Raw genomic sequence first — 198,370 nt, forward strand, 5'->3', positions numbered from 1 at the left:
CACTTAACTCATTCGACTTTTGGGGAGGTACTCCTTTTTTCGTGCCTTGAAAACCTTGCGAGACTAAGGGTTCAAATTATGAAATTGACTCACTTAATTTAAATAAAGAAAGAGAGAATTCCTACAGCTATAATTCCGGTTATCCCCATAATCAATGTAGTAAATGTAACAGCCCAATAGCTTTGTTTGAGATCCATTCCTCCCATTTTTCCAACCATCCAAAATAAACTTGCATTAGTATGAATAACTGTTAACGAACCGACAGCTACAGCTAATAAGGCGAGCTCTGGACTGATGCCTAAATCACCTAACAGCGGCATAACAATCGCTGAAGCAGTTGTAATAGCTACAGTGGATGAGCCAACAGCCGTAACTGTTAAGGCGGCAATGATAAAGGGAATTAAAAATCCAGGAAAACCGAGAGCCAATACCTCCCCGCCTAGAAACTCACCGATATTTGTTTCTTTAAGCACGCTTCCGAAGCTTCCCCCTGCCGCTGTAATGAGCAAGATATTGGCACTTTTTTCAATAGCATTAGAAACCCACGTATCTGTCACTTCTCCGTCCAATTTTTTAGGAAGCAAAAACGCCAGTAACACCCCTATTAAAAGAGCAATTGGAGGGGAACCAATGAAAATAATAATGCTTATGAGCAAAGAATCACCCGAAAGAAACTGACTGGAGAAAGATTGGCCAATAATTAAAATAATAGGGACGATGATGGGCAGAAAAGAGCGAAAAGTCGATGGAGTGTGGACAATTGTTTTCTCTGACTCATCAGATTGTTCTAAATCCTCTTCCACCATGATCTTCGGATATTTTCGCGTTAGAAACTTAGAGTTTGCCCATAAAGTAGTGACGATGACAATAGGTATGGCTACAATGAGGGCATAAATCGTAAACTTCCCAAGGTCGGCTCCTAAAAGTTCAGCTCCTGCGATGGGCCCCGGAGTAGGCGGTATCAACACATGAGTTGTCATCAAGCCCGCCATCAGCGCTGTAGCTAAGGACACATAAGGAATGTTACCGACTTTAGAAAGGGATTTTATAATTGGGTTTAAAAGCACAAATCCGGAGTCACTAAATACAGGGATAGAAACGACGGCTCCAGAGACATTCGTACCTAGCGTACTTTTCTTTTTACCGATAATACCTAGAATAAATTGAGCAATTTTTTTAGCTCCCCCTGTTGCCGTAAGGATTTCACCGATGATTATTCCTGAAACAATGACGATCCCTACACTTCCCAATATCGAACCAAACCCATTAAGAATCGTATCAAGCGTTTGTTCTATCCCAAGTCCACTTGCCAAACCAAAAAATATGGACACAAATAGCAATGAAAGAAAGGGATGAATCTTCATTTTAACGATCATAAATATTAAAAAGAACATACATATAAGCAGCCAAAAGGCTATCCATGACTGTGCCACCATAGCACAACCCTCCCACCAATAAATAATTTTAAGCTTTCAAATCATTGTCCTCACGCTCATATTATCCACCAACACCCATCCTATCGCTTGCCAATGTTCCGTTCCTTTAAAATGTCATTATTCCTCTAAGCATCCCCCCTTTTATATAAGCGCTTTCATTAAATCTAATCGATTAGAAATGACTGAGAAAAAGAAATGGCTTTACACCATTTACCCTTTTTCAACCCCACAAGTTTGTCTGATCATTAACTTTGGACTAAGAACAACATTTTGGATATCATCTTTTTTATCTTTTTGATTGATTTTCTCTATTAATCGCTCCATAGCCCGTCTGCCTATTTCATACCTTGGTATATGAACGGTCGTAAGTTGCACAAAGCGAAATGAGGTAATAAATAAATCATCGAATCCGACAACAGCTATATCTCCCGGGATGGAAAGGTTTAAATCTTTAACCGCATCAATTACCCCGAGTGCCATAAAATCAGAGCTGGAAAAAATGGCAGTAGGTCTTTCATCAGCGGGTAGCTCCAATAACCGCTTAGCTCCCTCATAGCTTTTTTGATATTCGGTATTTCCCCAGACTATCCATTCCGGCTTGACTTCAAGGTTTGCATCTTCCATTGCTTTCAAAAAGCCTTTCTTCCTGTCAGCACTTACTGCAGAACCTCTCAGCCCCTCAATAAAGGCTATTTTCACATGGCCGCCAGTAATCAGGTGCTTCGCTGCCATGTAGCCTCCCGAAAAGTTATCAGCCGTTACTGAATCTACCTCCAGACCTTCTATCCCTCTGTGGGCAAGTACAATAGGAAAGGAAGTATCCATTAACTTCTTTACTTGTTCAATATCTTTCTCCAAAGCATTTGCCAGTATCATACCATCTATTCCGCCTTTACGTACTTGAACCATTATGCCGGCAAATTGTCCCTGCTTATCTTCTGTGTTGAATAAAAGCAAAGTGTAACCGTTTTCTCTGGCGACATCCTGACAGCCCTTCGCCAAATCAGGGTAAAAAGGATTCATAATGTCAGGCAGTACCATTGCAATGGTATTATTCTTCTTGACGCGAAGCCTTCTTGCTACTTCATTCGGAACATAGTTTAATTCTTCAATTGCTTTTAAAACCTTTGTCTTTCTTTCTTCGCTCACAGGTCTGTCATTGAGGACATAGGAGACTGTGGCGACTGAAACTCCTGCTTTTTTCGCTATATCTTTTATCGTTGCCAAATCAAAGAAAACCTCCAGATCTAATCGATTAGATTTATCGTCATTGTACTGTTTCTCAATTCACCTGTCAATCAAATCCTAAAATGAATTCTGAAAATTCGACTAAACTAATACACTTGACTCTATATATTCTATAGCATTTAGTATCTGTATTCTTACCGCAAAAAAAATCCCGCTAGGACAAAAGCCAGCGGGGCTTAGAAAACGAATTAATGGACATAAAGCTGCTGAAAGGTCAGATCCTCTTTATCAACACCTAGCCCCTCCAAAAAGTCAAATACGTCCTGAAAAGAAGCGACCGGATACTGGGTTTTACACATGTGACTCGTACGATGAAGATCACGTAAAAACTTCCGGTCCTTGCCGATCTTCTTTTCCATTTTCATTAAAATGTCGAGCACTTCCTGATCTTTCTCAAAGGTCACATGTCCATCACTTTCATTAAAGTAAACAATTAATGGAACCTGCGTATACGGATGAACAAAATGCGCTTTAAAAAGATTCATTTTCCCCCTCCTCTTTTTCTTTCTCTTCTCACTATACAAAAAGCGGCCAAAGAATCAAGACATTTGTTCATATTATCAACTCTTCTCCCTTAATCTGTTAAACTAAAAGAGAAATCAAGAAATAATTTCTCAGTCTCAGAATAGGAGGACAAGATGAATTACACCATTATTACCGGTTCATCAAGAGGATTAGGACAAGCAATTGCTACACGGCTCCTCACAAAAGAAGCACAAACTTTAATTTGTATCTCCCGGAACGAAAATGAAGAGATCAAGCAAGCCGCCGAGCAGCACAACATCGGCTACCATTTCTATTCCGTCGATTTAAGCAATGTTTCTGCACTCCCAGCGTTAATGGACAAGATTTTTTCCACCATTGAACTGGATGAAGCAAAGCAAATTCATCTTATCAACAACGCCGGACTGCTCGCTCCCGCCCGCCCATTAGAGCGAGTCGAAAGCGAGGAGCTTCAGAAAAATGTAAACGTTAATCTCGCAGCACCAATGCTTTTGACCGCCGAATTTCTCAAGCACACCGCAAACAGTCCGGCAGACAAACGCATTATCAACGTTTCTTCCGGCGCCGGCCAGCGTCCGATTTACGGATGGAGCTGCTATGGCGCAGCGAAGGCCGGACTTGATTTATTCAGCCGCAACGTCGCCGTCGAACAAGCGGAAGCCGCTCACCCGGCAAAGATTTGCTCCTTTGGCCCGGGTATTATGGACACGGCGATGCAAGGAGAAATCCGCTCAATCGATAAAAATGATTTCATTCATGTCGATACGTTCCGCCGCTATAAGGAAGAAGGAAAGCTCCTTGCTCCAGATCAGGTCGCCAAAGTGATTGTCGATCTGCTCGAATCAAATGATTTCCCCGACGGCAAAGTGACCGACATCAGCAAATATCTTTCTTAGCTTTTCATAGTGGGTAGCCGGTGCGAACCCCAAGCGCACATAAAAACCCCGGATCACTCGCACCAAAAAAAGACTGAAATATGAAAAAATATGTAACACCAAACAAGAATATGCTATTCTATTACCAAGAAAAGTTAATAAAAAGTACTCACCAGCGCTGTTTTTCCTTTTTTTAGGGGAAATCGGGCTATCGCACTCTTTATGAGTGCGTGGATTGAAATGTTTAATTCAACCTTTTCTATATAGTCTGTCGACCATCGCACTCTTTATGAGTGCGTGGATTGAAATTTTGCCGCGTTATAATCCGCGTTATGTTCGCACATCGCACTCTTTATGAGTGCGTGGATTGAAATACGTGCGAGCGGCTGATCAGAGCTGGAATTATCCGATCGCACTCTTTATGAGTGCGTGGATTGAAATATTACCTTCAGGAATTCGAGTTGGCACTACGTTAAATCGCACTCTTTATGAGTGCGTGGATTGAAATTTACTGAAGGAATTGCCAAGGGTAGAATAATCGCCCATCGCACTCTTTATGGGTGCGTGGATTGAAATAATCTGTATTAATAGAGCATGTTGGATTATTCGAATCGCACTCTTTATGGGTGCGTGGATTGAAATTCTCTGTCGCTTTTTTATCCGTTTCCTTTCTTGTTATCGCACTCTTTATGGGTGCGTGGATTGAAATAACACTGCTAAATCCAAACGCTTCGATGTAATCAATCGCACTCTTTATGGGTGCGTGGATTGAAATTAATGTTTCAGCTTTCTTACTCCAGCCATAGCTTTATCGCACTCTTTATGGGTGCGTGGATTGAAATGATCTTGGTCTTTGCTATTCCAGCATCAATCAATATCATCGCACTCTTTATGGGTGCGTGGATTGAAATGCGTGCCCTTTCTCAAGCAGGTGGGTGAGCTGTGGCATCGCACTCTTTATGAGTGCGTGGATTGAAATTTCCATGAAATGATTCACAGTACAGGGCATACAAAATCGCACTCTTTATGAGTGCGTGGATTGAAATCTCCTAGCGAACTTTTCGTGACCATCCAGCGCTCATCGCACTCTTTATGGGTGCGTGGATTGAAATTTTTGCTCTTGTAGAGCTTGCTTAATGACTTGCGATCGCACTCTTTATGGGTGCGTGGATTGAAATTTGGCTCTTGATCCTTACTCCAAAACTTAAACCCATCGCACTCTTTATGGGGGCGTGGATTGAAATATCGTCTCCTTCAGCACCTGGTTAATGACAATTCGGATCGCACTCTTTATGGGTGCGTGGATTGAAATTCAGCTGACACAGGGACCCCTTTGCCGTACTTTAAATCGCACTCTTTATGGAGTGCGTAGATTGAAATTTGAAATCTAGTAAATCAGTATCAACAGTGTCATATCGCATTCTTTGGCAGGGGCATGGATGGCTAGGATCTTACAGCTTCTTTTCCCCTCCACCGTTTACTCCGCTCTTCCCCTCACTCAACCAAATAAAAACAACCCGCCGCTCAGAAAAATGCGACGGGTTACAGGGGCAGAGCGTTAGTTGCTATGTTCTTCCTCTTTGATTAAACGTAAAAAGGAGCGGTAGGCCTGGTCCAGATAAATGTCTTTTCGATGAATGAAAAAGAGATCGACTGTTTGCTCTTCAGGGGGAAGGGTATGAACGGTGAGCGTTCCCTCATTGATTTGCTGGGTGGCAAGCGATTTTGGTAAAATCGCTATGCCGAGACCTGCCTCGATGCAATGTAAAATCGCTTCCAAGGTGCTGAGCTCCAGCCGATTCCCTGGAGAAATTTGATTTGTCTCAAACCAGCGGTCGAGTCTTGTTTTATATGGACAGTGAGGACGCGTCAAGATATTTTTTGCGCTTAGCTCAATGTCTTGCTTTGCATTGGAAATGATCACAAGCTCCTCTTGATAGATTGGGATGGCTTCCAACTTATTGTCTTCAATCGGCCCGATGACAAAAGCTCCGTCCAGCTTATGTGTAAGCACATCCTGGATGAGCTGTGTCGTTAACGCGACGCGCAAGGATAGCTCGACATTCGGGAATTGCTCGTTATAATTCACCAACAGCTGCGGCAGTCGGGCCGCGGCGGCTGTTTCATTTGTTCCTAGGGAAAGCGAGCCATGGGGCTCGTCTGAATCCTGGATCGCTTTTTTTGTTTCGTTGACAAGCAGCAAAATCTCCTCGGCCTGTTTTAATAATAATTTTCCCTTCCCCGTCAAACTGATGCCGCGTGGATGACGATAAAACAGCTGTGTGTTGAGTTCTGTCTCCAGCTTTTTCATTCTTGCCGTCACATTCGATTGGACATAGTTCAACCGTTCCGCTGTTTTTGTGATGTTTTGTTCAGCGGCGAGCGTTTTGAAAATAAGCAGATCTTTCATATCCATCTTTAACTCCCCTTCCCTATAACCATCAAAAAAAGTGATTGAATTATTCAAAATGAATCATTTTTAATTATATAGTAAACGAGATAGACTGTACCTAGCAAGCTATTACGATGTGAGGTGATTTAGCAAATGAATGATTGGCAAAACCTTCAGCAAGCAGGACTTACTAAGCAGTATGCACTTGTAAACGGTGTGCGTCTTCACTATGTGGAAGCAGGAAAACAGCATCATCAAACGGTCGTCCTTTTACATGGCTTCCCGCAAAATTGGCAGATGTGGCGTTATCTCATTCCTGAATTAATAAAGCGCTATCATGTCATTGCTGTCGATTTAAGAGGCTATGGCGATTCGGAGAAACCGGAAGGAATGAACGGCTATGATAAAGGAACGATGGCACGTGATGTTTACGAATTGATCGCTTCCATGCAGCTAAAAAAAATCGCGCTCGTCGGCCATGATCGCGGCGCGAGGGTGGCAAGACGCTTTGCCCTTGATTATCCAGATACCGTCGCCGCCCTTAGCCTTATTGATATTCTTCCGCTGGAATTAATTTATGATCAGCTATCTGTTTCGGCAGCCTCGAAAAAATATTGGCATTGGACGTTCCAATTAGTGCCTGACTTGCCTGAAGCATTAATCGAAGGCCGCGAAGAAGTTTATTTGCAGTTTTTATTTAACCGCAGCCCGGAACTGCTCAAGCAATTAAAAAAAGAGGGTGTGTGGCAGGAATACCTCCGGGCTTGGAAGGAGCCGGGCGGTTATCAGGCCGCGCTAAATGACTACCGCGCCACCTATGAAGTCGATTTGCCAAAGTATCGGGCGGAGCGTCAAGTTCAGCGAAAACTGACACAGCCTTGCCTGCTATTATGGGGTGATCATGGAAATTTAGCCGATCAACCCGTACTCGATTACTGGAAAGAGGTCGCAACGACCGTTAGCGGAAAAGCAATTGCCGACTGTGGACATTATGTGCCTGAGGAACAGCCCGAAGCCGTTCTCCAGGAGCTATTACCATTTTTACAAAACTTTTTTCACGAAGGAGAGTCATAGAAAATGAAAACGATTAAGGTAGCAAGTATCCCCGGAGATGGAATTGGCCAAGAGGTCGTCCCCGCGGCCGAGGAAGTAGTAAAGGCAATTGCTGCGCTTCATGGCGGTCTTTCGTTCGAATTCACTCGCTTTCCATGGAGCTGCGAATATTATACAGAGACCGGTAAAATGATGCCTGATGACGGGCTGAAACAGTTAACCGATTTTGACAGCATCTTTTTAGGGGCGGTCGGCGATCCCAGAGTCGTGCCCGATCATATTTCATTATGGGGACTGTTGCTGACGATTCGCCGGGAATTTGAACAGGTGATTAATGTCCGGCCGGCCAAGCTGTTAAACGGGCTGCGCTCTCCTTTAGTAAATCCAAACGATTTTGACTTGATCGTTGTCCGGGAAAATAGTGAAGGAGAATACAGTTCAGTAGGCGGCGAAATCTATCAAGGTGGGGACCAAATCGCCATTCAAAATGCGATCTTCTCCCGCAAAGGGACGGAGCGGGCGATGCGCTACGCGTTTGAATTGGCGAAAAAGCGCAGCAAAAAGCTGACAAGCGCGACAAAATCAAATGGTATTTTTCATACAATGCCGTTCTGGGACCGGATTTTCAGCGAGATATCTCGTGATTATCCTGACATTGAAACGGATTCACAGCATATCGATGCGCTGGCCGCCTTTTTCGTCACCGCCCCGCATCGCTTTGACGTCATCGTGGCAAGCAATTTATTCGGCGATATTTTGACCGATCTTGGCGCGGCGATCATGGGTAGCGTCGGTATCGCCCCTTCAGCAAATATCAATGTTAACGGCAAATATCCATCGATGTTCGAACCGGTTCATGGCTCAGCGCCCGATATTGCCGGGAAAGGAATGGCCAATCCCATCGGACAAATTTGGACAGCGAAAATGATGCTCGACCATTTTGGCGAGGAAGAGCTCGGCTCAGCATTGCTCGCTACGATTGAATCGCTTCTCGCTGATCAGATCACCACTCCTGATCTCGGCGGTACCTTCTCGACAAATGAAGTGACAAATGAACTGATCGCCCGATTGAAGAAGCTCGGGTAAAGCACTGAAACTGGCAGCGTTTCCGGTCTACACATGAGAGCTGGGCCAGAAGGTTGTTTATTTACCTTTTGGCCCAGTTCTACCAGCTTTCTCTCCCCCTCTTACGGCACTTCATGGCCAAGCGAGCTGTGAAGAATCGCAAACCATTGATCAAGAGTTAACTCATATTGCAGCGCATTGATTGCCGCTTGAATCCGCTCCTTCTTCTGCGTGCCGATAATCGGCATTGTCTTAGCCGGATGACGCAAAATCCAAGCATACGCGACCTCATCAATCGAGCCGGCACCAATCTCTTTCTGCACCTCTGTTAACGCTTCACGGACGCGCACTCCTTTTTCGCTCATGTCCGAAAAAAGCTTGCCGCCGGCGAGCGGTGACCAGATCATCGGAACGAGCCTGTTCTCCAAACAAGCATTCATTGTCCCGTCCTCGATGTTTTCCAAAACGAGCGGAGAAAGCTCGACCTGATTGGTCACCAGCTTCTCTGACACATACGATTGCAGCATCGTCAGCTGATCGCTTTTGAAATTGGAAACACCAAAGTAACGTACTTTCCCGTCTTTCTTTAGTGTCTCAAAGGCTTCTGCCACTTCCTCAGGATTCATCAGCGGATCAGGCCGGTGAATGAGCAGAACATCAATATAATCCGTCTGCAAATTTTTAAGCGACTGGTCCACCGAGGCAATAATATGGGACTTGGATGTATGATAATGATGCGTTTTATGGTTCGGTCGCTGCGGCGAAGGGAGAACAATCCCGCATTTCGTGACAATTTCAATTTTTTGCCGCAAGGATGGCTCCTTGGCAAGAGCAACTCCAAACAGCTCTTCACATGTATAGCTTCCATAAATATCGGCGTGATCAAATGTTGTAACGCCCTGTTCATAAACATATTTCAGCAGATCAAGAGTCTGTCCGCTTGATTGCTTCCAATTCGCCAGCCTCCACAGCCCGTACACGAGCCGTGAGAAAGACAAATCTTCGGCCAACTTTATTCGTTCCATGCTTACTCCCCCTGTTTATGGCGTAAATAGTGTGCAATCAATCTGAAAGTCTGAGTACGGATCACCGCTTCTTCATTCAAAAGCTGATGCCTGCCGCCGTTCATCAACACAAATGTGCTCTGCGGATAATGGGCGATCGCCCAGCTTCTTCCGTACCGTCCATCGACTGTGCGATCCCTGTCACCCTGTATCATTAAAAAAACAAGCTCCTCGTCTGCAGGATGCCGTTTGTTTTCTCCGTCAATCATTTGCTTCAACGCCACCAGCCAATCAAGCGGAAGCTTCCTTTCCTGCAACGGATCAGCTTTTGTAAAAGTTAAATAGGCCTGATCAGTGGAATTTTTTGTGAAGACCCGTTTCAGCTTCTTTATGTAGCGTTTGCCAAACGCCATACCTACCGTCGATAGCCGCCACATATACGGCCGCAAAAGCGGCGCAATCAGAATAACCTTGTCAAACGCCTCTCTTCGCCTCTGCAAATAATGCAGCCCGACCGTTGCCCCGGTACTGTGGCCAAGCAAATGGACAGGCTGTCTACCGGCGAGAACCTGCTCGTAAACGCAATGAAGGTCAGCCTCGTACTCCTTAAACTGTTTAATCGTTGCTCTGTCCCCCGTCGAAAGCCCATGCCCGCGCAAATCAAAGCCGACGACCGTATAGCCCTCCTCCACTAAAAAGTGAATTGTCTTCGACAAAGAACCGAGATGGTCAAGATAGCCGTGAAGCAGCAGCACCGTTTCCTGCTTCCCCTTGCTATCAGGAGCGAAGCGCTGGACGAATACTCGTTGCTTCCCTGTCGTCGTGATATAGCCGTATTGATGGGTGCATTGAGTTGCCGGCAAATGATAAAAGGCCCGATATTGGGCGATCGCCTCGGCCAGCTCCGGCTGTTCCTCAGCAAATGCCGGAGACATTGATGTTATCCTGTTGAGTGCCTGTTTCACCATATGCGCATCCATATAGAAGCTTTTTGCCTCCACTCTTATGTATTTTCGTCCCTTAAGCCGAAGGAGGTTTTCCAGCACCTGCTGGCAGAATCCTCTTATTCAATCGTACTAAAACAACCGTGAAAAGAAAAGGCACTGCCCCAATAGCATCTTTGGTCACCCTCCCAGTCAAAAACAAAAAAAGGATTTACAGACAAGTCGTCCAACCTGTCTGTAAATCCTCAGCCTCCATTAATAAAGCCGCTTCGTATAGCTTTCTTCAAGCAAATCGGCAACATCTTCATTTGGAATTTTGGAGTGGGCCGATAAAATCTTGGCAGCTGATGGCAGTGTTTCTTTCTCAGGCCAGGAGTCAGCATCCCACAAGCCTGAACGCTTAAATGCTTTGGCACAATGAATAAAGCACTCCTCCACTTCCACGCCTATTGCTAAAAGCGGCTGGCGCTCGTTCACTTTCATTTTATCAAGGAGATCTTCATCCTTCACCAATGTCGCCTTTCCATTAACTCTCAGCGTTTCCTCCATGCCGGGTATAATAAAAATCAGCCCTATTCTGGCATTAGATAAAATGTTGCGCATCGAGTCGATTCTCCGATTGCCAGGTCTTTCCGGGATAATGAGATGCTTATCATCAAGAATATAAACAAATCCCGGCTTATCTCCCCGCGGGGACACATCACAGAAGCCTTCCTCATCAGCGGTGGAAATCAGCAAAAATGGCGATTTTGCTATAAACTCCTTACAATGGCTGTCCAAATGAGAAATCACCTTGTTCTTGACCAGTTTACTCGGAAACCCGACAATTTCACGAAGTTCTTCCTCGGAATCAATCGTCTGACGAAATCGTTGATGAGCCATCCAACCCCTCCTCTTTATTCTGCTTTTGTTAATTAATCACTATCATACTATCACTCACCTCTTATTATAATGGAATTCTTTCAATTTTTTCATTAAAAAAGACAGGATGTGTCAAAAGGAAGCCTCCTTTTTAACACACCCCGTCTCAATTCATCCATTTACTTTCAATTTTTTCTTAAACTGTGTGGCGACGATCTCGAGCATAACGGCAATGATAAGGATAAAGTAAGTAATCGTGCCGATTTCGCGAATATCGAGGTAAAAATTACTTGCCATGAACATGTCAAAGCCGATTCCTCCGGCTCCGGCGGCCGCTCCCATCGCCACCGCAACGGCGAAATTGATTTCAAAGCGCAGGAATGTCCAGGAAATCATATAGGTGAGGGAGGATGGAATGACAGCCTGAAAGATGATTTGCCAAAAGCCTGCTCCGCTCGCCTGCAACGCTTCAACGACTCCTTTATCAAGCTCCTCAAAGGATTCTGAGTAAGCTTTCACCAAATAGCCGACAGAATGAAATGTCATGCCGATGACGGCGGCGACACTGCCGAGCCCTGCGGCGACAGCAAAGATAAGAACCCATAACACGGTCGGTACGGCCCTGATAAAAGCAACAAGACCTTTAATGACGGCAGAGACGCGCTTTGACGTTAAATTCTCGGCGGCCAGCAGGCCGAGAAAGACAGCGATGATCGCTCCAAATAATGTTGTTAAAAAAGCAAGACCCAGTGTAATAAAAACTTGATGAACCGCATGTCCGAACGTAAAATGCTGAAAATGAGGTTCAACAAACATTGCTTTCAAGTTCGCGAATGTGATAAGCAACGCCTCAAAAAAATTGATTTCCTTGTAATCGAAGCTGAAAAAAGCATAGACCGTCAGGAACGCCAGCGTCAACAGCGTCAGCCTGATCACAATCGTCGACTTCGTTAAGACTTTAACTTTCAGGCGCTTTCCTGAAGGAAGCAGCGGCTTTTCTCCGATCATTTGCTCCTTGGCACCCACTATAAAATCACCCTCCTTACATAATTTGATACGGCTTCAATAAGGAGAATGGCGACGACAATCGCAATTACAACAAGGGCGGCGATATCATAATTCAGATTTTTGTAATACAGATTAAAGGTAAACCCGATGCCGGAACCTGTTAAAAGGCCAATGAGCGTCGCACTGCGGACATTCGTTTCAATCATAAAGAGAACCCAGCTGATCATTTGCGGAAGACTGGATGGAACGACCGATTGGGCAATGATTGAAAAATAGCTTGCTCCAGTCGCTCTTAATGCCTCAACCGAACCCCCGCTTACTTCATCAATCGTTTCGACAAAGGATCTTGTTAAAAAACCAAACGAAGCAAAAAACAGGGCGAAATAGCCGGTTAATGAGCTTTGACCAAAGGAAAAAAGCAGAATCATCGCCCAGGCTGCCACATCAATATTCCGAAAGACCGTCGCGATCCCGCGGCAAATACTACCGAAGAACGCATTGACGCGAGTCGTGTTTGAACCGAGTACAGCAAATAGGAGCGCAAACATCGCACCAAGCGTTGTCGCCGCAATCGATACGAGCAGCGTTTCAATTAAACTGTTTAAAATACCCGGCAGCCGCGATAAGGATTCCTGCGTCGGATAAAAATTCCCAAGTGCCCATATAACAGCCCGCGGAAATGATTCAAACCCTCTGACAATATTATACTCAGTAATGAGGATCGCACCGAGTGTGATCAACCCTAAGACGAGCAGAAATCCGAGAGTGTTTCTCCTTTTTCGTGCAAAAAAATCAGCTTGCATGGATGCCTCCTATGTCAAAGATTAGATCTTCAGCCTCGGATCCGTAAATTTGCTGAATGTCTTCTTTTGTCATCTCTTTCGGGGTTCCATTGTAGACGACCTGGCCCTTGTTAATGCCGATAATCGTATCCGAATATTTCAGCGCAACATCGACTTGATGAAGATTGACGAGAACAGTGATCCCCATCGTTGTTGAAACCGTCCGGAGATGATCCATAATTGTTTTTGCCGAATTTGGATCAAGTGAGGCAATCGGCTCATCGCATAAAAGCATCCGCGGATCCTGAACGAGCGCCCTCGCAATGCCGACGCGCTGCTTCTGACCTCCGCTCAGCTGGTCAGCCCGTTTGTAGATGAAGTCCTCCAGCCCAAGAAGCGACAAAATTCTGATCGCCTGCTCTTTTTCCGCCTGACTGTATAGGCCGAGAACCCCCGCTAAAGTTGACTTTTTCCCAAGCGTTCCATGAAGCGTATTTTCGATCACACTTAAGCGATTCACTAAATTATAATGCTGAAAAATCATTCCGATTTTCGTTCGCACCTTTTTTAAGTCCTTCTTTTTAACATTCATGACGTCGATCCGATCAAAGGTAATCTCTCCGTGTGAGGCATCAATCATCCGATTGATACAGCGGAGGAGAGTCGATTTCCCCGCACCGGATGGACCGATGATGGAAACAAACTCTCCTTCGTTGACGGAGAAGCTAACATCAGATAATGCCTTTGTATCATTTCCAAATTGTTTGGACAGATGATTGATTTCAAGTAAGGCTGTCATAGTTAACTCTCCTCTTATCCTTTTAGTTAGAAAGCTCGCGAATCGGATTAAACCAGGCGTCCTCAACTTCAACTAAACGCTCGTCCGCTGTTTTTGAAAACAATCCGGAAAAATCTGAGTCCTCAGGCACGAAAATCTTCTCATTGTTCGCCACCTCATCAGATGTCATAACTTCAAGCAGCTCTGCTTGCATCTCTTCGTTAATGTTGTCCCCATTAATGACAAATGGTGCGTTTAACACAGGAGTGACGGAAATAAGGATAAATTCTTTCCCTGTTACCGTATTGAACGGCTCTGCCGCGTCCTCTCTTACTTTATAAATCGCCCCCGGCCGGTTTTCTTCGCCTTCGATCAATTCAACGTAGTTATTGACGCATGTATCACAAAATGCAGCAACATCGACATTCCCAGATAGCAGATTGACCGCTGAACCTTGATGAGAACCGCCATACAGTACATCACTAAAGAAATGATTGTCGCCACCTTCAAGCAGATCGTCTGCCGTTACATCTTCAAAGCCAGGCTGTTCGCTGAAATAATCGACAATTCCAGTGGAAGGAACCCGAAAGCCTGAGGTTGAACTGTTTGAGACAAACGAGAATCTCTTTCCTTGGATGTTGTCAATCGCGAACTCATCACCATTTTTGTACTCATCAGCATTTTCTATTTCTACAGCAAGCCAGCTATAGTAAATCGCGTCGTCCAACGTACCGGACTCACCGGACGGGACGACGAGCGGAAGAACCTGGTCATTTTTATTTTTCGCTTCAATGTACCCTTGCGCCCCTAAGTAAGCCATGTCCGCATTTCCGTTAGCAATTGCCTCGATCGCCACAATATAATCCGTTGTCGTTTGATGCGTAACTTCTGCGCCCGTCTTCTCTTCAATCATTCTACCAATTTCATCACGTGTGTCTGTCAAATCTGTGCCGGATTCATTCGGAAGCCAGGCAATTGTGATACTGTCTTGTCCTGCTATACCTGAAGAAGAACAACCAGCAATGAATAGCAAAATGAACGTCAGTACATATAGCAATGATTTTTTCATCATAAAATCTCCTCACTTTTTTAATTTCCCATTCTACTATAGCTCGTAATTGTCAACCTACTATTAAGACGATATTAGCAATTATTAAAAGTTAGTAAATTTGGTAGAATAAGAGAATACTCCATCTTGCATGTTATACTCACGGTCACATAGATGATTCATAAACTCAAGATCATGAAAAATTCCCAAAATCGTCGTTCCTTCCTTCATCAGCTGTTCAATCAGAAGCTTAACTTTCATTTTCGACTCTTGGTCAAGACTTGCGGTTGGCTCATCAAGCAGAAGCAGCCGCGGCTTTTTGACCATCGCTCTTGCAATATTAAGCCTGAGCTTTTCACCTCCCGAAAACGTAGCTGGGTAACTGTCCCATAAGGCTGGATCTAATTCAAAATGGGCGAGAATCTTTTCAGTTTCCAATTCTGCAAGCTGCTGATTTTCTCCCATCTCCAAAATCGCCTGCTTAACAAGCTGCCTCGCTGTCGTTCTTGGCATTACATTTAGAAATTGGGACACATAGCCGATTTCATGCTTTCGTAAATAAAGCATTTGCCGCTCGGTCGCCTCAGCCAGATTAAGCGGGCCAAAAGCTTTCGACTCGTACGAAATGCTTCCTTCCTGAATCCGGTACGTGCCGTAGAGGCACTTTAAAATCGTCGACTTTCCGCTTCCGCTTTTCCCGGTAATACCGACAAATTCGCCTTCCTTCACTTGAATATCAATATCGCTGACCGCCCGGATATGCTTGTCTAAATTATGGAGGTCAAACGACTTCGATAACCCTTTAATTTCCAGAAGAGATTCCAACATGCTCACCCGCTTTCTTATTTCTTTCCCAGCTGCGACCTCTTCAGAAGCTGGAAACAAGCTTTATATCCGATAGTTTGTTTTCTGAATCAGTTGTCCATCGACAAAGACACTCGTAATAACTGGAAACTGATCGCTGATTTTTTCAATAATGAGCAGGTCGGCTTTTTTCCCTTCGCGAACAGAGCCAATCTCATGATCCATTTTGACTGCTTTAGCCGGGTTGATCGTGACAAGCTTCATCATTTCCGCCAGGTCCATTCCATATTTGTCAACCAGGGCAAAGACAGAGTGAAGCATCGCCGCAGGATAATAGTCGCTGCACAATATATCAATTGACTCTTTTTGAATGGCTTCTGCCGCGCAAAGATTTCCGCTATGCGATCCGCCGAGCAGAACATTCGGGGCCCCGGCAATCGTATACATCCCAAGCTCCCGCGCTCTTTCAGCCACTTCAAGCGTGATTGGAAATTCACTGATCGTCGCACCGAAGCTGTGGACAAGCTCCAGTTTTTCAAGTGTGTCATCATCATGCGAAGCTACCGCAATCCGGTGCTCGTGAGCAAGCTCGGCGATTTCCTGCATGCTCTCCATCGAAAGCTTTTCCTTCGTCTGGTGATTATGAATCATCACGTCAATCGAGGCGTCGCTCACATTGTTATAGCTTTTTACCGTTTGACGATAAATTTCTAAATGACGGTATTGCCCCTGTCCCGGCGTATGATCCATAAAGGAAACTAAATGGACTTTCTTTTCAGCGATGTAGCGCTTTAGATTATCAACCTCACCGATATTATCAATCTCAAATCTGGCATGAAACCGATGGCGGACAAGATGCTTCGTTTTATGACTCTGCTCAATTAAATCGATAAATTTCCGGACATTTTCCGGCTCGCGAATCGGTTTGTATTCATACTCCGTTCCTTTAAAAAGCGAAAGAGAATGAAACATTGTCGTAATCCCGTGCCCGATTAATTCCTTCTCTGTTTCTCTTAAGCTCAAATTAAAATCCATCAGCGACGTTGGACGAGGGGCTGCCATATGCTCAATATAGTCTGAATGAATATCGATAAAGCCAGGAGAAACAAAACCGCCTCCCGCATCAATGATTTCCATTCCTTCCCTGAACTTGATCTCCCCAATTGGAGCAATTCTGGCGATCCGGTCTTCTTCAATTAAAAGATCATAGCCGTGCAACACCGTATCCTCGGTGATCAATCTTCCATTTGTGATTACATACAAAAGCATTTCCTCCTAACCTTCAGAATGTTGGCCGACGTTAAAGCAGGGAGTGGACCAATTGCTGGGTATAACGGTGCTGTGGATCCTCCAAAATCTGGTCGGTCAAGCCTTGCTCAATCACCATTCCATCCAGCATGACGAGCGTACGGTCCGCCAGCATCCGGATCACGCCTAAATCATGGGAGACGAGGACCATACTAATGTTCAGCTCGCGCTGAAGGCCTTTAATTAAATCGAGAACGCTCGCCTGAACAGAAAGATCAAGTCCCGTTGTCACTTCATCCAGCAGCAGCAAAGGCGGATTGTTGGAAAGCGCCTTGGCAATCTGCACGCGCTGCTGCATCCCTCCCGAAAAATTTTTCGGTGCTTCTTTCCGGCGATGAACAGGAATATTCACCTTATTAAGCAGCTCCGCTCCCCTGTTCTCCATCATGCCGACGTCACGGCTGCCTGCCGCGATCAGCTTCTCGGCAATATTGCCGATTGAGGAGAAATTCATCCGTAAGCCTAGCAGCGGATTTTGATAGACCTTTCCCATAATGTGATTGCGAATATAGCGCTGCTGCTGGGAGGACTGCTCAAATAAGTTTTCTTCGCCATTTTCAAAAGCGCTGACAAACGCTTCTCCGCTCGTGACTTCCTGGTCAAAATAAAGGCACTGCATCAGCGTCGATTTTCCACTGCCGCTCTCCCCGACAATTCCTAGCACCTCGCCTGGAAAGACATCAAAGGAAACATTTCGGCAGGCGTAAACCGTTCCACAAACCTGGCAGTGATTTTTCACTAAGGTTGCCGATTGCCCACCGCGGCAATGCTCGCAGCCGGGTCCATACTGCTTATGCAAATTCCTTACCGATAACACCGGAACTTCAAATTCAGTCATTTAGTTCACCTCAGCCGCATTTAATTTTTCAAGACAGTAGCTCGTATCATTGCATTGATAGACTGCCTCATCAGCTCCCTCGTCGAACAGCTCGTCCAAGAATACCCCCGTCGAGCCGCACAGTCGGCATTGCTTATCCGCAAAGGTTTCCGGGGCAAACGGATAATCGTCAAAATCAAGTGAGACAACCTTTGTGTAAGGAGGAACGGCGTACACTTTCTTTTCACGTCCGGCCCCGAGCAAAATAAGCGCCTCACTTTCGTTCATTTTCGGATTATCAAAGCGCGGAATCGGACTTGGCGCCATGACATAACGATCATGGACGAGAACGGGATGGTCGGCTCCGGTCGTCATGCTGCCGTATTTCATAATCTGCTCAAAGAGCATCAGCCACGCCCCGCTGTATTCTTTCTCAGCATGGAGCTTCTTCGTGACACTTTCGCTCGGCTCATAATAGCGCAGCGGCTCCGGCAGCGGTACTTGAAGGACTAGAATTTGCTCACTCGTCAGCGGCACTTCCGGAATTCTGTGCCTCGACTGGATCAGCGTCGCCTCCGCTGTATGTTCCGTCGTCTCCACGCCTGTTGTATCAACGACGAGCTTTTTAATATTGACGGCATTAACCGATTCATCGGAACCCTGGTCAATCACTTTTAAAATATCGTTTCTGCCAATGAGGGAGAGCGTTAACTGCAAGCCGCCGGTACCCCAGCCCCTGCCAATTGGCATTTCACGGGAGGCAAAGGGAACCTGGTAGCCTGGAATCGCGATCGCCTTTAGTGTGGCGCGGCGAATTTCCCGTTTCGAGCCTTCATCAAAAAAAGCAAAATTATAGGCCGGATTCATCAGCTTCTCACCTCTTGCTTTTCGTCTTTTTTTGTCTTCCGGACACTGTCCAGCTTCGATTGGAACGTCACATAATGCGGCATTTTAAGATGCGAAATGAAGCCGGTTGACTCTACGGAATCGATATGATAGAGGACAAATTCTTCATTATGACTTGGAAACTCATCATTCGGATATTCGAGACAATAATCTAAAATTCCAATCGCGATCGCCTTTGTCTCGTTTTGGCCGAAGCAAAGGCCATAGCCGATTTCAAACTCCATTTCCTTTTTTCCATATTCCTTCTCAACTGTGACCGGCATCAGCATTTCGACTTCAGTCACTTTCACTTCGCCGATATAGTAACCATCTGCCTCGTCCTCACTGTCCGCCGTCGGATGATTGATCGTAACCGGCAGGTACCCGGCACGAAGCTCACCGACAGTTGGATGCAAATCCCCGTAGCCGCGGATAACCGAATAGGCAAAGGACGTGACCGCCCCGGTTTGTCCCCTTGTTAATATTTGCAGCCTTTGGCTTCTCGTCGATGGAAACTCAAGACTGTCGCGGGTGACATCATCCGGCTCTTGATCGTTATTGTCACATGGAGGAAGCAAGCCTTCCTTGCGCAAATAATCGAGCACTTTCGGCACCGTTTGAGCAGCATCATTCGCTCCTTGATCCAGCGAGCTCTCGCTGCTGTATTCTTTCAGCCAGTCCTTTATGCTTTCATCGGTTTCCTTCATTAATTGAAAATCGAGCAGCCGGTGAGTATAATCGGTTGTTGCCCCGAGAATTTGTCCACCCGGAATATCTTTAAAGCAGGCCGAAATTCGGCGTTCAATCCTCATGTCGCTCGATTCAATCACTCTGGAATAATGCTTGCGTGGAACCGTCGAGCGGTACGCCCTTAATAGAAAAACCGCTTCCTCCGGATTTCCTTCCGCCTGCTTAATCGCAATCGCAGCCAGCGTCTCATCGTACAGACTGCTTTCTGACATCACCTGATCGATCAGTCCTCGCATCCCGGCTTTTATTCTGTCAATTTCAATTGTTTTTCCTTGCTGCACCCGTTCAAATTTCAAGCGCTTAATCGACTCTTCAATCGCCTGCGTTCCGCCTTTAACTGCTACATAGCCCATTAGACGATCACCCTGTTTTCAGAAATTTGTGTAGTGCGCGGCAGAGCCAAAAGCTGCTGCTCCTGATCAATAAAGAGGAAATCAACGCCAAGCGGATATTCCCTGTTTTTCATTTGCCGGAGCTCTAACCATTTTTCGCTAGTCTTGACATCGATAAACGCCGTTGTCCGAATGCCAGGCCCTTTCAGCTGCAACGTTTGGTTATTCGATACCTTTTCCACTTCGACAATGAGTGAGGCGGATGTATGCGGATTTCTTAACGTGCCGGATTTCGCCTTTCCGATGGCTTCCTGTAAAGCGCCTTCCCCCGCATCCTGAAGAATTAAGATGTAATCCGCCTGCTCGATGGCAACCGGCTTCGCATATGTAAATTGATTCAGAATTTTTGATATGACTTCCGCTTTTTTTGACATGACTGCAAACGTCACTTCCTGATCAAATAACGTTAATGCCAGCAGTAAAAATGAAGCCGGGCAATCATTTTTGCCATCCTCCTCAAGCAACGCCACTTCCTCCGCTAAATCAGCCAGCTGTCCTGGCCGTGAAGTAGCATTCACCACTTTCCGGTAAACAGTCTGGATATCATGAATATAATCGAATGTCACCATCTGTCCCTCCTTACGAAACATCCATCGTTTCAAAATTAACCTTCGTTTTTAAAATTGACTGCTTCTCTACTGCTTTCGCCTGAGCAATCGCTTGTTCCTCATTTCCAAGCAGACCGTCCCATTTCATCGTTTCAGGAACATTTGCTTGATACCCAGCATCAATGATCGCCAGATGCCGCGCCAGTTCCGGCTTGTCCCCAGTCACAATGCCAATGCCTACCTTTCCTTCCACTTGTACCTTGCATTCGGTTACTAACACTTCCCCGGGATAAAACAGGCTCTTTTTTGAGGTTTCCCGGACTTTCATCATCACCAGCCCATGCTCCGGCTTCTGAATGACCTTCACTTCATAGCTTTCAAGAATGCTCTCCGCCATCTCTTCTGCTAGACTCGGCGAGCCATTTATTAGAATTTCAGTTCTGCGTCTTCTTTTCATATAAAGACCTCCGTCGAACGTTTTGCTTGACAACTATACTGTATCTTGTTGCCAAGTGCGCGCACGTTAAAGAACAGTGAAGTTTGTATCGTTTTTGTAAAACGTGTTAAGACGAGGGAATTTATCAACGAAGCACATTTATTCCGAAAGGATCCCATTGACTTTAGTAAAGAAAACACCATACTATTAAGAAAATTAAAACAGCAAAAGGTGTGGTTACCCCATAGGGTAATAAGACGACAGGCTTTAACAGCATAGTAGAAAAAGGGGACGATATAATGGCAAAAGTTTATTCATCCATTCTGCCGGGTCACGAAGAATTTATCCGCAAGCAACGAATGTTTTTTGTCGGTTCAGCACCTTTATCCGGGGACGGACATGTCAACATCTCTCCAAAAGGATATGATGTCCTGAGAATTCTTTCGCCGAATGATGTCGCGTATTTAGATTTGACCGGGAGCGGAAATGAAACGAGCGCCCATTTAAAAGAAAATCACAGAATCACCTTTATGTTCGCAGCGTTTGAAGGTCCTCCGCTGATCTTACGCCTTTACGGCTGGGGCGAGGTACTATTGCCAGGTACTGCAGAATGGGATGAGGTGGCGCCGCATTTCAACATCCTTCCTGGCGCCCGGCAAATTGTGAGAGCCCGAATTGAAACGGTAAAAACTTCTTGTGGATTTAGCGTGCCTTTCTATTCATACGATGGTGAGCGGGATACCCTTCATCAATGGGCTGAAAATAAAAGTAAGCAAGAATTAGAGGACTATCGCCAGAAGAAAAATTCAGTCAGTATGGACGGAATCATAACGCCACTCGGTGAACGTAACGGGGAGAGGTGACAAGGTATTACCGAAAAACTTACCGCATGATAAGAAGGCTGGTCAAAAGGTGATTTTTCCTCCTTTCGACCAGCCTCCAGCTCTTTAAATAAGATACGTAAAACAGTCGCTTCGGTACATGATTTTCGAATATTCAAGAACGGTTCCGGACTTTCGATCCGTGCAGCCGGATTCCAGCAGCAGAAGTGGAACGAGGCTTGGACATTTTAAGAGCTCTCTTTCCTTTTTCGTTGGGAAGACGACGCTAAGTTGACTCTTCATCGGTTCAAACTCGGTATAGCCGTGCTGCCGATAATAGTGAAAGGTTGAAGTAATCTCTGTTCCTTCCCGCTCAATGTTGGCAAAAGTAGATTGAGATAAAAACGACGTATGTACAGCTATTGGATAGCCTTCAACTACACGCAGCCGGCTGATTTTGTATACCGTCTCCTCTTTTTTTACCCGGAGAACATGATAGATGAAAGAATCATATGGAATCTTTTCGCAGGCCAGATTCTTCGTTTCAAAATCATAATTCAGCTCCCTCATCTTTTCACTAAAGCTCGTATCCCCAGTCAATATGAGCGGAATTTGCAGCTTTTTATTTTGGACATAGCTCCCTTTTCCTTGCACAGAAAAAATATAGCCGAGCTCCTGCAACCTTTCATATGCTTTGCGTACCACGATTCTTGGTACGTTACAATCATCTGCCAGCTCATTTTCCGACGGCAGTTTATCGTTAGGTTTATAGTTGCCTGCCTGTATTTCCGCAATCAGTCGATCAACCAGCATCGCTTTTTCGGACATTTGACATCGCTCCCTTCGAACCTGCTTTTAACCGACAGGCTTGAACTTCGAAACGGCTACTACCGGCTCATGCCGCCGTCATCATCCGTGCCTCTTCAAAAAAGCATCAACATCATTAAGCTCTTCAAAATGCTCTTCAAGCTTTTCTCTCGACCAATCCCACCAGGCAATTTCAAGCAATTTATTGGCCACCTCTTCTGAAAATCTTCTCTTAATCGGTCTGGCAGGAGAGCCAACGACGATTGTATAAGGCTCGACGTTTTTGGTGACGATCGCGCCGGAGCCAACGACAGCTCCTGTGCCGATTTCAACACCCTTCATAATAATCGCCCCGTGTCCGACCCAGACATCATGCCCAATTTTCACCCTGTGAGTACGGCGCCAGTCAAACAGGGCCTCATCATCGTTTTCCGCAAAACGATATGCTGCTTTACGATAGGTCAGATGATGCTGAGTAACTCGGTCCATCGGGTGCTGAACAGGATTAATGCAAACATGAGAAGCGATCGAACTGAACTTGCCAATTTCCGTATAATTGACAGTCACATCCTCCATCGTATATGTGTAGTCACCAAACGAAGATTCGACAATCCGATTATTAGGACCAATTGACGTCCACTCCCCGATCTCACTTTTGATAATTCGGCTCGACTCTTCAATATTAGGCAGTGTGGAAAGCTCTTTTTCTTTTTTCGTTTGATCAATAAGTACCATATTATACACCCAATCTTTCTTTTCTTAATTTGAGTGACTCAAGTGCTTCCACCCCTGGGCTTTTGCTTCCTAACAGCACCGGAGCTTCCCCATATGAGCCATGAAAATCCGAACCGCCCGTCTTCACGAGCTCATATTTGCTGGCGAGCTCCATTGCTTGTTGCTCATGCTCTTTTGTATGCAGCGGATGCCAGACCTCGATCCCTTCTAAGCCCACTTCCACCAATTCCGGAACCATCTCAAAATTGCGATATTGTCCAGGATGAGCAAGCACCGGCACCCCTCCCGCCAGCCGAATCACCTTTACAGCCGTCTTAGCATCAATATAATTCATTGGAATATAGGCAATCCCCGGCTCTTCTCCATTTTGACCACGGCTAAACAGCTTTTTATAGAGCGGTCCATAAATTGAATCCGTATACCCCGCTTCAATCAGCGCCTGCATAATATGCTGCTTGTACACGCCGGTTCCTCCTTCGGCCAGCTCCAGGCAGCGTTCCCATGTAATCTCATAGCCGGCTGCCAGCAGGCGCTCTGTCATCTTCTGAGAAGCGCGGTGTCTTTGTTCCAACAGTGGCCGGCAAACTGCATCGATTTTCCAATGTCCCGGTTCAATAAAATATCCTAAAATGTGAACACGTCTCTCTCTGCTAAAATCAAAGCCGGAAACCTCAATTCCCGGAATCACTTCGATCCCCATCGTCCGGCCTGTTTCCATCGCCTCTTCAAGTCCCTTCGTTGTGTCATGGTTCGTTATAGCCACATGTGTTACCCCCTGTTCGAGAGCCAGTGCCAGGACAGCCTCAATCGGCAGCGGACAATCGGAGATATTCGTGTGGCAATGGAGTTCTACTTTCATGGCAACCTCCTTGAAGCAAGTCTTTCTTCTAAAATACCTTGGCACCAAGTATGAAAGGTTAATAAATCGTAAAAATCTTTTTAAGGAATTGTTAACGCGAAACAAGAAAAAGCCTCAAAAGGGCTTTATTCAACCTTTTGAGACTCTTCCTAGCGACGTTTGTGCTTCAGCAGGAAAACTAATTTTCTGCTAGTTTCCGCAGCCACAATCATATTGTGGAAATGTGTATTCCTTATACAGTTTGCCACCTTCCAATTCCCCTGTATCCGTTTCGTAGATTCTGACTAAAGAGGCTTTATCCTGATAAGCTAATATGCCCGCTTGCTCTTTCATCCCTGCGGCTGACTCGACCGGATATTCATTCATATCAATACAAAAATCGTCATGCTTGCAAACATCATATGTCACCGCATAATAAAATTTTTCCATCGCGCCCATCCTCTCTCCTATTCAGAAGCGGCAGGAATACGGCCGCTCAGCACTGCTCCTCCATCTGGATGATTAGCGACATGCAGCTCGCCGCCGTGCTCCTCCATAATTCTCCGGGCAATCGTTAATCCTAATCCAACTCCGCCGGTCGCCCGATTACGCGATTCCTCGCCGCGGTACAATGGTGCAAAAACATGCTGAAGCTCTTCAGCGGTGAAGCCCATGCCTTCATCACGGAACGTAAAGCTGACATTTCCAGCTATCTGTTCATATTCGATAACAATTTTACCATTTTGAGGGGAATGCCGCACTGCATTATCCAACATATTCGTGAGCGCTCGTTCCAGTAAATGCGCGTCTCCTAGAACAGAGCATGATGCCTCAGCCTCTTTTACTAAAATAGATACATCCCGTTGCCGCGCCTGCGGTGTGATCGTATCGACCGCTTGCTTGCACACCTGGCCGAAGTCCACAAGCTTTCGTTGAAGCGGGCTTTCCCTATAATCCGTCTTCGTAAACGTAAACAGCTCTTCCACGAGATGGTCAAGCTGAGCCGACTTTTCCTTGCAGACCGCAACATATTTTGAGATTTGCTCCGGCGACCGGGCGACTCCCTGCTCCAGTCCATCTAAATAGCCGCGCAGGGCGAATAAAGGAGTGCGCAGATCATGGGCGACCGCTGCAATGACAAAGCGGCGCTCTTCTTCAAGCTCAATCTGTTTCCGGAACGACTCCGTAAGTCCTCTCACCATCACTTGAAACCCGTCGCGAACATCGGCGATTTCCTTCATTCTCGATGAAGGCAGCTCCACCTCAAAATCCCCATCCGCCAGTCGGCGCGCGTTAAAGCTTAATTGCTCGAGCGGTGTGATGATCCAGCGCCTCATCGCCAGACCAATGAGAAACAGCGCCAGAAGAAATCCGGCAAACGCCGCGATCAGCTGAATCGCCCGGGAATTTTGCTGATAAACGACGACACGGGCTGTGACGTTTCCATCTTCGACAAGCGAAAATTGTTCACTTATTGTAAAACGCCTCTCACCCGCAGCATTTGATTGAAAAATCACCTCACCCGCAGCTGAAACGATCTCCGCTTCAACATCCTGCTCTTGCAAGTAAGCGGAAAATTGCATTTGCCAGGCTTGATCTGTCCAGTTTTTCATATTAGCTTCAATCAGCCGCGCTGTCTGTTTAAGATTGGCTTGCTGAGAGTCCGTCGGATCAAAGCTGAAAGTCTTTGTGTTGATGACATGAGCAGTCACTAAGAACACCCACGGAACAAGAGAAATAAAAAATAAGCTGAGCAAGGTAAATTTACGAATCCGAATCGTTTTCATCTCGTTCTCCTATAAAGCGATAGCCAATCCCCCAAACATTGACGATATATTGCGGCTCATTTGGCTCCGCTTCAATTTTTTCGCGCAGTCTGCTGAGATGGACGCGCACGGTATGTTTATCGCCAACTCCGGCCCAAAACTTCTCAAGCAGCTGTTCATATGTAAACACCTGCTTAGGATGCTCGGCCAGCAGCTTTAATAGTTCGTATTCCTTCGGAGTGAGCGAGACCTGTCTGCCATCGATCTTTACTTCTCGCGTCGATACATTCAAGCTAAGCCCGCCGTAATGCAGTACCATGCTTTTTCGGCCCTGGCTGGACACACGGCGCAAAACAGCTTTCACCCGGGCTACGATCTCCCCTGGCGAAGCTGTTTTGACGATATAATCATCGCCTCCGAGAGCGAGACCGCGAATTTTATCAACATCGTCGCTGCGGGCACTTAGAAACAAAATCGGCACGTCGCTTTTTTGACGAATATGACGACATAATTCGAAGCCGTCCGGTCCCGGCATCATAATATCAACGATCATACAGTCGATCGTGCTTTCAGCAAACAACACCAGCGCTTGTCCGGTGTCATAGGCTGTTTTCACTTCAAATCCGTCATTTCGTAAAAAATCCCGTAACAGTTCAACAATACTTTGATCATCGTCGACGATTAACACCGTATGCTTCATCGATCCCCACCCCTTTCAACCACAACCAGTTTACCATTTTTCCCGCAGGCAACAAACGAACGTAACAAGTTGTGATCCTTTTGTGATGCTTTTGCTCCTTATTTTGAGACAGATGATTGCTATTCTCATTTTGTATAAAGCTAACTTTCAAAACGGAGGTCCCCACCATGCATATTCAGATTGTCCTGTTTGATGGCTTTGATGTATTGGACGTCATCGCCCCATATGAAGTATTCACAGCGGCTGCGGCCTGCTGCGACCAAGAAGTCACGGTCGAGCTCGTCTCGGCCGAAGGAGCGCGGCTTGTACGCAGTGGCGTTAACCAGCTGCCTCTTCAGGCGAACGCCGGACTCGATCCAACGCGTGACGGCCTGATCCTCGTTCCAGGGGCGGCTGGAGCGGTTGATGACGGCCCGGACTCGATCCCGCACAAATTACAGCAGGCCGCCAATACAGAATTAGGTCCTCTTCTTAAAGAGGCGGCGGGAAAGCCTGATCTTCTGCTCGCGACAGTGTGCGGCGGCTCGCTTATTTTAGCGATGGCCGGATTAGTAGCGGGACGTCATGCCGTCACCCACCATCTCGGAATGGAGCTATTAAAAGCGATGGACGCCATTCCTGTTCACGCCCGCGTCGTCGATGATGGCGATCTTGTCAGCGGCGGCGGTGTCACGTCGGGACTGGATGTGGGTCTATATTTGGTCGAACGGGAGCTTGGGCCGCGAATTGCCCACGCTGTTGAACAGCTGTTTGCCTATGAGCGCCGAGGAACGGTCTGGAGTAATAGCGGCAGCACCCCGCTAGAGACAGAGCCGCAAGCGGAAGATGAATTCCCCGCTCTACCTAAAGCGGATGCCAGTCCAACCATTGAGGGAGATTGGGAGGCGACAATCGCTACCCCAATAGGAAAGCAGCACGTTTTATTCAGCTTCACCAACAAGGATGGCCGGCTCACCGGGACAGCGACACAAGGAGAGGAAACCGTCCGCTTAGAACAGCTCACCTTTAAAGGAAACGAGGGCACGTGGTCGATGAATGTCACTAAACCAATGCGGCTTTCGCTTAAGTTCCGCGTAGTGATCGATAATAACCATCTCCATGGAGAGGCAAAAGCCGGTCTGCTTCCAGCATCGAGATTAACAGGCAGACGGACTTCCTAGCGAGGTGACGACTATGTATTCTTTACTTGTTTTCGTTCATGTCGCCAGTGCCTTGTTTCTCGGCAGCTTCCTTTCGCTGCCCTTCGTCGTTCACACAGTTACCCGCCGGACAGGCAAGGAGCGAAAGGCAGCCCTGCAAACGATTATCAGCTTGACCCGGGCCGGTCATTATGCCTTGCTTTCTTTATTCGTGACAGGAGGCTGGCTTGTCGTCTACTATTCTGCCCACCCTTCCATGCTCTGGGTCGGACTGTCTGTATCCTTGCTCATCCTGGCAGCCGGATTGATCGGGATGATGACAAAACAATTGAAGCAGATAAGCGCTGAAGATCGGCCGAATCTCGCAAAAGTGAGAGCGTACAGCTGGCTGACAGCGTTAATGATTATTGCTTCTTTGTTCATCATGACGAACCGTCAGCTGTTTTCTTAGAAAGGAGACCTCATTTATGAAAAAAATGATAATAATCGCGCTCGGTTCCTTCTCTTTGATGTGGGTGCTGCATACCTTCTCAAAAAACTTCATCGTTGATCCAAGCCTGAATTCTTTTCTTTCCCGCAAGGATCAACTGCTTACAAATGAAGCGCTTTGGCTGCTGATGGTCCGGCTTCACATTGCTCTTGCCATCCTCTCTCTGATAACCGGCCCCCTCGGCGCGATTAAGGCGCTTCGGCAAAAGTCGCTGAGCTTTCACCGCTGGAATGGCCGAATTTATGTGCTGTCGATTTTGTTGAATTTCATTCCCGGTGTCTACGTCTCCTTTTTTGCAACAGGAGGCTGGATCAGCACCATCGGGTTTCTTATATTAAATACACTGTGGCTCGTCACCACATTTCTCGGCTATTTCTATGCAAGGAAACGACAGATCGCTCTGCACAGCCGCTGGATAACAAGGAGCTTCCTGCTTTCCTTCGCCAACATGACGATTTATATCATTGTCGCCATTAGTCATCATGCAGTCGGTTTTTCTTACGGGGCATCCTACACGATCGCCGTCTGGCTCTGCTGGATCATCAACCTGCTGCTGGCCGAATGGATCATTCACGGGAAAATGTTCACAGCTTAGGTGCTGTAATTTCTCTTACATATTGACAGATTAAAAAGGAAATCCGGTAGACAAGCAGACAAAACTAACGTCGCCGGTCTACCGGATTCCCTTTAATTCCACCACTCTTCACTAAATGATATATCCAAAATTTAACAGAATTGACTCTAACCGTTCTTTACTTGTTTATCGTTTGTACCTTTCAAAATCTGACTATTCCATCCCTGCAATCGCCTCTTCCGGAATTGTTTCGTCATACACGCTTGCTAAATCAATCGCTTCTGATACCAGTTCGTAATCCTCTGCTATTTTTGCCGTAACCTCATAGGATTCCTGGTTGATCTTCCCAATCTCATCAGGTGAACTACCTTCCGGAAGGATTAATCTGGCAATTTCTTCAAGCATTGTTTCTTGATGCTCACGCGTAGAGGAACCGTCTGTGATTTCACTCATCACAATATCAATTGCCTCCTCCTGATTTTCTATCGCATACTGCCATCCTTGTATGACCGCTCTTACTGTACGTATAGCCAAATCACGATTATCCTCGGCCCATTCTTCAGTAGCAATTAGTACATCCTCCAGCATCGCTGTTCCCGCATCCTCTACACTATAGACATACAAGTCATCTTCCGTATAACTGTTTTCCAGAATAACATGGTATTCGTTATAGATAGAGGCAGAAGCTACATCTAACTGATCGTTAAAAAACTGATCCATGGTAAAACCCTGTCGTACAAGTTCAATGTCCAGTTGTGGATTAAGTCCATGCTTTTCTAAAAACGCAAGTACTTGAAACTGCTGGCTGCCCATCCAGCTGCCTATTTTCTTTCCTTTCATCTTTTCGACACTGTCTATTCCTGTTGATTTCTTTGCGACTAAGCGATTACTGCTTTTTTGCAAGATCTGCCCAATTGAAATGATTGGCAAGCCATTATCCCGATTTACCAAAAGACTGTCGACTGCCGTGATTCCCACATCTGCAGCTCCATTAACGACTTGCTGTTCGATAATAACATCAGGTCCTCCGGGAATGATTTCAACATCAATCCCCTGCTCTTCAAAAAAGCCTTTTTCTTTAGCAACAAACACTCCTGCAAATTGTGCTTGTGGCACCCATTTCAATTGTATGTTGACCGGGTCCAGTTCTGTGGAGGCTTCTCCCCCTCCATTCGTTTCATCCGTATTGGAAGAAGAATCTGATTCATTACTTCCACATGCGGCTAATAACAATGCAATCATCAGAAACATGCTTGTCCAAAATGTAAATTTTTTTCTCTTATCCATATTATCTTCTCCTTTTGGAAGTTAGTAACTTCGTTGTGATTTTCGTTTCCACGGCATGAGAACTAGCTCCAGTCGATCTACAAGATAGTAGAGAATAATGCCCATCATTGCAGCGAGTGTAATACAAGCCCAGGCTAATGGCATATTTCCTAGCTTTATTTGATCAGAGAGTAAATAGCCTAGACCTCTAGAGGCGATAAAAAACTCCCCAACTATGGCACCAATAATACTTGTCGTCATGTTGATTTTTAAACTGGCTACTATATTGGGGAGACTATGGGGCAACCTGATTTTTATGAAAATCTCCCATTTACTCGCTGCGTACGTTTTAGCCAATTCAAAATAGGATTTGTCGATTGAAGTCATCCCTTTAAAAGCATTGACACACATTGTCGCCATTGTCAGCACAGTAACAATACCAATTCTTGACAGAACGCCATCACCGAACCAATTATTCATAATGGGAGCCAGCGCGACAATCGGGATTGCATTTAGTGTTGCGACAAGCGCGACCCCGCCCCGACCACTATGAGGGAAAAAGGAAGCAAAGCCAGCTAGAACAAATCCTAAAAAAGAGCCGAGCAGGAACCCTCCCAAAATTTCAATTCCAGTAAAGCCTGCATATAAAAGCAAAATATCTGATTCCACTCGAATTTCCCGTATGATATCTAATGGAATCGGCAACTGATAAAGTTCCAGCCCGAATAGCTTATGAAAAAGCTTCACCTGCCACATGATTAAAAAGAGAAGCCCGACAAGCACTGGATAAAATTTCATATGGTTACGTTTAATCCATTCCAAGGCTGGAAACTTAGCAACGGGTTTCACTTTTGCAATCGTTTGATGATCTAGTTTCATTATTCCCTCTCCTTTCCTCTAAACTCTGGTTGCCAAGGAGTAATCATTTTCTCCAATAGCGAGATAAGGAGATAAGCCAGCATGCCAATTAGCGCACTGGTTAGAACCGTCGCCCAAAACATATTAGATTGAGAAGAACCATAATATAAACTACTAACCATTACTACTCCTATCCCATCTTGCGCCCCCATTAATTCAACCACCATCGCAGCAGTCATCGATAATGGAGCCGCCAGCTTAAGACCCGAAAATAAATGAGGCAAGGATGAAGGAATAGCCAATTTCACATAATAGAACCATTTCGAGCTCGCGTAAGAGCGAAATAATTCCTGTTCCTCCTTTTTCACACCGTATAATCCGGATAACATATTAATTGTTACTGGAAAAAACGTAACATAGGCTGCCATCAGTATTCTTGATAACTCGGCATCCCGGACAATACCAAAGACGATAGGAGCCAACCCTATAATTGGTATCATTTGCGAAGATATAATATAGGGGGTTACAATTTTTTCAAAAACTTGAGACAAGCTCATTAACAGAGCCAAAATGATACCGACAAGAGCACCTATACTAAACCCCAGTAAAGCATTTGAGAAAGTAATGCTTCCCTGCTGTGCCAATGTAGGAACATTAGATATACTATATATCACTACTTCAAATAAATACGGCCATTTTGTTTCCGGGTTTGCTACTGGAATCACATTCCGGATTGACCAAGCTGCTAATTCCCAAAGAAGTAAGCACCCCGCCAACCAATAAAAGGTGTCTTTTGTTGGTAACCTAACCCTCATCTATTGCCCCTCCATTGAAACAGTTCCTCACCTGCGACACATAATCATGAAACTGAAGGTCATCTCTGATGGAAAGTGTTCTAGCCGAATCCGAAAACTCAACGTCGACAATATGATTTACCCGACCCGGATGGGCAGAGAGAACAATGATGCGATGAGAAAGAAAAACAGCTTCGGGAATACTGTGAGTAACGAAAACAATCGTTTTCTTTGTTCGTTCCTGTATTCTTATTACTTCTAAATGCAGCTTTTCTTTAGTGAACTCATCTAATGCTGAAAAAGGTTCATCCATTAATAGAATAGGAGGATCATAAGTAAGAGCTCTGGCGATTGCTACTCTCTGTTGCATTCCCCCGCTCAGCTGCCAAGGATAGTGCTTGGCGAATTTCTCTAAACCTACTATTCGAAGCTGCTCCATTGCGATGTTTTTGCGCTCTTTCTTATTCGTTTTTAAAAATTCAAGAGGCAGGGCAACATTATCCAAGACAGAACGCCATTCTAAAAGAGTAGGCTTTTGAAAGATAATACCGAAATCTCTATTTAACCGCGCTTGTCTGGCTTCATTGCCATCGACGACAATTTTTCCACCAGTCGGTATTAGCAAATCCGAAATTAGCCTTATTAACGTTGATTTCCCACAGCCGGACGGACCTAATAATGAAACAATTTTTCCCGCGGGAATATTTAAATTAATATTGCTTAAAGCCTTGATTGTTTCGTTCTGCGCCAGAAATTCCATGTCTATTTGGTCAATCACAATTTCAGATCCCACCCTATCCACTCCTTTCTAAAGTTACGTTACACTTTACTAGTCTTTTACGGATTAAACCTTTACTGCATAGCCCCCCTGTAAATAGGATAATATCTCTGCATTTAAATAGTCTGGTTTTATCAATTCATTTTCAATTTCATTTTTCAGCCATTCATCTCGATTGTCCCGAGCCTGCTTAAGGAAAGCTTTGGATAACACATCGATGCCAAAACAGGTTGCCGCAAAATACAATTGAGTGGTCTCCCTCACTGAACTAATATTCATAAGTTTAACTAAGCCTGCTTTTGTACAAGATGCAGATGCCGTTTCCCGCATAAATTGAGCTGCGGAGTCCTCCACCTCCGTCAACACTTGTAGCGGATTTGGAAAATCAGATAAATAATTAGCCATGTAACGTCCGGCCACACTGCAAATCTCCTGCCAGTTTTTTCGAGACTCCTCAGGAAGCCATTCAACAGCCAGAAACAACATCAAAGAATGGTGCCTGAGCATACTGTAGCCTTCTGGAAGAGGAGCATACGGTTGAAAAACATCATTTGTGATTCCAATTCGTAGCCGGGATTGATCCAATAGCGCTTTCTTCAAAACATTCACGTCCATCCCATCAATCTGCAGAGAAAGGTAGAGTTGATATAAAAAGAACGACCAGTCCGGGATAACCGTGAGCTGCGCCTTATCCATCTTCATCTCTGGATAACACCCCATCCACCTTCCCAGAGGAGCTGATTCAGGATCTATAAAAGCAAGATTAAATAGCAGTTCACTTCCTTTAAAGGGGGAAGAATCAGGAAGCAGTGCTTTCACGATTTCAACCGTTTCATCAATCCACTTGGATACTAGTTCTTCATTCAAAATACTGACTTGCTCTAACTGATTCAAAAACTTCTCATCAGGATAATACATTAACTCCCTCCTCTTTAATCATTACCTACCTTCAAAACCCGCGACTAGGTCTGATGGTCTAACCATTTTGACAACAAAAAATATTCTGAATAATTTGATACTAACTCTAGTAACTTTGCCACAAACTCAATTCTTTCCATCGAGCATTTTAATGATTTCAATACTATAGTCGAGATTTTGTTCGAGAGCTTTCTTTGCTTTTTCACCATCCCCTTCCATAATTGCCTCGAGAATGCTGGCATGCTGCTTATACAATTCCTCTGAAACTTCTGGAAAAGAATACATCTTCAGACCGTTCGATTGGAGATTCCTTGTAACAATATCAGAAACGACAAACGATATTTCAGATAAGGTCTTATTATATGCAGCATTGGACATCGCCTTATGAAAATCTAAATCAGCATTTATCTGCTCCTCAAGATTTCTGGACTTCATTTTCTCTAAAGCAAATTGCATATGATCTATATCACTTTGCTTTCTCCTCTCGGAAGCAAGCATCGCAACCCCGCCTTCTAAGATTTTTCTGCTTTCCAACAATTCGAGCGATGTCTCTGTTGGAACAAATAGAAACGGATACAGATTTGTAATTAGCTTCGTAACTTGAGGATTTCTTAACGTTGTTCCCTCCCCCGGCTTAGATTGAATGACATCAAAGAATTCGAGTACTCGTAAGGCCTCTCTAACAGAGGTTCTGCTTACCTGAAGGACCTCTGACATCTCTCTTTCCGGTAACAGTTTGTCTCCCGGTTGTAAATTTCTTTGCACAATATCATCTTTGATTCTTAATAAGACCTCTTCAAATTTCCTATTCGTTTTAGATATTGGTTTCATAATATCTCCCTAATGTCGAAAGTAATTACTTTTATCCATTTGACGGCTTTCTATATATGAATTTCCCTCGTCCCTCTTCACCAATATAGCTGCCCTTCTCTGATACGACTTCTCCGCGTGATAGAACATATTCAATCGAGCAATTTACCTCTTTTCCTTCAAATGCATTATAATCGACATTCTGAACTTGGGAAGCTTGCGAGATAATTCTTGGTGCATCTGGATTGAGAATGACAATATCAGCATCAGCGTTCACTTTTATTGTTCCTTTTTTTGGGTACATTCCAAATAGTTTAGCTGGGTTCGTACTTGTAATTTCCGCAAATGTGTTTAAAGCCATTTTCTTTTCCAACACGCCATGGTGAAAGACGATGCTATATTGATCTTCTATGACCGGTACGCCATTTGGAATCCTGGCAAAATTTATCTCTCCTAAACGTTTCTTTTGTTCATACTGAAATGGGCTATGGTCAGAACCAATCGTTGACAGAGTCCCTTCTGATAATCCCTGCCAAAGCTTTTCCTGGTTCCATTTTTCTCTGAGTGGTGGAGAGCAGACATATTTTCCCCCTTCCTGCCCTGGCCTTTTTAAGTCTGTTATATCTAAAGCTAAATATTGGGGGCACGTCTCTCCATGAATCCTGCTTCCTCTTTTCTTAGCTTTTCTGATCTCTTCCAATGCTAATGAGCAACTAACATGAACAATATATAAAGGAGCATCTACCAGTTCGGCAATTGTTATAGCCCTATGCGTTGCCTCCGCTTCCAATTCCGGTGGCCTGCTCAAACTGTGATATACAGGGTCTACTAGCCCTTTATCAATATGCTCTTGAACCAACCGATCAATCACATCGCCATTTTCTGCATGAACACATGTGATAAAGCCTAGGCGAGCTGCCTCTTTTAAAATGTCGTACATCGTTCCATCATCTACCATAAAGACATTCTTATAGGCCATAAATAGCTTAATTGAACTTACTCCCTCATTAAGAAGTTTCGGCAAGTCGTTTAGCATTTCTTCATTGTAATCATTAATAATGACATGAAAACCGTAATCGACATTACAAGGTTTGGCTCTTTCCTTCCACTCCATTAAGTCTTCAAGTAGCGTTTGCTCCGGCCCACGGTTAGTAAAGTTAATAATTGACGTAATCCCTCCTACTGCCGCAGCTTTAGACCCGGTGATAAAATCATCTGCTGTTTTCATATCTGCAAAGTTCCAATCGAGATGAGTGTGTACATCAATCCCTCCAGGCAGAACATAGCAACCGTCAGCATCTATTCGCTTGTCAATATCAACATTTCTATCGAGGTCCGCCCCTATCTCTTTGATCGTTTCTCCCTCTATTAGAATATCTGCTTTTTGTACGCCGTCCTCCATTACAACGGTCCCGTTTTGAATCAATGTAACCATGATGCTCCCCCTTTACAATTTTTCTCGCTCAAATTGCTGACCAGCATGAACATCTCGCCGATCGGCCCCAGCCTCATTACTTCATGTCCTTTTTCCAGAAAAGTAATCCCGGCTTTAAAAACAGTGCTTTCATGTTTCCCACTCCTCCAATTTTATCTGGCAATGACTTTTGATTTTTTTATCTGAGGAACATTCCCAGCTAAGAAATCAATAACTACTATGCCCATAAAGCTAAAAAACGCAAGAATAATGGAAAAAAACGTATTTGTGATTCCTATAACAAAAAGGCTTAAAGGAAAAACGAGAGAATCAATCATGAAGGTCGTTAAGCCGAACGATAGACCGAACTTCATATTCAGCATTTTCCCGGACAATGATCCACCACCTAAACTGGAGTCTGTCAATCCGAGCACCCCCAGCCCCGCCCCTATAATAAGTCCTCCCAATAAACTACCTGCCCAAACATTGTCCACTCCTAAACTGAAAGATAGAGGTTCTAGAAATCCCAACATGATTGAGCACAAAATCATACTAAGAATTGATTGATTAAAGAGTGGCTTGCTTATCCGCCATGCAAGGATAAATAAAGGGACGTTTAAGAGGAAGTAAGAAACCCCAATATCATAATTAAACCAATAATAAAGCAAATTGCTGAGTCCCACGATACCACCTGGTGATATCTCATTTGGAAGCGCAAAAATAATATTCCCTACTACAAAAAGGAAAACTCCCAAAAACATCAAAATGACTCTTTTTATCAGCTCTTCATCTCCTCATCTAAAACTAAATTAAATTTATCCCGCAAAAGATTGTCTAATGGTCTAACCAATGTAAACACATATTATCAGATAAATCTGAATAGAAATAAGAATCTGTTTCATTATCTAACATTCTTTTTAAATATGGGTTTTCAGTAGAAGTGACGTTTATCCGGGAGGAATCATCAAAGAAGGCCCGGGGCAAAAGGTTGAATTCCTCCTTTTCCCTCGGGCCTTAAAGCACTGTCACTTCTCCACCACATCGATAAAATCAGCACGCTGCTTTATAAAGTAACCTTCCAGCATCTGCTCCAGCTTCCCGCCAAGTCGGCCATATTCCTCATCGGCTTTTTCAATTAGCCTGTAAAACGGATCTTCTTCGCTTTCATCATGTTCGAGCGCTTGATACAAGCTCCATAATTTTTGCCCATATGCTTTTTCAATTCGCGCACAGTCATGAGCGCCAATCTTCTCAAGCGCGGCTATCAGCTCCTGAAAATAATGCTCACTTCCTACCGCTTCAATCATATCCTCTGCCGCTGAAAGGAAGCCTTCATGGCCGCCGCTTTCCATCCCGGAGTAGTAGTGAAACAGATTGAACGCTTCATTGACTGCCTCACTTTCTGTCGGATACTCATATTCCACAAGCGCTGCAATCACCGCGTTCCAGATTTCTTCAGGCTGCCTTACTTCCTTTTTGTTTACTTTCGGCTTCTTCATCCACCCACGCTCCTGTTCTTGATAAATCCTGCTTCCATCATACCTCACACAAGCCAACTATCGCACGAAAATACCGGTAATCCGCTTTTCATCCGGTTTAGCATTATTATATAATGACAGCAACTGGAGTACTTTCATCAGAATAGCTTCGCGGGGCAAATGATCGAAAAATAAGGAGGACTAAGGAGATGACAAAGAAAAAACCTCAGCCGGTGCGTATTAAAGAAAACAATTGGACAATTGACGAGTATTACCGCTTGCCTGAAGATGGAAACCAGTATGAAATCATTAATGGTGTCCTGGAAATGAAGCCTTCTCCAAGCACGACCCATCAGCGTATCAGTCACAAGCTTGAGCGAACACTGACAGACTCATGCGAATCAGAGTACATTATCTTCGATGCCCCAATAGACGTCGTTCTCTCTGAAAAAGAGACAAGGCAGCCGGACATTTTACTGATCCACAGAAGTCGTGAACATATTATTGAAGAACATGCTATCGTCGGACCGCCCGATCTGGTCATTGAAATCATCTCACCGAGCACAGCGAAACAGGACCGGACCGAAAAGCTGGAATCGTATGCCCGCTTCGGCGTAGCTGAATACTGGATTGCCGATCATGCCAACCTGACAATTGAACAATATGGCTTACGTAAAGAAGAAAGTCGCTACCAGCTGCTGAACTTTTTTGCGCAGGACGATACTGTTTTTTCTGAACGAATTGCTTGTGCCTCATTCGTCGTAAAAGACGTGCTGACGATCAAAAAATCGCGCGGCGGCTCTTCTTAGAAGCAGCAGGCGGCGCTCTTCCCTCAGCTACTTTTACAACAGAAAGACAGGCGGGCCGAATCGAACAGCCCGCCCGGATACTCCTTTTTATGCTATTGACCTTTTGCTCGACGAACCGTTACGGTTTCGCCGGCGATCCCCCAATTATCCGTTTCAACTTCATCAATCGTCACAACTGTCGTATTCGGATTTTTTCCTAAAACATCGACGAGCAATTGCGTCGCTCCGCGGATCAACTCCGCTTTTTTCTCTTGTGTTACATCTTCCTTCGTAATTTTAATGTTTATATATGGCATGCAAATGTCCCCTTTCATTATGAGTAGTTGCCTGATCGTATCGAATTCCGCCGACAAGCAGGAGCGCACCGAGGAAGACAGCGCTCGCAGCTCCGATTAAAGCTGAATGATAACTCCCCGTGTATGAGGAAAGGATGCCGGCAAGTGTCGGACCGATCATCTGGCCTCCGGCATAAACCGCCGTTAAATAGCCAATGACGCGATTGCTGTTTGTCAGACTTATTTGCCTCGCTAATGTCGTTGCCAATGTCGTAATGCCGATAAACGTCGCGCCAAACAGGCAGGCGCTGATGAGTAGACTGACTTGCGACAAGGAAAAGACAGGCAGGGCAATTCCCACGGATTGGAGAACCATCGCCATCATCAATGCCTTGCTATAGCCCGTTTTTTTCGCGAGCATCGACCAGATGATGCAGGATGGCACCGCCGCTAAACCGACAACCGTCCAGACAACTGTCGCGTCACCATTAAAGGCCGGCGTATTGGCGGCAATCGCGACAATGAACGTTCCTGTTACGATATAGCCGAGTCCTTCCAACCCATAGGAGGCAATTAACCATGGCAGCCACTTACGGGGTGGCGCGGGCGCGGCGCTGATTTGCTGTTCCCTTTTCGTCGCGGGGCCCGGTGAATCTTTGAGCCACAGCCAAATGAAAAGCGCGAGAAGAACGCTGACAGCCGCCAGTCCAATCCAGACTCCCTGCCAATCAAACAGATGATGCAAGCCGGGAATAAATAAGGTAGAGAAAAAGATTCCAAGCCCGACTCCTGAATAGAACAGACCCGACCAGCTCGTTCTCCCCGTTGCTGCCAGCTTATCGAGCACGATGCTTGAAGCAAGCACAAAAATCAACGCGCTCGCCACTCCGGAAGCAAGCCGTAGCAGCAGCATCAGAAAATAGGAAGTGGTCAGCCCCATACTGAGCGTCGTCACAATGCTGACAACCAGGCCGGACCTGACATAGAAGGTTTTTCTTTTGGCCAAAGGAAGCACTCCTGCTAAACAGGCTCCGATTAAATAGCCGGCGTAATTGCTTGAAGCAAGATAGCCGGCGTCTGCATCCGTAAAGAAAAGCGCCTGTTGCATCAAGGGAAGAAGCGGGGTATAAGCAAATCTCCCAATTCCCATCGCAACAATTAAGGCAAAAATGCCTCCTGTCAAAAGGAGCAAAGGATGCTTCGTCACTCTTTCACCTCCGTTCTTTTTTATCTTACCTGTTTTCTGCTATATGGTATAATACGTAAAATATATATTCCGCTATCTGTATTTTATATATCAATAGGAAAGGTGGGATTCCAATCGATTTTCAGGCATTACGATTTTTTCAGGCTGTTGCCAGATTAGGCAGTATTTCCAGGGCGGCAAATGAGCTCAACTACGCACAATCAAATCTCACCGCCAAAATCCGCCAATTGGAAGCGACCTTGCAAACGACGCTTTTTTATCGCCATAACCGCGGTACGACCTTAACAGAAAAAGGAAAATTACTCCTTTCCTATACAGATGAACTGTTTCAGCTTTTAGAAGAAATGGAAAGCGTCATGAGGGATGATCAAACGCCACAAGGCTCTTTAACGATCGGTTCGATGGAAACGACGGCCGCGGCCCGCTTGCCAGCGTTGCTTTCAACCTTTCACCGCCAGCATCCTGCTGTTGATCTGACCTTAAAAACCGGACCGACCGAACAGAGCATTCAAGGCGTGCTTCACTATGAGCTTGACGGCGCATTTGTTGCCGGGCCCGTCGAGCATCCCGATCTCGCCTGCGAAACGGTGATTGAAGAGGAGCTTGTGCTTCTCACTGATACGCACCATCAGCCTCTCTCTTCTTTACGAGATATCGAAAACCGAACCATTCTCGTCTTTCGCAACGGCTGTTCATACCGGGCCCGCTTCGAGGACTGGCTGCGCTATGAAGGGGTGATTCCGGAAAAGATGATGGAACTTGGCACACTCGACGGGATTATTGGCTGCGTCTCAGCCGGGCTCGGGGTCAGCCTGCTTCCGCGCAGCGTCGTCGAAAAGCATAGCGAAGCAACTCAATTGGTGCTGCACCCTATTCCACGACAATTCGGCAAGGTCAACACGCTCTTCATTTACCGCAAAGATCAGCATCTGTCCGCTTCCTTGCGCGAATTTATGAACCTCTCTCTCATGCTCTAAGTTGGGGATAGAAATCCAGGCTGCTAAAAAGTGAAGGTTCACTTTTTTAGCAGCCTGGATTTTGTCCTACATCGTATTCAATCAAAAAATTCCATATGCGGTTTATCCTGTCTGTAGTATGCAAGGCGATCCTGTAATGTCCCTGTATGAAATTCAAATTTATGACCATCCGGATCGGTGAAATATAGCGAGCGCTTGTCTCTTTCATCCCGCAGGCGCCCCGGCAAAATCGTCACATTGAGCTTTACCAGCTTTTTGTATAAAGAATCAATCTCTGCTTCATCGACTGTAAAAGCAATATGGGTGTACGATTTGTTTATTTCATTGCGCGGAATATCTTTTTCAACATTTAAAGCAAGCCACATCCCGTTCAAATCAAAATAGGCGGTGCTTCTCCCCTTGACCAGTAATTTCGCCTCAAAGACATTTTTATAAAACTCAATCGACTTTTCTAAATCAGACACAGAAAACAAAAGATGATTGATTCCTTTGATCGACATCCTCTCACCTCAGAAAATCATTTTCTACTTCGTTTTTCCTTCGCGATAACAAAAGCTGCGCCACGAAAGCGAGAACGGGCAGCTCGAGCAACGGCCCAATTACGAGCGTTAAGGCGATTAACGGTTCATCGGGAAACGCCGTCATCGCAATCGCCAGTGCAATTGGGGAATTTCTCGCTAATGTTGTTAGGCTTAAGCTTGCCCGGTCTTTATAGGAGAACTTCATCAGCTGACCGACCTTTTGACTAATGATGAAGTTTACGAGAAAGAAGCAGAAAAGCGGAAGGATCATGTACCATAAGACATCGAGGTTCGCCAGCAGCACCCTTCCCTGCGAAGCAAACATCGCCGCAATCGCCAGGCAGAGAAACACGATTGGCAGCGTGCTGACCCTTGCTAACAGCTGATCTGCCAGTTGACGCTTCTGCCTTAGAAAAGCTTTTGTGCATAACGCTAAACCAAATGGAATGACTAACACGATAGTGACACTTTCGACGAAAAGCGAAAGCTCAATGACACCGGTCGCGCCTCCGAACACGAGCAAATAGACCGGCAGCAAAATAACCTGCACAATTAAATTTAAAGGAAGGATCGCTGTCGAAAGCGCCACATTTCCTTTCGCGATTCCGGTAAAAATTAAGTACCAGTCCGTGCACGGCGTCACCATCAGCATCATAAAGCCGATAAAGATCGCCGGGTGATCAGCCAGAAATACGAACGCCAAAGCGGCGGCGAACAGCGGTGTCCATACAAAATTAATCAATAATGCCGTTATAGTAAACGTGACGTTTTTACCTGATTTCGTGATATCCCTGAACGGAATTTGCAAGAAAGTCACATAGAGCATCACTACCAGCAACGGCATAATTACCAGCTCGGCATGAGCGCTGATCGATTCGAATTGGCCGAGGCTCAATCCAATGAGGACCGCCGCCAAAATTAGCACCGAGTACCACTTTTCAATGAGGCTCATCCGGCCATCTCTCTCCTTTCATGCTGTTCAGTTTAAATTGCGCAGAGCCTTGATGGCGGCGCGCCTCCTGCAACCGGCGTTTCTGCTACAGGATCAGCTACATCCCTTGTTACTTCCTTAGATATTGCCAGACTGATAGGCGCCTGCCCGGTCACTTCCTGATGCGCCACATCAGCGTAAACCCTCGCTTCAGCCGTTTGATGACACAACACTTCACTAAGGTCTCGGGCAATCCTGGAAAGAGCAGATGAGCGTTAAAAAATAAGTGCTAGAATGATCGTAATGATGAGATTGTTTGCCGCGGCAAACAGCAAAATGGATCTTGCGGCGCTTTTCGGTTCTTTGTGCCGTGCCGCCATTCGCTCATGCAAATGTTCATCAGGCGGCACGTAAGCTGTATACGTCGGCTCTGCACCCCTGCTCCCATGGTACAACGCCCGATGAAACGGAACAGCTGACAAGAAAAAAATAACCGCTGCGATAAACCCGGCCATTTGCACAAGCCCGGCCTGACCTGCTGTAACCACCGCCAAAAGAATAAGGAAGACATAGGAACCGGCTGAAAGCAGCAAGGAATACAGAAACGACTTCATCATACCCCTCCATTTCGACTCTCTTTCTTGAAGCTTACCGCATTATCCGCTTGAATTCCACAGCTTTCCTGCTCATTCATCGACTCCCGGTTCCCGGCAATCGTTACAGGTTAAATACCGATTTCCTGCATGTTTTCTAGGATGATCCTGATTCTTTGCTTCATATCGACTCTGGTTAGATTTCCTCATTATTTTGATTTCATCACTTCTTCCCCACCCATTTCCCAGCTCCGTATAAGACAACTCCAATCGGGATTAGCCAGTAAACAGGAAATTCGAAAGGAACACCAAACGAAGGCATAAGATAAAGGCCGGCTATCACAATCCCCGATGCTCCTCCACCGAGCAAAAATAAGAGGATAAATTCTTTTTTTCTATTTATCGACCGAAAAGCAGACCAGCGGATATACCTTAATGCCCCTTCAACCAAAAGATAGGCGACGAGAATCGAACCAGCCACCCTGACGGCCAAGCTCCCTAAATAAAATTGATAAATCGTGTCCCCCATATCGAAGCCGTAACTGAGGATGGTCGCCAACAGCCCTGTAGAAAAAGAGAAAACGCCTAAAAAGATCAAGCCCATCATGGAAAGTATCTTTACGATCTCTTTCGGCATCGCTGTTGGCAGCTCGCCGACAATTTCCTCGGCGTATGCCTTTGGATCATCTCCAAATACTTCTTCGGCTGTCCGTCCTTCTTCCTGTGCTTCAAGGAGGTGGTCGAGCACTTCCATTAAGATTTCTTCCGTTTCCTGCTCCGATTTATTAAATGACGTTCGGATATATAGCAACAGTCCCTCATAATAATTTTCATTTTCCTTGTGTAACAGTTCGCGCTTTCGATTGTTCTCTTCGATCAGCTCTTTTACCCGCATCATTCTTCGTCTCCTTTTCCCAGCAGTTTATCGACGGGGCCTTTTAATTGCCCCCAATGCCTTTTAAAGTCCTGCAGCGCTTCCTCGCCTTTTTCCGTCAATGTGTAATATTTACGGTTTGGTCCGCTCGGTGATTTCTTCATTTCTCCGACAATTAGCTTTTCCTTCTGAAGCCGGAGTAAAATAGGATAAATCGAGCCTTCACTTACTTCGATACGCAAGGCATGAAGCTTCATCGTAAGCTCATAGCCATATATCGTTTCCTTTGAAATCACAGCGAGAATACATCCTTCGAGAATCCCTTTTAACAATTGGCTTCGTACCGACAAGCCCTTCACCTACCTTGCATTGCAATATAGTGACGCAAAGAGAAAGGACATACGTCCCTCTCAAGTATCTTGTATAACAATATAGTCAGTCTTTGAAAAGCTACCTTGCATTGCAAAATAGCTTATCTTTACTCTATCAAATTAGGTTTCTTTTTTCAAGAATTTTTCGTTTGTAAATTGGAATAAAGATAATCATTCGTCGATAAACACTTTTTTGTCCAGGATTCCAAACGGCTACATCTTTAATTTATCCTTAATCTGCAAAATTTCCTTGTCATGTTGCATGACTTTTTTTGTTACATACCATTCATGATCATGCTGGTATTTATCGATATTCATGGCGTACTCCAGCGTTTTTTCTGTCATTTGCGTGTTGTAATCCAAGGTTTTCTCGATCTTATCCACTTTCTTACTCATTTTTTCTTGTTCGTCTTTTACTTCTTTTATTTCCTCACGCATTGCACTTACATTTTGATCTGTACTCAATTGCTGATCTTTGAATCCTTTCATTTCCTCACGCATTGCACTTACATTTTGATCTGTACTCAATTGCTGATCTTTGAATCCTTTCATTTCCTCACGCATTGCACTTACATTTTGGTCTGAATTCAATTGCTGATCTTTTAACCCTTTTATTTCTTCCCAAACTGCGCTTATACTTTGGTCTGTACTCAATTGTTGCTCTTTGAACCCTTTCATTTCTTTCCATATCGCGCTTATATTTTGGTCTGTACTTACTTGTTGCTCTTTTAACTCATTTACTGCAGTGAGAATTTGCTTTAGCAGTTCATCACTCACTTCGTTCATTCCTTTCATATTTTTATCATTCAGTTCTTCAAATCAATTCTTTTTTCTTCCTGTTTATACTTATAAACTCAATGATGATGTCCTGGTTTCGGGCAAACACAAAGCCTAATTAGTTATCTTAATTGTATCACGAATAGCCTATTTTCGTTATTCAAAATCAACATCATACAAAAACTGAAACCGTTTATGAAGCAGTCTCGGGGGCGTTATCGTAAAAACGGCATCGCGCAGCTTCACGAGGAAACGATTTTCCGCTTGGGCAGCCGCTCCAATTTGGCGTGACATCGTAATAATTTTCGCTGTACGTTTAACGCGCTTTTCATTGTAGAAATGCAGGGCCTGCTCGATCGTCTTCGCTTTGATGAACGCATTTGTGAGAACGATGGCGTCCTCGATTGCTTGGCCTGCTCCCTGGCCCATGTTCGGTGTTGTCGCATGCGCAGCATCTCCTAAAAGCGCAATCCGGTCAAAGGTAAAGGATTTCAACGGACGAATGTCGAGAATGTCATGATGAAGTAATTCGTCATCCGGCGTTTCCCGAATCAAATCGACTGCCGGCTGAGGAAATTTTTGAAACAGCCGGGCGACATCCTTACTTCGAGCGCCTTTAAGCGCCGGGTCCTTTTGTCCGGCATTGATGCAGGCAAACCAATAAATTTGCTCGTTCTTCAACGGAACGATACCGAAGCGGCACGCCCTCCCAATCATTTCAGCGGCGCTATGCTGCTCGATTCTTCCTTTATTCGCGACGACACCGCGCCAGCATGTATAGCCGGCATAGCGTGGAACGGAGCCCGGCACAAGCTTCCGGCGAAAAAAAGAGTGAATGCCATCAGCGGCGATAACAAAATCTGCTTCATCCTTCGAGCCGTCTTCAAATATGACTTCAACTTTGTCTTTGGATTGCTTGAAATCGATGCATCGTTTCTTCAACTGGATGCTTTTTGCAGGAAGCGCCTGCTGCAACATGCGAAGCAGCTCTCCCCGGTGGATCGTAATATTTTTCGCACCAAATCGTTCGTCAATCAAGGAAAAATTTAATTCCGTCATTTTGCGTCCTCGTCCATTCAGAAAGACTTGCTTTTCCAAAACATTGCCGATCTCCAGAATCGTTTCTCCGATACCCGCCTCATCCAAAGCCCGAATCGCATTGGAGCCAATGCCAATCCCTGCCCCGGCCCCTTTAATAGAGGAGGCCTCTTCGTATACGCGTACAGAAAAACCTCTCTTTTCCAACAACAGCGCGGCAGAAAGTCCGCCGATCCCCCCGCCAATTATGATAATCTCCTTTATCATCCGCTCCATCTCCCCGCCACGCTTTTGCCACTATTGTCCTGGAGAATGACAATAAAAGCAATAGCCCGCAACGCTTCTGAGCGAAAGAAGACCGGCACCAAGCATTCATTGGCAATCACGTTTAGCAGAAGTGATAAAATGAAGATAAAGTTCTGATTCTCTATTGATGATGATGGTGTGATTTTAGGCGAAAGAAAAAATAAAGTCGTGAGGATGATCTATCTATGTTTTTGAGCAAATTAAAAAAAGCTATAGGAGGCAAAGAGTTAACATGTTCGAATTGTTCCAGAACGATCAAAACCGGTGACAAATTAGTTGTAAGATTAACCATGCCCCCTGAAGGTAAGAGACGGGTCGGAATTTTAGATAAAGTCATAAGCCATCATGCAGATGACGTTTTATGTGAAGACTGCAATACTTATTTATCCGTAAAAAATTAGTGTCCAAATGAAAAAAGAGCTTAGACTAAAGGGGCACTTTCCCCTCTTGTCTAAGCTCGAAACAGGCGTAGATAGAGCCACCGCTCTGTTTTCCAGCTTTGACTTCTGTCCCGGGCTCTGAAAACAGGCTTATAAATCAATGCTTGAGAAAAAGCCTGCCGACACAGTTTCCGCAAACGGCACTTTGGGGCTGCAGGCTCGCGAAACCCCTCAGCCGGCATCGTTTACCAGGAAAGTGCAAACGCATGTCTCGCTCTACTCATTCAATCCTTTTCCATCAAGAATTTTCTTTACGTATTTCTCAACCCGGGCCACCCGGGTTTTCGCTTGCTTCGCCCCGGTGAAGTAAAGCACGTAGGCTCTTTGCCGTCCTGGCGTCAATGCTTCAAAAGCCGTTTGCAGCTCCGGCAGTTCCGCAAATTTATGCTGTAATTCTTCCGGAAGAGCGAGTTCTTTTTTTTCAGCAGGCACGTTCAAACCGGCTTTCTCCACTTCGACCGCTTCATGAACATATGCTTTTAGAATTGACTCCGCTTCGACGATCTCCCCAAGGCTGGTAAATCGCAGTTGGCGCGCCGCCTGCACATTTTCCGTCATTTGAATCAGCACGCCGTGAGGATCAGGCAGCAACGCTCCTTTGAAAAACATCAACGCGACATACTCTTTAAATGGCTGGATGATGCATATATTTTTTCCTGCTACAGTGTAGCAAGGCTTGCCCCACTTCACTTCCTCTTCGACCGGGCAGGTCAGAACGATCGCTCTCAGCTTTTCCATTTCCGTTTTCCACTTGTCTGCTTTGCGTAAATAATCATCAACCTTTGGATTTCGTTCGCTATTGGCCATCAGGAACACTCCTATTTCCTTTTTCGATCCTTTCCTTTCATCTTACCTAGCGGACATAGCAATGTAAAGAACCCTTAAAGCGTCACAACACACCAGACCTCGGACCATTCGACCGTGAACAGATGTAAAAAACACGTAAATCACTTGTAAAATCCAGTAAAATTTATCCAGCAATCTATACATCCTTTTCCGACTAAAGTAGACTACTAGATAAAGGAGGGGACGGCAGTGGGCAAATACACGAAGGCGGAAAAAAGCTGGATGATGTATGATTGGGCCGATTCCGCTTATTTTCTAATTATCGTCACCGCTATTTTTCCGATTTATTATAAAGAGGTCGCGGATAATGCCGGGCTTCATTCGGCCGACTCTACAGCCTATCTTGGTTATACGATTTCGATTGCCACTTTTCTGTTGGCGCTGCTTGGCCCTATATTAGGGACAATCGCCGATTATAAAGGGCTGAAGGGGAAATTTTTCACCTTCTTTTTTCTGATCGGGGTCTCATCGACGGTCGCGCTGTTTTTTGTCCCTGATGACAACTGGCTGCTTTTGCTCGTCGTTTATACGCTGACAACGCTCGGCGCGCGCGGGGCGAATGTGTTTTACGACGCCTATATTGTCGATGTCACTGGAAAAGAGCGAATGGATGAACTGTCGGCAAGAGGCTATGCGTTAGGATATATCGGCAGCTCGATTCCATTTATCGCCTGCATCGCCATCATTGTGTCGGCACAAATGGGGTTCATTCCACTGTCGGTGTCAGGAGCCAGCCGGACAGCCTTTTTCATTACGGCTGCGTGGTGGCTCGTCTTTACCATTCCGATGCTGAAAAACGTCAAGCAGCTGCATGGGATTGACCCCGAGCCGCGAATTGTCGCCAACAGCTTTAAGCGTCTCGGCCAAACCTTCAAGGAAATCAGGCAATACCGGACGATCTTCTTGTTTTTAATTGCCTACTTCTTTTATATCGACGGGGTCGGAACGATCATCTCCATGTCGACCGCCTACGGAACCGATTTAGGATTAGGCGCGACCGATCTGATCATTGCCCTCTTAGCTGTGCAAATTGTCGCAGCGCCGTTTTCCATCTTATTCGGAAAATTAGCCAATCGCTTCGGCGTCAAAAGGATGCTCTATACAGGGATCATCATTTATATGATCGTCTGCGTCTATGCGATGTTTTTAAAAACGACAGCCGACTTTTGGATTTTGGCAATGCTCGTCGCCACCTCTCAAGGCGGCATTCAGGCACTGAGCCGCTCCTATTTTGCCCAGCTCGTACCGAAGGAAAAAGCGAACGAGTTTTTCGGCTTTTATACCATCTTTGGCCGGTTTGCCGCCGTCTCAGGTCCCTTTCTTGTCGGGATCATTACCCAGCTCACCGGAAGCTCGGCTTTCGGCGTCGCCAGCTTAATCATCCTATTTGCGATCGGCCTGATCGTGTTACTGTTTGTCCCTTATTCCCCTAAAGAGTCAGCGAATGTTTAGCTGGCAGCGTGATAACCATTTAATAATGCCCATCAGCAACGCTGAAATCATAAGCAATAAAGCAAAAGCGACTGTCGCTCCATATAGATATTCCATCGCTTTCTTCGTCCCTCAATTATGTACGGTTGATAAAATAACGCTATTCGTCGGACCTGGTGTAAAGCTCATAATAACAGAGGCCATTGAAGAAGTAAAAGTCGTACTTTTTCAGCAGCTTATGATAACACAGTATATAAAAAAAGATGTAAGATTCATGAGAACAGCTCCTTTCGCGGGTTTCTCATGTTATCTTACATCTTACTCTTTCAATGCTTATCGTATATTATGCAGGCAGCTTCCCCACACACCGGGCTTACGCTTCAACCACTTCATCGAGGCCGGATTTTTCGTTGTAGACTTGTTCATCAAACTCGCCGGTGATTTTCCCGGTTAAAATACCGGACGTCATACTGCCGCTGACGTTTAAAGCAGTCCGGCCCATATCGATCAACGGTTCAACTGAAATCAATAAGCCGACGATCGCGACAGGGAGATTTAAGACAGAAAGTACGATCAGGGACGCGAATGTCGCCCCGCCCCCAACGCCTGCCACTCCAAAAGAGCCGATGATGACGACAAGAATTAATGTCAGGATGAACCCGGGATCGAGCGGATTGATTCCGACAGTCGGCGCCACCATTACAGCCAGCATCGCAGGATAAATACCGGCGCATCCGTTTTGACCAATCGTCAAGCTGAACGGACCGACGAAGTTCGCCACCCCCGGCGAGACACCATAGCCGTCCGTTTGCGTTTTAATATTAAGCGGTAACGTCCCCGCACTTGAACGTGACGTAAAGGCGAACGTTAAGGCCGGCAATCCTTTTTTCACATACGTAACAGGGTTTAATTTCGCCAAGCTGATCATCAGTAAATGAACGAGGAACATCACAATCAGCGCAACATATGAAGCGACAACAAATTTGCCTAAATTGACGATTGAACCATAATCACTCGTAGCAGCGACCCTTGTCATCAGCGCCAGCACCCCATAAGGTGTAAGCCGTAAGATTAATGTCACAAGCCGCATGACGATGGCGTATAAGGAATCAATGATTTTTGTAAACAACTCTGCTTGTTCAGGCTGCTTCCGTCTTACCCCCAAGTACGCCATTCCGATCAACGAGGCAAAAATCACCACCGCGATCGTCGAAGTAGAACGCGATCCTGCCAAATCCGCGAATGGATTAGTTGGAATAAAAGAAAGAATCTGCTCGGGGATCGTCATGCTTTCAACATCAGCCACTCGATCGGTAAGCGCCTCATTTCGCTCCAGCTCAGCCTCTCCCGCCTGCAATTCCATTCCATCGAGGCCGAAGCCAAACGTCGCAGCAATCCCGATTGCCGCGGCAATTCCTGTTGTGACTAATAAAATTCCGATCCCATAAAAACTGATTTTGCCGAGGTTCTTTGAAAGATTGACTTTCGTAAATGCTGCGATAATCGAAATAAATACTAATGGCATTACAATCATTTGCAGCAAACTGACATAGCCGGAGCCGATGATGTTCAACCATTGAATGGTCGTTTCCGTGACATTAGACGCCGTGCCGTATAACAGATGAATGACAAGTCCAAACAAGATCCCAAGCCCCAGCCCCGCAAAGACCCGTTTTGAGAACTTCACATGCTTCCTTTGCAGCGTATAAAGTCCGGCCATCAAAAGTAAAAAGACAGCGATATTGATAACAATAAGAAATGTATCCAAAATGCTCTCCTCCCTAAAAGCTTTTTTATAATAATGAGCATCTATAACTATAATACACAAAAACCAATTGGTAAAGTAAGAATAATGCTCGATAAAAAGAAAAAGCCGGAAATCCCCCATCGAATTCAAGTGGATTCACATTGAAATATATGACGATTCAACGACATTTATTTCAAAAACAACGATTCATTCTAAAGTCTCTCTTCCTCTCTACCAAACCATTTAATTTACTAGTATATTAATTGAACAAGGGAGGGGTCGCACTAGCAAACAAAACGGCCTCTGTCCGTAGAATATGGACAAAAACCGTTTAGCGGAATCTTCTATTTCATTACTGCTTAGAAAATGACAGGAACGACTTAGTCGCTGGATTGTCAGGATTGTGAAACACTTTCTCCGGTGTCCCTTCCTCGGCAATTTTCCCTTCATTCATAAAAATAACCCTCGTCGCCACGTTCTCGGCGAATCGCATTTCATGGGTGACAACGAGCATCGTCATTCCCTTTTTTGCCAGATTTGTCATTACTTCCAGCACTTCTCCGACAAGCTGCGGATCTAAGGCGGATGTCACCTCATCAAAAAGCATTAACTCCGGTTCCATCGCCAGCGCTCTGGCGATGGCAACGCGCTGCTGCTGGCCTCCCGACAAACTCAACGGATATTGATCCGCTTTATCGCCCATCTTCACTAAGTCCAATAAATACTTAGCCTGTTCCAGCGCTTCCGCTTTCGGCTTTTTCTTAATTAATGTCGGACCTTCCATCACGTTCTCCAGCACCGACATATGTGGCCACAGGTTAAAATGCTGGAATACCATCCCTACCTTCGTCCGCAATTTTGTAATATCCGGATGAAACGTTCGCTGCTTCTTATGTTGAGGGAGACTTTCCACTTTGTCTTCACCAATTGAAACGATACCTGCCGTTGGCTCCTCTAAAAAGTTAATGCAGCGAAGCAATGTACTTTTCCCCGTGCCACTCGGCCCGATAATCGCGATGACCTCCCCCTTGTTGACCGTCAAGTCAACTCCTTTCAACACTTCCAGGTCATGATACGATTTGCTCAGTCCTTCAATTTTCAATAAGGGCTCCATTTATTTCACTCCCCATATAAAAGTACTATCTGGAATAATAAGATAATTTCTTTTCTGCCCAATTTTGAAAGAGCATCAGACAGCTTGTCATAATTAAATAGAGGACACCAGCTGTGCCAAGTATTTCAACAGGTCTGTATGTCGCACTGTAAATCTGTTGACTGTTCAGCATTAAATCACTAACCGTTATAACCGAAACTAACGCTGAATTTTTCACTAACAAGATGGCGTTACTCATATATGGAGGGAGAACAATTCTCGTAGCCTGCGGAAGAATAATTCGTCTGAATACTTGCCAGTACGACATCCCTATTGCAATCGCCGATTCCGTCTGACCTTTCGGAATGGCGCTAATTCCCGAACGGATAATTTCACATTTATAAGCGGTGGAATTAAGCGACATCGCAAGAACGGCCGCAGCAAAAGCGGGCAAGGTTATCCCCCAGCTCGGAAACGCATAGTATACAAAAAATAAAATTAGTAACAACGGCGTTCCGCGCATAATCCAAACATAAATAAATGCAAAAGTCCGAATAAAACGGTTATTGGACATCCTCATCAATGCCATAAATGTTCCCGCTATCGTGGCAATCACTAAAGTTAGCAGGGACACTTCTATTGTGACTAATGCTCCCTTCAACAGAGCGGGTAAATAGGTAATCACCATATCCCATTGAATCATTCAGACTCACCCCTAGATGTTTTTATAAGGAGCCCGGAACAAAAGCAAACGTTCCCCTTGTGCTCCGGACTTAAAGCAGTGAGCAAAGGTTGCGCAGAACGGAGCCACCGCCATGTTTCTTCTAATTTGACCGCATATCCTTATTCTGAGAAAGTCGTTCCAAGCCATTTTTCAGCAATTTCTTCATATTTCCCCTGCTCTTTGGCGTTTTGAATCGCTTCATCAATCGCAGCTTTTAGATCGTCTTCTCCTTTGTTCAACGCGACAGCCACTTCTCGTCCATTTAATCCTTCTTCCGACGTCGTAAATCCTTCTCCTTCTGTTTGAATCCAATGCCCGGCTAACATTTTTCCTGTGATGACGACTTCAGTCCGGCCATTTTTCAAATCATGCAATGCTTCCGCAAGCCCTGGATAGGACTTTAATTCTTTGTATCCCCCAATTTCTTCTGCCGGCGCTTCCCCGTTCGTTGAACCGGCTACTACCCCGACAACGCGATCCGTAATGTCTTCCGGACTGTGAATATCCGTTGTACTTTCCGGAAAAACAGCCACCACTTCGTCAAAGGCATAATGATCTGAGAAATAGAGAGCTTCGAGCCGCTCTTCCGTCACATTGATGCCGGACATCGCGATATCAAAATTACCTGCGGTTACCCCTGGAATGAGTCCTTTAAAGTCCATCCGTCTCCAATCAATCTCGACACCTAAATGATCGGCGATGATTTGCGCCCAATCCGCATCAATGCCAACAAGTTCATTTTGCTCATTAGGAAAAATGGTCGGGGCATTGTTTCCGCTCGTGGCGATAATAATCGACCCTCTTTCCAGTATTTCCGCTAATTTCCCTTCCGCTTCACCCTCTTGCTCACTCACTTCCTGTCCGCTTGTTTCTGAATCATTGCCCTCTTGTTCAGTGGAGCCTGTTCCTCCCTCTGTTGAACTTGAACCGCATGCAGCTAACAATAAAATCATGATAAACATGACAAATGCAACGTGGAATTGTCCATTTCCTTTCATAAAACCGTTCACCCCTTTAACATTTTCCGAAAATCAATATCACATATTAATAAACAATTATTAGAATGTGATAATTAATCCGATTGTAGTGTAAATTCTGATAATATTCAATGCGTTATAGTCGATTTTCTCACATACTTTATGCTGCCATTTTTAAACAGGCCTCCAATACCCCCATCAAACAGAAGGCCCCTGAAAAACGTTCTTTTTCATAACTCAAAGAAGAGTAGTGGCTACGCTCATTTGCTACAGCCCGTAGACAAAACATACTAAGATTAGTGGGTAAGGTTATCGACGAGTACAAATGAAAAGAGGGGGATCCGTCGCTCCTGAAATAGACTTCGCTTTCCGCGGAAAGCTGGTGAGCCTCCTCGGGCTACGCCCTGTGGGGTCTCACCGTTGCTTTTTCTCCCGCAGGAGTCTTCGTCTATTTCATCCGCTCGACATTCAGGTAAACACAGTAGTTATGGTTCAGCCTCGTTTGCATTTTTCGTAAGGCCTGCATGGAATTTTTTTGCCCCTTCAGGTTAGTTCAACGCCCTCCTGCGGAAAGCGCGCCCCCCATCCTGGGAGCGAATCGAAGCTCAGGATCGTGACAAATACTTATACCAAAAACCTGCTGAAAAAGTGAAAATCGTACTTTTCAGCAACGTCTCAAAAAGCCGAGGGTTATTTGACGCTTATCTTGTAATCATGTATCTTTCTATTATGATTTATAATTTTACTAAAGATGGGAATTGAAAAGATGAGCATAAAGAAAGCATTAGAAATCTTAAATCTATTTAATTTAGAAACAAGAGAATTAACTGTCACACAAATTTCCAATTTATTGCACATCCCCCAAAGTTCTGTCTATCGCTACATTCGGATTCTCAAGGAGAACCGCTATGTATTTGAGACGGAGAGAAATTCATACAAAATTGGATTTAAGCTTTTGGAACTCGGCAATCTCGCCAGAATTGATAATGAAATTATTTCAATCGCCAATCCAATCATGAAGCAGCTTACCGATGAAACGAAGGAGACTTCCGTTCTGGTCATTCATTCCGGTTTAAATGCGGTTTGTCTTGAAGACGTCACCTCATCCCATCACCTCATTAAAGTTTCATCTGTAAGCGGAAAAGTGATTCCGCTGTTTGCCGGCGCGTCTTCCAAGGCCATTCTGGCTTATATGGGATCAGAAACGATTAACAAATTATATAAACATGGATTCATCAAAAAATTCACCCCCCATACGATCGTCGATAAAGAAGAATTAATCAAAGAAATGAAAAAGGTCCGAGAGAATGGTTACGCGGTGTCGGACAGTGAATTGGATGAAGGTGTCTACACATACGCCGTTCCGATTTTTTCATCAGGGAACATTTTTGGTTCTTTAAGCCTCGCAGGTCCAAAAGAAAGAATCATCAGAAACAACAAAGAAGAGCTGATCGAAAAAATTAAAAACGCAGTAAACGAAATTGAGAAGAATTTATAGAAGAGGATGCCTTTGCTTGCAGGCATTCTTTTCTTTATCTCATCACTATAAAAAAGCTCCTCGCCACATTTTCAGAAAATTTAAACTTGCAATTATATAATAATATACTTATCATATAATGAAAATATGATATTAAAATATGAGAATACGAGGGATAAACATAATGATGGACCTTTTGATCAGAAACGGATACTTGTATCAGCAAAATGGAGAATTTAAAAGAAACGATCTTGCCATTAAAGACGGCAAAATCATCTCAATTTCCAGTACGAATAGCGCGCTTACGTCAAAGGCTTATATTGACGCAACCGGCTTATATGTGCTGCCGGGCATCATTGATTCACATGTGCATTTTAAGGAACCTGCCAAACACCCGGAAAGCACGGAAAACTTCTTTTCCGGAACGAGCGCCTCGGCAGCCGGCGGGGTGACAACGATTATTGAAATGCCGAATTCGTATCCATGCACCTATAATAAAGAATTACTGACCAGACGCCGCGACATCATTCAAGATCAAGCCGTTGTCGATTATGCCCTATACGGAGCAGCGGGCAATGATCATTATGCAGAGATTGTGCCACTCGGCAAGGAAGGAATTGTCGCCTATAAAACGTTTATGCACAGCGCCCCAAAAGGACGTGAAGATGAGTATGAAGGCTTTACAATGACAACAGACGCCGACCTTATCCAGGGATTCTCTGAAATTAGCAAAACAGGCCTCCCTTTAGCCGTTCATGCCGAAAATGATGAACTGATCACCTTTTTCACGCAACAGGTTACGGATCCGGCAGATTTTAAAAGCCACTTGCATGTCCGTAATCTCGTAGTCGAAACATCAGCCATCCATAAGCTGCTTTACTTCGCCAAACAATTCAACGTTCCATTAATCATTTGTCATGTCTCAAGTCCCGAGGCTCTCGCATTAATCAAGACCGCCAAAGAACAAGGGGTGCGCGTCTATGCGGAAACCTGCCCCCATTACCTGCTCTATGATGAAAGCTATGTTGAAAAACTAGGACCGCACGGGAAATGCAATCCACCGCTGCGTTCAACCGAACAAGTTAATAAAATGTGGGATTTCATCCATGATGGAACAATTGATTATATCTCCAGCGACCATTCACCGGCTTTCAAAGCTGATAAGGAAAAATGGATTGGGAATATTCTCCGTTCTCCCGCCGGCTTCCCCGGAGCGGAACTCGTTCTGCCATTGATGTTACATCAGGTTGCCAAAGGCAGATTAAGCTTAGCGAGGGTTGTTCAGCTTTTATCCGAGAACCCGGCAAAAGCATTTGATTTATACCCGCAAAAAGGCTCCTTACAAGCAGGCACGGACGCCGATATTACGATTGTTGACTTAGAGGCAAAGAAGAAAATCGATAGTAGTCAGATGATCACGAGAGCGAGAGATGCAGCTATCCTGTTTGATGGTTTGGAGATAAGAGGACTGCCACTCTATACGATTGTCCGCGGCCATCTCGTTGCAAAGAACGGGGAAATTCAGCCTGATGTTAAAGGATGGGGGAAATGGATTGAACCGCAGAAAAAAGCTTCCGTCCAACTGTAAACCCACAAATCATGCTTTCATGAACGGAAAGGAGCGAGTACGATGACTGTGTTGATCACCGGCGGTTGCGGCTTTATCGGAATGAACATCGCAGAACACTTGACGAAACAGGGGATAGACGTCGTTCTGCTCGATATGGCTCCCCTTTTAAAAGAAGCGGAGAACACGCTGAAAACGAACGGCGGTACATACCACCACGTCCAGGCGAGCATCCTCGACAGCACTCAAATCAAGCGGATTATCAAAAGCTATTCGATCACAGAAATCATTCATGCGGCCGTCATCACGCCCGACCTCACTCGTGAAAAAACGGCAAGCAAACAGATCCTAGACGTGAATTTTTCCGGAACGGTGGAAGTGTTGGAGGCAGCGCTCTCAAACAAGATCGAAAAACTCATCTATTTGAGCTCCGCTTCCGTCTATGGCGACGCGGCTTTTGCTTACACATCGGTACACGAAGACACTGCGCACCCCCGACCTAAAACATTATATGCCATTAGCAAATTTGCCGCAGAAAAAACGGCGCTCCGCTATAAACAATTATTCGATCTCGATATTAGAATCGTAAGAGTAGGCACTGTTTTCGGACCGTGGGAACGAAATACCGGCGTTCGCGATACACTGAGCGCCCCTTTACAAGCAACGCGCCTCGCCTATTTACACCAAAAAGCATTCCTGCCGAGAAAAGGGCCGAATGACTGGGTGTACAGCCGCGACATTGCCGGCGCAGTCGCCACAATTTTGCAAAAAACAGCGATCTCCAGCGATGTTCTCAACATAAGCTCCGGAACATCCTGGACAGTCTATGACTGGTGCAGAAAGCTCCAAACGATCCTGCCAGATTTTCAATATGAACTCGTCCAGTCAGCCGAACAAGCCAACATCAGCTTTCACGGCAGTCAGGACCGCTCTCCCCTCTCGATTCAAAAATTGATCGACGATGCCGGCTACACCCCGGCCTACGATCTCGATAGCGCGTTTGATGATTATATCAGCTGGATTGACAGACAGTCGGAGTTTTGGCAGTGAGAGCCTTTAGCGTTACGTCCCTCACCTTATACTCGTTGCAGACAGGCTTAGCCATTCAGGATTCACACTTTCGATTTTTTGTTAATTGCTCTGATTGCTTCCAATGAGGCTCTTTTCATATAGAAGAAGCGCGGGCAATTGAACAGCCCGCCCTTGCTTGCTATGTGCGGCACGAGATTTACGCCGTGGTTTCCTTCCTCATTCAGGAAGAAATGGTTCACGATATCGATCTACTCATGCATCCGGATAAGCTGCCTACACCATAGCGACCGGCCGCTCCCTCTTGACCTGAGGAAGCGGCCGATATCGTTAGCGTACTTGCGCTATGAATTCCTCCGTGGAAAGAACAGTGGCAACTTCTTGATGCAACGTCGCTAAGGACGTAGCATGAATCGTTTCTGGATCGTAATAAACCCCGTTTTGATCGGTTTATTGATTCAGCTATGGAATATGAAGAACCGTATACGATGATCAACCTCTCCTTCCAAATTTCCGTTCCCATGGCCCGACTGCCAAAAATAATGACTTCTTCCACTTCTTTTATTTGCTTAAGAGCGTTCCGCATCAGGGCAAGACTTTCTTTCTCAATACCAAATTCCTCAGTCACCTTCATATAACCGCTCCATTTCTTGAAAGACTGAAGTAATCGCTTGAAAATACTCTTGGATGATTTTAGTGAAAACCGTCTCAAACGCTTGCTCATCATAAGGATGAGAAAGAATATCTCTGCTCTCTAGCATTTGCATCAAACCGTTCCATTGTCAATCATTTCGTATTGGAAAGCTTTTTTTATGACATCTCTTGAAAAGCGGGCTTTTTCACCCTGAGCTTCCAAATAGTCTTTTAATGTTTTCCAGGATAGCTCAAATGTGTGTTCAAAACGTTGAATGATTCCCTCTTTTTCCAGTTTGCTTAAGGATTTCTGACGGTTCCACTCTACCGCTTCCTTGAATTGTAAATAAGCTTTTGAAGGTTTTAAAACCGTTGTTTCCATCTTTTTTCGTTCGGATGTACCATTTCATTTCCTCCTCACTTATGTTTAATATAGCACCGATAAACGTTCATTGCTCTTACATTAAGCAGGAAGTGCCCTTCATCCCCCCAATAAAGACAGCTTTAGTTTCTCCATCCGTCGTTTGTCGGAAATCAGCTCTACTTCTGTAATGATCCCTTCTTTCAGTTTAAAGCTAAGAATGTACAGCAATGTTTTGTTTCGTGCAGCCATCAAGCCGAGCTTTCCATCGACAAGGATAAACTGAGCGGGCTGCGCCTTTCCTGCTACTTCTTTTGCTAAACGCTCCGCTCCTTTTACGACTTTCACCTCTCCGCCGCGGTCATCCCGCAGTACTACTTCCGGATCCAGTAAAGAAAGCAATGTGCTGAAGTCACCGGCATAAGCCGCAGTGAGAAACGCTTCCAGCGTGTCCCGCTCTGTTCTATGTGCCACTGTCTGCCCTTTTTTTCCGTGAACTTTCCGTCGCGCCCGGCTCGCTAACTGCCTGGCAGCGGACTCCGACTTCCCGATAATCGAAGCAATCTCTGTAAAGGGAACAGCAAAAACATCATGCAAAACAAACGCCAGCCGTTCAGCAGGCTTCAATTGTTGCAGGACGATTGCCAGCGCCTCCTCCACAGCATCGGCCAGCAACACTTCCCGCTCCGGCTCCATGTAGCGATCGCTGCTCATCTCATCGAACATTTCCTCCTCCGACACCTCCAGCCCTGCTCTTCGGCTCCGCAGCATATCCAAACCGATGCGGGAAACGACCGTTGTCAGCCATCCTTTCACATTTTCAATCCCGGTCAGCTCCACCCTTTGCAGACGAAACCATGCTTCCTGAACGGCGTCCTCCGCTTCTTCGGCTGAGCCCAGCAAGCGGTACGCGACTGCTTTTAAATGATTTCTATGTAATTGAAATTGTTCCGCCTTTTGTTCCGTTTCTTCTGTCATTTCGTTCATTCCTTTTGTTTTCCTTCTTTATAGAGTAAGACGAAAAGAAGCGCACGGTTGTGACACCGTATTTCTTATTTTTTGTCACATCCGATCAAGCCGATACGTCATCGTAGTAGAGGAGCCAATCATGCTCTTCATAAATATTTTTAAAAGGAGCTATGTTATGAAACCACGAATGAAAAGTCCGCTTGAAGTTATTCCGAATGTAAACGAAGCATTGCAAGGCTTAGGAAAGGCGTTATTCACTTCCGCAGCAGAAACAGACATCCCGCGTCAAATCCTTTTTCTATGCTATCTCCGCGCGAGTCAAATTAATGGAGACAGCGTGTGCGTGCAGCTCCATGCCACTAATGCGAAAAATGAAGACGCCTCTCCTGAAAAAGTGTTAGCTGTCGCAGCCTGGAGAGAAACGCCATTTTTTTCAGAAGCTGAGCGTGCCGCTTTGGCACTTGTCGAAGCAGTCACCCGCCTAAGCGACCAAAGCAACCCCGTTACTGAGGAGACGTATCTTGAAGCCGCCCGGCATTATGAGGAAAAAGCGTTAGCAACGCTTATTGCCGGAATCGCTACAGTGAATTTGTTTAACCGCCTAAATGTCGCGACAAGACAAATCGTGCAGGGACCGCAAACATAAATAGGTAATGGCACGAGCCTTCCTATTTTAAAAAGCAAAGAGCTGTCTCAAAGGAAAATTGCTCCCCCTTTGAAGACAGCTTTTCCTCTGAATGGACCACTTCCTCCCAGACAACCGGAGAATTTTTTCCTTCACGGAGTAACAGGCCTACATCTCCATCGAAGCAATGATCACATTGCCCACCCTTTCCCCCCTCCAGCTTACACCAAGTATAGTTGCGCCAGTCTCCCTTCCATTATAATAAAAACACCACGACTGCCATACGGGCAGAGAGGCGAGCCGGAAGCCGCTAAAAAAGCCGAAAGGGAGAATCCATATAAGAGATGGATATCCTTTTCGGCTCCTTGCCAGTGATCTAAAAATCGGTTTATTGCCCTCTTGCCGCTGTTTCGATGTCAGCGTACGCCCAATGGGTGACCGGCACATCGGCGAAGCTCGGGTTCGTACTTACGTCAGCAGCCTCCCGCGCAAAAAGGCGGTTTAACACAGTAACGGCCTGGGCCCTCGTTAATGGTGCCGCTGGGCGAAAAGAGTTGTCTCCAAACCCTTCCATCAATCCCCATTGGCTGATCGCATCGATCTCTTCCTTGGCCCAATGGTTTTGGGACACATCCTCGTAAAGAATGACCGTACCTTCTCCCTTATCTGGGCAACAATCCTCCCTTTGCTCGTGCATCCAGCGGTAGGCGATAACCGCCATCTGAGCCCGGGTGATTTCTTCTTCAGGCCGGAACTGCCTATCTTCATATCCGTTCATGATGCCGTTCCGCTGGACTACAGAAATTTCATGGTAGGCCCAGTGCTCGTCGGAAATGTCAACAAACCAGCCTTCTCTCTCGTCTTCCTCGCTCCCGAGATAACGGCCGAGCATAGTCGCCATTTGTTCTCTGGTTACTGATTCATTAGGACGGAATGTTCCATCGGGATAGCCTTCAATGTAAGGAGGAATTGGCTCTCCTTCTTCTTCCCTAAGGTAGTTGGCCCATCCTTCCAAGGACAACGGAGTGAAGGTACTGAACTTCTCTACTTGAAAAGTAACTCCTTCCTCTCCCGCCGTTCCTGGATATGAAATGAACTCGACCGGTACAAGCACTTGCTCCTCATCACTATGCTCGATAAATACGACGATGTCCTCACGATTTTCCGTGTCCAGTTCCGGTAGCGGAATCGTCAGGTCGACGCTACGTCCTTGGACATTGGTTGTCACCATCACCGGCCAGGTAAGAATGTCCACTTTCGGATCGTCAAGACCGAGCCGGAGAGCTGCTTCCTGTGCTTGCTCACTGATGGCTTCGTGATCAACTTCCTCTCGGACCGGCTCCAACTCCAAGGATAAGTCTTCACTGACATCCCCCATGGAAGAGACTGGCAAGAACAGACCCAAGTAGGAGGTAAGGATATCCACGTTCACATTCGCTTCCTCTAGTAGCACCGCTGCTTCTTTCTCAATCGTGATCATCATCCGGGACACGTCTTCCTCCTCGGGCCAAAAGAGCCGGAGAGTATCAGGAACGTCGTCTCGATCCAAAAAGAAAGTAACAAAGGACTCTGTTATGACCAATTCTTCTGTCACGGCTCCGTTCGACCCTGTCGTCCGAATCAGGACTAACACTTCCTCCTCTATTCCTTCCACCACGACAGGAATCTCTTCCTCCGTGGCAGAACTTGGCGGACGCGGCGAAGGACTTGGAGCTCCCCCTCCGCCACCGCTTCCACCGGAAGCACGCGCAGCAGTCGTCGCTGTCACGGTAGAGGCTCCACTCTCACCGGAGTCATTCACCGCTTTCAGGCTGTACTCGTACGTTGTCTCCGGTGTTAAGCCAGTATCTTCATACACCATTTCCTCGCCACGGTAAATCTCGTCTCCATCACGTGTTAGCACATACTCTTCGGCATAGGCGACATTTTCCCAACTCACCTGAATCGACGTAGTTGAAGTGCTGTCAACCTCTAACACAGGCGTATCCGGGACAGGCGGCTTGACATTCACTGTCACTGTTTCTGTCGCCGCGCCTCCGTATTCCGTGGTGGCTGTGGCCTGTACCGTCAACGTTCCCACGGTTCCCGTGTCGAGTTCCAACGTATCATCGGACCCTGCCGTTATCCCGTCAACCGTCCATTCCACCCCTTCAATCTCAAAATGACTATGGGAGGACTCGAGCCTCAATGAAGCCGAGGCACCCAAAACCACATCAATCGGTGCGTCAACCACTTCGTCAGCATAAAAAATCGTGACTTCAGGAGCTGAGTCAAAAGCGACAAAACGATGATCGTGCTCAGCAGCATAAGATTGCGTCGTCGAATCCGCGTGCCCAATCAGTGTCAAATCAGCCGCGTTATCCTCAAACACGTCGTTGCCGAACGCAACATCAAGATTGTGAATGATCACCTCTGTCAGGTTGTTATTCCTAAAGGCAAAAGCCACTATCTCCGTCACATTGTCTGGGATGATCACCTCCGTCAGATCGTTATTCTGAAAGGCAGTGCTCCCAATTGTCTCCACACCGGTGCCCAGCTCCACCTCTGTCAGGTTGTTATTCGCAAAGGCACCAGACCCTATCTCCGTCACATTGTCTGGGATGATCACGTCCGTCAGAGCGTTAAACGCAAAGGCAGAGTTCCCAATTGTCTGCACACCGGTGCCCAGCTCCACCTCTGTCAGGGTGTTAGTCACAAAGGCGCCAGACCCTATAACCACCACGCTGTCTGGGATGATCACGTCCGTCAGAGTGTTATTCTGAAAGGCAGAGTCCCCAATCGTCTCCACACCGGCGCCCAACACCACCTCTGTCAGGCTGTTATTCCAAAAAGCGCCAGTCCCTATCTCCGTCACATTGTCTGGAATGATCACCTCTGTCAGATTGTTATTCTGAAAGGCAGAGTCCCCAATCACCTCTACACCGGTGCCCAACACCACCTCTGTCAGGTTATTACCCTGAAAGGCAGAGCTCCCTATAACCACCACGCTGTCTGGAATGATCACCTCTGTCAGATTGTTATTTTGAAAGGCAGAACCCCCAATCGCGGTGACCGTCCGTTCCTCGATCATTTCCGGAATCACCAGCGACGTCGGCACAGGGCCATAATCGTCTTCGTTCCAGCCGGTGATCGTCAGCGTGTCATCGGCATTGATCTCATATTCAAAGCCCAGACCCAAATAAAGAACAATATCCACAAAATGATGCTCACGCTCCGCAGCATAACCTTCCGTCGTCGAGTCTACATAACCGATTAACGTCAGATCAGGGTCATTGTTCGGGAATACATTTCCGGAAAAATCAACCTCGTCGTTATGAATAATGACTGTTCGTAAGTCATTATATTCAAAAGCGCCGTTGCCAATCGACGTCACACTATCCGGGATTTCCAGGCTAGTGAGGTTGTTATACCCAAAAGCACCGTTGCCAATCGACGTCACACTATCTGGAAGATCCAAGGATTCCAGAGCATTCCCCATGAAAGCCTCCGTTCCGATCGTTAGCACATCGTCGCCGAATTCAATTTCCGTAAGACGATTGTCATAAAAAGCCCAATGCCCGATGCCTGTCACCCCATCTGGAATGACCACGGACGTCAGCTGGTTCCTAGAAAAAGCCTCGTCGGCAATTCTGTTTAGCCCCGTCCCAAACACGACCTCAGTGAGCTTATTGTCATGAAAAGCATACGCCCCCATAGTCGTCACACTATCGGGAATGACAATCCTCGTCAGTTCGTTTTGACCAAAAGCCCAGTTCCCAATTGCAGTCACGCCGTCGGGAATCACCACTTCCTCCAAATTGTTCATCGCAAACACATTGTTCCCGATCACCGCGAGCGTATTCGGAAGCGTTAATTCCTCCAAGCGGTTATCCGTAAACGCATAATTCCCAATCGACGTTACCCCATCTGGAAGCGTCAACTCCGTCAGCCTGTTCCCCCAAAACGCATAGTCGCGAATTGTCGTCAGCGTATCCGGAAGGGACACTTCCGTCAGAGATTTTTCCTCGAAGGCTTCCTCCCCAATCGCAGTGACCGTCCGTCCCTCAATCATCTCCGGAATCACCAGCGACGTCGGCACAGGGCCATAATCGGCTTCATTCCATCCAGTGATCGTTAACGTATCATCGGCGTTGATCTCATATTCAAAACTCAGCCCCGAATAAAGCCGAATATCCACAAAGCGATACTCATGCTCCGCGGCATACGCCTCCGTCGTCGATCCTCTATAACCGACTAAGGCCAGGTCGTCCGTGTTGTCCGCAAAGATGTTGCCGGAAGCTGCAAACACCACATCTTCAGGGGAAATGACCACTTGTGTGAGGTCGTTGTTTTGGAAAGCACCGTCGCCAATCTGTGTGACGTTTTCAGGGATGATCACCTCGGTGAGAGCATTTCCCGCAAAAGCTTGATTGCCGATGGTCTCCAGATGATCCGGAAGAGCGACTTTCGCCAGAGCATTGCCGAAAAATGACTGGTTGCCGATGGCTTGCACACCTTCTGGAAGATCGACTGCTATAAGATTATTCCGAAAAAAAACATTCGACTCAATCGACGTAATACCAGCAGGAAGCGTCACTTCGGTCAGATTGTTAGCTTCAAAAGCACCGTTTCCAATCGTCGTCACGCTGTCGGGAAGCGTCACTTCCGTGAGCAGGTTATCTTGAAAAGACCAACGCCCGATCGTCGTTAGATTGTCCGGGAATGTTACTTCCACCAAGTCATTATTCCGAAAGGCTTCTTCACCAATGACTTCCAAATCCTCTGGAAACGCAGCTTCAGACAAACTGTTGTCCCGAAAAGCCCGCGCACCAATCTCCGTTAGATTGTCCGGGAATTCCACATCCTCCAAGTCATTATTCCGAAAGGCTTCCTCGCCAATCGTTTCCAACCCCTCGGGAAACTCAATTTCAGTTAAACCGTTATTCTGAAAAGCCCGATCACCAATCTCCGTAATACGATTAGGAATCGCCACTTCCGTCAGCTCGTTATTGGCAAAAGCTTCAGCACCAATCTCTGTAACACTTGCAGGAATATTCAGCACTTCCAGCTTGTTTCCCATAAACGCTTGCGACCCGATGACTTCCAACGCTGCCGAAAAAGTCACATCACTTAAAGCGTTATCCGCAAAAGCAGCTTCGGCAATCTCCGTGACCTCGTCGGGGATGGTTACATCCGTTAGACTACGATCACGAAAGGCATTCGCCCCAATCGTTGTGACAGTCAAGTCCTCACCGACGCTATCCGGGATGAACAACGGATCAGGCACGGCGCCATAGACAGCCTCATCCCATCCCGTGATCGTTGCTGTCCCGTCACCGTGGTCGTCATATTGAAAGCCTGAGCCATCAATGTCGATAAAGTGGTAACCATACCCATCAGCATAAGCCTGTACGGTTGATCCGCCGATCAAGGTCAGCTCAGCAGCATTGTTCGCAAACACATTATCTCCGAACGTCACGCTGTCATGACGAATCACCACTTCGCTGAGATCATTTTCTGAGAACGCGTTCCGGCCAATCTCCACAACACTTTCTGGGATCACGAGCTCCGTCAGGTTGTTACCCAGAAAAGCATGTGCTCCAATCGTTGTCACGCTATGAGAAATGGTCACCTCCGTAAGCCCTTTACCACGAAAGGCTTCTTCACCAACTCCCGTCACGGTCAACGTTTCCGCTTCATCAGGGATTGACAACTCAGCCGGTATGATCAATGGATCAGGGACAGGACCAAAACCTGTTTCATCCCATCCCGTGATCGTCGCCGTGCCATCTCCGTTCCCTTCATACTCAAAGCCGTAACCCAAATAGTGGGCAATGCTCATGAAAGCATAGCCGTGCTCATCGGCATAAGCTTCTGTGGTTGATCCCACATCACCGATTAAAGTCAAGTCCGAAGCGTTGCCCTCAAACACACCATCTCCGAACGTCACGCTGTCATTATGCACCACTACTGTGCTCAGCTCGTTATTATGAAAAGCCTGATTGCCAATGTCCGTCACGCTTGCCGGAATCGTCACCGTCGTCAAACGATTGTTGGAAAAAGCACCCATAACAATCCGCTCTACAGAATCTGGTATGCTTACTGCGGTCAATTCCCTTCTATCTAACACTCCGCTGGCAATGATCTTCAGCGGCTGCCCGCCCAGTTCCGCAGGCAGCTCCAGATCAATGCCCCTCTCACCGAAATAGTTGCTCAGCATCACGTCGCCATCATCATTCACATAATACTGAAAGTCTCCCTCAATGTATGGTCCCTCAGTCGCACTCACCATTGTAATGGGCAACATTTGCGCCATTAAGGCAAGGATCAAGAGTAGGGAGATCAACCGCCTCTTTTTTCGAGTCATCCATCTTCTCTCCTTTTCTATCAAGCTATCAGTCATTCTATCATTGTAAAAGGAGAAAAATGGTTAAAGCTTCGTTAAAGGATCTTGTATAAGTTTGAGATGGACAAGCAAGACGGATAGATCGGCCACCTGGCATTTACGACTATTGTTATTCTGGCAACCAGCTAGTTACGGTCTTTCACCACTAAGTGATGCATCGCACCAAACGCATGAAAAAAAGAGCCAAAAAAGGAATCCATCTTATCATACGGATTCCCTTTCCGGCTCCTTGGCAGTACGGCAAACGTCCTTGCTGTTTTATTCCACGGGTGCTTCATGTCGACGTATGTTCAATAGCTTATCGGCAATTCTCTTCGTGCCACGAACGAAGCCCCCTCCTCTGCATGAACGGTGGCATGGCTGTCTCTAATGTCTGGGAGATTTATTGAGCTCGTATATCTAAAAAGCGAAAAAACTTGAAACAAAAGGCTGGTTTACCTTTTGTTTCAAGCTCCGAAGCAGTGTGCGAAGCCTGCGCCAGATTTTAACCATTACCAAAACGATTCTTAGGTTAGTACGTTGCACAGAACTGAAACACTGCCATATTTCCCATCAAAACCTTAGCCGTAACCCAGTCTCCGTCATTCATTCTACAGTTAAGTCAATCTTGATAACCTGATCACCCAAGACAGCTATGATAACCGTATCTCCTGCACTGACAGCCCTAACCTGACCATTCTCTACCGTGGCGATTCCGGAATCTCGGGAGTGCCACATCGCTAGCGACGTTACATCCTCGTCGGTGGTGCCGTCACTCCATTCGCCCGTCAACGTGATAGCGGCTGTGGTGTTGTCCGTCATGTTCAGGTTGAGCGACTCGGTAGACCCAGTGATTGCCGTCAGCTCAAGCCCTTCATCTGCTCCCGGCGCTTCATACGTCCAGTACAATTGCGGCAGCCCGACACCGTCGTTGATGATCCAGACCGGCTCTCCATCCAAATCGTCGTCGCCGGCGAACGGCCAATGCTCATACGTGGAACGTTGCATCAATTCCGTGTCTGTTCTCAGGTTGCCGATAGCGTTGTCGGGACCGTTGTGGTAGGAGTATACGGACACCCCGGACTCGGTGGAAACCAGACCGGCGGGCTCTAAGTCGCCATTCACGTTCCCCGTTGCATACCCGTAGGCAAAGTTTCCGCTGCTAGGGTTACCCGAAATGAGACCAGCAGGGAAATTTGTGGCGTTCACGTCGCCCGTGGCGTAGACATGGGCAACGTTCCCGGTATTCCATCCGATCAGACCGCCGGAATTAGACCCGCTGGAGATGGTGCCCGTGGCGAAAGATAGCACTACCGTACCAGCGTTTGTGCCGATCAGGCCGCCATTGTCTCGATTTATCCCGGGCACCTCTACATCACCCGTCGCGTACGTGCGGATGACGGTCGCGGAGTCCCTGTTGTACCCGATGAGACCACCGGTATTATAACCGCCCGTCACGTTGCCGGTTGCGTTGGAATCGGCAACCGTTCCAAAGTTCTCTCCGATCAGTCCTCCCGAGCGTGAGCCATCCGTGTATCCAAACACGGTGACGTCCGAACTGGAGTCAGTGACCGTACTACCTCCGTCTAGAAATCCAAGCAGCCCCCCGACGATGCCACGACCGGACACTTCACCGGAGACCGTCGCGTTCGTGACGCTCCCATTGCCGTCCAATTTTCCAACGAGCAAACCGACAAACATTTTCCCCTCAGGATCATCGTCTGTCGTTGTGTCGACGTACGCGTTGTCCAGAACCACATTCTGGATATGTCCTCCTTGTACATGGCCGAACATCCCTTGGTTATCCTCAGCCCTGTTGATGGTCAGATTGGCAATCGTATGGTCGCCGCCGTCGAACGTTCCGGTAAACGGGTTCCCGTCCGTACCAATTGGCTCCCAACCCCCGTTTTCCTTATACGACAGGCACCACTCCACATCCGCAAAATCGTCGCAACGAATTTCGCCACCGTCCGTCGCAGGCAGTTCAATATTGTCGGTTAGCACGAAGTGAGCGTCCAGTTTTTTGCGAATGCTGGTTAATTGCTCGAAATTCGCCACTTCAAACGGAGTCTCTGCCGTCCCCTCTCCCGTTTCAAACAGATTGTCTACGGTAATCGGATCGCTGATCAACTCCACTGTGTCAGCTTGAAACCGTAGTCTCACGCCTTCACCGATGCCTCTAAGAATGAGATGATCGAAGGTGGCCACACCGTCTGTCGTAACGACCGTAGCCGTTCCGCCAACGAGTTCACTCGGGCCGGTGCCCGCATCGGACACCTCCACCGTCACGGATACCGACTCCGGTATCCGATTGCCAAATGTATCGGTGACGCTCACCGATACGGCAAAAGCCGTTTCTTCCACTACACTCGCCACAGGGGCGTTGAAATGGAGTTCCGCCAACATGCCGTATTGGGGTTCCACCGTCATCGTATCGGAGATGATCGCCGCACCGCCGTCGATACGAACCTCGATAGGTTGCAAGGCGGCATGGTGCAAAATTAACTCGCCACTTGCCTTCCCGTCCGTGAAGCGCAATATGGCGTCCGTCGCCGCGCCTTCCAGCTTCTCGCCGGCGAAGAAACCCGCAGTTCCATCGGGAGCGAAGCTGTATCCGCTCAAGGTTACGGTATAATCGCCATTAAAATCCCTATCCCGTTCGTCATCGGACCGATAGACCTCGACAGTTACATCGACAGGGGTCCCCGCTGAAGCGGTAGGATCAGAAACCGCTACTTTCATATAGTTTGCGTCTTTCCCATCGGATATTGGAGGCCCACCGGAGCCACCACCAGATCCACCACTGCCCCTGTCGGTTCCTCCGCCCTGGTTTCCGCTTCCGGGTTCGATCATTTCAATCCGTCCTTCATTGATCAAGTCGATGATGCGGGCATCGTCTAGCAGGTACAATGTCGAATCCGTCACTTCTTCCGTCACATAAAGCAGGTCGATGACCGCACGGACGATGCTCATCTCCATTTCGCTGCCATTCAGCATGACGTTTTGAAAACCTTCCCCGTCGGCATTGTCCGTTACCTCCATCTGGACATCCGAAAAGACGATCGTTTCTGTGACGGACGTATTTCCAGAAGCGACAATACGTACCGCGCCGTTTTCTTTGTCGATAACGAGCCGGAGGACGACACTGTCGTTCAGATGAATACTTTCACTTCCTCCGCCGTGCACCTCCATCGTGCTGCGCACCTCTACTCTGTGTAGATTAACATCTCCTTCGCCGACTTCTTTCGCAATGACCAGGTCGCCCTCAATAATGACATTTTGCAATGTTACATTTGATGCGGTCACGGTCACATCGCCGGCAATCCAGTGTAAACTGCCGTCTTCCGGACCAAGTGTGTCGCCTTCCTCGTCAATGATCACATGCTCTGCTTCCTTTTCCGGATCAGAGTCCTCCCTCACTTCAAGCGCCTGATCTAGCAGTACAATCGCTTCTGCCCGGGTCAGCGAACGTTCCGGTTGAAACTGTCCGTCTGGATAGCCGCTCATAATACTGTTCGCCTTGACGGCGCCAATCGCACCGCGGCTCCATTCCGCGATCGCTGTTTCGTCAACGAAGGTAGCCGCCGCTGCCGGATCGGGATCAAGCGCTAAAATATTTTTCATCATCTGCGCCGCTTCCGCCCGGCTCACTTCCCGCAACGGACGGAATGACTCATCTCGATACCCTGATATGTATCCTCCTTGAACTGCAGATGCCACCGCGGGAGCGTACCAGTCGTTCTCATCCACGTCATGAAAGGGGATCGCCGCGCCTGCCGAAAATCCGAACGCGCGATTGACCAAAACGATAAACTCGGCACGCGTGACCGACTGATCCGGACGAATGGATCCGTCAGGAAAACCATTCAGCATGTTCATATTCATCCATTTTTCAATCGTTTCATTTGCCCAATGGCCGGCATAATCGCCCCCTTCCGCCGGATTGGCCTGAACCGCAGGCGCGATGTCTCCCGCTGCGAGGCACAGAGTCAAAACGAGCCAGACAACCAAACTTAGCTTTTTCAATTGCATAGCCACCTCCCAGATTACAAATGTTTTATTTGATAACACCTTATCTGAATAATCTTATCACCGCCTACCTCCCAATTTGGTTAAAGAAAGGTTAAAAAAGATCCGAGGCTGATAGCCTCGGATCGGGTCAACCCTCTCGTCAAGAGTCCGAACAATATGAGTTATCGCAGCAAGTCATGATAACATCCGTCTATCTCATAAGGAGCACAACAGGCTGCAACAAAGCTTTAAAAAACCCCTTTTTTAAGCATACTGAATACGGAACTTATTCCAACTCAATCGCGCCAGATCAAGGTCGGAAATGAAACACCTTCATCAATTTCCCATACGGCATCATCGATGGTGACTTCGTCATATCCGAGAAACTTCCAATCAGTATAAGTTTTATGGTTTTTCATCGCAGCTTCTGTCTCCACTTTAGTTCCTATTCCATTCTCCGGCTCTTGATAGTAATACGAATTTATAACTGCTTCACCTCCTCCAACAAGTCCGCCAGCAAGAGATTCAGATGCTGTGACCACACCTGCTGCGTAACTCTCAACAACCCCGTTGACTTCGTCGTTATAGCCAACGAGTCCTCCAACCACAGTTCTACCCTTTACCGATATGTTGGCAAAGCTTTGGGAAACCTCTTCGAAGTTATGCCCGATGAGACCACCGATCCTGGCATCGCCTTCCACTGTACCCGATGAGGACACATAAGAGCGGGAGACCGACCCAAGGTTGTATCCGACAAGCCCACCAACTGAATTCCAGCCCATTACGTTGACATCGGCATAGCTCTCGGAGATGTCCCCGTTACTGACCCCTACGAGCCCTCCGACGTACTGGTTGCCTTGCACTTTATCCGTAGAGACGAAATGGGAGCGGATGACCGTTCCAGAAGTACTCCCTATAAGTCCTCCAATTAACCCATTTCCTACCACAGTCCCCGATGCCGACACATTGGATACTGTGACGCCAGTGCTAATTGTCCCTGCAAGGGCACCAGCATTGTCACTTGCATCCGACCAAACCTCTGCATTCTCCAAGTGAATATTTTTGATTTCTCCATCATTCACGTATCCAAAAAGCCCCTGATGATCCGCATTCCTTGAAATCCTTAGGTCCGATATCGTGTGTCCGTTGCCATCGAATATTCCTTGAAAAGGTTCCGTAGTTGTTCCAATCGGAACCCAGCCCCCGGCATCCTCATAAAAGCTTAGATCCTTGGACAGCTTGATGTCTGCATTCAGTTTGTAATGCGCCGTTAAATCCTTGCTCATATTGGCGAGATGTACCGGACTTTCAATTAAAAATGGCGCCTCACTTGATCCATCTCCTCCCGCAAAGACTCGAACTTCGATTGGACGACTCAAGAGCGGAGTTGTCACTTCAGTAATATCCGTTGTGAAACGGAGAATGGCTCCAGTTCCTTCACCTAGCAGTGCCAGGTCATCAAAGGCAGCCATGCCGTCCTCAATTGCCGCCGTCACATTCCCCTTCAAACTGAACTCTGTTGTATCGCTGTCTTGCACTTCAACCTGAACGGTTCCGGTATTTAGACTTGTTAACGGATTACCATACTCGTCCACCACTTGAATGATCGGCTGGTCGTCGAATACGACATTCTCCGTAACTAAGGTACTCGGCTCCTGCACCAGGATCAACCGATCCACCGCAGCCGGTTCAGGGGTCATGGTGAACGTATCCACCCCGACTCCGGACACCTCCAGCTGAATCGTCTGCTCGGCGGCATGATGCAAGCTTAGATTCCCCGATGCTCTTCCATCATGAAAGACAAGGGTTGCGGTGACCGACGCCCCAGACAACGTCGTCCCTGCAAAAGTACCGACTGTCCCATCCGGCGCAGAAGTATATCCACTTACCGTAACCTCTTTTTCCCCATCAAACGCTGTATCCAAAGTACCATCCGAACGATAGACCGCAAACTCCACGGAAATGTCCTCACCTGCCACGACGGTTTCCGGATCCGTTGTCAGCTCCATATAATCAGCTTCGATAGGGGCTGGTTTCGAACCAGAACCAGAGCCTGAACCTGAGCCTGAACCGCCACGATCACGGTCATCATTGTTCCCCATAGTGATAACTTGCAACTCACCATTATTGACCAGCTCGATGATTTCCCCATTTTCCACCAAGTATAGATAGGAATCCTTGACATTTCCGGTCACCTGCAGCTGTTCGATCACTGCCCGAACTACCCGCAGCTCGAGGTGACCTCCGTCCATTGTGACGTACTGAAAGCCATCTCCCGTCATACCTTCCGCTGCTTCCAGATTGGCCGAAGAATAGACCTCCGTTTCCGATATCGCCGTCTCTCCGATCGCCACCACACGAACCGTTCCATCCTCTTTATCAATGACAAGCAACCGTACTGTACTGTCCTTCAGTCGGATGCTGTCGCTTCCGCCCCCGTGCAGCTGCATCGTCCCTTGCACTTTCACATTTTGCAGATCGACATCCCCTTCTCCGACCGACTTGTCAATAATCAAGTCTCCTTCTACGATCAGGTTTTGCAGTGTCGTATCCTGAGCGCTTACGATCACATCTCCGCCAATTCGCTCCGTGCCTCTTTCCGGACCGAATGTTTCTCCGTCATCGTCCAGCTTGATATCCTGAGAAGCCTCCCATGTCGTCTTGGCCTGATCCAGCAGCACGACGGCTTCCGCTCGTGTCAATTCACGCTCCGGCCTAAACCGTCCGTCTGGATAGCCTCCCATCAGCTGCTTCGTCGTTAATGCACCGATTGCACCTCGACTCCACTCGGCAATGTTCTTCTCATCAACGTACGTGCCGGCTTGCTCCGGTCTTGTCTCAAGCTCCAAAATCCTGTGGATCATCACTGCCGTCTCCTGGCGTGAGACCTCCTTCAACGGTCTGACAGTGTTATCTTCATATCCTTGAATATATCCGGCCGCAACCGCCCTGCCAATTTCCTCCGCATACCAATCTCCATCCTTAACATCGCTAAAGGAACCCGTCGAGCCAGTCTCAAATCCAAACACCCGATTCGTGAACACCATCCACTCCGCCCGGGTTATAGGCTGATCTGGTTTGAAAGAACCGTCCGGATAACCGTTTGCAAGCCCCTGCTCAAGCCAATGCACAATCGTTTCTTTCGCCCAATGCTGAGCATAATCGGGGCCTTCCATCGACTGGGCCTGACTTTCTTGTGTGAAACACCCTATCACAAGGCATATAGCCATAAATAGAAATAAGATGCCTTTACCGCTGCTCCAAAGAGGGACGATTTTTTTACTTCGCTTCAACTTAACAACCTCCTACCTTGCTCTCATAGGCAACAAACTGACCTTCCTCATATTCCTTCATTATAGCGCCCACCTTTCGGCAAAAAGGTTAAAGGATCGTTAAAGGATATTCGTATGGTCAAACAATAGAGGAACAACTCATGATAATGAAAGGAGCTTTTATGAAAGATGAGACATGAGAGAGGGGCAGCAATTTAAAACGGAGATAACGAACAAGAAAATCTGAGTGCTGCTCACGACCTAAGCTTGCAAGGCTTATCAAATACTAATTAAGCCGTTCGTGCAGCACTAAGTTTCCTCAAAAAAAAGAAACCTTGAAAGGCATGTAGCCAATCAAGGTTTTTAAAAATCAATATTTTTTTAACTCCTCTTCTAAATCTAAGATTAATGTATCAATATCTAATACAGCAGAGTCTACATTATTCCAAAATATTGAAGGTTTGATTCCATCTACCTTCATACCAGGTAACCATTCCTGCAAAAAGTCCTCGAGTTCTATCTGTTCTGCTTTATAATTCTTCCATTCATCAACTGCACATAAATTTGCGAATTCTTTTTTCGGCCAAAAGGGCATTAGAGGATTTCCATTATCATCTTCTGAGATTGCCCACCCTTCATCGAACAATCCCCAAACTTCCTCAAAGTCAGCTACTTTCTTTATAAAGTATTCATACCTTTTTGAAATAGGGAGTTTACTAACTACTTCAATCTCTTTGTTACTCAATAACGTTACCTCCTCTATTTTATCCTCTTTCCATAGCCATCATGTTTATGCTGAGTTCTATGACTTCTTATGGTTTGAAGGTCACTATATTCATATCCATAACCTTTTCTTGCTTCATAACCATGTCTATGTGCCAAATTATATCCTTGTGGAACTCTTATATTTTTTCTCTTTCCTAGTTTTATTTCATTTATATCACGCTTTATTTCACCTCTTAAAGCAGTAGATACTTTATCATCATTTGCAATCTCTTTAAGCCTACTTTGTTTACCCGACCTACCACGATTATCTATACCCTTAATCCCTCTCGAAACACCCTTCACTATCGAACCACCGATAATGGCTGCGCCGGCGAGTGCTCTTTCCCAGCCCTCTAGGTGACGTCCTGTGATGGCATCCTTTCCGGTTAAGGCTTCCACGCCGGCCTTGATGTTACCGACAAATGGCAGAAAATCAAGGATAGCTGATCCTGCTTCCCGCCAGGTGGATGGACTTGAAGGAGTCTCCTGATCTGAAACGGATTCGCTTATCTGTGTCTGTAGCCACAGGTGCGAGGTGCGGTAGGTCAGCTGACCTGGTGTAAAGGAGGAAACACGTAGCTGACCTGTTCTGAACATTTGGGAGATATCGTTTATGTAGGTTGTCAGCGTTTGAATGTCTGTCTGTATTAAGTTTAAAGCTTCCGTATGTTTATGGTCAAACCTGTATACCTGCTCGATCGTCGTGTCGGTTTCGATCCTCGCCTCATGAATGCCCTGAAGGACATGGTCATCCGAAAGCGGGGGAAGGTATAGAATATCCTGGACGCTCGTAAGAACCGCATTTGCCGTGTCGGTCAGGGAGGTGACCGTTCGCTCGAGGTTCAGCAAGCCCTGTTTGACATCTCCTGCCAGAAAATCTTCGCGGATATACTCATACAAATAAGGTTCAAGGCTTTGCAATTCTTGATCAATCTGCTGGAGTGCCAGCTGGTACTTCTGCAAGAAGTCCTTGAAAAACTGGATAAATGGTAGATGAGCAACTTGGTAGAAACTACGAATGGATTCCCCGGCCCGGCCTGTAAAAGAGGAATTCAGCGAGACGAACGACTGGATCGTCAATTCGAGTTTGGTGAATTGGTCAGTCTGCTTATGGATCGTCTCCTGGATGTCGCTTATGGCCTGACGGAGCGTATAGGTATCGACTACTTTCATTTCTCCCTCCTCCAGAAAAAGAAATTATATCCATATCTTCATTATAAAGGATAGGAAGAAATGGAGAAATAGGTTGATATACCGATAAAAAAGAGCGTATACAAATACTCATAGCACTCTCTCCGTTATGAAAAAGGAAGGGCATTTCCCCCAATTATTTCAATTTTATATAGGGGCGAGGAGTAGAGCCTCAGTAAGAGGGGGTGTTTATTACTCATAGAAATATAGTGCTTTCTTTCTACCAAACCCGTTCCGCTTCAAGCCTCTAAGCAATGAGCATAACCTCCCCTATTGTTTTAAGCCCGTGGAGAGAGTTTCTCACAACGGGCTTGTATCGAATGAAGTCATTTCTGTGACAAAACTAGTTTTGTACCGGACTCAGTTATTTCAACACAATCTGTGTTACGACTTCAACCTGAGATGTGTGCGGAAACATATCCACCGGCTGAACGTACTCCACCTTAAATCCTGCCTTAAGCAGCTCGTTTATATCCTTGGCGAGCGTGGATGGGTTACAGGAGACGTAGACGAGCCGCTTTGGCTTGACTTCGATGATCGTTTTCAGTAAGGCGGCGTCGCAGCCCGTTCTTGGCGGGTCGACGACGATGACGTCCGGTTTCCAGCCTTCCTTGACCCACTTCGGTAGCCATTTTTCCGCTTTGCCGACGACGTAATGGGCGTTGGTGAGGCCGTTTTTCTCGGCATTCTTGTTGGCATTGTCGATGGAATCGGCGATGACATCCATGCCGCGGATTTCTCCGGCATCCTTGGCCAGCCACATTCCGATCGTGCCGACACCGCAGTAGGCGTCCACGACCTTTTCTGTGCCGCTTAGTTGGGCCGCTTTCTTTGCTTCGTCGTACAGCTTGACCGTTTGTTCGGGGTTCAGCTGGAAAAACGCCCGGGCTGACAGCTCGAAGGAGACATCGCCCAACGTTTCCTGGATGACTTCTTCCCCGGCAAGATGGACGGTCTCCTCGCCGAAAATCAGCGACGTTTTCTGACCATTGATGTTTTGCAGAATCGAGGTCACTTCGGGGATTCGCCGTGTGATTTCATCAAGCAGCAGCTTTTGCTTTGGCAGCTCCTTCTGCGTCGTGATCAGCACGAGCTGGATGTGCCCTGTCGCAAAGCCGACGCGGGTGACGATTGTACGCACGATTCCTTTTCGTTTTTTCTCATTATAAATTGGAATGTGCAAGTCTTCCAGGATTTGTTTGACCTGCTCGGTGACCTTGTTCGTCGCCGGATGTTGGACCATACAGTCCGTCAGATCAATCAGCTCGTGCGAATTCATTCCGTACAGGCCGGCAAGGACCTTTTCATTTTGTTTGCCGACTTGCAGCTGACTTTTATTGCGATAGTGCCACGGATCTTCCATGCCGATCGTTTCTTTCACATTTAATTCTTCCGGCTTCAGTCGTGTATACCGTTCGAATGCCTGCTTCACGATGTCACGCTTTTCACGCAATGTTGCCGGGTAGGCCATATGCTGAAGCTGACAGCCGCCACAGGAGTCGTAAATCGGACACGGAGGAGCAACCCGGTCCGGCGATGATTTGCGCAGCTTTTTGACCTTTGCTTCGGCAAAGCGCGGCTGCACTTTCGTCACTTCCGCCACGACTTCCTCGCCTGGCAGCGCACCGGGGACAAACACGACCCGTTTTTTAAAATAACCGACACCTTCGCCGTTGATGCCAAGCCGCTTTATTGTGAGGGGAAACCGTTGTCCCACTTCGATTTTTACTGGCTGTTCCTGCTTTGATGCTTTGTTCGTCATTGCGCTCATCTCCGTCCAAGTTTATGCGCACCCATTATAGCACATCGTTTTCCAACTTCCTAAACTTACTAGACCGAAAGAAGGTCGTTGTCTGCTAAAATAGGAGAGGAATCGAAAGCAGAGGAGAGATTACCGTTGTCAATACCTACAGATGTTGCATCCTTGCAAATTATGGCTCACGTCTACAAACGCGCCAGCCTCAACACCATTTTTGAGAAAACAGTGGAAAGTCTAGTTGAACAAGTTCCATACATAGATTGGGTCGGGATTTATATGTATGAAAACCTTGACCATAAGCTTGTGGCCGCTTCCGACTTTGAAGATGACTTGAAATGGGAATGTAATGGAGAGCTGAAGTTTCCGATTACGAATTCATCTGAAGAAGAAATCGGAATGATGGTCGTCCGCAGCCGCCAGCCAATTGCTTTTGACGTCACAGACGTCAGCACTCTCGAAACAATCGCCGCCGCGATCGGACAGGAGAGCTTCTCGAATTAAGAAAAACCGTTGCGCGGTTTTTCTTAAAAGCGGCGTGTGGAGCCGTTACAATTACTTAAAGATGACGGAAAGCAGGGTTCTTTCCGTCATCCGCGTAACGTGCGGAGCCGACGCCTTCCCTGAATCATCCCGCAAATACTTTCTTATGTAAAAAACGCGCAGCGGTTTTTGTGTGGAGCTGGAAAGTGGCTTGAAAATGGGCATTCAGACAGGCATGTCACGTACAGATGCCCACCGCATCAGCTTATAAAAAAGACCCGATAAAGCAGAGCGCCGGCCCGGAAGCCTGCTCCTTTATCGGGTCTTTGTCGTTGTCCGCTATACACCGGAATACGCTAAAAAACCGCCGTCTACCGGGACCGTAATGCCGGTGACGAAGCCGGACATGCTCTCATCGGCCAACCAGAGCAAGGTGCCCAGCAGATCCTCCGGTTTGCCGAATCGCCGCATCGGCGTGTGAGTGATTATTTTATGTGATCGCTCGGTTAATGAGCCATCTTCGTTTGTTAATAATCGTTTATTTTGCTCTGTCAGGAAAAAGCCGGGGGCAATGGCATTTACCCGTATCCCCATCTCCGCCATATGGACGGCGAGCCACTTTGTTACGTTGTCTACACCGGCCTTGGCCGCGCTATACGCCGGAACCTTTGTCATCGGTGAGGGCGAACTCATTGAAGACATGTTAATAATCGTTTTCCCTGATTTGTTGATCATCGTTTCAGCAAAAACCTGAGTCGGGATAATCGTCCCGATTAAATTCAAGTTGAAAACAAATTGGAAGCCTTCCGGTGTCAAATCAAAAAATGTTTTTACTTCCGGATGAGCGAGATCGTCTGCCTTTAACGTTTCATTCGTCGTCGAGCCGTCCGGGTGATTTCCTCCGGCTCCATTGATTAAAATATCGCATTCTCCAAGCTGGGCGGAAATAAGCGCCTCGGCCTTTTTCACACTTTCCAGATCAAGCACATCACATGAAACAGCAAGCGCTGTTCCGCCATTTTCCCGTATCACCTGCTCAACCGCTTTCCCTTTTTCCAGCTGACGATTTAAGATCGCGACTTTGACACCTTGTCTGCCTAATTCCTTCGCCATCGCCCCGCATAATACGCCGCTTCCTCCGGTAATCACCGCCACTTTTCCTTGTAAATTGCTATTGACCGTCAGCATGGCTGCCCTCCTTTTTCAATCGCTCCAGCATATCCCAAATCCCCCACAAGTACATGATGCCGAGGCCGCGATCATATAAGCCGTATCCCGGTCTGCAAGTTTCACCCCAAATGTGGCGGCCGTGATCCGGCCTTGCGTACCCGGTAAAGCCGCAATCATGATAGGCCTTCATAATGCTAAGTACATCGACTGTCCCGTCAGCCGAGCGGTGGGAGGTTTCAATAAAATCACCATTTTCATAAGTTTTCACATTACGAATATGGGCAAAGTGAATCCGATCAGCAAAGGCGCGAACCATCTCAGCAACGTCATTGTTGATGTTCGCTCCCAATGAGCCGCTGCAAAGCGTCAATCCATTAGCCGGACGATCCACGAGCGTTAAAAAGCGCTCAATGCTCTGTTTGTTGACGATGATTCTCGGCAACCCGAACACGGAAAACGGCGGGTCATCCGGGTGAATCGCCATTTTGATATTGTGTTCCTCAGCTACTGGGATGATCTGCTCCAAAAAGTAACGAAGATGCTGCCAAAGATCTTCCTCCGATACTTCCTGATATTGCTCGAATAGCGTTGATAAATATTTCAGCCGCTCAGGCTCCCAGCCCGGCATCGTCAAAGTGGAATTGCCAGCGATTTTGTCCACTAATTCCAGCGGATCGAGATCCTTGATTTTCGCATGTTCAAAAAACAACGCTGTTGAACCGTCCTCCAGTTCTTTAAACAGATCTGTACGTGTCCAATCAAAGACCGGCATAAAATTATAGCAAATGACCTTTACCCCGACTTCGGCCAGCCTGCGAATCGTCGTTTTATAGTTTTCAATATACTGGTCTCTTGATGGCAGGCCGAGTTTAATATCTTCATGCACATTCACGCTTTCCACGACATCGAGATGAAGGCCGTAGCGGTCTGCCTGTTCTTTGACTTCTTTTATTCGTTCCAGCGGCCATGCTTCCCCGGCCGGAATATCATGCAATGCCCAGACAATCCCTTCTACGCCGGGTATCTGCTTCACATAGTCTAATGGAATAAGGTCATTTCCCTCGCCAAACCAACGGAATACCATTCTCATTTGTTTATAACAGCTCCGTTTCTTCTTCAATTTCCAGCCCTAAGTAGCTCTCTATGTTTCGGTAACTGATGTTCTCAATGATTTGGCCGATGTAATCCAGTTGTGCCGGGTATTCGCCATTTTCAACCCATCTGCCAACCAGATTACAAAGAATTCTTCTGAAATATTCATGTCTTGTGTACGAAAGCAGGCTTCTTGAGTCGGTAAGCATCCCAATAAAATTCGCTAAAATCCCGACGTTCGCCAATGTTTTGATTTGCTCTTCCATTCCATCACGCTGATCATTAAACCACCATGCCGTCCCGAATTGAATTTTGCCTGGGATTTCGCTTTGAAAATTGCCGGCGAGAGCCGCCACCATATAATTGTCGCGCGGGTTCAGGCAATAGAGGATCGTCTTCGGTAAACGATTTTTCTTTTCCAGTTCGTCCAGTAAATGAGCCAGCTCGCCGGCATAGGTGAAATCAGCAATCGAGTCAAAGCCCGTATTCGGGCCGACTTGGGCGACCATTCTCGTATTCGCGTTCCTTAAGCCGCCAATATGAAATTGCATCGCCCAGCCTTTTTCGGCATAAAGCTCGCCTAAATAAATCATCAGCGCCGTTTTATAGGGAACCGCTTCCGCTTCCGTGATTGCTTCTTTTCTTAAAGCGCGTTGAAAGACTGCTTCCACCTCTTCTTCCGTAAAGCGTTTAAAAAAGGCAGACTCAAGGCTATGATCGGATAAGCGACAGCCTACTTCATCAAAATAGTCGATCCGTTTTGCCAAAGCCGCTTTAAAATCAGCTAACGATTGAATCGTCATCGCGGCAGCCTGCTCCAGCTCGTGTACCCAGCTCGAAAAAGCCGGCTTTTCAATCGCCAGTGCCCCATCCGGGCGAAAGGTGGGGAGAACTTTTACGTCAAAGCTTTGATCTTCCTTCAATTGCTTATGGTATTGTAACGAATCGACTGGATCATCGGTCGTACATAACGCTTTCACGCGAAAGCGCTTGATCACTTCCTTTGCTTTGAATCGCTCCGTCTGCAATTGTTGATTGCCTTCATTCCAAATCGCCTCCGCTGTTTCAGGAGTAAGGATTTCTTCTATTCCGAAGCAGCGTTGAAGCTCAAGATGGGTCCAATGATAGAGCGGATTCCCGATAAGAGCGGGAATCGTGTCAGCCCATTTCATAAATTTTTCTTTTTCACTGCTTTGCCCGGTGATGTAATGCTCCGGAATGCCATTGGCCCGCAATGCTCTCCATTTATAATGATCATCACCGAGCCATACTTCGGTTAATGTCGAAAATTGTCTGTTTTCCGCAATTTCTTTCGCTGACAGATGGCAATGGTAATCAATAATCGGCATTTTCTTCGCATAGGTGTGATACAAAGCTTTGGCCGTTACTGTTTCCAATAAAAAATCGTCATCCATAAACGCCTTCATCCCAACACCTCATTCGCTAATTTCTTCTCATCTTATAAAGATCCCTGCACACCCTCGATCATCGCTGCAAATCAGCTTGATCGACATTCAATTCAATGACATTATTGTCGGGGTCAAGACAGAAAATTTGTGCGAAGCCGCTTTTGCTTTCCGGCTTTTCCACAAGCTGGACGCCGGACTGCTTCAAGTAACGAAGCGTTTGATCATAATCTTTCACCCTGATCGCAAAATGGCCCGCCTTCGTTTCCACGACGCTTTTAGGGCGCAGCGTATCAGATGCTGGATGAACCGTTAAATGAAGCTGCTGCTCACCAACTTGATACCATATTCCGGGAAAGCCAAAATCCGGGCGTTCGATTTCGGCAAGCCCAAGAATCGTGCTGTAAAACTGCCGTGCTTCGTGAATATCCGTAATTGAAAGACTGACATGGTGAATGCCTTCCATCTCGAACACTGTTCCCTCTCCTTCCCTGTTTAGTTCGCCGGCGTTTTTGCTCCTTCGACTTTGATTGCTTGCTCCTGGGCAATAATACATAATTCAGCCGCTTTAAAGGCATGTTCCTGGGTCATCGCCTTTTCCGTTCCATTCAGACAGTCGAGAATGAACTGACCGAAAAACGGATAGCCAACCTTTCCGGAAAGCGCAAAATGCTTCTCTCCTTCCTGATTGACCAAATATAAATGATCCGAGGAAGAATCGCGGCCGACGTCCAGATACTTGCGAATCTCGATATATCCTTCTGTTCCTAACAAAATCGCGCGACCATCTCCCCATGTACCAAGACCATCCGGCGTCAGCCAATCCACGCGAAAATAAAACGTGGCTCCATTGTCGGCGACAAGTGTCGCGTCGCCAAAGTCTTCAAATTGCGGATACTGCTTATAATGGTAATTGGCGACTTTGCTATGCAGCACTTTCGCGTCCTTCGCCCCGGTGTAGTGAAGGAACTGTTCAATTTGATGACTTCCGATATCACAGAGAATCCCGCCGTAGCTTTCCGGATCAAAGAACCACTCCGGCCGGCTTTCTGCGCTGGCGCGATGCGGCCCGGTTCCAATCACCTGCACGACGCGGCCAATCGCCCCTTCCTCAATCAGCTGTCCAGCAAACACCGCACTTTCGACATGAAGTCGTTCGCTGTAATAAATGCCCCATTTCAAGCCGGTTTCCTTTGTTTTTTCCCTTGCCTTTTCGAGCTGATCGAGCTTCGTAAATGCCGGTTTATCTACAAAATAATGTTTTCCGTGCTCCAGCACCTTTACGCCCATCTCCCCGCGCTTCGCTGGTATGCTGGCGCAGGCGACAAGCTGAATCGCCGGATCAAGCAAAATGTCCTGCTCCGAGTCCGCCGCTCTTACCCCAGGAAACGCTTCACAAAAGGCTTGCACCTTTTGCGGATCAGGATCGTAGACAGCGACTAAATCCGCTCCCGCTTCTATTAACCCATTGCACATTCCGTTAATATGCCCGTGATCAAGCCCGATTGCCGCGAAAGGAAAGCGACCGCTCTCCACGACTTTGTTCACTTTTCCTTTCGGGGCATAATTCATTCCGTCTTTCCTGTTCACTATGCTCACTCCCTCAGCCTTATTGATTGCCAGAATAATTGCCGCCTGTCGTAATCTTGTTATCGGTGAAGTTTTGAATACTTGTTGTCTTTTCGTAAAAGTGGGTGGCATGTTGCATAATTCCTTCGCGCGTATAAAACGGACTTTCTTTATCTAATGGCAGCTTGACAGACTGTCCTAAGCTTGAAGCCTGATAAATCGCTGAGATGAATTCAAGCGTTTGCCGCCCCTGAACCCCATCGACGAGCACGGCCTTTTTGCCTTCAATCGCCAGGATGACATCATCGATTTGTCCGGCATGCCCTTCATGCTCGACCTCCGGCTGTTGATCGTAGACGTCCTGAAGTTTTCCCTCCAATGCCGGGTCGGTCTCGGGAAAGCCATTTTGCTTCGACTGTGACGCCTTTACTTTCCAGGGGGCAGAGACACGGGCGTGCTTGCCTTGAAAAATCAATTGCTGCTCTTCGCCGTGGTGAACGACCGAACTCGTAATTTGCGCCAGGCTGCCATTGTCATAACGGCCGATCGCGATCGACAAGTCCTCGACTTCGGCATTGTCATGTGACGTATTGCTGGCGACGGCTGTAATCTCGGCCGGCATTCCATTCATCCAAAGAAAAATATCAATATGATGGACGGCGTGATTCAATGTGCAGCCTCCACCTTCCTTTTCCCACGTCCCTCTCCACCAGAGATCATAGTAGCTGTGCCCTCTCCACCAGAAAGAATCGACCTGTGTATGAACAATTGGCCCCATCAGTCCGGTTTCCAGCACGTGCTTCAGCTTCATCATCGGCGTGCGGAAGCGATTTTGTGCGACGACCGATAAAATTCTCTTGTTTCGTTCTGCCGCTTCGTTCATCGCGTCGCATTCCTCAAGAGAAGAGGCCATCGGTTTTTCGACAAGGACGTGCTTGCCTGAGTTTAATAAGTCAATCGCGATTTGCGCGTGAGTGAACGGCGGTGTGCACACGGATACGAGGTCAATATCGGACCGCTTAACAATTTCTTCGTATTCCTGATACACCTCTGCCTGCAAGTTAAATTCGGCTGCTCTCTGCTTCGCTTTCTCCGGATCAAGATCACAGAGGGCGACAATCCGACAGCGATCTGAAAATTGCTTATACCCTTCAATATGGGACGGCGAAATGGCTCCCAGTCCTATAATGGCAACGTTTAACATATAATCCTCTCCTTCATTATTCGAATGGTCAACTAGCCCTTGACCGCTCCGGCTGTCATCCCTTTAATGATTTGCTCCTGCAAAATCATGTAGACGATGATGACCGGAATGACTGAAATCAGCACCCCCGCGGCAATTAAACCGTAATTGCTCGCATAGGAGGTTTGGAAATTAGCCAGACCGAGCGGCAGGGTTCTCGCGACATCGGCCGAAACTAAAATGGTCGCAAAGACGTATTCATTCCAGGCGGCGATAAACACTAAAATACCTACCGTCGAAATACCGGGCTTACTAATCGGCATGATCACCTTATAGAACATTTTCCAGTAATTACAGCCATCGATAATCGCCGCTTCTTCTAATTCTTTCGGTATGCTTTTCATAAAGCCGACTAAAATAAAAACGGCTTTCGGAAGGTTTAACGCCGTGTAGACGATGATTAAGCTCAACAACGTATTACGCAATCCTAAGCTTTGCATTTTAAAGAAGATCGGCAAAAGCAAGGATTGGAGCGGGATCGTTACCCCGATGATAAACAGGGCGTATAACAGCATGTTTCCGCGAAATTGAAAGCGGGCGATCACGAAGGACACCGTCGAGCCTAAAACAATGCAAAGAATGACTGTTGAGGCGGCAACAATTAAACTGTTCAAAAAGTAGCTCGACATATTAGCCGAATTCCAGGCGTTTACGAAGTTTTCAAAGTTGAATGAACTTGGCAGACCAAACGGATCAGCGAAGATTTCGCGGTTTGATTTAAAAGCTGTCAGCGTCACCCAGACAAACAGTCCGACGGTAAGCGCGGCATAGCCCCAGACAAAGAAATATTTAATGACTTGAAACAAAGTGAGTTTCGCTCGCTTTTTCGTACCTGTACTGGTAACGGGTATTGAACGTTCCTGAAGCTGGCCTTCTGTATTCACATAATCCCTCCTAGTCCTTCGATGTCATCGCTTTATTAATACTGAAAGAGATAATCAGCACGATGACCGTCATCGTGACGGCAATCGCATTCCCGAACCCATAATTCATGTTCTGGAAGCCTTGATTGTACATATAGGTCCCGGTTACTTCCGTACGGTGAATCGGCCCGCCGTTTGTCAACAGAAGAACATAGTCGAATTGTTTAAAGGCATAGGAAATCCCTAATACGAGACTGACGACCATCACGCTTTTAATCGAAGGCAAAATAATATAATAAATTCTTTGAAAGAAGTTGACTCCATCCAGTTCTGCCGCTTCAAGCATTTCCTCCGGCATCGACTGCAGGCCCGAATAAATAATCACCATCGTCAAACCAATGTAAGACCAGATAAAAGGCACGGAGACCGCGGTCATTGCAGTGGCGGGATTCGAAAGCCAAGCCGTCGCCAGATTGCCAAGCCCCACCTGATGAAGGATCGTGTTTAAAATGCCGAAGGTCGGCTCATAAATAAAGGAAAAAACGAGCGCAATCGCCACGGTCGACGTAACAACCGGGAAAAAATAGACCGTCCGCAAAAACTTAAAGCCGGCCACTTTCGTATAAAGAAAATAGGCGAGCAGAAAGCCAACCGGAATTTGAATCAACAGAACGAGAAACACCCAATAAAAGGTATTAAGCAGCGCCCGGTAAAAAATTTTATCCTGGGCAAGGGCAATGTAGTTTTCCAAAAAAATAAACGTCTTATCAGACAGGCCGTTCCATTCAAAGAAACTGTTATAAATCGTGCTTCCTAAAGGGCTGATAAAGAAATACCAGTAAAATAAGACCGTTGGCAATGCAAAAAGTATCAAGACCCAGGGCTTTGGCTTAACCATCTTCTTCCTCCTTATAAAGTAGGAAGGAAGGACATCTCCTCCCCTCCGTTCGACGTTATTCGTATTGCGTATTCGGGTACTCTTGAATCATCTGATTGAAGGCGTCGACATAGTCCTCCGGAGAAATCGCCTGGAGTGATAATTGATCTGTTAAATCCCAGTAATTGTCCGCCACTTCCTGTGATGTCAGCTGTTCATCGAGAGACGGGATTACTTTCTCACTTGTTGCGGCCATGTCGAGCACTTCGTTCATAACCGGACTCGCCTTGTCACGATCATGTTCGACGGCAACCGGTGTCAGGTTTCCGGCGATTTCAATAAAGTCCTTTCCAACTTGAGGACCAGTCAGTTCCTTCAACAGCTCCCACGCGGCTTCCCGTTTTTCCGGATCGTCATACGCCTTCTGGCTCATAAAGGCGAAGAACCCTGTGCCGGCAATAACAGTCGGCTCTGCCTCACTGTCCGCAAGTGGAAATGGAATGACCTCCACCTGGTCGATTAATTCCGGCGCAATGCTTCCGACAGTCCAGCTATGCTGATACATCATCGGCGAACGCTCTGAATTGAATAGTTCTAAGGATTGAAGCGTGGACAATGTCTCTTTTCCTTCCGGGAAAGCACCGAGTCTTTGCAGCTCCGCCGCCTTTTCTGCCGCCTGAAGCAGTTCATCTCCAAACGGCACTTCACCGGTTACATTTGTAATCAAGGTGTCTAACGTTGTTTTTTGCGCCAGCCAGGTAAGCATCATATAACGGGCGCTATGGTTGTTCGCCGCAAATGGAATCAGCCCTGCTTCGGTAAACTGATTGACAGCGGTTACAAGTTCGTCATACGTTGTCGGCACTTCCACCCCATGCTCTTCAAATAACGCTTTATTAATCACTAAATAGTATTGATAGCTTGATAGCGGCAACCCGTACACGCCACCATGATACTCGATCGCATTATAGGACCCGTCAACGAAACGATCCGTCAAATCGCTGTCTTCGGCAATTAACTCTGACAAATCGGCGATCTTATCGCTTTTAATATAATTTTCTACACGACGGACGCCCCAATGAGTAAAGACATCCGGCTCACTGTTTGCGGCCATTTCCGCCAGCAATTTCTCCCGGATCGAATTCCCGGCTGATGCTTCAATCGTTAAATCAATATCGTCGTGGCTCGCATCAAAGTTTTCCAATGCCGGTTCAAAGACCGGAGCCTGCGGCTGCTCCCCCGTATAGCCGTGAAGCACCCGGAGAGAGACGGCGTCGGAATTTTCAGTGCTTGTGTCTTCTTCGTTACCAGTTTCATCACTGGATGAACAGGCTGTTATAACTGCTAGTAAAAGAATAATGACCCCTGTAACCCACACGTTTCTTCGTTTGTTCACTCGTATTCCTCCCTTATCGTTATCTTTTCTTTATTGCTTATAAAATTATGATAACGCTTTCTTTAGTGGGCTACCTTTAATTAATCTATACGTTTCTTGAAAATATCCTGCTTTTGTTTGCGGTAGTGATTTGGCGAGCAGTTAAGCGCTTTCCGAAAAACCGTCGAGAAATAATTAGGATCATCATAGCCAACCATTCTTGCAATTTCAGTCACTTTGATTTTCGTATTGGATAACAGCAGCTCAGCCTTCTTAATTCTGACTTTTGTTAAATAGCTCGTAAACGTCTCTCCGGTACTTTTCTTGAACAGCTCGCTCAAATATTTAGGTGATAAGTAAACAGACGCCGCTGCATCGGAGAGCTGGCACGCCTCCATGTAGTGCTGATTCATATAGTCGATCACACGGTCGATAATCGATTCACTTCTTTCCGCCTTCCACTGTTCAAGCCGCTTTTGAAAATCGGCCAGATAACGTTGCACCCACTCTTTGACCTGCTCTTTATTCTTGCTTTCATTAAGCGTTGCAATCTCTTCAATCATGTTAAACGATAAAGGAAACTGAAATTCCTTTTCGGAAATGGAATGGAGGGCATAGACGAGTGAATAGGCTTCAATCTTAACCGTTGCCAAAGAATGCTCCTCATACTTTTTGATCATGTCGTCGACAAGCGCGACAAAATGAGCGATTTCCCCGACCATTAATGGGGCCAGCAGCTTCGCTTTCAATTCTTGAATGGTCGGGTTATGCTTCAAATAGGCAGCTACGTCTTCACTCGCCGCGGCGTCCGGTGATGAATCAAAGCCCGCTTTGTAGAAGCGGCTGTACAGTCTCGTAATATCCTCCAAGCGGCTAAGCTCCCCGACATGATGAATAGAGACCGAGATTTCCAATAATGCTTCAATCTTGCTCTGCAATTCATCGAGCCGGACAGCATTCAATTCCCGGCGGGACAGCATGAAGACAAAGGTGTCATATTCAACCGGGATGAGCGACTTGCCGGATTGATCAAGCCCTGCTAATTCTTCGACAATGTTGATTAATGAAAATTGAACAAGTCGCAAATCATCCGGCTTGGAAACGACAAAATGCGGTGAGAAATCCGTCACTTTTACAAGCAGGAATTCCGCCTTGGCATATTTCGTTTCAACGGCATTCGCCATTTGCGGATCATAAGGCAGCCGCAAACATAATGAGCGGATAATCATCCGTTCATTTATTTTTTCCTGCTTGGCAGCCTGCGCTTTCTGCTCGAGCAGCTCCTCGCGAACCAATTTGAGAAGCTCGGCGACTTCGTCAGGCGGACATGGCTTCAGCAAAAAATCAGTCACTTTATATTTAACAGCTGCCTGGGCATAGTCAAAATCTTTATAGGCTGTTAAAATCACGACCCGTGTATCCTGCTTATTTTCATAGACATGCTTCGCCAGCTCAATTCCATTCATCCGTGGCATTCGAATATCGGTAATGACCAGATCAGGTGAAAGCTCTTCCATTTTCTGAATCGCTTCTTCCCCATTTCCCGCTTCTCCTACAACAGACCAACCGCCGTTGGCCTCCTCAATCATTTTGACCAACGTCTTGCGTATCACTCTTTCGTCGTCGACAACCATGACTGTACTGTTCATGACACATCCCTCTTTTCAACCAGATGATAATCGCCTTCAAATGGCAATGTCATCCGCACTTTTGTTCCTTTTCCTTCCTCACTTTCAATCTCTAAAAAGCTCCCTTCACCATACACAAGCTCAATCCGGCGAATGACATTATGAATCCCGATTCTTTTTTTCGTATCCGCCATACTTGAAGTGTTTTTCCCCAATATTCTCGCTACGGTTTCTTGTTTCATCCCGCAGCCATTATCCGAGATCTCGATAATCAGATGTCCCTCCTGCTTGAAACCGCGGATGCTGATGCGTTTTTCATCCTGGTCGTAAAATCCATGGACAAACGCATTCTCGACAATCGGCTGGAGCAATAAGCGTAAAATATGGCATGACTGCACGTCCTCATCAATTTCAATCTTGATCTCCAGCTCCTCCTCATAACGCGCCTTTTGCAGCAGCAAATAATTTTGAATTTGTTTGATTTCATCCTTCAAGGTTGACCTTGTGCTGGCCGGTTCTAGCGAATAGCGGAGCATTTGCGATAACGAAACGATTAAATCGGCATTTTCGTAGTCATCCTGTAAATACAATTTACTGCGCAGCATGTCGAGCGTATTGTATAAAAAATGCGGGTTCAGTTGGGCCTGCAATGCGGTAAGCTCGGCCTCACGCTGCATCAGCTGCTTTTCATAAACGTCTTCGATCAGCTTGCTGACATGCTCCGTCATGGAATTAAAGCTGTTGCCGATATACGATAATTCATCGCTCGAATGAACTTCAATCCGGTAATCCAGCTGTCCCTCGCGAACCCGCCTCATGCCGTTTAGCAGCCGTTTAATCGGGCGGAGCAGACGGTGGCTCGTAAACAGAATCAGCAGGACCGCAATGAAAATGCTTACAATTCCACTTACGACAATGACATTAAAAATCATTTTACTCTTTTCATGAAGCTTGGCCATCGAGCTGTGACTGGATAAAATGAAACCCGTTTTCTCAGATTGAACCGTTGCTCCCAAATAACGGGTGCCATTCACTTCCTCTTTGAAAACAGTCGATAACTGCGAGCCATTCCCGCTTCCACCGGTCATCTCTTTATCCGTATTTTTGTAAATTAGCTCGTGCTCCCCATTGTATAAATAAACTGTATCGCTCTCTTCGACAACAAGCTCGCTTAAAATTGTAAACAAGGAGCGGACATTGAGAACAATGACGAGCATCCCTTCATCCTCAAGACGGTTGCTCTTAATTTTGCGCGTGGCGATAATCACGTCCTGATTCCGTCCTTCATACGTCGTCAAATTATCACTCATCCAGATCATTTCTCCGTCTGTGCTCTCCAGTTTATTTTTCACCTTTTGATAAAGCTGGCGATTTAACTCCTTGAATTGATACGAGTGCGTAGGCTTGTACTGCTGGCCGGCATTATTGTAAATATGAACGGAATAGACGTCCGTATTGTCAAGCAGCATTTTGTTCAGCACTTGATCAAATGTCATAATATCGTTGTAGCTGACTCCCTCGCCCGAGTTAGAGGCTGACAATAAGTTCTCGACGTTCGGATGGAATAAAATACTGTTTGAAAAGCGGTACAGCTCATCCAGTTTCAAATCAATCCGCGCCGACACTTGCTCCACCTTTTGCAAAATTTGATCACTAATTTCCTTCTCCGCGATAGAAAGATGAGTCAAATAAGAAAGATAGCCTGTAATCAGCGAGGAAATTAATAAAATCAATGAAACGCTGACGATCATTTTCGTCTGCAGCCTCATCTTCCCAATCCAGCGATTGACGAATGTTCGCAAACAGATTCGCCTCCTTTTTCGTTTTCAATCACTTTTAAATTTTCGCTTAATTCCGAATGATATCTTCTTAACCTACTGTAACAGTTCTTGTCAAGTTTACCTCTAAGCGGCGAGCAGACTGCATGGAGGATGAAACCGTAGTGAAACAGCTTGCGGAGACGTCTTCCTTCACTCCTTTTTTCAATTAATCAAAATAGTTAGACTGATCATAGGGAAACGATTATACTGTTATTTATCGGAAAACGAGGGAGTTGGCGTCAGGCGGCAAAGCGTATTTGCCAACGAATCCCTCATGGAAGGAACAACTTTTTTCTAGTAAAGGAGCCTGACCATGGACGCAATCAACGCTCAGCAAAGGGAGCCGGCTGTTTCAGCGCGGATTATCTTCATCATCGCCACCGCATGCGGCGTAATCGTCGCCAATATTTATTATTCGCAGCCATTAGTCGGTCCGATCAGCGCCTCGCTCGGATTGACTTCCGAGGCGGCTGGTCTGATCGTCACACTGACCCCAATCGGCTATGGCCTCGGCTTATTGCTGCTCGTGCCTTTGGGCGATATGGTTGAAAACCGGAAGCTCGTTTCCGGACTATTGTTCTTCACCACCATTGCACTGGTGGTGGCGGGGGTCGTCAAAAGCGTAATTCCTTTTCTCGCTGCCTCCCTCTTAATTGGGCTTGGCTCGGTCGCTGCGCAAATGCTCGTGCCGTTCGCCGCCCATCTATCACCGGAAGCGACGCGCGGCCGTAATGTTGGGAACGTGATGAGCGGGCTGCTGCTCGGCATCATGCTTGCCCGCCCTGTCTCGAGTATGATGGCGGAATATTGGGGCTGGCGCTCCGTCTACTATTTCTCGGCCACGGCCATTCTCGTCTTGGCTGTTATTCTAATTCGGACACTGCCAGTAAGGAAACCGGTGACAACAACAAAGTACCCGCAGCTGCTTGGCTCGATGTTTTATCTGTTAAAGACAACACCAATTTTGCGGCGCAGGGCGATATATCACGCTTGTTTATTTGGAACGTTCAGCCTGTTCTGGACCACGGTTCCTTTGTTATTGACCGGGCCTGTCTTTTCATTCTCCCATCAGGGCGTTGCGCTGTACGCCTTGCTCGGTGTATCCGGAGCGCTTGCCGCACCTGTTGCCGGCCGCCTTGCCGACCGAGGATGGATTCGCCCGGCCACCGGGGTCGCGCTCGTGCTGGTCGTCATATCCATCGTTCTGCCGCTCGTTATCCAAGGCGGTTCGACGTTCGCGCTGATTACGTTAGTGGCAGCGGCTATTTTGCTCGACATGGGGGTTTCAGCGAATTTGGTTCTCGGACAGCGTGCGATCTTTTCATTGAGCGGTGAAATTCGCAGCCGACTTAATGGAATTTTCATGGCGATTTTCTTTGCCGGCGGCGCGATCGGGTCCGCGGTTGGCGGATGGGCCTATGCCCGCGGTGGCTGGGAAACGACCTTACTTATTGGCCTGGCTCTACCGGTACTTGCTTTGATTTATTATGCAGGGGAATTTAGAGGCAAGGGGAAAATTTCTTAAAAGAAGTTACGGAGGAAAAGATATGGAAATTATCGCTATCGCTCTTGTTCTAATTGTCTTTTTTTCTTCAGCCATCATTGAAAAAAGACTGAAAACGATCGAAAATCAGAACAACCGTGTAATTGAAATTTTGAAGGAAATTAGAGATCAAAATAAGCTTTGATTTACATAAATCCCCTACCGAAGAAACCCTTCGGTAGGGGATTGGCATAAAACGGAGCTACTACAGCCCCGCCACTTCTTCCCGCACTTTTGGCGCGACTTTCGTACCGAGCAGCTCAATCGCCTTCATGACCTGCTCATGCGGCATCGAGCCGACAGGAACATGGAGCATGAAGCGGGTGATGCCGACGTTCTTGCGGAGGTGAATGATTTTCTCTGCGACGGTGTCCGGATCGCCGACATACAAAGCTCCTTCCAGACTGCGGGCGGCATCGAAGCTCGCCCGGCCATAATGGCCCCAGCCCCGCTCTTTGCCCAGCTTGTTCATCACCAGCTGCGTTGACGGGAAAAAGGCGTCTGCCGCTTCTTCCCGATCCTCGGCAATGAACCCATGTGAGTGAGAAGCGACGGTCAGCTTCGCCGGATCATGACCCGCTTCTGCGGCAGCCTGCTTATAGAGCTGAACGAGCGGCGCGAATTGAAGCGGGCGACCGCCGATGATCGCCAGCACGAGCGGCAGGCCAAGTTTACCGGCACGGACGACCGACTCGGGATTGCCGCCGCTTCCAATCCAGACAGGCAGCGGATTCTGCACCGGACGCGGATAGACGCCTAAATTGCGGATCGCCGGACGATGCTTGCCCTGCCATGTGACTTTCTCCGATTGACGGATTTGCAGCAGAAGCTCCAGCTTTTCGTCAAACAGCTCATTATAATCGTGCAAATCGTAGCCGAACAGCGGAAACGACTCGATGAAGGATCCCCGTCCCGCCATAATTTCCGCTCGTCCGTTTGAAATCGCATCAAGCGTGGCAAATTCCTGAAAGACGCGGACTGGGTCATCCGATGAAAGGACGGTGACCGCGCTCGTCAGGCGGATCCGCTTTGTTTGCGAAGCGGCAGCGGCCAGGATGACCGCCGGATTAGAGGCGGCAAAGTCCTCGCGATGATGCTCGCCGACACCGAATACATCAAGACCGACCTGATCGGCGAGGACGATTTCCTCAACGACTTCCCGTATGCGCTCGGCATGACTAATTGTTTTCCCCGTGTTCACATCTGGTGTTGTTTCGACAAATGTACTGATCCCTATTTCCATGAAACGCTCCTCCAACTCCCTGTTCACTTTTTATGAGCAAAGCAACAGTATCGTGATCTTCTCTTGTTTTACATGTATCACATTTTGCCGCATGTTGCCAACGATATCTCTTTATTATCGCGGAAAGGGGAACTGCTGCAGCTGCTTGTCAAGCATCAGGTCGTCAAGACTTTTGAATTCATAGCCAAGTTCCCTCGCCTCATCAATCACGCTCGGCAGCGCTTCGGCATTATCGCTTGAGACCGAATGAATCAGCATGATCGCGCCGGGATGAATCCGTTTCATAATTTGATCGTAGGCATACTGGCCGCCCTTTTGCTTGTCGACTTCCCAATCCTTGTAGGCCATTGACCAAAATACATTCGTATAGCCGATTTTTTCCGACAATGCTAACGTCCGCTCACTAAATTCCCCCCGTGGCGGCCGTAAATAATTCATTTCTTTCACACCTGTCAGCTCCGCGAAAGCCTCCTTCACTTTTTGCAGCTCGTCAATCAAACGCCCGTCGCCGACGCTTGGCAGGCTCGGGTGATGCCAGGAATGATTCCCGACGATATGACCTTCAGCCACCATACGCTGGACCAGCTCCGGCGCGGTTTCCAAATAATGCCCCGTCACAAAAAAAGTCGCCGGCACCTGCTTTTCCTGCAACACGTCAAGCACCTTTTCGGTATAGCCGTTTTCATAGCCATTATCGAATGTTAAATAGAGCTCTTTTTTCGTCGTATCGCCGATAAAGACGCCATTTGTATCCTCCAGCAATTTTTCAAAAACAGGTTCGGTTGTGACCGGTTTGTTGTCTTTTTCCGGCTTATAGCTCCAGTTATACGTTTTGTTGCTATAAGCGAGCGCCGGCTCGATGCTCGTTGCGCACTCGAACGCCAGCATGAGGAAAAGAAGAACGATGATTTTTCTCGGCATGATGTATCAATCTCCCTCATTTTTTTGTTAGTGTGGCACTTGCGGAAATGGTTTATGTATGGCTCAACGTCTAATCTGATAATACGTGTATAACGCGACCAATGAGCCAAGCGCCAGCAGACGCCGCTGTTCACTCATAGCTGGATCGAGATCAATAATATCGGCCCCATTTGAAAATAATTCCATCGCTTCGGTCGGAACACCACCTGTCCTGACAAAAAGCAATTGCTGTTGTGATTCCTTGTCTATTACTTTAAATTCCAAGGCGCCGATCCCGCCGTTTAATGCCGCAATCTGTTCTCCACGTTGATGGATTTGAACGTCAAAGCGCGAAAAAGCACGCCAATTATGAGTAAAAGAACCGATTTCTTCTCCAGCCTCATCAAGCAGAACGAACGGCGCTGACATCCCCGCTTTTTTCAGCAGCATCAGCCGGCGCTCCTGATCAATCTGAAATGTCATCTTCACAGGAAACAGCATGCTCAACCCGATCAAACGGAAAAGCCCGCTCCAAAGGCGGAGAAAGGAGACTTCCTCTTCAACGTAGGCGACACGCTTGCCATCCAATGAAAAGAAATGAAAGCGCCGAAGCCAATGCATGTCTGATGTAAACAGAAGACGGCCCGCTGTCAGAAGCGTTTCTTCACTGTCAAACGTGAGCGGATTGATCTCGCGGTTTGCTAAATGTGAAAACCAGGAGGAAAAGCTGTAGCAGATGATCAGGATAAAAACGAAGTAAAGGAGAGCCTGCCCCCCTCTTCCCGCAAAAAAAGTGGCAAAGCCCGTTAAAGCAGCATAGAGAAGCAATAGAACGGACACTCCAAGCATAAAATTACCCGCCCATTTAAGCGCCTTCGCCTGCCTCCTTTGGTAGTCACGGTAATCCAATGTTCCCCCTCCTTACGAAAAAGGGATGCCGCAAAAGGACCAGCCATCGGCCTTTCGGGACATCCCTGAAATTGTTTTCTGCCGCTTACTTAAACACCGGCTCTTTAAACTGCTCCAGCTTTTCAAGCGATGTTTTGGCGACATCGGCATGCAGGCTGTTGCCATGCGAATCCATCGTGACAATCGCCGCAAATCCTTCTACTTCAAGGTGCCACATCGCTTCCGGAATCCCGAATTCCATCAGATCAACGCCGTGCACCTTCTTAATACAGTCGGCATAATACTGCGCCGCTCCACCGATCGCGTTTAAGTAAACACCGCCGTGCTCCTCAAGCGCCTTCAGCGTCTTTGGCCCCATTCCGCCTTTACCAATAACAGCGCGGATGCCGAACTTCTTCATAATATCGCCTTGATACGGCTCCTCACGGATACTTGTCGTCGGGCCGGCTGCTTTCACATGCCACTCGCCCTTGTCATCCTTCAGCATAACCGGACCACAGTGGTAAATGATCTGACCGTCCAAATCAATTGGCGCCTCATGGTCGATCAAGTGATGGTGGATCGCATCACGGCCTGTATGAATCATGCCATTAATAATGACGACATCTCCGACTTTAAGCTCACGGATCTTCTCTTCGGTGATCGGCGCTTCCAGCACAACCTCACGGACTTCGCTCTTCTCCTCGGCAGCAGCGGCCACTTCCTTCGAGGCGACATTCAAATCGACTGTCTCGCCATCCTTGTAAAGCCATTCCTTAATTCCGCCAGTCTCCTGATCAACGACGATGCCCAAACGGCGATATGCCCAGCAGTTGTAGGCAACGGAAACAAAGAAGCTGGCCGGCAGACGGTTCATCGCGCCGATTTTACAGCCGAGCAACGTTGCTTCCCCGCCGAAGCCCATCGTTCCGATGCCAAGCTCATTGGCATGCTCCATGACATAATCCTCAAGCTTGCGCAGTTCTTCATTCGGATTGACATCATCCACCGTGCGAAACAGCTGTTCTTTGGCAAGAGAGTAGCTGGAAGTCCGGTCTCCCCCGATGCCGACGCCGATAAAGCCCGCGCTGCACCCCTGGCCCTGCGCCTGATAGACAGAGTGCATAATGCATTTGCGGATCCCATCCAGGTCGCGTCCTGCCCGGCCCAATCCTTCAAGCTCGGCTGGCAGGCTATACTGAATGTTTTTATTCTCACAGCCGCCGCCTTTTAAAATCAAGCGCGCGTCAATATAATCCTTTTCCCATTGTTCAAAGTAAATGACCGGCGTTCCTTCACCGAGATTGTTTCCTGAATTTTTTCCAGTCAATGAATCAACGGAATTGGGGCGAAGCTTTCCATCCGCCGTCGCCTGCTCCATCGCTGCATGAATGGCCCGTTTCACTTCAAGCTGATTCACTCCGACCGGCGTTTTAATTTTAAAGGTCGGCATTCCCGTATCCTGACAAATCGGCGAAATTTTATCATCCGCCATTTCAATATTCTCTGTAATCGTAGAAAGCGATAACGCCGCACGCGTACCTGCGTTTTCCTGCTGCTTTGCTTTCACGATTGCGCGCCGAACATCATTGGGCAAGTTGGTAGACGTTTCGACAATCAATTGGTACATGCTTTCTTGTAGCTTTTGCATTTTCCTCTCCCTTTCCTCTATGTAATCTCCTTAGTCACATTCATCCTCTCCTATTATAATGCTAGTCGAAACATTCCGAAAGGGAAAAGTAGCGGCTTCGTACCCAGGAAAGACTTAACAAGAGGCATGGATAAAAGGTGAAAAACAACCTTTTATCCATGCCTCTCAGCAATGAACGGAGCCGCCACGATCTTTCAAATCCCGTTGTGAGTGGAGCCATTGTATGCTATCCAGTTATGGGCCATCCTCTTAACAAATCCGGGTTGCCCACGCTATAATAAGCCAATTTTATTGCTCGGTTCGAGCAGAGAGGAGAGATGAATCGTCTGGTTCGTATAGTGGATCACCGGCTTCTGTTCCTTTGTCCATTCCACATGAGTGATGCTTGTATTGCCAATCTGGAACGCCCGGTGCAAAGACGGCCACTGCTCTCCCGCCAGCAAATAAGTGAGCAAAATGCTAATAAAGCCGCCGTGGGAGACGATCGCTATATTGTCGTTCTGATGAGCGAGCAGCAGCTGCTCGACGACAAAGCGGCAGCGCTTTGTAAGCTGCTCCACACTTTCCGTTCCTTCCAATCCTGAGGTTAAAATGGAACGCTCCTTCGTCTCCGGGAAGCGCTCATAAATGTCGGGGCGAGACAGCCCCTGCAGCGGACCTAAGTGAACTTCACGCACCTTTGTCCACTTTCTCACATCGAGGTGATTGCGTGCGGCAATCGCTTTCGCTGTATCATAGGCCCGCGTTAAATCACTGCTGTAAAGATAATCGAGTGCCAGGTTCTCTGAATAAGCGGCGAGCAGCTGCGCCTGCTTGATGCCGAGCTCGGACAGCTCAAAGTCCATCCAGCCCTGAATCTTCCCTTGCCGGTTCCCCATCGACTCTCCGTGACGAATGAAAAAGACATTCATTACCATTCAGCTCCTTATTCAGACCAATCATGTCTGAACTGCTTGCATTTCAGCTCAATCTCATCGAGGATCGCGAGCAGACGGTCGATTTCTTCCACTCCCGCTTCGTCAGGATCAATCGTCTCAAGCATCTGCATGACAAGGTCAAACCGATTTTGTAAATAATGTAATTGTGTTTTTTTATCGTGAATCGCTCCACCCAACTGTGTTCTCTCCTTCGCAAAGCAAGTATCGTATTCAAAGTTTAACAGATTGACCCCGTCTGAACAACGCGGATTGCAGGGTGGAATTTTCACAGGGCAATACGGTATGATAGTGGCATGATGATTTTCAGCTACAATAAAAAGGAGTACGATGTTTTGTGATTCATACATTACCGGCAATTACCCCAAACCACGATCCATGGGAAGCTTATCAGGATATGAAAGAATTTGGCCGGCTTACCTTGACGAATATTGAAATAACGACCACTACTTTATGTAATATGCGCTGCGAGCATTGCGCCGTCGGCTATACGCTAACGACAAAGGAAGCCGAGCCGTTGCCGCTTGAGCTGCTGATTAGCCGTCTCGATGAAATCCCGCATTTGCGCGCCTTCAGCATCACCGGCGGAGAGCCGATGCTTTCGCTGAAATCCGTTGAGCAATACGTCGTTCCCCTGCTGAAATATGCCCGCGAACGAGGCGCCCGGACGCAAATCAATTCGAATTTAACGCTCGATTTAAAGCGGTATGAAAAAATTATTCCGTATTTAGATGTACTTCATATTTCTCACAATTATAGCAGCGTTGATGATTTTGCCGACATCGGCTTTGCCGTAATGGACAGAAAGCCAAGCTTCGCCCAGCGCGCAAAGCTCTTTCATCGCATGGTTGACAATGCGAAGGCCCTCACAAGCCAGGGCGTTCTTGTTTCCGCCGAAACAATGCTCAATAAACGAACCTTGCCTCATATTGAAAAAATTCATGAGCAAATTGTGGAGATGGGCTGTCAGCGTCACGAGGTTCACCCGATGTATCCAAGCGACTTCGCCAGTCAGCTTGAGGTCGCCAGTCTCGCTGAAATCCGCGACGGAATCCAGCGTTTGCTCGACGTTCGTGCCAAAGAGGTGTGGATGCTGTTCGGCACATTGCCATTTTACCCGTGCAGCATGAATGAAGAAGATCTCGCTTTACAAAAGAGGCTCTATGCCGAAGAGAATGTGACCGTACGCAACGATCCTGACGGGCGTTCACGCTTAAACATTAATGTGTTTGACGGCAAAATTATCGTGACTGATTTCGGCGATACGCCGCCATTGGGTGATATCCGCACGACTTCCTTGCCGGAGGCCTTTGAAACGTGGCACCGTTCCACCGTGGCCGCCTCCTTACATTGTCATTGCCCAACCGTCCAATGTCTCGGCCCCAACCTCCTTGTCAAAAACTCCTATTACCAGGACGTTGACTTTACAAAAAAGAAGACGAATCTATAAAGGATTATGGCCGAAGCGAGATCGGAGCTTTTGTATGAATGGAAAAAGTTCATCCCAGTATTTTCAGTAATGCTCTTGCTTATCAGTTACAATTCAAATAGCATGCAAATAACGCTCAGCAGGGAAAATCTGAGCGTTATTTGCATGCATTTATTCAAGACAGCTTATCTAGGCTGGTTCGCCGACATGAAGGAAAACGAGAGGTGATCCTGTACCGGAATCCACGAGCCGACGCCTTGCTGGGTGACGTTTTTTACTTCAAGCTTCCGCTTTCCGCCTTTAAACGTTAAATACACCTCGCCATATGTCACTTTTCCTTTTTCATTGACCGCCGGCACGAAGCTGTGCAAATAGCCGACCTGCTTCGGCGCGATATTATAGGTGTTGTTTTTCCGCGTTCCCTGCCCGATCACCGTCTCAAACGATAATGGCAAATTCGTATGCTCCGCCGCTTTAATCATCATCATCTTTTTGACCGCTTCACTGTTCGGAATTTTCGCGGTTAAACCGCCATTGACCTTTTTCTGCTGCTCCTGATGATACGTCAGCTTCTGCGGTGTCCGCCCGCCGCGGTTGTCCAAATAGTTCGTGTTAACCTTCTGGTATTCCCAATTCACCTCGGTTCCGGCCGAATCATAGGAAAGCGGCCACTCCCCTAAATAAATGGAGGCACGGAAGCCAAGTGCTAATTTCGAATCGTTAATCGTCGATTCATTTAAAATTCGGATCAGGTCCGGGTTCTCAATTTTCACCTCTGTCGTCTCCATCAGTTCTTGAGCAAGCGTGCTCGGCTGCAAATATGGCAAGTCCTGAGTAGGATTTGTATACGTGTTTTCCTTGGAAATATTCAACACGGAATTAGGAATTTGAAATGACTGCTTTTCTTGTTTGTCACCTTCGGTAGCCAGCGCATTTCCGAACGGGATGAACAGGCAGACCAGCATGAATACAGCGATAAATCGTTTCATCTTCGAAGCCTCCTTTTAACTTTCAGCTCTCTTTTGTTCATAGTGTGAGCCTTGTTAAAAAATTTATCCACGATCCGGTCAAGGAGGATGCTTCTCCGATGAAAATTCCATGTCGCTACAACGATTCACGCCAATTAATCCGCTTCTCCACCCGCGGATAAAACCATTGAATCATCGGTCCGATCAAAAACGTCACAAGAACGGTACCAAGTCCGATCGGCCCGCCTGCGACAAAGGCAGCCGTTAAGGCGATAAGCTCAGAAATCGTTTTGGCCACCATTAAACGAACACCTAATAAATCTTTGATCACAAACATAAAACGGTCGATTGGGATGACGGCAAACTCGGCCTGCAAATAAACCGAAATCCCGAAAGCAATAATGACCGCGCCGAGAAGAAGGACGGTCAGCTGAAGCAAAAAGCCGCTGAATAAATGATAGTCAAAAACGACAATCAGCCAAAAATCGATAAAATACCCAATCGCCATCACAGTGACGAGCGCAAGAAGCTCCGGCTTTCGTCTGCCGAGCAGCGCATTAAGCAAAATGAGCGCGATCCCGACAAAAATCACCCAATTGCCGACTGAAAAGTTCGTCCGGTTCGCCAATCCGACATTTAAAGCGTCCCAGGCGCCGACACCGAGCCCGGCCAGAATCGTCAACGTAATGCCAAAAGATAGAATAAGCAATCCCCCGAGATAGCTTATTAAACGAATAATAATTGGTTTCATTGAATTCTCCATTTCTTTTTTTACTATTACGGTTGTTTTTCGGTGCTTGTCATCACCTCTTCACTGATATTACGCCAATTTCCGAGGAAATAGTAGCCGGTCGCCACGACGCTGCTAATGACAAAGCTTACTCCCATGCCAATCGCAATCCCCTCTTCTCCAAACCAGGACGCAAATAGTGCAGTCAGCGGATAGCGCAACACCCAAAATGAAATGATGTTCAAAATGAGCACAGGAAACATCGCTCCGGCTGCTCTGGCGATTCCATTCAAGACAAAGTTGATCCCGAGAAATGGGTAAAAGAAGGCGATCATCTGGATATACATCGCGCCAAAGGCCACCGTCTCCTCCTCCTGGACGAAGATTCTGACAAATGTTTCTGCGCCGATAAAGATAATCGTGCTTACCGTCAGGGAGACGACGATAATCAGGATAATCGCCTGCTTGGCAATTTCATTGACCCTTTTCCACTGCCTTGCCCCGATGTTCTGCCCGGCCATGCTGTTGACCGCCGCCCCAAGCGTGAGAGCCGGCAGCATAATCAGATTATCAAGTCGCTGAGCGGCGCCAAATCCGGCGACCGCCTGTTCACCAAAGCTTGTAACAACGGTCATAATCGCCATCATTCCTGCTGAGATGGCCATCATCGAAAGCCCGGCCGGCAGCCCCATTTTAAACAGGACAATAAAATATCTCTTCTCCGGCAGCTTCGGCACTTGAAAAGGAACGCTTGCTTTATAAATTGAGTAGAACAGCCCATATAAAAAGGCGATCCCCTGTGAAATAACTGTCGCGTAAGCTGCTCCTTCAATTCCGAAATTAAGCACGTAAATAAATAGCGGGTCAAGAAAAGCATTCAGCACAACAGCAAGCAAAATAAAACGGACCGGCGTGCGGCTGTCACCCATCCCGCGTAAGACCGTCCCGATAAAGTTATAGCCGAATAAAAAGAGAATCCCGACAAAATTAATTTGCAAATACGCCTGGGCCATTGGCAAAATAGTTTCCGGTGTCCCCATAAAGCGTAGAATCGCGCCGGAAAACAAAAAGCCAATCAAGCCGAGCAAAAGTGCGAGCAAGCCGAGAACGAACACAAACGCATTCAGCGAATCCTTCAGTCCTTCTTCGTCCTTCGCCCCTCTTCGCTGGCTAATCACCGTCAAGGTCGCACCGTTTAAGCCAATAATAAAGGACAGGACCGTAAACACGACCGTAGCCGATATTGAAATGGCACCGAGAGCATCCGCTCCAAGTAAGTTTCCAACCCAAATCGAATCAATCAGCTGATAGGAAGACTGTAACAGATTGCTGATGAATATTGGCGACGAAAACAGCACCATTTTTTTGAGGATTTTTCCTTCTGTGAAATCGAGTTGATTTTCCTGTGTCAATCGTCATCCCTTCCCTCGCTAAAACCCCCACTGCACCATTTTTTACAAGCGTCGGTTTTCTTTCAAGCCGACGTCCTTTTATCTTATCTTGTACAATTATGTAAGAACAGAACAATAAGCATCATCAGTTTATTGCTTCTGTACGTTGCTTATTGCAGTTCAAAGCTCTCCGTTATGTTAATACTATCCTTGATCGATTGGACAATCGTGCAGTTTTTGCGTGTGATTTCCAGTGCTTTCTTCACCTTTTCTTCAGAAGCATCCGTGCCGGCAATCGTGAAATGAAGGTGAATGTCCGTTATTTCATTGGCCCCATGCTCACTTTTCTTCACATCAGCATGAATACGGATATCTTCAAACGTGATTCTTTGCTTCCTCAATATCCTCTTCAGCACGCCCCCGCTGCAAACAGCCGCCGCCGACACTAGTAATTGGTAAGGCCGAAACCCGTATTCCTCATTCCCCGATACTTCCAGCTGACCAAACTCCAAATCGGTCGTAAAGCTATGCTCCTTCATGTGAAAATCCATGCCTTATCCCTCCCTCTCTTCCTTTTATTGTAACAGCGTTGACCGACGCCGTCATGTATTCCGCCACTTTTTACGTTCTCAGAAACCGTACATCCACGCGCTCATCATTGAGAAAAGCCCGACACAAAAGGATTTTCACCTTTTGCCCGGACTTTACACACTGACGCTCACAGAGCAGATCGAGCTTTTTTAATGGTATTGATTGGATTTATTAGCTGAACTGCTCGTTTTATGATTATGTTTTTGATTGGCGCTTTGCTTTTGCTTCTTTTTCTTGCTCATACGCTCACTCTCCCTTTAAAGATCAAAGAAGGTGACACACGCGAGGTGGTCACCTTCTTTTTTTCCACTACCGCTCAAGCATGATTATTCAATGAACAATCTGGGGTCGAAACGATGTTTGTCTTTTGGAGACACCTACCTTCATTCATGTTAAAAACATTCTTGAAAATATTTATCATTCTCCAACGTAATCACCTCGAGAAAGGCTTTCCTTTTACAATTCACGTTACTAGCCTGTTGCATCTTTGAACATTATCTTGAAAACGGTGGGTGGATGGGAAACAGCAGCTGCTGCTTCCTCGCTCCTTATCATGTCCCGTTATCCTGACTCTATACATAAACATTTTCAGCTGTCAGTCCGTCTATTTCTTCAAGGTCTTTATTTCCGCCGCTGCTTCCTTTGTTGCTTTGACAATCTCCTCGGAGCTTTCCTTCAGATGACTTGCGGCCTGACTTAGCTGCTTAACATCCTCGCTAATGTCACGCATCATGGTGGAGACTTCGTTTGCCGTCTCACGAATGTGAGCGATAATCTGCTCGCGGTTATCCCGGACAAAATTCACTGCATCCACCGTGCACTGTTTGACTTGTTTTGCTTCCTTTGCCACTCTTTCCCGGTATTCCTTTTTTGACAGCAGAACACCAAGAGCAATGGCGCCTCCTATCCATGCTCCTTTACAAAACATCGTGCACTTTTTCTCCATCATCCATCCTCCTCCGCTTTTCTTTCATTTTACCATTGAAGCCAAGGGTCTACCAGTTCTATCCGCAGGGCAAGTCCGACAAAAAAAGGACTAACCCAAGCCTGGCCTGGGAGTCCTTCTGTCTATTAGTTATACGCCTGCGTCAGCAAGTCATCCGTATCTAATTGTTCAAAGCCATTTTGACTTGATTTCTTTAAGTCGTTAATCTCCGTCGCAAGAAGTTCCAGCTTCTTTTGCATTTCTTCCAATGCTTTCTTTTCTGATACCGTCATAGCTTCTCTCTCCCTTGATGTTATTTATGGCGGCAGCCGATTGAGCATTCGCTCATTTTCTATTTATAAAAGAGTGCTCGCCCTTTTAAATGTTAAAAATATTCTAACAACATAATCTGTCCATGTAAATAGTTTTTTGAAAAATATTTTATATTTATTGTAAAGCAGTTAAACGTCTAAAAACCATTCCTTCATACCGATGCTGATGAATGAGGAGCTGAAGGACTTGCCTGATTCTTTCATCTCCTGCTTCCTGATAAGCCTGTTCAAGCAAAGATAGCCTGTGTCCCGATTGCCGGATTTGGGCATGCGTGCCCTGCTCATATGATTCCGGCTTTTGAAAAACCTCCTGGTCAACCTCAGGGGAAGTCCCGGTTTGCAAGCTGTACACCTGCTTTAAAAGAATATAATCTTTTCTTCTGCTGTCAAGAAGGAGCCGCCAAAGCTGACGTTCTTCACTTGTTTTCGCAATCACGGATAAATAATCAATCGTGAGCATATCTGAGCTCTCCGTTTTCAACAAGTCCTCAATTAACCGCGGGTTAACCGGACGCCAGTGATACCAGCCCTTCATGCCAACTTCCCCCTGCCTTTATCATGGATAAACAACACATCCCCTATTCATAACCCTGTTTTTCTTAACGTATGTAAGGCTTTCTGTCGATAGACATATTCGACAATAATCGTTAATAAAATTCTTTTTTCGCAAAATTGTAACAATTCCTTCATTCTTTCCACATCATCTGTTGTTATAATGAACTTACATCCTAAGAGTTGAGGTGATTCCAGTATGAGAAGACAGGTAGCATCATTTAAAGAACTTGTATCCGAGAACAAAAAAGAGCTCTTAAATGATCCAAAGGCTTTAGCCGAAATTGAAAAACGCATTGATGAGCGTTCTTCTCAAAACAATGAAAAAGAATTTAAAAAGGCCCAGTAACACTAGGCCTCGAGGCAAAAGATAATCAGGGGTTGTACGAAACCGTTGGATAATTGATAAAAAACAGAAGACGCACATCGTGTAAACTGTGGAGGCCGGGACAAAGGGTTACCTTTTGCCCGGCCTCCAGCTGGTTTTGTCGCAAACTCACCTTGTGCAGGACGTGACGCGTCTGAAGCGCTCAGGCTAAAAACAGCGCCCCATAGCAAAGCGATCCGGCGATGACATAGGCTGGATGGATCTTCACTTTTTCCATCAAGACCCAGCTGCCCAAAGCCAGCACCATCGTATGACCGAGGCCCGCTCCTTGCAATGAGCTTCCGAAAAACTGCCATGTAAGCACTCCAAGCAATACGGTAATCGTTGGCCTGATCAAACCGGTCATTCGTTTCACCCGTGGAGAGTTGCGGAATTTATACAACAGCGCGAGCAAGAAGACCATCGCCAGTAAAGAAGGGGCAATCGTCGCGAACAGACCGACAAACGAACCAAATGCTCCCCCCATTTCATAACCGATATATCCGGCTAATTTCGTGTTGATCGGGCCAGGCAGCGCATTTCCAATCGCCAGCAGTTCAGCAAATTCTTCCACCGTCATCCAGCCATAGCGGTTGACCACTTCTTCCTGGATCAGCGGAACAGAGGCCGGCCCGCCGCCGTATCCAACAATATTAGGAATAAAAAAAGCTAAAAAGATGTGCAGATAGATCATGCGCTTTCTCCTTTTTTCCTGTCTTTGTCTTTCTCTTTGCGCGGCTTTGCCAAAAGACCATATGCCAGCAAAGCGCCAATGATGACCGCCGGATGAAGCGCTAAGCCTTGGTAAAGCAGTAAACTGACAATCACAAGCGCGATACTCAGTCCGAGCCCAAGTCCCTTTTTCGATTGCTTGAAAAAGGAATAGGTCAGCGTCAGCATCATCACCGCTACTACCGGAGTAATCGCTTGCGTCATCCCTTGCACAATCGCGGAATCCCGCAGGCTTGTTAGCAGACCCATCAGCCCAATCATTAACAGAACTGTAGGCAGAACCGTTGCCAAAATAGCGGAGGCAAGCCCGCTCCAGCCGGCAAGACGATAGCCGATATACCCGGCCATCTTCGTCGCAATCGGCCCGGGAAGCGCGTTTCCTAGGGCGAGAATATCGCCAAATTCTTCGTCGGTCACCCAGCGGTACCGCTCGACTGCTTCTTTATGAAAGAGCGGGATGCTTGCCGGCCCGCCGCCATAGCCGAGAATACCCGCACGAAAAAAAGCGACAAACAAATCTTTATTCGTTTTCCAATTCATCGTCTTACCCCTTTCATCAGGAGACTTCCTCCTCGTCCTTAGTAGTCTACACATAACGCGGCAATCATGATAAGATACAAAACAAAGCAAAAGAAGTGGGGCCTGCAAATGAAAATAGATGCAACAGACCGAAAGATTCTTGAGCTCTTAACAATGAATGGCCGTATGTCGTATGTCGACATCGCGAAGGAGTTAAAGCTGTCCCGCGTTGCCGTTCGCGAAAGGATTAATCAGCTGATTGAAGCCGAGGTCATCGAGAAGTTCAGTGTTGTCATCAATTCCGACAAAGTGGGGAAGAAAGTATCTGCCTTTTTTGAGGTGGATTGCGAGCCAACGTCCCTTGTTTCCGTGGCCGAAACGCTGGCGGAAAACCCCAAAGTGGCAAGCTGCTATCAGATGACAGGGCCAAGCACCCTTCACATGCATGTTCTCGTTGATGACTTTGAACAGCTCGAATCCTTTATTAATGAGGAGCTTTATGCCCTCGAAGGGATCACCCGCGTCGAAAGTCATATTCTTTTACGCCGCTTTAAAAGCCGCAGCGGACTTAATTTGTAAGGCATATGCCAAAAGGGAAAACCACCTTTTGCCTGAATGACTGCGGCTCCGGCTGGCGCACGGCCAGCAGGAAAGAAACCCGCTTCCCTTCTGACCTTGAAACCCCTTGCGCCGCCTTCGCTCGCTCTTCAGGCAGATGCCAAAAGGGAAAACCACCTTTTGGCATCTGCCTTACCATACAGCTAGGTGGCCGTCTGTTCTTGGTTCTGTTCCTCCTGCGAGGACACCTGTTTCCGGGTCACGCCAAATGATTTGGCCTCTGCCAAATAAACCGATATCTAAGCCGATTTGAACATCATGGCCACGCCGGCGCAATTCTTGCACAATATGCTGCGGGACATGCGGCTCAAGATAAACCGTTTTTTCACCGGACCACATCCAGCGTGGTGCATCGAGAGCCGCCTGCGGATTCAAAGCAAAATCAATCGCATTGGTCACTACCTGGACATGACCTTGAGGCTGCATAAAGCCGCCCATCACGCCAAAAGGTCCGACCGGCTGATCTCCCTTCGTTAAGAAGCCCGGAATAATCGTATGATACGTTTTCTTTCCCGGCGCAAGCGCATTATCATGAGCTGGGTCAAGCGAGAAGTTATGACCGCGATTTTGCATCGCAATGCCCGTACCCGGTACGACAATCCCCGAGCCGAAGCCCATATAGTTGCTCTGAATAAAAGAAACCATATTTCCTTCCTCGTCCGCCGTCGCCATATAAACAGTCCCTCCCGACTGCGGAGTGCCTGGCTGCGGATGCAATGCCTCTTCCCCAATTAAAGCGCGCCGCTCAGCTGCGTATTGATCCGATAAAAGCTCTTCCTGCGTCACCGTCATATGCCGCGGATCAGTGATATATGTCATTCCGTCAATAAACGCAAGCTTCATCGACTCAATCATTTTATGATACGTGTCACCATTCTCCCGCTCTTTAAACTCGAATCCCTTTAAAATATTCAGCGCTTCAAGCGCGACCAGTCCTTGCCCGTTCGGCGGAATTTCCCACACTTGATAGCCGCGGTAGTCCGTATGAATCGGGTCGACCCATTCCGGCTTGTAAGCAACCAAATCTTCCTGACGCAAGAATCCTTGATGCTCTTTAAAAAACGACGCAATCTTTTCGGCAATCTCACCTTGGTAAAACGCCTTTGCCTCTGTTTCTCCAATTAAACGCAGTGTCTCCGCATGATCCGGCGATGACCAGATTTCACCAGCCTGTGGAGGACGACCATTTGGCGCAAATGTCTCAAACCAGGAAGCAAATTCCTTGCGCTCCCGATAAGAAGAAAATTGACGATAGCCCTCCTGCCAATAATGAGCCAAGGTTGGAGAAAGCGGATAGCCGTTTTCAGCGTATTCAATCGCCGGTGCTAACACGTCCGCCAACGGCAGCTTCCCAAACGTTCGCGATAACTCCGCCCAGGCGCCCGGTGTGCCTGGAACCGTTACCGGAACGACGCCGTACTTAGGCAGTTCCTTATGCCCCGCTGCGGTTACAGCCTCGATCGACAGCTGCTGTGGCGCCTGCCCGCTCCCATTCAATCCATGTAGCTTGCCTTTTGTCCAAACAAGGGCAAAACAATCGGAACCAATTCCGTTCGATGTCGGTTCCACCACTGTGAGGCAGGCTGCTGTCGCGATCGCGGCGTCAATCGCATTCCCACCTTTTTTCAATATAGCGAGACCCGCTTCTGCGGCGAGCGGCTGAGATGTTCCAACCATTCCCCGTCTGCCGTATACGACATTGCGCTTCGACGAGTATGGGTAACGATGTGAATCAAATGATACGTGCATCTTGTCTCCCCCTAACCAAATGGTAAGTCATTCCCACATATTCTTTCGTTTAAAATGATATTAAACTACTATTCAATCATTTTGTTCATTAATCCATTATAATTAATTTCAATATGTTCGTCTATGTATTATTCGGATTTTTGCGAAAATAAAGCAGGGCTGGGCAAAAGGCAAAAAATAACCTTTTGGCCAGCCCCTATGAGTGTAACCGCTACGAGCCCTATGCTAACTCGTTTTGTCTCAAGCTTATTTGCGGGATTGTTGCACTATCCCTTTACCGCCCCTCCAGATAAGCCTTTCACAACACGCTCCTGGGCAAGAATAAACAACAGCAGTACAGGCAAGCTGGCCAATGCCAAAGCGGCCATTAGGCCAGGTACATTTATCGAGAACTCGCCATAAAAATTTTGCAGCCCTAGCGGCAATGTCATATTGCTAGGCGTTTGAATGAGAATCAGCGCAAAGATAAACTCTGTCCAAAGAAAAACAAAATTGTAAATGACAATTGTAGAAATCGCCGGAACCACATTCGGAAAAATGATTTTGGAAAATATCCGCCAATGACTCGCTCCATCAATTTGCGCTGCTTCTTCCAGTTCCCTTGGGATTTCCTGCATAAATTGAGTCAGAATGAACACCGAGATTGGCAGGCTGAAGGCAACGTACGGGCCAAGTAACGCCAGCAGCGTATCATAAATTCCAAAGTTGTTCGTCATGACAAAGATAGGAATTAATGTGGCGTGAATCGGCAGCATCATTCCCGCTACAAAGAGCAAAAACAAAGGACGATTCAGCTTAAATTTGATCCGGCTCAGTGGATAGCTTGTTAAAGCAGCAATAAAAACGACTATAATAACCGCGGCAGTGGTAATAATTAGACTGTTCACAAAATAGCTTGTTAATCCCATATCAAACACAGATACATAATGCTCGACTGTGAATGACTGGGGAAAAATGGAGAACGGATTCGCAAAAAACTCATCCATGCTTTTAAATGACGTACCGAGCATAAAGACGAAGGGGTAGACAGTAAACAGCAATAATAAGACTGCCAAAACATAAAGAAGGATTCTTTTCAGCATTTCAACTGGTCTCATAGCACTGCCCCCCGTTTTTTCCGTCGATACTCGAACACTTGAATGATTAGAACACTGATAAATGCCAGAATGAACATCATTGCGGCAATCGTGCTCGCATAGCCCATATTGAAATGAATAAACCCTTGCTTGAACATATAGGTTCCTACTATTTCCGTCGCATTCCCTGGTCCCCCGCCTGTCATAATATAGAAGATGTCAAATGCTTTTAAGGAACCGACAATCGCCAGAATGGAAGAAGTCACGATAGTTGGAATCAGCGCTGGAAATGTAATCGAGAAAAACTTCTGTATCCCATTTGCTCCATCAATCTCTGCTGCTTCATACAATTCATCCGGAATGCCGACCATTGCTGCTTTGAATAAGATCATATAAAACGGCGCAAATTGCCAAATAATAACAATTAATACAGCAATCAGTGCCGTATTTTGATCTGCCAGCCAGGCAACAGGCTCTAATCCAAACCATTGAACAACCTGGTTCATTGGACCATTTATTGGATCATACATAAAGATCCATAGCAAGCCGATCGCCACCGTCGACATCAAATACGGCAGGAAATATAACACATTCAAAAGTTTAATCCCTTTAATTGGACTGAATAACACTAACGCCATAAGCAGGCCTAAGGGGATCTGAATGAAAACAGAGGCTAAGATCAGCATCATATTATTTTGCAGAGCCGACCAAAATGTTTGATCGGCAAACAAGACCGTATAGTTTTGCAATCCGATGAATGTCCGCTCTCCCTGGCCGCCGCTCCAGCTAAAGAGACTGTATTGAAACGTCGCAACAATTGGATAAAGAATAAAAACCGAATAAACAAGCAGCGCTGGCAAAATGAAAAGCGCTATCGTAATGGCTTTTTTCTGTTTCTGCTTTTTTGCTTGTTTTACAATCGCTGCTTCTGTACGTAGCACAGTATTCATTAGATATCCCCTTCTTTATCGTAGAATAAGTGTAAATAGGGATGGCGCGTCTCAGCCGCGGTCTACTCTAACTCTTCCTGAGCCTTGCTTTCCATTTGCGCCGCTGCTTCCTCCGGTGTCATCGTCAATCCTAAAATTTCCTGTGTTGTATCCTTATGCAGCTCCCCTAAAGCCGGCGGAAGTACCTGATCATAAGGAAACTGGATTGAATTGGCCTCGCCGATCATCTCCATAAACGTTTGCACATATGGATCACTGCTTTCTATTCCCAGCAACGCCACTGCTGTACCCGTCCGATCAACAAATGCCTGGGCCGTTTCTACGCTCGTCAGTTCCTTGACAAGTTCAACAGCCAGGTCAGCATGCTCGGCGTTTTCAGAAACCGACCATACCGGCGATGCTCCCGCACTAATATTGGAAGGATCGCCTTCACCCTCTGAGAGCGCCGGGAAGTTAAAAACTCCCATTTTTTCTTCAAAGTCTGGGCTTTCGTCCCGCATGTTATTTACAAAACCGCTTGTCATCAACATCATCGCTGCCTGCCCTGAATACATCAGCTGCCGCCCCTGACCTGCATCATAGGAAATGCCATTAAAGCCCGGGTTAAAGGCATTTCGTTCTACCAGCTCCTGAATATACACTCCTGCCTGAACGTAAGCAGGGTCATCAAAGCCTCTTCCTTCGCGGTGATACGCTTCAAGAAAAAGATTCTCCCCGGCGAGCCTGTCAGCCAAATACATTAAGAAGAAAGCACCTGGCCACTTCGGCTGATTCGCTAAAGCGATGGGAATGACATTATTTTCATTTAACACATCAATGATCGTCAGTAATTCATCATACGTTTCAGGTACCTCCAAATGATGTTCAGCAAAAATATCTTTATTGTAGTAGAAGACATAAGGAGATAATCCGAGCGGCAACCCATAAACGTTTCCATCATACGTGGAATTGTCTAAAGCCACTTCAGCAAATTGACTAAAATCAATATCCTCATCATTTAAATTTTTCACCTGACCTGATTGAACGAATTCCTCAAGCCAGCCTCCTCCCCAGCTGTGAAAAACATCCGGCGGATTCCCCCCTGACATCGCAACGACCATCCTCTGCTTATAATCGTCGTTCGGAATTTGCAGAACGTTGACTTGCACATCCGAATGCTTCTCTTCAAACCGGGCAACAGCCTCCATATAAACCTCTTCTCTCACACCAGGATCAATATGCCAAAAATCAATGACCTTCTTATCGCCATTTTGCTCACTCGACTCCGGGGTACTGCTCCCTTCATCACTTGGGGAGCACGCTGCAACAACAAGCAAAATGACCAAAGCACCGAACAACAAATGGAATTTCTTCATTCATCATCATTCCTTTACTTTTTTGATAGCGCTTTCAAATCCGGCTTGTTTTTTCTCTTCCGGTAACGGTTTAGGAATATCACACTGATTCTTCACTGTATAATGCCGTCCTTCCTCTGCTGCTCTATGGAAGCCATGCATCACTTCAAGTACATGCAGCCCGACACTTCCATTCGCCCGGTGCTCACGATTCTCTCTTATCGCTCTGACAAGATCTAATACGCCTAGCCCACGCGCATTATAATCATAAGAATGTGTCAATTCTACTTCCATCCATTCTTCTTCCCCCTGCTTTTTCACATATACCGGCCCTCCAAAACGATTTGGATCAGGGACGCGCAGCACCCCCTTCGTCCCGAAAATTTCAATATTCGGGTAGTCAGTTTTGGCAAATGTATCAAAGCTTGTAATCAGCGTTCCAATGACTCCGTTTTTAAATTCAATCGTCCCGGCCAAATAGGTTGGTGTTTCCACAGGAATTTTTTCGCCATATTTTGGTTCGCTCGTAATGACTCTTTCTGAATAGGCTTTGGAGGCAGAGCAGGTCACTCGCTTCATCGGACCGAGAAGCTGAACAAATGCCGTTAAGTAATAAGGCCCCATATCGAACATCGGACCACCGCCCCGTTCGTAAAAAAATGCCGGATCGGGGTGCCACCACTCATGTCCAGGTCTCAGCATAAATCCAGTGACAGCAAGCGGCCGACCAATAGCCCCTTCGTCAATTAGCTTTTTACACGTTTGAATGCCAGCTCCCAAAAACGTATCCGGAGCCGAACCAATTCGCAAACCTTTCTGCGCGGCAAGAGCGACAAGCTCCTCTCCCTCGTCAAGCTCGGCCGCTAATGGTTTTTCCACATAGACATGCTTACCTGCTTCAAGCACACGCCGGCTAACTTCAGCATGAACCTTTGGAATCGTCAAATTAATGACAACCTCAATTTCGTGATCCGCTAACAGCTCTTCGACCGTGTAAACAAAAGGAATTCCGAATTTCTTTGCTTGCTGCTCTGCCTTAGTCCGATGTAAATCAGCACAAGCTTTTACGTCTATTTCAGCAAATGATTGACAGTTCTCAAGGTAGATGCTGCTAATATTCCCACATCCGATCACTCCAATTTTCATCGTCAACCCGCCCCCTTATCGTGTCGCCCAGACCATTCCGTTTCGCATTAAGGTAATGACTTCCGGCATATTCACCGTTTTTGCCACATGTCCCAGGGAACAGTAATAGACCTTTCCCTTCCCCCAGCGTTTCGTCCAAACGACAGGCATCTCAACCTCGCCATTTGCCTCATGTGGCCCTTCACTAATTGGAAACTTTGTCGTCGCATGAACCTTTACAGCAGGGTCAACATGCATATAATACTGCTCAGAAACGACGGTAAAATCATTGATTCCCTCGGTAAGCGGGTGGTCTTGATCAAGAATTCGGACTTGATATTCAACAAATTCATTGCCCGGGTGTGCTACCCATTGACCTCCCACCATAAATTGATAATCCACTGCCATCCGAAAGCTGTCTCCCATTCCTCCGTGCAACCCGGCCAGCCCTGTACCGGCGGCAACAGCGTCAAGGAGAGGCTGAAGCTGCTCCTTCGTGATCGTGCCCTGTGTCCAATTCGGCACGATTAAGTCATAGCCTGTTAGCTCAGCCTTTTCTAACGTTTCCAATGTATCCGTTATATCAACCTCATACGTTTCCTGCTTTAAAATGCCGGCCAGAATCTCAGCTACTTCAGCAGGCTCATGACCTTCCCAGCCTCCTTGGAATATCAATGCCTTTTTCATCACCAGTTCCTCCTACTCCTACATGAACATTCTTATTTGACTTGATTTCGTTGAGAGCTCTCCCGAATGAGCAGCCTTGTTTCCAGCTTCTCTTGAAACAGCTTCATGTGTGGAGCGGCCAGTTGATTAACAAGCCGCTGGACAGATCGTTTGCCCATTTCGAAAAAGGGAACATGAACGCTTGATAAAGCCGGATCACACATCGCGGAAGCATCGGAGTCATCATATCCAACAACCGCTATATCAGCTCCCGGCTTGATCCCAAGCTCCTTCATCCGCTGCATAAGACCAATCGCCATTCTGTCATTAGCAACCGCAATACCGTCATACAGCTGACCTGATAACAGATCATCTGCCACCTTATAACCACTCGTAAGACTGTATTGACCATAGAAAACCGCCTGTTCCTGTCCTGAAAGGCCGTGATCCTGTAAGGCTTTCTGATAGCCTTTCAAACGATCAAGACTGTTCGAATAGGCAAGAGGTCCATTGAGAAAAGCGATGTTCTGACAGCCCTGCTCAATTAAATGAGTCACAGCAGCATAGCTGCCTGCCACATGCTCAGCGTCAATTTCACAAAATTGCTCACCGTCAAAATGTTGGTTGACCAGACAGAAAGGGAAGTCGGCATCCCTTAGCTCCCGCAGTGAATCCCTTTCTTCAGGTGAATCCTTCGCGCCTAATATAATCGCTGCATCAATCTTATGACTCAGAAAATATTTTTTGTAATCATACGGCTGGCCGACACGCTGAAATAATAGCAGCATATCATAGCCCTCTTTTTCAATCGCCTCGCCAATCCCATTTAAAATCTCAGAAAAATAATAAACAGAAAACAGCTTCACCTTTGGTAAATAGGGTAAAATCACCCCTATATTCCCGCTTTTACGTTTTGCAAAGTTTTTCGCCATCACATTTGGATAATAGTTTAGCGACTTGGCCGCTGCTAGGACTTTTTGCTTTGTATGCTCCTTTACCGCATCCTGTTCACTGAAGACACGAGATACAGTTGCTTCTGATACTCCTGCCATTTTTGCGACATCTTTTCTCGTTGCGATTGTTGCTCTTCCTTTCTCGTTTGTACCCGCGTTCAATTTTTTGTACGCGCGTACAAATGTTAGCTGAATTTTGATTCTATTTCTGATAGGGCGACCCATCTTTTCAAGCTTGCGGAACGCTCAACAGCTTCCAGCACAGCCTGGTTTTTCATACCATCAACAAAGTTCGGTGCTGGACTTTCCCCTTTCTCAAGTCCTTTCACTAATTCTACTACTAGATTGATAAAAGTATGTTCATAGCCAATAATATGTCCTGCCGGCCAGTAAGCAGCGGCAAATGGATGCCCCTCCTCCGTGCAGCTTATTGTTCTGAAGCCTTGAACATTGACTTCATCATCGTGAAAATAAACATCCAGTTCGTTCATTTTCTCCATATCCCAACGAACCGAGCCTTTTTCGCCGTTAATTTCAAAGCGATTGCCGTTTCGATTTCCACCGGCAAAACGAGTCGCTTCAAAGGTTCCAATTGCCCCATTCTCAAAACGGGCGAGAAATAAACTGGCATCATCGACATGTACCGGTCCTGTTTTTGAGCTTGACGCACTTCCGCTTAAGCCGGAACTTCCTTCGACAAGCGGCCGTTCCTTTATAAAGGTTTCCATTAATCCACTAACCTCTTTAAATTCCCCTACAAGAAATCTCGCTAGATCAATGCTGTGCGCAGCTAAATCGCCGTGTGCGCCTGAACCACACGCTTCCTTGGATAGCCGCCATACGAGTGGAAACTGCGGGTCCATTATCCAGTCCTGCAAGTAAATCGCGCGAATATGATAGATCCTTCCTAGACGCCCCGAATTGATCAAATTCTTGGCAAATTGCACAGCAGGGGCGAAACGGTAATTATGGTTGATCATGTGGAGGACATTATTTTTTTCAACGGCGGCCAGCATTCGCTTCGCCTGCTCAAATGTCATCGCCAGCGGCTTTTCACAAAACACATGCTTCCCAGCTTCAGCTGCCGCAATCGCAATTTCCGCATGACTGCTATTCGGGGTTACGATATCGATTAAATCAATATCGTCACGGGCGATCAGTGCTCTCCAGTCCGTTTCATAGCTGAGCCAGCCCATTTTTTCCGCCGCTTCCTTTACGGCAGCCTGATCGCGGCCGCAAATTGCCTGAAGAACGGGTTCAACCTGATTATCAAAATAAAAGGAAACATCGCGATACGCATGAGAGTGAGCCTTTCCCATAAACTTATAGCCGACCATGCCGATTCTGATTTTACGCTTCTCTACACCCACCACATCTCCACCTCCTGTTTTTCAATAATGATGCTTTGTAAAAAGGAGATGGCTTTTTCGAGCCCTTCCAGATGATTCATCAATCCATCCTCATGCTCAATACTGATCGCTCCATCATAGCCGATCCTTTGCAATTCACTAATAATCTCTTTCCAAATCTCCTCCCCATGTCCGTACCCGACTGTTCTAAAAATCCACGAGCGGTTCGCCAGATCACGATAGCTTTTTAAATCGAGTACGCCGTTAAGCGCACTATTTTGCCGGTCAATTCTCGTATCTTTCGCATGAAAGTGAAAGAGAGCATTTTCCTTGCCCAGCTCCCGGATACAAGCGACTGGGTCCATCCCTTGCCAAAAGTAATGACTCGGATCAAAGTTAGCGCCAATCTGAGTTCCGCATTCTGTTCTCAGCCTCAGCATCGTCTCCGTATTATAAACGACAAAGCCCGGATGCGGCTCAATGGACGCGCGTACATTTTGTTCCGCCAAAAACGCATTCTGCTCCTTCCAATACGGAATTACTTTCTTTTCCCATTGCCATTCGGAGACTTCAGCAAAATCATTTGGCCACGTGCACGTGTTCCATACCGGATAGCGCGACTGCTCTGATTCACCAGGACATCCGGAAAACGTCACGACATTCTCAACCCCCAGCTTCGCTGCAAGCCTGACTGTATCAACGAAAGTCTGATGATCGTCCTGAGCCCGTTTGACGTTAGGGTGCAGAGGGTTCCCATGGCAGCTTAGCGCACTTATTTCCATACCGCGCGATTCAAATTCACGCTTAAAGGCTGCCAGCTTTTCTGGATTGGCAAGCAATTCAGTCGGGTTGCAATGCGCATTCCCCACAAAGCCTCCAGTCCCGATTTCCACGGTATTTATTCCCTTCTTCTGCAAGTAATCAAGTACCTCGTGTAATGGTTCAGTGGCCAGCAACACGGCAAAAACTCCTACTTTCATGTAACCTCCCCTTCGCCTGCTTATTTATTTTATAGGGCTGCGGCTAAAAGGTTCTCAGCCTGCTCCTCTATAAACCTTGGAATGAACCTGATTTTTTGAAAGGGCTTTCACATTTCTATCCTAGCTGATCTTCCGAAAAAGTTCAACAACTTTTCTGAATTTTTGAAATAAAATGATCAAATGCCGACAGCTTCACTTGCTTCAAGCCCACTGCTTAGAGGCTTGGCAAAAGGGAAAAACACCCCTTCGGCCAAGCCTCATCGACACTTCTGTCTCCTTTGTTACTCCTCTTTACCCTCAATTCCAAACTGCTGAAAAACAGTTTGCGACGGTAGAGGATATACCTCTTCTCCCGTAATCGCATTAAGAATCATTTGGTTCCGTTGAACCGATAAGGCGAGGTTTGTCGCCCCGGCTCCGTGAGTATGTTCAAGATTCGTCAGTGTATACATATGCCCGCTACGCTCTTCCTTCCATTTCAACCGGTAATCACGGGTAACGGCGAAGCGTTTATCGTCCTCCCACTCCAATTCATTCTCCATCTCGATCAGCCAGCCGGGCAGGTTTGGCTTGTAGCCGGTGGCAAGAATCACCTTTTCTGAACGGAGCGTAAACGACTTGTTCTGCTGCCACTGATGACATTCAAGCCGATAGCCTTGCTCCTCCGGGACAATCCCGTCTATCTCCGTCATGGCCTGGATTCTGACCGGCAGCCGCTCTTTTCCAACAGACCGATAATAAAGCAGCTCATAAATGGCTTTCAGCGTCTCTTCCTCGACGCCTTTTCGCAAGCTTTCCAAGGTCGGCAAAGCATCCTGCCGCTGCTCAAACGAGAGCCGATGAAAATAATCGACATAATCATTGGAAAAGACCTCCTGTCCAAGCTTCCCCGACTCTAATTGGAAGAAGCCGGCCGACCTCGTTAACCAGGTGAGCTGATAGCGATGAGCCTCCTGCTGCTTCAACAAGTCATGAAAAATTTCAGCGGCGCTCTGCCCTGAACCGATGACCGTAATCGAACGCGCTTCTTTCATTTCTGCTGCATAATGAAGGTAGCTGCCGGAATGGATGACATCGTCATTGAGCACTTCTTGAAGCGGGGGCGGAATGAGGGGAACACTTCCTGTCCCAAGCACCACATGACGTGCCAAGACGGTTTTCTCCTCTTTGGTCCGAACATGTTTTATCGTCAGAAGATAGACGCCATCTTGCATTTGATAGCGGCAATTGACAACCTCGTAGCCAAAATGGCAGTTTGCCAGCTGATTTGCCACCCAGCGGCAATACTCATTGTATTCCAGTCTAGGGATGTCAAAACGCTTAAAAAAATAAAACGGAAACATCCGATTCTGTTTATGAATGTAATTTAAAAACGTATACCGGCTTTGCGGATTGGCGATCGTAACTAAATCGGCCAAAAACGGCACCTGCAAGTTGGCCTGCTCCAGCAGCATTCCCGGATGCCATTGAAAGACTTCAGTTTGATCGAAGAATGCCGTCTTTAAGGATGTCCCCTCCTCCGCTAAGGCAGCCAGTCCAAGATTAAAGGGTCCAATCCCTACTCCGACCAGGTCATACTGCGTATACTCGTTCATCTGTCTCACCATCTCTTTTCGATTTTTTTAAAATCTGATTTCATTAGAGGGACAGCCTGTCCGGAGCGCCAGGGAAGGAGAACCATTATTTACGTCCATAATCCGCTTTAATCTCTCCCCATTTCTCTGTATGCCACTTCTTCACTTTGTTTTGATACGTGTTTGTCTGTAGCCAGCGCTCCGCCCGTTCGACGAGGGACCAAATATAGGCTGTTTCCTCCGTTCGTTTCAACGACGAGTTCACCTTTTTCTGCTTCACCCATTTAATCGCCGTTAAAGAATCGGAGTAAATCGTTTTCGTCTCACCGCGCTGCTTCGTATAAGCAAGACCGTGGACAATCGCCAAAAACTCTCCCATGTTGTTTGTGCCGATATGAATTTCATCGTGAGAAAAAAGCACCTCTCCTGTCCTCGTGTCGACGCCCTTATATTCCACAATACCCGGATTTCCCCGACATCCAACATCGACCGAAATGCTGTCGTAATCGATTTCTTCATCAAACGTCGCCAGCGGTTCAGCACGCTTTGCCGATGATTGTTTGAAGCCCCCCTCGTTAAACGCCTTCTCCGCTTCTGCTTTTGTCGCAAATGATTTAAAACGAGCTCCTGTAAAGCCCTTCACCTGCGCCTCGCATTCCGCCCATGTAGGAAAGATCCCTGTTTTCCTCCCTTTCCAGACTACATAAAATTTCTGCTTTGCCATGTCTGCACCTTCCTATTCCGAGAGCTGTTTCTCCTTGTTTGTCTGTGAAAAGCTCTTATAAATTCTGCCAATACAGAAATACTAACAGCGAAAGAGCTATTTCACAAATGAAGAAAAGGAGCTGCTTCGATGAAAAAACGTCAACCGCAAAAAAACAAAGCCCTGACCAATAACCAAACACCGCAACGCAACCTGTTTAATCAGGAGGTCGCCAGCGAGCTTGTCGACGAGGGCGGCAACAAAGCGAATAAGAAGAAACAGTAAGGGCTTAGCTGGACAGTTCAGAGAGGATAGCAGCGGCTCCGTTCTGCGCAAAGTTAAGAAGAGAAGAACCTTCCCCCCTGTTTCAGGATGCTGCAATGGCTTCGTTCGCTACTCGCATAGAGAGGAGAACCCCACTCCTCTCTATGCTTATAAATGATGTAGCGACTCCGCACATTGCTTAGGACTCGTCCGAAAAGGTAAAAACCAACCTTCCCCCCTGTTTCAGGATGCTGCAATGGCTTCGTTCGCTACTCGCATAGAGAGGAGGACCCCACTCCTCTCTATGCTTATAAATGATGTAGCGACTCCGCACATTGCTTAGGACTCGTCCGAAAAGGTAAAAACCAACCTTTTCGGACGAGTCCTTGTATATTTACTTCTTTCTTTGGCTATACTGGGTGTCAAAAAGAGGTGATGGTAGGTGAATATCACGATTAATCGGAAGCGGTCGGTTCAGGAGCCGGGGGATTTGGTCAGTACGAAAGGAAACAAGCTTTACGCGATCATTTGCGACCATGGTGAGAAATACCCTTATCATCTGCTCTGCCTTGAAACATTTACGATTATTGAAAGCTATGACTCCCTGCCGACAAACGATGAAATTGAAGAAGATGTTAAGGACGAACTCGATGGCGTGTACCAGCATCGCGACTCTCATATTACGCTGAATTAGCAGGACTGGGACAAAGGTTGTTTTTCACCTTTTCCCCAGTCCCGAAGCAATGAGCGAAACCGCCACTATTTGTTAAAGCCCGTTGTGAGTAAACCACTCACAACGGGCTTGTGGCGCGTGAAGCCATTGCTCCAGCTACCTCAGCCTTCAAGGCGGCTTTGAGCTGCGCCTTTCTCCACTTTTGCCAGGCGGCCCAGCAGGGCAATGGCGGCGACGGCAAGACCGGTAATAAGCCCGATCCAGTAGCCAAACGGGCCGAAGTTGGTGTAATTGGCGAGAATATATCCTGTTGGCAGCCCGATTAACCAGAAGGAAACGAACGCGAACAAAAATGGAATATTGACATCCTTATAGCCGCGCAAAATCCCTTGAATCGGGGTGGCAATCGCATCAGAAAGCTGAAAGAAAATCGAGTAAATTAAAAACTGCTGAATCAGGACAGCGACAGCCGCATCAATCGTATAAAGACGGGAAACGGGTTCACGCAAGAGAAAAATGATAATTCCCGCGACAATCCCCATGCCGATCGCAATGACCATCCCGAGCTTGCTGTACTGCTTCGCATCAGTAAGCCGCTTAGCCCCGACTTCATAGCCGACGACAATCGTTAACGTAAAAGCCATGCTCAATGGAATCATATACAGAAACGAAGCGAAATTGATCGCTGCTTGATGAGCCGCAATCGTCGCCGTGTCAAATGTACTCATTAACAACGTAACGGCAGCGAAAATACTCGTTTCAAAGAAAATCGTAAATCCAATCGGCAAACCGAGCCATAAAATTTCCTTCCATTTCGCAAGCGAGACGTTAACAAACGTTTTAAAAATGCCATATGCCGCAAACGGACGCACCCGGCTGACGAAATAAATCGTAATGAACAAAATCACCCAATAGGTCACAGCGGAAGCATAGCCCGCTCCGATTCCGCCGAGCTGCGGAAAACCGAGCTTGCCGAAAATAAGAACATAATTAAAAAACACATTGATCGGAAGCGCGATCAAGGTAATGAGCATCGTCACCCTCGTCTGGCCGAGCGAATCAATAAAGCAGCGCAGGGCTGTCTGAATAAACAATGGCAGCACGCCAAAACCAAGCCCGATCAAATAATGATAAGCGATATGCTCAACATCGGCATCAAGGCTCATATAAGCAAGGATCGGCTCGATGACGAGCGCCCCGCTGATCAGAATCACAACGGAAAGAAAAACGGATAAATACACACCCTGCAAAACAGAAAACGGAACGTCTTCCTTGCGGTCAGCGCCAATCGTTTGGGAAATAATCGGCGTCAAAGCGAGCAGCACACCGCTCAGCCCGGTAAAGACCGGAACCCATAAGCTTGAGCCGATCGCCACCCCGGCCAAGTCCTCCGCCCCCGCTTGCCCGGACATCATCGTATCAAAAAAATTCATCGCGTATAAACCAAGCTGTGTCACCAAAATCGGCATCATCACGATGAGAAACAGCCGTATTTTCTGGCGAATGGTTTGTGTCGGTTTCATCCCTATTCCTCCTACATTATCACAACAAGGAGAGCTTCCCCAACATGATGGCCTTTAGGAAAACCCCAAGAAAAAACCGCTACAGGAACGGAATTCCAATAGCGGACATTCGTTATTTTTTATCGTTTTGTGCTGATTCGGCTTCAAGCTCTTCTTCATACCAATTATCCAGCACCTTGGCATCAAGCACCCTTGCTTCAACAAAGGAAGCCTGTTTTTCAAGAAACAAATCCTTCCACGGAACATCGAGATCTTCCGCTATTTTGACGACGGTTAACAGCTCCTGCCAAGCGACATAGCGTTTGTACCAGAAAAACTGCGGCTGCTCTGTCATATATGGATAGAGATCATCAAATTCCGTGTGCTTACAGTCCACCGTTCTTTCAAATTGACGTTTGGCTTCAGTCAGCCTTTCCTGAAGATAGGCAGCTATTTTTTTCTCTTCCATCGGTATCCCTCCCAGATTCTCTCTCATACTAACGCATCGTGTCTCACATTCCGGCAGTTCTATTTCTATACTTATATCATACCATGATTTTTCCTAAGACTAAAATAAGAAAAAACTGCTATTGCAAAAACCGGCTCTTTTCCTCCGCAGTCGGCAGGCGGCAGCTCTCCCGTTTCCCGAAAAGACGGTAACGGTTTTTCGCGACAAGCCGGTAGAGCCGGTCACGTCCGGCCTTTGGTACAACACGCAGCACAAGCAATAGCCGAAAATACCAAGGCAACGCCTTCATTACTTGAAATACAGCATCGGAGTAAAGATAAGCGGCCTTATCATTAATCACAATAACGGAATCAACCGTCGGCGCTATCGCAAACTGCTCCTGCAGCTGCCTTCCCCGTTCAGATTGCAGCGAAGCAAACAAGAAGCGGTGATCCTTCTCCTTACGTAATATAAAATCAACGAAACCGTTGCATAGGTTGCACTCTCCGTCAAACATTAAAATCGGGCGATCCTCTTCGTTACTCTCCGGCAATGACAGCTCCCCCTCTCCATTCCTCCTGCAGCAGCAATGGGAGATAATGAACCTCGGCGGCATCCTGTGGATAAGAAAAACCGAGCGCACTGTCCTCGACCACTTCAAGAATTTCCGCCAGCACCTCGGCCATCCCCCCTACATAAAAAGGGTAGAGAAATTCATAGCTAAGTGGTTCCGCCGGCACATGACTTTCCTGACAAACGTGCGGGCTTGCATAATTTAAATAAGTGCGGCATGGAATCGGCCTGATTTCGTACGCCATGCATGTCCGTGTCTCTTGATCGAGCATGATGCATGGAAGATTTTTTTGCTTATAACGCTCCTTAAAGGCTGGATTTTCCCGAAAGTCCAGCTCGACTAATTCCGCCAGTTCCGCCTGATAAGTCGTCAAATACCCATCAATTTGCGCTGCCATCCTCTGTCGCCGCTCTGCCGGCCAGCCTTTGATCACTTTTAGCATCAGCTTCACCTCAAGCCGCGTTACAATAATCGGAAAATAGCAGCAATGATCACAGCCAAGCGCGCAGCTCGGCCGTACTCCAAGCTCGCTTTCCATTTCTTCGATTTCCCGATCAACCTGGGCAAGCAGACCGGTAAAGGCCTCATTCAGCACCGTCTCGACATGCTTTCCTTCACTTTGATCCAAAATCTGATCAACCTTTTGCAGAAATGGCGCTTCATAGTCATATGTTCTTTTATTAATCTTGGCAGCGACCTGCTTAATCTCGTCTATCGTTAGAGGGTTCATCCATCCGCCTCTCTTTCTAGTAAAGTTTATGAAAATAGGGAAGTGCAGCCAGAAGAGCCAAGAATGTCAAAGCTTCGTTCATTGACGCTCCCCAGCATTCCCGCTATGATGAAAACGGGAGGGGAAGCTATGCTAGCTGTCAAAAAAGTATTAAACAATAATGTTATTATAGCGCATCACCCGGACTACAATGAAGTCATTTTAATTGGCAAAGGACTCGGCTTCGGTAAAAAAAACGGTGAACTCGTTGCCGGTGAACAGGCTGAAAAATTCTTTGTCCTGAAGGAAGCGAAAGAACAGGAACGCTATAAAAAGCTGTTACATTATATAGATGAAGATTTTATCGGGTTAATGAACGACGTGATTGAGCATGTCGAGGAGCGCTTTTCCATCCGGCTTCACGAGCATATTCATAGCGCGCTGACGGATCATCTTTTTTATGCGGTGAAGCGCGTCAAGCAGAAGCTGGATATTAAGAATCCTTTCCTGCCTGAAACAGAGCTTGCCTACCCGAAAGAATTTGATGTTGCCGCCGAAATTATCGCCCGGCTCAACCAGGAGCTTTCCGTCTCGATCCCGCCGGATGAAATCGGCTTTGTCGCCCTCCACATTCATAGCGCGCTGACGAAGCGTTCCATTCAGGAAGTTAATCAGCATACGTGGCTGATCGGGGAAATCGTGCAGGAAGTGGAGAACACGTTGCAGCTGACGATTGACCGCAAAGACATCAACTATTTACGCCTCGTCAGACACCTTCGCCATTCGATTGAACTGATCAACAAAGATCAGTATGACGATAACCAGGATGCGCTGAAAGACATTCTCCAGGCCCAGTACCCCGTTTGCTATGAATTAGCATCGACTCTTTTGGAGATGATGGAGCAGTCATTAGAAAAAAAAGTACCTGAGGCGGAGGCGGTTTATTTAACATTGCATTTGCAACGGATCGCCAGACGATAATCGAAAAAAGAATGAGGTTTTAATCCGGAGGTGGCCGGGTATTGTCTATGTAAGAGCAGGTTATGCTTGGCCTACGCTCTTGTCACCTCCCCACCTTACTATAGAGCTTGAGACAAAGGGCTATTTCCCCTTTGTCTCAAGCTCAAAGCAGTGTGCGAAGTCTGCGCTTCGTTTTAATAATCCGTACTGAAGTGGTTTTCTTCAGTACGGATTTTGTGTAGAACGGAGCCACTGCTTCAAATTATAACTCCAAGCAAAGAAAAAAAGCTTCCGCCCCCCTCCATCCTTCACCAGGCTTAAGACCTAAGTACCGGCGTTTTTAGCAACGTTTTCCATTAAATCCGCTGAATCTCTTTATCCGCTTGACTTTCTCTCATATTCTTACATAGAAGATAAGCGTTCCGTCTCTATTTTTCGAGTTTGTTCATTGTTAAAATGTTACCCTAGACAATGAAATCTATGAAGTTGGTGAAAAAAATGTGGAATAATGTTGAAATTGGAATTGACCTAGGAACTGCGAACCTACTTGTATATAGCAAAGGAAAAGGAATTATTTTAAACGAACCTTCCGTTGTGGCGATAAACACCCAAACGCAGGAGGTGCTGGCCGTCGGCCTCGAAGCGAAAAGCATGGTCGGAAAGACGCCAGCAAATATTGTCGCCGTCCGCCCACTCCAGGATGGCGTAATCGCTGACTTTGATATGACCTCGAAAATGCTGAAAGCGATTATGCGAAAGGCAAGCAAGCAGCTTGGCCTGGCCATGCGCAAGCCGAATGTCGTCGTCTGCGCTCCTTCCGGCTCGACTTCGGTCGAACGGCGGGCCATTCTCGACGCCGTGAAAAGCTGCGGCGCCAAACAGGTTCATGTCATTGAAGAACCGGTTGCGGCCGCCATCGGCGCCGACCTTCCCGTCGAAGAGCCGGTGGCCAATGTCGTCGTTGATATCGGCGGCGGCACAACCGAAGTCGCCATTATTTCGTTCGGCGGCGTCGTTTCATGCAGCTCCGTCAGAATTGGCGGCGACAAGCTCGATGAAGGCATTATTCAATACGTGCGAAAGTCTTACAACGTGCTGATCGGCGAACGCACGGCCGAGCAGATCAAAATGGAAATTGGCTACGCTCCGATTACCCACGAGGAAATGACGATGGAGATTAGAGGACGCGACCTCGTGAACGGCCTGCCAAAAACCGTTACGCTGCGCTCCACGGAAATTCAGCAGGCGATTCAAGAGCATATGCTCCAGCTGCTCGAATCAATCCGCTCGACATTAGAGGACTGTCCGCCCGAGCTGAGCGGTGACATTGTCGATCGGGGCATCATGCTCACCGGCGGCGGCGCCCTGCTCAACGGCATTCAGGAATGGCTTTCAACCGAGATCGACGTCCCTGTCCATATCGCCCCCACGCCGCTCGAATCCGTCGCAATCGGTACAGGACGATCACTGAAATTCATCGACAAGCTGCAAAAAGCCACTGTGTAAACACACATCCAGGAAGCGATGAATGAAAGCTGCACACGAGTTTAAAAGCCGGAGGAAAATGGTTTTTCCTCCTGGCTGGGTGCAGAATGGAGCTGACATTTCAGTTTGGATACTCATCGTTTCGCATTACATTTTTTTTGCAAGTATAACCCAAGATAATGAAATGGTTATAAGAACTAATGAGATTAAAATTCGTACGACTGCAAGGGGGGTTAAAGATAAAATACTATATTGAATGAGTAGCATTATTATAATTAGAGAGATTATCATTACAAACATAGCGTAATATATCCCTTTTTGCCTTATAGTCTGCGCTCTTTCATCTTTTTCCTTAAATTGAGGGAAAAGATAACTATAGCAAAAAGCCATTACTGCGATAGAACCCCAATTCAAAAGTTCCACAGCATATACAATCGCCTCTTGATTGTCAGTCATAAAAAAGAAAAAGAGTCTTACAACAAAAATAAATGATAACAAAACCCCTATGATAAAAAAGGTTTTTTGAGATGCCATTTTAATTGCCTCCTGTATTTATTCTTTAACGTACTTCTTTAAATCCTCATCGTCTAAATAAAAGATTTCTTCTACCGACGTATTGAATAATTTCGCCATAACCAGTGCTAACGGAAGCGAAGGATTATATTTTCCTTTTTCAATTGAAATTATGGTTTGTCTTGAAACGCCAAGTTTTTCTGCCAGTTTGTCTTGTGAATAGCCATTTTGCTTCCTATAAACCGTTAGTTTGTTTTTCAATCAACAGCCCCCCTTTTCATTACTCATCGTATAGTAAAGCACCCTTTACGTCAAGTTAACTTTACGTAAAGGGTGCTTTACTTTTTTCTTTTGTGAGGCTTAGATACCAGTACGTTGTCTTAAGTATCCATTAACGCTCCACTTACATCTGTCTCCCTCTGCCACTTCTGAACCATCTCCTTGTTTATAAATACAGTCAACCACTTCTATTCCGATCAAGTTGTCCAATATGCTGCATTAAATTCAAAAAAGATGGAAAGATATATGTACTAAATCTCCGACACACAAGGTGGAGCAAAATGAAACGTCTTATTCTTTTCATGACCTTATTTTTAGCTCTAAGTATACTTTTCCCAAACCCTATTTCAGCTAAAGGTAGCGATGTCACAACAGATTCAAGAGAATTAATGGTTCATGATGCGTTAATGCTATTTCTTCTCGACCCTCTTGATAAAGCAATTGGGAATTACTATTCAAAAATGTTATTAGAAATACCGACTGTTTACTGGATGGGGAATTGGTAGAACTTGATGACGAAGTTGCCCAGATGGCAAAAGAAATGATTGCTAGTATCGAAAAAGAAAGCGAGGAATTGTTAGATTCCTTAAAAAATGAAGTGAATGTTCTCAGTGACTCAGGTACTGAACGTGCGATCGAAAGGATATTTAGAACTAACCAAGCGCGTGCTAACGAGATTAATAGAGAGGTAGCGGCAATCAGACAAATGTTGAATAACATACAAGCACAAGCCTATAAAAATCTCGTCTTTACAGAGCTGGTAAAATCTAATGGACCTTGGGACCTCAAGCGTACTTTAGGAACAAATACATATTACACATTTAGATGGGGGCGCTATACAGGGGAGCATATCGGTAATGCACACTACGAATATATGGGAAAAAAATTAAATTACACTAATTATACATTGAAGTTTGCTGCTGGTTTTGTCCAAATACTTTCAGGTACAAGTGATATAAGATTCTGGAATTCTTACTTTGATGATCCGCGAGATCAAGAGGCCATCCAACATGGTATTGACATTTATTAAAAAGGTTATGTATGGTAAAGAATGGAGAAATTCCCTTTTTTCATATTTAATTGAGGTGATAATTTGAAAAAAATAATAACAATAGCTCTCATCGCTGTTATCCTTATTGCTAGTTTATTATTTATTTTTTTATATCAGAAATTAAGCGTTGACCTATGATTTACAAGGTAAAGGTGAGCTCATTGAATCAGTGACTTCACCAAATGGAAATTACTTAGCGAATGTTTATCTGATTAATGAGGGGGGCGCTACTGTTGCCCCGCAAATTAGAGTCGCTATTGATTCACAAAACGGAAACAATGAATTTAACGACAAGACCATTTATTGGGAGTATCGAATTGATAATGCTGACGTTATGTGGATCGATGATGAACATGTGAAGATTAACGATAAAGGACTAAACATTCATACTGACTCTTATAATTATAAAGATTATATTAATAAGTAGTCCCGTCGACAAAAGAGTTTACGAGACTACTTATTTTTCACTCTAACTTCCCCATCCGATCAAAAATAACCACTAGTTGCTCTCTCGTGAGCGGCTCCTTCATCACACCCTTGGCCAGTGCCTTTTTCCAAGATGTTTCAGCCCAACTACTTGGCTTGTTGTCACTTTGCTGCCGAAAGGCTTTTAATGTGTTTGTTATTGTCTCATATTCGTTTCTAACCCTTCTAAACTCATATCACCACTCATCTCCTTACTTTAAAAATAAGGATAAACCCTGTAATATAGATGCATATAATGCTAAGGAGGTAGTTCTCATGGTTACTAAAACCAATTACAGAAAGGTTGCTGTCCGTGTGCCTAAAAGGAGAACTCGAAAAACCCGCAAAGCTCGCAACTTATTTGATTCGAGTGCAACATCCAAACTTTCTCCAGTTGAATTCGCTCGAAGACGGAATTTGATTACAGCCAGACGTTTATCTGCGTCTGCTTACACTGCAAGCCTGAAGAAACATGACCCAGACACCTTAAAAGTTGGAAAAGACGGAGTAGCACAAATTGACTTCAATAATCCGGCGCATTTGGGGTGGCTTGATGACTAGCATAATCAAATGAGCTAACTATTTCTAAAAGCTTGTTTTCTCCTTCTACCTGATAAGATCTATCATTAATCCAAATGTAATCGTCTTATCCAATTATTAAATCATAACTTGAATGATTCGTATTAATGGACATGAAGTAACCAACTTCAGGGTTTTCATTATTTCTATTTAATCTCATATCGTTAGTGTGCTCCATAATCTCATTTATTGTTTCTTCCTCTTCAATTTTTATATATTCATGCCCCTGTGAATCCCCATCATTCGCTGTGCGCCTTCTAGTAATGTCAATGGATCTTATTACTTCCTCGCCCTGTATTTCATTATTTTCCTCCATTGCATCGGAAAGAGCATCGCTAAATGTAATTGTATTGGTCTTCATGAAAATAAGATAAGATCCAACTGCTATTATAAGTACAATTAACGTTATAATGGCTTTTCTCATGATCACCTCACCTGTAATCGTTGATATGACTGGGTTTCTATATTAAATTATTTTGAAGATGTTTCTCTTACCATGATAGAGCTACTATATTCTGATTCCTCTATCATTCTTTGAAATTAAAGTGTAGTCCTTTTCACTAAACAAATGTTTTATCATGATCTGCCTTTTTCATTTTATAAGGATCGAAATATTTGCAGAGCTTTATGTCAATTCCCTCTAAATTATCAGGCAATACTGGGGTTATAACAAATTTTATATGTTGATGACCTCTATTACCGCTACCACTTTCTTTTCTACATTCATACGAATTTCCGAAATCCAACTCATAAAATACTTTTTGTAACTTAGAAGTCACTTCTGAATTCTGCGGGTTCCAATCAATATTTAAGTGTACGACACTCGCATTGGAGTATTGTCTTAAAAAAGGAATAGTATATAGTAATTCACCTTCATTATATGACTTAAAAACTGGGACGTGCGTTCTAAACCCTTCTGGCTCAATAATAGGGCGGAAACGTTCCTCTTCTAATAAATCCTTAAAAAAGGTGAACAACAATGATTCATATAAGCCGTATTTTTTCGACCAGTCCGCTATATACTCAAGTGGTGGAAATCCCGGGTTGCTTGATAGTTGTTTTCTCGTTGAAATCATCATGCAAATGTCTTCATCAATAGCCTTTAATCTCTCCTCATAAAAATTTACTGGTCTAGTTCGATTCATTTTAACCTCCTCTTTCTTGCATGCTGGAACGAAAAACCAGCCAAGACTCTTAGCTGGTTTAATACAACTCCGGCACCCTGCTGGAAAAGACCGGGACCTCCTTGCGGATGCGCGCTGTTTCATGAAGCGGGATAGTGGCCGTAATCGTTTCTTCTTCGGCTTTGCTTCCTTTGACGACGATCTCGCCCCACGGGTTGATCGCCAGCGACGTTCCGGCAAATTCTACTCCATCGTAGCTGTTGACGCAATTGCAGCTGACGATGAACACCTGGTTCTCGATCGCCCGCGCCTGTTGCAGCACCTCCCAATGGTGGATGCGGGCCATCGGCCATTCGGCGAGGACGAAGATCACTTCCGCTCCTTGCAAAGCAAGCGAGCGGAACAATTCAGGGAAGCGCAGGTCATAGCAGATGACAAGCCCCATTTTACGCCCTGTCACTTCAAATACCTTTACCGGATTCCGTCCACCTGTTAAATAGTTTGGCTCATCGAGCATCGGAACGAGGTGAATTTTGTCATAGTGATAAACCGTTTGTCCCTGCTCATTGATCACGAAAGCCCGGTTGAATATTTGCTCCTCCTCTTTTACGGCGATCGAGCCGGCGACAATCGGTACGTGAAGGGAGGAAGCGAGCTCCTGCAAAAACGGTTCCGTCTGATCTCCGTCTTCCGTTAAAATGTCCGACAGACTCTCCAGCGTGTAGGCCGTTGTCCACATTTCCGGTAGAACTAATAATTCAGGCTGCTCCTTTTGCATGACATCATGCGCCCACCGTCTCACTTTCTCTCTATTTGCTCCAGGGTTTCCCGGGATGATTTCCATTTGATACAGTGCCATTTTCATCTTTACGCCCTCACTTTAGTCGTTTAATTGACATAGTCTTTATCCCTTTTTCTTCGCCTTCGACCCCGATAATTCCTGTTTTCTTTAAGCAATCAATTCTCCAAATAAAAAAATAATAAGGGAGGTGAGGAGCTTTACTGTACAGTTCTCCGGCTACAACGACAAGCCTGACCGGCTCTTCATCCGGCAGCAGGGCGAGCAATTGCTCATCATAAACAGAATCCTCGACGAAATCGTAAGCGAAGTTCCCGCGTCTGATGCGCAGCCTGTCCCCCTGTTTACTGATCTCCTGCCATTTTTCCCGGTACTGCCCCAATGTTTCTTCCGTTAAAACAACAGGCTCAACATCTTCAAGATCCTTCGCCGACAGCCTCCCTCTCATCCGTTTGAGCATGAGCAAGGCAATCTCTTCCTCCAGCAGAGTGGTCAGACGTAAAAAGGCCAGTTCATCGCCGGCTGTTTCTCCAACCCAAAAAATCGCCTCCTTTTCTTTCCTAAGCGCCTCAATCACGTTCTGCTCCGCCTGTCTCAGCGCCTTGATGAACATCGCCATCTCCTCATCGGAGCCCGGCACCTGATAAACATCCACCCATTTCCGAAAACGTTTCCTATCATCCTGCAGATCGCCGAGCTGCAGCTGCGGCTCATAGGAGAGGACGTCCCCCGCAAAAGGCCCCTCCTTGCCCTTCAAGGCGTGTCTCACCATTTTTTCAGCAGAATATGAGAATACAATATGCAGCATCACAATCCCCTTTCTCTTCTAAAAACGATTTCTGCCATTTACAGCAACTCTCTTCATCTATACGCAGCACCCGCCGAAAATATAGCATAAGAAAAACGCCATTGGCGTTTTTCTTTAAAGCGGCGGGCGGAGCCGTTACAGTCTTTTAAGGATGTCTGAAAACGTCCTTCTTTCAGACATCCGTGTAACGTCCGAAGCCGACGCCCCTCCTCGAATTACCCCGAAATTTTTTGCTCTTCCGCGACTCTTCCCATTGAAAAAGGCTGTGCAAAAAGCCGGATTCGACTTTTGCACAGCCTCGTTACCTATTAATACAGCTTGCCGTGACGGTAGAGCAAATCTGTCAGCCTTGCCAAAGAAAGAGTAAAGCAGGTGAAGCGCATCGTCTTTTCCACGGATGAGAAGTAGGCTTCATATACGGCCTGCAGCGTTTCAATCATCTGAGCCGACATGTCGGCATAAATATCATGTTCCGAGTACAGCTCGGTCACCCGGCTTTGTTTCCACTCCAGATAGGAGACAATGACGCCGCCGGCATTTGCCAAAATATCGGGAATGACAACCGTTCCCTGCTCTTCAAAAAACAAATCAGCCTCCTGCGAAATCGGCGCATTGGCTCCCTCTACTAAAATGCGCGCCTGAATCTTATCCATGTTGTTCTGATTGATGACATCCTCAACAGCGGCGAGAATCAGCACATCTGTCGGCACGGTTAATACTTCAATCGCCGGCATGACATCGGCTTCAATTCCCGCCGCCAGCAATTGTTCCTGATTGGATGGTAAATCATGGCCTTTTGCCGTATAGCTAACCAGCTTTTCAATATCAAGCCCTTGCTCATGATACAATGTCGTAAAACGATCAGATACGGCGACGACTTTGTGAGGAATCGCCTGATAGCGGTAGGCTTCCAAAGCGGCGACGCTGCCGACATTTCCAAATCCCTGCACCGCGACGGCAATTTCCTTCCCTTGGCTGATTTCTTCCTGGAATGCCTGCAACGTCTGCCACTGCTTCGTACGATTGACCGCTTTCTCATCAGCATATTGCTTCATCCACTCATTGAGCAGCCATGAATAACTGAGAAACGTCCCTTTTCCTGTTGCCTCACGCCGCCCCTTGGCGCCTCCGTTGGCGACACTTTTTCCTGTAAAGGAGCCGAGGTACGGCTCGCCAGGGTTAATCGTTTTATATTCACCGACCATCCAGTCAATCACTTTCTCATTTGTCCCTAAATCGGGAGCCGGAATGTCGTGATTTGGCCCAATATCGCGCGCGAACCGCTGCACGTATTTTTTGCTGATTAAATTTAATTCACGCTCCGAGTATTTCCGCGGGTCTACATGAACCCCGCCTTTTGCTCCGCCAAAAGGCAAACGATGAAGCGCATTCTTTAACGTCATTAAAATCGCCAGGTTCTCAACCTCTTCCTCGTTGACAAACTCGCTAAAGCGGATGCCTCCCTTGTAAAATCCGCTAATGTTGTTATGCTGAACCCGGTAAGCAGGAATCCGGGTAATGCCATTTTTTTCAGTTGAAACTCGTATGTAACTTTTGATGACTTTATCGGTCGTCTTCAAAATTTCCTTGGCCGAAGAACAAATACGACGGCGACTTTCTTCATCCTCAATGCCGAGAAATCCAACCTTCTCCGCCAATTGTTCCATAACGGTCTCGATCAGTGCCCTTGTTTCTTTTTTTTCCATGATTCACCCTCCCTTTTATTACACGATATACGTTCATATACCTCTTCTGGTTTCACGCAAAACATTCCTGCATGTTTACCGTTTTTACCAATAAGAAACCGCGCAGCTGCTTTTCTCCTTCAAAAAAGGGTGTATCACAGCCTCTTTACCTCGCCTGGATACACCCTTTTCTTTTACACTTCTTTAAATACCGGCTTTCGTTTTTCCTGGAATGCTTTCACGCCTTCCTTGTAATCGCTTGATTCAAACGAATCCAAAATCAATTGGGCGATTTCCTCGGACTCTTCTTGCGCTCCACCTACGACTTCATTAATGATTCGTTTCGAGCCTTTTACCGCTCGTTGCGCTCTTTCTGTCAGTAGAGCGGCGTATTCATACGTCTTTTCGATGATTTCTTCTTCCGTATAGACGCGGTCAATTAAACGAAATTCATAGGCTTCTTTTGCATCCAGGATCCTACCTGAGAATAAAATATCCTTCGCTCTTGCCGGACCGACTAAATCCACGAGTCGTTTCGTCGGTTTCAGGTTGTAAATAAGGCCCAACTTCGCCGGTGTAATCGCGAACAACCCCGTCTCCGAGCTAAAGCGCAAATCGCAGGCCATCGCCAGCTCCAGCCCGCCGCCGACACAATAGCGCTGAATCATCGCGATCGTCGGCTTTGTGCAGCCCAGCAAAATCTCTTCCATCGCCATAGTTTCATCATTGTATTTCTTTGCTCCTTCAGCCGTGTAACGAAGCGTTTTAAATTCACTAATATCAGCTCCGGCGGCAAAGGAGGTTTCATCGACGCCGCGGATAATCAGCACCTTGACATCATCATCTTCCTCAAGCTCCCGCACATATTTCCCGATATCCTGCCACATCGCAAAGTGAAAGGCATTTCTCTTTTCCGGACGATTCAGAAACAGCGTCGCAATTCCTCCGTTTTTCTCGACAAACACATCAGGCTTATTTTCCACTTTGGCCATTGCCTTTCCTCCTTACAACTCGTCTACTGACAGTACGAGAGCGCTTACTTTTTTCGCCTCAGACAGCCATTAAATGATTTCTTCCTCTTTTAAAGAAGCAATTTCTTCGGCGGTCAGCTCCAATTCCTGCAAAATCTCCTCCGTATGCTGCCCAAGCGTCGGTGCCGGTCTTGTAAGCTGGCCCGGGCTTTCTGTCGCCTTCCCCGGAATTCCGAGTACTTTAATCGTACCGGCCGTCGGATGCTCAATCTCCTGGATCATGCCCCTTGCAAGGATGTGCTCATTCGCCAGCGTTTCATCATAAGACAGAATAGGTCCACCCGGAACGCCGGCTTTGCCCATCTCCTCGACCCAGTAATCCGTCGGCTGCGTCATGAGAATGTCCTCCAAAATCTGTTCAAGCTCATCAACATGCTTAATCCGATTATCATTTGTATTGAAGCGCGGATCTTCAATTAGTTCAGGCCGGTGAATGACGGACTGGCAAAACTTCTCCCATAGACGCTGATTCGCCGCACCGACTAACACATAACCGTCCTTCGTTTTGATTCCCTGATACGGAGCGTTCACCCGGTGACGCGAGCCATTCGGTCGTGGTACTTCCCCCGCACCGAAATAACCGGCAGCTTCCCACACGGTCCAGGCAAGGCCTGAATCAACTAAAGAAACATCGATATATTGTCCTTCGCCCTTTTTCAAGCGGTGGATATAGGCGGACAGAATATTGTACATCGCCGTTACCCCTCCGGCGATATCGTGGATCGCAATTCCGACCTTGGCCGGAGCTCCGCCTTTTTCCCCTGTCATCGACATGATGCCCGACAGTCCCTGGGCCATGATGTCAAAGCCGCCCTTTTGACTGTAAGGGCCGGTTTGGCCATAGCCGGTAATGGAGCAATAGATCAGGTCAGGCTTTTTTGCTTTCAATGTTTCATAGTCGATCCCGAGCTTTTTTGTCACACCGGGACGGAAGTTTTCGACAACGACGTCAGCCGTCTCAATCAGCTTATAAAACAGCTCAACGCCTTTTTCCGTTTTTAAATTAAGTCGAACTCCCTTTTTATTCAAATTTGCCATCATAAAGCCATAGCTTTCGCCGTTAATATAAGGACCCTGGTCACGAATCATATCCCCATCAGGATATTTTTCTACTTTAATCACCTCGGCTCCCATCTGTCCTAAAAGCATCGTACAATATGGTCCAGCCAATGCATGTGTTAAATCAATTACTCTGACACCATCCAATGAACCCATTGCATACCCTCCTCAAAAAAAATTTAGGCGCCAACGGAACCTCCCTTATTACTTGAGCTCAGCAGTTTAAAGAGCTTTTTGATAAGAGGAAGCAGCAGCAAAATAACCGCTATCGCAATTAAGGTACCGCTAATCGGCCTTGTCAAAAAGACCATGAAATCTCCACCCGCCATTTGAACCGCTCTCCGGAATTCTTCTTCCGCCAAGGGGCCTAACACAACACCAAGCACAATTGGCGCGACCGGAAATTTAATTTTCTCCAGAAAATAACCGATCACTCCGAAAACGAGCATCACCCAAATGTCAAAGATCGAGTTTCTGACCGCGAATGTTCCGATTATACAGAAAAGAATGATAATTGGCCCCATTATAGTATAAGGTACTTTCATCGTTTGCGCAAAAATCGAGATAAACGGCTTCGCTAAAATGAGAATGAATAAGATCGCGACAAGCAAGCCGACAAAAATCGTATAGACGAGCTCGGCCTGCTGAACGATCAGCATCGGCCCGGGCTGAATCCCATGCAAAATAAAGGCGCCTAAAATGACCGCTGTCGTCGCACTCCCCGGGATCCCGAGAGCCAACAACGGAACAATCGCCCCCATCGCACCGGCGTTATTCCCTGATTCCGGCGCAGCAATTCCTTCCGCTATCCCGGTGCCAAATTTTTCAGGCGTTTTTGACCAGCGTACCGATTCACTGTAGCTCAGCATCGCCGCCGTCGTCGCCCCTGCCCCGGGAAGAATGCCGACAAAGGTGCCAATCAGTGAGGACCTGCCGATCGTCCCGGCAATTGTCCGCATCAGGGCAAGATCAGGCAGCTTCGAGCTGACATTCTTGATTTTATGTTTAATCGCGTGATCCTCCTGCGATTTCCTGATGATTTCCGACATCGCAAACAAACCGATTAAAATCGGGATAAACGGAATACCGCCATTAAGCTGAACAGAATCGAAATTAAAACGGGAAACGCCTGACATCGGGTCGATCCCGACAGTCGCAATAAACAGGCCAAATAAAACTCCTAACGCCCCTAAAAGCAGCTTGCCGTTGCTTAACGAGGCGACGACGGTCAAACCGAGTAAGGCGATCGCAAAATATTCAGCCGAGGAAAACGTCAGCGCCACCTTCGCCAATACCGGCGTAAGCGTAATGAGGAAGATCGTCCCGATTAATCCGCCGGCGGCTGAACTGAAAATCGCAATCCCGAGCGCCTTTCCCGCCTCTCCGCGCTTTGCCATCGGATAGCCGTCGAATACGGTACAAACCGCTTCCGGCGTGCCTGGTGTCCGGAAAAGAATCGCGCTAATCGACCCGGAGAAGACAGAAGACGCATAGATCGCCGTCAGCATCAGAAAGGCCGCCGACGGACTCATGCCATAGGTGATCGGGATCAGAATGATGACGAGCATCGTCCCGCTGATGCCGGGTGTCGCCCCTCCTATAAATCCGAGAAAGACGCCGAGAAACAGGGCAAAAAAGTGAATCGGCACAATGACGCTCGAAATGCCGGCAAGTAGTCCTTCAATCATTGATTAGCCTCCTTTTTCTAATAGTTTCTCTCTCGTTAATAAAAGAGAAAGCTCAGCTCTCTAAAGATCCCTACTCCTCGCGGTAAAGGAAGAGTCAGAAAGAAGGTGAAGATCAAGACGAGGCCTGCTGTGCTAAGCACAGAGGTTAACGTCAGGGAGATCCACTTTTTCAGACCTAGGATCCAGGATGCAGCAAAAAGGAAAACGACAGTCGTTATAATAAATCCGACAAGCCCTACAAGAGCAATATAGAGTGCGACGGCTAAAATAATCATCCACATCCGGTTTGGATAGGCGATCTCAGGCTCGTCGATTTCCACTTCCTTTGCCACCTCTTCATTTAGCAGCGCCGTTTCTTCAACGCTTGATTCAGCGGCAGGTTCTTTCTTCGCTGACAGCAGTGTCTTAATCAGCAGTGAGACACTCACAATCAGCATCGCCACTGTCAATATGATCGGCCAAAATTCAGGACCGATAATAATGTTTCGTTGCGGAATCGGCAGAATCGTAGATTGATAAAGAAAAAATGCTGAAAATGCAATCCCGATGATGGAAATGACCAGATTCGACCTCATGAGCTACCTCCTTCAATCGTCATTAAGCTTACCTCATAGCCGGGCGCACAGTTGCTGGATTTTTAAATAGCCCAGAGAGGAGCAGGGTTCTCCTCTCTAAGCGAGCAGCGAACCACAGCTATCCTAACAGGGTGGAATCGAGCTTTTCGTAGACAAGCTCTTCTTACCCCATGCTTTCCAAAATCTCAGTATAAAGATCAATCTGCTCCTGCATTTTCTGATAAAATTCATCCGGTCCAAGCCAGCCCTCATTAATATGCAAATAAGAGCTTTCTGCGTATTCCTGATAGCGCTCTGATTGATACGCTTCTTCGAGAGCATCGACTAAAATATCAACAATCGCATCGTCCACATCGGCGTGAATAATCAGACCTCGCGTCACCGCATCCGTTAATTCCGGATAGCCAAGCTCCGCTGTCGTCGGCACATCAGGGAATGCGTCAAGCCGCTCTTCTACCCAGGCATTGAGCATCACCATTTCTCCACTTTCCAAGTAGGAAATCGTCGGCCCAGGTTCTTCCATCATCGCATCAATATGACCGCCGAGAAGCGCAGCGTGCATCGAGCCGGCATCATCAAATCCGACATAGTTTAATTCGATTCCGACCGCCTGCTCCATTTGACGGGCAAATAGCTCGTCCGTCGCTCCAACGCCTGTCCCCCCGACAGAAATACCGCCCGGATTCGCTTTCGCCGCTTCAACAAACTTCTCCCATGTATTCAATTCGCCATTAGCCAGCGTCTGAACCGTCGTCGTGTCAGCCTGGAAACGGGCAAGCGCTCTGAAGTTTTCAAGTCCATGTGGCGTATTTCCGCTGGCAACGCTCAACGTATAAGCTGAAATAGCATAGAGGGTATAGCCGTCAGCTGGGGTGTTCATATAATAATCCGTCCCAATCGCGCCTGAGGAACCTGGCTGATTAATGACATTTACACTCACACCAAGAATGTCCTGCAGCTCCTGAGCCACTGCCCGGGAGAAAAGGTCTGTTCCCCCTCCTGCGCCCCAGCCGTTTACGATATCAATGTTTCTTGTCGGGTAGTCTACCGCTTCACCGCTTGCATCGTCCTCTGCTTCTTCCTCCTCCTGTTCCGCCGGACCTTCCTCCTGTGCCGGATCATCTGTTGCCGTTTCTTCTCCACCACAAGCAGCCAAGCCCAACAATAGCGCTAACGATAGTACAAATAAAACAAGACTATTCTTCTTCACACGGACTTCCCCCTTTAAAAAGTATAGTAGACTTTGAAAACACTTTCTCAGCTGACCGCTCGTCGCACCTCCGTTCCGCTTCTATAAGTAAGCGTTTTCAAAAATAGCAAATGATAACTGAATAATTTCATTTTTCTGTATTTTGAAAAAACCTGAATGAATTGTATTATGATCGTTCAAGTCTTGTCAATATGCGTTCCACCGTCATCAGCGGCGTCATTTTCTGACCTTCAGAGACAAACAAACGCCATTTCGACAGCATCCCTGTTATCTCTTATTCACCGTTCGACTTTTCTCTTTTTTAGCTAACAGACAGCGACAGCACCTGCAGTCGGTCCGCCGAGCGAAAATATTATTTTTTCTCAGCAAAAAATAAGAGGCTTGGCATCAGGTAAAAAAAACTACCTTTTGCCAAGCCCCGGATCTTTAGCTAAGCCGTTCTTCTTTCTCTTTTTCGATTTCTTCAATGAGCAGGGATAATTCCGTCCAGCGCTCCACCGCGCTTTCAAGCTCGAGATCGACCGCTTCCTTTTCCTGCATGATTTCCTGGATGCGGCCATAATCGCTGCCTGCTTTTACAATTTGCTGCTCAAGCTCATCCTTCCGCTCCTCAAGCTCGCTAATCCTGTCCTCGATTTGCTCCCAGTCCTTCTGCTCCTTGTACGAAAGCTTTTTCTTCACCGGCTTGACCCGCTGCTGTGCCGCCTTTTCCTTTATGACTTCCTTTGCTTCGTCGCTCTCGTTTTTTTGCCAGTTCAAATAGTCGCTGTAATGGCCCTGAAAGCGTTGAATGTCTCCGTCTTCTGTAAATACGAGTAAATGATCGACAACCCGGTCCAAAAAGTAACGATCATGGGAAACGGTCAGCACGACTCCAGGAAATTGATCGAGGTAGTCCTCCAATACGGACAATGTTTGCGTATCTAAATCATTTGTCGGCTCATCAAGAAAGAGCACATTGGGCTCTGCCATCAGGATGCGCAGCAAATACAGGCGGCGCTTTTCACCGCCCGACAGACGGCGAATATACGTCCATTGCGCAGCACGGGAAAATAAGAAACGCTCCAGCATCTGTTCCGCCGTAATCGCTTCGCCGCTTTTCGTATACACGACTTCAGCGACTTCCTTAATATAATCAATCACCCGCAGCTCTCCGTTGATTTCCGCGTCCTCCTGCGTGTAATAGCCGATTCTGACCGTTTCACCGATCGAAATCGTCCCCGCGTCAGGCTCGACCCGGCCGGCGAGCAGGTTTAGCAATGTCGTTTTGCCGCTGCCATTCGGGCCTACGATCCCCAATCGTTCCCCTGGAACAATTAAGTAGTCGAGCTGACTGATCAACTGGCGGCCATCGTAGCTTTTGTTCACCTGCTTCAGTTCGATCACATCATTGCCGAGACGTTTGGAACCGATCGCGAAATCAAACTCACTTTTCGACGCCGGCCGCTCCTGCTCCTGTAACTCCTCAACCCGCTGAATCCGTGCTTTCTGCTTCGTCGTTCTCGCCTTTGCGCCCCGCTTCAGCCAGGCAAGCTCACGTCTCAGCAAGTTTTGCCGTTTCTGCTCCTGGCCTGCTTCAAGCAGCTCACGTTCCGCCTTTTTCTCTAAAAACACTTCATAGTTGCCGGCATAGACAAAGAGGCGGCCTTGGTCCAATTCATAAATTTGGTTCGTAACGCGGTTCAAAAAATAGCGATCATGCGTAATCAGCATAATTGACCCTTTATAGCCGGCCAAATACCCCTCCAGCCACTCGATCGTTTCGTGGTCGAGATGGTTCGTCGGCTCATCCAGCAACAGCAGATCAGCCGGCTGAATTAACGCTTTTGCAATCGCGACCCGTTTTTTCTGACCGCCGGAAAGCGCTCCAAGCCGCGCTGTGAAATCGCGAATCCCAAGCTTCATTAAGATCGTTTTCGCTACCGTATTCGCTTCCCATGCCTGAAGCTCCTCCATCTGCTGCTGGCACTTCATATATTGCGCCTGATAGCGGCTGTCCTGCGGATGCTTTTCAAACGCTAGCAAGCTTTCCTCATAGGCTCTCATCGCGACCATGATCGCCGAATCGCCGTAATAAATATGCTCCAGCACCGTCATCTCTTCATCTACCTCAGGCTGCTGCGGCAAATATTCAATATGATAAGCATTTGGATGAATCAGCTTTCCTTGATCAGCCGATTCCACACCGGCCAATATTTTTAAAAGTGTTGATTTACCGGTTCCATTAACACCGATTAATCCGATTCGCTGCTTTTCGGCAACTGTAAAGGAGATCTGCTGAAATAATGTCTTGTCGCCATACGTCTTCGTTATTTCCTCAACTTGCAGCATAGATTCACGTCCAATCTCTTAATCTCACCTCTCATCTTACCGAAGCTGTTGAAAAAGTTCCAGCAGCTTTTTAGTAATGAGCGAAGCTGTTTTCTAATTTTGAAGAGTGGCTTCTCGAAGCAGGGCACGCGGAGCCATTACTCCTCTAAAAAGAAAGTGTTTCCATGGTGGCCTCATCTTACCTTAAAGGAAGTTGGCAGGAAAGGCTCCTGGTAAAAGTAATTAGGCTTCTTCACCGTATCATCGTATTCGGTGTGGAAAATATGAGTCGCAGCCGGCGAAAGCGGCGGAATGAGCCAGGACCATTTTCCGGTCACCTCTCTTCCGCTTTCCTGTTCCTTCTCCGTAAAATGTTTAAATTGCTTCGCTGCCGTATGGTGATCGACAATGCTGACTCCTGCCGCTTTATAGGAATGAAGCACGGCGATATTTAATTCCGTCAACGCCCGGTCCTTCCAAAGTGTGCTGTCCTTTGCCGTATCAAGCCCGAGACAGGCCGCCACTTTCGGCAGCATATTATAGCGAAATTCGTCGGCAAAATTCCGCGCGCCGATTTCCGTCCCCATATACCAGCCGTTAAAAGGCGCCGCTGTATAACTCAGCCCGCCGAGGTCCAGCTTCATATCGGCAATAAAAGGAACGGCATACCATTTCAGCTGCAGTTGGCGAAACGATTCAATCTCCGGATGCTCAATGTCCACTTCAACAAGGCAGTGATCAGGAATCGCAAACCATTGCGGCTTCCGATTCTCTACTTGTATCACAAGCGGGAGGACATCAAACGGTGTCTTTTCCCCCTCCCAGCCGAGCGACTGGCAGTATGAAGTCAAGGCGACCGAAGCCGGATCGCCGATGATCCCGTCCGGGGTTTCATAGCCGGCGTAGCGGATCAGCTGATGATTCCAAATCCGAACCTGTCTTTGGCCATGTTTAGCCGGATCAAAAACCGTGATCACCGGAATGACCTTGCCACCATTGGTCGCATACATCAAATGGCGAAAAAGCGCCTCGGCTATTTCCGCCTCCGTCTTCAAGCCGCGTGCATCAAAAACATGAAGCGTATCCCAGAAAAAACGGCCGATGCAGCGATTGCTGTTACGCCACGCCATCCGTGCTCCATGCTTCAGCTCTTCTTCTGTATGCTCATAGCTTCCCGTTTCCTTTATTTGTTCCTCAATCATTCTGATTCTTGCTCCCGCTTCGCTTTCCGGCTTGCCCAGCTCGGCGTAGCATGCCTGGATAAACTCCCGGGCTTCTGTCACCATTTGATCTGCACTCATTCGTTTCACCTCGTCATCCTTTACCCGCTACGATTGCATCAAGGGCACTGAACAAGGCTGTTGTCGCCTTCGTCCAGTGCCCTCTTTTCCTTCGCCTCTGTTCACAGCAGCTCTTTAATCGCTTCCTCCAGTTTGGCCGGTTCAACGTTCGGTCCAAACCGTTCAACGACTTGTCCATTTTGGTCGACTAAAAATTTCGTGAAGTTCCATTTGATTTCCGGACTGAGAACACCCTTTTTCTCCTGCTTCAAAAACTTGTACAATGGGTGGGCGTCCGGCCCGTTGACGTTAATTTTGGCAAACAACGGAAAGGTCACCCCAAAATCACGCTCACAGACCGTCTCCATCTCCTCATTGCTGACAGGCTCCTGATTCATAAATTGGTTACATGGAAAACCGAGCACTACGAAGCCTTGATCACGATAATCCTGATACAGCTTTTCAAGTCCTTTGAATTGAGGGGCCAGCCCGCATTTTGTCGCGGTGTTGACGATCAACAGCACCTTGCCGCTGTATGCTTCAAGTGACACCTCTTCCCCCTTCGGCGATTGAACGGTAAACTGATACACACTCATCTTCAGGCCTCCTTCGTTTCTTTATAACCAGTATAACAGTCAATAGAGGCTGGGACAAAAGGTTGTTTTTTACCTTTTTCCCAGCCTCTCTAAGCAATGAGCGGAACCGCCACGATCTTTTAAAGCCCGTTGTGAGTGGGTTTCTCACAACGGGCTTGTGGCGTGTGAAGCCATTGCCAGTAGGTCCAAAGCTAGTTTTGTCTCAAGCTCTATCTGTTAATGCTTTCGTCTTGCAAAATCAACAAAACGGAACTTATCCGGCCTGTGACGCGATTCGGTATATTGAAAAAGCGTCGCATCATCTAAATAAACTTGGCTTCTTACGACTACGATCATGTTGTAGTCTTCTAAATCAAGCAGTGCCTTATCCTCGTCAGTCGGCGCTTCCACCGTAATTTCCTTTTTCGCAAAGCTGATATCCAAACCAAGCTCTTTTTCTAAATAGGCGTACAATGAAGTGGCACATGCCTCTTCAGTCAGATTCGGAATAAGAGAAGCAAGCAAATAATCGTGATCGAGAATAATCCGTTCGCGGTCGATCTCTCGGACCCGCTGCACATGCCAGCACGGCTCGGGGGCCGTTAATTGAAACTGCTCCTGAATATCAGGCGTCATGACGTCCTTTTTCACTTCCACTACGTCGGTTCGCGTCCGTGCCCCCATTTTATCGGCAAGCTCCTGAAAGCTGACGAGGCCTGAAATCGGAAAGTTGATTTTCGTAATATCAAGCACCATCGAGCCTTTGCCCTGCATTTTCTGAATATAGCCGTGCTCCGACAACAGCTTTAGCGCCTTGCGAATCGTTTCCCGTGACGCCTGATACTCTTCGGCAAGTTCGTTTTCCGAGGGGAGCAGCGTATTGGCCTTCAGCTCTCCGGCCTGTATTTTTTCAACTAATTCATCGTAAATCATTCGAAACTTGTTTCTGATCATGTCTATCACCTAGTCTAACTGTATCACGTTTCTGTCACATGATAAACGAGAGACTCATAAGGGCGGAGGCTAATTTTTTCTGCAAATTGCGGCTGATCAGGATAATTCGATAAAATCAGCTTTTCCCGGCCAACAAAACGTTGCCACTGCTCAGGCAAATCGAGCGTCCCCTCTTTCCCGTAAAAATTGTTGATCACGAGCAGCGCCTCGTTTTGGCTATTTCGCTCAAAAACAAACAATTGCTCATCATCAGCACATCTCAGTCGATAATCGCCATCCGTCATCACATCATACTCTTTCCGCAGCTGAATTAGCTTTTGATAATGATAAAAGATGGAATCCGGATCAGCCACCGCCTGTTCGGCATTGATCGTCTTGTAATTCGGCGCCACCCCGATCCACGGGGTTCCTGTCGTAAAGCCGGCATTTGGCGAGTCATCCCACTGGACCGGCGTCCGTGAATTGTCACGCGATTTCCGCTTAATGATCTCCATGATCCTCTCTTCAGCAATCCCTTTTTCCTTCATAATCCGGTAAAAGTTCACCGTTTCGACATCCCGATAGTCTTCGATCCGCTCAAAGCCCGGATCGGTCATGCCAAACTCTTCCCCTTGATAAATATACGGCGTCCCCTGCATCAAATGAATCGTCGTTGCCAGCATTTTCGCCGATTGCCGGTGGTACGTCCGGTCATCGCCATAGCGGGTCACGACACGCGGCTGGTCATGATTGCACCAGAACAACGCATTCCAGCCTCCACCTTTATTCATTTCCACCTGCCATGTTGAGAGAATGCGCTTCAGCGCGAGAAAGTCAAAATCAGCGAGCGCCCATTTCTCCCCATTCGGGTAATCGACCTTCAAATGATGGAAGTTGAACGTCATACTCAGCTCCTGCCGCTCCGGCTTTGAATACTTGACACAAGCGTCAATCGACGTCGAGGACATTTCGCCGACGGTCATGCTGTCATACTTCGCCAGCACTTCCCTGTTCATCTCGTGGAGATATTCATGAACCCGCGGCCCGTCAGTATAAAATTTACGCCCGTCACCGGGTGGTTCGCTGCCATCATCATTAGGAAAACGCTGATCCTTTGAAATGAGATTAATGACGTCCAGCCGGAAGCCGTCAATCCCTTTTTCAAACCAGAAGTGCATCATCTCATACACTGCGTTTCGTACTTTCTCATTTTCCCAGTTTAGGTCGGCCTGGCTCACATCGAACAGATGCAAATAATACTGGCCTGTCTTTTCATCAAGCTTCCAGGCGGAGCCACCGAATTTCGACTGCCAATTATTCGGCTCCCCTCCATCGACAGGATTCTTCCAAATATAAAAATCTCGGTATGGATTGTTTTTCGACTGCCGCGCCTCCTGAAACCAACGGTGCTCAGTCGATGTGTGATTCACGACCAAATCCATAATCAGCTTCATACCCCGTTGATGCGTTTCTTTGAGCAGCCGCTCAAAATCAGCCATCGTCCCATATTCCTCATGAATCCGGTAATAGTCGGCAATATCATAGCCATTATCCTTTTGCGGTGATTCATAAATCGGCGTCAGCCAGAGAACATCGACGCCAAGCTTTTTTAAATAATCAAGCTTTTCGATGATCCCCTGAATATCACCAACCCCGTTGCCTGTCGTATCATTAAAGCTTTTCGGGTAAATTTGATAGACGACCGAACGCCTCCACCATTCCTTCATTTCATAACATCCTTTCTTTCGTTCACTCTTCTTCTTTTAAGCTCTTTGGTTTCGTGAGCTTGCCGTAAAGGACTGTTAACACAAACGGAAGCAAAATAACGACTGCCATCCCAATGAAAAACGGTCCCCAATCCTGGCCGCGAATCGAGACAAACGCCGGAACACCACCTACGCCGACCGCATTTGCCAACACGCCATTGATCGTCACAAACATTCCGGCAATCCCGGCACTAATAATCGCCATAATGAATGGAAAACGGTAGCGAAGATTGACCCCGAACAGAGCAGGCTCGGTAATGCCCAGCCATGCGGAAAGACCGGCCGTGCCGGAAAGACCTTTCAAGTTGGCGTTCTTCACAAGGAAATACATCGCGAATGCGGCAGACCCTTGTGCGATATTGGATAAAGCAAGAATCGGCCAAAGGAACGTGCCACCTGCCTCTGTTCCTGTTGTCAGCTGCAGGTCAACCGCGAGAAAGACATGGTGCATTCCGGTAATCACAAGTGGACCGTAAATAATCCCGTATAAGAAACCGGCAATCCACGGCAGTGTGCCAAACAGCCAAATGAACCCGTCTGCAATCCCATTCCCAATCGCAAACGTCAGTGGGCCGACAAGAGCAAATGTTAAAAAGCTCGTCACAAGCAGAGCAATCGGTGCGACCGTCAACAGCTGGATGGAGTCAGGAATCCGTTTACGCAAAAAGACATCGAGCTTCGCCAAAATAATCGAAGCAACGAAAACCGGCAGCACCTGTCCCTGGTAACCGAGCTTATTGATTTCCAAACCGAACAAATTCCAAGTTGGAATCTCGCCTGCTTCCCGCGCCGCGCCGTAATCCCACGCATTCAGCAAAGCCGGATGTACTAAAATCAGTCCCATTACAATCCCGAGCAGCGGATTACCGCCAAAACGCTTCACGGCCGACCAGCCGATTAACGCCGGCAGGAAGGTGAACGCTGTATTGGCAATAACATGAATAATATCCGCGAAATCGGCCCATTGTGGATAGACATCAATAATCGCTGTATCTCCTTCAAAGAAAATCCCTCCTCCTGTCAGGACATTATTGATCCCCATCAGCAGACCGGCCGTGACAATCGCCGGCAGAATCGGAATAAAGACATCAGCCAATACTTTCACGGCGCGCTGAATCGGATTCAGATTCTTCTCGGCGGCCGACTTTGTTTCATCCTTTGAAGCTTCTGAAATCCCCGCCAACACAACTAATTCCTTATATACTTTATCAACAAGACCTTGTCCAATCACGATTTGAAACTGTCCATTTGTTGAAAATGAACCTTTTACAACATCAATATTTTCAAGCGCCTTCTGATCAACCTGTTTTTCATCATGCAAAGCAAAACGGAGTCTCGTCACACAATGGGTGGCCGAGGCAATGTTTTCCTTGCCGCCTATCGCAGCAAGAATCGCCTTTGCTGCTTCTTTATTCGTACTCATCCTTCATTCTCCTCTCATTTGAAGCGTTTTCACAGCATGTAAAAGAAATCGTCACAATAAGCTTGTATATACAAGAATGATGACGGTTTCAGTTTAACTTGTATATACAAATTAGTCAAGCATAAAAAAAGGCATGCTACTAGTAGCATTACCTTCTTTATCCGGAATGAATCCTCTTTCTTCTTCAACGCTTTTGCTGCAGCAAAAGCGTGACATTAATTTTCTCGCAAATCGTCACATAATGCATCAGCGTTAAAAGCACAGCCCCCATATTCATTCCAAGTATCACACCGTCCATTTGCATGCTTGGCATCGAGCCAAGGACAAACATCATTCCAAAGGAAAAAACGGTTGAATAAAGCGCATGGACAAAAGCTTCCTTCACAAGACCGATGCCAATTAAAAAGGCCTGCATCGGAATCGCAAAAAAATGAAACAGGAAATACGGTACGAGCAGCTGCAAATAACGGACGGCAGGAGAATTTTCAAAAAAAAGGCTTGTCAATGGTTCGGCAAAAAAATAAAACACCATTACAGCCGGTATGCCGTACCCGGCCGTCAGCAGCATCACTTTCCGCATCAGGGAACGCAGCCTGACAAACTCTCTTTTGGCATAGGCTTCCGAAACGGTCGGAATCAAGACAATTAACAAGGAATGCGCAATAAAAGCCGGAAAAAAACCGATCGAAAAGGCGACGCCCGCCAGCTTCCCATATTGGGTCATCGCCAGCCCCTCGACCATGCCGGCCCGCACAAGCGCCTCCTTAATCAAAAACGGCTTAAGCGCGAACGTCGCCGCGTGGAAAATTCGCAGTCCGGTCGTCGGCACTGAAACCTCCAGCAACGTACGCCGCACTTTTTTTCCGTCAAGCGTCGCCCGCGGCCGCCGTTTCAGCAGATTCATTTGCAGCAAAAAAGCAAAAAACAAATAGCCAAATACGACCAGCTCACTGGCGACCAAGGTGCACAAAGCAACGAAAATGGCGACGTCCTGCGCAAACGACATCATATTAAAGATAAAGAAGAGAAGGACAAGCTGTGCGGCCCGCCGTAAAAAGTTAGCAAACGCGATGCGGCTCATCTTCTGCGCGCCCATAAAATAGCCGCGCGCCACTGAAGAAAAAGCGATCAGCGGAATCAAAAGAATAAAGAGCCAGGGCACGAGCGGATGGTAATGATCGAACACCGGAATCAGGGGCAGAACCCAGACGGAGACTGCGACAAAGATCAGCGTGCAAACCGCAGCAAAACGCAACGCATGCAACAGCATACTACGGTGAAACAGCTGCTCCTTTTCAGCAACAAACTTGGAAATCGAAATCGGCAGCTCCAGACTGGCAAGCACTACGACAAACATAATCGTCGGCAATATCGACATATATAAGCCGAGCCCTTCCTCGCCCAATTCCCTTGCCAATACAATATTCACAAGAAATTCAATGCACTCGCCCGCAAAGGCGGCAATCGTTAGCAGTAAAGCCCCTTTAAAAAATGATGTCATCTTTCCTCTCCCTCTCCAACCTGTCCCTAATTTATATGAGACAAGTCTCGGGATTATGGTAAAAAAGATGAAATCAGTCCTCACAGTACAGGATTCCGCTCTTCTGCAAGTTTAGCGCTTCACGACAATAGAAACGAAATTCCGCTAACAGGCAAAAACAAACGGGCCAGATCATGTGTAACCGCTCATAACGGAATAAGGTTCCTCTATAAGCGGCATGTTTTTCACACCCTCATTCCTACATATATAAGGCTGCCAGCATAATGCCAAGCGCGTTTTGATAAATCGACGGATACTGAGACAGTGGAAGGGGATTCGTGCCTCTGCCAAGTTCAACGGTGAAGCCCGGCCGCTGCCATTCCTGAATAAACCAGTCCTTATAGCCGGCAAAGCTATCGACGTAACGGATCGGCTCATAGCCGCTGACCCGGGCGAATTCATTGACAATTCCTTCTGCTTCCGGCGGCTCAAGCCCCTGATAGCCCCAGAAAATGACTTCGCCCTGTGTATGAAACGCGAGTACTCTCCAGAAATCCCGTGCTTCAGTCAGCTCGGCCATGGCGATGGCCTCAGGCTCGCTTAATGGCTGGTAGCCCGGAAAATCACGCGGCGCCGGCGATCTCGGTTTTCTTTCTGCTTCAATCTCCCAGCGTGCCGGATACTGATTATTCAAATCAACACCGCGAATATTCGCTTTCCAGCCCGAAAAGGAAGTCGCCCCGCCGTTCATTGCGATTACACTGGAGCGGTACGGCTCTTCAGCGGGCGGGCCGTTAATGACGAGATCAACTCCGTCCGGATTGACGAGCGGCACGACGGAAAGCTCGACTTCCTCATAAAAAGCCTGCATATTCAATCCTCTTATCGCGGTTTGATTCGTTAACGCGAGCGCATATTCATTCAGAAATTCAACGAGCACAGGGGTCGTAATCCATTCATGAGCATGGAAGGAGCCGTTAAAATGGATTTTTTTCGGGCCATAGCCAATTCGGATTTCCTCAATCGGCTTCCCCATCACACTTGTTCCAATGACTTCTCTTCTTAAAAAAGGATAGACATCCGTTAAGACGCGCAAATCATTTTGCAAGGATGCCGACCAATATGGCCTTGCTCCTTGGATAACCTTCGCGGTGACCCGCTGCGGAATCAAAAGACGATCACCGATTTGTAAATGGTTTGCGTCTAGCTGCTGATTGACTAGAAAAAGCTGATCAAGCGGCAGACCCAGTCTGTTTGCTATCGCCCACAGGGAATCACCGGCCGCTACATAATACGCGCTGATTGTATAGCCTGGTATTGAAATTCGCATTCCCACTGACAGACGGTCTGGAGCGACATGTCTGTTCGCGTCAACAAGCAGCGGAAGCGAAAGCGAAAATAACTGACTGTAATACCAAAGGCTGTCTCCCTGTCGTACCGTTATATCCATACGCCGCCTCCTTTCCTTATAAAGATATGAACGCACCTCCTTAATCAGAAGCTGCTGAAAAAGGATGATTTACACTTTTTCAGCAGCTTTTAAGTAATGAGCGTATGACTATCCGAAAAAATGAAAAGAGGGGAATCCGTCGCTCCTGAAATAGACTTCGCCTTCCGCGGAAAGCTGGTGAGCCTCCTTGGGCTACCGCCCTGTGGGGTCTCACCGTTGCTTTTTCTCCCACAGGAGTCTCCGTCTATTTCATCCGCTCGACATTCAGGTAAATACAGTAGTAGTTGCATTTTTCGTATAGTTTTCCGGCTACATGGCAGCAAAACCAAGCTCGCCTGCATGGAATTTTTTCCGAGGACAGTTCTGACACACACTCGGATTGGAGCTGTACTCACGGTATCGCACAAGAAAAAGCGGACGAGATGGGAGGGCCGACTCCTGCAGGAGGGAAGGGCAGGTTGAAATCCACCGGCGTGCCGGTTAGTTCAACGCCCGCCTGCGGAAAGCGTGCCCCCCATCCCGGGAGCGGGTTCGAAGCTCTGGATCGTGACAAATACTTATATCCAAAAAGCCTGTCGACAAAGTAATGAGCGTAGTCATTACTCTTCTTCGAGTTACGAACAAGGACGTTTTTCAGTCGCCTCTCTTAATCAGGAGCCTCTAAATAATCAGTTAAACACCAAAAGTCTACTCAATCTAAACGTTTATTTTTCTCTTTAAAAAGGAATAGACAAAATATTATCTTTTTTCCATTTATGTGAAGGAAATTGCTTGCATTTCCACGAACAAGTAAAGAGGTCTGTCTGGATACGAAGTGATCCAGGCTGCCTCACTTCATTTATTTTGGGAGGGATTTCGATGGTTTACAAACGTCCAAATACGGAAGGGTCTCTCGTCTCATTTAAAAAACGCTATGACAACTACATTAACGGGGAATGGCAGGCTCCTGTCAAAGGGCAATATTTTGATAACATTACCCCCGTTACAGGAGAGGTCTTTTGCGAGGTCGCCCGCTCGTCTGCGGAAGATATTGAACTAGCACTTGATGCCGCTCATGCGGCAAAAGATGCCTGGGGCAAAACATCCCCAACAGAACGGGCCAATATTTTAAATAAAATCGCCGATCGGATCGAACAGAACTTAGAAATGCTCGCAGTCGCCGAGACGTGGGAAAATGGAAAGGCCGTGCGCGAAACGTTAAATGCCGATATTCCGCTGGCCGTCGATCATTTCCGCTATTTCGCCGGAGCGATTCGCGGTGAAGAAGGTTCAATCAGTCAAATCGATGAACATACCGTCGCCTATCATTTTAATGAGCCACTTGGCGTTGTTGGACAAATTATTCCATGGAACTTTCCGATTTTGATGGGAGTCTGGAAGCTTGCCCCGGCACTGGCCGCAGGCAACTGCGTCGTCTTAAAGCCGGCCGAACAGACGCCTGTTTCCATTCTCGTATTAATGGAATTAATCGAAGACCTGCTTCCTAAAGGCGTCGTCAACATTGTCAACGGCTTTGGCGTTGAAGCTGGAAAGCCGCTTGCTTCGAGCAGCCGGATCGCCAAAATTGCCTTCACTGGTGAAACGACGACGGGACGCCTGATCATGCAGTACGCTTCGGAAAATATTATTCCCGTTACGCTTGAATTAGGCGGGAAATCACCGAATATCTTTTTCCCTTGCGTGATGGATAAAGACGATGAATTTTTAAATAAAGCGATCGAAGGCTTTGTCATGTTTGCGCTCAATCAGGGCGAGGTTTGTACATGCCCGTCACGCGCCTTGATTCATGAATCAATTTACGAACCTTTCATGGAGCGTGCACTTGAGCGGGTCAAAGCGATCAAAACCGGCAATCCACTCGACCCTGAAACGATGATGGGCGCCCAGGCTTCTTTGGAGCAAATGGAAAAAATCCAATCATACTTGGACATCGGCAAGCAGGAAGGCGCCGAATGCCTGATTGGCGGAGAACGGAATACGAGCCTCGGCAGCGAATTCGAAAACGGCTATTATATTCAGCCAACCGTCTTTAAAGGCACAAACAACATGCGCATCTTCCAGGAAGAAATTTTCGGCCCGGTTGTGTCCGTCACTACGTTTAAGGATGCCGACGAAGCGCTCTCAATCGCCAATGACACGTTATATGGATTAGGCGCGGGCGTATGGACACGCAACATTAACACCGCCTATCGCTTCGGCCGCTCCATTCAGGCCGGACGTGTCTGGACAAACTGCTACCACGCCTACCCGGCCCACGCTGCCTTTGGCGGCTACAAAAAGTCGGGCATCGGCCGTGAAAATCATAAAATGATGCTCAGTCACTATCAGCAGACGAAGAATATGCTCGTCAGCTATAGCGAAGATGCGCAAGGCTTCTTTTAAGAAGCGTTGAACTCCGGAAGCTGCAGAAAAAGGACGATTTTCACTTTTTCTGCGGCTTTTAAGTAATGAGCGTAGCCGTTTCCTGAAAGCCTTGCTACGAGTGGGTTTCTCGAAGAAAGGCACGCAACGCGCGGAGCCATTACTCTTCTTCGAGTTACGAAAAAGGAAGTTTTCAGCGGCCTCGAACTCCACCCCCTGTTGCTTCCTGACTACGAAAAGGGAAAGGAGTGAACGGAACATGGTTGAACGAGTCGTTGCCACCGAAGAAGCGATTCAATTGATCAACAAGCTAAAAAGCATTCACGGTCCATTAATGTTTCATCAATCCGGCGGCTGCTGCGACGGCAGCTCGCCGATGTGTTACCAGGAAGGGGAGCTGAAGGTTGGGGCAAGTGACGTCCTGCTTGGTCATATCGGCGGAAGCCCCTTTTATATTGCTGCGGATCAGTACGCCTATTGGAAGCATACGCAATTAATTATTGACGTCGTGAACGGACGCGGCGGCATGTTTTCATTGGAAGGACCTGAAGGAAAACGCTTTTTAACCCGCTCAAGGGTATTTACAGAAGAAGAACGGAAAGAGCTCCAGCTTTAAGACAAGGGGATGGGTCAAAGGTTGTTTTTTTCCTTTGATCCATCCCTTGCTTTTTCCCGCTATCTCCCCATCTTTGCCAAACCCAGCTTGCCCTTATCCCCGGAAAATATTCAGACTATTGGCTCATTTTCCCAAAAAGACGTTTAGCTTCTTCTCAATTTGGTAAAAATAATGATATAACCAAACCAAATCTACTACTAAATAAATCTATTACATAAAAAGGAGGAATCACGATGAGCTTGCAGGAATACATCGAAGAAATTAATAAAATGCTGGAAGAAGCTAAGCAGCAAGTAAGTTCAGAAAAGTAGACTTCCTACGTAATAGGAATGAGGCAAAAAAACCTGCTCTTTTGCCTCATTCCTATTTTTATTTCTGTTTAGGCGTTTTTCTTAATTTCAACGCCGGCCCATTCCTCATAGCATTTCGCTACTGCACACATATCCTCTTCCGCATAGCCTTTCGCCATGGCGATTCGCAATTGTTCCCTTACGCTTGCAAGCAGCGGCACCGGAATATTCATTTCAGCCGCGACATTTAAAGCGAGCCCTAAATCCTTATGCATCAGCTCTGTTTTAAAGTTTGGATGAAAATCGCGGTTGATAATTTTCGGTCCTTTATTATCCATCATTCCACTCCGCGCCCCGCCGCCGCTAGCGACTTCCATAAATTTCTGCGGATCCACTCCGGCTTTGCTGGCCAAAATCAGCGCTTCGCTTAACGATAAGAGATTAATAGCAGACATCGTATTATTGGCGAGCTTCGTATATGCTCCTAGTCCGCTTCCCCCCATATAGTGCGATTGTTTTCCCATCGCCTCAAATAAAGGAATACACTGCTGGTACACTTCTTCCTTACCACCTACCATGAAAGCAAGTTCCGCGGCAATCGCCTGTGGTTCACTTCCTGTTACCGGGGCATCAAGCAGTTCAATGTCTTTCTCAGCCAGTTCTTTCGCCAGCGATTGAACTAGATCCGGAGCGACGGTGCTACTGTCAATGATAATTAAACCGGCAGACGCTCCCGCCAGAACACCATTCTCCCCTTTGATAACTTCTTCCAAAGCTTGATTATTCGTGACCATCGTAATGACGATTTCACTGTTTCGTGCCACTTCAGCCGGTGAGCTTGCCACCTCCACATCGCCCTCACTCTGCAACGATTGTGCCTTGCTTGCAGTCCGATTGTACACACGCAATGAGTAGCCAGCTTTTAATAGATTTTTTGCCATTGGCAACCCCATTGTTCCCAATCCCACAAATCCAATCTTTTTCATAAAAAATCCTCCTCAAATGTTATGATCTGTTTATAGTAAAGCGCTTTCACACATTACCAGAGTCAGATGCTGTCAATATTGAACTTTCCTCTCCTTCTGCCTGCTGGAGAAAGCAGCTTTATTCCGTTTTCGCTTGCTGGAAGCAGCAAGTGAAGTCGCATCCTCACTTCATCTTTGATGCGACTTCACTTGCCGGCTCTTCCTGGGCACTTCCATGCTCAAATACGCTACTTATTATGTTCGACCGTATTGCCGTAATCGCTTAATGTCACCTGCTTAATTTCTTCAATATGTTGTTCCATCAGCTTTTTCGCCGCCTCGACTTCTTCTTCGGCAAGCGCCTGCAAAATTAAGCGGTGCATTTCGTTAGCCTGCTGCGGGCGGGCATGGTTTTTTGTAATAATCACGCCAAACCATTGAATTTGAGCTTCGATCGACTGCATCATCACACTGATCCGTTTGTTATCGGAATAATTAATGATCGTCCGATGTAAATTACGGTCAGCCTGAAAGAACGGTGCCGTCTTCCCTTTTGCCAGCGCGAGCTCTGCTCGATCAGCCTCTTCGACGAGTGAGTGGATAACCTTTTTCGGTATCTGTTTACTCGCGAGCTCGACAGCCAGACTTTCGAGCACTTTTCTAACATTATAGATGTCTTCGATATTTTTCCGGTTCGGAATCGCGACGAAGCTGCCAGAACGCGCCTTTACTTCAACTAACCCATCCTGCTGCAGCTTCAGTAGCGCATCGCGCAGAGGCGTCCGGCTCACTCCCAGCTTCTCCATAATGTCATCGTAATTAATTTTTGAACCCGGCTCCATCTGATTATTGATAATCTCTTCACGCAGGTAAAAGTAAATACGATCAGACAGATTTAAATTATCAAATTGAATCTTTTCGGCCATTATATACCTCCATCCCTATTCTTCAACTGAATAGGAAGCACTCACCATCACATAAATCCCATTATTTATCATACACATTGAACAGTCTGTTATCAAATATCTTTCATGCGCCAAAACTAAAATCTAATATTTTAATAAGAGCCGGATGACCCTCCTACTTCTCCCTTTTTACTTCCACCTGACCTTTCTTCTCCAACAGCTTAATAACTGAAGCCATATCAAAATCACCAAGCCCCTCATTGATCGCCTCTGATAAAACAGACTCCGCCAGAGCGCCGGTAGATTGATCAAGCCCCGCTGCCTCAACAAGCTTATTCGCTAATTTCACATCCTTATGTAAGTATTTTAAAGCGCCTCCTGGTTCAAAGTTTCCCGGCAAAACATATTGCTCCATATGCCGTTCCAGCATCCGGCTGTTGCCATAGCTGACTTTTAAAATGTGATAAAGCTGTTCGGAATCAAGCCCTAATGCTGCTCCCGTCACCATTGCCTCTGCGGCGGCCAGCGAGTGAACACCAACAAGGTATTGATTGATCAGCTTCGCCACACTACCGCTTCCCGATGTTCCTAAAAATTCAACCTTCGCACCAATTAGCGCAAGCAGTGGCTCCACCGTCTGAAAAGCAGCTTCTTTTCCTCCGACCATAATCGTTAGCGTACCTTGTTCGACTCCTTCAGGCCCACCACTGACCGGAGCATCAAGATAGTCAATTTTTTGCTTGGCGGCCTCCGCAAACAGTTCCCTGCTTGTCTCCGCGCCGACCGTTGTAAAATCAATACAAATTGCCCCCGGACGAGCATGGGCAAGAATTCCTTTCTCCCCTTCGTACACGCCAATCACATCACCTGGCATCGATAGGCACGTACAAATGATATCCGCCATCTGCGCCACCGCAGCGACACTGTCCAGACGCTCTGCGCCAAGCTCCACCAATTCCTTCGTTTTTTCAGGCGAACGGTTATAAATAAGCACCGTATGCTGCTGCAGAAACTGCTTGATCATGCGCGAACCCATTACGCCCGTTCCAATAAAGCCAACCTTCATCTTCTTCCCCCTTCTGCTGTTCCCATGACAGCATGCCTGGACTACCTCCTGCCTCACCTCCATTATAGCATAATATTCTGAACCTTTAATGCGATAAGCTCTTCTCGGCAGCTAACCACCTCTATTACCGATATATATTTCTGATCGGAGAAAATAAAACCTTTTATTATGCTGCTAAAACGCCGTTCCCCCTTTTTCATTCAACAGAAAAAATTTTTGTGGAAAAATCATTTGGGATACATCCGTCCTGCACTGCGCCTGTTCCATGACAATTTATTGTTTGCAGTCATCCAATCACGCTATTGAAAGTCCCCCACTAAATAATATGTTAGAAAACCTTTCACGAATGTCAGGGCTTTTTTTAATATCCTTTATGATAAAAATAATGAACCACATATTATTTATAAAGCTGCAGGAGGGATGATTCTTACATGACGGAGGATCTTAAAGTAGGGTTATTGTTCTCGCTGTCAGGCGCATTAGCTGCGACAGAGAAAGGCCAGTACAAAGCTGCCTTGCTTGCAATTGATGAAATTAATAAACATGGAGGCGTGTTAGGGAAAACGCTGACTCCAATGTTTAAAGATACATGTTCCGATCCGGATGTCACAGCTAAAGTGACTGAAAAATTACTTGAGGAAGACATTCAGCTGCTCATCGGTCTTTCTACATCCGCCGGCCGTAAAAGCATCCTGCCTCTGCTGGCGAAGCATGACTGTCTGCTCTTTCACCCCGCTCACTACGAAGGGGCAGAACAGCATCCAAACGTGATCTATTGCGGCCCTTTACCTAATCAGCTTTTGTTTCATTATATCCCCTGGCTGATGAAGCACATCGGCAAGAGCTTTTATTTAATCGGCTCTGATTATCATTATCCGAAAGAAATGAACAATGTTGCCCGCCGACTCATCTCCCAAAATGGAGGGGAGATTGCAGGCGCGTCATATCACGCGTTAGGGGAGAAGCAGTTCGAACAGACCATTAAAACGATTTCCACGAGAAAGCCTGACGTAGTTTTCTCGACGTTGGTCGGAGAAAGCGCTCAATCGTTCTACGAGTGCTGTCACCATCTCAATTTCCCTTTTCCAATCGCGGACACAATCATCTCTGAAACTGATAATCAGCTGATTGACCCCCGTTACATAGCAGGCCATTATTTTTGTTCCTCCTATTTCTCTTCGCTTAATCAGGAGGCAAATGTTGCATTTAAACGTCGCTTTCAAGCTGCTTACGGAACCGAGATGATCAGTGCGGCGATGGAACATGCTTATAACAGCGTCCACATAATGGCCGAGGCGATTCAGAAAGCAAGCAGCCTCGAAATAGGTAAAATCAAAAAGCATATAGCCGGTCTCGTCTGTCAGGCTCCCCAGGGAAAAATTATCGTTGACCAAAAGAACCAGCATCTATGGCTCCATTCCCACATCGGTCAATTTCAAAAGGATGGATCAGGCAAAATCCTTTCGGAATCAGCTGGCCCGGTGAAGCCTTCCCCATTCCCGCTTAAGGGAACGCCCGAGGCTTACCGGAATGAAAATGTGGAAGCTTCCTTATCCGCTCATAAACCTGTCATCACGGAGCTGAAAAAAGCAGCTTCCTTTTTCCCTTACTATGTCACTTATTTTGACCAGCAGGGCCGACTTCTTGATTTGTTTCAGCCTGAGATGAAAGAGCAGTTTCCGGATGACCCGCTCGATCCCGGTGTTTCCATATGGGCGACAGATTTTTTGAAACATACGGGCATGAGCAAAGCGATTCTAAAAAAAGAACTCTCTTTTTCACTGGGGTCAGATCACCAGACCCTCTCATTAAATGACTGGATCACCGTCGGCATTCCAATCTTCAGCGAAAACGAATTATTCGGCGCCCTCGGCGTATTTGTCCGCGATAATCAGGAATTCGAGCTTGAACTCTTTATTTCACTTGTGAAGGCGCTTAAAGTGGTCGCCGAGAATTCTGTCAGCCTCTTTCAGCAATCAAAAGAGTCTAAGTTTCTATACGAATTGCTGCATGATGTTACGAATGATCTTGAGGAGGCGCTGCTTGTCAAAAAGCAGGAAAAAATTATTTACACAAACGGGCTGGCCGAGCAATTAATCAGTGAAAAAGACAAACTTATGCTCAGCTTGTATCAAGAAAATTTTGATCATATTTCTTATAAACGGAAGCAGCTTTATAAAGATCAGTCCAATTCCATTTATGAAGTCTATATCGTCCCGGCTCATGACTACCGCTACCTTTATATAAAAAAACTGAGCGCGAACAAAAAGAAACAGAAAAAAAGCCGCGAACAGCCGCTGCTGCTTCCTCACATTGCCGGTAGCCACCCAAAACTGCTCGAGGCGATCTCATTAGCAAAAACCGCCTCGACCAATTCCACAAATGTGTTATTACTCGGAGAAAGCGGAACCGGTAAAGAAATATTCGCCCGGGCGATTCATAATGAAAGCACCCGAAAGGATAAGCCGTTTGTCACCCTTCATTGCGCGACGCTCAATGAACCGTTCATCGCCTCTAAGCTGTTCGGCTATAGGGATGGACCTTTTAGTGGGGGCATCCCCGGCAAGTTCGAGCAAGCGAATGGTGGCACGTTATTCCTTGATGAAATTGGTGAGATGCCGGCGGAGCTGCAGGCGATCATCCTGCGTGTTCTGCGGCAAAAGGAAATCAGCCGCCTCGGCGGCCAGCAGACCATTCCGCTCGATGTAAGAATTATTGCTGCGACAAATAAAGACTTGAGTCAGGAGATTGCTTACAAAGGCACATTAAGCAGCGACTTATATTATCGCCTGAATGTCTTCCCTATCGAGCTTATCCCTTTAAGGGAAAGAAAAGAAGACATCGCTGAGCTTGTCGCCCTTTTTTTAGAGGAATTCGCGGAAAGAGACGATCAGGAGAGCAAGACGGTTTCCTCTGAAGCTCTGCATTATTTCATGAACTATTCCTGGCCCGGCAATATTCGCGAGCTTCGCAATGTCGTAGAACTCGCTTATGAGTTGTCCGGCACAGATAGAGAACTTCATCTGGAGCATTTGTCCAGAGCTCTCTCCATCGAGCATAAGCCGCCTGAAAAGTATGAATGGACAAAGGTTAAGCATCTGGAAGAGATTCGACAAGTAAATCGTTTGAAGGAACGGGAGGATATTATGGAGGCGCTCGTCCGTTTTAAAGGAAATATCTCAAAATCATCAAAGCATCTCGGCTTCTCCCGGACGACCCTTTATAAGAAAATGAAGGAATATAAATTGGACAGTTAAGTACTGCACATGGCGACTTTCCCGCTTCAACTATATAGCCTCGAAACAATGAATGGAGCCATTGTTTCGAGGCTTGAATAAAAGGTAAAAAAACAACCTTCTATCCAAGCCTCTGTGAAAGCCTTTAAAACAAGCCAAGCATATTAATAAACACGACAATGATCGTAATCGGCACGACCCATTTCATTAAAAAGAGCCACACTGACAGCCAGACGGCTGACAGGCTGTTCCCGGCTGTAAACTCCTCATTCACCAGCTTACGATCCATCCGGTGCACAATAAAGAGCGCAATGAACAGGCAGCCAAGCGGCAGCATAAAATTGCTGACGAGATAATCCGTCGCATCAAAAAAGGTTTTCCCGAACAGCTGAACATCCGCCAGCACTCCGAATGACAGCGCCGCCGGGATCCCTGCCAAAAAGACAACGATGCCCGAAATGAGGGCGACCTTTGCCCGCGAACGCTTGTTGTTTTCTGTAAAAGCAGAAATGATAATTTCCAAGAGACTGAATGATGACGTTAATGTCGCAAACAAAAACAGCAACAAAAACAAGCTGAGAAACAGACCGCCGAACGGCATTTGCGAAAAGGCAGCCGGCAGCACCATAAACAGCAAACCAGGGCCTTCCGCCGGCTCAAGCCCGAATGAGAAGACGACCGGAAAAATCGCCAGACCTGCCAGCAATGAAACGAAAATATTCATGACAACTACAGACGATGCAGCAGCCGGAATATTTTCATTCTTATTCAAGTAAGAACTGTATGTCACCATACATGAAAAACCAACAGCCAGCGAAAAAAAGGACTGGCCCAGCGCGTATAAAATGCCTTCCCCTGTTATATTCGAGAAGTCCGGCTGAAGGAAAAAGCGCACGCCCTCCATCGCCCCTTCCAGCGTCAAGGAACGGATAACAAGAATAAGAAAAAAGATAAATAAAAGCGGCATTAAATATTTGTTTGCCCGCTCAATTCCATTTTTTATCCCAAAGGAAAGCACAATCACGTTAATAAGTAGAAATAGTGCGAGACCGATAAGACCGATCCAAGGTGTCCCTGTCACTTGCGCAAATAACTGACCGTAATCGGCTCCCTCCGCGATCACCTTCCCGGAGATGGCGAAGCCGGAATATAATACAACCCATCCGCCAACGACGCAGTAAAACGAGAGGAGCAGGAAACAGCCCAGTACTCCCATCCGGCCAACAAGCACCCACGCGCTCTGCGGAGCCAATGTTTTGTAAGCCGTAATCGCTTCGCGTCGGGCTCCCCGCCCGATAATGAATTCTGAAACGAGCATGGAAAGCCCGATCAAAACGGTAAAAATAATAAAAATGAGAAAAAACGCTCCTCCTCCATTCATTCCGGCCACATAAGGGAACTTCCAAATCGCCCCCAGTCCTATAGCCGCTCCGGCTGTTGATAAAATAAAGCCGAGTTTTGAGGACCATTGCTCACGTTGATCACTCATCCTCCACCCTCCTAGTAAATGACGTTGATTACACTATCTTACACGATAAACCTCCATCCCGCTTCCGTAAAGGCTGCTGAAAAAGTTCGATTTTCACTTTTTTAGCAGCTTTTTCGTAATGAGCGTAGCCGTTGCCTGATTTTGAAAGCCTTGCTACGAGTGGGTTTCTCGAAGCAAGACGTGCAACGCGCGGAGCCATTACTCTTCTTCGAGTTACGAAAAAAAAGAAGTTTTCAGTGGCCTCCTTCCGTAAAGGCTTTTATCTCATTTTTTTCTAGTCTGCCCCGAATGACGAGCCACTGACGACAGATTCTGCCTTTGCTGTTAGAGACCGATTTCACCTTACCCGCCCTTCCATTCCATGATTCTTTTCATTCTCACATATTGCTACATATTCATAAATTTTAATATTTGAAATAAGCTTGCAACTCCTTATCCTTCAACGATTACGAGAGATTACCCAGTTTTTTCATACTAGTCTTTTCTTCCTTTTTTCTTCTCGGAATCAGGTTTTTTCTTGCGGATAAGGGTTTCAATGCAAAGCAAGCATGGTATAGAAAAGTAACAAAAAAGGAGGGAATAAATCATGAAGAAAAATCTACTGTTACTTATGTCGGCTTTAGGAATTACATTGGTGATGACGGCTTGCGGAGGAGAGGGAGACCCTGCCGGTGATCCGGCAACTGATCCGGCTACAGACCCGGCAATGGAACAACCGGCTCCACAATAAAAAACTGGCAAGTAAAACCTGTACGATCAATGAAGAGCCCGGGCCAAAAGGTGAAAGCAACCTTTTGGCCCGGGCTTTGCGTACCTGAGCCACTGCAATCGTTTTTCAGTATCCTTTTTTATCGTTAGCGGCTATCCTGAATCGAAGCAGAGCTGTTATTGGCTGACAGCTCAGTCAACGGATCGTATGGTGGACCGGCGATCGTCCCTGCAAGTAAAGCAAGGTCGACTGCATTTTCAGGACTTCCCCACGAATTACCGGAAAATACAAAGACAGCTCTATCGACGACAAATCCTCTCGTATTATAGACAATATTATTGATGATGTGACCGGTCGTATTCGGATTTAAATACGAAGGCTGGCGCAATGAGTAAAAAATATTATTATCGACTAACAGATTAGTTACATTATTGGCCTGAGTCACAAATCCGCGATTGACTACCCAATCCGTTGACGGTCCTTCCTGGGGCGGACCATATATTGTATTGCCCAAAATGCGGTGATTACTCCCTCCAATTTGAATAAACTCCCGTGGATACGGCACATCACTTGTCATTGTAAACCCCTCAATCGTAACACCAGTCCCAGTGACGACAAAGGGGATAACATTGGCCTGCAACTGAATGACAGCGCCGGGGTAGCCCCGCAATGTGACCCCTTGCTTATTAACATTCACCGTTGTAGCAATCGGATAAGTCCCAATTAGTACATGAACGACTCCAGTTGGTGACACAGCAGCAAGCCCCTCCTGTATTGTTCCAAAGGGATTAGCCTGAGTACCATCTCCCCCGGTTGAACCAGATTGCACATAAACCTCAAATGGATTTGGCCCTATTCCACCAGTGGCTCCCGTAGCACCTCTTGGACCAGTAGCTCCCGTCGGACCGGCCGGACCTCCAGCTGGACCTGTGGGACCAGTGATACCGGGTTCTCCAGTGGCTCCTCTTGGACCAGACGGCCCCATCGCTCCTGTCGGGCCTGCGGGGCCTGTAGGTCCCACAGTTCCTTCCGATGCCACGACCAGCAATGCAACATCATCAACGATCACTGCCGGACTGCCTGCCTGTGGCAGCTTATTTATTAAAATAAGCGCTTGCGTTGTTCCTAAAGGGGCAGCTGACGTCGTCTGATATTCTTCTATCCAATTCTCTTCCTGAACGTTCGGCAGACGGTTTACCGGCAGGTTCGTAATAAGACCATATCCCAAAAAGGTAAAAGAGGCATCATAATAAGCAACCGTTAGTGAAATCGGTGGTGACGGTGAGTTCCCCTCTTTGGCCAAAGAAACGAGAATCTCATAAGATTCTCCGGCAGTGGCAGGGACATACTGAGTAATAAACGAATTGACATTCCCGCCTGCTAGTTGGGCCGCGTAGCTTCCTGAATGAGAGGCAGCTGTTGTCCGAATACTGTTAACAAATAACCACGGGGCAAAACCACCTATTTCAAAGCTGCCATTCTGAACAGCATTATTAATCGACATTCACTCACTCCTTTCCTAATTAAGCATGTCTTCATCCTTTCTATTTAGAATCGAACGTGCTTACGATACGGTATTAATTTCCGACCCGTTTCGCTACGCCATTTGTCCTGCTCCTTTTAAGGTAAAGAGGCTGTCCCGAGTGGGACAGCCTCTTTATGCCATCACTTTGCACATATTATTCGTAAATTCAACGGGATCTTCAATTGGCAAGCCTTCGATCAACAGTGCCTGGTTGTATAATAAGTTTGTGTACAGCTCAAGCTTCTCTTTATCTTGTTCGTAGGCTTCTTTTAAGGTAGGGAAAATGTCATGGTCTCCGTTGATTTCGAGAACCTTCTCTGCCTTTACATTCGGATTGTCCGGCATCGCCTGAAGCACCTTTTCCATCTCAATGGATAATTCTCCTTCTGCTGTGAGACAGACCGGATGAGAGCGGAGGCGCTTCGATAGTCTGACATCTTTCACTTTATCGCCAAGCGTCTGTTTCATATGTTCAAATAAGGCTTTATGCTCCTCCTGCTCGGCTTCTGTTTTCGCTTGCTCCTCTGCATCCTCCAATCCGAGATCACCGCTCGAAACCGATTTGAACTGCTTATCTTTATAGGAAGCTAACGCTTTGATCGCAAATTCATCGACGTCATCGGTAAAATATAGAATATCAAAGCCTTTCTCCGCAACAAGCTCGGTTTGCGGCAGCTTTTCAATCCGATGATGTGACGCTCCCGTAGCATAATAGATGTACTTTTGCTCTTCCGGCATCTTTTCGATATACTCATCCAGACTGATTAGCTTCTTCTCTTTGCCGGAATAGAACAGCAGGAGATCCTGAAGCTCCTCTTTATGCTGGCCGAAATCACTATAGACGCTATACTTCAGCTGTCTGCCAAATGATTCATAAAATGTTTCATACTTTTCCCGTTCATTTTTCAGCAAACCTTTGAGCTGACTTTTGATTTTACTCGTAATATTTTTCGCGATCATCTTCAGCTGACGATCATGCTGGAGCATTTCTCTGGAAATATTGAGCGACAAATCTTCAGAATCAACCATTCCCTTAACAAAGCTGAAATAGTCCGGCAGAAGATCGGCGCATTTTTCCATGATCAGCACGCCGTTGGAATAAAGCTCAAGGCCCTTTTCATATTCCTTCGTATAAAAGTCGAACGGCGTCCGTTCCGGAATAAAGAGAATCGCGTTATAGCGCAATGTTCCATCTACGCTAATATGAATATGCTTCACCGGCTTATCAAAGCCATAACGCTTCTCGTGGTAGAAATTTTCGTAGTCTTCATCCGTTAACTCGCTTTTGTTTTTCTTCCAGATCGGAACCATGCTGTTAATCGTCTGTTCCTCGGTTACTTCCTCTAATTCCTCTTCTTTATCCGCTTTCGGCTTCTGTACAGTGACATCCATTTTAATCGGGTAGCGAATGAAATCGGAATATTTTTTGATGATCGCTTGTAAACGATACGTTTCCAAATATTCATCAAAATTATCATCCTCGGTGTTTTCCTTGATTTTTAAAATGATTTCCGTGCCGACCGTCTCTTTTTCGCACGGTTCGATCGTATAGCCGTCCGCTCCATTTGATTCCCACTTAAAGCCTTGTTCACTGCCAAGCTGCTTCGTCTTTACCGTTACCGCATCAGCCACCATAAAAGCGGAATAAAAACCAACACCGAATTGTCCGATAATATCGTGACCATCCTTGATTTCATTTTCCTTCTTAAAAGCGAGCGAACCGCTTTTCGCGATCGTTCCAAGGTTCTGCTCCAGCTCTTCTGCCGACATCCCGATGCCTGTATCGGTAATCGTCAGCAGCCGCTTCTCCTTATCAGCGCTGACCTTTATGTAATAATCCTCTTGATTGAAGCTCAGCTCCTCATCCGTCAGCGCTTTATAATAAAGCTTGTCAATCGCGTCGCTGGCATTCGAGATCAGCTCTCTCAAAAAGATCTCCTTTTGCGTGTAAATTGAATTAATCATCATTTCCAACAATCGTTTCGATTCCGCCTGAAACTGCTTTTTCTCCATACAACAATCTCCTTCCTCTGCTTCTTTTGTTAGCACTCGTTTACCCGGAGTGCTAATCTTACTTATATTGTATGGAACCTCCAGCACATGTCAATCCAATACGATTGTTTTTCTTGAAAAAATAAACGAGCTTGCACAAAAAGGGGGAAATGCCGCCCTTTTCTCAAGCTCGAAGCGATTGCGTGATCTATATTTAATGAACTAACTCTGATCGGCTAATTTAGACTGCAACTCTTTCACGGTATCCATCCCTGAGCGCTGGACATGCATTCTCATCGCATTTCCCGCGCCTTCCGAATCGCCCGCCTCTATTCGTTCATAAATAAATGTGTGCTCCTTTAATGATAAATAACATTGTTCCTCGGGATAAAAGCGCAGCACGAGAGAACGCGTATTTAATTGCTGGATCATCATGCTTACCCGCTTATAACCCGACATTCCATGGATAAAATCATGAAAGCCCTCTGATTTACGGATGAACCGTTCAAGATCCTCTTTTTCCAGAGCAGCCTCCGCCTGAATGAGAAACTGGCGAAGCTTCGTTAACGACGCCTGATCAAAAAACGGCGTTGCCTGGGCGCACGAGATCCCTTCAAGAACCGACCGTAAATAGTACGTTTCCTGCACGTATTCAATCGTAATGTTTCCAACAAACGCTCCTTTATAAGGAACAGAGTAGACAAGACCTTCCGATTCAAGAATCTTCAATGACTCACGCAACGGAATTTTGCTTACTCCAAGTTGCTTGCTGATGCTGTCCTGGTTAATTCTTTCATTAGGCTTTATTTGCTGAAGAATAATCATATCCCTTAGCTTCAAGGCGATTTTCTCTGCTTGGGTTAATCTTTTGGCTTCTCCCATCTCCACGTTTTGTTGCTCCACTATACGCTGATTTTCTCCATTTGACTAACTACCGCATGACCAAAGTCGGCAGTCGTATACGTCCCGCCCAGATCACTTGTCTGAATGCCTTGACCCAATGTCGCTGCCACTGCCTTTTCAATGAGACGTGCCGCTTCCCTCGCTTCCTGATGCTGATGCTGATCAGCAAGCCATTTCAGCATCATCGATCCGGACAGGATCGTGGCGACCGGGTTGGCGATCCCTTTTCCAGCTATCGACGGAGCCGATCCGTGGGCCGGCTGGAACATGGCATGACGGTAGCCGATATCACCGGATGGAGCCATGCCCATGCCTCCGACCAAAGCGGCAGCCAAATCAGATAAAATATCACCAAACATGTTTTCCGAGACAATCACATCATAATGCTGCGGCTTTTGCACCATCCACAGTGTCATCGCATCCATATAAGCATAATCCTTTCCAACCGCACCCTCGTATTTCTCAGCGATTTCATCATAGATCTTCCGGAAAAAGGCTAACGATTTGAACACATTGCTTTTGTCGCAGCAGGTTACGATTTTTTTGCCGTCAAGCACCCGTCCCTGGCGCTTTTCTGCGAGTTGAAACGCATAGTCGGTAATTTTTTCTGTTCCTTTGCGGCTAATCATCATCGTATCGGCCACCACTTCATTGACGATCTCGCTCCCGCCTCTAAATGAAGAGAATAACCCTTCTGTATTCTCCCTGACAATGACAAAGTCGATATCCTGCTTATTCTCAAGCGGCGTCTTCACCCCTGGATATAATCTAACCGGTCGGACCCCGGCAAAGAGATCCAGCTCGAACCGTAGACGCAGAATAACCTGTCCTTGCACCTCCGTACCATCCTTTTCCACGACCTCCGGAATGCCCATGCTTCCGAGAAAGATCGCGTGACTTTCCTGGCAAGCCTTATAAGATAAATCAGGAAAAACGTTTCCTGTTTTTACATAATGTCCGGCTCCGGCATCAAAATGCTGAAAATCAAGGGTAAAGCCTGAAACAATCTTTTCTGCCGCTTTCATGACTTTTATGCCTTCCTTTACGATTTCCGGTCCAATTCCATCTCCTGGCAAGGTCGTAATTTGAAAATTCATTCCATCATCCCTTTTCTTGTAGTCTTGTTTTCCCTTTTATAAAAACAGAGGAGCGAGTATCGACATAATGAGTAAAATGATCACTCCTCCCAGCCGGGAAGAAATTTGCGAAAATGGCATAAGCTTCAGTCTTTCACTCGCTCCAAGAACAGCCGCATCCCCTGAACCGCCAACATCAGCCATACAAAGCCCGGCGGCGATAGCTGATTCGACAAAGTACATCGCAACAAGCCAGCCAAAAATCCCCGCCCCAAATGAAGCAAGCAAAACGGTTAACGCTGTCAGTCCTAAATAAGCAGGATTCGTCACAACCTCGATAATTTGGTGCATGTCAATCAAACCAATGCTCGTTGCCACGAGCATACAAGGCAGGAGCATCTTCGAGACAAAATCAAACCAGTCACCGGCAGCATCTTCGATCACAGTCGGAGTAATATTTAAAATTTTCACGAGCGCAGTCGCAATAATCATCCAGGCATAAGCATGAATACTAGGGAACAGCATCGCAATGAAGTAACCAAAAATGTATAAAGCTCCGGACATCATCAGTCCAACGGCCAGATTGGAGTAAGTCGTCGTCTCCTTGCTTTCAGCTGCGCGCAATGGCTCGGTAGCCTCATTTTTCTTGGCATTGCGAAGAATTTCTCCTTCTCCTGAAAATCCTTTTATAAACATATTTTTGTTCTTTTTGCCGAGACCATTTAAAATAGACGCAACGAAGATACATAGAACATTCGCAACCATAATTGCAGGGACGAGCATCGATAAATATTCAGCCGGATCCCCTCCGGCTCCGGAAGCATAAATTTCCGACATTGGAACAGCCCCCGCGCCGATGCCGCCGCCCATGATCGGAGCAATAACAAAGAGAATCGCTTCTTTATAGCCAAATCCCGTTACATGGCCGACCAGCCCACCGACGACAAAAGTCAGCACCACGCCGGCTAGTAATGGAATAAAAAAACGTATCCCCGCTTTCACTAAAATTTGCCGGTCCATGCTCAGCAAGCTGCCGACAATTAAGGCGGCAATAAACAAATCAATAAAACCATATCCATTATAAAAATCCGCTACAATCTCAACTCCACTCTGAGGGAAAAGTCCCCAGTACACAAAAACAGCTGGTACAATAATACAAAGCAGTGACGGTCCGCCAAATGTGCGGAAAACCGGGATTTTCTCCCCCAGCCAAATAAACAGCCCGCCAATCACCATTGGAATGACGAAGCCGACAAGCATGTTATTCGGCAATATTTCCAAATACACACCGCCCATCACAACGACAAAAACAATCGCAAAAACAGCCGGATTCATCCCGGCAATCAGACGCCTTCCCCCGCTTTCCATCTCACAACCTCCTTAATGAAATGATTCTCACCCTCCAATGTAAGCGCATTCATTTTATCGCCAGCCTCACCTCCCTGGATCATCGTATACGATTGTAAATTAAATCCAGCCAAACAAAGCAAATCCTAACCGTAAAGCTATAAAAAGTATACGATTTGCCATTCTCAGCTATGACATATATTTTTCTTAAATCTAGCATGAGGCGATTTATCCCCTATTTCTCGCAACAAAAAAAACGTCAAGGTCGCCATCACAGGCCCTTCACGTTTTTTATTAACTATTCCTTTGTCCTAGCTGATCATCTTCCGCTGACAAATCCCCATCATTTCTTCCAGAAAGTCCTTACCGAGCGGCGTCCATGGAATTTCGATTCCTTTGCCCGGAGCAACGGCCTTTCCCTGATACTCTTTATTTTCATTTGCGGCAATGTAAATGTCCCAGCTCCATCTGTCCATTTTCAAGACAGATTTCCCTTTTTCCACTTGATCGATTTCCGCTAAATAATAATTTTGCACCTTATACTCATTTTTTCTTTTCATCATCATCTCTCCTTTGCTGATAGAAGTGAATCCTTTACGTTTCCGTTTATGTAATTATTAGAATAATACAAAAACAGAACCTTCACAGCTTTTTTGTCAGATGATCTAACGGGAATTTGTCTCGAATCTGCTTTTGCCGAGGTGGCAGCAGGAGAACGACTTTCAACTCTGAACGTAAAAAAAGAGGGAAGGCAAGCCTATCCTCCTTAAAAGTGAGACACCATTCTTTTCATCCTTTTACGTATTTATCACAATTCTCTTGGTAAAAAACTTACGTCCTGTCTTTATAACTAATCGCTTCCAAATACAGCCCTTGCGCTTCGGCCATCAGGCCCGGATAGCGTTGTTTGGCCTGCAAAATCGCTGTCACATCATTTACGTCTTTTTTGCCCAGGCCGACTTCAATCAGCAGGCCGACCATTTTCCGCACCATATTATGGAGAAAGCCGTTGCCGCGGATTCGGATATCAACGAGGCCGGCCGTCTCTTCCATTTCAAGCGCGTAAATATGGCGTACCATTGATTTCTTCTTTGATTTGGCATTTGAAAAGGCTGTGAAATCATGCTCTCCTAAAAAAGCCTGGCAGGCTTGGCGCATGAGCGGCAAATCCAGCTTCTGCTCAACATGCATGCTGTACTTGCGCATAAAAGGATGCGGATGTTCTTCATTCCATATCCGGTACAAATACGTTTTGTCTTTGACATGATAGCGCGCGTGGAAGCGCTCCGGCACAGTCTCGACGCGAGACACGCTTATATCCTGCGGTAAATATTTATTTACATACGCTTTGATTTCCGCCTCAGTGTGGTGATCAAGTTTGACATTCGCAATTTGCTTAAGAGCATGGACGCCCGCGTCAGTGCGGCTCGCTCCGATGATCTCAATCTCGCTGCCGCTCATCCTCGATAACACTTCTTCAAGCTTTCCCTGAATTGTCGCCTCCCCTTTTCCGAGTCTTTGCCAGCCCTTGTAGCGGCTGCCGTCATACTGGACAGTCAGTTTAAAATTAGCCATGTTCGTCTCCTTCTAATGATTGTGCTTCCACTTATATCATACCTTTCTCAGCAGCACAACAGCAAAGGGCCTGTGCCAAAAGGTTGTTTTACCTTTGACACAGACCCTTTTACTCTTATTCCAGTCCTGCTAATACTCGATACAAGAACGTCGCAAATTCTGCGCGTGTCACGGTATCCTTTGGACGATAGACCGTTTCATTTGTCAGACCGTGCTGAGCAAGAATCACAATGTCATCCTTGTGAACACCCGCTGCCTGATCGCTATCGGAAAGATTTACCGTTTCACCTGTATTCTCAAGATCAAAAGCCCGTACAAGAATCGATGCCATTTGTTCCCGAGTTAATGGGTCGTTTGCTGCAAAACGGCCATTTGACTTCCCGTTCATAACCCCGGCATTTTCCACAGCCCAGGCGACCCGAGCATAATAATCATCGACATTCAAATCAGTAAACGGCACTTCCGTTAACGTTGGAGGGCTCTCCAGCTGCAGAACTGTTGTCAGCAGACCGGCTCCCTGGCCACGGGATAATGCCTGGCTTGGCTTAAATGTTCCATCCGCATGCCCACTAATGATTCCTTGCTGATAAAGAGCTTCAACCGCTTCGTTAGCCCAGTGACCCGCAGGCACATCAGGGAATCGAGCTTCTCCCGGAGCAGCTTCTTCACTGGCTTCTGCAGCAAATAAGCTGTTTGCCAGTAAACGGAAGCTGTGACCTGTATGGGCACGATACGTTAAATCATTCGCAAATAACGTAAAAGGCTGCTCTTCATATGTTGTTGTAAAGGCCAGCGTTTCGCCTTGCGCTCCTTCATGTCCAGGCCACCAGCCGGCAATAAAGAATTCGGAATCATCCGCAACGCGGGCAAGAAGCTCGCTACCCTGCGGTACTGCTGTAATCCATGAGCCTGTCGTTACATACAGCTGCTCCTCTGCGTCATAACCAGCTGTATAAGGGTGAGACGTCACATCCGCAAGAACAAGTCCTTCATGGGATAGCTCGGTAGTCGCAAAATCAAAGCCTTCAAGCAGGTTTGCTTCCTTGACTGCATTCAAAGAACGACCGCCAATTCCTACATAAGCTTTGCCGTTGATCGTATCAGGTGTCATTGCTCCTGCGTCATCGACGACAACATCTGCTTCGTCCAGCTCAACAACCGGGAACCCAAGCTGTTCAACAACAAATTTGCTTTGCGCCGAACCAATTACAGCAACCTTAGGCTGCTCCAGCTCCCGTGTTTCGACCGTTTCTTCCACCGGTTCTACCACAAGCGTGTAATCATTGACGTAGCTTAGTAAATCGCTTGTTTGAACGAGGAAATCACCAGCGTATTCCCCGCTCGTTACTTGCTCGACTGTTCTGCCGGCTGCAAGCAAGTCGTTCACCAGTTTTACAGCGTCATTATTCGAGTTTTCAATAAAGTAATGGGAAACCGTAGACTGAATCACGGTACCCGGCTTTTCGATTGATTCTACAGCTTGTGCTGCACCGGCAAAGGCATTTTCATCACGAACTTCAATGCTGTCAAAGCCGCGCAGTGCCGGGAAGTTTACGACAATCGCATCATACATTGCTTCCCAGTCGGAAATATCCTCACCCGGATAAAGCATCGCATTGGCAAAGCCGCGCTTCGCCTGTTTCATCGGCACGACATATGTACCCGCCGGATACGTAACGCCGTTCACACTGACTTCCTCTGTTGTTTCTTCTACTTTGATTCCATTTCTTAGAAGATATTCAACCATATTCGTCGCTTCTAATACATTCTTTTGCAGCTGCTCATCAACAGGAATTACATAATATTCCGGGAAGAAGTTCTCATGTTCCCCGCGAATACGTCCAATCTCTTCTCCTGCCTGATTGACAAACCATGGATCGACGGCGCGGTTATCCTCGCCATCAACTCCGCGTTTGAACAAAGTAAGCTGATCTTTGAATAAATCATCTTTATTTTTCAATACATAATCAGTTGCACCAAGTCCGACATGGACAGCAGCGTACAATGAATCCTGGCTTAAATCCGGCACTTCTACCGTATGCCCAAGAGAACCATGCAGCATTGTAAAAATAGCCGTATACGCCGGAGTCATATCATCCCAGCCATTTTCATAGTCAAAAAGCGGAATGAGGTAGGAGTCAATATCGGAATTGGCTACTCCGGCACGTCCCATCGCATGCGCCTGCTCAACCATATTATCAACGAGTAAATCATACTCAAAGTTTGGATTATGCGGCGGAGTGGCCGGCTCAATTAAAAATCCTTTCACATATCCGTGAATATCAATAAAGGAAAGCGGCGTCCATTTCGCAATTTCCTCGTTTACTGCAATAGTCTCAACCTGAGTTTGATAAGCATTATCCCGATTCAAATCAAAACCATTGGCGTTTGCTCTCGTGTTTGCTACACGCCCATCCGGATTATGAGTAAAGTTGAACAAAATAATAAGGTGATCAAGCACGTCATCGACATTTAACGTAACTGTGTGCTCCGCTCCGTTCTCATCTGTCGTCTGAAACGTCACTTCTTCTTCCAGCGCAAGCTTATTCAGCAATTCGATTTGCGCGTCGATCCCTTCCACTTCGTCCGGGTGAATATTATTAAACCAAATCGGAATTTGATAATCTCCCATCGTGCCATTCTCTAATTTTTCTAAAATCTCAGCCGGATTTTCTAATGCAGTCGGCAATGTTTCATCTAAATACTTCTCTACTGCCTGCTCATCTCTTGCCAGCACGACAAAATGAATATCGCGTCCTTCCGCACTTTCGCCAAGCTTTTTGTACTCTAAATAGCGATCACGATCCGCTTCAGCAAATACCTGATCGATCGCCGGCTTGATTTCTTCATACGTCCGGAATTCATCATAAACATTCAGCTTCATTTCAGCTGACGCAACTTGATCCGTTGCCGGGTCATGAAGCGTTAAAGCGTATTCCCCGATCAGCTCAGGATAAAGAACACGAATGTTTCTTGGTGATAAATCCGTTGTTCCATAAGGAAGACCGAATTCGATCTCTGCTTCAATTGTCGTAGAATCTCCGACATAGGCAGGCTCCCGAACGACTGTTATGTAGGCATCGCCCGAATAATCACCGGCATCACTATCCCACTGCTTCCAGTCAGATAAAGCTTTTCCGCCAAATGACCATTCCAATCCGTCCAGGTCAATACGTTCCCCGAAATCAACCTGAACCTCTATCGTTCTTTCTTCCGTTATTGCTAAGAGAGATTGGCTAACGTCAAGCTCAACGGATCCCTCTACTTGTGCACTCTCTGTACTACCAGCAGCCTGTATCGCTTCAGCTGGAAGGATGACCGTCAAGGCAATCAGCATCGCCATCCACAGTGTGAGTAATTTTTTCATCTGTCATCTCCTCCTCTTCGTTTCTCTATCATTTTATGAAAATAAAATGATAGAGAAAACTATACCATAAAATTTCGCCCACAAAAATATTAATCATGCAAAATGGCGAATTTTCATTCATTTCTTTCTTATAATTTCCTAAAAACCTTCAAATTTCTTCTCGCAGACTATTAGACTATTATGATAGATTTATGTCGAAAAACAAAAAAGAAGCAGAACTTTTGTCTAAAAATCATTAAATTTCAACATTTCTCTTGCCAAGCCCGAAATTTGTTATAAAATAAAGAAAATGGTTATTGTAAATATTCTGAAAAATAGACAATAACCGCAATTCTTGTTGAAGTTTATCTCTTTTTTGGATATAACTAAATCATACTATCTCTACTAGGTTGTCGTGTGCTTCTATTCGATTTCACAACACTCCCTTAGTACTTAGCTTAAAGGAGAAATGAAAGATGCACCCTCTATTAACGTTCTGTATTTCAGCACTTGAATGGTTTGCGTTATTAACATTTCCATTTGTCTTTATCGGCTACCGTTATCGACAATATGTGAAAAAGATCATCGTTCTCTCAGTCATAATGAGCATCATCTCATTATTGCTACATTATACCAATTTACATCTCACCATCGTCATCGCCCTGCAAATGATTCTGATCTTTTTGATAGCCAAGCCGTTGTTTAAAATGTCTAGCCTTGAGACTTTACTATTAACTGGTATGGGCTATGGATTCTACACATTCGTACATATTATTGGAATTGAACTTTTTCTTTTAATGCTGTCCAATAGTTACTCTGAAATTGTTCTCACTACTCATGCTTACCTTCTTCAACTTACATCCTTTTTTATTGTTATTATGCTTTCAGTCATTATTAGTCTCGGCAATTACCATTTAATTGAATTATATCGACATCTTAAATTAAATGAAATCAATAAAAAAGGTAAGATTATCATTTATTTAAATTCATTTTTAACCTACTTCTTTATTTGTTTAGCATCATTTGTCATGATAGCTGAAAATTTACGTTATCGATATGCGTTTATCTTACTTAGCATTGTTGTTTTATTTATGATTATTTCGATCTATCTTATATTGCATCATCAGTTTCAGAAAAAGAGACTGGTCGAAGCAAAGAAGTTTTATTTCGATCAGGAAGAACAAGTTTCTGTCTATATTGAAAATATTCAAAAAGAATTACTAAGCTCTTATAAAGTGATGCAGAAGCTTTATGAAAATAATTCTTTCGAACTAAGCAAAGAATATTTCGAACAGCATTTACTTCCCAAGAGCAAAAGGCATAAAAATTTCGCAATTGATCCAAAGATCAGATCTAAAGATGAGATATTATATGCATTTTTAATTAATAAAAGGAAACTCGCCAACCTCCTTGGCGTTTCTATATCTACATCAATTGATCTTAAATATCATATTCCCGTTACATTACAGCACATTCAATTTCTAAGTAATATTGTCGATGATTTACTTTTCTCTTTATACGAGTCCACTCACTATGATGAAAAGCATATTCATTTGAAAATTCATTCTTCACAAGATCAAATAGTTTACAACATTACAAGTAATTTAATTTTTGAGAATAACAAAAAACAAGGTAAAATTTACGATGCTATTACAGGATTCAAAAAAAGCAAGGCAGTAATTGAGTCAACCTTTAATCCAGTTAAGCTATCGATTAGTTGTGAAAAACTATTATAGCGAGGTGGGGCAAATGATAGAAAAATGGGCAATTATTGCAGCCAATAAGATCAAACAAATGAATCCGGAAGAAACAGCCCCACACGATGTTCTCGTATTTGGCTTTACAATTTTCATTAATTTATTCATAACTTTTTCATTAATTATTGTTGCTGGTTTCTTATTAGGAAAACCTCTTCTCTCGTTGCAAATCGCAGTGGGATTTATGACTTTAAGAATTTTAACTGGCGGCGCTCACTTAGATCGTTCGTTAGCTTGCTCAATAAACAGCCTTTGTCTTGTTGTTCTCTTTCTATGGCTACCTATAACAAATGGATTAATTCTAGTTTATGCAGCGATTGCTCTTCTTCTGATCGTCCGTTTTGCTCCTTATTATGAACCTCATCAGATGAAGCATTCTGCGGAGTGGGAAGCCAAAAAGAAAAAAGCTGCAATAGGTTGTGTTGGTTTATCACTAATCCTTTTCTTTACGCTGCAAACCCCCGGCTTTGTCACTGGGGCCTTACTTCAGGCTTTACTGCTGACCCCTTTTGGGATTTCAGCGACTCATAAATTAAATACGTTTACTAATAAAGGAGGTGAATATCTTGAAAAAAGAACTAGCTAAGTACATTTCTAAAGCAACAACTGTTTGTTCTTCTGCATTTGTGCAAGCATCAAGTCCTTTTACTCACGCTCCGAAGATTCCAGAAAGCTTGAAAAAGCAAAAGTAATGGAAAACAAAAAAGCTGTCCAAGGTCGTAAAGACCCCGGACGGCTTTTTTGCTTTTTATCGTGAAAAGCGTCCCCTTTGACGGAGCAGCTCGCGGTGCAAAAGTGGATCTTTTTCAAAGGGAGCGCGTCCGTGTAACCAAAACAGATTGTTGAGCATCACTAAATCCCCAACTGGTAATGTTAATTCGATGACGCTTTGATCGTTTTCCATTGAAGCGGACAAGTCTTTTAAATACTTGGCCTGTTCAATTGTTTCTGAGTGAACAAATTGGTCGATAAAACAGATGCATGGCTTATTTTGCTGTTGGAAAAATGTCGTCCGTTTGATCTCCTGGCTGACATTTTTACTTGGCGGCGCTTTATAGGTGAATTCATGAGAAGCCAATGGATGGCTTGCGAAGTGTTCAAGCTCCTGCCAGTCATCGAGATGAAGCAGTCTTGATTCACCTCCGCGCGCGTGTTCTTCCTGCATCTTCATCATTAGCAGCCAATCCGTCGGTTCATCGACAAAGGTGCCGTCTGTATGCAATGTAAACAAACGATAGGCCTGCCTTAAATAGGAATCACTCTCGTCAGTATCCTTGACAGAGAAGCGGGCATAGAATTTATTTGACATTGCGTCATGGTTGGGCAACCCGGCAAGATGAGCCAGTGCTGTGGAAAAAATAACAAACTCATCTAAATCAGCGCTTTCTCCTTGTACGCCAATGGTAAATCCTCCTGTCTGACGATCATGAAGAATGCTTCTAACCACATCCTGGAGATCAGTCCCTGCTTCCTGCAAAAGATAACCGGCTACCATATGTCGTTCATAAGGTGTATATTCCAGCCGCTGCACCGAAATGTTCTTTCTTCGTACTTGCTCAAAAAAACGCGCAATAACGCCCGGCTTCATTTCAATATGGAACAATCGCTTACTTTGCGGGTGAACCTGCACCTCATATCCCTTTCCAGTTACCAGCTTTTCTTTTTGCTCCATCAGACTCATCACGTTTCTTCCCCTTTCTCATGTTAAAATCGCTCTTAAACGAATTCAACAAAAAAAGCCAGGCATTATGTAAGGAACATAATACACTGGCTATCATTTACATCATTGCCCTACGGGAATAGGGTCACTGTAAATCATTCAGTCATTATTTTGTTTTCGTTTAAAATAGCGGTTTTCAGACCATACTTACGATTTGCATATGGAAGGTACACAAAGGTAAGTATTTATCTTTATTCATAATTTATCAATTTTCTTAAAAATTGTCAATATTCTTATTTCAATATTTTCTTATCGAGCTTCCCAACCGCTGTATAAGGAAGCTGCTCGATGATTTCCACTTCTTTTGGTATTTGGTGTTTAGCCACTTTTGCGCGGAGCCAGACCATCAGTTTTTCTTGATCCAGGCTTTTTTTCCTTTCCGGTTGTATAAATGCTTTTAATCGCTGTCCAAACAACACGTCGTCTATTCCGATGACTGCCACATCCTTGACGAGCGGGTGCTGCATGAGAACCTGCTCCAGCTCAACCGGATACACATTGATTCCGGCTGAAACGATCATTTCATCTGTCCGCCCACATAAAAAATAAAACCCTTTCGGATCACGATAGCCGATATCTCCTGTTTCGATCCACACTTCATTTCCGGTTTTCTGTGACCAGCTCTGTTTCACACAAAACTGTCCCGGCTCGCCCTCTGTCACGGGCTTACCGGCAGGATTGACGATTTTGAAGCGCCCGCCGACCGGTTTTCCGATCGTTTGCGGATTAGCCATTAAGTCAGCCGGCGTGGCGATCGTATTAAGTCCTGCCTCCGAGGTACCATATAGGTTATACAAAACTGGTCCCAGTTTTTGCAGAGCCTCTTTTGCCAGCTCTCCATGGAGCCTCGCTCCTCCTGAGACGATACAAGCCAGGGATTGCAGAGAAGCCGCGTCTTCCTCAAGCATCTTTTGCAGCATTAACGGAACGACGGTGATCACCTCGATGTGATGCTGACGAATCAGATTGCAAGCTTGCTTCGTTTGGAAGGATTCTCTAATGAATATCGTCTTTCCGAGTATGATTCCCATAAACAAAACGGCGACTCCATATCCATGATAAAGCGGAGTAGCAATATAGGTTCGATCATAGCGATGCAGCTTCACTTTCGTCAGGAGCGCTAAAAAAGGCTGTACATAATTGAACAATGAGGGCTGATGGCCTGCTTCCTTCGGCGTTCCTGTTGTTCCCCCCGTTAACAGCACCACTTTCCCCATCACCGTTTTCGTTCGCCTTCGCTTGTTTTCCGTTTTCGTTTTCAAAAACTGCTCGATTGATGGAAGATGGGTGTGCTCGTAGCTTAGCACTATCTTGTCAGAGGAAGACATGACGCTCCAGTTCTTATCAGCGATAAGCAGGTCGAAGTTTTTCTGCTTCAATAGCTCTTTTAGCTGGTTCACACTCATGTCCGGATTGAGCAAATAGACAGCGGCCCCTGCCGAGGTAAGCGAAAAGGTCGCCCTTACAAGCGAAGCATGGCTTTTGCAAATGAGTCCGACCCGCTGAGCAGGCCCAAGCTGATACTGCTCCTGCCAAATGGCAGTAAGCTGTTCGATTTCAGCTGCTAATTGCTTGTAGCTGATTTTTCCTCTGGCGTCGCATAGAGCAGTCTTGTCCCCATACATGTCGGCATTCACCCGCAGGAGCGCAAGTATATTCATTCCGTCTTTGCGCAGCGCAAAGAACAATCTCATTAACCTTGGCGGGGAAAACAACTTCATCATGACAAGGACACGAAGAAACGTCCATAGTCTCACCTTGTCCCCCTCCTTTTCGCAAGCCGCGCACGAAACAACGACTCTATCAATGGCCGGAGGATGCTAGCAATTGGCTCGCCGACAGTGATCCACCATGGCCTGAATCGTTTTTGTTTCGTATAGATCGCACGGGCAATCAATCTGGCAACATGTTCCGGAGCCATCGCCGGCATCTTTTCATACTGGGGAGTCGGGAGGATCATCGGCGTCCGGACTAACGGCAAATAAAAAGAAGTCGTATTGATGCCCATTGCTTTCAGCTCCGGCTCCGCTGAGCGGAACCATGTGTCAAAGGCGGTCTTCGACGCTTGATAGGCCGCCCAGTCAGGAACAGGAATAAATAAAACATTGATCGTCGACATATGGATGATATGCCCTTGATTTTTTTCGAGCAATGGAATAACCGACAACAGCAATCGGACAGGAGCAAAATAATTAATCGCCATCGTCCGCGTGAAATCATGATAGCGCTCCAACGAATCCTCAATCGAGCGCCTGATCGATTTCCCGGCATTGCTAACAACAATATCCAGCCCATCGGGAAGCTGGTGCAGGTAGTGAAGCAAGCCGCTCATCTCCTCCTCCTTACGCAGATCGGCGGCATACACACTGACCTTTGCCGACCGCTGCTGCAAAGCGTCCTGCATCTCGATCAGCTTCTCCTTCCTTCTCGCCACTAAAATCAGATGAGTGCACATTTCCGCTAACAGATAGGCTGTTTGCTCACCAATACCCGAGCTTGCCCCGGTAATAAGAACGGTTTTCCCATTCAGCTCTCGTTTAAGCTTTTTCTCATTTACGTAAGGTTCAGGGAATAATAAAGTTTCAATGACGTTAATATTCATCTACCTTCCTTGCAGTTTCCGTTTTTTCCAGTATACGTCTAAACATTCTGAAACGGCAATATTGAATCAAATTTATGGTATAATTGGTTCGCTTATTTTCATTTCTTTTAAAACAGAGCGATGAGAAAATAGCGTTCTGCCTCGTTTGTTAAGAAAGGTGTGTATCTTTTGCTTCATAATCCTACTGGAAAAGAACGAATCGCTTTAGTCCTCCTGCTCAGCATGCTCGGGATTCTCGGTCCGCTGAATATCGATATGTATTTGCCGGCCTTCCCGGAAATTTCTGCTGATTTAGGAGCCAGCGCCTCGCTTGTACAGCTTAGCTTAACTGCTTGTCTTATCGGGCTTGCGCTCGGTCAAGTCATTATCGGACCGATCAGTGACAGTCAGGGCCGGAGAAAGCCGTTAATTCTTTCGATTTTCTTATTTGCCATCTCTTCTTTTCTCTGTGCCGTCGCTCCAAACATTCTCACTTTAGTGATCGCCCGCTTTTTGCAAGGGTTAACTGCTTCAGCGGGAATTGTTCTTTCCCGGGCTGTCGTCCGCGACGTCTTCACCGGAAGAGAGCTGACAAAGTTTTTTGCTTTGCTCATGGTGATTAATGCTGTCGCTCCCTTAGCCGCGCCAATTGCCGGTGGCATTATTCTCCTGTTTCCCTTTGCAAGCTGGCATACGATTTTTATCTTCTTAGGCTTGTTAGGTCTTTTTATTACGATCACCATCTCCTTCAAGCTGCCTGAGACGCTGGCGGTTGAAAAACGAATGCCGGGCTCTGTTGTCCATTCGATCCAAACGATTGGCAGCCTGCTAAAAGACCGCTCTTTTATTGGCTATGCCTTAACCGTCGGCTTCGTTCACGGCGGAAGCTTTGCGTATGTCTCCGGAACACCGTTTGTCTATCAAGGAATCTATGGGGTCTCGCCGCAAGTCTTCAGTGTTTTATTTGGGATTAATGGTCTCGCTTTGATTATGGGGAGTTTTCTTATCGGCCGTTTTGGCGGCATTATCGCGGAGAGACGCCTGCTTCGTGCGGCTGTGCTGATTGCAGTTGGCGCTACCACTGTTCTACTCGTTATGACGATCATTCACGGCCCGCTTGCTCTAATCGTCATTCCGATATTTGTTTATATGACGTCAATGGGAATGGTGCTGACAAGTTCATTTACTTTGGCGATGGAACACCAAGGTCATCGCGCCGGCAGTGCAAGCGCCCTGCTTGGAATGCTGCCGTTAGTTATTGGCGCGATTGTCTCTCCATTAGTCGGGATGAACGAGACTACAGCTGTGCCAATGGGGACGATTCTTTTTACAACCTCGCTAATCGGAGCGGCCGCCTTTTTTCTTCTAACGAAAAAAGCGAGAGAGGATGTCCCGCAAGCCTAGCTTGGGGATATCTTCTTTCCTACTTCTAGCCCGATGAACCGACGGTTACTTTGCTAACAACCTTGCTACTTTTAATCCAAGCTGCAAATAAAACTTATCTTCCGTCCGAAATACATCATATTCAGTCAATTCCTTAATCTTTTTCAGCCGATATTTAATTGTATTGACATGAATATAGAGCAATTCAGCCGTATCTTTTAAGCTGCAGTCATGTTCAAAGTACACCTTCAAAGTTTCTACTAAATTCGCCCCGCTGTTTTCATCGTAGGTGACCAGTTTCTTGATGGTATCATGATAAACTGTTGTCAGTTCTTCATTTGATTCCAGCTGCGAAAGCATGCGGTATATCCCCAAGTCATCAAAGTGCAGCACAGTTCTCCGTCCAAAAATTTCTTTTCCGATCTCAATCGTCTTAATTGCATCTTTATAGCCGATGCTAATACCGCAAAAGCCGGAATGAAACCGTCCAATTCCTGAGGTGAAAGTAACTTCAGGTACCTGTCTTTTTAATTCTGCAATAATATTTGTAATAAACTTCTTAGTAGCTTGAATCATATCCTTTTTGTTCTCTGCAAGATGGATGTGTTTCTTAGCCGGCTTTAAGATAATGAAATAATTACTTGTCATCCCGACGATCGCAGAAGACATTTTAATTCTCATTAAATTCTCCATAATCCTGAGAATTTTCAGCTTATATTCCTGAATAAACAATTCATTATGATCGAGGCGTTTGACGACTCGCATAAAATGATCAATCGCCAGAATAATCACTTCATAGCTCTCGTTAAAGTTCCAATTGTAAAATTTCCCTTTCTCTATCGCCTCTTCCATTTTAATATTGCCAGAAACGATTTCCCGTAAAAATTCATTACGATACTTTTGCTCTACTTCAATCTTTGTTTTCACTTTTAAAAATTCCAGAGCGATTAAAGGAATAACCCGCTCAAGTAAAATGAGATGAAAGCTCGTTAACTCACTCTCCGTTTCCCAGCATGTCAGAAAACCATTAATCTCCTGATTTAAAATTAGCGGCGCAACAATACAGTTTACTTTCTTGCCATTCAACTCCCGCTTCGTTTTAATTGGCCTTCTTGCTTTTAAAAACTCGTTGCGCTGCTCTCTTGAAAAAGAAGCGATAAGGTCGTCATGATTATATTTGATAAAGGGAATCTCTGATTCTAACGTGACATGATTGGTCATGATTTTTTTTAATGTATCGAGAATAATGTCGAGGCTTTCTCCGTTAAACGCAAGCTCACTAACCCATTTATAGTAGTCTTCAACCTGTTCACTTCTCGGAGAATTGTTCGTTAAAATTCCCGCCATCAATGGCGTCATAATATCTAAATAGGAGACTTCATTTTTAATTTCTATGATTGGAAACTGATAAGCATTGGCTTGCTCCAAAATAATAGCAGGAATTCCTTCTTCAAGGGCATGATACGTTTTGATCGCCAAACCGGCACAGTTTTTCTCAATGAGCTGAGGTACAAGCTGCTCCAGTGCTTCAGGATCATCCTTAACGGAAAAAAGGGATGATAACAAGAAATCATTTCCCTTCAGCCACCGTATCGTATCAGGTACTTCCATCACGGCCACATGTTGAACAATCCGCTCTGCTCCCTCATGTCCTGCGGCAATTTTGCAATGCCGCAAACCGCCAATATGCATCGCCTGTTCAATCGTAATCCCCATCTTGAATTCTTCCTCCTCCACCCAGTCCCCTTCACTTCTTTGCAACCACTGTGTCGATAAGCTATTGTCTACATCAAACTGATTCAATGTTCCCGGCACGGCATGATTCACACTATCATCAATTGTTGTTTCTTTCCCTTCTCTGTCTATTAGCACATTCATCCCTCTATTTGATGTCCATATCGACAAATACAGCAGGTGATTTTGATTCATGTCGAATTTAAAGCTTGTATGATTGAAATTATCAAATATTTTGTTTTCATGCTATAAATCGGGTATATTTTCTCCCGTAGAAAAAGACAAAAAAATAAGAAAGATTACACATTTATTTGTTTATAAAGACAAATAATTGATCCTATAGTTGTTCATTCCTCTATAATTTTTAGAAAAAGGACCCGGTTTCTTCCTTTCTGTCTTTTTCTACAAAGCTTATGAATCTTTCTGACTTTCCAACGAAATATCCAATTCTTCCTCTCTTAATCTGCCAATTTACAAAATTTAATGTCTAATATATTAATTTTCTCTTGATTAGCGTCGAACTTCCATGTAAAATAGCGCATAAGAAAACAGAAAACTGTTTACAGTATACATTTAATCTTATCGAATTTTTAGAATATTCCATTCTTAATCTTGCCTTCTCAATCGTTTGTCGCTATAATAACGTTACAAATTCTTTTCAAATGTTACGTTAATATTACGCAATTTGAATGAGAGCGCAGATTATGGAGGATTTTCGCAAGCTAGCAGTCTTTTCATTTAACTTCCTGAAGGGAGGCGACAATCGGTTTTCACTAGCAAACATTTCGTATTCGTTTTACTTTGTCAGCGTCTTTAATGTAAGCGCTGACATTAACAGATTAGTTTACTACTAGAAAAATGGGAGGTATTACTTTTATGAAGAAATTAATGATGCTTATGATGCTGCTTGTTTTATCTTTTGTACTAGTAGCATGTGGCGGTAGTGAAGAAGGTTCCGCACCGGCTGAAGGCGGGGAAGGCGATGCTCCTGCTGCTGAAGGTGAATCAGCCGGCAGCGGTGAATATGTTATGAAAATTGCTCATGCCGCGCCAGCCCAGGATGATAAAACTGAAAACTCTTTACAAGAGTTTAAGAAACGTGTCGAGGAAGCAACTGATGGACGTATCACTGTTGAAACATACCCTGCCAGTCAGCTCGGCGGCGAACGTGAAATTCTTGAAGGGACGCAATTAGGTTCGATTGAAGCGCATTCGATCTCGACCGGTCCATATCCTGGCGTATTCCCGGAAATTATGGTCCTCTCAATCCCTTATTTGTTTGTTAATAAAGATGTTGCCTACGAAGTACTAGATGGTCCGTTTGGCGAGAAGATGAAGGAATTGTTACTTGAAAAAACCGGTCTTCGTTTACTAGCATGGGGAGAAAATGGAGTTCGTCATTTCACGAATAACACCAATCCAATTCGGACGCCTGAAGATATGAAAGGAATTTCCTTCCGTACGATGGAAAATCCGGCTCACATGGCTATGGTTGAAGCTTTAGGGGGAAGTGCTACTCCAATTGCTTATGGCGAACTTTATTCCGCCCTTCAACAAGGCGTAGTTGACGGACAAGAAAACCCAGTTACGAACATTGCCAGCATGCGTTTTTATGAAGTACAAACCTATGCAACACTTGATGGTCATGTCTATGATCCGCATCTGTTCGCTGTAAACAATGCATGGTTTGAATCGCTTCCTGAAGATCTGCAAACGATTCTCGAAGATGAAGCAGCTGCCTGGTCTGAGTACAATCGCCAAATGAGCACAGAGCAGGATGACGGTGCGATCGAGACAATGCTTGAAGCCGGGATGGAAATCATTGAGCTTTCTCCAGAAGAACTCGTTCCATTCCAAGAAGCTACACAATCCGTTCATGACCTGATTAAAGCTGAAGCCGGCGATGATATCTACAATGAAATCATGGCAGCAGTTGAAGAAGCTGAAGCAGCTGTCTTAAATTAGGCTGCTGCTCCGACAAGACGACTATGAGAAGCCAATGCCCCTTCAAGTGTGATCTGGACTTGAAGGGGGGCTTTCATTTCATCATGTATTCCCATCCACATGATTGAAACGCCATTATTTATCTAATATTTTAGATTTTTCTTGCTTTTTTGTTTTCGATAAAGCTACAATAAACGAAAATACGATTGTTCGATTGCCGCCTTTACATGCTACATCTCATCCAAGCCTGCCAATGGTCAGACCATCACTCCATAGCTGTTAGTCAACAAATAAAATGTCAGCGCTTACATACACGCTCTTATTTTATCCTTTTTGGAGGTGATCATCGAAGGCTTGACTCATTCCTGTTAGAGGCGTGTCACCCTTTTAAAACCGACCATTTGCGTAATCAACGTTTACTTAAGGAGGGTTATCATGAAAATAAAAAAGGCAATTGATAAGTTTGACGCGATTATGGAATCCGTTGAAAGCTATCTCGTTTTTCTTTTGCTGTTTGCGATGCTGTTTTTTGTCTTTATCGGGGTTGTCTTCCGCTATGGCTTCGGCTTCACCTTAAGCTGGGGCGAGGAACTTCCTCGTTATATTATGATTTGGGCGACCTTTATCGGGGCAAGCCTCGGTGTTAAAAAAGGCTCCCACATTAGCGTGGATGCCCTTGAAGCATTTTTGCCACTTGCCGCCAAACGTGTCGTAGTTGTCATTAGCTATGTTATTTCGTTGGCATTTTGCATTGTGATATTGGCAATCGGAATTCCATTTATCGGGAGCTTGGCAGATTCCGGCCAATTATCTCCAGCTTTGCGCATTCCGATGTATTTTGCTTATCTGGCCGTTCTGATTGGTATTGGAATGATGGCCATCCGTTATCTTTTATTACTTATTTTTGAGCTGTTTTATCCACAATCATCGGAATTCAGCGTTCAAAATCAAAACAAAGAAGATCCGCTATCAGGGAGAGGAGGTTTTGTAGAATGAGTCTCGTACTGGCGATTACCTTAATTATTTTCCTGTTGCTCAGCGTACCTTTAGCGATTTCCATTGCCTTTTCGGGTATTCTTGCCATCTTATATGCCGGTGATTTGCCAACCTTCGTCGGCGTACAGCGATTGTTTACAGGGCTGGACTCCTTTCCCCTAATGGCGATACCTTTCTTCTTATTGGCTGGTAAAATTATGGAAAAGGGCGGAATTTCCCGCCGGCTGATCGATCTGGCCGCAAGCGTCGTCGGCTCGACAACCGGTGGTCTGGCAATGATCGCCATCCTTGCTTGTATGTTCTTTGCCGCTATTTCAGGTTCAGCGCCGGCGACTGTAGTTGCCATCGGTAGTATCATGGTCCCGGCTATGCTGCGGGCCGGCTATGACAAAGGCTTTACCATCGCCTTAATGGCCGTAGCGGGGACAATCGGTGTCATGATCCCGCCAAGTATTCCGTTTATTCTGTACGGAATTGCCGCCAGCACAAGTATTGGCGACCTCTTTATCGCCGGAATTCTTCCCGGGATTCTTGTTGGGGTATCCTTAATGGTCTATTCCTATTTTATCGCCAAAGCCCGCGGCTACAAAGGCGGGGAACCGACATCCCTCAAACGCTTCCTAACGAGCTTAAAAAGCTCAATCTGGGGGATCCTCATGCCGGTTATTATTCTCGGCGGTATTTACAGCGGAGCTTTTACCCCTACGGAATCGGGAGCGATTGCGTGCGTATACGGCTTGATTATTTCCTATTTCGTTTACCGCGATGCAAAGCTTTCTGATTTAAAGCCAATTTTTGTTGAATCGAGCGCCACATCCGCAATGGTTTTACTTATCGTCGGGGCGGCTAATATCATGAGCTGGATTTTATCAACTGAACAAATTCCAATGCTCATCTCCGGCGTTATTTCCGACTTTGCATCAAGCTCCGTCATCCTGATGCTTGTCATTAACCTGCTACTGCTTTTTGTCGGTACATTCCTGGAGCTGGGCGCAGCGATTATTATTCTTGTCCCTATCTTACTGCCGCTTTTAGGTCAGTTTGATATTAACCTCGTCCACTTCGGCGTCATGATGGTTGTCAACTTGGCAATCGGACTGCTTACCCCGCCGCTTGGTGTAAATCTGTTCGTTGCCAAGAGTTTAAGTGATCTGTCCTTTAATCATGTAGTCAGGGCCGTTATACCGTTTTTAGCAGTCGTCATTCTAAACCTTTTCATGATCGCCTATATTCCACAAATTTCCCTGCTTCTTCTTGGGGATTAAAACCAACTAAAACTGCTTCTGGGACGGATCAAAAGGATTACCAACCTTTTGATCCGTCCCTTTTCCTGCCCTCACTAAAGCTGGCCCCTTCCAGTCCAACCCTTGCAAAAACCTCCCTACAACATTCGGACTTTTTATTGCTTATCATAAGCGTATAATACTAACCAAGAAGAGTTATTCTTCGTCATTCTACCGGGTGAATGCTTGCAAAAAATGTTGAATCCCTTCTTTTGCTTACGAAAGGAGAGCGCGCTCAGATGATTCTTGATCAACGCTGCATTGCCATCATGACAAAAATTGTTCATGCCGCGTCCCCCGTCTCTCCGCAGGAGCTGATGGAGGAACTACATGTTTCCAAACGGACGATCTATTACGATATCGAAAAAATCAATGATTGGCTTGAACAGGCGAACCTGCCTCAGCTCGATTATGTGCGGTCTGCCGGCTTTTATATTAGCGAAAAAGAAAGTGCGCTGATTAAAAAAAAGCTCGCCACCTTTGATAAAAAAACAAACTATGAATTTTCACCAAAAGAAAGAGCGGCCTGGATCGCGATTTTGATTTTGACCCGAGATGCTAAAATCTACTTGCACGATCTTATGGAAACGCTTCATGTGAGCAGGAGCACGTTACTTGCTGACCTGAAGCAGCTGAAGGAACAGCTTGGCCACTTTCAAGTTGAATTACATTTTCACAAATCATCCGGCTATTATATGGTTGGTGAAGAACAGGCCAAGCGGAAAATGCTCATTAGCTATTTGTCCCACCTTCTAACGAATAAGAGCTGGGATGCCCTTTTAACGGAAATTCAGTTAATCGGTCAACAGCAGCCGGCGTCAGATGCCTTCCACAGCGCCGAGCTTGATGTCATTTATCACATTTTACATGAGTATGAGCCGTTGACAGGGGTGCGCTATACCGATGAAGTCATGCAGGCATTGAGCGCCCACCTCCTGTTGCTCATCAAGCGCTTTTCCAGAGGCAGATATATTCAAATGGATCCGGTGGAAAAGGATGTTATTAAACGGACAAAGGAATATCAGGCCGCCTCGCAGATTTGCCAGCAACTCGAAACCGTCTTCGATTTAAACGTTCCTGAAGATGAAATTCACTATATTGCCACGTTTCTGCTCGGCGCAAAAATTAGCGACTATCAGCTGGTTGATGTCGAGAATCAGGACACAGCCAACCTGAAGCATATCGTGACATTAATGGTTGATGATTTTCAAAAGTTTGCCTGTGTCTTCTTTCAAAACCGGGAAGAACTGGAGCGGAATCTGTTTATCCATTTAAAGCCGGCCTATTTCCGGATTAAATATGGTATCGGGATCGATAACCCGCTCTCTTCTTCAATGCAGCACTCCTACCCTGATCTGTTTGTCCTGACAAAAAAAGTAGTTCATCACTTTGAACATGTTCTTGGCAAACCGATCTCAGACGATGAAGTTGCCTATATTGCGATGCACTTTGGCGGCTGGATCAATAAAGAAGGCGTGAAAGTGGAGAGCAGGAAAAAAGCGGTTGTCGTCTGCTCAAGCGGGATCGGTACTTCGCGGATTTTACAAAAACAGCTGGAGGACCTGCTACCTACCGTTGATGTTGTCAACGCCCTTACGGCGCGCGAATATGAAAACGAGAACCTTTCAGGCATCGATTTTGTTTTTTCAACAACGCCGGTATCCGAAAAAGGCGTAGCGGTGTTTGTCGTCAATCCGATTTTAAGTCATGCGGAGAAAGCGTCCTTGCTGAAGCAGTTCCAGACGGGAGAGACCGTTCCGGGACAGATAAATCCCGAAGCCATTTTGAGCATTGTTGAGAAACACGCTCATATTACTAATGGAGACAAACTTCTGCAAGAGCTAAAGACCTTTTTACAAAACAACAAGGAAATGAAAAATGAGGTGGATCAAAGGCCGATGCTAAATGAAATACTCACCAAAGATAAAATCCAATTTGCCGAATCGGCAAACAGCTGGCAGGAGGCTTTGCAAATGGCCGCCGCGCCGCTGCTGGCCGACCAGTCAATCAGCCAGGGATATATTGATACGATGATTGAAAATGTTCATCAAATGGGGCCTTATATTGTGATCGCTCCGGGGATTGCTCTCCCTCATGCCCGTCCTGAAGCCGGCGTCAATAAGCTTGGCATGAGCTTCCTGCAATTACGTCAGAGCTGCTCTTTTTCAGAGAAGGCGGAGCATCAAGTATCATTGCTGTTTGTCCTGGCGGCGATCGACAATGATACTCATTTGACAGCTTTATCGCAATTATCAAAGATGCTGTCGGACCGCGACAACATCGAGAAGCTTCAAACGGCTCAGTCGGCCGACGAAGTTTTACCGATTATTAATCAATACTCACATATATAAGGAGGAAGAAAAGATGAAAAAGATTTTAGTTGTTTGCGGAAACGGATTAGGAAGCAGCTTTATTGTCGAAATGAATGTCAAAAATGTATTAAGTGAGTTAGGTGTCGAAGCAGAGGTGTCTCATACTGACCTGACAACAGCCAAATCAGAACAGGCCGATCTTTATCTTGGCTCAAAGGATTTAATTTCTAACTTGGATGATGGCACGAGAACGATCATCGGCTTAACGAACATCCTTGATCAGGAAGAATTAAAAGCCGCTCTGCAATCTCATCTGTAAGTTCCGCGAAAGGCTGAAGAGGAGTGGAATTCTCCTCTTCAGACAAAACCGGATGAAAATAAAAAAACAAATAAAAATGGCATTAATAAGGGAGGGTTTAGAGTGTTTGATCTTATAATGAATGATATATTAGGTACGCCCGCGATCCTGGTCGGTTTATTCGCCCTGTTAGGTCTTTTATTGCAAAAGAAGGCGATTGCGGATGTCATTTCCGGAACATTAAAAACCGTCATGGGCTTTTTAATCCTTAATGGAGGCGCCACCATATTAGTCGGATCACTTGACATTTTCGGGCAGATGTTTGAAAAAGCGTTCCACATCCAGGGAGTCATCCCGAATAATGAAGCGATTGTCGCGATTGCCCAGCAAACCTTCGGCAGGGAAACAGCAATGATCATGCTGTTTGGGATGCTGATGAACATCGTCATCGCCCGCTTTACACCATTTAAATATATTTTCCTGACTGGTCATCATACATTATTTATGGCTTGCTTAATTTCAGCGGTGTTTGCGACTGGCGGAGTCACCGGTTTGCCGCTTATCATTATCGGCTCCATTATCCTTGGTCTGTTAATGGTGTTCCTGCCTGCTATGATTCAGCCGTATGTGAGAGAAATCACAGGTAATGACAACATCGCCGTCGGTCATTTCGGCTCATTCGGCTATTTCACCGCGGGCTTTATCGGCAAAAGAATCGGAGACAAAGCGAAATCAACAGAGGATATTAAAGTACCGAAATCACTCGGTTTCCTGCGTGACACTTCCGTGGCGATGTCGCTGACGATGGCGATCCTGTTTTTAATCGTCGCTCCAATCGCCGGAAAAGGCTATATCGAGACCGAATTAAGTGACGGGGTTAACTTCCTTGTCTTCTCTCTTATTCAGGCGATCACCTTTGCCGCCGGGGTCTATGTTGTCCTCGCCGGGGTGCGGATGCTGATTGCTGAAATTGTTCCGGCGTTTAAAGGGATTGCTGACAAAGTCGTCAAAGACGCGAAACCGGCTCTCGATTGTCCAGCCGTCTTCCCGTTCGCACCAAATGCGGTTATTATCGGCTTCCTGTTCAGCTTCCTTGCCGGCTTGATTTCGATGTTTTTGCTGCCGCTGTTCGGCCTTAAAATCATCGTACCCGGCCTGATTCCTCACTTCTTCACCGGCGCGGCTGCCGGGGTTTTCGGGAATGCGACCGGCGGGAGACGCGGCGCGATGATCGGCGCGTTTGCCAACGGCCTGCTGATCTCCTTCTTACCGGCGCTTCTCCTGCCGGTTCTCGGATCGCTCGGCTTTGAAGGCACAACCTTCGGCGACTCGGATTTCGGGATTGTCGGGATTCTCTTGAGCTTCCTGATTCAGCTCTTTTCTTAGAAGGGGCGCGCGAAGCCGACGCTCTTCCGCGAATATAAAAAACGCTGTTTCCCTGTGAGGGGAGCAGCGTTTTTTTTTCAGATGACAAGCCGTTCTAAAAGCCTATTCACGCTCTCCTTCATAAACCGTCAGCTTCTCTTCGATTGCCGTCCGCGCTCTTGCTTTCGGAATTTCATTGAAATACCCGAGATGCAAAAAGCCGGCAATTTTTTCTCCGGGCTGTACCCCTAATAGCTGCCGAACCTTCGGGTCATAAATATGAGGGTTCGTTTTCCAGACAACGCCGAGCTGACGTTCCCAGGCAAGCAGCTGAAAGTTCTGAATCAGGGCGCCGATCGCGCCGAAATTTTCGTCCCATTGCTTTTGTCTTGGATCTTCCTCCATGATGACGATTAAAAAAGCCGCCGGACTGCTGAAATAAGCCCGTCTGTTTTCTTGCATCTCAGCCGGAAATGTTTTCACCAGCTTTTCCACAAACTCCGCCTTCTCCTCTGTCGGCACATAAATGAAGCGCCACGGCTCCCGTAATCCATGATTTGGCGCCCAAACAGCATCCCGTAAAAGCTCCTTAACAAGCTCTGTCGGCACGGCTTGATCTGTGTATCCATTTTTGATCGAACGTCGTTCGCGAATCAGTTTCGCTAAATCGGTACTCATGCTCAAACCACCTTATTAATTAATATAATGATAATCATTATCACTCAACTATTTCATTTTAATTGATTCTATTTTCATTGTCCACGTCTTATCCCTTTTTTCTTTATAGATAAAAAAAGTCCCATCCATACTGGCAAAAAAAGCTGCCTTCACCAGTTCTATGCACCGGTAAAGACAGCCTCCAATTTATTGATAGACACTTCCGCTCGACCGCTTAAACTCTTCGGCCTTTTCCTTCATCCCTTGCTCAATCGCTTCTTTCGTATCAAGCTTGTTCTCCTTCGCATATTCGCGAATGTCCTGAGAGATCCGCATGCTGCAAAATTTCGGCCCGCACATCGAGCAGAAATGAGCTGTCTTCGCCCCTTCGGCAGGCAAGGTTTCATCATGAAACTCCAGCGCTCGTTCGGGATCAAGTGCCAAATGAAATTGATCGCGCCAGCGGAATTCAAAGCGGGCTTTTGATAGCGCGTCATCCCTTTTCTGTGCCCCCGGATGGCCCTTCGCCAAGTCCGCGGCATGGGCAGCAATCTTATAGGTGATTACCCCTTCGCGGACGTCATCGCGATTCGGCAGGCCGAGATGCTCCTTTGGCGTTATATAGCAAAGCATCGCAGTTCCGTACCAGCCAATCATCGCCGCGCCAATTGCCGATGTAATATGGTCATAGCCCGGCGCGATGTCGGTTGTCAGCGGGCCAAGCGTGTAAAAAGGCGCCTCCTGACACACTTCCAGCTGCTTCTCCATATTTTCTTTTATTAAATGCATCGGCACATGCCCCGGTCCTTCGACCATCACTTGAACATCGTGCTCCCAGGCGATTTTCGTTAATTCTCCCAACGTTTCTAATTCAGCAAACTGCGCCTCATCATTTGCATCGGCGATTGCCCCCGGACGCAAGCCGTCTCCCAATGAGAACGCAATGTCATAGGTCTTCATAATTTCGCAGATTTCTTCAAAATGAGTATACAGGAAATTCTCCTGATGATGGTAGAGGCACCATTGGGCCATGATTGAGCCTCCACGCGAGACGATTCCCGTTAAGCGCTTCGCTGTTAACGGCACGTAGCGTAAAAGGACGCCAGCATGAATCGTGAAATAATCGACTCCCTGCTCCGCCTGCTCGATCAATGTATCGCGGTATACCTCCCATGTGAGATCTTCAGCGACTCCTTTCACTTTTTCCAGCGCCTGATAAATCGGCACTGTCCCGACCGGAACCGCCGAGTTGCGAATGATCCATTCCCGGGTCGTATGAATGTTTTTTCCTGTAGAAAGATCCATAATCGTATCGGCCCCCCAACGGGTCGCCCAGGTCATTTTTTCAACCTCTTGCTCAATCGAAGAAGAAACAGCGGAGTTGCCGATATTCGCGTTAATTTTCACATGAAAGTTTCGTCCGATGATCATCGGCTCCGTTTCGGGGTGGTTGATATTAGCTGGGATAATCGCCCTCCCCCTTGCCACTTCCTCTCGGACAAATTCCGGCTTCAGATTCTCCCTGATCGCGATAAACTCCATTTCAGGTGTAATGATTCCCTTTTTCGCGTAGTGCAGCTGGGTGACATTTTGTCCTTTTTTCGCGCGTAACGGCTTCCGCTTTAAACCTGGAAAGACGCGGTGATTCGCTCTTGGATCATCCTTGTCCTGATAGCCGTTATCCTCCGGCTTGATTTCACGCCCTTCATATTCCTCCACATCGCCACGCTCTTCAATCCACCCTCGTCTAATCGCCGGAAGCCCCTTTTCCATATTCACTGTATAATCCGGATCGGTATACGGCCCACTCGTATCATAAACACGGAGAGGAGGGTTCTCTTCTTCCCCAAAGCTGCCCGTTGTCGGACTCAGTTCAATCTCCCTCATCGGTACGTTAAGATCGGGCCTGGAGCCATTGACATACACCTTCTTACTCCCGGCAAAGCTGGACATAATGGACATGTTTTTTTCGTTTAATGAAGATGTCGACATAAAAAAAATCTCTCCTTTACATTTTAAGTGTGAAAGGACGAGATCTGGCACAACGGCGTGAAGGCTGTGCATTGCCTTCTTCGCGTGACATCGTCAGACTGACGCTGCCTATCTAAAAAGCCGGATCCATCACGTAAACGAATGGACCCGGCTCATGCAAACAGATGTATGTGCTGTTATTATGCTAACTTCCCCACGCTGGTATGAGCCAGATCAGGTCCCAAGGGTCAAGAAACTTCAACGTGTTTCTTTCTCAGCCCACCTCATTGGACTCCCCCAGTTATTGCTTATTCAATTTACCCTCAGTATACAGAAGTCCCGCTCAAATGAAAAGAAAAATTTTACTATTTGTTCAAGTACCAGAAAAAGCAGCTTTTTCCCGGCGGGCTTTTCTTCCATGAAAGAAATAATAGAGCCCCGTTGATAATAGGACAAGGACTGAGCAGGCCAGATAAATATCGGCATATTCTAAATATGTCGCCATAATACCTAATAGAAATGAACCGATGGCGAACCCGGAATCAAACAATACAAAAAACGTTGCTGTGGCAACCCCTGCCCGTTCAGGCGGTGAAGCTTGAATGGCGATTGCCTGAAAGCTTGAAAACAACGTACCAAATCCAAGCCCAATCAGCCCTCCGGCGAGCAAGAGCATCCATCCTGATCCCACTTGGCTCAAAACCAAAACGCCGACAGCAAATACGATGATGCATGGATAAATCACTTTATTTTCTCCATACAGATCAAACCAGCGTCCTGTAAATGGTCTGGAAATTAACAGAAAGGTTGCGTAGACGACAAAGAAAAAGCTCGAAGCCTGAATCAGATTCAGCTCTTCGGCATAAACCGAGATAAACGAAAGGACGCCTGAATAAACAAATGCCAGAACAAAAGCAACAATCGCAATCGGGAACGTTCTTTTTTCAAAAAATTGAGCGAGACTAACCCGCTGTTTGACCGCGGCCACTTCTGCGGAAGCCGCGCTTTTATCCGCTACGTTGACAAGCAATGCACAGATGAGGGCAAGACAAGAAAAAACGGCGCATAATACCATTAAAAAAGTGTAGCCCCACGAATGAATAAAAGAAAGACCTAAAAAAGGGCCAATCACCATGGCAAGATTCATGAAAGTCGCATAATAGCCCATTCCTTCTCCACGCCGTTCCCTTGGGATAACGGTGGCGACAATCCCCCCGGTCGCGGTCGTCGCGATGCCAAAGCCGACCCCGTGCAAAATCCGCAGCACCAACAAAAGAAAAATCGTCGAGGCAAAAAAGTATAAAAATGAACCTGCTACAAAAATAAGAGTACCGATTAGTAACGTTTTCTTTTGTCCGACTGATTGCAGCCAATTTCCGGCGAATGGCCGAAAGACAATCGCGGCAATAACGAATAAAGCGGCGTTCAACCCGATCGATTGACCTCCGCCCGCCAGGCTCTCCACAATATAAATCGGCAATGTCACCATCAGCATATAAAAAATTAAAAAGATAAAAAAGCTCGCTAATGAAATACTAATAAAATCCTTCGTCCAAAGCTTTGTTTTCCCCATTCCTTTTCACTTCTTTCCCAATTCTTCTCCAACAAAAAAACAGCCATTAAAAGAGGAATCAAGGGCTGTCTCAAAAGTCCTCAAATTATCACAATCGTTTCGGGCGCTACCCGCATGGAAAAGAGCCCCGCGCTCTCTCCATGCTTGTAAACCGTAACGCTTCGTCCTTTTTTTATTCAGGGATGTATGGCAGCTCACCGTTTTTTGGTATGTTGATAACATGCGTATCCGTATAAGCAAGAAGACCTTCTTTTCCATATTCCCGCCCGATTCCCGACTGCTTCACACCACCGAACGGAAAGCGGACATCCAGCCCTTGTACAGCTGCTGTATTAATCATCGTCGTCCCTGCCTGGATATGCTTCGCCACCTTAATCGCGTGCTCTTCTTCTCCCCAAACTGAACTCGTCAGTCCATAAATACTATCATTTGCCAGCTCAATCGCATGTCTGTCATCATCAAAAGGTAATATCGGGACGGTTGGGCCAAACTGCTCCTCGACCACGATCGGATCATGATAATCCGCCTCCAGCACGACCGTCGGCTGCATGAAATAGCCTTCATTGAACAGCTCTTCATCTACGATCCTGCCCAGCTTGATCACTGTTGCCCCTTTGCTCTCGGCACCATCAATTAAGCTCTGGACATACTCCGCCTGCTTCTTATTGTTCACCGGGCCGATGGTGACTTCTTTATTAAACGGGTCACCTACTCGAATCCATTTATTCGCCGCTTCAATATACTTCTCAACAAAGCGGTCATAAATGGAACGGTGAACGTAGATTCGTTTGGCGATCATACATATTTGCCCCGCCGTTAAAAAGTTGGAAATCACAATGCGCCGCATTGCTCTCTCATCCTCAACATCGAAGTCCTCTAAAACAACCGCCGCATCATTTCCACCCAACTCAAGCGTCATCTTCTTGATCGTATCGGCAGCGGCTTTCATGATATGCTTCGCGGTCTCCGTTCCTCCCGTAAAGGCAATTTTCGCCACCTTCGGATTCGACGTCAATTCGACACCGACATCCGTTTCCCCGTGCACGAGATTCAGAACACCCTTTGGCAGCTCGCCGGCGATGATTTCAATGACTTTGCTGACAGCTAAAGGCGCTAACGGACTCGGCTTCAACACCATCGTGTTCCCCGCCAGAAGAGCCGGGGCAATTTTAATCGTTGACAAGGATAGCGGATAATTCCACGGTGTAATCGCCGATACGACCCCGATCCCGTCCCGGGCGATAATCGTTTTCCCACTCTCATGCTCTTGGACTTCATTTTTCAATACTTCTTTTGCATGTTCGCAGGCAAACTCCATCCAGGCAAGTGAAACACCGATTTCACCTTCCGAATCATACAGCGGCTTTCCGTGTTCCTTTGATAAGAGATGCGCAATGTCCGGCGCGGCCTCTTTCATCCTCTGAATCGCGCTTTTCATCCGCTCGATCCGCTCGTCTATCGCCGTTTCCGTCCAACCCGGAAAAGCGCCGTAAGCCGCCTCTATCGCCTGGACGGCCTCCTCACGGGTATTAACCGGCGCGTAACCGACAATCTCACTCGGCCGGGTCGGGTTTTCACGAGGGGCCTGCTTTTCCGACCTTATTTTTTCACCATTAATAATCGCTTCAGCTATAAATGCTTGATCTGACATGCTTGACCGTCCTTTCTAAAGAGACAGGATATAATTGACTACATTATGTGTAGTTTGTTCCTCCCTCTTTCGCCTCTATACTCATCATCAATTGAGAATATATGGCAGCGGTCAATTTTCTTTGTTGCTATAGCAACTATAGAAAAAGATCTCGGTCGAGTCAACTATCCTGCTTCGTTACCCTTCCTCGACCTTGTTCCACGCCCGGTTATGAATCAAATAAATTTGTTTCGCTAAAAAGGCCGGGGTGTACGGCATGTCGTTTTTCAGCCAGGCGACGATCGTTCCGATTAAAGCGGCAGAATCATACCAGATGAAAACCTCCATTTGAATTCCGGCCTTCAGCAGCTTGGATTCACGTCCCTTGCTCTCTTCGCCATTATCCTTATGCAACGCTCGGCTATACCGACCTGACCGATGCAACGCCTTATGCCTTCCTTATTCTGTTGTATACTGGCAGTCGAATTGGGATGGCGCTGTTTTTGATGCCGGTTCAGACAGCAGGGCTAAATCAGCTTCCGGCAAAGCCTTCATGTCCACGGCACGGCGATTTCCAATACAGTTAGACAAGTAGCCGGCGCCATAGGGACATCTTTGCTCGTAACGATTATGACAAGCAGAACAAATACTCACCTCGAAAAAATGACAACAGGCGCGGCAAATGCTGGAGAAGAAAGCCACCTGCTAATGGAAGCCTCCATTCAGGGAATCAATGACGCTTATTTCACCATTCTTCTTCTCGGCTTTATTAGTTTGGTTCTCTCCTTCTTTATTAAGCGCGCGAGCCAGGCTTCCGGGGAGATCCTTGATGCAAAGGAACAAACGGCAAGCAGATCGTAAAAGCAGACACAAATCCGTTGTGAAGAAGCTGCTGAAAATCGTACGTTTTCAGCAGCTTTTTCGTAATAAGCGTAGCCGTTGCCTGATTTTGCGGGTTTTGCCCTTTGCTTAAGAGCACTTATTCGGCTTCCCTTACCTCTTCATCTTCTAACACTGTCTCATACTCATCGACTACGGCCCTGCCATTCTCCTCACGAAAAGAAATCACTTCTACACTTTTGTAGTAACGCGGTTCGCTCGTTTGCGTGAGATATGTGATCATCACCGAATGCTCGTCTTTCCGCTCTATCTCAAATTCCACAACCCATGGGCTTGAGCAGCAAAGGACATAGTTCCAGTCCGTTCCACTAACAGTCTTCTGTTCCTCGATAAATTTTTCTTTTGCTTCGGCAGACATCATCTCATAACGCGGCTTTCCGTCCCGCTCTTTTAACGCATTTGCCCAAATAAAGGACAGTTCTTCGATGTCTTCAATCCAAGCCTCTTCTTCTGAGGAGGGGGAAAACGATGGACAGAAGAAAGGATGAGCATGGGCTGCGCTTTACAGAGGAGGATCGCAAGAAAGTGTTTCAAAAAATTAAGGAACAGGAGGCCGGCAATGGTGATCAACCGGGGGGAACGATTGCTGCAAGGCTGAAAAAGGCTGTTCCGCTTTCGGCATCGATCATTGTCCTCATTCTCTTCGCCGGGCTGCTTCTTCTAACCATCAACGAGAGCCTGTTTACGCAAACTTTGACAGAGGGTATCTTGCGCTAACGGACAGCCTTTGCATTCTTTCGGTCGTGTGTATTTTAACGTCTCGTATCTCGCGTCGTAACTGTCGTAC

At 46.4% G+C, this 198,370-nt stretch carries 185 protein-coding genes, 1 pseudogene, 1 CRISPR repeat array and 1 riboswitch; of the genes and pseudogenes, 44 read left to right on the forward strand and 142 right to left on the reverse strand.

The window, feature by feature from the left end:
• Positions 1 to 98: 98 nt before the first annotated feature.
• From ABMB67_RS06540 to ABMB67_RS06550, 3 genes are all read right to left on the reverse strand, one after another.
• Entirely contained in the window at positions 99 to 1,436 is a 1,338-nt protein-coding gene (locus tag ABMB67_RS06540) for a GntP family permease (protein ID WP_251223165.1), read from the reverse strand.
• Positions 1,437 to 1,646: 210 nt separating this feature from the next.
• A complete protein-coding gene (locus ABMB67_RS06545; protein WP_354571426.1) occupies positions 1,647 to 2,663 on the reverse strand; it encodes a LacI family DNA-binding transcriptional regulator in 1,017 nt (338 codons plus the stop codon).
• A 209-nt stretch (positions 2,664 to 2,872) separates the two neighbouring features.
• Positions 2,873 to 3,169, reverse strand: coding sequence for a hypothetical protein (locus ABMB67_RS06550; RefSeq protein WP_251223167.1), 297 nt, complete (start codon positions 3,167 to 3,169; stop codon positions 2,873 to 2,875).
• 153 nt (positions 3,170 to 3,322) lie between these two features.
• Here ABMB67_RS06550 and ABMB67_RS06555 point away from each other — a divergent pair, with 153 nt between their 5' ends.
• Complete coding sequence (locus ABMB67_RS06555) at positions 3,323 to 4,084, forward strand: (S)-benzoin forming benzil reductase (protein WP_251223168.1); 762 nt, start codon at positions 3,323 to 3,325, stop codon at positions 4,082 to 4,084.
• A gap of 189 nt (positions 4,085 to 4,273) precedes the next feature.
• Positions 4,274 to 5,375: direct repeats of the CRISPR family, unit length 32 nt; unit sequence ATCGCACTCTTTATGGGTGCGTGGATTGAAAT.
• Between the two features lie 246 nt (positions 5,376 to 5,621).
• Here the strand turns inward: ABMB67_RS06555 and ABMB67_RS06560 are convergent.
• Positions 5,622 to 6,479 (reverse strand): LysR family transcriptional regulator, encoded by an 858-nt coding sequence (locus ABMB67_RS06560; RefSeq protein ID WP_251223169.1) that lies wholly within the window; start codon positions 6,477 to 6,479, stop codon positions 5,622 to 5,624.
• Between the two features lie 129 nt (positions 6,480 to 6,608).
• Here ABMB67_RS06560 and ABMB67_RS06565 point away from each other — a divergent pair, with 129 nt between their 5' ends.
• Positions 6,609 to 7,529, forward strand: coding sequence for an alpha/beta fold hydrolase (locus tag ABMB67_RS06565; RefSeq protein ID WP_354571427.1), 921 nt, complete (start codon positions 6,609 to 6,611; stop codon positions 7,527 to 7,529).
• 3 nt (positions 7,530 to 7,532) lie between these two features.
• The gene (locus ABMB67_RS06570; RefSeq protein ID WP_354571428.1) at positions 7,533 to 8,594 is read left to right on the forward strand and encodes a tartrate dehydrogenase; all 1,062 of its coding nucleotides are present in this window, start codon (positions 7,533 to 7,535) and stop codon (positions 8,592 to 8,594) included.
• 101 nt (positions 8,595 to 8,695) lie between these two features.
• Here ABMB67_RS06570 and ABMB67_RS06575 read toward each other — a convergent pair whose 3' ends face one another.
• The 14 genes from ABMB67_RS06575 to phnG all read right to left on the reverse strand — a co-directional run bounded on the left by ABMB67_RS06575 (position 8,696) and on the right by phnG (position 20,959).
• The gene (locus ABMB67_RS06575) at positions 8,696 to 9,598 is read right to left on the reverse strand and encodes an aldo/keto reductase (protein WP_354571429.1); all 903 of its coding nucleotides are present in this window, start codon (positions 9,596 to 9,598) and stop codon (positions 8,696 to 8,698) included.
• A 2-nt stretch (positions 9,599 to 9,600) separates the two neighbouring features.
• Complete coding sequence (locus ABMB67_RS06580) at positions 9,601 to 10,512, reverse strand: alpha/beta hydrolase (protein ID WP_354571430.1); 912 nt, start codon at positions 10,510 to 10,512, stop codon at positions 9,601 to 9,603.
• Positions 10,513 to 10,776: 264 nt separating this feature from the next.
• On the reverse strand, positions 10,777 to 11,403 hold the full coding sequence (locus tag ABMB67_RS06585; protein ID WP_354571431.1) for a pyridoxamine 5'-phosphate oxidase family protein: 627 nt from the start codon (positions 11,401 to 11,403) through the stop codon (positions 10,777 to 10,779).
• Positions 11,404 to 11,553: 150 nt separating this feature from the next.
• A complete protein-coding gene (locus ABMB67_RS06590; RefSeq protein WP_251223273.1) occupies positions 11,554 to 12,390 on the reverse strand; it encodes a PhnE/PtxC family ABC transporter permease in 837 nt (278 codons plus the stop codon).
• Positions 12,391 to 12,407: 17 nt separating this feature from the next.
• Positions 12,408 to 13,193: a PhnE/PtxC family ABC transporter permease gene (locus tag ABMB67_RS06595; RefSeq protein WP_251223175.1), complete on the reverse strand. Its 786-nt coding sequence runs from the start codon at positions 13,191 to 13,193 to the stop codon at positions 12,408 to 12,410.
• The gene (gene phnC, locus ABMB67_RS06600) at positions 13,183 to 13,971 is read right to left on the reverse strand and encodes a phosphonate ABC transporter ATP-binding protein (RefSeq protein WP_354571432.1); all 789 of its coding nucleotides are present in this window, start codon (positions 13,969 to 13,971) and stop codon (positions 13,183 to 13,185) included. The genes ABMB67_RS06595 and phnC overlap by 11 nt, the downstream gene beginning before the upstream one ends.
• A 22-nt stretch (positions 13,972 to 13,993) precedes the next feature.
• Positions 13,994 to 15,019 (reverse strand): PhnD/SsuA/transferrin family substrate-binding protein, encoded by a 1,026-nt coding sequence (locus tag ABMB67_RS06605; RefSeq protein ID WP_354571433.1) that lies wholly within the window; start codon positions 15,017 to 15,019, stop codon positions 13,994 to 13,996.
• An 84-nt stretch (positions 15,020 to 15,103) separates the two neighbouring features.
• Entirely contained in the window at positions 15,104 to 15,823 is a 720-nt protein-coding gene (locus ABMB67_RS06610; protein ID WP_251223274.1) for a phosphonate C-P lyase system protein PhnL, read from the reverse strand.
• A 63-nt stretch (positions 15,824 to 15,886) separates the two neighbouring features.
• Complete coding sequence (phnM, locus tag ABMB67_RS06615) at positions 15,887 to 17,065, reverse strand: phosphonate metabolism protein PhnM (protein ID WP_354571434.1); 1,179 nt, start codon at positions 17,063 to 17,065, stop codon at positions 15,887 to 15,889.
• 37 nt (positions 17,066 to 17,102) lie between these two features.
• A complete protein-coding gene (locus ABMB67_RS06620; RefSeq protein ID WP_354571435.1) occupies positions 17,103 to 17,948 on the reverse strand; it encodes an ATP-binding cassette domain-containing protein in 846 nt (281 codons plus the stop codon).
• Positions 17,949 to 18,794, reverse strand: a complete 846-nt coding sequence (locus ABMB67_RS06625; RefSeq protein WP_354571436.1) for an alpha-D-ribose 1-methylphosphonate 5-phosphate C-P-lyase PhnJ — start codon at positions 18,792 to 18,794, stop codon at positions 17,949 to 17,951.
• The gene (locus ABMB67_RS06630) at positions 18,794 to 19,915 is read right to left on the reverse strand and encodes a carbon-phosphorus lyase complex subunit PhnI (RefSeq protein WP_354571437.1); all 1,122 of its coding nucleotides are present in this window, start codon (positions 19,913 to 19,915) and stop codon (positions 18,794 to 18,796) included. Before ABMB67_RS06630 ends, ABMB67_RS06625 begins: the two co-directional genes overlap by 1 nt.
• Positions 19,915 to 20,523, reverse strand: coding sequence for a phosphonate C-P lyase system protein PhnH (gene phnH / locus ABMB67_RS06635; RefSeq protein WP_354571438.1), 609 nt, complete (start codon positions 20,521 to 20,523; stop codon positions 19,915 to 19,917). The genes ABMB67_RS06630 and phnH overlap by 1 nt, the downstream gene beginning before the upstream one ends.
• Before the next feature lie 10 nt (positions 20,524 to 20,533).
• Positions 20,534 to 20,959, reverse strand: coding sequence for a phosphonate C-P lyase system protein PhnG (gene phnG / locus ABMB67_RS06640; RefSeq protein ID WP_354571439.1), 426 nt, complete (start codon positions 20,957 to 20,959; stop codon positions 20,534 to 20,536).
• A gap of 278 nt (positions 20,960 to 21,237) precedes the next feature.
• Between phnG and ABMB67_RS06645 the strand changes: the two genes are divergently transcribed.
• Entirely contained in the window at positions 21,238 to 21,801 is a 564-nt protein-coding gene (locus ABMB67_RS06645; RefSeq protein WP_354571440.1) for a pyridoxamine 5'-phosphate oxidase family protein, read from the forward strand.
• Positions 21,802 to 21,885: 84 nt separating this feature from the next.
• On the opposite strand, the gene ABMB67_RS06650 is transcribed toward ABMB67_RS06645, so the two are convergent.
• The 6 genes from ABMB67_RS06650 to ABMB67_RS06675 all read right to left on the reverse strand — a co-directional run bounded on the left by ABMB67_RS06650 (position 21,886) and on the right by ABMB67_RS06675 (position 26,605).
• Positions 21,886 to 22,587, reverse strand: coding sequence for a GntR family transcriptional regulator (locus ABMB67_RS06650; protein WP_354571441.1), 702 nt, complete (start codon positions 22,585 to 22,587; stop codon positions 21,886 to 21,888).
• A gap of 81 nt (positions 22,588 to 22,668) precedes the next feature.
• Positions 22,669 to 23,301, reverse strand: coding sequence for a DapH/DapD/GlmU-related protein (locus ABMB67_RS06655; RefSeq protein WP_354571442.1), 633 nt, complete (start codon positions 23,299 to 23,301; stop codon positions 22,669 to 22,671).
• A gap of 1 nt (position 23,302) precedes the next feature.
• Positions 23,303 to 24,160 (reverse strand): PHP domain-containing protein, encoded by an 858-nt coding sequence (locus ABMB67_RS06660; RefSeq protein ID WP_354571443.1) that lies wholly within the window; start codon positions 24,158 to 24,160, stop codon positions 23,303 to 23,305.
• Positions 24,161 to 24,349: 189 nt separating this feature from the next.
• Positions 24,350 to 24,589, reverse strand: a complete 240-nt coding sequence (locus ABMB67_RS06665; protein ID WP_354571444.1) for a hypothetical protein — start codon at positions 24,587 to 24,589, stop codon at positions 24,350 to 24,352.
• Positions 24,590 to 24,606: 17 nt separating this feature from the next.
• Complete coding sequence (locus tag ABMB67_RS06670) at positions 24,607 to 25,926, reverse strand: sensor histidine kinase (protein ID WP_354571445.1); 1,320 nt, start codon at positions 25,924 to 25,926, stop codon at positions 24,607 to 24,609.
• Positions 25,904 to 26,605 (reverse strand): response regulator transcription factor, encoded by a 702-nt coding sequence (locus ABMB67_RS06675; RefSeq protein WP_354571446.1) that lies wholly within the window; start codon positions 26,603 to 26,605, stop codon positions 25,904 to 25,906. The genes ABMB67_RS06670 and ABMB67_RS06675 overlap by 23 nt, the downstream gene beginning before the upstream one ends.
• A gap of 167 nt (positions 26,606 to 26,772) precedes the next feature.
• Between ABMB67_RS06675 and ABMB67_RS06680 the strand changes: the two genes are divergently transcribed.
• The 3 genes from ABMB67_RS06680 to ABMB67_RS06690 are packed head-to-tail and all read left to right on the forward strand — an operon-like array spanning position 26,773 to position 28,829.
• On the forward strand, positions 26,773 to 27,765 hold the full coding sequence (locus ABMB67_RS06680) for a DJ-1/PfpI family protein (RefSeq protein ID WP_354571447.1): 993 nt from the start codon (positions 26,773 to 26,775) through the stop codon (positions 27,763 to 27,765).
• A 13-nt stretch (positions 27,766 to 27,778) separates the two neighbouring features.
• The gene (locus tag ABMB67_RS06685) at positions 27,779 to 28,195 is read left to right on the forward strand and encodes a hypothetical protein (RefSeq protein ID WP_354571448.1); all 417 of its coding nucleotides are present in this window, start codon (positions 27,779 to 27,781) and stop codon (positions 28,193 to 28,195) included.
• A 16-nt stretch (positions 28,196 to 28,211) separates the two neighbouring features.
• Positions 28,212 to 28,829, forward strand: coding sequence for a DUF2306 domain-containing protein (locus ABMB67_RS06690; RefSeq protein WP_354571449.1), 618 nt, complete (start codon positions 28,212 to 28,214; stop codon positions 28,827 to 28,829).
• A gap of 192 nt (positions 28,830 to 29,021) precedes the next feature.
• On the opposite strand, the gene ABMB67_RS06695 is transcribed toward ABMB67_RS06690, so the two are convergent.
• The 9 genes from ABMB67_RS06695 to ABMB67_RS06735 all read right to left on the reverse strand — a co-directional run bounded on the left by ABMB67_RS06695 (position 29,022) and on the right by ABMB67_RS06735 (position 37,145).
• The gene (locus tag ABMB67_RS06695; protein WP_354571450.1) at positions 29,022 to 30,095 is read right to left on the reverse strand and encodes an ABC transporter substrate-binding protein; all 1,074 of its coding nucleotides are present in this window, start codon (positions 30,093 to 30,095) and stop codon (positions 29,022 to 29,024) included.
• Between the two features lie 21 nt (positions 30,096 to 30,116).
• The gene (locus ABMB67_RS06700; RefSeq protein ID WP_354571451.1) at positions 30,117 to 30,953 is read right to left on the reverse strand and encodes an ABC transporter permease; all 837 of its coding nucleotides are present in this window, start codon (positions 30,951 to 30,953) and stop codon (positions 30,117 to 30,119) included.
• A complete protein-coding gene (locus tag ABMB67_RS06705) occupies positions 30,953 to 31,747 on the reverse strand; it encodes an ABC transporter permease (RefSeq protein WP_354571452.1) in 795 nt (264 codons plus the stop codon). The genes ABMB67_RS06700 and ABMB67_RS06705 overlap by 1 nt, the downstream gene beginning before the upstream one ends.
• Positions 31,737 to 32,519, reverse strand: a complete 783-nt coding sequence (locus tag ABMB67_RS06710) for an ABC transporter ATP-binding protein (RefSeq protein WP_354571453.1) — start codon at positions 32,517 to 32,519, stop codon at positions 31,737 to 31,739. Before ABMB67_RS06710 ends, ABMB67_RS06705 begins: the two co-directional genes overlap by 11 nt.
• A 51-nt stretch (positions 32,520 to 32,570) precedes the next feature.
• Entirely contained in the window at positions 32,571 to 33,422 is an 852-nt protein-coding gene (locus tag ABMB67_RS06715; RefSeq protein ID WP_354571454.1) for a hypothetical protein, read from the reverse strand.
• Between the two features lie 126 nt (positions 33,423 to 33,548).
• The gene (locus tag ABMB67_RS06720; RefSeq protein WP_354571455.1) at positions 33,549 to 34,253 is read right to left on the reverse strand and encodes a FadR/GntR family transcriptional regulator; all 705 of its coding nucleotides are present in this window, start codon (positions 34,251 to 34,253) and stop codon (positions 33,549 to 33,551) included.
• A 31-nt stretch (positions 34,254 to 34,284) separates the two neighbouring features.
• The gene (gene hydA / locus ABMB67_RS06725) at positions 34,285 to 35,667 is read right to left on the reverse strand and encodes a dihydropyrimidinase (protein WP_354571456.1); all 1,383 of its coding nucleotides are present in this window, start codon (positions 35,665 to 35,667) and stop codon (positions 34,285 to 34,287) included.
• Between the two features lie 152 nt (positions 35,668 to 35,819).
• Complete coding sequence (locus ABMB67_RS06730; protein ID WP_354571457.1) at positions 35,820 to 36,407, reverse strand: YitT family protein; 588 nt, start codon at positions 36,405 to 36,407, stop codon at positions 35,820 to 35,822.
• A gap of 264 nt (positions 36,408 to 36,671) precedes the next feature.
• Complete coding sequence (locus ABMB67_RS06735) at positions 36,672 to 37,145, reverse strand: DMP19 family protein (RefSeq protein WP_354571458.1); 474 nt, start codon at positions 37,143 to 37,145, stop codon at positions 36,672 to 36,674.
• Positions 37,146 to 37,333: 188 nt separating this feature from the next.
• On the opposite strand from ABMB67_RS06735, the gene ABMB67_RS06740 reads away from it, so the two are divergent.
• Positions 37,334 to 37,933: a Uma2 family endonuclease gene (locus tag ABMB67_RS06740; protein ID WP_354571459.1), complete on the forward strand. Its 600-nt coding sequence runs from the start codon at positions 37,334 to 37,336 to the stop codon at positions 37,931 to 37,933.
• Positions 37,934 to 38,025: 92 nt separating this feature from the next.
• Here ABMB67_RS06740 and ABMB67_RS06745 read toward each other — a convergent pair whose 3' ends face one another.
• Both ABMB67_RS06745 and ABMB67_RS06750 read right to left on the reverse strand, forming a co-directional pair.
• Complete coding sequence (locus tag ABMB67_RS06745) at positions 38,026 to 38,229, reverse strand: 2-hydroxymuconate tautomerase family protein (protein WP_251223194.1); 204 nt, start codon at positions 38,227 to 38,229, stop codon at positions 38,026 to 38,028.
• Positions 38,210 to 39,415 (reverse strand): YbfB/YjiJ family MFS transporter, encoded by a 1,206-nt coding sequence (locus tag ABMB67_RS06750; protein WP_354571460.1) that lies wholly within the window; start codon positions 39,413 to 39,415, stop codon positions 38,210 to 38,212. Before ABMB67_RS06750 ends, ABMB67_RS06745 begins: the two co-directional genes overlap by 20 nt.
• 113 nt (positions 39,416 to 39,528) lie before the next feature.
• Here ABMB67_RS06750 and ABMB67_RS06755 point away from each other — a divergent pair, with 113 nt between their 5' ends.
• Positions 39,529 to 40,392, forward strand: a complete 864-nt coding sequence (locus ABMB67_RS06755; protein ID WP_354571562.1) for a LysR family transcriptional regulator — start codon at positions 39,529 to 39,531, stop codon at positions 40,390 to 40,392.
• 77 nt (positions 40,393 to 40,469) lie between these two features.
• On the opposite strand, the gene fosM is transcribed toward ABMB67_RS06755, so the two are convergent.
• The 9 genes from fosM to ABMB67_RS06800 form a co-directional block, all read right to left on the reverse strand.
• Positions 40,470 to 40,892, reverse strand: a complete 423-nt coding sequence (fosM, locus tag ABMB67_RS06760; protein WP_354571461.1) for a FosM family fosfomycin resistance protein — start codon at positions 40,890 to 40,892, stop codon at positions 40,470 to 40,472.
• A 4-nt stretch (positions 40,893 to 40,896) separates the two neighbouring features.
• Positions 40,897 to 41,865, reverse strand: a complete 969-nt coding sequence (locus ABMB67_RS06765; protein ID WP_354571462.1) for an arsenic resistance protein — start codon at positions 41,863 to 41,865, stop codon at positions 40,897 to 40,899.
• A 32-nt stretch (positions 41,866 to 41,897) separates the two neighbouring features.
• A complete protein-coding gene (locus tag ABMB67_RS06770; RefSeq protein ID WP_354571463.1) occupies positions 41,898 to 42,035 on the reverse strand; it encodes a hypothetical protein in 138 nt (45 codons plus the stop codon).
• A gap of 84 nt (positions 42,036 to 42,119) precedes the next feature.
• Positions 42,120 to 42,458: a hypothetical protein gene (locus tag ABMB67_RS06775; protein ID WP_354571464.1), complete on the reverse strand. Its 339-nt coding sequence runs from the start codon at positions 42,456 to 42,458 to the stop codon at positions 42,120 to 42,122.
• A 202-nt stretch (positions 42,459 to 42,660) separates the two neighbouring features.
• Positions 42,661 to 43,335 (reverse strand): DUF1129 family protein, encoded by a 675-nt coding sequence (locus ABMB67_RS06780; protein ID WP_251223200.1) that lies wholly within the window; start codon positions 43,333 to 43,335, stop codon positions 42,661 to 42,663.
• Positions 43,332 to 43,661 (reverse strand): PadR family transcriptional regulator, encoded by a 330-nt coding sequence (locus tag ABMB67_RS06785; protein ID WP_251223201.1) that lies wholly within the window; start codon positions 43,659 to 43,661, stop codon positions 43,332 to 43,334. The genes ABMB67_RS06780 and ABMB67_RS06785 overlap by 4 nt, the downstream gene beginning before the upstream one ends.
• Positions 43,662 to 43,895: 234 nt before the next feature.
• Entirely contained in the window at positions 43,896 to 44,459 is a 564-nt protein-coding gene (locus ABMB67_RS06790) for a hypothetical protein (RefSeq protein WP_354571465.1), read from the reverse strand.
• Between the two features lie 156 nt (positions 44,460 to 44,615).
• Positions 44,616 to 45,764 (reverse strand): FAD-dependent monooxygenase, encoded by a 1,149-nt coding sequence (locus ABMB67_RS06795; protein ID WP_251223203.1) that lies wholly within the window; start codon positions 45,762 to 45,764, stop codon positions 44,616 to 44,618.
• Between the two features lie 695 nt (positions 45,765 to 46,459).
• Entirely contained in the window at positions 46,460 to 47,050 is a 591-nt protein-coding gene (locus ABMB67_RS06800; protein ID WP_251223204.1) for a YdeI/OmpD-associated family protein, read from the reverse strand.
• 261 nt (positions 47,051 to 47,311) lie between these two features.
• Between ABMB67_RS06800 and ABMB67_RS06805 the strand changes: the two genes are divergently transcribed.
• The gene (locus tag ABMB67_RS06805) at positions 47,312 to 48,541 is read left to right on the forward strand and encodes an MFS transporter (protein ID WP_251223277.1); all 1,230 of its coding nucleotides are present in this window, start codon (positions 47,312 to 47,314) and stop codon (positions 48,539 to 48,541) included.
• Between the two features lie 352 nt (positions 48,542 to 48,893).
• Here ABMB67_RS06805 and ABMB67_RS06810 read toward each other — a convergent pair whose 3' ends face one another.
• The 4 genes from ABMB67_RS06810 to ABMB67_RS06825 form a co-directional block, all read right to left on the reverse strand.
• Positions 48,894 to 50,288 (reverse strand): L-cystine transporter, encoded by a 1,395-nt coding sequence (locus ABMB67_RS06810; protein WP_251223205.1) that lies wholly within the window; start codon positions 50,286 to 50,288, stop codon positions 48,894 to 48,896.
• 331 nt (positions 50,289 to 50,619) lie between these two features.
• Positions 50,620 to 51,381 (reverse strand): amino acid ABC transporter ATP-binding protein, encoded by a 762-nt coding sequence (locus tag ABMB67_RS06815; protein ID WP_354571466.1) that lies wholly within the window; start codon positions 51,379 to 51,381, stop codon positions 50,620 to 50,622.
• Positions 51,382 to 51,406: 25 nt separating this feature from the next.
• Positions 51,407 to 52,063, reverse strand: coding sequence for an amino acid ABC transporter permease (locus ABMB67_RS06820; protein WP_251223207.1), 657 nt, complete (start codon positions 52,061 to 52,063; stop codon positions 51,407 to 51,409).
• A 140-nt stretch (positions 52,064 to 52,203) separates the two neighbouring features.
• The gene (locus ABMB67_RS06825; protein ID WP_354571467.1) at positions 52,204 to 53,082 is read right to left on the reverse strand and encodes a substrate-binding periplasmic protein; all 879 of its coding nucleotides are present in this window, start codon (positions 53,080 to 53,082) and stop codon (positions 52,204 to 52,206) included.
• Between the two features lie 745 nt (positions 53,083 to 53,827).
• On the opposite strand from ABMB67_RS06825, the gene ABMB67_RS06830 reads away from it, so the two are divergent.
• From ABMB67_RS06830 to ABMB67_RS06840, 3 genes are all read left to right on the forward strand, one after another.
• On the forward strand, positions 53,828 to 54,559 hold the full coding sequence (locus ABMB67_RS06830) for an IclR family transcriptional regulator (RefSeq protein ID WP_251223209.1): 732 nt from the start codon (positions 53,828 to 53,830) through the stop codon (positions 54,557 to 54,559).
• Positions 54,560 to 54,722: 163 nt separating this feature from the next.
• Positions 54,723 to 56,126 (forward strand): dihydroorotase, encoded by a 1,404-nt coding sequence (locus tag ABMB67_RS06835; RefSeq protein ID WP_354571468.1) that lies wholly within the window; start codon positions 54,723 to 54,725, stop codon positions 56,124 to 56,126.
• 42 nt (positions 56,127 to 56,168) lie between these two features.
• On the forward strand, positions 56,169 to 57,155 hold the full coding sequence (locus ABMB67_RS06840; protein ID WP_354571469.1) for an NAD-dependent epimerase/dehydratase family protein: 987 nt from the start codon (positions 56,169 to 56,171) through the stop codon (positions 57,153 to 57,155).
• A 309-nt stretch (positions 57,156 to 57,464) separates the two neighbouring features.
• Here ABMB67_RS06840 and ABMB67_RS06845 read toward each other — a convergent pair.
• From ABMB67_RS06845 to ABMB67_RS06860, 4 genes and pseudogenes are all read right to left on the reverse strand, one after another.
• Positions 57,465 to 57,581 (reverse strand): annotated as a pseudogene (locus tag ABMB67_RS06845) (cysteine hydrolase); the annotation flags it as partial.
• Positions 57,582 to 57,754: 173 nt separating this feature from the next.
• The gene (locus tag ABMB67_RS06850; protein ID WP_354571470.1) at positions 57,755 to 57,901 is read right to left on the reverse strand and encodes a nucleotidyltransferase substrate binding protein; all 147 of its coding nucleotides are present in this window, start codon (positions 57,899 to 57,901) and stop codon (positions 57,755 to 57,757) included.
• Positions 57,901 to 58,149 (reverse strand): nucleotidyltransferase substrate binding protein, encoded by a 249-nt coding sequence (locus tag ABMB67_RS06855; RefSeq protein WP_354571471.1) that lies wholly within the window; start codon positions 58,147 to 58,149, stop codon positions 57,901 to 57,903. The genes ABMB67_RS06850 and ABMB67_RS06855 overlap by 1 nt, the downstream gene beginning before the upstream one ends.
• Positions 58,150 to 58,248: 99 nt before the next feature.
• A complete protein-coding gene (locus ABMB67_RS06860; RefSeq protein ID WP_251223213.1) occupies positions 58,249 to 59,115 on the reverse strand; it encodes a sigma-70 family RNA polymerase sigma factor in 867 nt (288 codons plus the stop codon).
• 157 nt (positions 59,116 to 59,272) lie between these two features.
• On the opposite strand from ABMB67_RS06860, the gene ABMB67_RS06865 reads away from it, so the two are divergent.
• Positions 59,273 to 59,743 (forward strand): carboxymuconolactone decarboxylase family protein, encoded by a 471-nt coding sequence (locus tag ABMB67_RS06865; protein WP_251223214.1) that lies wholly within the window; start codon positions 59,273 to 59,275, stop codon positions 59,741 to 59,743.
• 367 nt (positions 59,744 to 60,110) lie between these two features.
• Here the strand turns inward: ABMB67_RS06865 and ABMB67_RS06870 are convergent, their stop codons facing one another.
• The 6 genes from ABMB67_RS06870 to rlmD form a co-directional block, all read right to left on the reverse strand.
• On the reverse strand, positions 60,111 to 66,068 hold the full coding sequence (locus ABMB67_RS06870) for a leucine-rich repeat protein (protein ID WP_354571472.1): 5,958 nt from the start codon (positions 66,066 to 66,068) through the stop codon (positions 60,111 to 60,113).
• Positions 66,069 to 66,692: 624 nt separating this feature from the next.
• Positions 66,693 to 70,118 (reverse strand): S-layer homology domain-containing protein, encoded by a 3,426-nt coding sequence (locus tag ABMB67_RS06875; protein ID WP_354571473.1) that lies wholly within the window; start codon positions 70,116 to 70,118, stop codon positions 66,693 to 66,695.
• Between the two features lie 275 nt (positions 70,119 to 70,393).
• Positions 70,394 to 73,390 carry an S-layer homology domain-containing protein gene (locus tag ABMB67_RS06880; RefSeq protein ID WP_354571474.1) on the reverse strand — a complete coding sequence of 999 codons (2,997 nt, stop codon included), beginning with the start codon at positions 73,388 to 73,390 and terminating at the stop codon, positions 70,394 to 70,396.
• Between the two features lie 349 nt (positions 73,391 to 73,739).
• A complete protein-coding gene (locus ABMB67_RS06885) occupies positions 73,740 to 74,114 on the reverse strand; it encodes a DUF2750 domain-containing protein (protein WP_354571475.1) in 375 nt (124 codons plus the stop codon).
• Between the two features lie 14 nt (positions 74,115 to 74,128).
• A complete protein-coding gene (locus ABMB67_RS06890; RefSeq protein WP_354571476.1) occupies positions 74,129 to 75,307 on the reverse strand; it encodes a T7SS effector LXG polymorphic toxin in 1,179 nt (392 codons plus the stop codon).
• 382 nt (positions 75,308 to 75,689) lie between these two features.
• The gene (gene rlmD, locus ABMB67_RS06895) at positions 75,690 to 77,087 is read right to left on the reverse strand and encodes a 23S rRNA (uracil(1939)-C(5))-methyltransferase RlmD (RefSeq protein ID WP_354571477.1); all 1,398 of its coding nucleotides are present in this window, start codon (positions 77,085 to 77,087) and stop codon (positions 75,690 to 75,692) included.
• Between the two features lie 135 nt (positions 77,088 to 77,222).
• On the opposite strand from rlmD, the gene ABMB67_RS06900 reads away from it, so the two are divergent.
• Positions 77,223 to 77,585, forward strand: coding sequence for a GAF domain-containing protein (locus ABMB67_RS06900; protein ID WP_251223223.1), 363 nt, complete (start codon positions 77,223 to 77,225; stop codon positions 77,583 to 77,585).
• 318 nt (positions 77,586 to 77,903) lie between these two features.
• Here the strand turns inward: ABMB67_RS06900 and ABMB67_RS06905 are convergent, their stop codons facing one another.
• The 11 genes from ABMB67_RS06905 to ABMB67_RS06955 form a co-directional block, all read right to left on the reverse strand.
• Positions 77,904 to 78,752 carry an SDR family oxidoreductase gene (locus ABMB67_RS06905; RefSeq protein ID WP_354571478.1) on the reverse strand — a complete coding sequence of 283 codons (849 nt, stop codon included), beginning with the start codon at positions 78,750 to 78,752 and terminating at the stop codon, positions 77,904 to 77,906.
• A complete protein-coding gene (uxuA, locus tag ABMB67_RS06910) occupies positions 78,736 to 79,824 on the reverse strand; it encodes a mannonate dehydratase (protein WP_354571479.1) in 1,089 nt (362 codons plus the stop codon). The genes ABMB67_RS06905 and uxuA overlap by 17 nt, the downstream gene beginning before the upstream one ends.
• Before the next feature lie 4 nt (positions 79,825 to 79,828).
• Positions 79,829 to 81,253, reverse strand: coding sequence for a glucuronate isomerase (uxaC, locus tag ABMB67_RS06915; protein WP_354571480.1), 1,425 nt, complete (start codon positions 81,251 to 81,253; stop codon positions 79,829 to 79,831).
• Positions 81,254 to 81,311: 58 nt separating this feature from the next.
• Positions 81,312 to 81,698 (reverse strand): VOC family protein, encoded by a 387-nt coding sequence (locus ABMB67_RS06920; RefSeq protein ID WP_354571563.1) that lies wholly within the window; start codon positions 81,696 to 81,698, stop codon positions 81,312 to 81,314.
• A gap of 29 nt (positions 81,699 to 81,727) precedes the next feature.
• Positions 81,728 to 82,822 carry a Gfo/Idh/MocA family protein gene (locus tag ABMB67_RS06925; protein WP_354571481.1) on the reverse strand — a complete coding sequence of 365 codons (1,095 nt, stop codon included), beginning with the start codon at positions 82,820 to 82,822 and terminating at the stop codon, positions 81,728 to 81,730.
• 19 nt (positions 82,823 to 82,841) lie between these two features.
• Entirely contained in the window at positions 82,842 to 84,005 is a 1,164-nt protein-coding gene (locus ABMB67_RS06930; protein ID WP_354571482.1) for a Gfo/Idh/MocA family protein, read from the reverse strand.
• Between the two features lie 32 nt (positions 84,006 to 84,037).
• Positions 84,038 to 84,928, reverse strand: coding sequence for a carbohydrate ABC transporter permease (locus ABMB67_RS06935; RefSeq protein ID WP_251223230.1), 891 nt, complete (start codon positions 84,926 to 84,928; stop codon positions 84,038 to 84,040).
• Positions 84,929 to 84,938: 10 nt separating this feature from the next.
• Positions 84,939 to 85,805, reverse strand: coding sequence for a carbohydrate ABC transporter permease (locus ABMB67_RS06940; RefSeq protein WP_251223231.1), 867 nt, complete (start codon positions 85,803 to 85,805; stop codon positions 84,939 to 84,941).
• Positions 85,806 to 85,860: 55 nt separating this feature from the next.
• Positions 85,861 to 87,180: an ABC transporter substrate-binding protein gene (locus tag ABMB67_RS06945; RefSeq protein WP_251223232.1), complete on the reverse strand. Its 1,320-nt coding sequence runs from the start codon at positions 87,178 to 87,180 to the stop codon at positions 85,861 to 85,863.
• A gap of 80 nt (positions 87,181 to 87,260) precedes the next feature.
• Positions 87,261 to 88,808 (reverse strand): response regulator transcription factor, encoded by a 1,548-nt coding sequence (locus tag ABMB67_RS06950; RefSeq protein ID WP_354571483.1) that lies wholly within the window; start codon positions 88,806 to 88,808, stop codon positions 87,261 to 87,263.
• Entirely contained in the window at positions 88,805 to 90,589 is a 1,785-nt protein-coding gene (locus tag ABMB67_RS06955; protein WP_354571484.1) for a sensor histidine kinase, read from the reverse strand. Before ABMB67_RS06955 ends, ABMB67_RS06950 begins: the two co-directional genes overlap by 4 nt.
• Before the next feature lie 331 nt (positions 90,590 to 90,920).
• Here ABMB67_RS06955 and ABMB67_RS06960 point away from each other — a divergent pair, with 331 nt between their 5' ends.
• Positions 90,921 to 92,132 carry an MFS transporter gene (locus ABMB67_RS06960; protein WP_354571485.1) on the forward strand — a complete coding sequence of 404 codons (1,212 nt, stop codon included), beginning with the start codon at positions 90,921 to 90,923 and terminating at the stop codon, positions 92,130 to 92,132.
• A gap of 22 nt (positions 92,133 to 92,154) precedes the next feature.
• Positions 92,155 to 92,295, forward strand: a complete 141-nt coding sequence (locus tag ABMB67_RS06965) for a hypothetical protein (protein WP_354571486.1) — start codon at positions 92,155 to 92,157, stop codon at positions 92,293 to 92,295.
• A gap of 60 nt (positions 92,296 to 92,355) precedes the next feature.
• Here the strand turns inward: ABMB67_RS06965 and ABMB67_RS06970 are convergent, their stop codons facing one another.
• From ABMB67_RS06970 to ABMB67_RS06995, 6 genes are all read right to left on the reverse strand, one after another.
• Positions 92,356 to 93,393: an LLM class flavin-dependent oxidoreductase gene (locus ABMB67_RS06970; RefSeq protein ID WP_354571487.1), complete on the reverse strand. Its 1,038-nt coding sequence runs from the start codon at positions 93,391 to 93,393 to the stop codon at positions 92,356 to 92,358.
• Between the two features lie 114 nt (positions 93,394 to 93,507).
• Entirely contained in the window at positions 93,508 to 94,314 is an 807-nt protein-coding gene (gene pdaA / locus ABMB67_RS06975) for a delta-lactam-biosynthetic de-N-acetylase (RefSeq protein WP_354571488.1), read from the reverse strand.
• Between the two features lie 63 nt (positions 94,315 to 94,377).
• Positions 94,378 to 95,202, reverse strand: a complete 825-nt coding sequence (locus ABMB67_RS06980) for a hypothetical protein (RefSeq protein ID WP_354571489.1) — start codon at positions 95,200 to 95,202, stop codon at positions 94,378 to 94,380.
• A gap of 85 nt (positions 95,203 to 95,287) precedes the next feature.
• Positions 95,288 to 96,832, reverse strand: coding sequence for a fumarate hydratase (locus ABMB67_RS06985; protein WP_354571490.1), 1,545 nt, complete (start codon positions 96,830 to 96,832; stop codon positions 95,288 to 95,290).
• Positions 96,833 to 97,104: 272 nt separating this feature from the next.
• Positions 97,105 to 97,743, reverse strand: a complete 639-nt coding sequence (locus tag ABMB67_RS06990; protein ID WP_354571491.1) for a histidine phosphatase family protein — start codon at positions 97,741 to 97,743, stop codon at positions 97,105 to 97,107.
• 14 nt (positions 97,744 to 97,757) lie between these two features.
• A complete protein-coding gene (locus ABMB67_RS06995; protein WP_251195157.1) occupies positions 97,758 to 97,946 on the reverse strand; it encodes an SE1561 family protein in 189 nt (62 codons plus the stop codon).
• Positions 97,947 to 98,107: 161 nt separating this feature from the next.
• Between ABMB67_RS06995 and yfkAB the strand changes: the two genes are divergently transcribed.
• Complete coding sequence (gene yfkAB, locus ABMB67_RS07000) at positions 98,108 to 99,217, forward strand: radical SAM/CxCxxxxC motif protein YfkAB (RefSeq protein ID WP_390188859.1); 1,110 nt, start codon at positions 98,108 to 98,110, stop codon at positions 99,215 to 99,217.
• A 164-nt stretch (positions 99,218 to 99,381) separates the two neighbouring features.
• On the opposite strand, the gene ABMB67_RS07005 is transcribed toward yfkAB, so the two are convergent.
• The 7 genes from ABMB67_RS07005 to ABMB67_RS07035 form a co-directional block, all read right to left on the reverse strand.
• The gene (locus ABMB67_RS07005; protein WP_251195153.1) at positions 99,382 to 100,185 is read right to left on the reverse strand and encodes a YfkD famly protein; all 804 of its coding nucleotides are present in this window, start codon (positions 100,183 to 100,185) and stop codon (positions 99,382 to 99,384) included.
• A 115-nt stretch (positions 100,186 to 100,300) separates the two neighbouring features.
• Positions 100,301 to 100,915 carry a YczE/YyaS/YitT family protein gene (locus tag ABMB67_RS07010; protein WP_354571493.1) on the reverse strand — a complete coding sequence of 205 codons (615 nt, stop codon included), beginning with the start codon at positions 100,913 to 100,915 and terminating at the stop codon, positions 100,301 to 100,303.
• Between the two features lie 26 nt (positions 100,916 to 100,941).
• Positions 100,942 to 102,306, reverse strand: a complete 1,365-nt coding sequence (locus ABMB67_RS07015; RefSeq protein ID WP_354571494.1) for an MATE family efflux transporter — start codon at positions 102,304 to 102,306, stop codon at positions 100,942 to 100,944.
• Positions 102,307 to 102,455: 149 nt separating this feature from the next.
• Complete coding sequence (locus ABMB67_RS07020) at positions 102,456 to 102,836, reverse strand: OsmC family protein (RefSeq protein ID WP_354571495.1); 381 nt, start codon at positions 102,834 to 102,836, stop codon at positions 102,456 to 102,458.
• Positions 102,837 to 103,480: 644 nt separating this feature from the next.
• On the reverse strand, positions 103,481 to 103,822 hold the full coding sequence (locus tag ABMB67_RS07025; RefSeq protein ID WP_251223244.1) for a hypothetical protein: 342 nt from the start codon (positions 103,820 to 103,822) through the stop codon (positions 103,481 to 103,483).
• A gap of 125 nt (positions 103,823 to 103,947) precedes the next feature.
• Complete coding sequence (locus ABMB67_RS07030) at positions 103,948 to 104,094, reverse strand: hypothetical protein (protein ID WP_251195148.1); 147 nt, start codon at positions 104,092 to 104,094, stop codon at positions 103,948 to 103,950.
• Between the two features lie 154 nt (positions 104,095 to 104,248).
• Positions 104,249 to 104,668, reverse strand: a complete 420-nt coding sequence (locus ABMB67_RS07035) for a hypothetical protein (RefSeq protein ID WP_354571497.1) — start codon at positions 104,666 to 104,668, stop codon at positions 104,249 to 104,251.
• Positions 104,669 to 104,884: 216 nt separating this feature from the next.
• Between ABMB67_RS07035 and ABMB67_RS07040 the strand changes: the two genes are divergently transcribed.
• Positions 104,885 to 105,034 (forward strand): FbpB family small basic protein, encoded by a 150-nt coding sequence (locus ABMB67_RS07040; protein ID WP_251195146.1) that lies wholly within the window; start codon positions 104,885 to 104,887, stop codon positions 105,032 to 105,034.
• 181 nt (positions 105,035 to 105,215) lie between these two features.
• On the opposite strand, the gene ABMB67_RS07045 is transcribed toward ABMB67_RS07040, so the two are convergent.
• On the reverse strand, positions 105,216 to 105,746 hold the full coding sequence (locus ABMB67_RS07045; RefSeq protein WP_251223246.1) for a chromate transporter: 531 nt from the start codon (positions 105,744 to 105,746) through the stop codon (positions 105,216 to 105,218).
• Complete coding sequence (locus ABMB67_RS07050; protein WP_251223247.1) at positions 105,743 to 106,324, reverse strand: chromate transporter; 582 nt, start codon at positions 106,322 to 106,324, stop codon at positions 105,743 to 105,745. The genes ABMB67_RS07045 and ABMB67_RS07050 overlap by 4 nt, the downstream gene beginning before the upstream one ends.
• 108 nt (positions 106,325 to 106,432) lie before the next feature.
• Between ABMB67_RS07050 and ABMB67_RS07055 the strand changes: the two genes are divergently transcribed.
• Complete coding sequence (locus ABMB67_RS07055; protein ID WP_354571498.1) at positions 106,433 to 106,882, forward strand: Lrp/AsnC family transcriptional regulator; 450 nt, start codon at positions 106,433 to 106,435, stop codon at positions 106,880 to 106,882.
• Between the two features lie 171 nt (positions 106,883 to 107,053).
• On the opposite strand, the gene ABMB67_RS07060 is transcribed toward ABMB67_RS07055, so the two are convergent.
• The 11 genes from ABMB67_RS07060 to rnhA form a co-directional block, all read right to left on the reverse strand.
• Entirely contained in the window at positions 107,054 to 108,670 is a 1,617-nt protein-coding gene (locus ABMB67_RS07060; RefSeq protein ID WP_354571499.1) for a gamma-glutamyltransferase family protein, read from the reverse strand.
• A gap of 266 nt (positions 108,671 to 108,936) precedes the next feature.
• Positions 108,937 to 109,767: a carbohydrate ABC transporter permease gene (locus ABMB67_RS07065; RefSeq protein ID WP_354571500.1), complete on the reverse strand. Its 831-nt coding sequence runs from the start codon at positions 109,765 to 109,767 to the stop codon at positions 108,937 to 108,939.
• Positions 109,764 to 110,696 carry a carbohydrate ABC transporter permease gene (locus ABMB67_RS07070; protein WP_354571501.1) on the reverse strand — a complete coding sequence of 311 codons (933 nt, stop codon included), beginning with the start codon at positions 110,694 to 110,696 and terminating at the stop codon, positions 109,764 to 109,766. Before ABMB67_RS07070 ends, ABMB67_RS07065 begins: the two co-directional genes overlap by 4 nt.
• A 62-nt stretch (positions 110,697 to 110,758) precedes the next feature.
• A complete protein-coding gene (locus ABMB67_RS07075; protein WP_354571502.1) occupies positions 110,759 to 112,051 on the reverse strand; it encodes an ABC transporter substrate-binding protein in 1,293 nt (430 codons plus the stop codon).
• A gap of 6 nt (positions 112,052 to 112,057) precedes the next feature.
• Entirely contained in the window at positions 112,058 to 113,176 is a 1,119-nt protein-coding gene (locus tag ABMB67_RS07080; protein ID WP_354571503.1) for a Gfo/Idh/MocA family protein, read from the reverse strand.
• 15 nt (positions 113,177 to 113,191) lie between these two features.
• Positions 113,192 to 113,842, reverse strand: coding sequence for a ThuA domain-containing protein (locus tag ABMB67_RS07085; protein WP_251223254.1), 651 nt, complete (start codon positions 113,840 to 113,842; stop codon positions 113,192 to 113,194).
• A 32-nt stretch (positions 113,843 to 113,874) separates the two neighbouring features.
• Positions 113,875 to 114,936 carry a LacI family DNA-binding transcriptional regulator gene (locus tag ABMB67_RS07090; RefSeq protein WP_354571505.1) on the reverse strand — a complete coding sequence of 354 codons (1,062 nt, stop codon included), beginning with the start codon at positions 114,934 to 114,936 and terminating at the stop codon, positions 113,875 to 113,877.
• A gap of 23 nt (positions 114,937 to 114,959) precedes the next feature.
• Positions 114,960 to 116,111 (reverse strand): Gfo/Idh/MocA family protein, encoded by a 1,152-nt coding sequence (locus ABMB67_RS07095; RefSeq protein ID WP_354571564.1) that lies wholly within the window; start codon positions 116,109 to 116,111, stop codon positions 114,960 to 114,962.
• Between the two features lie 23 nt (positions 116,112 to 116,134).
• Positions 116,135 to 117,103: a sugar phosphate isomerase/epimerase family protein gene (locus ABMB67_RS07100; protein WP_354571506.1), complete on the reverse strand. Its 969-nt coding sequence runs from the start codon at positions 117,101 to 117,103 to the stop codon at positions 116,135 to 116,137.
• A gap of 281 nt (positions 117,104 to 117,384) precedes the next feature.
• Entirely contained in the window at positions 117,385 to 118,698 is a 1,314-nt protein-coding gene (locus tag ABMB67_RS07105; RefSeq protein WP_354571507.1) for a lysine N(6)-hydroxylase/L-ornithine N(5)-oxygenase family protein, read from the reverse strand.
• Between the two features lie 85 nt (positions 118,699 to 118,783).
• Positions 118,784 to 119,401, reverse strand: coding sequence for a ribonuclease H (gene rnhA, locus ABMB67_RS07110; protein WP_251223258.1), 618 nt, complete (start codon positions 119,399 to 119,401; stop codon positions 118,784 to 118,786).
• A gap of 129 nt (positions 119,402 to 119,530) precedes the next feature.
• On the opposite strand from rnhA, the gene ABMB67_RS07115 reads away from it, so the two are divergent.
• Together ABMB67_RS07115 and ABMB67_RS07120 are read left to right on the forward strand one after the other, a co-directional pair.
• Complete coding sequence (locus ABMB67_RS07115; RefSeq protein WP_285874600.1) at positions 119,531 to 119,665, forward strand: hypothetical protein; 135 nt, start codon at positions 119,531 to 119,533, stop codon at positions 119,663 to 119,665.
• Positions 119,666 to 120,086: 421 nt separating this feature from the next.
• Positions 120,087 to 120,338 carry a hypothetical protein gene (locus ABMB67_RS07120; RefSeq protein WP_251223259.1) on the forward strand — a complete coding sequence of 84 codons (252 nt, stop codon included), beginning with the start codon at positions 120,087 to 120,089 and terminating at the stop codon, positions 120,336 to 120,338.
• Positions 120,339 to 120,478: 140 nt separating this feature from the next.
• On the opposite strand, the gene ABMB67_RS07125 is transcribed toward ABMB67_RS07120, so the two are convergent.
• The 4 genes from ABMB67_RS07125 to ABMB67_RS07140 form a co-directional block, all read right to left on the reverse strand.
• Positions 120,479 to 121,840, reverse strand: coding sequence for an MATE family efflux transporter (locus ABMB67_RS07125; RefSeq protein ID WP_354571509.1), 1,362 nt, complete (start codon positions 121,838 to 121,840; stop codon positions 120,479 to 120,481).
• 112 nt (positions 121,841 to 121,952) lie between these two features.
• Positions 121,953 to 122,288 carry a hypothetical protein gene (locus ABMB67_RS07130; RefSeq protein ID WP_251223261.1) on the reverse strand — a complete coding sequence of 112 codons (336 nt, stop codon included), beginning with the start codon at positions 122,286 to 122,288 and terminating at the stop codon, positions 121,953 to 121,955.
• 118 nt (positions 122,289 to 122,406) lie between these two features.
• On the reverse strand, positions 122,407 to 122,820 hold the full coding sequence (locus tag ABMB67_RS07135) for a thiol-disulfide oxidoreductase DCC family protein (protein WP_251223262.1): 414 nt from the start codon (positions 122,818 to 122,820) through the stop codon (positions 122,407 to 122,409).
• On the reverse strand, positions 122,807 to 123,571 hold the full coding sequence (locus ABMB67_RS07140) for a YkgJ family cysteine cluster protein (RefSeq protein ID WP_354571510.1): 765 nt from the start codon (positions 123,569 to 123,571) through the stop codon (positions 122,807 to 122,809). The genes ABMB67_RS07135 and ABMB67_RS07140 overlap by 14 nt, the downstream gene beginning before the upstream one ends.
• 129 nt (positions 123,572 to 123,700) lie before the next feature.
• Here ABMB67_RS07140 and glcT point away from each other — a divergent pair, with 129 nt between their 5' ends.
• The gene (gene glcT / locus ABMB67_RS07145; protein WP_354571511.1) at positions 123,701 to 124,531 is read left to right on the forward strand and encodes a glucose PTS transporter transcription antiterminator GlcT; all 831 of its coding nucleotides are present in this window, start codon (positions 123,701 to 123,703) and stop codon (positions 124,529 to 124,531) included.
• Positions 124,532 to 125,008: 477 nt separating this feature from the next.
• The gene (gene mreBH, locus ABMB67_RS07150; protein ID WP_251223265.1) at positions 125,009 to 126,016 is read left to right on the forward strand and encodes a rod-share determining protein MreBH; all 1,008 of its coding nucleotides are present in this window, start codon (positions 125,009 to 125,011) and stop codon (positions 126,014 to 126,016) included.
• 126 nt (positions 126,017 to 126,142) lie between these two features.
• On the opposite strand, the gene ABMB67_RS07155 is transcribed toward mreBH, so the two are convergent.
• On the reverse strand, positions 126,143 to 126,529 hold the full coding sequence (locus ABMB67_RS07155; protein WP_354571512.1) for a hypothetical protein: 387 nt from the start codon (positions 126,527 to 126,529) through the stop codon (positions 126,143 to 126,145).
• A gap of 18 nt (positions 126,530 to 126,547) precedes the next feature.
• Entirely contained in the window at positions 126,548 to 126,769 is a 222-nt protein-coding gene (locus ABMB67_RS07160) for a helix-turn-helix transcriptional regulator (protein WP_354571513.1), read from the reverse strand.
• A 299-nt stretch (positions 126,770 to 127,068) separates the two neighbouring features.
• Here ABMB67_RS07160 and ABMB67_RS07165 point away from each other — a divergent pair, with 299 nt between their 5' ends.
• From ABMB67_RS07165 to ABMB67_RS07180, 4 genes are all read left to right on the forward strand, one after another.
• Positions 127,069 to 127,293 carry a hypothetical protein gene (locus tag ABMB67_RS07165; RefSeq protein WP_354571514.1) on the forward strand — a complete coding sequence of 75 codons (225 nt, stop codon included), beginning with the start codon at positions 127,069 to 127,071 and terminating at the stop codon, positions 127,291 to 127,293.
• Entirely contained in the window at positions 127,287 to 127,817 is a 531-nt protein-coding gene (locus ABMB67_RS07170) for a polymorphic toxin type 44 domain-containing protein (RefSeq protein ID WP_354571516.1), read from the forward strand. The genes ABMB67_RS07165 and ABMB67_RS07170 overlap by 7 nt, the downstream gene beginning before the upstream one ends.
• 148 nt (positions 127,818 to 127,965) lie before the next feature.
• Positions 127,966 to 128,265 carry a DUF5412 family protein gene (locus tag ABMB67_RS07175; RefSeq protein WP_354571517.1) on the forward strand — a complete coding sequence of 100 codons (300 nt, stop codon included), beginning with the start codon at positions 127,966 to 127,968 and terminating at the stop codon, positions 128,263 to 128,265.
• 314 nt (positions 128,266 to 128,579) lie between these two features.
• Positions 128,580 to 128,864 (forward strand): hypothetical protein, encoded by a 285-nt coding sequence (locus ABMB67_RS07180; protein ID WP_354571518.1) that lies wholly within the window; start codon positions 128,580 to 128,582, stop codon positions 128,862 to 128,864.
• Positions 128,865 to 128,949: 85 nt separating this feature from the next.
• Here ABMB67_RS07180 and ABMB67_RS07185 read toward each other — a convergent pair whose 3' ends face one another.
• From ABMB67_RS07185 to ABMB67_RS07270, 18 genes are all read right to left on the reverse strand, one after another.
• A complete protein-coding gene (locus ABMB67_RS07185) occupies positions 128,950 to 129,306 on the reverse strand; it encodes a hypothetical protein (protein ID WP_354571519.1) in 357 nt (118 codons plus the stop codon).
• A gap of 136 nt (positions 129,307 to 129,442) precedes the next feature.
• Positions 129,443 to 130,027 carry a hypothetical protein gene (locus ABMB67_RS07190; protein ID WP_354571520.1) on the reverse strand — a complete coding sequence of 195 codons (585 nt, stop codon included), beginning with the start codon at positions 130,025 to 130,027 and terminating at the stop codon, positions 129,443 to 129,445.
• Positions 130,028 to 130,085: 58 nt separating this feature from the next.
• Positions 130,086 to 130,871 (reverse strand): carbon-nitrogen family hydrolase, encoded by a 786-nt coding sequence (locus ABMB67_RS07195; RefSeq protein ID WP_354571521.1) that lies wholly within the window; start codon positions 130,869 to 130,871, stop codon positions 130,086 to 130,088.
• Positions 130,872 to 130,881: 10 nt separating this feature from the next.
• Positions 130,882 to 131,613 (reverse strand): DUF3658 domain-containing protein, encoded by a 732-nt coding sequence (locus tag ABMB67_RS07200; protein ID WP_354571522.1) that lies wholly within the window; start codon positions 131,611 to 131,613, stop codon positions 130,882 to 130,884.
• 308 nt (positions 131,614 to 131,921) lie between these two features.
• Positions 131,922 to 133,319 (reverse strand): Glu/Leu/Phe/Val family dehydrogenase, encoded by a 1,398-nt coding sequence (locus tag ABMB67_RS07205; protein WP_251224861.1) that lies wholly within the window; start codon positions 133,317 to 133,319, stop codon positions 131,922 to 131,924.
• A 173-nt stretch (positions 133,320 to 133,492) separates the two neighbouring features.
• On the reverse strand, positions 133,493 to 134,290 hold the full coding sequence (locus ABMB67_RS07210) for an enoyl-CoA hydratase-related protein (RefSeq protein WP_354571523.1): 798 nt from the start codon (positions 134,288 to 134,290) through the stop codon (positions 133,493 to 133,495).
• A 69-nt stretch (positions 134,291 to 134,359) separates the two neighbouring features.
• Positions 134,360 to 135,544, reverse strand: coding sequence for a CaiB/BaiF CoA transferase family protein (locus ABMB67_RS07215; protein ID WP_354571524.1), 1,185 nt, complete (start codon positions 135,542 to 135,544; stop codon positions 134,360 to 134,362).
• Positions 135,545 to 135,567: 23 nt separating this feature from the next.
• Positions 135,568 to 137,076, reverse strand: a complete 1,509-nt coding sequence (locus tag ABMB67_RS07220; RefSeq protein WP_354571525.1) for a tripartite tricarboxylate transporter permease — start codon at positions 137,074 to 137,076, stop codon at positions 135,568 to 135,570.
• Between the two features lie 35 nt (positions 137,077 to 137,111).
• Complete coding sequence (locus tag ABMB67_RS07225; protein WP_251194539.1) at positions 137,112 to 137,651, reverse strand: tripartite tricarboxylate transporter TctB family protein; 540 nt, start codon at positions 137,649 to 137,651, stop codon at positions 137,112 to 137,114.
• A gap of 163 nt (positions 137,652 to 137,814) precedes the next feature.
• Complete coding sequence (locus ABMB67_RS07230; RefSeq protein WP_354571526.1) at positions 137,815 to 138,861, reverse strand: tripartite tricarboxylate transporter substrate binding protein; 1,047 nt, start codon at positions 138,859 to 138,861, stop codon at positions 137,815 to 137,817.
• 426 nt (positions 138,862 to 139,287) lie between these two features.
• A complete protein-coding gene (locus ABMB67_RS07235) occupies positions 139,288 to 141,192 on the reverse strand; it encodes an ABC-F family ATP-binding cassette domain-containing protein (RefSeq protein WP_354571527.1) in 1,905 nt (634 codons plus the stop codon).
• 173 nt (positions 141,193 to 141,365) lie between these two features.
• Positions 141,366 to 142,472: a nitric oxide synthase oxygenase gene (locus ABMB67_RS07240; RefSeq protein WP_354571528.1), complete on the reverse strand. Its 1,107-nt coding sequence runs from the start codon at positions 142,470 to 142,472 to the stop codon at positions 141,366 to 141,368.
• Between the two features lie 101 nt (positions 142,473 to 142,573).
• Positions 142,574 to 143,047: a glutathione peroxidase gene (locus tag ABMB67_RS07245; RefSeq protein WP_251224869.1), complete on the reverse strand. Its 474-nt coding sequence runs from the start codon at positions 143,045 to 143,047 to the stop codon at positions 142,574 to 142,576.
• A 216-nt stretch (positions 143,048 to 143,263) separates the two neighbouring features.
• Positions 143,264 to 143,980: a trehalose operon repressor gene (gene treR, locus ABMB67_RS07250; protein WP_354571529.1), complete on the reverse strand. Its 717-nt coding sequence runs from the start codon at positions 143,978 to 143,980 to the stop codon at positions 143,264 to 143,266.
• A 23-nt stretch (positions 143,981 to 144,003) separates the two neighbouring features.
• Positions 144,004 to 145,686, reverse strand: coding sequence for an alpha,alpha-phosphotrehalase (gene treC, locus ABMB67_RS07255; RefSeq protein ID WP_354571530.1), 1,683 nt, complete (start codon positions 145,684 to 145,686; stop codon positions 144,004 to 144,006).
• 22 nt (positions 145,687 to 145,708) lie between these two features.
• Entirely contained in the window at positions 145,709 to 147,148 is a 1,440-nt protein-coding gene (treP, locus tag ABMB67_RS07260) for a PTS system trehalose-specific EIIBC component (protein ID WP_251224872.1), read from the reverse strand.
• A 184-nt stretch (positions 147,149 to 147,332) separates the two neighbouring features.
• On the reverse strand, positions 147,333 to 148,649 hold the full coding sequence (locus ABMB67_RS07265) for a polysaccharide biosynthesis protein (RefSeq protein WP_354571531.1): 1,317 nt from the start codon (positions 148,647 to 148,649) through the stop codon (positions 147,333 to 147,335).
• A 238-nt stretch (positions 148,650 to 148,887) separates the two neighbouring features.
• Positions 148,888 to 150,078, reverse strand: a complete 1,191-nt coding sequence (locus ABMB67_RS07270; protein WP_251224874.1) for a M14 family metallopeptidase — start codon at positions 150,076 to 150,078, stop codon at positions 148,888 to 148,890.
• 858 nt (positions 150,079 to 150,936) lie between these two features.
• Between ABMB67_RS07270 and adh the strand changes: the two genes are divergently transcribed.
• Both adh and ABMB67_RS07280 read left to right on the forward strand, forming a co-directional pair.
• The gene (adh, locus tag ABMB67_RS07275; RefSeq protein WP_251224875.1) at positions 150,937 to 152,460 is read left to right on the forward strand and encodes an aldehyde dehydrogenase; all 1,524 of its coding nucleotides are present in this window, start codon (positions 150,937 to 150,939) and stop codon (positions 152,458 to 152,460) included.
• A gap of 238 nt (positions 152,461 to 152,698) precedes the next feature.
• Complete coding sequence (locus tag ABMB67_RS07280; RefSeq protein WP_251224876.1) at positions 152,699 to 153,055, forward strand: DUF779 domain-containing protein; 357 nt, start codon at positions 152,699 to 152,701, stop codon at positions 153,053 to 153,055.
• 379 nt (positions 153,056 to 153,434) lie between these two features.
• On the opposite strand, the gene ABMB67_RS07285 is transcribed toward ABMB67_RS07280, so the two are convergent.
• From ABMB67_RS07285 to ABMB67_RS07295, 3 genes are all read right to left on the reverse strand, one after another.
• A complete protein-coding gene (locus tag ABMB67_RS07285) occupies positions 153,435 to 154,331 on the reverse strand; it encodes an NAD(P)-dependent oxidoreductase (RefSeq protein WP_354571532.1) in 897 nt (298 codons plus the stop codon).
• A 227-nt stretch (positions 154,332 to 154,558) separates the two neighbouring features.
• A complete protein-coding gene (locus tag ABMB67_RS07290) occupies positions 154,559 to 155,236 on the reverse strand; it encodes a GntR family transcriptional regulator (protein ID WP_251224878.1) in 678 nt (225 codons plus the stop codon).
• A gap of 154 nt (positions 155,237 to 155,390) precedes the next feature.
• Complete coding sequence (locus ABMB67_RS07295) at positions 155,391 to 156,344, reverse strand: NAD(P)-dependent oxidoreductase (RefSeq protein ID WP_354571533.1); 954 nt, start codon at positions 156,342 to 156,344, stop codon at positions 155,391 to 155,393.
• A gap of 368 nt (positions 156,345 to 156,712) precedes the next feature.
• On the opposite strand from ABMB67_RS07295, the gene ABMB67_RS07300 reads away from it, so the two are divergent.
• Complete coding sequence (locus ABMB67_RS07300; protein WP_354571534.1) at positions 156,713 to 159,538, forward strand: transporter substrate-binding protein; 2,826 nt, start codon at positions 156,713 to 156,715, stop codon at positions 159,536 to 159,538.
• A 124-nt stretch (positions 159,539 to 159,662) separates the two neighbouring features.
• On the opposite strand, the gene ABMB67_RS07305 is transcribed toward ABMB67_RS07300, so the two are convergent.
• A complete protein-coding gene (locus ABMB67_RS07305; RefSeq protein WP_354571535.1) occupies positions 159,663 to 161,006 on the reverse strand; it encodes a sodium-dependent transporter in 1,344 nt (447 codons plus the stop codon).
• A gap of 586 nt (positions 161,007 to 161,592) precedes the next feature.
• Here ABMB67_RS07305 and ABMB67_RS07310 point away from each other — a divergent pair.
• Positions 161,593 to 161,736: a hypothetical protein gene (locus ABMB67_RS07310; protein ID WP_354571536.1), complete on the forward strand. Its 144-nt coding sequence runs from the start codon at positions 161,593 to 161,595 to the stop codon at positions 161,734 to 161,736.
• Between the two features lie 124 nt (positions 161,737 to 161,860).
• Here ABMB67_RS07310 and ABMB67_RS07315 read toward each other — a convergent pair whose 3' ends face one another.
• The 9 genes from ABMB67_RS07315 to ABMB67_RS07355 all read right to left on the reverse strand — a co-directional run bounded on the left by ABMB67_RS07315 (position 161,861) and on the right by ABMB67_RS07355 (position 173,500).
• Positions 161,861 to 163,219, reverse strand: a complete 1,359-nt coding sequence (locus ABMB67_RS07315) for an NTTRR-F1 domain (protein ID WP_354571537.1) — start codon at positions 163,217 to 163,219, stop codon at positions 161,861 to 161,863.
• Positions 163,220 to 163,372: 153 nt separating this feature from the next.
• Positions 163,373 to 165,253, reverse strand: a complete 1,881-nt coding sequence (htpG, locus tag ABMB67_RS07320; RefSeq protein WP_251224883.1) for a molecular chaperone HtpG — start codon at positions 165,251 to 165,253, stop codon at positions 163,373 to 163,375.
• Positions 165,254 to 165,454: 201 nt separating this feature from the next.
• Positions 165,455 to 166,135, reverse strand: a complete 681-nt coding sequence (locus ABMB67_RS07325) for a GntR family transcriptional regulator (RefSeq protein ID WP_354571538.1) — start codon at positions 166,133 to 166,135, stop codon at positions 165,455 to 165,457.
• Positions 166,135 to 167,232: an isocitrate/isopropylmalate dehydrogenase family protein gene (locus ABMB67_RS07330; RefSeq protein WP_354571539.1), complete on the reverse strand. Its 1,098-nt coding sequence runs from the start codon at positions 167,230 to 167,232 to the stop codon at positions 166,135 to 166,137. Before ABMB67_RS07330 ends, ABMB67_RS07325 begins: the two co-directional genes overlap by 1 nt.
• A 36-nt stretch (positions 167,233 to 167,268) precedes the next feature.
• Positions 167,269 to 168,579 carry a 2-hydroxycarboxylate transporter family protein gene (locus ABMB67_RS07335; RefSeq protein ID WP_354571540.1) on the reverse strand — a complete coding sequence of 437 codons (1,311 nt, stop codon included), beginning with the start codon at positions 168,577 to 168,579 and terminating at the stop codon, positions 167,269 to 167,271.
• Positions 168,555 to 168,692: a hypothetical protein gene (locus tag ABMB67_RS07340; protein WP_251224886.1), complete on the reverse strand. Its 138-nt coding sequence runs from the start codon at positions 168,690 to 168,692 to the stop codon at positions 168,555 to 168,557. Before ABMB67_RS07340 ends, ABMB67_RS07335 begins: the two co-directional genes overlap by 25 nt.
• A 177-nt stretch (positions 168,693 to 168,869) precedes the next feature.
• Positions 168,870 to 169,118, reverse strand: coding sequence for a hypothetical protein (locus ABMB67_RS07345; protein ID WP_354571541.1), 249 nt, complete (start codon positions 169,116 to 169,118; stop codon positions 168,870 to 168,872).
• Between the two features lie 271 nt (positions 169,119 to 169,389).
• On the reverse strand, positions 169,390 to 170,133 hold the full coding sequence (truA, locus tag ABMB67_RS07350; RefSeq protein ID WP_354571542.1) for a tRNA pseudouridine(38-40) synthase TruA: 744 nt from the start codon (positions 170,131 to 170,133) through the stop codon (positions 169,390 to 169,392).
• A 115-nt stretch (positions 170,134 to 170,248) separates the two neighbouring features.
• Positions 170,249 to 173,500 (reverse strand): M14 family metallopeptidase, encoded by a 3,252-nt coding sequence (locus ABMB67_RS07355; protein ID WP_354571544.1) that lies wholly within the window; start codon positions 173,498 to 173,500, stop codon positions 170,249 to 170,251.
• A 455-nt stretch (positions 173,501 to 173,955) separates the two neighbouring features.
• Between ABMB67_RS07355 and ABMB67_RS07360 the strand changes: the two genes are divergently transcribed.
• From ABMB67_RS07360 to ABMB67_RS07370, 3 genes are read left to right on the forward strand one after another with little or no spacing between them, the layout of a single operon-like run.
• On the forward strand, positions 173,956 to 175,215 hold the full coding sequence (locus ABMB67_RS07360) for a hypothetical protein (protein WP_354571545.1): 1,260 nt from the start codon (positions 173,956 to 173,958) through the stop codon (positions 175,213 to 175,215).
• Between the two features lie 13 nt (positions 175,216 to 175,228).
• The gene (locus ABMB67_RS07365; protein ID WP_354571546.1) at positions 175,229 to 175,822 is read left to right on the forward strand and encodes an accessory gene regulator ArgB-like protein; all 594 of its coding nucleotides are present in this window, start codon (positions 175,229 to 175,231) and stop codon (positions 175,820 to 175,822) included.
• The gene (locus ABMB67_RS07370; RefSeq protein ID WP_354571547.1) at positions 175,803 to 175,928 is read left to right on the forward strand and encodes an AgrD family cyclic lactone autoinducer peptide; all 126 of its coding nucleotides are present in this window, start codon (positions 175,803 to 175,805) and stop codon (positions 175,926 to 175,928) included. Before ABMB67_RS07365 ends, ABMB67_RS07370 begins: the two co-directional genes overlap by 20 nt.
• Before the next feature lie 56 nt (positions 175,929 to 175,984).
• Here the strand turns inward: ABMB67_RS07370 and glaH are convergent, their stop codons facing one another.
• The 3 genes from glaH to ABMB67_RS07385 form a co-directional block, all read right to left on the reverse strand.
• A complete protein-coding gene (gene glaH, locus ABMB67_RS07375) occupies positions 175,985 to 176,917 on the reverse strand; it encodes a glutarate dioxygenase GlaH (protein ID WP_354571549.1) in 933 nt (310 codons plus the stop codon).
• Between the two features lie 272 nt (positions 176,918 to 177,189).
• On the reverse strand, positions 177,190 to 178,713 hold the full coding sequence (locus tag ABMB67_RS07380) for an AMP-binding protein (RefSeq protein WP_354571550.1): 1,524 nt from the start codon (positions 178,711 to 178,713) through the stop codon (positions 177,190 to 177,192).
• On the reverse strand, positions 178,710 to 179,558 hold the full coding sequence (locus tag ABMB67_RS07385; protein WP_251224839.1) for an SDR family NAD(P)-dependent oxidoreductase: 849 nt from the start codon (positions 179,556 to 179,558) through the stop codon (positions 178,710 to 178,712). Before ABMB67_RS07385 ends, ABMB67_RS07380 begins: the two co-directional genes overlap by 4 nt.
• Before the next feature lie 168 nt (positions 179,559 to 179,726).
• Here ABMB67_RS07385 and ABMB67_RS07390 point away from each other — a divergent pair, with 168 nt between their 5' ends.
• On the forward strand, positions 179,727 to 180,941 hold the full coding sequence (locus ABMB67_RS07390; protein WP_354571551.1) for a Bcr/CflA family efflux MFS transporter: 1,215 nt from the start codon (positions 179,727 to 179,729) through the stop codon (positions 180,939 to 180,941).
• Between the two features lie 45 nt (positions 180,942 to 180,986).
• On the opposite strand, the gene ABMB67_RS07395 is transcribed toward ABMB67_RS07390, so the two are convergent.
• Positions 180,987 to 182,792, reverse strand: coding sequence for a PucR family transcriptional regulator (locus ABMB67_RS07395; RefSeq protein ID WP_354571552.1), 1,806 nt, complete (start codon positions 182,790 to 182,792; stop codon positions 180,987 to 180,989).
• Positions 182,793 to 183,530: 738 nt separating this feature from the next.
• Here ABMB67_RS07395 and ABMB67_RS07400 point away from each other — a divergent pair.
• The 6 genes from ABMB67_RS07400 to ulaA all read left to right on the forward strand — a co-directional run bounded on the left by ABMB67_RS07400 (position 183,531) and on the right by ulaA (position 190,873).
• Positions 183,531 to 184,619, forward strand: coding sequence for a TRAP transporter substrate-binding protein (locus tag ABMB67_RS07400; RefSeq protein WP_354571553.1), 1,089 nt, complete (start codon positions 183,531 to 183,533; stop codon positions 184,617 to 184,619).
• A gap of 414 nt (positions 184,620 to 185,033) precedes the next feature.
• Positions 185,034 to 185,594 carry a TRAP transporter small permease gene (locus ABMB67_RS07405; RefSeq protein ID WP_354571555.1) on the forward strand — a complete coding sequence of 187 codons (561 nt, stop codon included), beginning with the start codon at positions 185,034 to 185,036 and terminating at the stop codon, positions 185,592 to 185,594.
• The gene (locus tag ABMB67_RS07410; protein WP_354571556.1) at positions 185,591 to 186,859 is read left to right on the forward strand and encodes a TRAP transporter large permease; all 1,269 of its coding nucleotides are present in this window, start codon (positions 185,591 to 185,593) and stop codon (positions 186,857 to 186,859) included. Before ABMB67_RS07405 ends, ABMB67_RS07410 begins: the two co-directional genes overlap by 4 nt.
• A 257-nt stretch (positions 186,860 to 187,116) precedes the next feature.
• Entirely contained in the window at positions 187,117 to 189,228 is a 2,112-nt protein-coding gene (locus tag ABMB67_RS07415) for a BglG family transcription antiterminator (RefSeq protein WP_354571557.1), read from the forward strand.
• Between the two features lie 13 nt (positions 189,229 to 189,241).
• Positions 189,242 to 189,508 carry a PTS sugar transporter subunit IIB gene (locus ABMB67_RS07420; RefSeq protein ID WP_251194503.1) on the forward strand — a complete coding sequence of 89 codons (267 nt, stop codon included), beginning with the start codon at positions 189,242 to 189,244 and terminating at the stop codon, positions 189,506 to 189,508.
• Between the two features lie 102 nt (positions 189,509 to 189,610).
• Positions 189,611 to 190,873 carry a PTS ascorbate transporter subunit IIC gene (ulaA, locus tag ABMB67_RS07425; protein WP_251194502.1) on the forward strand — a complete coding sequence of 421 codons (1,263 nt, stop codon included), beginning with the start codon at positions 189,611 to 189,613 and terminating at the stop codon, positions 190,871 to 190,873.
• Positions 190,874 to 190,975: 102 nt separating this feature from the next.
• Here ulaA and ABMB67_RS07430 read toward each other — a convergent pair whose 3' ends face one another.
• The 5 genes from ABMB67_RS07430 to ABMB67_RS07450 form a co-directional block, all read right to left on the reverse strand.
• Complete coding sequence (locus ABMB67_RS07430; RefSeq protein WP_354571558.1) at positions 190,976 to 191,530, reverse strand: nitroreductase family protein; 555 nt, start codon at positions 191,528 to 191,530, stop codon at positions 190,976 to 190,978.
• Between the two features lie 186 nt (positions 191,531 to 191,716).
• Positions 191,717 to 193,501 carry a phosphomethylpyrimidine synthase ThiC gene (thiC, locus tag ABMB67_RS07435; protein WP_354571559.1) on the reverse strand — a complete coding sequence of 595 codons (1,785 nt, stop codon included), beginning with the start codon at positions 193,499 to 193,501 and terminating at the stop codon, positions 191,717 to 191,719.
• A 173-nt stretch (positions 193,502 to 193,674) separates the two neighbouring features.
• A riboswitch (TPP riboswitch) is annotated at positions 193,675 to 193,789 on the reverse strand.
• A gap of 64 nt (positions 193,790 to 193,853) precedes the next feature.
• Positions 193,854 to 195,053, reverse strand: a complete 1,200-nt coding sequence (locus ABMB67_RS07440) for an MFS transporter (RefSeq protein ID WP_251194499.1) — start codon at positions 195,051 to 195,053, stop codon at positions 193,854 to 193,856.
• A gap of 172 nt (positions 195,054 to 195,225) precedes the next feature.
• Complete coding sequence (locus ABMB67_RS07445; RefSeq protein WP_251224849.1) at positions 195,226 to 196,704, reverse strand: aldehyde dehydrogenase family protein; 1,479 nt, start codon at positions 196,702 to 196,704, stop codon at positions 195,226 to 195,228.
• Between the two features lie 177 nt (positions 196,705 to 196,881).
• A complete protein-coding gene (locus ABMB67_RS07450; protein WP_251194497.1) occupies positions 196,882 to 197,127 on the reverse strand; it encodes a TetR-like C-terminal domain-containing protein in 246 nt (81 codons plus the stop codon).
• Positions 197,128 to 197,298: 171 nt separating this feature from the next.
• On the opposite strand from ABMB67_RS07450, the gene ABMB67_RS07455 reads away from it, so the two are divergent.
• Entirely contained in the window at positions 197,299 to 197,544 is a 246-nt protein-coding gene (locus ABMB67_RS07455) for a hypothetical protein (RefSeq protein WP_251194496.1), read from the forward strand.
• A 118-nt stretch (positions 197,545 to 197,662) separates the two neighbouring features.
• Here ABMB67_RS07455 and ABMB67_RS07460 read toward each other — a convergent pair whose 3' ends face one another.
• Positions 197,663 to 197,941 carry a hypothetical protein gene (locus tag ABMB67_RS07460; RefSeq protein WP_354571560.1) on the reverse strand — a complete coding sequence of 93 codons (279 nt, stop codon included), beginning with the start codon at positions 197,939 to 197,941 and terminating at the stop codon, positions 197,663 to 197,665.
• 110 nt (positions 197,942 to 198,051) lie between these two features.
• On the opposite strand from ABMB67_RS07460, the gene ABMB67_RS07465 reads away from it, so the two are divergent.
• Entirely contained in the window at positions 198,052 to 198,300 is a 249-nt protein-coding gene (locus ABMB67_RS07465; protein ID WP_354571561.1) for a hypothetical protein, read from the forward strand.
• Positions 198,301 to 198,370: the final 70 nt, after the last annotated feature.

The organism is Halalkalibacter oceani (assembly GCF_040544555.1).
Lineage (GTDB): Bacteria > Bacillota > Bacilli > Bacillales > Bacillaceae_D > Halalkalibacter > Halalkalibacter oceani.

Bases quoted from the DNA above. Each gene is read 5' to 3' on its own strand.
- ABMB67_RS06540 (WP_251223165.1), bottom strand. From the start codon at position 1,436: ATGGTGGCACAGTCATGGATAGCCTTTTGGCTGCTTATATGTATGTTC.
- ABMB67_RS06550 (WP_251223167.1), bottom strand. From the start codon at position 3,169: ATGAATCTTTTTAAAGCGCATTTTGTTCATCCGTATACGCAGGTTCCA.
- ABMB67_RS06555 (WP_251223168.1), top strand. From the start codon at position 3,323: ATGAATTACACCATTATTACCGGTTCATCAAGAGGATTAGGACAAGCA.
- ABMB67_RS06560 (WP_251223169.1), bottom strand. From the start codon at position 6,479: ATGGATATGAAAGATCTGCTTATTTTCAAAACGCTCGCCGCTGAACAA.
- ABMB67_RS06565 (WP_354571427.1), top strand. From the start codon at position 6,609: ATGAATGATTGGCAAAACCTTCAGCAAGCAGGACTTACTAAGCAGTAT.
- ABMB67_RS06570 (WP_354571428.1), top strand. From the start codon at position 7,533: ATGAAAACGATTAAGGTAGCAAGTATCCCCGGAGATGGAATTGGCCAA.
- ABMB67_RS06575 (WP_354571429.1), bottom strand. From the start codon at position 9,598: ATGGAACGAATAAAGTTGGCCGAAGATTTGTCTTTCTCACGGCTCGTG.
- ABMB67_RS06580 (WP_354571430.1), bottom strand. From the start codon at position 10,512: ATGTCTCCGGCATTTGCTGAGGAACAGCCGGAGCTGGCCGAGGCGATC.
- ABMB67_RS06585 (WP_354571431.1), bottom strand. From the start codon at position 11,403: ATGGCTCATCAACGATTTCGTCAGACGATTGATTCCGAGGAAGAACTT.
- ABMB67_RS06590 (WP_251223273.1), bottom strand. From the start codon at position 12,390: ATGATCGGAGAAAAGCCGCTGCTTCCTTCAGGAAAGCGCCTGAAAGTT.
- ABMB67_RS06595 (WP_251223175.1), bottom strand. From the start codon at position 13,193: ATGCAAGCTGATTTTTTTGCACGAAAAAGGAGAAACACTCTCGGATTT.
- phnC (WP_354571432.1), bottom strand. From the start codon at position 13,971: ATGACAGCCTTACTTGAAATCAATCATCTGTCCAAACAATTTGGAAAT.
- ABMB67_RS06605 (WP_354571433.1), bottom strand. From the start codon at position 15,019: ATGAAAAAATCATTGCTATATGTACTGACGTTCATTTTGCTATTCATT.
- ABMB67_RS06620 (WP_354571435.1), bottom strand. From the start codon at position 17,948: ATGACTGAATTTGAAGTTCCGGTGTTATCGGTAAGGAATTTGCATAAG.
- ABMB67_RS06625 (WP_354571436.1), bottom strand. From the start codon at position 18,794: ATGAATCCGGCCTATAATTTTGCTTTTTTTGATGAAGGCTCGAAACGG.
- ABMB67_RS06630 (WP_354571437.1), bottom strand. From the start codon at position 19,915: ATGGGCTATGTAGCAGTTAAAGGCGGAACGCAGGCGATTGAAGAGTCG.
- phnH (WP_354571438.1), bottom strand. From the start codon at position 20,523: ATGGTGACATTCGATTATATTCATGATATCCAGACTGTTTACCGGAAA.
- phnG (WP_354571439.1), bottom strand. From the start codon at position 20,959: ATGAAAAGAAGACGCAGAACTGAAATTCTAATAAATGGCTCGCCGAGT.
- ABMB67_RS06645 (WP_354571440.1), top strand. From the start codon at position 21,238: ATGGCAAAAGTTTATTCATCCATTCTGCCGGGTCACGAAGAATTTATC.
- ABMB67_RS06650 (WP_354571441.1), bottom strand. From the start codon at position 22,587: ATGTCCGAAAAAGCGATGCTGGTTGATCGACTGATTGCGGAAATACAG.
- ABMB67_RS06655 (WP_354571442.1), bottom strand. From the start codon at position 23,301: ATGGTACTTATTGATCAAACGAAAAAAGAAAAAGAGCTTTCCACACTG.
- ABMB67_RS06660 (WP_354571443.1), bottom strand. From the start codon at position 24,160: ATGAAAGTAGAACTCCATTGCCACACGAATATCTCCGATTGTCCGCTG.
- ABMB67_RS06665 (WP_354571444.1), bottom strand. From the start codon at position 24,589: ATGGAAAAATTTTATTATGCGGTGACATATGATGTTTGCAAGCATGAC.
- ABMB67_RS06670 (WP_354571445.1), bottom strand. From the start codon at position 25,926: ATGAAAACGATTCGGATTCGTAAATTTACCTTGCTCAGCTTATTTTTT.
- ABMB67_RS06675 (WP_354571446.1), bottom strand. From the start codon at position 26,605: ATGAAGCATACGGTGTTAATCGTCGACGATGATCAAAGTATTGTTGAA.
- ABMB67_RS06680 (WP_354571447.1), top strand. From the start codon at position 26,773: ATGCATATTCAGATTGTCCTGTTTGATGGCTTTGATGTATTGGACGTC.
- ABMB67_RS06685 (WP_354571448.1), top strand. From the start codon at position 27,779: ATGTATTCTTTACTTGTTTTCGTTCATGTCGCCAGTGCCTTGTTTCTC.
- ABMB67_RS06690 (WP_354571449.1), top strand. From the start codon at position 28,212: ATGAAAAAAATGATAATAATCGCGCTCGGTTCCTTCTCTTTGATGTGG.
- ABMB67_RS06695 (WP_354571450.1), bottom strand. From the start codon at position 30,095: ATGGATAAGAGAAAAAAATTTACATTTTGGACAAGCATGTTTCTGATG.
- ABMB67_RS06700 (WP_354571451.1), bottom strand. From the start codon at position 30,953: ATGAAACTAGATCATCAAACGATTGCAAAAGTGAAACCCGTTGCTAAG.
- ABMB67_RS06705 (WP_354571452.1), bottom strand. From the start codon at position 31,747: ATGAGGGTTAGGTTACCAACAAAAGACACCTTTTATTGGTTGGCGGGG.
- ABMB67_RS06715 (WP_354571454.1), bottom strand. From the start codon at position 33,422: ATGTATTATCCTGATGAGAAGTTTTTGAATCAGTTAGAGCAAGTCAGT.
- ABMB67_RS06720 (WP_354571455.1), bottom strand. From the start codon at position 34,253: ATGAAACCAATATCTAAAACGAATAGGAAATTTGAAGAGGTCTTATTA.
- hydA (WP_354571456.1), bottom strand. From the start codon at position 35,667: ATGGTTACATTGATTCAAAACGGGACCGTTGTAATGGAGGACGGCGTA.
- ABMB67_RS06730 (WP_354571457.1), bottom strand. From the start codon at position 36,407: ATGTTTTTGGGAGTTTTCCTTTTTGTAGTAGGGAATATTATTTTTGCG.
- ABMB67_RS06735 (WP_354571458.1), bottom strand. From the start codon at position 37,145: ATGAAGAAGCCGAAAGTAAACAAAAAGGAAGTAAGGCAGCCTGAAGAA.
- ABMB67_RS06740 (WP_354571459.1), top strand. From the start codon at position 37,334: ATGACAAAGAAAAAACCTCAGCCGGTGCGTATTAAAGAAAACAATTGG.
- ABMB67_RS06745 (WP_251223194.1), bottom strand. From the start codon at position 38,229: ATGCCATATATAAACATTAAAATTACGAAGGAAGATGTAACACAAGAG.
- fosM (WP_354571461.1), bottom strand. From the start codon at position 40,892: ATGTCGATCAAAGGAATCAATCATCTTTTGTTTTCTGTGTCTGATTTA.
- ABMB67_RS06765 (WP_354571462.1), bottom strand. From the start codon at position 41,865: ATGAGCCTCATTGAAAAGTGGTACTCGGTGCTAATTTTGGCGGCGGTC.
- ABMB67_RS06775 (WP_354571464.1), bottom strand. From the start codon at position 42,458: ATGAAGTCGTTTCTGTATTCCTTGCTGCTTTCAGCCGGTTCCTATGTC.
- ABMB67_RS06780 (WP_251223200.1), bottom strand. From the start codon at position 43,335: ATGATGCGGGTAAAAGAGCTGATCGAAGAGAACAATCGAAAGCGCGAA.
- ABMB67_RS06795 (WP_251223203.1), bottom strand. From the start codon at position 45,764: ATGATAAAGGAGATTATCATAATTGGCGGGGGGATCGGCGGACTTTCT.
- ABMB67_RS06800 (WP_251223204.1), bottom strand. From the start codon at position 47,050: ATGGCCAATAGCGAACGAAATCCAAAGGTTGATGATTATTTACGCAAA.
- ABMB67_RS06805 (WP_251223277.1), top strand. From the start codon at position 47,312: ATGATGTATGATTGGGCCGATTCCGCTTATTTTCTAATTATCGTCACC.
- ABMB67_RS06815 (WP_354571466.1), bottom strand. From the start codon at position 51,381: ATGGAGCCCTTATTGAAAATTGAAGGACTGAGCAAATCGTATCATGAC.
- ABMB67_RS06820 (WP_251223207.1), bottom strand. From the start codon at position 52,063: ATGATTCAATGGGATATGGTGATTACCTATTTACCCGCTCTGTTGAAG.
- ABMB67_RS06825 (WP_354571467.1), bottom strand. From the start codon at position 53,082: ATGAAAGGAAATGGACAATTCCACGTTGCATTTGTCATGTTTATCATG.
- ABMB67_RS06830 (WP_251223209.1), top strand. From the start codon at position 53,828: ATGAGCATAAAGAAAGCATTAGAAATCTTAAATCTATTTAATTTAGAA.
- ABMB67_RS06835 (WP_354571468.1), top strand. From the start codon at position 54,723: ATGATGGACCTTTTGATCAGAAACGGATACTTGTATCAGCAAAATGGA.
- ABMB67_RS06840 (WP_354571469.1), top strand. From the start codon at position 56,169: ATGACTGTGTTGATCACCGGCGGTTGCGGCTTTATCGGAATGAACATC.
- ABMB67_RS06850 (WP_354571470.1), bottom strand. From the start codon at position 57,901: ATGCAAATGCTAGAGAGCAGAGATATTCTTTCTCATCCTTATGATGAG.
- ABMB67_RS06855 (WP_354571471.1), bottom strand. From the start codon at position 58,149: ATGGAAACAACGGTTTTAAAACCTTCAAAAGCTTATTTACAATTCAAG.
- ABMB67_RS06860 (WP_251223213.1), bottom strand. From the start codon at position 59,115: ATGAACGAAATGACAGAAGAAACGGAACAAAAGGCGGAACAATTTCAA.
- ABMB67_RS06865 (WP_251223214.1), top strand. From the start codon at position 59,273: ATGAAACCACGAATGAAAAGTCCGCTTGAAGTTATTCCGAATGTAAAC.
- ABMB67_RS06870 (WP_354571472.1), bottom strand. From the start codon at position 66,068: ATGACTCGAAAAAAGAGGCGGTTGATCTCCCTACTCTTGATCCTTGCC.
- ABMB67_RS06875 (WP_354571473.1), bottom strand. From the start codon at position 70,118: ATGCAATTGAAAAAGCTAAGTTTGGTTGTCTGGCTCGTTTTGACTCTG.
- ABMB67_RS06890 (WP_354571476.1), bottom strand. From the start codon at position 75,307: ATGAAAGTAGTCGATACCTATACGCTCCGTCAGGCCATAAGCGACATC.
- rlmD (WP_354571477.1), bottom strand. From the start codon at position 77,087: ATGACGAACAAAGCATCAAAGCAGGAACAGCCAGTAAAAATCGAAGTG.
- ABMB67_RS06905 (WP_354571478.1), bottom strand. From the start codon at position 78,752: ATGCTGACGGTCAATAGCAATTTACAAGGAAAAGTGGCGGTGATTACC.
- uxuA (WP_354571479.1), bottom strand. From the start codon at position 79,824: ATGAGAATGGTATTCCGTTGGTTTGGCGAGGGAAATGACCTTATTCCA.
- uxaC (WP_354571480.1), bottom strand. From the start codon at position 81,253: ATGAAGGCGTTTATGGATGACGATTTTTTATTGGAAACAGTAACGGCC.
- ABMB67_RS06920 (WP_354571563.1), bottom strand. From the start codon at position 81,698: ATGGAAGGCATTCACCATGTCAGTCTTTCAATTACGGATATTCACGAA.
- ABMB67_RS06930 (WP_354571482.1), bottom strand. From the start codon at position 84,005: ATGTTAAACGTTGCCATTATAGGACTGGGAGCCATTTCGCCGTCCCAT.
- ABMB67_RS06940 (WP_251223231.1), bottom strand. From the start codon at position 85,805: ATGGTTAAGCCAAAGCCCTGGGTCTTGATACTTTTTGCATTGCCAACG.
- ABMB67_RS06950 (WP_354571483.1), bottom strand. From the start codon at position 88,808: ATGAACAGTACAGTCATGGTTGTCGACGACGAAAGAGTGATACGCAAG.
- ABMB67_RS06960 (WP_354571485.1), top strand. From the start codon at position 90,921: ATGGACGCAATCAACGCTCAGCAAAGGGAGCCGGCTGTTTCAGCGCGG.
- ABMB67_RS06965 (WP_354571486.1), top strand. From the start codon at position 92,155: ATGGAAATTATCGCTATCGCTCTTGTTCTAATTGTCTTTTTTTCTTCA.
- ABMB67_RS06970 (WP_354571487.1), bottom strand. From the start codon at position 93,393: ATGGAAATAGGGATCAGTACATTTGTCGAAACAACACCAGATGTGAAC.
- pdaA (WP_354571488.1), bottom strand. From the start codon at position 94,314: ATGCCGAGAAAAATCATCGTTCTTCTTTTCCTCATGCTGGCGTTCGAG.
- ABMB67_RS06985 (WP_354571490.1), bottom strand. From the start codon at position 96,832: ATGCAAAAGCTACAAGAAAGCATGTACCAATTGATTGTCGAAACGTCT.
- ABMB67_RS06990 (WP_354571491.1), bottom strand. From the start codon at position 97,743: ATGAATGTCTTTTTCATTCGTCACGGAGAGTCGATGGGGAACCGGCAA.
- ABMB67_RS07005 (WP_251195153.1), bottom strand. From the start codon at position 100,185: ATGAAACGATTTATCGCTGTATTCATGCTGGTCTGCCTGTTCATCCCG.
- ABMB67_RS07010 (WP_354571493.1), bottom strand. From the start codon at position 100,915: ATGAAACCAATTATTATTCGTTTAATAAGCTATCTCGGGGGATTGCTT.
- ABMB67_RS07020 (WP_354571495.1), bottom strand. From the start codon at position 102,836: ATGGATTTTCACATGAAGGAGCATAGCTTTACGACCGATTTGGAGTTT.
- ABMB67_RS07025 (WP_251223244.1), bottom strand. From the start codon at position 103,822: ATGGAGAAAAAGTGCACGATGTTTTGTAAAGGAGCATGGATAGGAGGC.
- ABMB67_RS07030 (WP_251195148.1), bottom strand. From the start codon at position 104,094: ATGACGGTATCAGAAAAGAAAGCATTGGAAGAAATGCAAAAGAAGCTG.
- ABMB67_RS07035 (WP_354571497.1), bottom strand. From the start codon at position 104,668: ATGAAGGGCTGGTATCACTGGCGTCCGGTTAACCCGCGGTTAATTGAG.
- ABMB67_RS07040 (WP_251195146.1), top strand. From the start codon at position 104,885: ATGAGAAGACAGGTAGCATCATTTAAAGAACTTGTATCCGAGAACAAA.
- ABMB67_RS07045 (WP_251223246.1), bottom strand. From the start codon at position 105,746: ATGATCTATCTGCACATCTTTTTAGCTTTTTTTATTCCTAATATTGTT.
- ABMB67_RS07050 (WP_251223247.1), bottom strand. From the start codon at position 106,324: ATGAATTGGAAAACGAATAAAGATTTGTTTGTCGCTTTTTTTCGTGCG.
- ABMB67_RS07055 (WP_354571498.1), top strand. From the start codon at position 106,433: ATGAAAATAGATGCAACAGACCGAAAGATTCTTGAGCTCTTAACAATG.
- ABMB67_RS07060 (WP_354571499.1), bottom strand. From the start codon at position 108,670: ATGCACGTATCATTTGATTCACATCGTTACCCATACTCGTCGAAGCGC.
- ABMB67_RS07065 (WP_354571500.1), bottom strand. From the start codon at position 109,767: ATGAGACCAGTTGAAATGCTGAAAAGAATCCTTCTTTATGTTTTGGCA.
- ABMB67_RS07070 (WP_354571501.1), bottom strand. From the start codon at position 110,696: ATGAATACTGTGCTACGTACAGAAGCAGCGATTGTAAAACAAGCAAAA.
- ABMB67_RS07075 (WP_354571502.1), bottom strand. From the start codon at position 112,051: ATGAAGAAATTCCATTTGTTGTTCGGTGCTTTGGTCATTTTGCTTGTT.
- ABMB67_RS07080 (WP_354571503.1), bottom strand. From the start codon at position 113,176: ATGAAAATTGGAGTGATCGGATGTGGGAATATTAGCAGCATCTACCTT.
- ABMB67_RS07085 (WP_251223254.1), bottom strand. From the start codon at position 113,842: ATGAAAAAGGCATTGATATTCCAAGGAGGCTGGGAAGGTCATGAGCCT.
- ABMB67_RS07095 (WP_354571564.1), bottom strand. From the start codon at position 116,111: ATGGTCGGCTATAAGTTTATGGGAAAGGCTCACTCTCATGCGTATCGC.
- ABMB67_RS07100 (WP_354571506.1), bottom strand. From the start codon at position 117,103: ATGAAAGTAGGAGTTTTTGCCGTGTTGCTGGCCACTGAACCATTACAC.
- ABMB67_RS07105 (WP_354571507.1), bottom strand. From the start codon at position 118,698: ATGAACGAGTATACGCAGTATGACCTGGTCGGAGTAGGGATTGGACCC.
- rnhA (WP_251223258.1), bottom strand. From the start codon at position 119,401: ATGGCAAAGCAGAAATTTTATGTAGTCTGGAAAGGGAGGAAAACAGGG.
- ABMB67_RS07115 (WP_285874600.1), top strand. From the start codon at position 119,531: ATGAAAAAACGTCAACCGCAAAAAAACAAAGCCCTGACCAATAACCAA.
- ABMB67_RS07125 (WP_354571509.1), bottom strand. From the start codon at position 121,840: ATGAAACCGACACAAACCATTCGCCAGAAAATACGGCTGTTTCTCATC.
- ABMB67_RS07130 (WP_251223261.1), bottom strand. From the start codon at position 122,288: ATGGAAGAGAAAAAAATAGCTGCCTATCTTCAGGAAAGGCTGACTGAA.
- ABMB67_RS07140 (WP_354571510.1), bottom strand. From the start codon at position 123,571: ATGAACCCTCTAACGATAGACGAGATTAAGCAGGTCGCTGCCAAGATT.
- glcT (WP_354571511.1), top strand. From the start codon at position 123,701: ATGCTAGCTGTCAAAAAAGTATTAAACAATAATGTTATTATAGCGCAT.
- mreBH (WP_251223265.1), top strand. From the start codon at position 125,009: ATGTGGAATAATGTTGAAATTGGAATTGACCTAGGAACTGCGAACCTA.
- ABMB67_RS07155 (WP_354571512.1), bottom strand. From the start codon at position 126,529: ATGGCATCTCAAAAAACCTTTTTTATCATAGGGGTTTTGTTATCATTT.
- ABMB67_RS07165 (WP_354571514.1), top strand. From the start codon at position 127,069: ATGAAACGTCTTATTCTTTTCATGACCTTATTTTTAGCTCTAAGTATA.
- ABMB67_RS07180 (WP_354571518.1), top strand. From the start codon at position 128,580: ATGGTTACTAAAACCAATTACAGAAAGGTTGCTGTCCGTGTGCCTAAA.
- ABMB67_RS07185 (WP_354571519.1), bottom strand. From the start codon at position 129,306: ATGAGAAAAGCCATTATAACGTTAATTGTACTTATAATAGCAGTTGGA.
- ABMB67_RS07190 (WP_354571520.1), bottom strand. From the start codon at position 130,027: ATGAATCGAACTAGACCAGTAAATTTTTATGAGGAGAGATTAAAGGCT.
- ABMB67_RS07195 (WP_354571521.1), bottom strand. From the start codon at position 130,871: ATGAAAATGGCACTGTATCAAATGGAAATCATCCCGGGAAACCCTGGA.
- ABMB67_RS07200 (WP_354571522.1), bottom strand. From the start codon at position 131,613: ATGCTGCATATTGTATTCTCATATTCTGCTGAAAAAATGGTGAGACAC.
- ABMB67_RS07205 (WP_251224861.1), bottom strand. From the start codon at position 133,319: ATGGAAAAAAAAGAAACAAGGGCACTGATCGAGACCGTTATGGAACAA.
- ABMB67_RS07210 (WP_354571523.1), bottom strand. From the start codon at position 134,290: ATGGCCAAAGTGGAAAATAAGCCTGATGTGTTTGTCGAGAAAAACGGA.
- ABMB67_RS07215 (WP_354571524.1), bottom strand. From the start codon at position 135,544: ATGGGTTCATTGGATGGTGTCAGAGTAATTGATTTAACACATGCATTG.
- ABMB67_RS07220 (WP_354571525.1), bottom strand. From the start codon at position 137,076: ATGATTGAAGGACTACTTGCCGGCATTTCGAGCGTCATTGTGCCGATT.
- ABMB67_RS07225 (WP_251194539.1), bottom strand. From the start codon at position 137,651: ATGAGGTCGAATCTGGTCATTTCCATCATCGGGATTGCATTTTCAGCA.
- ABMB67_RS07235 (WP_354571527.1), bottom strand. From the start codon at position 141,192: ATGCTGCAAGTTGAGGAAATAACGAAGACGTATGGCGACAAGACATTA.
- ABMB67_RS07240 (WP_354571528.1), bottom strand. From the start codon at position 142,472: ATGAGTGCAGATCAAATGGTGACAGAAGCCCGGGAGTTTATCCAGGCA.
- ABMB67_RS07245 (WP_251224869.1), bottom strand. From the start codon at position 143,047: ATGAGTGTGTATCAGTTTACCGTTCAATCGCCGAAGGGGGAAGAGGTG.
- treR (WP_354571529.1), bottom strand. From the start codon at position 143,980: ATGATCAGAAACAAGTTTCGAATGATTTACGATGAATTAGTTGAAAAA.
- treC (WP_354571530.1), bottom strand. From the start codon at position 145,686: ATGAAGGAATGGTGGAGGCGTTCGGTCGTCTATCAAATTTACCCGAAA.
- treP (WP_251224872.1), bottom strand. From the start codon at position 147,148: ATGAGTACGAATAAAGAAGCAGCAAAGGCGATTCTTGCTGCGATAGGC.
- ABMB67_RS07265 (WP_354571531.1), bottom strand. From the start codon at position 148,649: ATGACATCATTTTTTAAAGGGGCTTTACTGCTAACGATTGCCGCCTTT.
- ABMB67_RS07270 (WP_251224874.1), bottom strand. From the start codon at position 150,078: ATGGATATAACGGTACGACAGGGAGACAGCCTTTGGTATTACAGTCAG.
- adh (WP_251224875.1), top strand. From the start codon at position 150,937: ATGGTTTACAAACGTCCAAATACGGAAGGGTCTCTCGTCTCATTTAAA.
- ABMB67_RS07280 (WP_251224876.1), top strand. From the start codon at position 152,699: ATGGTTGAACGAGTCGTTGCCACCGAAGAAGCGATTCAATTGATCAAC.
- ABMB67_RS07285 (WP_354571532.1), bottom strand. From the start codon at position 154,331: ATGAAAAAGATTGGATTTGTGGGATTGGGAACAATGGGGTTGCCAATG.
- ABMB67_RS07290 (WP_251224878.1), bottom strand. From the start codon at position 155,236: ATGGCCGAAAAGATTCAATTTGATAATTTAAATCTGTCTGATCGTATT.
- ABMB67_RS07295 (WP_354571533.1), bottom strand. From the start codon at position 156,344: ATGGAGGTGAGGCAGGAGGTAGTCCAGGCATGCTGTCATGGGAACAGC.
- ABMB67_RS07300 (WP_354571534.1), top strand. From the start codon at position 156,713: ATGACGGAGGATCTTAAAGTAGGGTTATTGTTCTCGCTGTCAGGCGCA.
- ABMB67_RS07305 (WP_354571535.1), bottom strand. From the start codon at position 161,006: ATGAGTGATCAACGTGAGCAATGGTCCTCAAAACTCGGCTTTATTTTA.
- ABMB67_RS07310 (WP_354571536.1), top strand. From the start codon at position 161,593: ATGAAGAAAAATCTACTGTTACTTATGTCGGCTTTAGGAATTACATTG.
- ABMB67_RS07315 (WP_354571537.1), bottom strand. From the start codon at position 163,219: ATGTCGATTAATAATGCTGTTCAGAATGGCAGCTTTGAAATAGGTGGT.
- htpG (WP_251224883.1), bottom strand. From the start codon at position 165,253: ATGGAGAAAAAGCAGTTTCAGGCGGAATCGAAACGATTGTTGGAAATG.
- ABMB67_RS07330 (WP_354571539.1), bottom strand. From the start codon at position 167,232: ATGAATTTTCAAATTACGACCTTGCCAGGAGATGGAATTGGACCGGAA.
- ABMB67_RS07335 (WP_354571540.1), bottom strand. From the start codon at position 168,579: ATGGAAAGCGGGGGAAGGCGTCTGATTGCCGGGATGAATCCGGCTGTT.
- ABMB67_RS07345 (WP_354571541.1), bottom strand. From the start codon at position 169,118: ATGAAAAGAAAAAATGAGTATAAGGTGCAAAATTATTATTTAGCGGAA.
- truA (WP_354571542.1), bottom strand. From the start codon at position 170,133: ATGGCTAATTTTAAACTGACTGTCCAGTATGACGGCAGCCGCTACAAG.
- ABMB67_RS07355 (WP_354571544.1), bottom strand. From the start codon at position 173,500: ATGAAAAAATTACTCACACTGTGGATGGCGATGCTGATTGCCTTGACG.
- ABMB67_RS07360 (WP_354571545.1), top strand. From the start codon at position 173,956: ATGCACCCTCTATTAACGTTCTGTATTTCAGCACTTGAATGGTTTGCG.
- ABMB67_RS07365 (WP_354571546.1), top strand. From the start codon at position 175,229: ATGATAGAAAAATGGGCAATTATTGCAGCCAATAAGATCAAACAAATG.
- glaH (WP_354571549.1), bottom strand. From the start codon at position 176,917: ATGAGTCTGATGGAGCAAAAAGAAAAGCTGGTAACTGGAAAGGGATAT.
- ABMB67_RS07385 (WP_251224839.1), bottom strand. From the start codon at position 179,558: ATGAATATTAACGTCATTGAAACTTTATTATTCCCTGAACCTTACGTA.
- ABMB67_RS07400 (WP_354571553.1), top strand. From the start codon at position 183,531: ATGAAGAAATTAATGATGCTTATGATGCTGCTTGTTTTATCTTTTGTA.
- ABMB67_RS07405 (WP_354571555.1), top strand. From the start codon at position 185,034: ATGAAAATAAAAAAGGCAATTGATAAGTTTGACGCGATTATGGAATCC.
- ABMB67_RS07410 (WP_354571556.1), top strand. From the start codon at position 185,591: ATGAGTCTCGTACTGGCGATTACCTTAATTATTTTCCTGTTGCTCAGC.
- ABMB67_RS07415 (WP_354571557.1), top strand. From the start codon at position 187,117: ATGATTCTTGATCAACGCTGCATTGCCATCATGACAAAAATTGTTCAT.
- ABMB67_RS07420 (WP_251194503.1), top strand. From the start codon at position 189,242: ATGAAAAAGATTTTAGTTGTTTGCGGAAACGGATTAGGAAGCAGCTTT.
- ABMB67_RS07430 (WP_354571558.1), bottom strand. From the start codon at position 191,530: ATGAGTACCGATTTAGCGAAACTGATTCGCGAACGACGTTCGATCAAA.
- thiC (WP_354571559.1), bottom strand. From the start codon at position 193,501: ATGTCGACATCTTCATTAAACGAAAAAAACATGTCCATTATGTCCAGC.
- ABMB67_RS07440 (WP_251194499.1), bottom strand. From the start codon at position 195,053: ATGGGGAAAACAAAGCTTTGGACGAAGGATTTTATTAGTATTTCATTA.
- ABMB67_RS07445 (WP_251224849.1), bottom strand. From the start codon at position 196,704: ATGTCAGATCAAGCATTTATAGCTGAAGCGATTATTAATGGTGAAAAA.
- ABMB67_RS07460 (WP_354571560.1), bottom strand. From the start codon at position 197,941: ATGTCTGCCGAAGCAAAAGAAAAATTTATCGAGGAACAGAAGACTGTT.
- ABMB67_RS07465 (WP_354571561.1), top strand. From the start codon at position 198,052: ATGGACAGAAGAAAGGATGAGCATGGGCTGCGCTTTACAGAGGAGGAT.